Here is a 230,686-nt window from a genome sequence, read left to right as displayed (position 1 = left end):
CGCGGTCTTCGCCGCCTGGCTGCCCGGGGCCGCCCGGTCCGGTCACGACGTGCTGCTGCGGGCGCTCGCCGCCCTCGGCGAGGGGCCCGACCCCCACGGGCCACGGTGACGGGCGTGGCTCGCCCTCCCGTCCGCATCACGTCCGACCCGCCGCGGGGGACGTTCTCCGCGTGCACCCTCGTGCTCGCGACCGACCCCGAGACGGCGGCCGGGTGGGTCGCCGCCGCGTTCGGCGCGCTGCGCTGGAAGCGCCGGGCGTCCGACGCCGCGCACCGCGAGGGCGCGTCGTTGTGGGAGGTCGGGGGCGCGGCCCGCGCGCTCTTCCTCGACGACCTCGACGTGCTCCGCCTCGTCACCCCGCGTGCGGCGGCGTTCTTCTCGCACGGGCGGGGCGTCGCTACGGTCCAGCCCGACGGCGCCGCGCACCGCACCGTCGTCACGCTCTCCCTCGTCGAGGGCCAGCTCTCCTGCCGCGAGAGCTTCGGCGCCGTCGCGCGGCACCTGGACGAGGCCGCGGTCCGCGCCGGTGCGCTCCCGCCCGACGACGTCCCGGTGTGGACGAGCGCCTACGACATGCCCGCCGGCTCCCCCGGCCACCCGCGGTCGCGCAAGCGCCTCTTCCGCGGCTCCTGAGCGGAAGGCTGCGGGCGGCACGCTGTCGGCCCCGGACTCTCACGTGCCGACGACGTCATCGCGCTCGTGGACGTCTCGCGGACGGCGAAGAAGCGGACCGACGGCGCGAGTCGCCACGAGGTGAGTGTCAAAAGTATCTCGTTTTCGATACACTTTTGACATGGCACCTACTCGGGAACGCCTCCTTGAGGAGGCGTTCGAGCGTCATGGCTTCGTCACGCGTGCCGACGCGTTGCGTGACGGGCACAGCCCGAACGCACTGCGCATGCTCATCGCGCGTGGCGCACTGCAGAAGGTCGCGCACGGCGTCTATCGCATGCCCGTCGTGCCCGCCTCCGAGTACGACAACCTGCATCTGGCCGTGCTGTGGACCGGCGTGGAGAACGCAGCCCTGTCCCACGAGACCGCCCTGTCCCTGTACGAGCTCAGCGACGTCAACCCCGACCGCATCCACGTCACCGTGCCGACGCACCGACGCATCCGACGCTCGGGCGCACAGGGGATCGAGGTCCACCATCAGGACCTCGAGCCTCGCCAGATCGGGTGGTTCGAGCAGATCCCGACCGTCAAGCCTGCGACCGCGATCGAGCAGTGCATCGAGAACGGGACCCCGACCTATCTGCTGCGACAAGCCCTGCACGGCGCACGAGAGAGCGGGCGCATCACCGCCGACGAGGGCGAACGCCTCAGAAGGAGACTCGAAGACCGTGACACAGCTCCCTGACCTGCCCCGCGCGCTCGCCGAGCTCAAGCCCAAGACCAAGGCGCCGGCCTCGTCGAGCATGCTCAGCAGCTGGATCAATCAGACCGAGCAGAAGGTCGGGTCCTACGGCGGACGCCTGAGCTGGCTCATCGCCTCGACCGTCGTCGTCGCCGTCCTTCAGCGCGCACTGGACCTCGACGGGCAGCCACACTTCCTGCTCAAGGGCGGCACCCTGCTCCAGCACCGCCTCCCGGCCGCCTCCACGCGCGCCACCAAGGACGTCGACGGTCTTGTCCGCGGCGATATCGCCGACTTCCTCGACAAGCTCGACGACGTCCTGGACGAGCCGTGGGGACCGCTGTCGCTCCGCCGCACGGCGGTCGACGTCATCGAGACCCCCACGCGCGTGATCAAGCCCCGACGCTTCGACGTCGTCCTGGAGATGCAAGGCAAGACGTGGCGCAAGGTCCAGGTCGAGATCGCCCCTGACGAGGGCGGAGCCGGCCAGGACCCCGAGCCGTTCACAGCACCACCGCTCGCTCCCGTCGGTCTGCCGGATCCCGTGGCCCTCGTCGGCCTGGCGCTGCGGTACCAGGTCGCCCAGAAGATCCACGCGTGCTCGGACCCTCACGAGCCACCGGGCTCCGTCAACGATCGGGCTCGCGACGTCGTGGATCTCCTACTGCTGCGCGAGATCGACGAGATCGGGGACAACCCCGTGGCCGTACGCGCCGCGGTCGTGGACATCTTCGACGCGCGGGCACGTGACGCCCGGACTCTCGGGCGCGCCGTGCGCACGTGGCCGTGCGAGGTGGTCGCCCACCAGCACTGGTCGGCGGACTACCAGCGCGCAGCCGCTGATGCTCGTCTGCCCCTGACGCTCGGACAGGCGGTCGAAGAGCTGAACGCGTGGCTCGCCCTGATCGACTCTGCCGCGCCCGACGACGAGGCCGGGAGGTAGCAGAGCGATCGTGCCGCCCGGTGGGCGAACCGTGCACCGCCCGGGCGGGCCACCCGGCGCGAGGGCGCGGTGCCGTGGGACGATGCCGCCCGTGACGGAGCTGACCTTGCACGACGACGCCAAGCGCCGCGTGGTGCGCGCCAACCTCACGTTCGCCGCGGTCCTCGTGCCGATCCTCGGGCTCACGGCGGTCTCCCTGGGGATCAGCACGCGCAACCTCGCCCTCGCGCTCGGGTACGCGTGCGTCGTGCTCGCGATGATCCCGCTGACGTACGTGCTCGCGCGCCGCTTCACCGACCGCTCCCGCGTCACGTTCGGCGACGGGTCGGTGACGGTCCAGGGCTGGGGCCGACCGCGGCGGTTCACGGTGGCCGAGATCGAGCGCGTCGTCACGGTCGACAGCATGGGGTTCGGGGGCATGACGCCGACGCACCACCTCATCGTCGTGGGGCCGACGAAGCGCCTCGCCCTGCTCGTCGGGCAGATGTGGGACCGCGACCAGCTCTCGGCCGTCGCGCTCGACCTCGCGCACCGCGGCGTCCCCCTCAACCCGGTCCACCAGCCGGTCACTCCCGTGCAGCTGCGGGCGATGGACCCCCGGCTCGTGCCGTGGCGTCAGGCGCACCCGGTCGCGCTGGGCCTGCTCGTCGGGGTCGGCGTGCTGCTGTTCTTCCTGGTCGCGTTCGTCGTCATGGTCGCGTTCCTCGTCTGACCGACGCGTCCGGCCGGGCGCGGTCGTGCCAGTAGCCCTGGGCGTGCACGCGCGACCGCGCCACGCCCGCCGCCACGAGCTCGGCCCGGACGCGCGCGACCGTGGCGCTCTCCGTCGCGCACCACGCGTAGAAGCCGTCACCCGCAGAGGCCGCGGACCGGCCGTGCTCCGCGACCCAGTCGCGGACGGCGCCCAGCACCGCCCGCTCGGCGCCCCGGCGTCGCGCGCGGGGCACGCGCTCGACGTGCACGGTCGCGGGCACGTCACCGAGCGGGGCGTCCGCCGGGTCGTCGGCCTCGACGAGCACGTGCGCCCGGACGTCGGGGCCGAGGCTCGCGAGGATCCCGCGCACCGCGGGCGCGGACGTCTCGTCCGCGACGAGGAGCACGTGCCCGACGGCGGGCCCCGGGTCCCACTGCGTGCCATGGTCGGTCACGCCGTACCGCGCGTGCGGCGCGGACAGCAGGACGCGGTCCCCGACCGCCGCCCGCCGCGCCCAGGCGCTCGCCGGGCCCGCGGGCTCGTGCAGGTACAGGTCGAGGTCGACCTCGGCGGCCTCCGACCGCACGGCCACGGGCGTGTACGAGCGCATGACGGGGCGCTCGTCGTCGTCGAGCGCGGACCACTCACGGCGCCACGTGCTCTCGTCCGCGAGGCGCGCCCGGCGCGCGAGGCGGTCCGCGCCCGGCCCCGGGAGCAGGATCTTCACGCGCTGGTCGAGCCCGACGTCGGCGCACACGGCGAGGTCCGGACCGGCGAGCGTCACGCGCACGAGGCGCGGGCCGACGTCGTGCACGCGCGCGACCGTCGTCGGGAAGAGCACGTTGGGCGACCGGTGGAACCGGCACCCGGCCGGGCTCCCGGCGGTCGCCGGGGGCCCGGCCGCCGCGTCAGGAGCCGGCACGGTCCTGCAGGAAGCGCTCGACGTCGTCGAGCACGGCCTGCCCGCCGAGCGGCCCGACGCCGCTGATCCAGGACGACTGGTCCACGACGCGCACGTCGGGGAACGACGCGGCGTTGAGCGGGATCTCCGCGGGCACCGCGGACGCGTCGTCGGGGTCGGCGGCCGAGACGAGCACGAGGTCGGCGGCGGCCTCGGTCACGCGCTCCGGGGACAGGTCCACGGAGATGTCCTCGCCCCACTCCTGCTCCGGCGTCGTGAACCCGACGCACTCGAGCGTGCTGCCCGCGAACGACCGCGGCCCGTACGCGGACACGATGCCGTCGCGCGGGCGCAGGAGCTGCGCCGTGCCGGAGACGCCGTAGTCCTCCTGGAGCTGGGCGCACCGCGCGTCGTAGGCGTCGAGCAGAGCCTGGGCGTCCGCCTCGCGGCCGAGCGCGCGGCCGACGAGCAGCACGTTCTCCTGCCACGGGTCGGTCTGGGTCGCCATGAAGACGGTCGGCGCGACGCTCGCGAGCTGGTCGTACAGGTCGGAGTGGCGCGACTCCGTGCCGAGGATGAGGTCCGGCTCGAGCGCCGCGATGGCCTCGAGGTTCGGCTCGGGGACGGTCCCGACGACCTCGATCGCCTGCGCCTCCTCGCCGAGGTACGCGGGCACGCCCGCCTCGACGCTCAGCACGGCGGCGCCCACGGGGACGACTCCGAGCGCGACGGCCGTGTCCGTCTCGACGGGCTCGAGCGTCACGACGCGCTGCGGCGCCGCGTCGAGCTCGGCGGTCCCCCGCGCGTGCTCGACGGCGTACCCCGCCGCGGTGTCGTCCGGCGCCGTCGCCGCGGGCTCGGGGTCGGACGAGCACGCCGCGAGGAGGGTCGCGGCGAGCACGAGGGCGGTGGTGGTGACGCTGCGGCGCACGCGCGGGCTCGACGTGGTCCGGGAGATCGGCACAGGAGGTTCCTCCGTCGTGGGATAGGGTCGCCTAACCTTACCTGCCTACCGGGGCGGGTGACGCCGCGCTGGATACGATCACTGCATGTCCGGGCCCGTGTTCGCCGGCGCCGCCGCCGGTCTCGTCGTGGGCGTCCTGCTCACCCTCGGGCTCGTGCTCGCCTGGCGGCTCGCGCGCGGGTCGCGCGAGCTCGGGAGCGACTCCGACCGGGCGACGTTCCGCACCCTCCACCTCGCGTCGCGCGCCGCGACGCACCTGCGCGACGGGCTCGACGGCGACGACGTCGGCCGCGCGGCCCGCTCCCTGCGCCAGCTCCTCGGTGCCGACGCGCTCGCCGTCGTCACGGCGGACGGGGCGGTCGCTCTCGACGGGAGCTCGACGCTCGAGCCCGACGCGCGGCGCGTCGCCGAGCGCGTCCTCGCGACGGGACGGCGCCACGTCGAGAGCGGCGACGTCGAGGACGCCGTCGGGGCGCCCGTCGTCGCGGGCGGCCGCGTCGCCGGGGTCGTCGTCGCCTTCGCCGACACCGTGCGGCCGCCGCTCGTGCGCGCGACGGGCGAGGTGGCGCAGTGGTGCGCGGCGCAGCTCGAGCTCGCCGAGCTGGAGGCGTCGCGCACGGCGCTCGCGCAGGCCGAGCTGCGCGCGCTGCGCGCCCAGATCAGCCCGCACTTCATCTACAACGCGCTCGGGGCCATCGCGTCGTTCATCAGCACCGACCCCGAGCGGGCGCGCGACCTCGTGCTCGACTTCGCCGACTTCACGCGCTACTCGTTCCGCGGGCGCGGCGACTTCACGACCCTCGCCGACGAGCTGCGCTCGATCCACTCGTACGTCGAGCTCGAGCGCGCCCGGTTCGGCGAGCGCCTCGCCGTCACCCTGCAGATCGCGCCGGAGTCGCTGACGGCCGTCATCCCCTTCCTCTCCGTGCAGCCCCTCGTCGAGAACGCCGTGCGCCACGGTCTGGAGCCGCGCGAGCACGGCGGCACGATCGTCATCACCGCGCGCGACGAGGGCACCCAGACGGAGATCACGGTCGAGGACGACGGCGTCGGCATGGACCCGGCCGTCGTGCGCGAGCTCCTCACGTCGCGCGACACGACGCACGTGGGCCTGCGCAACGTCGACACGCGCGTGCGTCAGCTCTACGGCGACGACCACGCGCTCGACATCGAGACCGCGCCCGGCTCGGGCACGCTCGTGCGGCTGCGCGTCCCGCGGTCGCAGCCGCTGCACGAGACGGAGGTGAGCGTGCCGTGACCACCCCGGACCCGGCTCCGGCCGGCGGTCTCCCCGGCGGGGCGGGCGACGCCGTCGGGCTGGACGTGCTCGTCGCCGACGACGAGCGGCCTGTGCTCGACGAGCTCGTGGCCCTGCTCCGCCGCGACCCGCGCGTGCGCACCGTGCGCGGGGTCGCGAGCGGCTCCGAGGCGCTGCGCGAGCTCTCGTCGCGCACGGTGGACGCGGCGTTCCTCGACATCCACATGCCGGGGCTGACCGGCCTCGACCTCGCCCGCGCGCTCTCGCGGTTCGCCGACCGCCCGGCGGTCGTGTTCGTCACCGCCGACGAGGCGCGCGCCCTGGAGGCGTTCGACGTCGAGGCCGTCGACTACGTGCTCAAGCCCGTGCGGCGCGAGCGGCTCACGCGCGCGGTCGACCGCGTCGTCGAACGGGTCGCGGAGCGCACCGCGGCGGGGCGCACCCCCGCGACCGACGCGGCGGCACCGTCCGCGAGCGCCGCCGCTCCACCGCCGGTTGCCGGCGACCCGGCGGGCGGTGCGGCCCCGGCCGAGGAGACGCTCGTCGTGACGGTCGGCACGACGACGCGGCTCGTCCGGCGCAGCGCGGTGCGGTGGGTGCAGGCGCAGGGCGACTACTCCCGGCTCGTGACGGACACCGAGCAGTTCCTCGTGCGCGAGCCGCTCTCCGATCTCGAGGAGCGGTGGGCGCCCGCGGGGTTCCTGCGCGTGCACCGGTCGTACCTCGTGGACCGCGCGGCCGTGACCGCGGCGCGGTTCGGCGGGGCGCAGCCCGCGCTCGTCGTCGCCGGGCACGAGGTCCCGGTGAGCCGCCGCATGGTGCCCGCCGTGCGCGAGGCGCTCCTCGGGCCGCACCGGGGCGCGCCGTGACGGGCACCGACCCGCGTCGGGACGCGCGCGTGCGCGTCCGGTCCACCGACCTCCCCGCGGCGCGCCCCGGCCCTCGCCCCGGCCCCGGTGAGGGCGCCGCCCCGGGGGGTGGGGCGCCGTCGGGCACGGCACGGACCGGCGAGCCGGACGACGCCGCGACCGCGTACACGCGCGGGCTCGTGCGGGCCCAGCTCCGGCTCGGGCTGGCGTGCGTGGCGTCGTTCCTCGCGGTCGTCACGCTGCTCACGGTGACGATGAGCGGCGTGCCCGCGCTGGACGACGTCGTGCTGCTCGGCGTGCCGCTGCCGTGGCTCGTGCACGCGTACGGCTTCTACCCGGTGATCGTCGCGTTCGCGGTCGTCTTCGCGGTCGCGGCGGCGCGCAACGAGCGCCGGTACCGCGCGCTCGCCGAGGGCGCGGGCGGGCCCGACGAGCCCGGCCCCGACGACTGCGGTGCGCCGTGACCAGCGCGCTGCCCCTCGTCGCGATCGCGCTGCTCCTCCTCGCGACCGGCCTCATCGGGTTCTACGGCCTGCGGATCTCGCGCACCACGAGCGACTTCTTCGTCGCGTCGCGCACCGTGCGGCCGGTCTGGAACGCGTCGGCGATCAGCGGCGAGTACCTGTCTGCGGGCACGTTCCTCGGGCTCTCCGGCCTCGTGCTGCTGTCCGGCGCGGAGGCGTTCTGGTTCCCCGTGGGGTACGCGGCGGGCTACCTGCTCGTCCTGCTGTTCGTCGCGGGCCCCCTGCGGCGCAGCGGCGCGTACACGATCCCCGACTTCGTGCACGCCCGGCTCGACTCCGTGGTCGCGCGCCGAGTGACGAGCGTGCTCGTGCTGGTCATCGGGTGGCTCTACGTGGTGCCGCAGCTCCACGGGGCGGCGCTCGTCATCACGAGCGTGGCCGCGGTGCCGCCGTGGGTCGGCTCGGTGGGGATCGCGGTCGTGGTGAGCGCCGTCGTCGCCGCGGGCGGGATGCGCTCCATCACGTTCGTCCAGGCGTTCCAGTTCTGGGTCAAGCTCACCGCGCTCGCGGTGCCGCTCGTCTTCGTGCTCATGGCGCTCGGCGGGGCGTTCGAGCCCGGCGGCGCCGTCGTCACGTTCGACCCCGGCGCCGTGTTCCCCCACGAGGCCGGGCCGGGCGGCCTCGACGCGTACGCCACGGTCTCGCTCCTGCTCGCCCTCCTGCTCGGCACGACCGGCCTGCCGCACGTCCTCGTGCGCTTCTACACCTCGCCCGACGGCGGCTCGGCCCGCCGCACGACCGTCGTCGTGCTCGTCATGATCAGCGTGTTCTACATGGTGTCGAGCACGCTCGGGCTCGTGGCGCGGGTCGTCGCGCCCGACCTCGCGGCGCCCGGGGTGGCGGACACCGTCGTCCTCGCGCTGCCGACCCGCCTCGTGCCCGGGCTCGGCGGCGAGCTCCTCGCCGCGCTCGTCGTCGCCGGGGCGTTCGCCGCGTTCCTCGGGACGTCGTCGGGGCTCGTGGTCGCGCTGGCGGGCGTCGTGAGCCAGGACCTGTTCGGCGGCACCGTGCGGTCCTTCCGCTGGTCGGCGGTCGCGTGCACGCTCATCCCGCTCGCGTTCGCGCTCGTCACCATCCCGCAGGGCCTCGTGACGAGCGTCGGGACGGTGTTCGTCTTCGCGGCGTCGGCCCTGTCCCCCGTGATCCTGCTCGGCGTGTGGTGGCGCGGCCTCACCGCGCGCGGCGCGGTGGCGGGCATGGTCGTGGGCGCCGTCCTGTGCGCGACGGCGCTGCTCGCGTCGTCCGCGCTCGTCGCCGCGGGGTACGGGAGCCCGTCCGGCAGCACGGCCGACGGCGTCCCCGGCGTCGTGCGCGCCCTGCTCGCCCAGCCCGCCGCCTGGACCATCCCGCTCGCGACGGCGACCCTCGTCGTCGTGTCGCTCCTCGACCGGCGCGGCCCGCCGCTGCGCACCGACCGGTTCCTCCGCCGCCTGCACGTGCCCGAGCGCCGTCGGGCCTGAGACTCGTCGCACCGGGAGCTCCGACGACCCTCCGCATCTCACCTGGCGGGCACTCTCGACCGCATGTCGGATGGGTCGTAGGATCGTGGCAACCATCCAGAGCGGTCGAGAGTCCTGGCTCGACGACACCGCAGCAACCCGCCGACGGAAGCCTCCCGAGGACAAAGGTGCTAACGCCAGGGTCGATGGAGTGACGCATGACCTCAGAGGCATCCTTCGCGCACCGTCCGGGCCGTCCTCGGCCGACGGTGTCGTTCGAGCTCATGCCCCCGCGCCGACCGGACGCGGCCCCGAAGTTCTGGGAGACGGCACGCCGTCTCGTCGCGACGCACCCCGACTTCGTGTCCGTGACGTACGGCGCCGCGGGCACCGACCGCGCGACCGCGCGCCAGGTCGTCGGACGCCTGCTCCAGGGCACGCCCGTGCTGCCGATCGCGCACCTCACGTGCGTCGGGGCGTCGCGCGAGGACGTGGAGTCGGTCATCACCGACTTCCTCGACGAGGGCGTGCGGAGCTTCCTCGCGCTGCGGGGCGACCCGCCGCGCGACCAGCCGGACTGGCAGCCCGCGCCCGACGGCGTCCGGTCGTCGACCGAGCTCGTCGCCCTGCTGCGCGAGGTCGAGGCGTCGCGCTGCGCGTCCGACCCGGCCGTCGCGCTGCGCGGCGCGGCCCGGCCGCTGACGATCGCCGTCGCGACGTTCTGCGACGGGAACCCCGCCGCCGGCACGACGCGCACCCAGGAGGTGCGCCGCCTCTGGCAGAAGCAGCAGGCCGGCGCGAGCTTCGCGATCACGCAGCTCTTCTACGACGCGTCGTCGTACACCGACTTCGTCGCCGAGGCCCGTGCGGCCGGCGTGACGATCCCCATCCTCGCCGGGCTGCTGCCCACGACGGAGCCCGCGCGGCTCCGTCGCGTCGAGGAGCTCACGGGCGTGCGCGCGCCCCAGCACCTGCTGGACGCGCTCGACGCCCTGCCCGACCCGGAGGCGCAGCACGCCTACGGGATCGCGTACTCGGTCGACCTCGCGCAGCGCGTCCTCGACGCGGGCACGCCCGGTCTGCACGTGTACACGTTCAACAAGCACCGCGCCGCTCTTGACCTGCTCGAGGGTGTCCACCTCGGCGGCGGGTCGGTCGGGACCGGGGGCGGCGCCAGCGCCGCCGCCGCCCCGCTCGTCCCGGACCTGGCCAGCGGGCCGTGGGTCACCGGCACCTCCCTGCCCACGACGAGCGCCGCCACGCACGGCGCGCCCGTCTGACCGGTCCTCCGGACCAGCAAGAGGTTTCGATCATGGCCACTTCCGTACCCTCCCCTACCCAGAACCCGGTCGGTTTCCCCGCCGGCACCGTGCTCGGCTACCCGCGCATCGGCCGCCGCCGCGAGCTGAAGAAGGCCGTCGAGGCGTTCTGGGCCGGCAAGACCTCGGCCGAGGAGCTCGAGGCCACGGCCCGCGAGCTGCGCCTCGCGACCGTCCGCCGGCTCGTCGACCTCGGCCTCGGCGACCACGACGCGTCCGTCCCCGGCTCGTTCTCCTTCTACGACCAGGTGCTCGACGTCGCCGCCTCCCTCGGGGCGGTCCCGTCGCGGTTCGCGTCGCTGACCGACGACGCCGGTCGCCTCGACCTCGCGGGCTACTTCACCGTGGCGCGCGGCCAGGGGGACGACGCCCCGCTCGAGATGACCAAGTGGTTCGACACGAACTACCACTACCTGGTCCCCGAGATCGGCCCGGACACCCCGATCCGCTTCGTCGACGACCGCGCCGTGCGCGAGTTCGTCGAGGCGAAGGAGGCCGGCGTCGTGACGCGGCCCGTCGTCGTCGGGCCGGTGACGTTCCTCGCGCTGTCCAAGGCCGCGGACGACGCGCCCGCCGGGTACTCGCCGCTCGACCGCCTCGACGACGTCGTCACCGCCTACGCCGACCTGCTGCGCGCGCTCGCCGCGGCGGGGGCGCCGTGGGTCCAGCTCGACGAGCCGATCCTCGTCACCGACTCGGTCGACGTGCCGTTCACCGAGCTCGCCGCCGCCGTGGGGTCCGCGTACCGCACGCTCGCGACGAAGCTCTCCGTCGGTGCCGAGGACGCCGCGCAGGCGCGTCCCGCGATCCTCGTCGCCGCGCCGTTCGGCGGCCTCCAGGCCGCCGCCGAGCACGACGGCGCCGCGGCCCGCGACGGTCTCGCGCTGCTCGCCGGCACGGACGTGGACGCGATCGCGATCGACCTCGTCAAGGGCGCCGTCCCGGCGGCGGCCGACGGCGCCGTCCCCGGCCTCGCGGGCAAGACGCTCGTCGCGGGCGTGATCGACGGGCACAACGTGTGGCGCGCCGACCTCGCGGGGAAGCTCGACGTCGTCGACACCGTCCGGGCCCTGGGCGCGGGCGCGGTCGCCGTCGGCACGTCGACGTCGCTGCTGCACGTGCCGCACGACGTCGAGGACGAGACGTTCGCCGAGCCCGGCACGGCGTCGGGCACGACGCTCGACCCGCGCCTGCGCGACTGGCTCGCGTTCGCGGACCAGAAGGTCGGCGAGGTCGCGACGCTCGCCCGCGCGCTGACCGAGGGTCGCGACGCCGTCGCGGAGGAGATCGAGGCGTCCCGCGCGGCGGTGGCGTCGCGCGCGGAGGCGAGCGGCGTCGTCGTGCCCGCGGTGCGCGAGCGCGCGGCCGCGCTGACCGACGCGGACTTCGCACGCGGCGACTACGCCGAGCGCGCGGCGGCGCAGCAGGAGCGCCTGAACCTGCCGCTGCTGCCCACGACGACGATCGGCTCGTTCCCGCAGACGCCCGAGATCCGCCGCGCCCGCGCACTGTGGACGAAGGGCGAGCTGTCGGACGCGGACTACACGACCGCGATGCGCGAGGAGATCGCGCGCGTCGTCGCGCTCCAGGAGGAGCTGGGCCTCGACGTGCTCGTGCACGGCGAGCCGGAGCGCAACGACATGGTGCAGTACTTCGCGGAGCACCTCGACGGGTTCGCCGTCACGGCGAACGGCTGGGTCCAGTCGTACGGGTCCCGCTGCGTGCGCCCGCCGATCCTGTGGGGCGACGTCACGCGGCCCGCGCCGATCACCGTCGAGTGGTCCGCGTACACGGCGTCGCTCACCGAGAAGCCCGTCAAGGGCATGCTCACCGGGCCCGTGACGATCCTCGCGTGGTCGTTCGTGCGCGACGACCAGCCGCTCGGCGACACGGCGAACCAGGTGGGCCTCGCGCTGCGCGACGAGATCGCGGACCTCGAGTCCGCCGGCATCGGGATCGTCCAGGTCGACGAGCCCGCGCTGCGCGAGCTCCTGCCGCTGCGCCGCGCGGACCAGCCGGCGTACCTCGACTGGTCCGTCGGGTCGTTCCGGCTCGCGACGTCGGGCGTGGAGGCGGCGACGCAGATCCACACGCACCTGTGCTACTCGGAGTTCGGCGAGGTCATCGGCGCGATCGACGGCCTCGACGCCGACGTGACGTCGGTCGAGGCGGCGCGCTCGCGCATGGAGATCGTGCCGGAGCTGCGCGACGCCGGGTACTCGCGCGGCATCGGGCCGGGCGTCTACGACATCCACAGCCCGCGCGTGCCCTCGACGGAGGAGGTCACCGAGCTGCTGGAGCTCGCCGTGAAGTCGATCGACCCGCGCGTCGTCTGGGTCAACCCCGACTGCGGCCTGAAGACCCGCCGCTACGAGGAGACCGTGCCGTCGCTCGAGCACCTCGTCACCGCGGCGAAGGCCGTCCGGGCCACGCTCGGCTGACCCCGGGAGACGCCGGAGGCCGGGTCCCGTCGGGACCCGGCCTCCGTGTCGAGGGCGTCAGCGCTCGGTCGTGCCCGTGCCCGCCATCGGGAGGGCGAACGCGAGCGTCGCCGCGGCGAGGCCGCCCACGAAGAGCCACACGCCGCCGTCGACGCCGGACATGCCCGACCCCATGAGCACGAGCCCGCCGACGAACAGCGCGAACGCCACGACGAACCGTGCGACCGCGCCCGCGTGACCGGGGATGTCGCGCCCTTCGGTCCCGGTGGGGAGGGGGCTGTGCGCCGCCTGCTCGCTGGACGTGGTCATGGGGTTCTCCTTCTGAGGTCGGAACGGGAGCCGGACGTCGCCGTCGGCGATCAGTCCAGGTAGTTCTCCACCGTACCGGGGTCTCGCACCGTCGCCGCATCGGGGTCGCCGCCGAACTCCCGGGCGGCGCCACGCTGGCGCAGCAGGTCCCAGCACTGGTCGAGCTCGACCTCGATCGCGCGGAGCCGCTCCTGCTCCTGCGGGCCCGAGATCTCGCCCCGGGCGAGCTGCTCCCGGAGCCGGTGCTCCTGCGCCACGAGCTCGCTGATCGTCCTGCGGATGCCGCCGTCGGTCGCCATGCCGTCCACGGTATGCCCGACGGCGCGGGCGCGCCCGTGCGGTACACCGACGAAGCGGATTCAGACCCACGATGGATGGCGATCCCCCACGGCCCGCCCTGACACGACTCAGCACGCGCCTGACTTCTCGAGGAAGGGGTCGCGCCCCGGGCACGGAGGATTAGTTCAACGATTCAGCACTCATGCCTCACCGCAATTCAGTGCCATACCACCCTGAGGCCGCATGCCGAAAACGTCTTCGCTGTCGAGACGAATGCTGGTCGACCGCGGCCAGACCTGGGTGCTGGTCGCCCGATTCGGGATGCGCTATGCTCCGCGGGAAAAGTTCCACTTCTTCCAGGGGGCCGGAGTAAATTCCAGAGCAATACGTGTCGTGATGGTGATCGGGATGGCATGCGCGCTTGCGCTCGTGCCGGCGGGTGCGAACGCCGCGTCGAAGGGCGGGGTCGGCGATTACTGCAACACGAACTATCGCGTGATGGTTCAGAGCCTGACGCTCGGCGACACGACCCATGAGGTCAACAGCGCGATCTGGCACAAGGGCTGGAAGAACTGGGTCACGTCGACGACGTACTCGACCGCCACGGGAACCTTCAGCTGGCACGTGAAGGCGCGGGAGGTCAACGGTCCGCGCACCAATGCCAACTGCACCCTTCGTTGACCGTCAAGGCCGTCCCGCTGAGATTGGCAGAGTATTCGCGATGCAAAAGAATTCATGGAGAGCGGCCCTCGCGGCCGCGGTCGTCGGCGCTACCGTGCTCGTCGGCGTCGGGCAGGCTAGCGCCGTCACCTACCAGTACATGGACAAGGAGCTGAACTGCCGGCTCGGCGACCAGGTCCGCATCCAGGGGCGCACGACCGGCGAGACGGATCACAAGCTGGTCCTGGGCAGCGGCTACTACCTCTGGTACAAGGGATACAAGAACAACATCACCTCCACGACCTACACCCACGTGCAGGACGGGACCGCCCGTATCCTGGCGACCCGCCTGGTCTCGAGCAACGTGTCCTCGTGCGTCGCCGACTGATCGTGGAGACGTCGGCTGACGAACGAGCGACGACAAGGACTCTGGAGGGCGATGCGACAGCAGCTCGCCGCACGCCGCAGAACCGCTGGGTACAGACCGGCCTGACTGCCGCGATGATGCTCGTCCTCAGCGCCTGCTCCGGTGGCGTCGACGGCCAGGGGCAATCGGTCGATGCGTCGCCGTGGGAGCCGCCCGGGTGGATGGCCGAACAGGCTCGTCAGCAGGAGGAGTTTCAGGCGGCACTGCAGTCGTGTCTGGATGGAGCGGGCTGGGACAAGACCGTCACCCCCGACGGTGGTATCAAGGAGCCCTTCACGGGCGCGGAGTACGACCGGTTCCGGGAGAACCTGCACGAGTGCTACACCCAGATGGGCTACCCGGTAGCGCCCACCACCACCCTCTCACCGGAGTTCCTCGGAACCCTCTACGACCGTCAGCTCGATGTCGCGGCGTGCCTGAAGAGCAAGGGCGAAGAGGTGAGCGATCCTCCGACCAGAGATCTCTACATCGAGACCGCGAATGATCCGGAGTCGACGGCCGGGTGGTCGCCTTACGACGTGGTCCTCGCCAGCGGGATCGGTGAGGAGGAGTACAACGCCCTGAGGAGGGACTGCCCCGAACCCTGGTTCCCGCCCCAGTAGGTGGAACGTCGCTTCGCGTCGGTTCCGGAAGCCGCGTGCGGTGTCCAGCACGGGCGAGGGCGGTCTGACCAGCCGCTCCTCCCCGTCGGAGCGCCGCACGCGGCTTCGTGGGTTCGGCTACGGGACCCGCAGGACGCGGACCGGATCGCGACGCGACGCGACGATCGCGGGCGGAATCGCACCCACCAGCGCAGTGGTCATGGCCAGACCAGCAAGTCCGAGCGTGAAAGACACGTCGGGCAGGTCGGATGCCGTCAGTCGCGCGAAGAGCGTCGCTGCCCCGATACCGACGAGCACACCAAGGGCTGCTGCTGTGAACGACTGGATGATGACGAGTACGACGATCGCCGACCGTGTCGCGCCCAGCGCGCGTCGCCGTCCGAAATCTCTTCGGCGAGAAGACACGGCACCGAACATCGTGGCCGAAATGGTCACCAGCCCCACGGCCAGCACCACCACCATGATCCGTCGGGCGGAATCACCCATCTCGCCCTCGACCACCCGCCGAAGGGCGATGGCACCGGTGGGGCTCTCGATCGTGACCGCCGCAGCGTCCTCGGCGTGGATCAGCGCCGGGATCACTCGCTCCAGATCCTTGACGTGGCTGACGGACGACGCCATGGCGTAGACGTAGCGCACGTCTCCGGCCTTCGTCTCGCCAGCCCCTGGCGTCACCAGCGCTGCGGAGTCCAGGGTGTCGAGCGGACCCCGTGACTCGAACACCCCGACGACGGGCCAGGCTTGCACGCCATCGGTGACGTTGCCGACGCCGTCCGCGAGCCCCAGGGAGCGCGCCGCCTCGACCCCGACGAGCACCTCGCCGGCCCGCGGAGCCCTCCCTGCGACGATCGGGATGTCCGTCGGAAGGGTGCCGACGAGCGTCCTCAAGGCGACGCCAGCACCTCCATGGGCAGGAGCGTCAGCGTTCCGGACATCACGTACAGGGCCCAGTCCGATCACCCAGTCCACCTCCGGGCGAGTACTCAACGCAGGGACGCTCGACGCGTGGACGCGCGCCTCGCCTGACGCGTCGAAGGCAGTGACGAGCTTTGCCCCCGCACCGTCGATGCGGGAGAGCACCGCCTGCTCGGCCGCGACGGACTGCCCGGTGGTGGCGAGAACGACGAAGCAGGAGATGGCTACGACGAGTGCCGCGACCGCCGACGGCAGTGGCTGGGCGATGACCGTGCGCAAGCCGTCTCGAAGGATCGCTCGGGGAGCGGGCGCACCCGGCAGCGGGGTCGGCAGCCGTACGGGGGTTCTGACGTCGCTCGGTGCGGGGTCGAGCGAGGATCCGGTCGCCACGTGTCCGCCTAGCCCAGGACGAGCCGGTGATCGGCCCGCTCCGCCAAGGCCTCGTCGTGGGTGGCGACGATCACGGTCGCTCCGCTCCGGGCATGCGCGACGAGCGCGTCCCACACCACCGCTGCGGAACGGGCGTCGAGGTTTCCGGTCGGTTCATCACCGAACACGACGCTCGGAGAGGTGAGCAGAGCGCGGCAGAGCGCCACTCGCTGCGCCTGACCACCGGAGATCTCCCCCGGTCGATGCGCAGAACGATGCTCGACGCCGAACCTCTCGAGAAGCTCGCGAGCGTGGGACCGAGCCGCAGACATCGGCATCCCGGCAAAGAGTGCCGCCTCGCACACGTTGTCGAGGATGCTCCGTGCAGGATCGAGCATCGCATCCTGAAAGACGAACCCGACCTTCGATGCGCGTATCCGCGAACGCTGGTCGTCAGCGAGCTGCGCCACCGAGCGCCCGTCCCAGACGACTCGTCCTTCTCGTATCCGGAGCATGAGGGCGAGGATGTACAGGAGGGTCGACTTCCCCGAGCCTGAGGGTCCGGTCACCGTCGTCACGGACCCGGCCGGGAAACCGGCCGAGAGATCCTCGATGATCGGCTCGGACCTCTTCCGATAGGCGAACGTGAGGTGCTCGACCGCGAGCACAGGGCCGTCCATCAGGTGTCCTTCTCACTCTTCGACGCCTGATTCCCGGACTCGTCGACACCGAACAGGAGGATCTCGTCCCCGATCTCGACGCCATCCACCACAGCGCGTCCGTCGCCCTCTGTCCGTATCGTCACGGCGACCTGCTCACCGTCGGCCCGGACCACGAAGGCTGTCCCGTCTGCGTGGGTCTGGATCGCTGAGAGCGGCACGGCCGGACCTTCTGCTGGAGCGACGATCGCGACCTCGCTGTCGAAGATTGCGGGATCGGGACCGTACGGGACTCCGGAGCACCCGCTCCCGCAGATCGAGTCACCCTCGGCGGGCACGAGCTGCGCCACCACAGAGCCGTCGTCCGAGATCGTCTGCGACCCGATCGTGGCACGCCATTCTGCGTCACTGCTCCGGATCGCCACGGTGGCATCGACAGGGATCATCGACACCTGATCGGACGTGAGCTTCATGGTGAAGACGGGTTCGGCCGCCAGCGCACGAGCCACCACCTGCCCTGGAGCCACCTGCGCCCCGGGGAGCATCTCCTCCGCAAGAGTCACGCGGCTCGGTATCTCCCGCGCGAAGAGCACATCCCCCGAACGCACGATCCCGTCGTCCTCGATGCCCAGGTCCCGCTGCCATGCCGCCACGGCTCTCGCCGTCGCGTCTCCGAAGCTGCCACCGACGCTCCGTACGCGCAGGTAGCCGGAGTCCCGAAGGAACTCCTGAAGCTGGCGGACGTCCGCGCCCTTCAGACCCACGCTCATCTGACGGAAGGCGGGCACATCACCGCGGAGCACGGTGACGGGGCGGAGATCGACGCTGTAGAGAGCGTCCCCCGGCTGAACGACGTCGCCGGGCGCCACGTCGATCGAGGTGACCGTCCCGGAGCCCGCGCCTGTGGCGAGGGGGACAGATTCCCACGTCGCCGTGACGGGAAGGGACAGCGTTCGACCGATCGACTCGTTGATCACCCGGTACGTCGGCTCAGACGTCGGCCCAGTCTCGACCTCGGGAGTCGTGAGCGTCACGCGGCCGGCCCAGAAGGTGAGGCCGCAGGCCACGACGGCGAGGCTGATCCACCCCGTGGTCGCTCGTGCTCGGCGTCGCATGACCCCCCTGGTGCCGCGGCAGCAGGTGAAGGGTATCGGACGCTCAGGAATGCGACGATCGCTTCCGGCGGTGGTCGCGCTCGGCGCGAACGGATGGCCCGGCTGACGTTCCGCGTCGGTTGGCGCGGCCGCATCCGAGCACCGCCCGCGTCCGGCGTCGGACCAGGTCCTAGGCTCGGGCCCATGACGACGACGATCGGGCGCACGGTCCTGCTCTGCCGCGACCTCGACGCGAGCGCCGCGTTCTGGGCCGACGGGTTCGGCTTCCGCACGTTGTTCCAGGGGGAGACGGAGGGGTTCCCGCTGCTCCACGTCGGCCCCGGACGCGTCGTCGAGCCCGGCCTGTGGCTCGTGCCGCTCCCCGAGGGCGGCGCCCCGCTCGTGCGGCACGGCCTGCCCAACCTCGTGCTCTACGTCGACGACCTCGACGCGACCCTCGGGCGCCTCGCCGCGGCCGGGGTCGAGCCGTTCGTGGGGCCCGACGCCGACGCCGAGACCGGCGACCGGTTCGCGCACGTCCACGACCCCGACGGGCACCGGGTCGTCGTCGTGCAGCTCGGGACGACGACCGACCCCGCGTAGCGGGCTACCGAGCGCGCACCCATGTCGCGTCGTCGGCGAGGATCGTCACCTCGTCCTGGTCGACGACGACGAACCCGCCCCCGATCCGCAGCTCGGCCGTCGGGCGGTCCGGGGTGCGCAGACGCACCCGGCCCGCCGTGAGCGACGCCGCGACCGGCTGGTGCCGCGGCAGGATGCCCAGCGTGCCCGACACCGCGGGGACCGTCACGCTCCGCGCCTCCCCCGCCCAGAACACCCCGGACGGCACCACCACCTCCACGGACACCAGCCGCTCCCCGGCGGGTGCGGCGGTCTCGGACGGGGACGGCAGGGCGACGGGCACGGAGTTCCTCCCGGACGGTGGACGGCGGAACCTCCGAGTCTGGCCGGGCGACCCGCTCGCCGGGCCCGGCACTTCGTCACCCGGGCGGGGCCGAAGGTCACCGGGGAAGCACCCACCCCGCGGTGGTGCCTGCGAGCGGCCCGCGGGTGGCCCGTGGGTGGCCCACGTCACGATGGGCGCATGAGCACCCACGCGCACGGCATCCACCACTCGATCGACTACGTCGAGCTCCCTGTGACCGACCTCGCCGCCGCGCAGGCGTTCTACGGCGCGGCCTTCGGCTGGGAGTTCGTCCCCTACGGCCCCGGGTACTCCGGGATCCGCACGGCGGCGGAGTCCGGCGCGGACGAGGCCGGCGGTCTACGTCTGGCCGAGTCGGGCGACGTGACCCGCGGCGGTCCGTTCGTCCTGCTGTTCTCGGCGGACCTCGACGCGACGCTCGCCGCCGTCCGGGGCGCGGGTGGTGAGGTGGTCGAGGGCCCGTACGAGTTCCCGGGTGGCCGCCGGTTCCACTTCCTCGACCCGAGCGGCAACGAGCTGGGTGTCTGGGCGACCTCCTGAGGGTCGGCGGCAGCCGTCGGGCCCGGGGTCGCGCGGCAGCCCGGCGGCAATCACGTTGACGGCGGCGGGTGCCGAGGCGCACCATCGAGGGTGACGGTTGCCGTGGGCAGCCGTCCGTCGTGCCGGACGGGCACGACCACGGATCAGGATCGCGCCGACGGCGCGCCGCACGGGACGAGGAGACGCGGATGCACGGCACCGCAGGCTGCGAGGTGGCCATGGCGGCCTGCTCGGGCGCCCTCTTCCCCCGCACCGTCACCCGCTGAGACCACCGGGCCGCGGGCCGTCGTCCCCGACGCCCGCTTTGCTCCGTGGCGCACCGCCGTCCGACGACCCCGTCGTCGCGCGGCCGCGCCGGTCATGACGCGACGGCTGCGGGCACGCCGTCCTCCCCGCCCCCGGCGGCGCCGTCGTGCGCCCGGGCGAGCACGCGTCGTCGTGCACGCCCGCCGGGCCCGGACCGTCCTGACACGGAAGCAGCGAACCCATGAACCCCCTGACCGAGAAGCAGATCCGCGCGTCGTTCGTCAACGCGTCCAAGCGCGAGGCCGCGCAGGCGACCCTCCCCGACCTCGACACGCTCGACTGGGACCGCCTCGACTACCTCGGGTGGCGCGACCGCAAGGCCCCGCTCCTCGCGTACGCCGTCGTGGAGGTCGACGACGAGCCGCGCGGCGTCCTGCTGCGCTCGACCGACGCCAAGACGGGCGGACGGCGCAAGCGCGCGGTGTGCGCGTGGTGCGAGGACGTCGTCGTGACGGACGACGTCAGCCTCTACGTGGCGCGCCGCGCCGGGGCCGCCGGGCGCCGCGGCAACACCGTCGGCACCCTCATCTGCACGCAGTTCCTCTGCTCGCAGAACGTCCGCCGGGCGCCCACCCGCACCGAGATGGGCGACGACGAGTCGATGCGCGAGCTGTTCGTCGAGCTCCGCGTCGACGGCCTCCGCGAGCGCTCCGCGCGCTTCGTCACCGAGGTCATGCGCGACGTGTGACCGACCGCGGCTCTACCTCGGCGGACCCAGGCTCTCCCTCGGCGGACCCGGGGTCTCCCTCGGCGGACCCGGGCTCTACGTCGGCGGACCCGGGTTCTCCCCCGCGCCAGGAGGGCCACCAGTTCCACCGGCCCAGGAGCGTCATCGTCGCGGGCAGCAGCAGCCCGCGCACGACGGTGACGTCGAGGAGCACGGCGACGGCCATGCCGACGCCGACCTCCTTCATCGCGACGAGCTCGCCCGCCGCGAAGCCGAGGAACACGATGCCGATGGCGACGGCCGCCGTCGTGACGACCGGGCCGGACGCGGTGATGCCGCGGAGCACGGCCCGGTCGTTCGCGACGCGCGGGTCCTCGCCGGGCGCGCGGGCGCGCCACTCCTCCGCGGTGCGAGACAGGAGGAACACCTCATAGTCGGTGGAGAGGCCGAACACGAGCATGCCGACGAGCAGGGGCGTGGTGACGTCGAGCGCACCCCACGGCTCGAACCCGAGGAGCGAGGCGCCGACGCCGTGCTGGAACACGGAGACGAGGACGCCGAGCGTCGCCGCGAGCGTGAGCAGGTTGAGCACGAGGGCCTTGAGCGGCACGACGAGCGAGCCGGTGAGCAGGAAGAGCAGCACGAAGGTCGCGAGCACCACGACCCCGGCGGCGAGCGGGAGCCGCTGCGCGAGGTGCTCCTGGGTGTCGACGACCTCGGCGGCCGGTCCGGCGACCAGCACCTCGAGGTCGGTGTCGAGGGCGCGCACGGCGTGCACGAGGTCCTGCGCCTCCTGGGCCGTCGCGTCACCGCCCGGGCCGACGTCGGGCGTGAGGTCGACGACGGTGACCTCGGGCGGGTAGCCGGTGTCCTGCATGGCGTCCTCGACGCCGGGCAGGGCGGCGGCCCGGTCGAGCAGCTCGGGCACCGCCGGGTCGTCGACCGGGCCCTCCACGAGCACGGTGACGGGCGCGACGCCGAGGTCGGCGAAGCGGGAGGTGGTGGCGTCAGCGGCGAGGCGCGCCTCGGCGTCGGCGGGCAGCGAGCGGACCTCCGAGCTGCCGAGCGTGAGCGAGCCGAGGGGCACGGCGAGCGCGAGCAGGAGCGCCGTCGCGCCGAGCGTGACGAGCACGGCGTGGCGCTGCGCGGTGCGCGCGAGCCTGCCCAGCGTGCCGGCGCCGCCGCGGCCCGTCCACGGGTGGGACCACGTGCGCGCGCCCGGCGCGGGGATCGCGCGGTGCCACGTCGCGACGAGCGCGGGGACGAGCATGAGCCCGGCGGCGGTCGCGACGAGCACGACGATCGCGCCGCCCACCGCCATGCCGGAGAGCAGGGAGTCGCCGAGCAGGAGGAGCCCGGCGAGCGAGATGGCGACGGCGAGGCCGGAGGCGAGCACGGCCCGGCCGGCGGTCGCGAGGGTGCGCCCGACGAGCTCGTCGAGCGGGAGGCCCGGGGACGCGGCGCGCTCCTCGCGGAAGCGCGCGAGCACGAGCAGCGAGTAGTCGACCGTGAGGCCGAGGCCGAGCAGCGTCACGACGTTCACGGCGAACTCGTTGACGGGCACGACGCCGAGCAGCCCGCTGAGCACGAGCAGCGCGACCGCGATCGCGGCGAGCGCGGAGAGCAGCGGGACCAGGCCGGCCCGCAGGCCGCCGAGGACGACGACGAGCACGACGAGGAGGACCGCGATCGCGATCCCCTCGCCCACCGCGGCGTCGGTGATCGCCTGCTCGACGAACGCCTCCTCCGCGAGCAGCGCGCCGCCCACGAGCACCTCGGGAGTGTCGACGGTGTGCAGCGCGTCGGCGACGCGGTGCGCGAGGGCGAGGGCCTCGTCGTCGGACAGCGCGGGGTCGAGCTCGACGACGACGAGCGAGCCCTGCGCGTCGTCGGCGATGAGCCCGCCGCCGGTGTAGGCGTCGGAGAGCTCCACGACGCCGGGCATCGCGCGGATGCCGTGCATGACCTCGCTCGCCTGGGCGATGAGGTCGGCGGAGAAGTGGTCGCGGCCGGACAGCACCGCGACGACGGTCTCGCCCTCGGGGGCGAGCTCCTCGAGGCGTTCCGCCGCGAGGGCGGACGCGCTGCCCGGCGGGGCGGGGTCGACGTCGGAGGTCTTGTCGAAGACCGCCCCGCCGAGCACGGCGCCCGCGACGAGGAGGACGGCCCAGACGACGAGGACCGCGCCCCGGCGGCGGGCGGCGAACCGTCCGGTCCGGTGCAGGAGGCGTCCGAGCGTCATGGGGGCTCCCCTCGTCGGGAACTCGTCGGGGAGTCGTGGGGTCGGCCTCGGCCGGCTCGCCCACGACGTTCGTGCGTTGCGTCCGTGCGGCAGCGCGCGGACGTGAGCACCCTACGCGAGGGTGGGAGCGCCGTCGGACCGCGCTCCGCCCTGCGGGGACGCCCTGCCGGGCGCCGGACGAGACGGGTCGGGCGGGGGCGGCTCGTGCCGCCGCCCCCGCCCGGTGCGACCCGGGGCGGACGGCTCACGCCGCCCGCCCCGGGTCATCGGCTCAGCCGCAGCTGACGGCCTCGTAGGCGGCGTCCGCCTCGAACGTCCGGCCGTCACCGGTCGCGGAGACCTGCGCGACGCCAGCCTCGACCGACGTGGCACGCGTCGCGAACGACTGGTACGCGGAGGCACCCGGCTGGACGCCGGTCACCGTCTTCGTCCCGAACGGCGTCGTGAGCGTGACGTCCGCCGGCACCGTGTCGTCGTTCGTGGCACGGACCGCGACGTAGACCTTGCCCGCGAGGCAGCGGGTCTGGACCGTCGTCGAGATCGCGAGCTCCTCGACGGGCTCGTCGGTCAGCTCCTTGAACCGGATGTTCCGGTAGTTGACCATCTCGCCGTTGCCGTGGTTCTGGATCCCCACGAAGCTGTTGACGAGGCGGGCCGGGTCGCTGCTCGTGAAGTCGTTGACGAGCACGTCGTTGAGGTAGACCCGGATGCGGTCGCCCTCGACGCGGATGTCGTACGCGTTCCACTGGCCGACCGGCTTGAGCGAGGCCTCGACGGCCGCGGCGTCGGCACCCTGGAACGTGTAGATGGCACCCGTGGTGCGGTCGGCGGCGTCCGTCGCGTCGATCTGGATCTCGTAGCCCTTGTTGACGGCCACCCACGGGTCGTCGCCCGGGTTCGGGAACCCGACGAACACGCCGCCGTTGTCGTCCTTGAGGAGCTTCCAGTCGAGCTTCAGGCTGTAGCTGTCCCCGAGCTCCTGGTTGAACCAGAGCAGGCCCATGCCGCCCGCGCCCTGGATCGAGCAGTCCTCCTGGCGGCCGAAGCCACCCGGACCGGCCATGCGCCAGCCCGCCTGGAGGCTCGCGAGGGTGCCGTCGAAGAGGGCGGTGTAGCCGTCCTCGACCTCGCCCGGGGTGCAGATGTCCGGGTTCTCGCCGATCGAGAGCACGTCGATGTTGATGTTGCCCTGGTCGCCCGTCTCGTACGCGAGCGTGATGGTGTTCGTGCCCGCCTGGAGCTCGAGGTCGCGCGTCTGCACGCCCCAGTCCTTCCAGCTCCCCGTGGTCGGGAAGTTCCACTGGCCGAGGTCCTGGCCGTTCACGTGGAGCGAGACGTTCTTGGACCGCAGCTCGGTGTACGGGTGGATGCCGTTGGCGTAGCGCACGTTCACCGGGTAGGTGCCCGCCTCGGGGACGGTCACGGAGAACGTGCGGCCGGAGCCGACGCTCGTCATGCCCGCGGCGAAGCCGGAGCCGGAGTAGTTGCTGTGGTCCGAGCCGATGCTCGAGCCGCCGAGGGGCTGGGCCAGCTCCGCCTCGTACCAGCCGCGGTCGGCCGGGGCGACGTAGCCGGGCAGCGAGTTGAGCGTGTACCAGGCCTCGGTGCTGAGGAGCTCCGCGCCGTCGGCCGAGGCGAACGGGCGCGGGGACCGGACGTAGACGACGTGGCCGGGCTTGAGACCGTCGATCTTCAGCGTGACGGTCGTGCGGTCCTCGGACACCTGGGCGTCCGTGACGAAGAGCGGCTGCTCGTCGACCTTCGGGCCGCCGTACTGCTGCGTCGGCACGTAGCGCCACTGCTTGATCTGGTACGCGTCGGCGAGGTTCTCGACGACCTCGTCGGAGACCGGGTCGGTGTACTCGATCTCGAAGCCGCCCTCGACCACGCGCATCTCCTTCATGTCGAAGGAGTCCTCGTTGACGGGGACGAGCTTCTGGAGGCCGAACCGGAGCTTGCCGGACTCGCCCCAGTTGCCGCCCTCACCGGTGCCGCCGGCGTAGAGCGCGCCGTCGGGGCCGTAGATGACGCGGTTCACGCCGACCTCGAGACCCGCGGTGTGGCGGAAGACCGCACCCTGGAACTCGCCGTCGACCTTCTCGAGGAACGCGCGCTGGATGCCGCCGTACGTGACGTCGCCGAGCAGCATCTGGCCCGCGAACTCGCCGTCCTCGACGAGGATCGGGTTGCCCGGGGAGTTGGCGATCTCGTTCTGCGGCAGCCACACGGCCGGCGGGGCGACGGGGTTCGAGTCGAACGGCCCGGCCGGGTTCGTGTAGTGGTTGTAGAACTTGTCCTGCTGGATGTGGATGAGCTTGTTCGACGGCAGCCAGGCACCCTGGTTGTCCGTCGCGAAGATCTCGCCCTCGGGGCCGAAGCCGATGCCGTTCGGCGTGCGGAGGCCGCCCGCGACGTAGCTCACCTCGCCCGTCTCGCGGTCGATCTTGATCGACGTGCCGCGGTTGGCCGCGGGCTGCGGGTTCGTCGTCGCGCCGCCGTTGTTGATGGCCACGGAGAGGTTGACGTAGAAGTAGTCCTCGTCGTGGATCAGGCCGAACGCGAACTCGTGGAAGTTGCCGCCGTCGGGCCACTCCGCGATCTTCGTGTGGGTGTCGTAGAAGCCGTCGCCGTCGGGGTCGGTGAGCTGCGTGAGCTGGTACCGCTCCGAGACGAAGATCGAGTCCTCGACGACCTCGATGCCCATGGGGTTGAGCAGCTCGTCCGCGACGAGCGTCGCGGTGACGTCCTCGGGGCCGTCGGCCGTGGTGACGCCGTCGAGGAAGTACACCTCGCCGGACACCGGGTCGGGGCGCCAGCCGCCGGAGCTGACCTCGCCCGTCGTCACGACGGCGAGCTGCTCGTCCGGCGTGAACGCCAGGCCGGAGACCTTGGGCTCGAAGCCCGCGGGGCGCAGGTCGACGAGCTCGTAGTTCGGGTTGACGGAGTCGAGCCGCAGGCCGTCGCCGGCCGTGTCGGTCGCGCCCTCGCAGTACTTGTAGCCGGGCGCGGTCACGCGCACGACGCCGGCCTCGGTGCTGAGCGCCGAGGTCGGGATCACCTGGAAGGAGGAGCTGCCCGGCGTCTTCCACGCGAGCGTGAGGCGCTGCTTGTCGCTGCCCTCGTAGTAGTCGACCCGCAGGTCGTGCACGCCTGCGGTGAGCGTCGCGCTGCCCTCGACGGAGGTCGAGTCGTTGGGGCCGTCGTTCTCGAGGACGAGCTGGCCGTCGATGTAGACGAGCGCGCCGTCGTCGTTGGTCACGCGGAACTGGTACTGGCCGTCCGCGGGGACGTGCAGGTTCGCGCTCACCTGCGAGATGAAGTTGTCCTCGGCGCCGAACTGCTCGGCCGTGGACCAGTCGATGGTCGGCATGAGCTTGTCGACGTTGGGCGTCTGCCCGGACTTCAGGGTGCAGACCCCACCGGGGTTCTGCGCGAGCTGGAAGGTCCGCAGCGTGACGCCGGGCTCCTGCTCGGGGAGCTCTGCCGCGGCGGGGACGGCCCAGCCCGCGACGACCAGGGCGCCGAGGGTGAGGGCGGCCGCGCCGCGTCGGTACCTGATCCGGCGGGACACCGGCAGGCTGGTGCGTTCGAGCATCGTTGCTCCTTACTCGGTCGGACTACGAGTCCACGGAGCGTAACCCCTGCCTGGCCCCGTCGATGACAACGCTGGACAGGCTAGCCCGCGTTCTATCGATGTGTCTACAACTTCCGTCGCACCGTCGACAAAAGTGCTCCCATCAGCGGGGACGTACGCTCACGGCATGACCGCACGCCACGGAGACATCGCCGACCGGACCGCGTCCCGCCCGTTCGCCCAGGTCGACGTCTTCACCCGCACGCCGACCCTCGGGAACCCCGTCGCGGTCGTGCTCGACGCCGTCGGCCTCACGGACGAGCAGATGGCCGCCTTCGCGCGCTGGACCAACCTCTCCGAGACGACGTTCCTCCTGCCGCCCACGCCCGACGGCGCCGCAGGCGGCGCCGACTACCGCCTGCGGATCTTCACCCCGGCGGGCGAGCTGCCGTTCGCGGGCCATCCGACGCTCGGGTCGTGCCACGCGTGGCTCGAGGCGGGCGGCAGCCCGCGCGCGGGGGACGTCGTCGTGCAGGAGTGCGGCGTCGGGCTCGTGACGATCCGGCGCGAGGAGGGCACGGAGCGGCTCGCGTTCGCCGCGCCCGCGCTGCTCGCCGACGAGCCGGTCCCGGCCGACGACCTCGCGGCGATCGTCGCCGCGCTCGGCGTCCCCGACGAGGCCGTGCTCGACCACCGCGTGCTCGACAACGGGCCGGGCTGGCGCGTCGTCCTGCTCGACTCCGCCGCGCGCGTCGCGCGGCTGACGCCCGACTGGACCCGGCTGCGCGCGGAGCACCCCGACCTCTCGGTGGGCGTCGCCGGCCTGCACGGGGACGACGGCGGCCCCGACGGCACCGCCGTCGAGGTGCGCGGGTTCGCGCTCGCCATGGGCATCCCCGAGGACCCGGTCACCGGGAGCCTCAACGCCGTCGTCGGGCAGTGGCTCACGCGCGACGGCCGCCTCCCCGGGCGCTACGTCGCCGCCCAGGGCGCCGCGCTCGGCCGGGCGGGGCGCGTGCACGTCGAGCGCGACGGCGCCGGGACCGTCTGGGTCGGCGGGTCGAGCGTCACGTGCGTCGCGGGGACCGTCCGCCTCTGACGGGTCGCCGCCGCGGAAAACGGAGGCCCGGAGGCCCGCCCGCTCCGTAGACTCGGGCAAGTGTCAACAAACCCTCCGGTTTCCGGACCGGCGCGCGCCCTGACGGACCGCGCCGTGGTCTCGCGCGCGCGGTGGGCGCTCATGGTGCAGTTCGCGCTGTTCGGCGTCATCGGCACGTCGTGGATGAGCCGCCTGCCGTCGGTGCGCGAGGCGCTCGGGCTGAGCTCGGGCCAGCTCGGCGCGCTGCTCGTCGTGGGCGGGGTCGGCACCCTCACCGCCGTCGTCGTGACGGGCGCGGTCGTCGCGCGCTTCGGCAGCCGCACGACGCTCGTCGTCGCGACGTCCGCGAACGTCGTCGGGTTCGGCCTCGTCGCGCTCGGCACGGCGACCGGCAGCGTCGGCGTGTTCGCGGCGGGCGCGTTCCTCAACGGCATGTGCGGCGCGCTGACCAACGTCCCCATCAACATCTGCGCGGCGTCGGTGGAGCAGCACGTCGGGCGCGCGATCCTCCCCCACTTCCACGCGGCCTTCTCGATCGGGGCGGCGTGCGGGGCGCTCGTCGCCGCCGCGTTCTCGTGGGCGCACGTGGGCATCGCCACGCAGGTCGTCGTCGTCACGCTCGTCGTCACGGCGGCCCGCGCGCTCCTCATCGCGCCCGCGACGGCGATCGCGCCCGAGCGTGCCGCGGCGCGCACGGCGGCGGCCGACGGCGCTCCCGCACCCCGGCGCGGCGCGGGCGTCCGCGCGGCGCTCGCCGCGTGGCGCGAGCCGCGCACCCTCCTCATCGGGCTCGTGCTGCTCGCGTCGTCGCTCTCGGAGGGCTCGGCGGGCAACTGGCTGTCCATCGCCGTGGTCGACGGGTTCGACGTGCGCGAGGCGCTCGGCGCGGTGGCGTACGGGACGTTCGTCGGCGCGATGACGGTGTTCCGGTTCGCCGGCACCGGGCTCATCGACCGGTTCGGTCGCGTCGCGGTGCTCCGGGCGTCGGGCGCCTCCGCGCTCGTCGGGCTCCTCGTGTTCGGCCTCGCGCCCACGCTGCCGCTCGCGTGGGTGGGGATCGTCCTGTGGGGCTGCGGTGCGGCGCTCGCGAACCCCGTCGCGATCGCCGCGGCGTCCGACGACCCCGCGCACGCCGCACCCCGCGTCGCGGTCGCGACGTCGTTCTCCACGGTCGCGATGCTGAGCGCTCCCCCGCTGCTCGGCCTGCTGGTCGACGGCGTCGGGGCCCGCCACGCGCTCCTCGTGATCTGCGCCGCGACGGTGCTGTCCCTCGCGGTCGCGGGCCAGGTCCGGCCCCTGCCGCGCCCGGCGGCGCCCGCCCCGGCCGACGACCTGCCGGAGCCCGGCCGGGAGCGCCCGGTCGGGTCCCGCTAGGGGGACGCGTCGCGCGCCCGCCGCGGCCCCGGCGCACACTGGCGGGTGTGAGCCTGGCAGCCCGTGCCCCGCGCCGAGCGCCCGCTGCCGCGCGGTGGGGGTGGGTCGTGGCCGCCGTCGTGGCGGGCCTGGCGTTCCTCGTGCGGTGGCACCTCGTCGGTGGCTCGGCCGGGATCGGCGGGTACCGCGGGTACGACGACGGCGTGTACTTCTCGGCCGCGGTGGCGCTCGTGCACGGCCGCGTGCCCTACCGCGACTTCCTGCTCCTGCACCCGCCCGGCTCGACGCTCGCCCTGACGCCCTTCGCCACGCTCACCACGTGGACGAGCGACGACCACGCCCTGGTCGCCGCGCGCGTCGGCATCATGCTCGTGGGCGCGGCCAACGCCGTGCTCGTGACGCGCGTGGCGCGCCGGTGGGGCACGACGGCGGCCGTCGTGGGCGGCGTCCTCTACGCGCTGTCGTACGCCGCGGCGTGGGCCGAGCGGCTCACGCTCCTCGAACCGCTCGGCTCCCTGTGCCTGCTCGGCGGGGTCGTGCTGCTGCTCCGCGGCCTCGACCGGCGCCAGGAGGGCACCGGCCGCGAGCGGCCGTGGCTCTGGGCGGGCGGTGCCGTCCTCGCGCTCGGTGCGACGGTCAAGATCTGGGGCGTGGTGCCGCTGCTCGTCGTGCTCCTCTGGCTGCTGGTCGTCGCCGGGTGGCGTACCGCGGCCCGCGCCGCCGCGGGCGCCGTCGTCGCGCTGGTGGCGGTGCTCGGCCCGTTCCTCCTCGCCGCGGGGTCGGACATGGTCCGCATGGTCGTGCTCGACCAGCTCACCCGGCCCCCGGGGACGACGGACCTCGAGCAGCGGCTCGTGTGGCTAACGGGGACGGGTGGCCTGCGCGACCTCGTGCCGGAACAGGAGCAGCTCGCGGTGGCCTGGACCGTGCTGGCGCTGGTGACGGTCGCCGCGGTCGCGGCGTGGGTCGGGCGGCGCGGGCGGCTGTGGGTCGTGCTGCTCGCGGTGCAGGTCGGCGTCCTGCTGCTCTCGCCGTCCGCGTACCCGCAGTACGCCGCGTTCTCGGCACCGGCGCTGGTCCTCGTCCTGGCCGCCGCGTGCTCGCTCCTGCCCCGCCCGAGTCGGGTCGCGGCGGGAGCGCTCCTGGGCGCCGGCGCCGCAGCCCTCCTCGTGGCCGCGGTGCAGACCGCACCGCGCATCGCCCCGTTCCCGACGGCCGAGGTGGCGGCGGCGCTCCCCGACGACGGCTGCGTCCGCGCCGACTCCCCCGGGGTCCTCGCCGTCCTCGACGTGCTGAGCCGCGACCTCGAGCGCGGCTGCGAGCTCCCCGTGGACCTGTCGGGGTACGCGTACGACCACGGCGCGCGGGACGTCGCCGGCGAGCCGGTGCCGCGCCGTCGGAACCTCGCCTGGCAGGAGGAGGCGCTGCGCTACCTGACGTCGGGGTCGTCCGCCGTGCTCGTGCGGTCGACCGGCAACGGGTTCAGCGACGAGACCTGGCGCACGCTCGACGCCACGACGACGACCGTCGTCGACCGGCCGGGGGTGCGGGTGCTCGTCCCGCACGACGACGTCACGCGGCCGGGAGGCTGAGCCTGCGCCCCGCGACGGGGACGCTCAGGCGCGGGCCCGGTACCGCTCCACGGACTCGTGCCGAGGTTCCCCGGCGTCAGTCCGGCTCCCGGGCGGCGGCGATGCGCATCGTCACGTGGCTCGCGTACTCCGCGGGCTCTCGGTCGACCTGCACACGCAGCGACCCTGGGGGGACGTCGACGGTGCGCTCGTTCTCGGCGGTCCCGATCGCGAGTCGCCCGGACGGGCAGCTGAGCTGTCCGTCGAACTCCGCAACTCCCGTGGGCAAGGGCTCACCGACGACGACGGTCACGGTGACCGTCGCGGACGGAGGATCCACGTCCTCGGGCCAGTCGTCCGAGACGTCGATGTCGGCGGCATGGAGCACCGGCACGGCCAGGCAGGACGGTGACGACGTGATCGCCTCGTCGCCGAGGTCCGGGGGAAGGTCGAAGGACTCCTGCTCGTCGAAAGCAAGGAGGAGGCCCCACCGGAACGGTTGTGTCCACTCGAGCTGCACCCCCGCACCGTATCGAAGGCGCCGCGCCGCTCAGGTGCGCCAGGTGACGCCGTCTCCACCACCGTCGCTCCGGCCCGGACACCTCACGGCGCAGGTCTCGCCCAGGGGTCCCGGTCCGCTGCCGGGCTGCCGACGGGCTCGCTCGGGGACTCCTCGGTCGTCGGCTCGTCCGCACCGCCCGCGGCACGCTCGGCGAGCGCGGCGGCGACGGCGGCGTCGACCGCGCGCTGCTGGGCGGTCCGCGCCCGGCGCCGCGCGCGGACGCGCCAGACGACGAGCAGCGCCACGAGGACGAGGAGGCCGAGCGCGACCCACGGCACGGCCCAGGTGGCGGCGGTCGCGACGACGCCCGGCACGACGACCTCCGGGTCGGGCACCGTCCCGGGCAGCGGCACGACCTCTCCGCCGACCGTCAGCGTCGCGACCTCGCGACCGAGCGGCCAGACGCCGTCGACCTCGACGGTCCGCTCGACGGACGAGCCGGGGAGCAGCTCGGGCACGTCGACGTCGGTCGCGGACGTCGCGCCGAGCCCGAACGGGCCGGCGACGCGGACGGCGGTCGCCGGGGCGACGCGCGCGTTGCCCTCGTTCGTCACGGTGAACGTGACGGTCGCGCTGCCGGGCGCGAACGGGTTGAGCGTGCCGTCGTAGGCGAGCCGCACGTCGTCGACCGCGAGCGCCGGGGCGAGCTCGCCCTGGACCCGCAGGTGCACGCGCGAGCCGAGCCGCCGGTCGGTCGTGACGCCGTCCTCGGCGACCACGACGAGGGACGACACGACTCCGGCGGCGTAGTCACCCGGGGTCGCGTCGTCGGGCACGGTGACGGTGAAGGGGACCTCGACACGCTCCTGCGGAGGGATCTCGACCTCGGCCTGGTCGAGGGCGATCCACGACCCGAGCGCGGTCGACACCTCGCCCGCGGGCAGGAGGTCGAGCGTGCCGTCGTCGGTGAGGAAGCCGTCGGCCGCGTAGACGGCGAGCGCGAGCGGAGTGTCGTCGTGGTTGGAGACGACGAGGCTGTCGCGCAGCGAGCCGCCGGGCGCGAGCGAGTACGCGAAGTTGGGCCGGTCGACGCCCTGGGCGGTGTCTCCCGGGCGCACGCCCCACTGCACGGTCTGCTCCGGGTCGGGCGCGGGGGCGTCGTCGGTCGCGACGGCGGTCCGCGCGGCGGGCGCGACGTGGCCGGGGGCCGCGGCGGGCGCGGCGTCCCCGGGGAGCGCCGCGGCGGCGGGCGCGCCGAGGAGCGCGAGCGCGAGCAGGGGACCGGCGAGCGCGCGCAGGGCGTGGGACGCAGGGGCGGGAGAGGTGCGGCGGTGGGTCATGCGCTCGGTCCTTCGTCGGTGCAGGTGGGGCGGCTCGGACGAGAGCCGCCGGACCGGCCGGCCACCACGGCGTGCGTGGTGGCCGACCGGTCGCCCGGCCCGTGCCGGGCCGGGCTGCGGTGTCCCGCGGGATCAGCCCAGTGCGGTGAGCGTGATCGTCGCGGTGTAGGTGCCGCGCGGGGTGTCGAGCGGCATCTTGAGGTCGAGCTCGGCCCCGACCACGGACGCGCCGCGCGCGTGGCCCTCGTCGGCCCGCGCGAGGGTGCGCGCCTGCTTGAGGCCCTCGCCCTCGTCGAACCCGGACGCGACCGGGGCGCCGGCGACCGCGTCGCCGCCGTTCTCGATGACGCCCGGCGTCCAGCCGAGGTGCTTGCCGTCGACCGTCTGGCCGCCCGCCGTGAAGTCGGACACCTGGCCGGTGACCGACCACGCCGGGTCGCCCGCGCGCGTGTCCTGGACGCGCACGGGGACGAGCTGGCCCTGGGCCTGGTAGTGGCTGAGCTCCTCGTCGGCGACGCCGAGGTCGACGAGGCGCGACGAGCCCTCGAGCGACCACGTGAGCTCGCCTCCGGACTGCTGCGGCACGGTGACGGCCACGGCCTGGTCGCCCTCGGGCGCAGCCCCCGGCTCCTCGCCGGTGTGGTCGCCCTCGACGCCGCCCGCGGTGTTCCCGGGCCCGAGGACGGCGGCCGGGTCGTTGCCCGTCGCACGGATCGTGCCCTGGACCGCCGTGCCCGCGACCCGCAGGTTGCCGGCGTTCCCGCTGAGCACGAGGTCGCCCGCGACCGCGTTGCCCCACTCGTCGGCCTCGCCGGACGCCGTCGCGCCGACGAGCAGGTCGCGCGCACCGTTGCTCACGGTGAGCGTGCCCCCGACCACGGCGCCCGCGACCGTCACGCCGAACGCGGAGCCGTCGAGCGTCGCGTCGCCGCGCACGGACGTGCGCAGCAGGTCGACGTAGCTCGCCTCCTGCGTGAGCAGCCCGCCGGAGACGGTCGAGTCGCTGATCTCGACGTCCACGCCCCCGGCCGCGACGTCGCCCCCGACGGTGAGGTCGTTGAGGTACAGGAACCCGTTCCGGGTGCCCGCCGAGTAGACGCTGACGTCCCCGGCGACGCTCGTGCCGTCGAGCAGCACGCCGTACGCGTCGGTCGCGACGACGTCGCCCCCCACGGTCACGGACGTCGCGTCGAGCCAGCCGCCCGGCTGGACCACGACGTCGCCCTCGACGGTCGCGCCGCCGAGGACGCAGTCCGCGCCCCCGGGGACGACGAGGTCGCCGCTGACGGTCCGGTCGCCGAGGTCGGTCGTGCACTCGACGTCGGCGGCCTGCGCCGCGGGCGCGACCGCCGTGGCCGTGGCCACCGCGAGCAGCGCGGCGGCCGGGACCTTCCACTTCCACTTCATGTGATGCTCCTTGTCAGGTGTGGTCGGTCCGCGTCAGCCGCGGAGCGAGGAGATCTCGCCGTAGCTGCGGCGGGCGTTGCCCAGGGAGTTGAGGGCGTTGCCGGGCTCGGCCACGGTCGCCGCGTTGTCCTGCTCGTACAGCCCGAACCGCTGCCCTCGGTCGCGGAGCTGGGAGAGGAACGCCTGGTAGGGGATGTCGCCGGCGCCGAACTCGATGATGTCGTAGCCGTTGCCGCTGGACTCGTTCGTCTTGCCGTCCTTGAGGTGCAGGATCGGGAAGCGGCGCGGGTCGCGCGTGACGTAGTCGATCGGCTCGAACCCGGGGTACAGGTGGCGGCCCACGTACGCCCAGTAGACGTCCATCTCGAAGAACACGAGCTCGGGGTCGAGGTTGTCCCACAGCAGGTCGTAGACGCGCTGGTTCGGGTCGTCGCTGGTGAACGCCCACTCCTGGGCGTGGTTGTGCGAGTAGAGCTTGAGCCCCGCCGCGCGGGCCTTCTCGCCCATCTGGTTCCAGGTCTCGCAGGCCTGGAGCCACTGCGCCTTGGGGATGGGGCCGCCGTAGCCGCCCGCGATGGGGCCGCCCTGGCCGAGGTGCGGCATGCCGAGCGCGAGCGCCTTCTCGATCTCGGCGTCGATGTTCGCCGGGGTGAGGTTGACGTGCGCACCGACGGCCCGCAGGCCGTTGTCGTCGAGCAGCTGCCGGATCTCCGGCACGGTGATCGCGCCGACGCTCCCCTGCGTGTAGCCCGCGAACTCGATCTCGGAGTAGCCGATGTCGGCGAGCTCCTCGAACACGGCTCGGAACCCGAGCGAGCTGACCTTGTCCCGCACGGTGTAGAGCTGGATGCCGATGCGGTTCACCGGCACGAGCCGGTTGCGCCCGCCGGACGGCGCGACCGCCGTCGGGAGGGCGCCGCCGAGCGCGTTCGCCGCCGACGGACCGAGGGCGGCCCCCACGCCCACGGCGACCGACGACGCCGCGAGCGCCTTGAGCAGGTTGCGACGGGTCATCGGCTTGGCCGAGACCGTCGGGTGGTGGTGTGAACTCATGTCTCTCCTTCGAGGTGAGCCGCCCCGGGACCGCACCCGGGGACGCCTGGGGGCCGGTGGCCCGGGCGGTTCGCCCGGGCCACCGGTGGGACGGTCAGCTGCGGACCGTGAGGGTGAGGTTCACCGTGCTGGGCGCGACCCCGGCGGACCCCTGGTAGCGGGCCTGCACCTGGTAGGTGCCGGTCGCCGCGAGCTTGGGGAGCGTCACGACGACGTCCCCCGCCTCGTCGAGCGTCCCGGTGAGCGACGCGACGGTGCCGTTGTTCTTGCGCACCGTCACCTGCACGTCGCCCGTGGGCACGACGCCGGTCGACGACTCCACGTGGAGCGTCGCCTTCGCCGCGACGGCGGGCTTCACCGGGTTCGGCGCCACGCTGCCCGTCGTGGTCGACCGGGCCTGGGCCACCGTGAGGCGCACCGTCCCCGCCGACGCCGTGTAGACGCCGTCGGCGCCGTACGTCGCGGTGAGGGTGTGCGTCCCGACGGCGAGCGACGGGTCGATCGCGATCGTCGCCGTGCCGTCCGCGAGCGTCCCGCGCCCGACCTCGGTCTCGCCCGTGGTGAGCACGACCTCCCCCGTGGGCGTGCCGCCCTCGCCCGTGACCGTGACGACGGCCTCGCCCGGCGCGCCGTAGGAGACGCGCGCGGCGCCGACGGAGACCGTCGTGGCCGAGGCGACCGTCGGCTCGTCCGGGGCGTCGAGGTCGATCGTGAACGACACCGCGCCGGCCTCGGAGACGTTGCCGCCGGTGTCGGTCGCGCGGTAGAGCAGGTCGTACGCGCCGTCCTGCGAGAACGTCACGCCGTACTGCTGGTTCGCCGCGAGGTTCGTCCACGTCGCGCCCGCGTCGCGCGAGTACTGCACGCTCGCGACCGCGCCGTCGTCGGTGGCCTGCACGGAGAACCGCACCGGCTCGTTGAACACGCCGCCGACGCCCGTGGGCGCCTCCGGCGCGAGCGTGTGCGCGACGGTCGGGGCGGTGACGTCCGCCGCGCCCGCGCCCACCATGGTGATCGCGTCCACCGCGAGCTCGTCGGACGACGTCACGAACAGCGTGCCCGAGCCCTCGGGGGCGTCGAACGTGATCTCCACGTCCTGCCAGCCCTCGCCCGTGGGGACGACGGCGGTCGCGAACGGCTCGGCGTCGGCCGCGCCCCAGCGGAGCTCGAGCTCGCCGCCGCCGCTCGCGCGGACCACGGCGCCGTCGATCCCGGCGAAGCTCACCGGGTCGTACCGCAGGAAGTCGCCCGCGCCGAGCCCGCGGACGGCGTTGCCGCCCCGTGCGGTCGCGTCGGCGAACACCTCGACGCCCTCGCGGCCGATCGCGTGCTCGCCCTGCTGCTCCTTCGGGTTGAGGCGCAGCGTCGCCTCGCCCGCGGCCGGCGGGAGGCCGTTGTGGCCCGCGTCGGTGTACGTGACGACGACCGCCCCGTACAGGAGCGCGCCAGGACCGTGCTCGGGCGAGTTGGGGTCGGTGCGCCACGCGCCCGTGCAGCCCGTGCCCGTGGACTCGGGGTGCGCGTGCTCGTCGTGCCCGAGGCCGTACGTCCACGCGACGCGCGAGCACACGGTGCCCGAGCCCGCCTGCGGGTCCTCGAACGCGGCGGCGTACGCCTCGAGCACGTCCGCCACCATCTGCGCGGTGACGGCGCCGCCGGAGATCGCGACGAGCTCGTCGAGGGTGAAGCCGGAGGCCTCGCCCAGCGTCTCGGCGTCGACCCCGAGCGTCTCGACGAGGACGTCGTGCCCGATCGCGTCGGCGAGCCACTCGCCGATCTGGTCGCCCGACGTGAGGTGCGGCGTCGGCGCCCCGCCGCCGCCGAGGTCGTCCTCGGCGTCGGTCGTGGTCACCTGGTACGGGACGGCCTGGCCCCAGTCGAAGAACGCGCCGTCGGCCGGGTACTCGATCGTGACCTCGGGCGCCTGGTTCCCGACGGAGATGACGCGCGACGTGAGGGAGAACTTGCCCGACGCGTCGGTGACGCGCAGGCGCGCGGTGTACGCGCCGATCTCCGTGTACGTGTGCGTCGTCCGGACGCCCTCGGCGTCGAACGTGCCGTCCCCGTCCACGTCCCACGCGTAGGTGAGGTCGTCGCCCTCGGGGTCGGACGACGTCGACGCGTCGAACGTCACCTCGAGCGGAGCCTGCGACGACGACGTGGGCGTCGCGGTGAAGCGCGCCTGGGGCGCCTTGTTGCCCTCGGCGTAGTCGATCCGGTACAGGCCCGCGTCGGGGTTCGCGCGGAAGAAGCCGTCGCCGTAGTCGAGCACGTAGAGCGAGCCGTCGGGACCGAACTCGAGGTCCATCGGGTTGTCGTGCGGCGGCTGCCCCGCCGCGGCGAGCGCGGCGTTCGGCAGGAAGTCTTCGATGTGCGTGACGTCGAAGGTCTCCCAGTCGACCGTGAACGCGGCGAGGTAGTCCTGCGAGAACTCGCCGAAGAACGCCTTGCGGTCCCAGTACGCGGGGAGCTTCGTGGTCGACGGGTTGTCGGCGTCGTAGTGGTAGACGGGACCGCCCATCGGCGCCTGGCCGGAGCCGGAGCCGAAGTTCACGAGCTCGTCCCACGGCTGGTCGCCCGGGTTGTCGCCGTACCAGAGCGTCGCGGCGCGGGCCGGCGGCAGCTCGCGCAGGCCAGTGTTCCAGCGGGAGTCGTTGACGAGGTTCTCGGGGTCGAAGAACTCCCCCGGCGTGCCCGTCGCGAAGTCCCAGTCGTTGTAGGCGAAGTTGTCGCCCTGGACGTAGGGCCAGCCGGCGTTGTGCGGGTCATCGAGCGAGACGACGTTCCACTCCACGAGGCCCATCGGCCCGCGGCCCGCGGTCTCCGCGACCGCCTTCGTCGCGTCGGGGCCGTAGTCGCCCCAGGAGAGCGAGTTCGTCTCCGGGTCGACCTCGAACCGGAACGGGTTGCGCACGCCCATGACGAAGATCTCGGGGCGCGTGCCCTCGGTGCCCGGCGCGAACAGGTTGCCCTCGGGGATCGAGTACGAGCCGTCGTCCTCGACGTGGATCCGCAGGATCTTGCCGCGCAGGTCGTTCGTGCTCCCCGCGCCACGACGCGAGTCGAAGCCGGGGTTCATGCCGGGGGCGTCGTTGTTCGGCGCGAAGCCGTTCGCGCCCGGGGTGCTCGCGGGCGTGTTGTCGCCCGTCGTGAGGTAGAGGTTGCCGTCGCCGTCGAAGTCGATGTCCGCCCCGACGTGGCAGCACTGCCCGCGCTGCACCTCGACGTCGAGGATCACCTGCTCGCTCGCGAGGTCGATCGTGTCGCCCGTCCACTGGAACCGAGCGAGGCGGTTCACGCCCACCCAGCGGTCCCAGTAGCTCTCGTCCTCGCCCGCCGGGAGCGAGTTGGGCGCGTTGCCCGTCGGGGTGTCCGCGACGCCGTCGCCGTCCGCGTCGCGCGGCGCGTAGACGAGGTAGACCCACCCGTTGTCCTCGAACTCCGGGTCGAGCGCGACGCCCTGGAGGCCGTCCTCCGAGTTCGCGTAGACGTCGAGCGTCGTGACCACGCGCGTGACGCCCGTCGCCGGGTCCGTGAGCCGCACGTCGCCGTTGCGGGCCGTGTGCAGGACGCGCGAGTCCGGGAGGATCGCGAGGTCGATGGGCTCGCCCACGTCCTTCGTCAGCAGCACGCGCTCGTAGTTGGACCAGTCGAGCGCCGCCTCGGCACCCGGTTCCGCGCCGTGGTCGACGCCGTCGTGCGCGACGGCGGGTGCCGTCGCCGCGCCCAGGCCCGTGAGCGCGAGGGCGCCGGCGGCCAGAGCCGCGGTCACCCGCCGGTTCCGGCGCGCACGCCGGTCGATATCCTTCATCTGATGCCGCTCCTGTGAGGTTCAGTCGCCTGTGAGGGGTCATCCGGACCGGGTCGCCCCCGTCGCGCCAACGACGGAATCAGGGCGGCTCGGTCTGTCTGTGCTGGTGGGAGGGCTGCGCGTCCCCTGCCCGGTGGTCCTCCTCGTCTCGTCGTCGAGCGCGATCCCCCCGCACGTCGTCGTGCGGACGGAGAGTGCCACCACGTGCACCGGGGCACGCGCGGAGGCGGTCGGGCCGTAGCGGTCGGGTGAAATTCACCTACCACTCGGTCGTCATCCTACGAGGCTTCTGTCGGGTGTCAATCAAAAGTCGAAAGTCCGCCGATGCACGGACCACAGGCAGGAACCCAGCCGAATCCTGACTGCGCTGTCGGGTTCGCGAACTGACCTCGAGCGCGCAGAGATCCCGCCAACGATCCGTCGTCGAGCACGTCGATGCCGACTGCCTGTCCGCCGCTGCGCCGGGCCTGCCGACGTCCTGTGGGGAGCGCAGGGCGCGAGCATGAGAGGGAGCCGATGGCCTTATTGGCTGGAAATTGGGCTACCTACGGGCTAGCAGTTCGGCTAATATGGCCGTATGAAATCCGTAGCGCTGAGCGAGGCGAAAGACAAGTTGTCGGCCCTGGTGGACGAGGCCGACCGGGAGCACGAGATCATCCGGATCACCCGGCACGGGCGCGGTGCCGCGGTGCTGATGGCCGAGGACGACCTCGAGTCGCTGCGCGAGACGCTGTTCTGGCTGTCCCAGCCCGGCGTGCGCGACGACATCGACGAGGCCCGTCGCGCCGCCGCCGAGGGCGCCACGACGTCCGGTGAGGACCTGCGGGCACGGTTCGGGCTGCCGGCGCAGTGACCGACGACCAGACACCGGCGTGGCGGGTCGAGATCGCACCCGCGGCCGAGCGGTCGCTGCTGCGCCTGCCGCACAAGATCGCGGCCGCGGTCGTCGAGTTCGTCACCACGACCCTGCCGACCAACCCCGAACGCATGAGCAAGCCGCTGCGGTACGAGCTCGAAGGCCTGCGCTCCGCGCGCCGCGGCGACTACCGCGTGCTGTTCGAGCTCGACCACGACACCGGGGTGCTGCTCGTCGTCCGCATCGCGCACCGCGCCGACGCCTACCGATAGCCCTCCCCGCCCACCCAGCACGAGGCGAGCACCCCCGTGACCAGGGACCCGGTTCGAGCGTGCCGGGGTTCGCCGTGGTCAACCGCTCGGCGAGGCGCCGCGGAACTCCTTGCTGCAGGAGGGCCCCGCGGTCAGGACCGGTACACCCAGTGCCACGGCTCGCGCGGGGTGTCCTCGACGAAGCCGAAGCGGCCGCCGTTGGTGCGCATCCACGCCTGGGCCCGGTCGTCCAGGTCGAGGTCGACCGCGATCCCCCAGCCGTGCGGGCTGGTACCCGGCTCGGCGGCGAGCCCGCCCTGGGAGTACAGGCCCTTGCGCGCGGCGACGTCGACCTGCGCGTCGTAGGACCGGTAGGAGTCCGTGATGCCGATGCGGACGCCGTCGCGTGCCGCCTCGGCGAGCAGGCCCTCGAGCGCCTGGCCCGCGGGCGCCCAGAGGCGGTGGCCGGTCGTCCCGACCTCCTGCAGGGCGGTCCGGGGGATCTTCCCGTTGCCGTAGGCCGCGAGGTCGCCGGGGACGCCGTCGACCGTGCGCGTCCGGTCGGGACCGGTCGCGCCCGCCACCGCGGTGCTGCCGGTGCCGGTCGACCCCGCCAGCACCGTGCTGAGGAGCTCGTCGAAGCGCGCGCCGGAGCCGCTCGCGACGGCGTCCGCGGCGCGGGTGTCGACGGTGCGGACGTCGACGGTGCGGGCGGGGCTGAGGGTCGCCTCGATGGCAGCCACCCGCTGCGCGATCGCGGTGATGCCGTCCATCCGGTCGTCCTCCTGGGGGGGGTGCCGGCGGTGGCGTCCACCGGTCGGCACTCCCTATGCACCGCGACGAGCGGTCTGCCGCCTCCCCGCGTCGCAGCGACCGCGCCGAGCGACCGCTCCCGGCTCGACCGCGCGCGTCCGCTCCCGGCTCGACCGCGCGGGGGTCAGACGGCCGCGCCGGGGCGCGTGGCCGCCTCCAGGAGCTCGAGCACGTGGACGTAGTCCTCGCCCGTGGCGCGGGACATGCCCATCTCGCACGTCCGGTTGCTCGACACGTACGCGTCGAAGCGCCCCTCCGGGAGCCTGCCGGCGCGGTGCGCGACCTCGTCCGCCTCGGCGCGCGTCGCGCCCGCGGTGAGCTCGGGGTGCAGCATCCCCCGGTCGCCCGCGAAGCCGCAGCAGCCCCAGGCCGCCGGCACGGTGGCACGCTCGGCGACGGCCTCCGCCACGGCCCGCAGGTCGTCCACGGCGCCCAGGTGCACGGTCGCGCACGTCGGGTGCACGACGACGTCCCCCGCCCGCGCGACGTCGACCCCGCGGGCCGCGAGGCCGGGCAGCACGTCGGTGCGCACGAACGTCACGGCGTCGACGACCCGCAGGCGGGCGAACCGGTCGCGCGCCCGCTCGTCGCGCGGGTCCGTCCCGGTGAGGTGGCGCGCCGTCTCGGCGAGGCCGTGGGTGCAGCTCGACGCGTCGCACACGACCGGCAGCTCGCCCTCGCGCGTGGCGACCCACAGCGCGTCCACGACCTTGCGGGCCATGGCGGCCGCGCCGTCGGGCAGGCCCTTGGACGACCACGGGGTGCCGCAGCACAGCCCGCCGATCCCGTCGGGGACCACGAGCCCCACGCCCGCCCGCTCGCACAGCGCCCGGAACGCCGCCTCGGCCCCGACCGGGCGGCTCGCGCCGTCTCCGCCGCACGCTCCCGCGGGCAGGCCGGCCCCGGCGGGCGCGAAGAGCTCACCCATGCACGACGCGAACAGCACCGCGCGCGCGGGGGTGGCGCCGCCGTCGGGCACGACGGCCGTGGTCCCGCGGCGCGGCCCCGGGCCGGGCAGGTCGGCGTCGACGCGCGGCACGACGTCCGTCCCGACGACCCCGCGGGCGACGTCGGACGCGACGCGCACGAGCGGCGTCGGGAGGGCCTGGACGACGCCGAGCGCGGCGCGCAGGCCCGTGACCACGGTCCCCCAGTGCTCGGCGGCGGCCGCTCCCCCGCGCTGCACGAGCCGCGGCTGCGACCGCGCGCGGTGGCCCTTCATGACGACGCCCGTGTCGATGCCCACGGGGCACGCCTCGACGCACAGCGAGTCCGCGGCGCACGTCGCGACGCCCTGGTAGGCGTACTGCCGCTCGAGCTCGCGCCGCTCGGCGGGCGGCGCGGCGGCCATCTCCTTGAGCAGCGCGATGCGCTGGCGCGGCGTGGTCGTCACGGTGCGCGACGGGCAGCCCGGCTCGCAGTACCCGCACTCGACGCAGCGGTCGACGAGCGCCGCGTCGTCCCCGCCCGCCGACGACTCGACCTTGAGGTTCCGCAGGTGCTCGTGGTCGTCGTTGCTGAGCACGACGCCCGGGTTGAGCAGGCCGTGCGGGTCGAGCAGCCGCTTGACCTCGCGCATGACGGCGTAGAGCTCGTCGCCGTACTGGCGCCGCACGAACGGCGCCATGATGCGGCCGGTGCCGTGCTCGGCCTTGAGCGTGCCGCCGTGGCCGAGCACGAGGTCGACGAGGTCGTCGCTGAACGCCGCGTACCGGTCGAGCTCGGCGCGGTCGCCGAGGCGCGGCGTGATCATGAAGTGCAGGTTGCCGTCCTTGGCGTGCCCGAACGTCACCGCGTCGCCGTAGCCCCGGCGCTCGAAGAGCGCGCCGAGGTCGCGCACCGTCGCGGTGAGGTCGGCGACGGGGACGGCCACGTCCTCGAGCAGCGCGGTGCTGCCCGCGGGCCGCGCGCCCGCGACGGCGGTGTAGAGGCCCTTGCGCACGCGCCACAGGCGCTCGCGCGTCGCGGCGTCGGTCGTCACCGTGGCGGGGACGGCCAGGGAGCCGGCGAGCGAGCCGACGACGTCGCGCGCCGCCTCCTGGAAGGGCGCGAGAGCGTCGGAGGTCGCCGCGCGGTACTCGACGAGGAGCGCGGTCTGCCGGTGGATGCCCGCCCCGGAGGCCAGCGAGCGCATCGAGGGATCGGCGGCCGGGTCCGCCGCGGCGACGCGGAGCGACGCCGCGTCGAGCAGCTCGATCGCCTCCGCGCCCGACGCGACGAGCGGCACGAGCGCGTCCGTGGCGTGCTCCAGCGAGTCGAGCACGAGGAGGGTCGTCGCCGCGTGCGCGAGGAGCGGCACCGTCCGGAACGTCACGTCGGCGACCCACCCGAGCGTGCCCTCGCTCCCGACGAGCAGGTGCTCGAGGATCTTCACGGGCTCGTCGTGGTCGAGGAACGCGTTGACGGAGTAGCCCATCGTGTTCTTCATCGAGAACTGGCGCTCGATCTCCGCGCGCGCCGCCGCGCTGCCCCGCACGCGGTCGCGCAGCTCCGCGAGACCGCGGTGGATCGCGGGCTCGGCGTCGCGCAGGCGCGCGTCGGCGTCGGGCGCGCCCGTGTCGACGACCGTCCCGCTCGCGAGCACGACCGTCATCGCCTCGACCGTCCGGTACGCGGTCCGCGCCGTCCCCGACGACATGCCCGACGAGTTGTTCGCCACGACCCCGCCGATCGTGCACGCGATCTCGCTCGCCGGGTCCGGGCCGAGCCGGCGCCCGTGCCGCAGCAGGTGCGCGTTGACGAGCCGCAGCGTCGCGCCGGGCTCGCAGCGCACGCGCTCGCCGCCGTCGAGCACCTCGACCCGGGTGAAGCGCGTGCGCGTGTCGACGAGCACGCCCGCGCCCGACGCCTGGCCGGACAGGCTCGTGCCGCCGGAGCGGAACGTCACCGGCAGCCCGCGGCGGGTCGCCTCGCGCATCGCCGCGACGACGCCGTCGCGGTCGTGCGCGCGCACGACGACCTCGGGCCGCAGGAGGTAGTGCGACGCGTCGTGCGCCTGCGCGACCCGCGTGAGGAGGTCCGTGCGCAGCTCGAGGCCGGGCGTCTCGACGGCGGTCACGGGCGCGTCCGGCGGTCGTAGCCGAGGCGGTGGGGCTGCACGGCCTCGTACGTCGCGCGCAGGTTCGCGGTCGTGCGGTCGTACAGGCGCTGCGCGACGCGCACGAACAGGAAGTCGACGAGCGCGAGCTGCGCGATGCGGCTCGACAGGGCGCCGGACCGGAACTGCGTCTCGCGCGCCGTCGTCGTCAGCACGAGGTCCGCGTGCTCGACGAGCGGCGACTCGGGGAAGTTCGTCACGGCGACGGTCGTCGCGCCACGGTCGCGCGCGATGCGCAGGGCGTCGTTCGTCTCGACCGTGAGCCCGCTGTGCGAGACGCCGACGGCGACGGCGCCCTCGGCCAGGAGCGCCGCGGACTGGAGCTGGACGTGCGGGTCCGGCGACGCGAAGCACAGCAGCCCGATGCGCTGGAGCTTCTGCGCGAGGTCCTGCGCCGTGAGCCCGCTCGACCCGACGCCGAACAGGTCGATCCGCGTCGCTTGCGCGACCGCGGCGGTGACCTGCTCCAGCGCGTCGAGGTCGAGCATGCGCGCCGTCTCCTCGATGGTGCGCGCCTCGTGGAACGCGATCTTCGTGACGACGTCGTGCAGCGTGTCGTCGGGGTCGATCTCGCCGTGCGCGACGTTCGCGCGCTCCTGCTCGACGGCGCGGCGGCTCGTCGCCTGCGCGAGGTCGATGCGGAACTCCGGGTACCCGGCGTACCCGACGGCGCGGCAGAACCGCACGACCGTCGCCTGCGACGTCCCGACGAGCGCGGCGAGCTCCGTGATCGTCTTGCCCACGACGGCCGCCGGGTCGGCGAGCACGGCCTCGGCGATGCGCGCCTCGGCGGGCCGCAGGCTCGGCAGGGCCTGGCGGATGCGGACGAGGCCGTCGGCGGTCATGGGGTCTCCTCGGCGGTGGTCGGGTGCGGGGCGGTGCCGGGCGCGCCCGGCGGCAGGGCGGTCGGTGGCGCGGCGGTCGGTGGCACGGCGGTCGGTGGCGCGGCGTGGTCGCCGAGCGTGAGCCAGGGCGCGTGCTCGACGACGGAGCCCGGCTCGGTCGCGAGGCGCGCGGCGAGGTGCAGCGCGCCGTCGAGCGGCGTGCCCGCAGGGTCGACGAGCGCGACGTCCGGCCGCAGCACGGCGAGCCGCGCCCGGAACGCGTCCGTCAGCAGCGGGCCGATCCCCAGCACCCCGCCGGTCGCGGCGGCGAGCGGCGGGACGCCGTCGACGAGCGCGGCGGCGAGCGTCGTCGCGAGGTGGGTCCCGGCGCCCGCGAGGACCTGCCGCGCGACGGTGTCGTCCGCACGGGCCGCGGCCGCGACGTCGGGCGTGAACGACGCGAGCACCTGGGCGCGGTCGGGGCGCGTGTAGAGCTGCCCGGGCCACGACGGCACCGGGCCGAACCGCGCGACGGCGGCGGCGAGCAGCGCCGGCGAGCCGCCGGAGTCGCGGCCGTCGTGCGCGGCGACCGCGGCCCGCAGCCCCTGCGCGCCGATCCACGACCCGGAGCCCAGGTCGCCGAGCAGGTGGCCCCACCCGTCGACGCGGTGCCACACGGTGCGCAGGTCGGTGCCGAGCGCGATCGCCCCGGTCCCGACCGCCACGACGGCGCCGGGACGGCCACCCAGCGCGCCGAGGTGCGCGGTGAGCGCGTCGGCCGCGACGGCGGTACGCGGGCCGGGCCGGACGGACGGGTCGCCGTCGACCCCGAGACCTTCGGCGGGAGGCAGGCCCGTGCGCAGCGCGGCGTGCAGCTCGGCGGGGTCGCGCACGAGGGACGCGAGGCCGGTCGCACCGACCGCGGCCGCAGCGACGCCGTCTGCGGCGAGAGCGGGGACCGCGGCACGGAGGGCGTCGAGGAGGTCACGCACGACGTCCGCGGCGTCGCTCCCCGTCGGCCCGATCGCGACCGGTCGGCCGGACAGCGCGACGTCGTCCGTACCCGCACCGGACCCTGCCGCGGCGGGCAGGCGACGGGCGAGGAGGCGGCTCCCCGACCCCCCGACGTCGAGCCCGACGACCCACGGCCCCCCGGGCGTGCTGCTGCTCACGGGGCCAGTGTGGCACAAACTTTCACAGCAGAGAGTCAAAAGGGAGATTCTTGCCAGGGCGGGTGGGCTGCGTGCGCTCACCGTACGCCGCCCGGCCCGCCGCGGGAACCCCCGCCGCGGTCATCCGTGCTCCGGGTCGTTCCGCAGCACGAGGGCGGCGACCTGGGTGCGCGACTCCACGCCGAGCTTGGCGATCACCCGGCTGACGTGCGTCTTCACGGTGGCGAGCGAGATGAACAGCGCCGCGCAGATCTCCGCGTTCGACATCCCCCGGGCGAGGGCGCGCGCGATCTCGCGCTCGCGCGGGGAGAGCGTCGCGAGGGCGTCGACCGCGGCGCTGTCCGGCGGTCGGGTGTTCTCGGCGGCGAGCGTCATCACCCGCCGCAGCACCGCCGGCGCGAGGACGGGCCGTCCCTGGGCCGCCGCGCGGACGGCGTGGGCGAGCTCGTCCGGCGGCGCGTCCTTGAGGAGGAACCCGCACGCCCCGGCACGCAGGGCGCGCACGACGTGGTGGTCCGTGTCGAAGGTCGTCAGGACGATGATCGCCGTCTCCGGCCGGAGCGCGGTCTCGCGCGCCGTCGCGACCAGCCCGTCGCAGCGTGGCATGCGCAGGTCCATGAGCACGACGTCCGGCCGGCAGGCCTCGATGACGTCGCGCGCGTGGTCCCCGTCGACCGCCTCGCCCACCACGGCGATGTCGGGCTCGCCACCGAGCATCAGGCGCAGCGCCGAGCGGACCTCCGGCTGGTCGTCGACGGTGACCACCCGGACGACGTCGGGCGACGGGCGGCTCACGCGGCGGGCCAGGGGATCATCACCGACACCACGTGCTCGTCGACGCCCGGGCGGACGCTGACGGACCCGCCCACGGCCCGCGCCCGTTCCTGCATCCCGATGACGCCGAGGCCCGGTCGGGGCGCACCCTGCCGCGGCCCCGCGAGAGCGTTGCGCACCACGATGGCCAGCTCACGGCCGGGAGCGCCGCTGATGGCGACGTCGACGCGCTGCCCGGGGGCGTGCCGCCGGGCGTTGGTCAGGCACTCCTGGACGATCCGGAACGAGTGCCGGCTGACGGTCGGGGGCAGGCGCTCGAGGTCGACGGCGCAGTCCGTCCGGGCGAGCGGCGTCTCGGCCACGAGCTCGTCGAGCCGGTCCAGGGTCGGCTGGGGCCGGTCGTCGTCCGACCGGCTCGGACCACGTGCGTAGGTGAGGAGCTCGCGCAGGTCGGCGAGCGCCTGACGGCTGCTGTCGTGCAGTGCGGCGACGGCCTCGTCCCGGTCCGCGGCGTCGAGGTCCGTCCGGTGCCGCAGGACGCTCGCGTGCATCGCGGTCACCGAGAGGCGGTGGGCGAGGGCGTCGTGCATCTCCCGGGCGATCTGCGTGCGCTCCTGGTGGCGCGCGCGCTCCTCGCCGAGGCGCTGCTCCTCGGCGGTCAGCCGGACCCGCTCGTGCAGCGCGGCGACGAGGTCCCGTCGCGCGCCGACCGCGAGGCCCGCGGCGAGCGCGACGGCGAGGACGACGGCGGTCGCGCCCACCGCGGCCACGACCTCCCACCACGGCAGCGCGACGCCGACCAGGTCGATCCCCAGGGCGGCCACCGCCAGGACGCCGACGAGCCAGACCGCCGCGACCGGCGCCAGCTCGCGCACCCGGCGCCGGGTGGCGAGCGAACCGAACGCGACGAGGGCCGCCGGCACCGCCGCGGTCGAGACGACGGCGAGCACGGCGAGCAGCAGGGCGACGAGGAAGGGCGCGCTGCGACGCCAGAGCACGACCACCCACGCGGCGACCCCGAACGCGAGGTCGAGGAACAGGAGCGCGGCGAACCGCACGGGGTCGTCCTGCGCGCCCGGCGTGTCGACGCTGAGAGCGAAGTTGCCGAGGAACAGCAGGGCACCCGACAGGGCGACCGCGGCCAGGAGGCCGGTCTCGCGGAGGACCCGACGCCACGCCGGGCGCTGCGCGAACATGCTCACCGGAGCACTGTAGGCACCGACGAGCCCGGCCCCCCGGCTGGGGACGAGAAATCAGACCGATGACCGATACCGCGGCCCGAGCCGCCCGACCAGGCTCGACACATGCACCCCTCGCTCGACGAGAGCCCCGCCCCGACGGCACCCGTGCCCGGCCCGCCGCTCATCGGTCCCGCGTACCGGCCCACGCTCGACAGCACGACCGCGACCACCTTCCCCTACCACCGGGCGGCCCGCGTCGACCTCCGCCCCGCACGGTGGTGGACCCCGCTCACCACGTTCGGCGCGACGGCGCTCCTCTACCTCGCCTTCCTCGCCCCGGTCGCCGTCGTCGCGGTCGCCTACGCCGTGCTGGTGCCCTACCGGCCCGGGCTGCCGACGCCGTCCGACGACTTCTCCGACCCGCTCAACCCGCTGGACTGGGCGATCGGCCTCGGGCTCATCGCGCTCCTGCTGCCCGCCGTCGTGCTCGGCGTGCGCTGGGGCGGTCGACGCCGCGGCACGATCCACTCGGTCACCGGACGGTTCCGGTGGGGGCTCGTCGGCAGCGCGGTGCCGCTCGTCGTGCCGCTCTACGGCGTCGTCACCGTGGGCGGGTTCCTGCTCCGGCCGCCGGCCGACCTCGCGACCCCCGCCGTGACCCCGGCCCTGCTGCTGAGCCTCGGGTGCGTCCTGATCCTCGGGCCGCTGCAGTGCGCCGCCGAGGAGTACGCGTTCCGCGGCCTGCCCCAGCAGATGCTCGGCACCTGGCTGCGCTCACCCGTGTGGGGGATCGTCCTGCCGGTCCCGTTCTTCGTCGTCGGCCACGGGTACGACGGGGTGGGACAGATCGGCATCGCGGCGTTCGCGCTCTGCACCGGGTTCCTCGTCTGGAAGACGGGCGGGCTCGAGCCGGCCGTGCTCGTGCACGTCGCCAACAACCTCTTCCTGTTCCTCCTCGCGCCCTTCAGCGCCTCGTCGATGGAGCAGGGCGCGATCGAGCCGCTCGTGCTGCTCGTCGACCTCGGGCTCCTCGGCAGCGCCACCGTCGTGCTCACGGTCTGGTTCTCCCGCCGCGAAGGGCTGCGGTTGCGCGAGCCCTTCTGCGGCCGGGTGCCCGCAGCGGGCGCGGGGTCGTCGCCCGGCCACTCGGGGACCCCTTGAGGCGGCTCCCCTAGGATGCGGGCGTGCCCCGACGACGCCGTCCCGACCACGCGCGGATCACGTTCGCGCTCGACGACGTCGCGGGCGACGCGGGACCGGACCGGCACCCGGAACCGGACCCGAGCCCGGGCCCGGCCCCCGAGGAGGCCGCCCCGCCTCGCGCGAGCGGCGCCGGGCGGCGGCGCCTGCGTCTGGCGCTCGCGGGAGCGACCGCCGTCGGGGTCGTCGTCGCCGGCATGGCGGTCGTGGACGCCGCGTCGTCGCGCGGGTCGCTGGAGACGCTGCGCCGCTCCGTCGGGGGTGTCGAGCCCGTCGAGAGCGCGCCCCGGGAGCTCTGGTCCACGGACGCGCAGACGAGCGGCGCCCTCGCCGCGCTGCCCGGCCTCCTCGTCGTCGTGCGCGACGACGAGGCGGTCGCCCACGACCTCGACTCCGGCGCGGTCCGCTGGACCGTGCCCCTCCCACGCACGTCCCGCTGCGGCGGCGAGCTCGAGCTCGCGCTGACGTCCCCGGTGCCGGACGAGACGCTCGTGTGCGTCACCGACGACGTCCCCTCGCAGCTCGCGAGCCGGACGCTCCTCACGACGACCACCGGCGAGGCGGTCGACGGGACGGCGCCCTTCCTCGCCCCGCAGGTGACCGTGCTCGACGCCGACGGCACCGCCACGACCCGCCCCCTGGACGCGTCGCGCGGCTGGTCGGCGCCGGGACCGGACGGCACGGTCGCCCGCTTCCGCCGCGTCGGCGACACGCCCGCCGCCCCGGTGCCGACCGACCCCTCGACGGGCCTGCCCACCGACCTGTCCGGGGGGCGCGCGGCCGTCGTCACGCTGGAGGACGCCCGGACCGGCGCCGTCCGCTGGGAGCAGGAGCTGCCCTTCGTCGCCGAGGAGGGCGGGTGCGACCAGTACTCCGTCGCCGAGGACGCCACCTACGCCGACCTCGACGGCGGGACCGTCGTCCGCTCCGCCGGGCTCGTGGCCGTGCGGGGCTGCGGTGTCGACGCCCGGTTCACGCCCGAGGGCACCCGCGTCGACGACCCGGAGAAGCCCGCGGACGTGGTCGTGCAGCTCCCCGACGGCGCGCTCCTGCGCGCGGTCGGCCGCGGCTGGGCCGCGCCGGACGGTACCGGCGCGGCAGCCGTGCTCGAGCCGGACGGTGCCCTCCGGTGGGAGCCGACGGGCGAGGTGATCGTCCCGACCGCGACGGACGGGACCGCGGGCGACCTCGTGCTCACGCGCCAGGTCACGGACCTCGTCGCGCACGACGCGACCGGGCGCCCGCGCTGGGAGAACGCGGAGGTGAACTCCCCCGAGATCGCGTACGTCGTCGCGGACGGCGTCGCCGTCGTCCTCCAGGGCATGGGTTCGGTCCTCGTCGGGGTCGACGTGGAGACCGGGCGCACCCTGTGGACCCGCACGATCGACGAGCTGGTCGACGACGGCGCGGGGCCCGCCGTGGGCCCCGGGATGCTGCACGTCGGGCAGGCGTTCACCGACGGCGCCCGTGCACTCCTCGCCGTCTCGGCGTGGGAGGACGAGGAACACAGCACGACACGGCTCGTCGCGCTCGACCTCCGTGACGGCGAGATCGGCTGGAGGAGCGACGCGGCGTCCAGCACCCGGTACGCCGCGGTCCAGGGCCGGCTGCTGCGGCTCGAGCTGGGCGACGACCCGACGGTGGCCCGCCTGGGCTGAGGCGCCGGACCGACGCTCAGCGCGCGAGCCACTCCTTGCGCTCCGCGGGCGGCAGCTTCTCGACGGCCGCACGCAGCACGTCGCGCGACATCGTGGCCGCCCGCTCCTCGAGGAACGCCCGCAGCCGCTCGGGCTCGACGTCGCCCGCGTGCCGGAGCATCCAGCCGACGCCCTTCTGGACGTACGGCTCCGGGTCGTCGAGCAGCATCGCCGACAGCCGGAACGTGTCGTCGACCTGGCCGCGGCGCAGGAACGCCGCCGTCGCGACGACGGCGGAGCGACGGCGCGGCCAGTCGGGCGCGCGCGCCAGGTCGTCGAGCACGTCGCGCGGGCGGTCGAGCAGCCACGTCCCCAGCACCTGGGACGCGGTGAGGTCCACGAGGTCCCACGTGTCGATGCGGTCGTGCCGGCGCAGGAAGAGCTCCACGAGCTCCGCGTGCCGCTCGACCGTCACGCGCCGGGCGGTCGCCGCCTTGCCCATGATCGAGCACCCGCCGGCCCGCACCTCGTGGATCCGGTCCTCGAGCAGCAGCTCGATCTGGTCGACCGGCAGGTCGAGGGCGTTCTTCGCGAGCACGAACACGTCGCCCATGCGCACCCCGGCGACGGTGCCGTCGCCCGGGAAGCTCCGGGCGGACGCGCGGCGCTGGGCCGCCGTCGCGCGGGCGAGCAGGTCGGCCCGGAAGTCGGTCGCCGTCGTGTACGGCGGCATCGTCCCTCTCCTCTCCTCCGGGCGCGTGCCCGGGGTCCTGTGCGTCGGGCGGCCCGTGCCCCCCGGCGGTCCTGCGGCTCAGCGCGGCGCCATGCGGATGGCGCCGTCGAGGCGGACCACCTCGCCGTTGAGCATCGGGTTCTCCACGATCGCGCGCACGAGGTGCGCGTACTCCTCCGGGTGCCCGAGCCGGCTCGGGTGCGGCACCTGCGCCCCGAGCGACTCCTGCGCCGCCTCGGGGAGCGACGCCATCATCGGGGTGCGGAAGATCCCGGGCGCGATCGTCATGACGCGGATCCGGTGCTGCGCGAGGTCGCGCGCGAGCGGCAGCGTGAGGCCGGCGACCCCGGCCTTGGACGCGGCGTAGGCCGCCTGCCCGACCTGGCCGTCGAACGCCGCGACCGACGCCGTCTGCACGACGACGCCGCGCTCCTCGCCGTCGGGGTCGGGGCCGTCGGGACCGAGCGGGTCGAGGGCGAGCATGCGCTCCGCGGCGAGCCGGACGACGTTGAACGTGCCGACGAGGTTGACGTCGACCACGCGGCGGAACGCGTCGAGCGCGTGCACCCCGGACCGGCCGAGGACCCGCTGCGCGAGCACGATCCCGGCGCAGCTCACGACGACGCGCGCCCCGCCCAGGGCGTCGGCGGCGTCCAGGGCCCGCGCGACGTCGTCCTCGCTCGTCACGTCCGTGGGGACGAACCGCGCCGCGCCGCCGAGACCCTCGGCGACCGCCGCGCCGTCGGACGACGCGAGGTCGGCCAGCACGACGCTCGCGCCGGCCGCCACCAGGCCCTCCGCCGTCGCGCGCCCGAGGCCCGACGCCCCGCCCGTCACCAGCGCGACCGCGCCCTCGATCCGCATCTCTCATCCTCCGTCAGCCGTGCGGGCTCCGTCGCCCGCCCCGCTGACCGTACCCAGGTGGAGCCGCAGGTCGCGAGATCGACCCGCCCGGCGGCCTCCCGGACCGCCCGGGCCGGGCCTCGCGGCCGCAGGCGCCCGGTGCGAGGGGCGTCAGTGCGCCGGCATCTCCAGGCAGCCGCCGTCCGCGATCGGGCCGCCGGCCTCGAGGGTCACGGCGTCGGGCGCGACGCCCCCGAACACGCAGCCGCCCGGGACGGCGACGCCCACGCCGACGGTCGTCGCGACCTCGCCGGACGCCGTCGTGCCCACGACCTGCACGGTCTCGAACCCCGCGGCGGCGAGCGCCGCCGCGACCTCGTCGGCGTCGACCGCCGAGCCGTCCGCGACCGGGTCGAGCGCGGCGCGGACCGCGGGCACCGAGCGGGCCGCCTCGGCGTCGCGCTCAGGGGTGCCCTGACGCTGGCGGTACGCCTCGTTCGACGCGTCGAGCGTCGTCTCCCGCCCGGCCTCGGCGCCGTCCGTGGTGCTCGCCGGGGCGCTCGCCACCGACCGCTCGGCGGAGGAGTCCCGCTGGTCGGCCCAGGACTGGATGCCGACCGTCACGACGACGAAGTACCCCACCACGCCGACGAACGCGAAGATCGCGATGCCCACGACCACACCCACCACAGCCCGCACCACGGGCGAGGTGGAGTCCGGCCCGTCGTCCGGACCTCTGTCCAGGCCGTGGTCCGGCCCGTCGTCCGGCACCCGCGTCGTCATGTCCCGAGTCTGTCCCGCGCGGGCGCGGGAGGCCACCGAGATTCCGCCGCTCCTACTGCTCGCGCGCGGCGCGGACGCCCTCGAGCCAGCGGTCGAACTCCTCCGCGAGCTCCTGCGGGGACATCCGGAGCGCCTCGGCCGGGCTCGTCGCCTCCCGGCCTGCGACGTACAACCGGCGCACCATGTCGGTCTTCGGGGTCCACGGGCGCATGGAGGCGTCCCTTCTCTCGGCTGCTGGCATCGCGCACATACTTCAGCACGCCACGGGCAGGCTCGCGCGCGCTCGACCGGGGTCGGGACGGGTTCCGCACGACGTCACACCCGCGGTGCGAGGATGGGACGGGCCCGGACGCACCGGCGCCTCGCCCGAGGAGGTCCCATGAGCCTGTACGACATCCCGTTCGACGCCATGGACGGGACGGCGCACACCCTGCGCGAGCACGCGGACGACGTCGTGCTCGTCGTCAACGTCGCGTCGCGCTGCGGCCTCGCGCCGCAGTACGCGACGCTCGAGGCGATGCAGGACAAGTACCGCGACCGCGGCTTCACCGTCATCGGGTTCCCCAGCAACCAGTTCCTCCAGGAGCTCGGCACCAACGAGGCGATCCAGGAGTTCTGCTCGCTCACCTACGGCGTGACGTTCCCCGTGGTGGACCGCGTGCGCGTCAACGGCCGGCACGCGCACCCGCTGTACACGGAGCTCAAGAAGACGCCCGACGCGGACGGCAAGGCGGGGCGCGTCACGTGGAACTTCGAGAAGTTCCTCGTCCTGCCCGGCGGCGAGGTGCACCGGTTCCGGCCGCGCACGCTGCCCGACGACCCGGCGATCGTCGACCTCGTCGAGACGCACCTCCCCCGCTGACCGCGCCCGCTCCGGCCCGCCCCGCCAGCGGTGGCTCAGCGGACCACGAGCGCCGGGTGCCGCGGGTCGTCGACCCGCACGACGACGTCCGCCACGTCCTCGGGACGGACCTCCTGCGCGTACCGGCCGTAGGCGGCGAGCGTCCACGCCGCGTCGGGCGCGGTGCGGCGCGCGAGCGTCGCGGGGCGCAGGGCGAGGTGCACGGTGAGGTCGAGCGCGAGGCCGAGGCCCAGGCAGAGCGCGCCGTCGAGCACGACGACGAGGCCCGGCTCGGCCTCGACGTACGCGGCGCGCGTCGACCGGCTCGTCGCGGGGTCGCGCAGGCTCGGCAGGTAGCGGCCGGTACCACACGGCCCGACGGCGTCCAGCACCTCGCGCCGGAGCCCGGCCACGTCGACCCACTCGTCGAGGAGCGCGTCGGGGTCCTCGCGCCCGCGCTCGAGGCGCAGCGACGCGGGGCGCCAGAAGTCCTGCACGCGCACGCGCGCGACCGGGCGGCCCGCCGCGCGGAGCGGCGCGACCAGACGATCCGCGAGGTCCTCGGGCCGCGTGGAGGGGTGGCCGTCGACGAGGAGGCGGACCGCCCGGGGCTGCTCACGCCCGACGGCGAGCACGCGCTCGACCACCCGGTCCACGAGGACGTCCTCGCTCAGCGGCTCGACGCGCACCGGCTCGACCCGCCTCGGTTCGGCCCGCACCGTTCGACCCGCCCCTTCGACCGCACCGCGTCAGGATGCCACGGGCGGCGCGACCGGGTCCGCGCGCTCGGCCAGCCACGCGCGCGGCGAACGGCCGACCCGGTGGCTGAACGCGCGCGAGAACGCGGCGGGCGTCGCGTACCCGAGCTCGGTCGCGGTCCGGCTCACCGAGGCGCCCGCCCGGAGCCGGTCCTGCGCGACGGTGAGGCGCCACCCGGTCACGTAGTCGCCGGGCGGCTGCCCGACGACGGCGGTGAACCGGGCCGCGAACGCGCTCCGCGACAGGTGCGCCGCGCGCGCCATCGACGCGAGCGTCCACGGCTCCCCCGGCGCCTCGTGCACCGCGACGAGCACGGGCGCGAGGCGCTCGTCGGCGAGGCCGGGGAGCAGCCCCGGCGGGAGCGCGAGGTCGTCGGCGTGGTCGAGGATCCACCGGAAGAGCTGCACGAGCACGACCTCGAAGAGCCGGTCGGCGAGGACGCGACGGCCGCAGCGGACGTCGTCGATCTCGCGGAAGAGCAGGTCGAGCGCGGGCTCGAGCCCCGCGACGTCGGCGAGCGGCAGCACGAGCACGGGCGGCAGCGTGCGCACGAGCGGGTGGGTGGCGCCGCCCTCGACGTCGAGCGTCGCGCACGCGAAGTCGGAGTCCGCGGTGGGTGCGTTGTGGAACGCGTGGTCGAGCGGGCGCGGGTAGAAGAGCAGGCTCGGGCGGTCGACGCTGCGGCGCTCGACCCGGCCGTCCGCGCCGACGTGGGTCATGTCCATCTCGCCCCGCCGGAGCACGTGCAGGAACCCGCGCCCGGGCCGCGCGTCGAACGTCGTGACGCCGCACAGCGGCCCGGTGTGGAAGAGGTGCGTCCGCACGCGGAACCGCTCGAGCAGGTGCGAGAGCCGGTCGACGGGAGCCATCACCCCAGGATGCCAGACGATCGGACACGTTCCGAGGACGATTCGTTCCCCGTCGTCCGACGCGAGCGACCAGGCTGGACTGCGTCGGCCCCGCCCGGGACCGGCGTCCCCGCACCCGGAGGAGATCCCCGTGTCCCGTGTCCCCCTCGTCAGCCCCGAGTCCGCCACCGGCCCCGTCGCCGACGGGCTCGACCAGATCCGTGCCGCGTTCGGCGGCGTCCCGGCGATGTTCCGGGCGGTCGCGAACTCGCCCGCCGCCCTGCAGAGCATGTGGGGTGCGTTCGGCGCCCTCGGCACCGGCACGCTCGGCGCGGCCGTCGGCGAGCAGATCGCCGTCGCCGTCGCGAACCGGAACGCGTGCGAGTACTGCCTCGCCGCCCACACCGCGCTCGGGCGCAAGGCCGGCGTCGCGCGCGACGACCTCACCGCCGCGCAGGACGGCACCGCGTCCGACCCGCGCGTCGAGGCGCTGCTGCGCTTCGCGCTCGCCCTCGTGGACGAGCGCGGTCACGTGACCGCGCAGGACGTCCAGGCGGTGCGCGACGCGGGGTGGACCGACGAGCAGGTGGTCGAGGTCGTCGCGCACGTCGCGCTCAACCTGTTCACCAACTACGTCAACGTGGCGCTCGACGTCCCCGTCGACTTCCCCGCCGTCGGCCTGCGCCGCGCCGCCTGAGAGGAGCCACCGTGCCGTCCCGCCCCGCCGCACCGTCCCGCCCCGCCGCACCGTCCCGACCTGGCGACCCGCGCTCCCCCGTGCCGGCCCCGGGGCCCGCGAGCGCCGTCGTGCTGGAGGTGCGCACCGGCGGGGTGGGCACGGTGGCCCACCGCGGGCGCGAGGTGCCGACGGCGTTCCGCAAGCGGCCGCGCCTCGGCCCCGTCGCGGTGGGGACGGAAGGGCTGGAGGGCGACGCGCAGGCCGACCGGCGCGTGCACGGCGGCCCCGAGAAGGCGGTGTGCGTGTACCCGGTCGAGCACTACGCGGCGTGGCGCGACGAGCTCGGCGCGGACCTCCCGCCCGGCGCGTTCGGGGAGAACCTCCTGACGCGCGGGCTCACCGAGGACGACCTGCTGCTGGGCGACGTGCTCACGCTCGGGACGGCGACCCTCCAGGTGAGCATGCCGCGCCGCCCCTGCTACAAGCTCGCGGCGGTCCACGGCCTCGTCGACCTGCCGGACCGGGTCCAGACGTCGGGTCGCACGGGCTGGTACCTGCGCGTGCTCACGCCCGGCACGGTGCGGTCGGGCGCGACCGCCGTCGTCGTCGACCGGCCGGCCCGGAGCGCGACGGTGCGGGAGGTCAACCGCGTGATGAACCTCGACCGCGACGACCTCCCGGCCGCCGCGGCGCTCGCCGCGCTCCCGACGCTCCCCGCGCGCTGGCGCGACACGCTCGCGCGCCGGCTCCGGGGCGGGACCGAGGACGACCGGGCGCGGCTGCGGGGGCCGGTCTCCGAGAGCCCGTGACGCCTGCGCCCCGCCCGACGGCTCAGGCGTCGGGCGGCGCACCGCCGTCCGACGCCGTGGCCTCGCCCCCGCGCGGGAGGCGGACGACGAGCAGGCACGTGTCGTCCTCGCTGCGATGATCCCCGGCCTGGTCGAGCAGGTGGTCCCGGGTGGCCGCCGCACCCGCGTCCGCCGGAGCGCGGCCGAAGGCGCGCGCGAGCTCGACGATCCCCTCGCGCTGGCCGCGCGCACGCGACTCGACGAGGCCGTCGGTGTAGAGCACGAGCGTGCTCCCGGCCGGTACGTGCAGGCGGACGGCCGCCACCGGCCCGGGCGTGACGATCCCGACCGGCGTGGTGAGGGCGCCGTCGAGCGGCCGCACGACGCCGTCGGGCGTGCGGAGCAGGGGCGGCGGGTGGCCGGCCCGGCAGTAGACGAGCTCGCGCCCTCCGTCGGCGTCCGGTGGCCCGAGGGTCGCGACCACGCACGTCGCGACGTCGGCGAGGCCGAACTGCTTCACGAGCCCGTCGAGGCGCGCGACGACGCCGTCGGGCGTGGTGCCGTCCGCGGCGACGCTCAGCAGCGCCGACCGGATCTGGCCCATCGCCGCCGCGGCGTGCATGTCGTGCCCGACGACGTCACCCACCACGAGGAGCACGCGGCCGCCGGGGAGCTCGAGTGCCTCGAACCAGTCGCCGCCGACCGCGGCGCCCGACGCGCCGGCCGCGGGCCGGTAGACCACGGCGACGTCGAGGTCGTCGAGCGGGGCGAGGCGAGGCAGCATCCGCTCCTGCAGGGTGTGCGCGGCGTCGCGCTCCCGCTCGTAGAGCCGCGCGTTGTCGAGCAGGAGGCCGATCCGGTGCCCGAGGTCCTCGAACATCACGGCGTCCTCGTCACCGAAGAACCCGGCCTGCGGGCTGACGACGGCGAGCACGCCGACGACCCGGCCCCGGGCCCGCAGCCCCACCGACATAGCGGAGCCGAGCCCGAGCGCGCGCATGGCCGCGAGCTCCTCCTCGTCCGCGTGCGGCGAGACGAGGTCGGGCGTGACGTCGAACGGCCGCGCGAACCGCGCGCCGCCCCCGAGCACGTCGACCGCCGCGAGCGACCGGTCGGCCCAGCCGGGCGTCCGGGACAGGCGCCTTGCCGCAGCGGCGAGCGCCGGGTCGTGCGACGCGACGTCGGTGCGCGAGCGACGGTCCGGGTACGTCACGACGACCGCCCAGCCCGAGAAGACCTCGGCCACGGCGTGCGCCGCCTCGGCCAGCACGTCCTCGACGTCGAGGAGCTCGCCCAGCCGCTCGACGAGACGCGTCGTCGTGGTCAGCCGACGGTTCGCGGAGATCGCCGCGTCGAGAGCCGCCTCGCGGGACCGCTCCGCCTCGACCCGGGTGGTGACGTCCGCCTGGACGCCGACGAAGTGAGTGAGGGTCCCGTGGTCGTCGTGGACCGGCGAGATGGTGAGCTGGTTCCAGAACGCCGTGCCGTCCTTGCGATAGTTCAGCAGCGTCTCGCCCACCGTGCTGCCGTCGTCGACCGCGGCGCGGATCCTCGCGACCGCCTCGCGGTCGGTGCCCAGACCCTGGAGGAACCGGCAGTTCGTCCCCAGCACCTCGTCCGCGGTGTAGCCGGTCGTCGCCGTGAACGCGGGGTTGGCCCACACCAGCGGCATGCCGGGAGCGCGCGCGTCGGCGATGGTGAACGAGACATCGCTCGCGGACATCGCCCGGCGTTCGAGCGCGACGGCGAGCCGCTCCGCCTCGGCCAGGGCGGCGGCCGGGGGGTCGGACGAGGAGGTCGAGGTGGCCACGGGGCGCCTCACGGTCGGACGGCGGGCGTCCTGTGCTCGAACGCCCGGAACACTGTCGCACGCCGCGACCGTCCGTGAGGACCCGCTCCGGGAGGGCGGCGGTGCGTCGGCCGCAGTTGTGCCCGACCGCCCGGCGGTCAGAATGGACACGTCCGGGAGACGAGGCGGAACCGCATGACAGTCGAGGCACGGGTCCTCGTGGTCGAGGACGACCGCATGCTCGCGGACATGCTCGTGGAGCTCCTCGGGAGCGAGGGCTACGCCGTCGAGGTCGCGCACGACGGCCAGCGCGGGCTCCACCTCGGCCTCACGCGCGAGTACGACCTGCTGCTCCTCGACCGTGGCCTGCCCGCCGTCGAGGGGCTCGACCTGCTCGCCCGGCTGCGCTCGCGCGGCGTCACGGCGCCCGCGCTCGTGCTGTCGGCGCTCGGCAACCCGGCCGACCGTGTGGCCGGCCTCGACGCCGGGGCCGAGGACTACGTGGGGAAGCCGTTCGACGTCGACGAGCTGCTGGCGCGGCTGCGCGCGCTGCGCCGGCGGGGCCAGGCGTCCCCGGCGGCGGGCGCGATCCGCCTCCCGGGCGGCACGCTCGACCTCGGGACCCGCCGCGTGACGACGGACGCAGGCACGACCGCCGACCTCTCGGCGCGCGAGGCCGCGCTCGCCGAGGTCCTCGCCCGGCACCCGCACCAGGTCTTCGGCCGGGACGAGCTGCTGGAGCGCGTGTTCCCCGAGGCGTCCGACCCGGGGGTCGTGGACACCTACGTGTACTACCTGCGCCGCAAGCTCGGCCGCCGCGCGGTCACGACCGTGCGCGGGCTGGGGTACCGGTGGGGCGCACTGTGATCACGGGCGCGGAGCGCGACCTCCTGCGGCGCACGAGCCGGCGCCTCGCGGTGCAGACGGGTCTCCTCGTGCTCGTGAGCCTGCTCGTGGTGGCGGCGGTCGTCCTCGCCGTGGTGGCTCGCGCGCTCGGCGAGGCGGACGACCGTCGGCTCGAGTCGGCGGCGTCGGCCGACGAGGTCACCGACGCGGGCCCAGGGACCTGGGTCGCCGTGGCCTCGCCGCGCGGTGTCGAGGCGTCGCCCGGGATGCCGGCCGGCCTGCCCGACCTCGGTCTCGTCGAGCAGGTGGCACGCACGGGGACGAGCGCGCGGGAGCGGGTGACGACCTCGGCAGGCACGTTCTGGGTGCTCACGGTGGAGCGTCGGGACGGCGTCGTCCAGGCCGTCCTCGACCCGTCCGAGACGCGCGAGGAGCTGGCGCGCCTCCTCCTCGCGCTCGGTGTCGCGACGGCCGTCGGGGTCGTGCTCGCCACCGTCGGGGGCTGGTGGCTCGGGCGTCGCGCCGTCCTCCCCACGGCGCAGGCCCTCGCGATGCAGCGGCGCTTCGTGGCGGACGCGAGCCACGAGCTGCGGACCCCCCTCACCCTGCTCTCGACGCGCGCGCAGCTCCTGCGTCGCCGGCTCGAACGACCGGGCCCGGGGACGGCGGAGCAGGTGGCGCGCGACGTCGACGGGCTCCTCGAGGACACGGCCGCGCTCAGCGACGTGCTCGACGACCTGCTGACGGCCGCGGACACGCGGTCCGTGGACCTCGTCCCCGTCGACCTCGCGGCGCTGGCCGACGCCGTCGTGCGCTCGGCCGAGGCGCGCGCGGCGTCGCGCTCCGTCGCGCTGCGGCGCGCGGGGACGGACGACCTCACGGTCGCGGGGGCGCCGGCCGCGCTGCGCCGCGCGCTCACCGCGCTCGTGGACAACGCGGTCGACCACGCGACGCACGAGGTCGTCGTCACGGTGCGGCGCGCCGGGTCGGCCGCGCAGGCGCTCGTCGACGACGACGGACCCGGGCTGGGCGAGGACGCCGGCGACCTGTTCGCACGCTTCGCCTCGCGCCGCCCCGGGCCGGCACCCGACGAGGGCGGGCGCCGCCACTACGGGCTGGGGCTCGCGCTCGTCGCGGAGGTCGCGGCCCAGCACGCGGGCACCGTGGAGGCGACGAACCGCCCCGACGCACCGCACGGGGCCCGTCTCGTGCTCACGCTGCCGCTCGGCCCGCCGGCCCGTCGCTGACGACCGTCCCGTCCGGGAGGACGGCGAGCACGAGGGCGGCCCCCTGGTCCACCGCCCACGCGACCCCCTCCTCGCCCAGCGCGAGGACGCTCGTCGCGAGGACGTCGGCGGTCGTGAGGTCGGGCGCGACGACGGTCGGAGAACCCCGCGGCGACGAGCCGGTCCACCGCGCGCTGCGCGGCCCAGCCCTTGACGACGCCGTCGGTGTCGAGCGTGCCGTCCGGCCGGTGCACGTCGAACGCGCCACCGCTCGCGACGCGCGCGGCCTCCGCGAGGTCGAGCACCTCGCGCAGGTCCCGGGAGGGGCGCGCGACGAGCCCGCGCCGGTGGCGGGACAGCTCGCTGTCCGCGCGTCGCCCGCTGAACCGCGCGTCCGCGGCGTGGAGCACCGCGAACGCCGCGCGGGCGGCAGCCTGCGCACGCTCGTCGTCGGGCGCGCGCAGGTCCAGCGACATCGGCAGCCCCATGACCGTCTCCGTCCGGCGCACCGTCAGCCCCGCGCGTCGATCGCGGCCTGGAGGGACTCGCGGTAGCCCTCGGAGGTGTAGGTCGCCCCGGAGACGGTGTCGATGCGCGCGGACTGCGCCCGCACGGCCTCCTGCGCGAGCAGCGGCGTGGCGCGCGCGGAGATCTGGGAGCTCTCTCCCCCGCTGGGCGACCGCACGGTCTGCACCGCGTCGAGGTGCGTCCCGGTGAACCTCACCGCGACCTGCACCGGCCCGTACCGCGTCTGGACGACCGACCCCGTCACGGTCGCCCGCGTCGGGTCGGGCGTGCCGGTGCCCGGGCTCGCCGGGGACGTGCCCGGGTCCGTCGAGCCCGCGGTGGAGGGGGCCGGCGTCGGGGTCGTGGGGGTCACGGGCTCCGACCCCGCGACGACGGCGGCGGGACCAGCCGACGTCGCGGACCCGTCCCCGGCGAGGCCCGGCACCCCGCCGTACCGCGCGAGCGCGGCGGCCCCGAGCGCGAGCACGCTGCCCGCGTAGACGATCGTCCCTCTCCAGCGGCGTCCGGTCATGACAGGCTCAGCTCCTCGTGGTGGACGGCGGACCGCGGCACGCCCGCGCGGCGTGCCGAGTCCTCGACGGTGGCGACCATCGCGGGCGGACCGCACACGAACACGTCGCGCGACGCGATGTCGGGGACCAGGGCGTCGAGCCGCCCCGGGCCCAGGGGGTCGTACCCGAGGTCGGCCCGGCGGCCCACGACGGGCAGGTACGTGAGCGGCGCGTCGGCGAGCTCGTGGCCGAGGCCGAGGTCCGCCCGGGACCGGGCGCGGTGCACGACGACGACGTCGTGACCGCGCGCGACCAGGTCCTCCGCGAGCGCCCGCACGGGCCCGACGCCCGCGCCCCCGGCGACGAGCAGCACACCGCGGCGTCGCGCCCGGGCGGCGGAGAAGCGGCCGAACGGTCCCTCGAGGAGCACGCGCGTCCCCGGCCGCAGGTGGGCCACCGCGCGCGAGTGGTCGCCCAGGCCACCGACGGTGAAGCGCAGGTGCTCGCCGTCGGGCGCGACGGAGACCGAGTAGGGGTGGGCGGTGACGACGTGGCCCCGCGCGAGGAAGCGCACGAGGAAGAACTGGCCCGCCCGTGCCCCGGCGTCCGCGAGCGCCGGACCCGACACCCACACGCTCGTCATCCCCCCGGCCTCCGGCACGACCGCGCTCACCCGCGGCGCGTCCCGGAGCACGCCCAGGAGCGGCAGCACCACGCGCCACGTGAGCAGGGCCGCGGCGGTGCCCGCGTAGAGGAGCACCCAGGCGGCGCGGGCCGTCGGGTCGGCGACGAAGTGCGCGCCCGCCGTGACCTGGTGCGCGAACGTGAGGTACACCCCGGCGTAGATCGTCAGGTGCACGAGGAACCACGCCTCGTACGACAGGTGCCGCCGCACGAGGCGCGCGCCGGACACCCCCACGACCACGAACAGGCCGGTGCCGACCAGCGCGGCCGTCATGTCCGGCTCCGCCAGCACGAGGGTGAGCGCCTGCCACCAGGACGCGGCCTGCGCCGGCAGGGCGGTCCCGGCCACCATGAGGAGCGTGTGCGTGAGGACGAGGAGCACGACGGCCGTCCCGAGGACGCGGTGCCACGCGACGAGCCGGTCCAGGCCCACCGCACGCTCGAACCAGGGCACGCGCCCGACGAGGAGGAGCTGGGCGCAGACCAGCACCGACGCGACGAGCCCCACGAGCTCCCCCACGCCGGTGAGCGCGCCGGCCGGGGACGCCCCGGCGGACGGCGGCGTGCCCCGCCACCAGAACGCGACGACGAGCACGAGGACACCGACCAGCACCGCCCACAGGACGACCGCGCCCGGAGCGGGTGCGCCCGCTCCGCGCCGTGCCCGGGCCGTGGCCCGGTCCTGAGGCTGGGCCTGCTGGGCCTGCTGGGCCTGCTGGGCCTGCGGGGCCGACGTCCGGCGCGTCGTGAGGATGCTCATGCGAGACAGCGTGCCCGCCGATTCTCAGAGCATTCTCGGAGACGGTGCCGGGGGTCCGGGGTCCGATCCTCTCGTCCGCCCGTGGGCGGGTGGACGCCGGTTCTCAGCGGGACGACGCCGCCGGCACGAGCGGCTCGCCGACCTCCGCGGCGGATGCCGACCGGGACGGTCCGGGCGGCGTCTCGTCCCTGCCCGGGCGGGTGGCGAGCAGCGCCCACAGGATGCACGCGAGGTCGACGACCTCCTGGAGCCACGCCCCCGCGAGCGCGGGGAGCCGCCCCGTCGCGGCCACGACCATGAGCAGCCCGGACAGGGCGATCCCGATGCCGATGGCCTGCCACGCGACCCGCACGGTGCGGCGGCCGATCCGCACGGCGCCGACGGTGCGCGCGAGGTCGTCGCGGACGACGACGGCGTCCGCGGACTCGGTCGCCGCCGTCGAGCCCCGTGCGCCCATGGCCATGCCGACGTCGGCCACCGCGAGGACCGGGGCGTCGTTCACGCCGTCCCCGACCATCATCACGGGGCGGTCCGGCAGCGCACGCACCGCGTCGACCTTGTCCTGCGGGAGGAGGCCGGCGCGCACGTCGTCGATGCCCACCTGGTCCGCGACGTGCCGGGCGGTCGCCGCGCCGTCGCCGGTGAGCATGACGGTGGTCCGCACGCCCGCGGCGTGGAGGGCGGCGACGGTGGGGCGGGCCTCGGCCCGCAGCTCGTCGGCGAGGAGCACGGTCCCGGCGTACGCGCCGTCGACGCCCACGTGGACGGCGCTGCGGCCCGCGCCGGGCACGGGGACGCCCGCGGGCGCGCCCGCGGTGACGAAGGCCAGCCGACCGACCGCCACCGCGTGGCCGTCCACCGTCGCGCGGGCTCCCCGGGCGGTCTCCTCCGTCGCGTCCCGTGCGGCGGGCAGCGCGAGGTCCCGCTCCTGGGCCGCGCGGACGATCGCCGCCGCGAGCGGGTGCACCGAGTACTGCTCGACGGCGGCCGCGAGCGCGAGCACGCGGTCCGGCGTGCGGTCGCCCGCGGGCAGGACCTCCACGACGACCGGCGCCCCGTGGGTCAGCGTGCCCGTCTTGTCGAACGCGACGGTGCGCACGCGCGAGAGCTGTTCGAGCGTGCCCGCCGACTTCACGATGATCCCGTTCCGGGCCGCGCGGGACATGCCGGACATGAAGGCGACCGGGGCCGCGATGATCAGCGGGCACGGCGTCGCGACGACGAGGACCTCGGCGAAGCGGGTCGCCTCGCCGCTGAGCGCCCACGCTGCGCCCGCGAGCGCGAGGGCGGCGACCGTGAACGGCACCGCCACCCGGTCGGCGAGGCGCACGAACGGCGCCTTGGACTCCTGCGCCTGCTTCACGAGCTCGACGATCGCCTGGTACTGCGATCCCGCGGCCGTCGCGGTCGCCCGGACCTGCGCCGCTCCGCCGCCGTTGACCGACCCGGACAGCACGGTGTCCCCGCGCCGGTGCTCCACGGGGAGCGACTCCCCGGACAGCGACGACTCGTCGAGCGTGGCCGCCGTGCTGAGCAGGACGCCGTCCACCGGGACGACCTCACCGGGCCGCACCCACACCTCGTCGCCGGGGCGCACGTCGTCGACGGGGACGTCCTCGAGCTCCCCGCCGGGCCCGGCCCGGTGGGCGACGCGCGGGGCGCCGGCCAGCAGGCTCGAGAGCTCGCGCCGCGCGCGCCCGTTCGCGTAGTCCTCGAGCGCCTCGCCGCCCGAGAGCATGAGGCACACCACGAGCGCGGCCCAGTACTCCCCCACGAGCACCGTGGCCGTGACGGACAGGACGGCCAGCAGGTCGACGCCGTACGTGCCCGCCCGCAGGTCCGCCACCATCGCGCGCGCCCGGACCACGACGAGCACGAGCGCGAACGCCGAGACCACGACCTGGGCCGAGCGGTCCGGACCCCAGGCCTCGAGCACGCCGCCGAGACCGCCCACCGCCACCGTGGCGACCACCCACGGGTAGCGCCGGGCGGCCTCCGTCACGCGGTGGCCCGGTCCGGTCATGCCTCCAGGGTGGGCAGACGCCGAGACCTGGCGGTAGGGCCGAACGGCCGCGACCGCAAGGGACCAGCGGGCACCGTCCAGCGGGTCAGCGGGTCAGCGGGTCAGCGGGTAAGTGGTCAGCGGTCAGCGGGTCAGACGACCGGCAGGCGCAGCGCCTCCCCGAGCGGGACCGACGGGCCCTGGAACGGCACGACGTCCTGCTCGCACGTGGCGCCGTCGGTCGCGTCGAGGTCCACGAGGTACCGCGCGACGGCGTCGTCCGCGCACGCGCTCTTGCCGATGATCGTGTGGCCCCAGCCCTCGACGGTGAGCACGCGGGCGTCGGGCCAGCGGTCCGCGTAGGGCTGCGTGAACCCGTACGGCGTCGCGGGGTCGAACCGGGTGCCGACCACGAGGACGGGAGTCTCCGTCGTCTGGTCCCACGGGCCCGTGAACGCGTCGCGGTCCTCGACGGGCACGAACTCGCACTGGACGCCCACCCAGCCGCGGAAGCGCCCGAAGTGCGGGTACTGCGCGTCGAGCGCGTCGACCTTCGCGGGGTACTGCCACGGCCGGCCGGGGGTCGTCGTGTCGACGCACAGGCTCGCGAGCGCGCCGCCGACCGACGCGTAGTCCTCGGCGAAGCCCGCGCGGCGGAGCAGCTCCCCCAGCGAGGGCAGCGCACCGAGCGTGCGCTGGCGGTCCGCAGCCGCGGGCGGCTCGACGGCGCCGCTCAGCACGGCGAGCGACGCGAGCGTGAGGTCGAGGTCGCCCCACGCGGCGGGCTCGTACAGGTACTGGAAGACGAGCGCCACCGTGTCCGGGTACCCGACGCGCACGCTCGTGCCGTCGGGGAGCGGCACGTCGACCGGCGCCTCGCGGAGCGCGGCGTAGGTCGCCTCGACGACGTCGGCCGGGTCGCCGAGCGACGCGAGCGCGCACGCCGACGGCCCCGCCTCGGAGCACAGCCGCGTGAACTCGCCGAACGTCTCGGTCGCACCGGCGGCCTGCCCGATCCGAGCGCCGATCAGCTCGCGCGACCCGACGCCCGACCACGCGTCGACGTCCATCGTGCCGTCGAGCACGAGGGCGCGGACGCGGTCCGGGAACAGCGCCCCGTACGTCGCGCCGAGCACCGTGCCGTAGGAGTACCCCACGTAGCTGAGCTGCTCGTCGCCCACCGCCTGGCGCAGCAGGTCCATGTCGCGCGCGACGTTCGCCGTCGACGCGTGCGCGATCCGGTCGCCCGAGAACAGCGTGCAGGACGCCCCGAACGCCGCCATCTGGCCGAGGTAGCGCGTCTCCTCGCGGTCGGTCACGGGGAACGCGGGCAGGCCCGCGAGGAACGCGTTCTCCCGCTCCTGGTCGCGGAAGCACGTCGCGGGGTCGGACGTCCCGACGGCGCGCGGGTCGAACCCGATGACGTCGAACCGCGCGAGCACGTCGTCGTCGAAGAGCGAGCCCCCCAGCAGGTGCAGCGTCTCGACGCCCGGCCCGCCGGGGCCGCCGAAGTTGGTGAACAGGCTCCCGATCCGCTGCTCGGGGTCGGACGCCGGGAGCCGCGTCAGGCCGATGGTCGTCGTGCGGCCGTGAGGGCGGTCGTAGTCGGTCGGCACCTGCGCCGTCGCGCACTCGAACGCCTCGAGGCCGTCGCCGTCGCACGGCCCCCACGCGATCTCGGGCACGGGGGCCTCGACCTGGGCGGCCGTGGTCGTGGCGGGTCCGGTGCGGGCCGACGCCGTGGCGGCACCGGTGCGGGCTGGCTCACCCCCCGGGCCCGCGACGGCCGCGGCGGGTACCCCGCCGAGCAGGAGGACCGCCGCCAGCGACGAGGCGGCGGCGCGGACGGTTCGTGTCGTCATCGATCGCGAAGTCATCGCTCCCCATCCGACCACGGGCCTGCGGTGACCGCACCTGGACCTCCGCCGTCGAGCACGGTGGGCCACTGCACGGGTGGTACCACTATTGGTACCGTAGGTCTGGTGACGAAGCGAGACAAGGTGCTGGACCGCATGCGGAACAGCCCCGGCAGCGTTCGCTTCGACGAGCTCGCCGCCGTGTGCGACCACTACTTCGGCGAGCCCAGACGCAGCGGGGGCTCGCACCACGTCTATGCCATGCCGTGGCCCGGTGACCCCCGGGTCAACATCCAGAACAGCAACGGCCGGGCCAAGGCCTACCAGGTCAAACAGGTCCTCGAGGCGATCGACAGGCTCGAGGCCATGCACGAGGAGAACGACCCCTCAGAGGAGGAGAAGTGAACGCCGCCGAGCACTACAGCTACCGCGTGTCCTGGTCCGCAGACGACGGAGAGTTCGTCGGTACGGTTCTCGAGCTGCCCTCTCTCTCGTGGCTGGAGCCCGAGTCGGCCGCCGCGTTCGCCGGGATCCGGAAGCTCGCCTCCGAGGTGGTCGAGGACCTCGCAGCCTCTGGCGAAGAGGTCCCCGAGCCCCTGTCCGAGCGCCACTACTCCGGCGAGTTCCGCGTGCGGATCCCCCCGGCCATGCACCGCCGGCTCGTCGAGGAGGCTGCCGCGCAGGGCATCTCCATGAACCGTCTCGCCAACCACAAGCTCTCAGCCTGAGACAGCACGGAGCCCGCGTCCGGAGATCTCGTCTCGTCTCCTCGCGCGGGCTTCGTCATGGCGCTCGGCCGTGATGCCGGGTCACCTCGGCCAAGTCAGCGCCACGACGGCGACCCCCGCCGCGACGGCGAGGGGCGCGAGCACCAGGCCCTGACGGATCACGTGCCACGCGGGCGGCGGCTCCTGCCCGAAGGTGTGACGGCGGTACTGCTGCCACCACAGCACGGTCGCGAGCGACGCCCACGGCGTGATCAGCGGCCCGGCGTCGACCGCGACGAGCAGGGTCGCGAGCCGCTCGACGTCCTCGCCCGCCGCGGGGAGCAGCGCGAGGAACGCGGGCAGGTTGTTCACGAGGTTCGCCGCGACGACGCCCGTCGCGGCGAGGCGGGCGAGGTCGCCCGGCCCGCTCCCCGTGCCCGCGACGGCGGCGAGGAGGTCGCCGAGCCCGTGCGCGTGCCAGGTCTCCACGACCACGAACAGCGCCGCCACGACCACCGCGGACCTCCACGGCAGCATCTCCCGCACCGGCACGAGCGGGCGCACGCGCCGCCACCACGTCGCGAGCGCGAGCACCGCCGCGCCCGCGAGCGCCGTCGGCGCGACGGGCAGCTCGAGCGCGAACGCGACCGCGAGGAGCACGACGACGGCCCCGGTGACCCGCAGGAGCACCCGGTCGGGCGGCGTCGGGCCGGGGCCCACGAGGTCGAACCGCCCGCGCAGGTGGCGTCCGTGCAGCACGAGGAGCACGACGACCGTCACGGCGAGCACCGCGAGCGCCGGCGCCCACATCACCCCGACGTACCCGGTGCCGAACCGGTCCGCCGCGAGCAGGTTGGTGAGGTTCGAGACCGGCAGGAGGAGCGACGCCGTGTTGGCGAGCGCGAGCACGGTGAGCGCGAGCGGCAGGGGCCTGGTGCCCGTGCGCCGGGCGAGGGCGAGCACGACGGGCGTGACGAGCACCGCCGTCGTGTCGAGCGACAGCACCACGGTGCTGGCCGTCGCGAGCAGCACGACGAGGACCCACAGCACGATCCGCCGACCTCGGGCGAGCCGCGCCGCCCGGGCGGCGACGGCGTCGAACAGGCCCGCGCCCGCGCACAGCTCCGCGACGACCGTGATGGCGAGGAGGAACACCAGGACCGGCCCGGTGCGCACGAGCAGGTCGCGCGCGTCCGCCGCGGGGAGCAGCCCCGTCGCGGGGAGCGCGACGACGACCACCGCGGCGAGCAGCCACGGCGGCAGGCGACGGCGGCGTCGCCGGTGAGCCGTGCCCGCGGCGGCGCCGGAGTCCGCGCCGACATCAGGGGGAGGCTCGGTCGTCACGGCGGTCACTGTACGACCGGTGCACCTCGCTCGGCGGTCGAGGGCTCGTGTCGGCAGCAGTCGCAGGACGGGGCGGCGGCGTCCGTGGGGCCGGCATGCGCGACGGCGGTCGGGGCGCAGCACGCGTCGCCGCGCCAGGCCTCGACGCCCTCCTTGACCGCGAGGGCGGCGATGACGAGCGCGGCGAGCGGGTCGGCCCACGACCACCCGAGGGTCGCGTTGAGGACGAGCCCGACGAGCAGGACCGCCGACAGGTACGTGCACAGCAGAGTCTGCTTCGAGTCCGCGACGGCGGACGCCGAGCCGAGCTCGCGTCCGGTGCGGCGCTCGAACCACGACAGGAACGGCATGACGGCGAGGCTCACCGCGGCGAGCCAGATGCCGACGACCGAGTGCTCGGGTTCCGCCGCGCCGAGCAGCGACCGGACGGCGTCGACGGACACGAACACCGCGAGGCCGAGGAACGAGACCGCGATGACCCGCATCGCGGCCCGCTCGCGCCGGTGGGGGTCGGGCGTCGCGAACTGCCAGGCGACCGCGGCAGCCGAGAGGACCTCGACGAGCGAGTCGAGCCCGAACCCGACGAGGGCGGCCGACGACGCGACCCGTCCTGCCGTGATCGCGACGACGGCCTCCACGACGTTCCACGAGATCGCCGCGGCGACGACCCACCGCACGCGCCGTTGGAGGACGGTGCGGCGCGCGGCCGTCAGGGCGGGGGCGGACGGCGGTGCGCCGACGGGGACGGAGGTCATGAGCACGTGCACCCGTCGGGGCCGCAGCAGGTCGGGTCGACCTGGACGACGAGCCGCAGCAGGTCGTCGAGCGCGGGTGCGAGGTGCGGGTCGGCGAGGCGGTACCAGGTGCGGCGCCCGTCGGGGATCGCCTCGACGAGCCCGCACCCGCGCAGGCACGCGAGCTGGTTGGACATGACCTGGCGGGAGACGCCGAGCGCGTCGGCGAGGTCGGACGGGTAGGCGGGCGCCTCGCGCAGCGCGAGCAGGACGCGGGCGCGCGTCTCGTCCGACAGGGCGTGCCCCAGCCGCGCGAGCGCGGCGGTGTGGGTGAGGGTGACCGTCTCGACCATGGGTGCGACAGTACACGGACCCGTGTATTCACAAAAGGATGTACCGCGGAGGGGCGCCCGGCGGGCGGGGCGTGGGTGGTCGGCGTGAGGATGGGGCATGCTGCTCGCCGAGGTCGCCGCCACGTCCGACGCCGTCGCCGCCACGCGTTCGCGCCTCGCCAAGCGCGCGGCCATCGCCGACCTGCTGCGGCGCGTCGCGGACGACGCCGAGGCCGGGAGCGCGGAGGTGGAGATCGCCGTCGCGTACCTCGCGGGCGAGCTGCGCCAGCGCCGCACCGGGCTCGGGTGGCGGTCGCTGCGCGACCTCCCCGCCCCTGCCGAGGAACCCGGCCTCACGCTGACCGACGTCGACGCCGCGTTCGCCCGCATGGCGGACCTCTCCGGCCCCGGGTCGTCGACCGCGCGCCAGGCCGAGGCCGCCGCCCTGTTCGGCGCCGCGACGGCGCGCGAGCAGTCGCTCCTCGCCGGGCTCGTCTCGGGCGAGCTGCGCCAGGGCGCGCTCGACTCCGTGGTGGTCGACGCCGTCGCCGAGGCGGCGGGCGTCCCCGCCGACGCGGTGCGGCGCGCGGTCATGCTCGCGGGCGCGACCGGGCCCGTCGCCCGCGCGGCGCTCACGGCGGGCGGCCCGGAGGCCGCGGCGGAGGCGCTCGCGACGTTCCGGCTCACCGTCGGCCGCCCGGTGCGGCCGATGCTCGCGCAGTCCGCACCCGACGTCGGCGCCGCGCTCGACAAGCTCGGGGCCGCGCCGGGCGGCGAGGACGCGTCGGGCACCGCCGTCGCCGTGGACGTCAAGCTCGACGGCATCCGCATCCAGGTGCACCGCGACGGCGACGACGTGCGCGTCTTCACGCGCTCGCTCGACGACATCACCGAGCGCGTCCCCGAGATCGTCGCGGCCGTGCGGGCGCTCCCCGGCCGGGCGCTCGTCCTCGACGGGGAGGCGCTCGTCGTCGGGCCCGACGGCGTCCCCCGCCCGTTCCAGGAGACCGCCGCCCGCTCCGCGACCCAGGGCGAGCGCAGCGCCGCCGAGGAGGCGGAGCTCGCGGCCTCGCTCGAGCTCTCCCCCTTCTTCTTCGACGTGCTCCACGCCGACGGCCGCGACCTGCTGGACGAGCCGCTGCGCGACCGGCTCGCCGTGCTCGACGACCTGCTCGCCGACCTGCTCGCCGACGCCGCCGGGCCGCTCGCCGTGCGCCGGCTCGTGACCGACGACGCCGCGGCCGCGACCGCGTTCTTCGACGCCGCCGTCGCGGAGGGCCAGGAGGGCGTCGTCGTGAAGTCGCTCGACGCGCCCTACGCGGCCGGGCGGCGTGGTGCGGGCTGGGTGAAGGTCAAGCCGCGGCACACGCTCGACCTCGTCGTGCTCGCCGTCGAGCGGGGCTCCGGCCGGCGCAGCGGGTGGTTGTCGAACATCTGGCTCGGCGCGCGCGACCCCGAGGGCGGGTTCGTCATGCTCGGCAAGACGTTCAAGGGCATGACCGACGAGATGCTCGCGTGGCAGACGCAGCGCTTCCGCGAGCTCCAGACCGCCGACGAGGGGTACGTCGTGCACGTGCGTCCCGAGCAGGTCGTCGAGATCGCGTTCGACGGCCTCCAGCGCTCGACGCGCTACCCCGGCGGTCTCGCGCTGCGCTTCGCGCGCGTCGTCCGGTACCGCGACGACAAGACGGCGGCCGAGGCCGACACGATCGACACGGTCCGCGCTCTCGCACGCCCGCTCGGGGGTGGCGCGGCGGAGGCGCCCGACGCGGAGGGCTGAGCGGGCGGCGCGTCGAGCGCGGCGGGAAGTCGTCCGGCGGTGGGTGCATCCGCGGGCGGCGGTCCGGGTGAAGGAGAGGTGGACGCCGCCCGGCGTCCGACGGCGCACCGCCGTCCCGTGCACGACGAAGGGACTCGACGATGAACCTCCGACGCACGCTCACCGCAGCAGGAGCCGCGCTCCTCGCCCTGACCGCCGCGACCGCACCGGCCGTCGCGGCACCGGCCCCCACGACGGCGCCGCCGACGGGCACCGCGAGCCTCGCCTCCGTGCTCGCGGCCGACGGCGACACGTTCGACCGCAACTGGTACGACTTCGACATCGTCGACCAGGCCGTGGCCGCGGTCCTTGCCGCCAAGCCGGACAGCCCCGTGGCGGTCCTGGCCGACGGCACGGTGCCGCTCACCGCGTTCCTGCCGAACGACCGGGCGTTCCAGCTCCTCGCGTTCGACCTCACGCACCGCTGGCAGCCCACGGAGGAGCGCGTGCTCACCTCGCTCGCCGGGGCGGTCGGCATCGACGCGATCGAGCAGGTGCTGCTCTACCACGTCGTCCCCGGCGCGACGATCGACTCCGGCACCGCGCTGCGGTCCGACGACGCCGTCCTCACCACGGCGCAGGGCGCGACGTTCCGGGTCGACGTGCTGAGCAAGCGCCTCGCCCTGGTCCGCCTCGTCGACCAGGACCGCAACGACGTCGACCCGTTCCTCGTGAAGAGCAAGCTCGACCTCAACAAGGGCAACGTCCAGATCGCGCACGGCATCAGCGCGGTGCTGCGGCCCCAGAACCTCTGACCGGTCCCCCGTGCCCGGCCCCGCACCCGCGGGGCCGGGCACTTTTTTTGATGCGTGTGCATCCAGATCCGCACCTGCGGGGGAAGAGGGGGTGTCAGCAGATCGAGCGCCCGGGACGGACCGGGCTCGACCACCGGAGGACACCATGCACCGCACCGCACGACGCACCGCCGCGCTCGCGGGCGCAGCGACCCTCGTCGCGCTGGGGGCCGTCGCGCTCCCCGCCCAGGCCGCCACCGACGACGGCGCCTCGCTCTCCGTCCTGCACGGCGTGCCGGACACGCCCGTGGACGTCTGGGTGAACGACGAGCTCACCCTCGACGACTTCCAGCCCGGCGACCTCGCGGGTCCGCTCGATCTCCCCGCCGGGACGTACACGGTCGCGATCACGGCGCCCGACGCGACGGACACGAGCTCCCCGGTCATCGGCCCGGTCGACCTCCAGCTCGCGGGCGGCACGAGCTACACCGCCGTCGCGCACCTCGACGCGGGCGGCCAGCCGACCGCGACGCTCTTCACGAACGACACGAAGCCCACGGCCGCGGGCCAGGGCCGGCTCACCGTGCGCCACGTCGCCGCGGCGCCCGCGGTCGACGTCCTCGCCGGCGGGACCGCCGTCGTCACGGGGCTGGAGAACCCGAAGGAGGCCGTGCTCGACCTGCCGGCCGGCACGATCTCGGCGACCGTCGCCGCCGCGGGCACCACGGAGCCCGTGCTCGGCCCGGCCGACCTCACGGTCGCCGAGGGCGTCAACACCATCGCGTACGCGTGGGGCAGCCTCGAGGACGGCAACCTCGCCCTCGCGACGCAGACGGTCGAAGGCCTGCACTCGTCGCCGTCGGGCGTCCCGGCCGGGCTCTCGGGCCTCGCGGCCGACGCGCCGAGCAGCACCGCGACGGGCGTCGCCATCGCGTTCGGTGCGTCGCTGTTCGGCCTGCTGCTCGTCGCGGCCACCTTCATGCTGGCGCGCGCGTGGCGCCAGCAGCACGCGGCCCACGCCGTCCGGAGCGACCGGACGGCATGACGCAGCGCACGACCGCCGGTCCCGCGCGCCCCGCCCGGGGCGCGCGGGCCGGCCTCCGGACCCTCCTGGGGGCGGTGCTCGTCACCGCAGCGGTCGTCGGCGGATGCTCCCTGCCGTCCGCCGACGGGTCTGCCGACGGACTCGGACCGTCGGCCGACCCCCTCCCCACCCCGGCCCCCCACCAGGGCGGGGAGGCGACCGCGGGGACGCCCGGGCCGGCCCGGGACGCACCGGTGCCGGTGCGCCCGGCCCGGGACGTCCCGTCTCCCCCGCCGCCGGCACCCGCACGGGTCGTCGTCGGTGATCTCGGGATCGACCTGCCCGTCGAGCCGGCGGGCGTCGACCCCGAGGGGCGGATGGCGCTGCCGGGCTCCGGCGACGTCGCCGCGTGGTACCGGTTCGGACCGGCCCCGGCGAGCCCCACCGGGACGACCCTGGTCGCGGCCCACGTGGACGACCCGGACGGCGTCGGGCCGTTCGGGCGGCTCCGCGAGATCACGACGGGCGCGAGCGTCGACGTCGTCGACGCGACGGGCACCTCGTACACCTACACAGTGACCGACATCAGGAGCATCGCGAAGCCCGACGTCCCGCTCGACGCGCTGTTCGACCGCGACGGCGAGCGCCGCCTCGTGCTCGTGACGTGCGGCGGACGCTGGGACGCCGAGCGGCGCTCCTACTCGGACAACGTCGTCGTGACCGCGGTCCCCGCGCGGTGACGGCCCGCACGGGCGCTACGATCGCTGCTACCCGCTCGCCGCTGCCGCTCCGGGCGGTCGGCACCGACCCTCGAGGACCCGCCCTGAACGTGACCGAGACCGGGACCACCGACCCGGACCTGTGGCGCCTCGGCCGCGACTTCGCCGACGGCGACGAGCAGGCGCTCGCCGAGGCCTACCGGCGCTGGTCCGCGCTCGTGCACACGATCGCGCTGCGCTCGCTCGGCACGCGCGCCGACGCCGAGGACGTCACCCAGCAGGTGTTCGTCGCGGCGTGGCGCGGCCGGGGCCGGTTCGACCCCGACCGGGCCCGGCTCCCGGCCTGGCTCGTCGGGATCACGCGGCACACGGTGGCCGACGCGCACGAGGCCCGGTCGCGGGTCCGCCGGTCGGAGGAGGCCGCGGCCACGACCGCCCCGGACCCGGGCCGCGCGGCGAGCGAGGACACCGACGTCGGGCGCGTCGCCGACCGCGTGCTCCTCACCGAGGAGCTGCGACGGCTCGGCGACCCGGGGCGGACGATCCTGGAGCTCGCGTTCTTCCGCGACCTGACGCACGTGCAGATCGCCGAGGAGCTCGGCCTGCCGCTGGGTACGGTCAAGAGCCACGTACGACGAAGCCTGATCCGGCTGCGCGACCGATTGGAGGTGGACGGTGCAGCACATCGATGACGAGACCCTCGCGCTCCTCGCGCTCGGCGAGGACGTGCTCGACGACGACGCGCGCGCGCACCTCTCCTCCTGCCCGGAGTGCGCCGACGCCGTCGCCCGGCTCGCGCGCGTCGTCGACGCGTTCGACGGCGCGGACGCGGCGGACGAGCTCGTCGCCCCCGACGCCGCGGTGTGGTCGCGAATCCAGGCCGAGCTCGGCCTGACGAGCGCCACCGCCGCTCCGCCCGTCGTCGCCCCCGCGGCGGTCACCGACGCTCCGACCGTGCCGACGCTCCCGCGGGACGCGGCTGGGACGGGTGCGGAGGCACCGGACAGCACGACCGGCGCGACCGGCACGGCCGTCGTCGTGCCGCTCGCGTCGCGGCGCCGGCGGGTCTGGGTCCCGGTCGCGGCGGCGGCCGCCGCCGCGCTCGTCGTCGGCGGCGTGGGCGGCATCCTGTGGGAGCGTCGCGAGGTCGAGCCGCCCGAGACGACGGTCGCGAGCGCGACGCTCGACCCGCTGCCCGACTGGCAGGGCGCGAGCGGCGACGCACGCGTCGAGGAGCGGCCCGACGGGCGGCGCCAGGTCGTCGTGACGGTCGACGCGCCGGTGCCCGAGGGCACGTACCGCGAGGTGTGGCTCCTCGCGGAGGACCTGAGCGGCCTCGTGAGCCTCGGCGTGCTCGACGGCACGGAGGGCCGCTTCGACGTGCCCGACGGCCTCGACCTCGCCGAGTTTCCCGTGGTCGACGTCTCCGAGGAGCACTTCGACGGCGACCCGTCCCACTCGGGCGACTCGGTCGTGCGGGGACCGCTCGACGTCTAGGCGCACGGTCGTCGCCGCGGGACCGGCCCTCAGGCCCGCGCGTACTCCGCGAGCGTGACGCCGGATCGGAACGTCTGCGTGCCCGTCGATCGCCAGGAGAGGGGCGCGTAGTCCCGCTCGCCGAACAGCGGGACCCCGGTGCCGAGCATCACCGGGTTCACCTTGAGCGCGAGCCGGTCGATCTCGTCGACGAGCACGGCGGCGAGCGCTCCCCCGCCGCACAGCCAGATCCCCCGGCCGCCCTCCCGCTTGAGCGCGCGGACCGTCTCGACCGGGTCGGCGCCCGTGAGCTCCACCCCCTCGCTCCCCTCGGGCGCCTCGTGCGTGCGGGTGAAGACGATCTGCCGCAGGTGCCGGTAGGGGTTCGGCAGGTGGTGGTCGGGAAGGCCGACGGCGTAGGTGTTCCAGCCCATGAGGACGGTGTCGAAGGGGCCGTCGGCGACCGGCAGCCCGGCGGCCCCGGCCAGGTCCGTCGGCGCCGTGCCGCGGTACCGGGACCAGATGGGCGCCATGTGGTCGCCCTCGGCGAGGAAGGCGTCGAACTCGCCCCCCGGCCCGGCGATGTACCCGTCGAGGCTCACGGCGACGTAGTAGGTCAGCTCGCGCATCATGTCTCCTGACAACTACAGATGAAGTGGTTGTTGGAGACTACAACAGGTGCAGTGGTTGCGATAGCCTCGACGCATGGCGAAGAACACCGCACGGCGCAGCGCCCTGGCGGACGCCGGGATCGCCGTGCTCGCTCGCGAGGGGTCGCGCGGCCTGACGCACCGCGCGATCGACGACGAGGCCGGGGTCCCGACGGGCACGACGTCGAACTACTTCCGGAGCCGAGACGCCCTCGTCGCGGGGCTCTTCGAGCGCATCGGGGAGCGGCTCGCGCCGACACCCGAGGACCTCGCCCGACGCGCGACCCAGACGCCCGACCGCGCGCTGTTCGCGGACTACCTCCGCGACATCGTGCGCCGGTTGTCGACCGACGCCGACGTCACCCGAGCCCTGTTCGAGCTGCGGCTCGAGTCCGGCCGTCGGGGCGAGCTCGCGGCCGTTCTCGGGCCGTGGCTGCGCGCGGGATTCGAGGCCGACGTCGCGTTCAACCGGTCGGCCGGCCTGCCCGGCGGGCGCCGGGAGATCGCCTTGTTCCACTACGCGATCGACGGGCTGCTCCTCGACCGTCTCACCACGCCGATCGACCCCGACATCCCGACCGACGACGTCGTCGACGCGCTCGTGGCGGGGTTGCTCCCGGAGCGCTGAGCGGCCTCACACCCACCCCGGACGGCCGCTCCTACGACGCGCGCCGCCCGTCGAGCCGGTCGAGCCAGCCGCGCACGGGCCCGAGCGAGACCAGGCCCGACCCGGCCCCCGCGAGCTCGTCGGGGGTGCGGGCGAGCGCGCGTCGGGCCTGCCCGGCGAGGGCGCTGTCGCCGAGCCGCAGGGCGATCTCCGCGCGCAGCGCCCACAGCAGCTCGCGCAGGTGGTCCGCGGGCGGCTCGGGCGCCGCGCGCGCGAGCCGCGCGGCGGCGTCGGGGTCGCCCGCGTCGAGCACGAGCAGCGGCTCCGCCCACGGGGCGTACGGGCCGAGGTCGGCGGCCTCGATCCCGGCGAGCGGTCGCCCGTGCCGCACGCGCACGGTGAGGAGCGCGAGCGGGAGCAGCCCGTCGCGCACACCGGGCATGCGCACCCCGGCGAGCCGGTCGTCGGCGGCGCGGTACGCGCGCGCCGCGGCGTCGGGCGGGGCGGTCTCGGCGTCGCGCATCGCCCGGTACCAGGCGGTGAGCATCGGGACCACGGGTGACTCGTAGCCCGCCGCGACGTCCTCGGCCGCGGCGGCGTGGGCGTCGGCGTCGGGGAACCGGCCCGCGCCCGCGGCGGCCTGCATCCGGACGAGGTGGCCGAGGATCGCGAAGGTCGGGAGGTCGTGGTCCTCCGCCAGGGAGACGAGCTCGGCGCCGGTCCGGTCCCGCTCGGGACCCGCGCCCGGCCGCTGGAAGGACTGGAGGAACCGCGCGTTGAGCGCGAGCGCGAGCGTCGCCGGGTCGCCGAGGTCGCGCGCGATCCCGACGGCGTCCTCCGCCGCGGCCCACGCCCACGCGTCGCGCGTCCCACGGTGCTCGATGCCGACCACCGCGAGCAGACGCGCGCGCAGCACCGGCGCCGCGTCCGGTCCGAGCCGCCCGAGGGTCCGCCGCGCGACGCCGACGAGCGCGTCGGCCGCCGCCGGGTCGTCGCTCCGGGTCCAGACGGCCGGGACGTCGTACGCGGTGACGGTCCGGGCGGCGAGCACCGGGTCGCCGGTCACCTCGGCCGCGAGCGCCGCGGCGACGCGCTGCTCCTGCGCGGTCGCGAGGTGGTCGCCCCCGGCGACGGCGAGCGTGCGCGCGACGTCGACCGTGGAGCGCAGGTGCGTGCGCGAGCCGGTGGGGGCGGTGACGGCGAGGCGCGGCCCCGGCGTCGGGCCGTCGAGCGACGCCGCGTGGCCGAGCACGTCGCGCTCGAGCCGGACGAGCTCCGGGCCCGGGTCGAGGCCGAGCTCGTCGGCGAGGCGGCGGCGGGCGTGCCGCAGGACGTCGAGCGCGTCCGTCTGTCGCCCGTCGCGGTACAGCGCGAGCGCGAGCAGCGCCCACGCGTGCTCGCGCCACGGGTGCGCGGCGGCGTGCGCGTCGAGCACGACGACCGCCTCCGCGGCCCGGCCCTCGCCGAGCAGCGCGTCCGCGAGCAGCTCGACGGCGCGCGCGTGCACCTCGACGAGATGCCGGCGCTCGGCCCGGACCCACTCCCGCTCCGGCAGGTCGGCGTACGGCTCGCCGCGCCAGGCGGCGACGGCGTCCGCCAGCGCGCGCGTCGTGCCCGACGCCGCGTCCCCGGCCCCGGGAGACGCGCTCGCCCGGGCGACGGCCGCCTCCAGGCGCGCCGCGTCGAGCGCGTCGTCCGGGAGCCGCAGCGCGTAGCCGCCGTGCGCGGTGACGAGGACGCGCGGGGGCGTGCCCGGCGCGCGCCCGGGCTCCAGGCGCCGCCGCAGGTCGCCGACGAACGTCGCGAGCGCGCCGCGCCGGTCGCCCGTCCCCGCGCCGGGCTCGTCCCACAGGTCGTCGGCGAGGCGGTCGAACGGCACCGGGCGCCCGCGCGCGGCGGCGAGGCGCGCGAGGAGCTCGCGCTGGCGCGGTCCGCCGGGGTCGACGTCCGCGCCGTCGCGCAGCACGCGGACCGGCCCGAGCACCTCGACGCGCAGCTCCACCACCCCGCCATTGTCGCCGCGCCGGGGCACTGATCGGACGGCACTGATCGGACGGCACTGATCGGACGCTGATCCGCCGCTCGGAGGATGGCGACGAGCCAGCCGGGCACGACCCGGCACGGCCGAGAACCGCCCCGAGAGAGGACACCCCATGCACATCCCCGGCTTCGAGACCCGCACCGTCGAGGTCGCGCCCGGCGTCGCGCTGCGCGCCGAGACCGCGGGCGAGGGCACGCCCGTCGTGCTCCTGCACGGCTTCCCGCAGACGCGCCACATGTGGCGGCACGTCGCGACCGACCTCGCGCGCGACCACCGTGTCGTCGTGCCCGACCTGCGCGGCTACGGCGAGAGCGCGAAGCCCGCCGCCACGACGCCCGACGTCTACGCCAAGCGCACCATGGGCGCCGACGTCGTCGCGCTCGCCGACGCGCTCGACGTCGACCGGTTCGTCCTCGTCGGCCACGACCGCGGCGCGCTCGTCGCGTTCCGCGCGGCGCTCGACCACCCCGACCGCGTGAGCCACCTCGGCATCCTCGACGTGGTGCCCACGCTCGACACGTGGGCCGTGCTGCACGGCGTGGACGCGGCCGTCGCGTTCCACCTGTACCTCATGGCGCAGCCTCCGGGCCTGCCGGAGACGATGATCCGCAACAGCGCCGACGCGTTCTTCGGGTCCTTCCTCGACGCGTGGACGCAGGACCCGGCCGCGATCCCCGCCGACGTGCGCGCGCACTACCTCGCGTCGAGCCGCGACGCGGTCGACTCGATCGCGGCCGACTACCGCGCGACCGCGACGATCGACGTCGAGCACGACCAGGCGTCGCTCGACGCGGGCGACCGGCTCGCGATGCCCGTCGCCGTGGTGCAGCAGGACTGGGGCGCGCAGCTCGGGTACGACGCCGCGGGCGTCTGGCGGCGCTGGGCGCCCGACCTCGAGCACCTCACGACGACGGCCGGCCACTTCCTGGCCGAGGAGGCGCCGGGAGACGTGGCCGCGGTCGTCCGGTCGCTCGCGCGGCGCTGACCGCCCGGCCCGGCGCCTACCGCAGGAGGGACACGACGCGCCGGGCCCGGTCCGGGCTCGGCGCGGTGCCCTCCTCGACGACCCGCCGGGCGAGCTCCCGGAGACGCACGTTGCGGTCGTTCGAGACGCGCTTGAGGAGCCCGAACGCCTGCTCCGTCCCCACCCCGAGCGCGGCGGCGACGACTCCCTTGGCCTGCTCGATCGGCCCGCGGCTGCGGGCGGCGGCCGCGATGTCGCGCTCGGCCTGCCGCTCCGCCCGGTCCCGGACGGCGACCGTGACGTCGACGAAGCTGCCCATGAGCTCGACGAGCCGGCCGGTGTCGCGGTCGCGACGGCCGTGCCCGACGAGCACGAGGACCCGCTCCGCGCCGCGCGCGTCCATGATGCGGTGCAGGCTCGAGAACGGCTCCCCGTCGACGCGGGCCCGCTCCAGCAGGTCGCGGACGCGGTCGCGGTCCTCGGGGTGCTTGTGGGCGAGCACGAGCGACGTCGTCGGCACGACCTCACCGGGCTCGAAGCCGTGCAGGCGGTACGTCTCCGGCGACCACCACCAGGCGTCGGTCGCGAGGTCGACCCGGAACTGCCCGGGCGTCGCGCCGTCGCCGAGCGAGACAGGGTGCAGCGGTGCGGGGTTCTCCACGGACATGGGTCGTCTCCGTCGTCGTTCAGCGGGGTGGTGAGCCAGGTCCAGACTCGACTCCGGGGACTCTAGCCCGGCGTCGGTTTCCTGCAACCGGTCCGGGGACTGCCCGTGACGGAGTGCGTCGGAGCGTCGGCCCATCGCCGACGAGCGAGTGCGGGGTGCGCTGTCAGACTGACCGTGCGCGAGGTAGGGAGGCACACCGTGGGCGCCGCGCCGGATCTGTTGGAGCTGCTCTCGCGCGCGCTCTCCCGGGCCGACCGCAGCCTGCCCCTGGCCACGCGGTTGTGCCAGGCGTCCGCGACCGTCCTCGGAGCCAGGAGCGCGGCGCTGACGGTCGCGCCGACGGCGGACGACCGGCTCACCGTGTCCACGGCGGACGGCCTCGCGGCCCGGATCGAGGGGCTGGGCGAGGTGATCGGCGAGGGCCCGGTCCAGCGCGCCCTCTCGGAGGACCACATCGTCGTCAGCGGGGCCGACGACAGCCGCGACGAGCACGACTTCCCCGTCTTCTCCCACGCGGTCGAGGCGATCACGGGCCCGGGCGCGTACCACGCCGTGCCGATGCACGCGGACGGGCGGGTCGTCGGCGTGCTGAGCCTCGTCACCTCCTCCCGGACGCTGGCGCGGGGACCGGAGGACGTGCAGCTCCTCGCCGACACCATCGGGCTCTCCCTGCTGGGCGACCTGGACTCGTTGGACTGGGCGCCCCGCGCGGAGGTCCACCAGGCGACCGGCATGGTCACCGCCCAGCTCCGCATCCCGCCCGGCGACGCGCTCGCGGTGCTCCGCGCGCACGCCTACGCCCGGTCCACGACGCTCGACGACGTCGCCGAGGAGGTCGTCACGAGGCGGCTCAGCTTCGCCTACGACGAGGAGCACGCCGTCCAGACGCTCCGGACCGATGACGGCTGACCTCAGGCTCTCGACAGCCGCACAGGCCCCGCGCCACCGGTCGCCGTAGGCTCGACGACGTCCCGACCGCCACCCGCCCAGCCCGAGGAGCCCCCGTGCGCGCGACCGTCATCCACGCCCCGTACGACGTCCGCGTGGAGCAGCGCGACGACCCGCGCCTGCTCGCGCCCACCGACGCGATCGTGCGCGTCGAGGCCGCGTGCGTGTGCGGGTCGGACCTGTGGACGTACCGCGGCGTCAACCGGGTCGAGCACCCCGTCGCGATGGGCCACGAGTACGTGGGCACGGTCGAGGAGGTCGGCGCGGACGTCCGGACCGTGCGCCCGGGTCAGGTCGTCGTCGGGTCGTTCTTCGCGTCCGACAACACGTGCCCGATCTGCCGGGCCGGGTACCAGACGTCGTGCGTCCACCGGGAGCCCGTGCGCGGCGCCCAGGCCGAGCTGCTGCGCGTCCCGCTCGCGGACGGGACGCTCGTCGCGACGCCGGAACGCCCCGACGACGACCTCCTGCCCGGGCTGCTCACGGCGTCGGACGTGCTGGGGACCGGCTGGTTCGGCGCCCGGGCGGCCGAGGCCGGCCCGGGGAAGACGGTCGTCGTGGTGGGCGACGGCGCCGTCGGGCTGCTCGCGGTCCTCGCCGCCGCGCAGCTCGGCGCCGAGCAGGTGATCGCGATGAGCCGGCACGCGCCACGCCAGGAGCTCGCGCGCGCGTTCGGCGCGACGGAGGTCGTCGCGGAGCGGGGCGACGAGGGCGTGGAGCGGGTCCGCGAGCTGACCGACGGGCTCGGCGCGCACAGCGTCGTCGAGGCGGTGGGCACGCAGGACTCCATGAGCCAGGCGCTCGGTGCCGTCCGTGCGGGCGGGCACGTCGGGGTCGTCGGGCTGCCGCACGGCGTCGACCTCCCGGCGGTCGACATGTTCTACCGGCACGTGCACTGGTCCGGCGGGCCCGCGCCCGTGCGCCGGTACCTGCCCGAGCTGCTCGACCTCGTGCTGGAACGGCGCATCGACCCCGCGCGCGTGTTCGACCTCGAGCTCTCGCTCGACGACGCGGCCGAGGGCTACGCCGCGATGGACGAGCGGCGCGCGATCAAGGCGCTGCTGCGCCCCTGACGGTGGGCGACCGCGGCTGCTAGGGTGCCCGCGTACCGCATCGCGTGGCGGCCTTCCCAGCTCATCACTTCGCCTGGAGGCAGCCGCATGTCTGCACGTCCCCGTGTCCGGACCTTCCGTCGCGACGACCGCGACCAGCTCACGGACCTCGTCAACTCCCACCTCTCCGCCGTCGTGCCGGGAGCGCGGCTCTCGGTCAACAGCGTGCTCGGGAGCCTGGAGCGCCAGCCCGACGAGCACGTCGTCGACCCGTGGGTCGTCGAGCGCGCGACGTTCGTCGTCGAGTCCCGGCACCGGGTGGTGGGCGCCGCGCACCTGCACCGGTTCACGGCCGGGCCGGAGGCGAGCGACGACTACCGCGACGCCGGCCTCGTGCAGTGGCTCCTCGTCACGCCGCCCGACGACGAGGACCCGGAGCAGTCCACCGAGGCCCGCTCGGCCGCGGACGCGCTGACGGCCGCGTGCCACGCGCAGCTCGCGGCGTGGCAGGTGCGCGTCGCGTACGCGGACGGGCAGCTCCCGTTCGCGGGCGTCTACGGGGTCCCGGAGCAGTGGCCGCACGTCCGCGAGGCCCTGGTGCGCGCGGGCTTCCGTCCCGGAGAGCACGCCGAGACGGTGCTGCTCGCCCCGACCTCGGCGCTCCCCCACGCCCTCCCGGTGCCGGACGACGTCGCCCTGCGGCGCACGCTCGGCCCCGGCGGGGGCGTGCGGTTCACCGCGCACCGCGGCACGGAGACGGCCGCGTACGTCGAGCTCGACACGACCCTCGGCCGCGCCGAGCGGCAGGCCGCGACGGGAGGCACCGCCGAGCTGGTGGACCTCTCGCCCGGCCCGGGGTCCGACGACGCCCTGCTGGCCGGGGTGCTGGCCGAGGCCCGGGCGTGGCTCGAGCTCGCCGGGGTGCACCGCGTCCTGGTCGGCACGGACGCGACGGACCACGAGGAGATCGCGCAGCTGCGCGCCTGGGGGTTCCGCGAGCTGACGACCGTGAGCCGCGGCTGGCAGCTGGCGGCGCCAAATGTGGTACGTTAGTACCAGAGTTGCGTCGAGGTAGCTCTGCGGACGAGGGAGCAGTACCCGCACGGACAAGACTGACTCAGAGGGGTTGCTTGTCATGGCTTGGCTCGTCCTGGTCCTCTCGGGCCTGCTCGAGGCGGTGTGGGCCACCGCGCTCGGAGCGTCGGAGAACTTCCGCCGCTGGCGCCCGACCGTCGTCTTCTTCGTCGCCATGTCGCTGAGCATGGTCGGTCTCGCCTGGGCGATGACCGCGCTCCCCACCGGGACCGCGTACGCGGTGTGGGTCGGGATCGGCGCGACGCTGACCGTCGTCTGGGGCTTCGTCACGGGCAAGGAGCGTGCCACCGTGGCGCGCGTCGGCCTGCTCGTGCTGCTCGTCGGCTCCGTCATCGGGCTCAAGGCGGTGAGCTGACCGTGCCGTGGATCGTCCTGCTCGTCAGCGCCGTCTTCGAGGCCGTCTGGGCGACGGCGCTCGGCAAGTCCGACGGGCTGTCCGTCCTCGGGCCGTCCGTCGTCTTCTTCGTCGCGCTCGCGCTGAGCATGCTCGGCCTCGGCTGGGCGACCAAGCACATCCCGATCGGCACCGCGTACGCGGTGTGGGTCGGGGTCGGCGCGGCGCTCACCGTCACCTACGCCATCCTCACGGGCGACGAGTCCGTGAGCGTGGGCAAGGTGGTCTTCATCGCCGGGATCATCGCGGCGGTGGTGGGCCTCAAGCTCGTGCCGTCGCGCCCGGGGCGGGCGGCCGAGAGGGCTTCCGGCCCGGAGGCCGACGCGTCGGCCGACTCCGCGCGGGCGCCCGCGGGAACGGCCCCGGACCGCCCGTAGCGCGGCGTCGAACCGCTCCGCCGCGCCCCTGAGCACGGGATTCGTCGCTCGGCGGCGCGGTGCGGGAGCATGTGCGCCGGGGCGACGGGGTCATGCAGCGGCCCGGACGCCGCCCTCGAGGCCGCAAGGAGCAGAAGTGAACGGTTCGGCCGACGCCGCCCTCTCGACGTGGGTGCCCTCTCCCGGCGCCGTCGCCGCCGGGGAGTTTCGGTACTACCCGGAGGAGGACCGGTGGTGGTGGTCGGACCCGCTCCTCGAGCTCTTCGGCTACTCCCCCGGTGAGGTCGTCCCCACGACGGAGCTGCTCCTGTGGCACCACCGGGCCACGGGCAAGGACCGTGCGCAGACGCTCACCGCCATCGCGCGCGCCGTGTCCGGCGAGGCGCCGGTGCAGGTGCAGGTCATGCGGGACGCGAGGGGCCGGGAGTGCGCGGTCATCGTGCTCGTCGACGTCGCCTGGACCGACCCGACCGGCGTACCCGTCGCCCGGGGCGTCGTGCTCGACGTGACGAGCGTCGTCGGCGTCGGCGCACGGGCCCAGGCGAACGAGCAGATCGGCCTGTGGGCACAGTCCCGCGCCGCGATCGAGCAGGCCAAGGGCATCATCGCGCTCGCCTACCGCGTCACCCCCGACGCCGCGTTCGCGTCGCTCCGCCGCTCGTCGAGCCTCGCCAACGTCAAGGTGCGCGACATCGCCGAGTCGATCGTCGCCGTCGCGCAGGACCTGCCGGCCGGGGTCGACCCGCGACCGGCGCTCGACCGCGTTCTCGCGGGCGTCCAGGCCGCCTGAGGCGACGCCCGGGCACGACGACGCCCCGGCCCCGCACCGTGTCGGTGCGGGGCCGGGGCTTCCTGTCGAGGACCGGTCGACCGGGGTCGTCGCCGGGCTCAGCGGGCGTCGGGCGACCGGCGGCGGCGGGAGGCCAGGACCAGGCCGGTGCCCGCCAGGACGATGAACGCACCGGCGGCGAGGACGCTCCCGTCCGTCCCCGTCGTCGCGAGGGCGTCCCGCTGGGCGGCCTGCTCGACGTCCGCGACCGGCTGCGTGCCCGTCAGCCCGAGGTTCGTCGGGTCGGTCGTGTCGGCCACCTCGACGACCGTCCCCGTCGAGCCCGCGTAGACACCGTCGGTCGGATCGGCCGGCTGGACCGGGTCGGTCGGGTCGACCGGCTGCACCGGGTCCGTCGGGTCCGTCGGGTCGGTCGGGTCCACCGGGTCGGTGGGGTCGACCGGTGCCTCCGGCTCGTCGGCCAGCGTCACGCCGATCCAGTCCCACGCGGTCGACGGGCGGTCGAGCTCACCGAGCCCGATGAACCAGTGCTGGAACGTCGACGGCGTCCAGAGCCCGGTCTCCGGGTCGACGGAGCCCTCGCCGTGGTTGTTGTGGTCCCAGCCTGTGTAGAAGTGCGGGCTGCCCTGCTGCGTGCCCTGGGCCGAGCCCCACAGCTGGAACTGCGGCAGGTCGGCGACGTTCGTCCCGGCCGGGACGCGGACGAACACCTTCTGGCCCGGCGTCACGCTGTCGACGACCCGACCCTGCGCGTCCACGAGCACGACCCCGGCCGGCATCGCCGAGCCGTCCGCCGTGCGGAGCTCGACGTGCACGTTCCCGGAGCCCCCGGCCAGCGAGGCCGTGAACCCGTAGTCGGTCGACCCGTCGGTGTTGCGCACGAACCCGTTCGAGACGAAGCCGGGCTGCGGCATGACGACGTTGGTCGTGAGCGCCTTCTCGATGAGCCACGCGGCCGTCTGCAGGGTCGCACCGCGGTCGCTGGAGTAGCCGTTGCCCGAGGAGGCGAACTGCTGCTGCGCGAAGTCGCTCACCGTCACGTGGTTCGACGCGTCGACGTCGAAGAACAGGCCCATGACGTCGTGCCCGGTCGAGAAGTACCAGACGGCGAACTGCGTCGCCTCGTACGCGGTGTAGTCGAGGCTCCGCTGCTGCTGCTCGTCGTACCACCCGCGCACGTCGTCGACCGTGTACCAGCCCTGGTCGATGGACGGCTGGTACCAGCCCAGGTACTCCTCCCAGGGGGTGCCGACGGCCGTCACGCCCGCGCTGTCGAGCAGCGCCTGCGCGTCCGCGGCCCGGGCGGCCGCGTCGTTGCCGCCCTTGTAGCCGTTGACGAGGATCGTCTGCTGGGCCGACGTGTTCTGCCAGTGGATGCCGTCCGGGTCCGGGGCGACCGACTCGTCGCCGGACCACGCGTGGTACCAGTACCCGGCGATGTCGCGGTCGTAGACCATGTGCAGCGCGCCGTCGTCGTCCACGAGCGTGTGGTGGAGGATGTGGAGCTGCGGCTGGCCGTTCCAGCCCGACCAGTCCTTGCCCGAGCCGCCCTCGGCCGGCTCGGTGAAGTACCAGTAGTCGCAGGGGTAGCCGTGGTAGTACCCGTCGTGCCAGTGCGGCTGGTACTCCGCGTCGGGGTACGCGGCCTGCGTCGCGCCGAGCAGGCCGACGCCCAGCGCTGCCTGGAACGTCGCCGTCAGGTCGGACGTCGCGAGCTCCTCGGCAGGAACCGCCTCGTCCAGCGACACGGCGTCCTCCGATGCCTCCGCGGCGCCGTCCTCGACGGCGGGCGCGGGCGACACGGCGTCGTCCGTCGCGGGGGCCTGCGAGGGCGCAGCCTCCGTGGCGGGCTCGGCACCCTCCGAAGAGGCCTCGACGGCGGGCTCCTCCGGCGCGGGTGCCGCGGTCGCGGGCGCCTCGGGTGCGGACGCCTCGGGCGCCGGGGCGACGACCGGGTCGGTCGGTGCGGGCGCCTGGCCGGCGGGAGCCTCGGCGGGTGCCGACGCCTCGCTCGCGGCGGGAACCGTCGCCTGGGCCGTCTCGGGGGCCTCGGGAGCCGTCGCCTCGGGCGCGGACGCCTCGCCGTCGTCCGCGAACGCGGCGAGCGGGGCGCCCAGCAGGAGCGCGGCGGAGACGGCGGTCGTGGTGGCGGTGCGAAGAACCTTCATGGTGGAGCTCCTCTTGTCCTCGTGGCGGGTGTTTCCCGATGACTCCACGCTCCGCCCCGGGAGGGGTCCTCCGGCACGCCCGAACGGAGGCGACCGCTACCGCCGAAAGTCGACTCCTCGCGCTCGCGCCGCCGGGCCGGGACGGCGGCCGGTGGCTAGCCTGAGCGGCGTGGGGGTCCAGGTCACGTGGGCCGACGTCCTCGTCGCGGTCTCGAGCGCGGCCGCCGGGGCGCTCCTCGTCGTGCTGCGGGCGTCGTCCGGCCTGGGCTGGGCGACGTGGGGGGCGGAGACCGCCGCCCAGCTGGTGGCGTCCGGCGTGCTCCTGGCCCGGCGGCGGCACCCGATCGCCGTCCTGGGCGCGTGCGTCGCGCTGTCCTTCGTCTCCCCCGCCGTCGCGACGCTCGCCGCTCTCTACGCCGTGGGGACCGAGGTCCGCTCCGCGCGCACCAGCGGGGCCGCGGTGCTCGGCGTCGTCGTCGCGACCTGGCCGGTCTGGCGCACGACGGCGGAGGGCTCGGGGCCGACGACGCTCTGGGTCGCGACGGTCATGGCCCTCTTCGCTTACCTCGCCGGGCGTGCGGAGCGCGCGCGCGCCGAGGCCGACCGTCGGGCGGCGACAGCCTCCGAGGAGGCCGCCCGGACCGCCGAGCGGGCCCGGCTCGCGCGCGAGCTGCACGACGTCGTCTCGCACCGCGTGAGCTACGCCGTCGTCGAGGCCGAGGTGCTCGCGACCACCACGCACGACGACGAGGTCCGCCGGGTCGCGGACGAGATCGGGGCGAGCGGCCGCGCCGCCCTGGCGGAGATGCGGCAGGTGCTCGGCGCGCTCACCGCGGCCGGTCCTGCCACCATCGCCCCATCCCGGGCGCCGGACGGCGACGAGGTCGAGACCCTCGTCGCCGAGGCCCGCTCGGCGGGCCAACCCGTCGAGGCGCACGTCGCGGTGCGGCCGTCGTCGCCGCCCGACCTCGTCGACCGGACCGTCGTGCGCGTCGTCGGCGAAGGGCTGACGAACGCCGTCCGGCACGCGCCGGGCGCGCGCACGGTCGTGTCGGTGACCCCCGTGCCCGACGGCGTCGCGGTCGCCGTGGACAACGACCCTCCGGACCGTCCCCCGACCGGGCTGACGACCGGTGGCTACGGGCTCGCGGGCCTGCGCGAGCGCGTCGACCTCCTGGGCGGCACGCTGGAGGCCGGTCCCACCCCCGCGGGCGGCTATCGTCTCCGCGCCACGCTCCCCAGGAGGACAGCATGATCCGCGTGGTCGTCGTCGACGACGAGGCGCTCCTGCGCACCGGGATCGTGCGGCTCGTGGAGACCGCGCCGGACCTCGAGGTGGTCGGCGAGGGGGCCGACGGCGCCCGCGCCGTCGAGCTCGCCCGCGAGCTCGACCCGGACGCCCTGCTCCTCGACATGCAGATGCCCGTCATGGACGGGCTCGACGCGCTCGTCGCGATCCACCGGGAGCGGCCACGCACCGCGGTCGTGGTCCTGACGAGCTTCCTCGCGGACGAGTACGTCCTCCCCGCGCTGCGAGCCGGTGCCGCGGGCTACCTGCTCAAGGACTCGACGCCGGAGGAGCTCCACCACGGCATCCGCGCCGCGGTCGCCGGCGACTCGATCCTGTCCCCCGCGGTCGCCCGGCACCTGCTCGCGGCCGCAGGAGGCGACGGGACCGCGCGCCGCGCCGACGCGCGACGCCGTCTCGCGCGCCTGGCGCCGCAGGAGCAGGAGGTCGTCGCCGCGCTCGCGGGCGGGCTGTCCAACGCCGAGATCGGGCGCCGCCTGTTCCTCGCGGAGTCGACGGTCAAGGCGTACCTCGCGCACGCGATGACCAAGCTCGGCACGACGAACCGCACCCAGACCGCGATCCTCGCCCACGAGGCAGGCCTCGCCGCGGAGTGACGTCCGGGGCTGCGGTCACACCCGAGGCCGCCGGGGTGCGGGCCTCCGCGAGCAGCGGCACCATCGCTGACGTGGGACGTCGTGCGCGCATCACCCGGTCCGGGGCCGCGCTCGGGCTGCTGCTCGGGCTCGCGCTCGGCACGACGGCGGGCTGCACGGCGAGCCGGCAGGAGCCGGGCCAGGCGACCGCCGCCGTCGCCGACGCGGTCGCGCAGGCCGGGTCGGCGGTCGAGACGACGCGGCTCACCGTGCGCCTGCTCGACACCGACCGCGTGACGACGCCCGTCGCGGACGCCGCGGTGCTCGACCAGGTCCGGGTGCTCGAGGAGTCCACGACCGCCCTGACCACTCTGGTACCGCCGGACGACGTCTCGTCCGCGCAGCGCGACGCGGGGCTCGCGGCCGTCGTCGACGCGACGGCCGAGGTCGTCACCGCGCGCGCGTGGGTCGCGCGGGAGGCGGGCGGCGACCTGTCGGCAGCCGGGGCGGTGCCGCTCACGGCGTCCGAGCTCCAGGCCGACCTCGCGCGCGCGGCCGACGACCTCGACACGGTGCTCGCCCTGGCGGGTGGCGCGTGAAGCAGCTCCTCGGTGTCGCGCTCGGCATCCTCACGGCGATCGGCGGGTTCGTCGACATCGGCGACCTCGTCACGAACGCCGTCGTGGGGTCGCGGTTCGGCCTGTCGCTCGTGTGGGTCGTGGTCGTGGGCGTCGTCGGGATCTGCCTGTTCGCGTCGATGTCGGGCCGCGTCGCGGCGGTGAGCGGGCGCGCGACGTTCGAGATCATCCGCGAGCGCCTCGGCCCACGGGCGGCGGGCGCGAACCTGGCGGCGTCGTTCGCGATCAACCTCCTCACGCTCACCGCGGAGATCGGCGGCATCGCGCTCGCGCTGCACCTCGCGAGCAGCGTCGAGCCGCGCCTGTGGATGCCGGTCGCGGCGCTCGCCGTCTGGCTCGTGCTGTGGCGCGTGAAGTTCCAGGTGATGGAGAACGTCGCGGGCCTGCTCGGGCTGCTGCTCGTGGGGTTCGGGGTCGCGCTGTTCCTGCTGGGACCGGACTGGGGCGAGCTGCTGCGCCAGGCGGTGCCGCCGTCGCCCCCGGAGACGGAGCACGTCGCGACCTACTGGTACTACGCCGTCGCGCTCTTCGGCGCCGCGATGACGCCGTACGAGGTGTTCTTCTTCTCCTCCGGAGCCGTCGAGGAGGGCTGGACCGCGAAGGACCTCGCGCAGAACCGCGTCAACGTGCTCGTCGGCTTCCCGCTCGGCGGGCTGCTGTCGGTGGCGATCGCGGCGTGCGCGGCCGTCGTGCTGCTGCCCGCGGGCATCGAGGTGTCGTCGCTGTCGCAGATCGTGCTGCCCGTCGCCGAGGCCGGGGGGACGCTGCTGCTCGCCGTGGTGATCGTGGGGATCGTCGCGGCGACGTTCGGCGCCGCGCTCGAGACGGCCCTGTCGAGCGGGTACACGCTCGCGCAGTACCTCGGCTGGTCGTGGGGGAAGTTCCGCCGCCCGGCGCGCGCGGCGCGCTTCCACCTGACGATGGTCGTCGCGCTGCTGCTCGCGGTGGCGATCCTCATGACGAGCGTCGACCCGGTGGCGGTCACCGAGATGTCCGTCGTGTTCTCCGCGGTCGCGCTGCCCCTCACGTACGTGCCGATCCTCCTCGTGGCCAACGACCAGGAGTACATGGGCGAGCACGTCAACGGGCGCGTGACCAACGCGCTCGGCATGGTCTACCTGGTGATCGTCGTCGTCGCGGCGGTGGCGGCGATCCCCCTGATGATCGCGACGGGAGCAGGGTCATGAGCCGGGACGCCACCCCTTCGACGGGGGTGCGCGTCGTGGACGCGCGCCTGCACCTGCTGAGCCGTCAGGTGCTCGACGTCGACGGCGAGCCGGTCACCACCGTCGACGACCTGGAGCTCGTCGCCTCCCCCGCCGCGGACGACGCCGCGGCCGACGGCTCGCCCGACCGACCGCCCGACCGACCGCCGGACGACGGCCCGCGGGACGCGGTGCCCGGCGAGCCGGCGGAGGTCGGCGCGGTGCTCACCGGGCCGGTGCTCGTGACGCGCCTCCTCGGCGGCCGCCCGCCCGCGTCGCGCTGGGAGCGCGTGCCGTGGTCCGACGTCGGGCACGTGGGCACGGCGCTCGAGCTCACCGTCCGCGCGGACTCGCTCGACCTGCACTGGACCGAGGACTGGCTGCGCGAGCACGTGGTCGGCCGCATCCCGGGCGGCCGGCACGACCCCGAGGAGGAGTCGTGATCCTCGGCGACCTGCTCGACGCGCGCGTCCTCGGGCCCGGCGGGGAGGACCTCGGGTTCCTCGTCGACGTGCGCCTCGCCCTCGACACGCTGCCCGACGACGGCCCGCCCGCGGGCGGGACCGACCCCGACGACGCGCACCCCGAGGACCGCGCGCTGGCCGAGACGGTACGACGGCGCAGCCGCGTCGGGCGCGCGCGGGTCGTCGGGATCCTCGTGAGCCCGCGGACCGGGACGTCGCTCCTCGGGTACGAGCGCACGGGCGTCACGGCGCCGTGGCCGGTGCCGCAGCTCGTGCGGCGCCGGCACCGCGGCACGTTCCTCGTGCCGTGGGACGACGTCGCCGCCGCCGGGCAGGGCGAGGTCCGGCTCGCGCGCGGATACCGGCGCCAGGACGCCGCCCTCCCCTGACGACGCCGCGCGTTGCGAGCGACGCGCGGCCCCGTGACGCTGGACGGGACGGTGGAGCCAGCCGCCGCCGGCCGTCCCGGGCGGCACGACCGCCCGGCGCCACGGGAGGACCCCATGAAGGCGCTGTTCGTCAGCTGCACGCTCAAGAGCTCTCCGGAGCCGTCCAACACCGAGGCGCTCGGGCGCGTGGTCGCCGAGGCGCTCCAGGACCGCGGGGTCGAGGTCGAGCACGTCCGCCTCGTCGACCTCGCCGTGCCGCCCGGCGTCGTCACCGACGTCGGGGAGGGCGACGAGTGGCCGCGCGTGCACGAGCGGCTGGTCGCGTCGGAGATCCTCGTGGTCCTCACGCCCACGTGGCTCGGGCGCCCGTCGTCGCTCGCCCAGCGCATGCTCGAGCGCATGGACGCGATGATCTCCGAGGAGGGGCCCGACGGGATCCCCGTCGCGTACAACCGGGTCGCGGGGGTCGTGGTCACGGGCAACGAGGACGGCGCGCACCACGTCATCTCGGAGGTGAGCGGGGCCCTCGCGGACATCGGCTACACGATCCCGGGACAGGCGTGGACCTACTGGAACCAGGGCCCGGGGCCCGGGCCGGACTACGTCCAGACCGGCCACGGGCACGAGTGGGCGCGCGAGACCGGGCGCCTCATGGCGCACAACCTGCACGCCGTCGCGTCGGCGCTCGCGGCGCACCCCGTCCCCGCTCCCGGCTCCTGACCGACGACCGCTACGCCTCCGCGATCCGCTTGATCGCCGCGAGCCGGCGGTCCCACGCCGCGCCGATGGCCTCGAGGGCGCGCGCCGTCTCGCCGAGCCGCGTCCCGACGGCCCGGTGCCGGACCTCGCGCCCGACGCGCACCGACTCGACGAGCCCGACCTCCGCGAGCACGGCGAGGTGCTTCGCGATGGCCTGCCGGCTCACGGGGAGCCGCTCGGCGAGCGCGGACGCCGAGAGGTCCGCGCTGCCGAGCTCCTGGAGGATCCGCCACCGGGTGTCGTCCGCGAGCGCGGAGAACACGGGGGCGAGCTCCGTCGCCGCTGCGCTCACGCGTGCCCGCCCTCGCCCGCGAGAGCGCCTTCGAGGAGCTCGACGAGCTCGTCGAGCTCGCTCGTCCACCCCTGCCGGTGGCTCTCGAGCAGCTCGTCGGGGTCGGCGGTGCGCTCGAACCCGGTCTCGACGACGCGCAGGACGGTCGTCGGGCCCTGCGGCTCGAGCGTGAAGCGCGCGACGGTCGACGTCGTCTCGTCCAAGGGCTGCCCCACCGGCGTCCCCCACCGGAAGGCGAACGTCGTCGTGGGGTCGTACTCCTCGATCCGCACCTGGACGTCGGGGACGTCGGGCCAGCTGAACACGCCCTCGCCGCCGACGCGCAGGTCGGGCAGAGAGGTGCGCTGACCGAACCAGCGGCTGATGAGGTCCTCCTGGGTGAGCGCCGCCCAGACGCGGGCGGCCGGGGCGTCGATCGTCACGGTCCGGGAGACGGTGTACGACGCCGCGTCGACGGCGGCCGGCTCGTTCGTGGTGGTCATGGTGCGTCCTCTCCGTGGGGAAGGTCTCGCTGTGCAACTCCACAGTTGCACAGCGCTCGGTCGAGCGCAACCTTCAGGTTGCACCTGGCCCGCGACACCTCACCCGCCCCCGAGCGCGATCCCCGCCACGGCGGCCGCGAGGCACACGAGCAGCATCCCCAGCGCGTGCACGACCGCGACCGCGCCGCGGCCCGCGAGCAGGAGCCGCGCCCCCTCGACCGACGCCGTCGAGAACGTGGAGTACCCGCCGAGGAACCCGACGCCGAGCACCGCCACGACGTCCCCCCGGCCCGGGTGCGTCGCCCCCCACCCCGTGAGCAGCCCCAGCAGGAAGCACGCCGTCACGTTGACCACGAGCGTGCCGAGCGGCGTCGACCAGCGGTTGTGCCGCGCGACCACCGTGTCGAGGAGGAACCGGGACGCCGCGCCGAGACCGCCCGCGACGGCGACGAGCAGCAGGTCGAGGACCCCCGTCACCGCGCGCCACCGCCGCGGGCGACGCGCCGCCGTCGGGCCGCGGCCGCGAGCGCGACGCCGCCCACCGCCGCCGCGACCCCCAGCGCGACGCTCCCCAGCGCGTAGGCCGCGCCGAGGGCGGCGTGCCCGCCGCTCGCGAGGCGCTCGACCTCGACGACGAACGTCGAGTACGTCGTGAAGCCCCCGAGCACGCCGGTGCCGCACCCGAGCCGGACGGCCCGGCGCCCGCCCGAGTCGGGGCCCGCGCGCAGCAGCGTCTCGAGCAGCGCGCCGAGCACGAACGAGCCGACGAGGTTGATCCAGAACGTCGTCCACGGCCACGCGCCCGGCACGGGCGCGAACGCCTGCTCGAGCAGCGCGCGCGCCGTCGTGCCGACCGCTCCCCCGGCCGCGACGAGGCCCGCGAGCGCGAGCAGCGGGGTCCGGCGCGTCACCTCTCCCACGGGGTGCGGATCTCCTTCCAGTCCACGACGGCGAGCGGGACCGTGAGGACGGGGCGGTGCTGGTGGTGGGCCAGGTGCACCGCGACCGACCCCTCGACGAGCTCGCGCACGTGCGCGAGCGAGCCGGGCGCGCGCGACCCGACGACGATCACCGCCGCGTCGACGGCGCGCGCGAGGTGGGTCAGCGCGCGGTCGGGCCGCCCCGCGAGGTAGCGCAGCTCCCACGGCACGCGTGCTCCCGCGAGCTCCGCGCCGACCTCGGCGCGCAGGCGCTCGGCGGTGCCCTGCCAGGCGTCGTCGGCGGAGTCCGGGTCGAGGGGCGCGTGCGTCACGGACCCGTCCGGGTGCTCCTCGACCACGGCGCGCGACGCGTCGGCGTACGCCGCGACGAGCCGGGACCCGGCGGCGTCGGCCCAGGCCGCCGCCGTGCGGACGACGAGCGGGTCACCGCCCGGGACGACGCCCACCACCACGGCGTGCCCCGCGAACGGGACCATCCGGTCGAGCGCGGGCTGGGGCACCGCCCCCGCGTGCGGCCGTGCTCTCATGCGGCCTCCTCCCGCGGGCAACGTCCTGCCCGCCGACGGGCGACGAGTCAGGAACCATCAGCCCTGGCGGCGGTTCGGGCGGCTGCGCCCCGGCGGGATCCATCACCGCTCCCAGCGTAGCCAGCGCCGGGACCGTCCGCTCAGCCGGCCTTGGGCTTCGCGAACTTCTTCTCGTCGAACGACTTCGCCAGCTCGTGGTCGGTGACGACGAACCCGACCGCCTGCGCGACCGGGAGCACCTGGTCGCGCTCCAGGCCGTCGTCGATCCCGAGCCGGTACATGATCACGACGGTGCCCGTGCTCAGCATGACCGACGGCGCGTCCCCGTCGTCGAGGATCGCGTACGAGCCCTGGAACCCGGGCTGCGGGACGGCCGCGGCGAGGGTCGGGTGGGCCGGGCCGGTGGTGTCGGCCAGGGGGTCGCCCTCCGGCGCGTCGTTGAACGCCGCGGCGGCGCGCTCGGCCTCCTCCTTCGAGCCGACGTCCAGCACGACGACGTCGAGCGCGACGGTCGGGCCGTCGTCGGACACGACGCGGGCCTCGAACCCTGCCTGGCACGAGCCCGCGAGGGCCTGGATCGCGGGGATCGCGGGGACGTCGTCGCACGCGAAGTCCCGCCGCGCCACGAGGGCGATGCGGTCGTCGTTGACGAGGTAGTCGTTGTCGGAGAAGTACGCCCACGACATCGGCGCGAGCTCGGGGCCCTTCTCCGGGTCCATCTCCGCGCCCGCGCGGTACTCCTGCGCGAGCCACGGCTCGTCGTCGGTGACGTCGGTGTCCGCGGGGTCCTCGGTCTCCTCCGGCTCCGGCTCCGTCGGCGCGTCCGACGTCGCGGGCGCCTGCTCGGCCGTGGTCGGCCCGGGGTCGGGCGCGGAGTCGTCGCGCAGCCCGAGCCACACGCCGAGGGCGCCCGCGACGAGCCCGAACGCGCCCAGGCCGGCGAGCACCGGCACGAGCCACGGGCGACGGCCGCGGCCCGGCGGCGTCGCGTACGGGGAGAAGCCGTACGGGTCCGACGGCGGCGCGGTCGCCGTCGGGACGACCGTCGCGTCGTCGGGCGCGCCGTAGCCCGGGCCCGACGGCGCCCCGTACGGCGCGGACGGGCTGCCGTACGGAGCCGTGGGGTGGGTGCCGTGCGGCGGGGCGCCGTAGGGCGCGCCGGGCGCGCCCGCGTACGCCCCGGGCGGCGGCGGTGCGGTGTGGCCGGACGACGTCGCGGCGGGCGGCCACGTCGCGCCGGTCTCCGCGGGAGGCCAGGTCGCGCCCGTGTCCGCCGGCGGGAGCGTCGCGTGCGGGTCCGGGCCGCGGTACCCCTGGGGCGCTGGCGGCGCCCCGCGCTGCCCGTACGGGTCCGTGCCGTACGGGACCTGGGCGTGGGACTGCCCCGGTCCGGGCGGGGGCGGCGGGGGCGGCGACCCGCCCGGGGTCGCGGCGCCGTCGTCCCCGTACCGCCGCGGCGGCCGCATGACGGTCTGGTCGTCGACCGGCTCGTACGGCTCGGTGGGGTCGGACATCGGGCGGGTCCTCTCGTCGTGGGCGGCTCGTGCAGGGTATCCCGGGAGCCGCGCCGCGCCGGTGGTCCGCCGAGCGGCGTCTCAGTCGAGCGGGTCGCGCGCGACGGGGCACGTCATGCAGTGCCCGCCGCCCCGGCCGCGCCCGAGCTCCGCCCCGACGATCGTCACGACCTCGACGCCCGCGCGCCGCAGCGCCGCGTTGGTCAGGGTGTTGCGGTCGTACGTGACGACGACGCCCGGCTCGATGGCGACGGCGTTGTTCCCCGAGTCCCACTGCTGCCGCTCGGACGCGTACGCGTCGCCCGCCGTCTCCACGACGCGCAGCGCGGGCAGACCCAGCGCGCGCGCCACCACGTCGACGAAGGGCGTGTCGCCCTCGTCGGTGATCTCGACGCCCGGCGCGCGGTCCGACGGCCGCAGCGTGAAGGTGTGGATGCCGTCGACGATCGCCGGGTGCACCGTGACGAGGTCGCGGTCCGCGAACGTGAACACGGTGTCGAGGTGCATCGCCGCGCGCAGCCGCGGCATGCCCGCGACGACGACCTGCTCCGCCGCGCCCGCGTCGAACAGCGCCTTCGCGAGCTGCGAGATCGCCTGGCGCGACGTGCGCTCGCTCATCCCGACGAGCACCGCGCCGTTGCCCACCGGCATGACGTCGCCGCCCTCCAGCGTGGCCTGGCCCCAGTCCTGCTCCGGGTCGCCCCACCACACCGTCGACTCCCGGTACTCGGGGTGGAACGCGTAGACCGCCTTCATGAGGAGCGTCTCCTCCTGGCGCGCCGGCCAGTACAGCGGGTTGAGCGTCAGGCCGCCGTAGACCCAGCACGTGGTGTCGCGCGTGTACAGGGTGTTCGGCAGCGGCGGGAGCAGGTACTCGAACCCGCCCGTCGACTCGCGCGCGAGGTCCACGTAGCCGGTGCGGTAGTCGTCGGGCAGGTCGGTCGTCGCCAGGCCGCCCACGAGGAACCGCGCGAGCTCGCGCTCGCTCAGCGAGTCGAGGTAGGCCCGCGTGCCCTCGACGAGCCCCAGGCCCACCTGGTTCGGCACGACCTTGCGGTCGAGCACCCACGCCCGCGCCTCGGGGATCGCGAGCGTCTGCGCGAGGAGGTCGTGCAGCTCGACGACCTCGACGCCCCGGTTCGTCAGCTTGTTGACGAAGTCGAGGTGGTCGCGCTGGGCGGCCTCCACCCACATGACGTCGTCGAAGAGGAGGTCGTCGGAGTTCGTCGGGGTCAGCCGCTCGTGCGCCAGCCCCGGTGCGCAGACGAGGACCTTGCGCAGGCGCCCCACCTCCGAGTGGACGCCGTGCTGCGCGGGCGGGACGGTGGACGGGACGGCGGACGCGACGCTCATGGGTGCTCCCTCTCGGTGGTGCGGTCGGTACGGTCCGGTGGTCTCACAGCGACACCCACCCCGCCGCGAGGCCGACGACGGCGAGCACCGCGAGCGCCACGACGACGCCGAGCAGCGCGAGCTCCGCGGGCCCGAACGCCCGCCGCCCCTGCTCGCGGCGCGTCATGACGAAGAGGACGGTGACGGGCGCGTAGAAGACGAACGCGAGCAGCGCCAGGTCGAGCCCGGCCGCGAAGAGCAGGAACGCGGTGTACGCCGACGCGAGGACCGCCACGACGAGGTCGCCCGTCAGGGTGCGGGCGGGGGCGCCGTCGTACGTCTCGCGCGTGAGCCGCAGCCGCAGCGCGTAGAGCGCGGCCAGCAGGAACGGGATGAGGGTCATCGACGCGGTGAGGTCGAGCGCGAAGTCGAACGCGTCGTCGGAGAAGTACGTGACGACGAGGACCACCTGCGAGAGCGCCGTGCTGAGCAGCAGCGCGTTCACCGGGACGTCCTCCCGGCGCGTGCGGGTGAGGAACCGCGGCATGTCGCGGTCCTTGGCCGCGACGAACAGGACCTCCGCCGCCATGAGGGTCCACGCGAGGTAGGCGCCGAGAACCGAGACGATCAGCCCGACGCCCACGAAGACGCTCCCCCACGGCCCGACCGCGGCCTCCAGCACGCCCGCCATCGACGGCTGGCGCAGCTCCGCGATCTCGGCCATCGGCAGGATCCCGTAGGACACGATGGTCACCGACGCGAAGACCGCGAGCACGCTCGTGAACCCGAGGATCGTCGCCCGCCCCACGTCCTCGCGACGGCGCGCGTGCCGCGAGTAGACGCTCGCGCCCTCGACCCCGAGGAAGACGAACACGGTGACGAGCATGGTGTCGCGCACCTGGTCGAACAGCGACCCGGTGTACGAGGCGCCGTGGAGGTTCTCCGCGAAGACCGCGGGGTCGAACGCGAGCACGGCGAGCAGGACGAAGACGAGGATGGGCACGAGCTTGGCGATCGTGACGATCCGGTTGATCGCCGTCGCCTCCCGGATCCCCTGCCGCACGAGCGCGAAGAAGAGCCACAGCCCGACCGACGAGAGCACGAGCGCGAGCACCGTGTCCCCCGCGCCCAGGGCGGGGACCCACGCCCCGAGCGTCGACATGATGAGCACCCAGTACGTCACGTTGCCCACGCACGCGCTCGCCCAGTACCCGGCGGCGGCGTAGAAGCCCGTGAACTCCCCGAAGCCCGCCTTCGCGTACGCGTAGACCCCGGCGTCGAGCCCGGGCTTGCGGACCGCGAGCCGCTGGAAGACGAGGGCGAGCGTGAACATGCCCGCGCCCGCGACGACCCACGCCACGAGCGCGCCCGCGACCCCCGTCTCCTGAGCGAAGCGGCGCGGGAGCGAGAAGACGCCCGCCCCGACCATGGAACCCACGACCATCGCCGTGAGCGTGAGCACGGTGACCTTCGTGGTGCCGGACGTCGTGCCCTGCGCCGTGCCCTCAGCGGTCATGCCCCACGCCCCTCGCGCTCGCGTGCCCGCCCGCGCCGAGCGGCTCGGCGGCGCCGTGCTGACCCGGTCGATGATGGCAGCGTCGCGGTCGGCCCGCGCGTCGGGTGCCGGGGTCCCCCGCGCGGCCTACCCCGGGCGCCGTACCCGCCGCCCGATCTCCTCCTCAGGGTGGACACGCGCGCGCGATCGGTACGCGTACGCTGCCCGTGGGTCGCCGGACACGGCAGGGGGGAACTGCTCGACCGACGAGTGACCGACCGTCGTCCGACCCACCTCACCGCACATGAACATGCTCACCTGGACCGCCGTCGACCACCGGACCTGGCGTGCCCGCAGCGCCTCGCGCGAGTACGTCGTCCGGCGCGACGACACCGGCACCTGGACCCTCGACGGCCCCGGCCGCACGTGGGGCGCGCTGCCGAGCCTCGAGATCGCCCAGGAGGTCGCCGCGCTCGACGACGAGGTCCACCACGACGACGACCGGATGACGAGCTATCGCGTCGTCACCGCCACCGGTGCGCGGCGCGGCGAGCCGTTCGGCGCCGAGACGGACGAGGACGCGCTCGACGTGCTCCGGGCCCGGCGCCGGGCCGGCAACCTCCCGCTCGCACCGTTCCGCCTGGAGACCTCCGACGGCCGCCTGGTCGGCGCGTGGGACAAGGCCGTCCAGATCCCGGCCCGGTCGGTCGGCGACGGGACGTCCGGGCCGGTCTGACGCTCCGGTCTGACGTTCAGGCCCGCGACGCGGCGCGGCGCGCCGCGAGGGCGGCCCGCCGCCGTCGGCTGCTCTCGACGTGCGCCGCGGCGAGCTCCGCGGCCCGGTCGCCGTCCCGGGCACGGACCGCGTCGAACAGCGCCACGTGCTCGTCGGTGACGTCGGCGAGGTCGTCGTGCTGCGACAGCGCCCAGCGCATCCGGCTGCGGATGCCCTGCATCATGTCGTCGAGCAGCCGGTTGCCCGCGAGCACCGTGACGATCTCGTGGAAGTCGGCGGCCGAGCGGCGCGACCCCACCGGGTCGGCCGCGCGCGCGCCCTCCTGCTCGCGGTCGAGCGCCGCGCGCAGACGCTCCAGCCCCGGCGGCTCGTGGCGCTCGGCGGCGAGGCGGAACGCGAGCGGCTCGAGCACGGCGCGGACCTCGTCCAGGTCGGCGAGGTCGGCGTCGGTGAACGCCCGCACGACGGCCCACGTGTGCGGGCGCAGCGCGACGAGCCCCTCCCCCTCCAGGACCTTGAGCGCGTCGCGTACGGGGATGCGGCTCACGCCGAACCCGGCGGCGAGGTCGCGCTCGACGAGGCGCGAGCCGGGCTCGCGCACGCCGTCGAGGATCTCGTCCCGCAGCCGGGACGCGACCCGCGCGGACTCCAGCACTCGCTCCTCGGCTCCGGCCACGCGTCGATTCTCGCACCGGCCCGGGTGCCGTTGAGAGCCCGCGCGGACCGTGCGAGGGTGGACGGGACCGCGTCGAACGAGGGAGTTCCGATGACGAGCACCACCCGTACCCCCGCCCGCGCGACCCAGGGCAGGGTGCGCCGCGCCCGGATCGCCGGGGCGACGGCCCTGGCCGCGGGGATCGCGCTCGCGGCGCCCGCCGCGGCGGTCGTGCCGACCGCGGCACCCGCCGACGACGGCTACGAGGTGATCCTCGACGGCACCCCGGAGTCGTTCGACGCGTGGGAGTACGCGGGCGACGGCGGGTTCGACCGTCTCGACGACGGCACGGTGCGCAGCCGCGCCGGCGCGGGCGGCGGGTTCGGGACCCTCTGGTACCCGGTGCGCCAGTACGGCGACTTCTCGATGGTGGTCGAGCTCCGCGACGACGCCCCCGGTGACGCTCGCGCGAACAGCGGGATCCAGGTGCGGTTCCCCGACCTGTCCGGTCCGGTCGAGGGCTGCCCGACGACGTTCAACGGCAACGAGACGGGCAACCTGTCGTGGATCGCGGTCAACTGCGGCCACGAGATCCAGGTCAACGACTCCCCCGAGGGCGGCTCGAACGACCCCCGCAAGACGGGCTCGGTCTACGGCTTCGCCGACCTCGGCCTCGACGAGGCCCGGCCCACCGCCAAGGGCACGTGGAACGAGCTGGAGGTGCGCGTCGTCGGGCAGCACTACACGGTGATCCGCGACGGCGTGGTCATCAACGAGTACGAGAACCTGCCGGGCGTGCCGTTCCCCGACCGCCCCCTCGACCCGGACTCGAGCTCGCGCGGGCTCGTCGGGTACGTCGGCCTGCAGGCGCACGGCTCCGCGCCGGACGTCGTGTCGTTCCGCGAGGTGCGGGTCCGCGAGCTGCCGCCCGTCCACGTCGAGGCCGACGCGCGGTGCCTCGGCGGGACGGCGCACGTCGCCGTCCGCGCCGAGAACGTCGGGAGCGACCCGCTCGACGTCACGCTCGGCACGCCCGCCGGCGAGCGCACGTTCGACGCCGTGGCGCCGGGGCGCAACGCGTACCGGTCGTTCAGCGCCCGTGCGGCGTCGGTCGACGCGGGGACCGCGACGCTCACGGTCCCCGGCGCCGACGGCCCCGTGGTCGTCGAGACGCCCTACGAGGGCGTCGACTGCACCTGACCGGCGGCCGGGCCTACGACCCGGCGGGCACCGTGACCTCGACGTGCGCGGCGTCCCCGAGGTCGCGCGTCGCGACGACGACGCCGCGCTGCCGGTAGTCACCGGTGCGCAGGGTCGCCGGCACGGGCGCGAGCGCGTCCGGGCCGCTCCCGGCGCGCACCTGCACGCCGTCCCCGGTCGCCGTGACGCGGTAGGCCACGCGGCGCGTGCGGCCGCCGAGGTCCAGGTCGACGGCGAGCCCGTCCGCCGCCGCGGGCAGCACCGGGTCGACGACGACCTCCCCGCCGCGCTCGGTCAGCCCGAGGACCCCCTGGACGAGCTGGCGCAGGTAGATGCCCGGACCGCTGGAGTACACGCGCCACCCGCCGCGCACCCCGACGCTGCCGTCGCGGAGCCCGTCGAAGTCGCGCGCGAAGCTCTCGCGGTCGGGGAAGTCCGCGTCGCTCGACGAGAAGTAGGCGTTGCGCTGGCGCGGGGCGGCGTGCGCGAGGCGCCGGCCGAGGTCGACCGGGCTGATGCGCAGCAGCTCGTCGAGCGCGCGACCGCGGCCCAGGGCCGCGAGCGCCTCGACGTAGCGGATGTGCGCGTGGACGTACATGAGCCCGATCTCGCGGCCGACGTTCGCGGCCTGCTCGGCGCGCAGGAACGTGTGCGGCACGCCCTCGTCGAACGCGGCCGGGTGGTCCATGAGGCGCACGCCGTCGGGGAAGTGCAGGTGCTCCAGCACGAGCCGCTCGTGCTCCGCGGCCTCCTCGGGCGTGAGGATGCCCGCGATGATCGACTGCGTCATGGGGATGAGGCGGTACCGCATCCCGGAGACGGTGTCCGACGGGTGGATGACGAGCTCGTCGCCGTCGGCGCCGTGTCGCACGTACCCGGCGAGGACGCCGTCCACGAGGGCGCGCTCGCGCAGGTCCGCGCGGACCTCCGCCGCGAGCGTGCCCGCGCGCCCGGAGAGCGCGGCGAGGTCGTCGCGACCCGCGGTCGTGCGGGCGAGCAGCTCCGCGGCCTGCACGAGCAGCGCGGAGGTCCACGTCGACGCCAGGTCGGTGCGCATCCGCGGGTCGGCGGGCTGCAGCGTGTCGTCCCAGTCGCCCTCGCCGTAGGCGGGCAGCGCGGTGCCGGGCAGGCGGTCGCGGTCGAGGTGGTCGAGCAGGCGCGTCACGTGGTCGCGGACCGTCGCCGCGGCGTCGGGCCCCGAGGCGGCCGGGCGGCGCTGCTCGTGGTCCCAGAACGGGACGTGCTCGTCGAGCACGGCGAGGTCGCCGCTCGCCTCCAGGTACTGGGCGAGCGCGAACAGCGGCCACACGACGACGTCGCCGTGCGAGGAGTCGTTGTACCGCTCCGCGTAGGCGTCGAACATGAACCACTGCGGGAACTCGCCCCACGTGTGCTGGTGGGCCAGGACGCGCAGCACGATCTCGCGCGCGACGTCGTGGCGCCCGCCCGCGAGCGCGAGCTCGAACGGGCCCTGGCACACGTCGCGCGTGCCCCACGCCGCGCCCGAGTACTGCTCCAGGCCGTGCGGCACGAGGAAGTGGATCAGCGCGTCGTGCGCGTACCAGGGCACGAGGAGGTCGAGCTCCTGCGTCTCGACCGTCGCGTGCGGCGCGAACCGCAGCCCGCGCACGACGCCACGGACGGTCTCGACGTGGCGCGCGAGGGTCGCGTCGACGTCCGCCAGGGGGTCGAGCGCGCCCGCGAGGAGCCCGACCGCGGCGTCGGTCCCGCGCAGCGAGCCGGTGAGGGCGAGCGTGAGCGACCCGGTGCCGGTCGTGCTCGTCAGGCGGCGGGTCGTGCCGGACGCGGCGTCCCCGGCGCCCGCCTCCTCGACGACGAGCCGCGCGGACGACGCCAGGGCGTACCGCAGGTCCGGGTAGTGCGCGTCGACGTCGCCGCCCGGCACGGGCCGCACCACGACGGCGTCGCCCGGGGCCGCGGGGACGTGCTCGGCGAGCCAGCCGCCGGCCTCGTCCTCGAGCTCGAGGGTCGCGGTGACGTGCAGCGGGCGCTCGCAGCGCACGGCGACGTCGATGCGGTTCTCGCGGTCGTGCGCGACGGTCCGCACGTCGACCCGCCCGAGCGGCGTCTCGTAGCGCCAGCGGACGCCGCCGACGTCGAGCACGAGCGCGGACGGCAGGCCGAGGAGCCGGGGCCCGCGGCCGTCGTCGACGAGCACGCGCAGGCCGCTGCTGCGCATCAGGTTGAGGTGGTGGCGGTGCACGGTCGCGAGGCGGTTCGCCGTGGTGTTGCCGAGCACGACGTGCGACGCGAAGACGCCGGGCGCGAACGCCGTCGTGGAGAGGACGTCGTCCGTGGGCAGCACGTCGTCGCCCGCCTTGAGCACGTGCCCGTGCGAGCGCTCGGTCACGGTGTCCTTGCGCGCGTCGACGACGTGCGTCCCCGTCGCGGTGAAGAACGACAGGAGCGTGCCGTCGGCGTCGCGCTCGGGCAGGAGCACGTCGTCGGCGGCGAGGCCGACGGCGGCGAGCAGCCCGGCCTCGTCGAGCTCGTCGCCCGCGAGGAGCGGCGCGTCGCGCAGCGCGGAGGCGGTCGGCGTGAAGGGCGCGGTCGGACGGTCGGCGGCTGCGGCCGCGACCGCGGCGGCGGCCCAGCCGGCCACCTCGTCGAGGTGGGCCGCGAGCGGCCCGGGCGCGTCGGCGTCGACCACGGTCACGGCGTGCACGGCCGCGGTCCCGGCCGTGAGGTCGAGCGGGTGCGAGACGAGCGTCGGCATCGCGTACTCGTACTGGAGCACGCCCGGCTGCACGGGCCCGAGCAGGCCGTGCGGCAGCCCGTCGCGGCGCGAGCGCGCGGTGAAGACCTGGAGCGAGTCCGTGAGGTGCGCAGCGGCGCCCTCGACGAGGAACGTGACCGCGAGCGGGAGGCGCGGCTGCGCGGACATGGTCTGCCGGCTGACGAGCACGGTCCCGGCGTCGGGGTGCTCGAGCGCGCGGTGCAGCAGGTACTGGCACACGTACGGCTCGCTCGACAGCGCCGCCGCGGGCGGAGCGAGCGCGAGGTCCTGCGCGTGCACGACGTCGTAGCGCGTGCCGTCGTCCGTCGCGGGGCCGACCGTGAGGTCGACGCGCCAGACGAGCGCGCGCCCGTCGAGCGTGAGCGCGACGCGAGTGGCGAGCCCGAGCGCGGCGCCCGACCACACGACGCGTTCGGCGCCGACCTCGACCGCCGTCACAGCGGGGGCCGAGCCGGTGAGTCGCGCGACCTCGACCGTGCCGTCCGGGCGCGTGGCGCGCAGCAGGATGCCGCCGGGCATGCGGTCGTGCTCGCCCGGCAGGTACTGGTTCACGAGCAGGCCGTCCGTGCTGACGGCGCGCACGTCGCCGCCGCCGGTGAGCTCGACGGTCAGTCCGCTCGAGGTGAGCGTGGCGCGGGCGGGGGTCTCGGTCGCGGTGAGGGTCACGCGGTCTCCTGCTCGGTGGTGCGGGGCTCGGGTGCTGCGGGCGACGTGCCGTCGGGGCGCAGCAGCGCGAGGAACTGGTCGAAGAGGGCGACCATGTCGACGTTGTCGGGGTCGAGCAGCCACTGGAGCTGCAGGCCGTCCATGACGGCGGAGAAGAGCTGGCCGATCGCGGCCGGGTCGACCTCGGGGCGCAGCTCGCCCCGGGCGACGGCGTCCTGGAAGCGGGTGTCGTCCTGGTGGCGCAGCGCGCGGTAGCGGTCGCGGACGACGTCGTGCGCGGGATGGGTCGCGTCGGTCGCCTCGGCGGCGACCACCACGTGGAGGGACACGAGGCCGGGGGTCTCGGCGTTGCGGCGCACCTGGTCGCGGATGGTGGTCAGCAGGTCGGCGCCGGCCGCCTCGTCCTCGCCGCGGCGCACCCGGTCGCGCCGGTCGCGCTCCTCCAGGGTCGCCGTGAGGAGGCCGGCCTTGCTGCCGAAGTGGTGCAGCAGCCCGGCCTCGGAGATGCCCACGCGGGCCGCGATCTCGCGCAGCGAGCTCCCGCGGAAGCCCTGCTCGCCGAACACCTCGACCGCCGTGCGGAGGATCTCGCGCCGGCGCTGCTCGCCGCGGACGATGCGGCGGTCGGGGAGGCCGGCCGCCGTCGTGCCGCGAGCGCCCGTCGCGGTCGTCGTCCCCGGGCCCCCGGCCGTCCCCGTCGTGGCGCCGCCACCTGCGGGGTCGCTCTCGTTCATCACCGTCTCCTTCGGCAGGTCTGTCGGCGCCAACGGTACGGCCTGGACGCCCCGGTTGAAAATACTAACCGAGCGCACGCTAAGGTAGTTTCCACAGCGGCTCACACGGACGAGCCGACTGCTCGATGAGGAGGATTGCTCATGAAGCTCGGACGCAAGGCGGTCGCCATCGGCGTCGTCGGACTCCTGGCCCTGACCGCGTGCGGTCGCGCGGACGACGACTCCACGGGTGGTGAGACCAGCGCCGGCTCCACCACGACGGTGGACGACGCGCCCGCGGAGGGTGACATCACGATCTGGGCGATGGGTGAGGAGGGCGAGAAGCTGCCCGACTTCGTCCAGGGCTTCACGGAGGAGAACCCCGACGCGAACGTCGAGGTCACCACGATCCCGTGGGCCGACGTCATGACGAAGTTCCAGACCGCCGTCGCCGCGGGCACCGTGCCCGACGCGATCATGATCGGCTCGTCCTTCATGCCGACGATGGTCGCCACCGGCGGCCTCGCCCCCGTCCCCGAGGGCCTCGTCGACAACGACGACTTCGTCGAGGGCGCCGCCGCGTCGACCGTCGCCGACGGCGTGGCGTACGGCGTGCCGTGGTACGTCGAGACGCGCGTCCTGTACTACCGCTCCGACCTCGCCAAGGCCGCGGGCGTCGAGGCTCCCACCAGCTGGGAGGAGCTCACCGCGTTCGCGGAGGCCATGAAGGCCAACGGCTCGACCTACGGCCTCCAGCTCCCGATGGGCGACGCCGAGGACTCGACGCAGGTCATCCTGCCGTTCTACTCGCAGGCCGGCGGCTCCGTCCTCAACGAGGCCGGCGACGGGTTCGACCTCGACAACCAGGCCATGGTCGACGCCCTCGACTACTACGCGTCCTTCTTCACCGAGGGCCTGTCGCCGCTGTCCGGCTACGGCGACTCGCAGAACAGCGCGTTCGTCGACGGCTCCGACCCGGCGTTCATCTCCGGCCCGTGGATGGTCAACGTGCTCGCCGACCTCCAGGGCGAGGACTGGGTCGAGCAGAACGTGGCCACCGTGCCCGTGCCCGCCGGCTCCGCCAACAACGACTCCTACATCGGCGGCGCGCACCTCGGCGTCTTCGCCGAGGCCAAGAACGCCGACGGCGCCTGGAAGCTCATCCGCTGGCTCTCCGAGCCCGAGACGCAGCAGGCGTGGTTCGACGCGACGAGCGACCTGCCCGCGCTGAACAGCGCGTGGGACTACGAGGCGCTCACCTCGAACCCCCGCACCCAGGTGCTCCAGGAGCAGCTCGAGAACACGATCGCCCCGCCGACCGTCCCGAGCTGGGACGAGCTCTCGGCCACCATCGAGACCGAGGCCGAGAAGGTCGCGAACGGTCAGGTGACCTCCGAGGACGCGGCGAAGGCCATCCAGGCCAAGGCCGACACGCTCGGGCTCGGCTGGTAACAGGGCCCGTCAGTCATGACCACCACCACCGAGGGACGGCGCCGGCGTACGGCCGGCGCCGTCCACCGGCGACGGCAAGCGCTCGTCGCCTGGCTGTTCGCGCTCCCGTTCGTCGCGGTCTTCACGGTCTTCATGCTGGGGCCGCTGCTCGCGTCGTTCGGGATGTCGTTCTCGGACCTCACGATCCGTGACATCAAGACCCCGTTCGCGGTGAACTTCGTCGGGATCGAGAACTTCACCGGCGTCTTCCAGGACGAGCTGTTCCGCAAGGCGCTGGTCAACACCTTCTACTTCGTCCTCGTCGGCATCCCGCTGACGATGGTGCTCGGCCTCGCCCTGGCCGTCGCGCTCAACTCGGGCATCGAGAAGTTCCGCAGCGTCTTCCGCGTCGGCTTCTACACGCCCGTCGTGACGTCGATCGTCGCCGTGGCGGTCGTCTGGCGGTTCATCCTCCAGGACTCGGGCCTCGTCAACACCGTGCTCGGCTGGGTCGGGATCGACGGTCCCGACTGGCTCAACGACAGCACGTGGGCGATGCCGTCGATCATCCTCATGGCCGCGTGGCGCAACATGGGCACGCTCATGATCATCTTCCTGGCCGGGCTGCAGGCGATCCCGCGCGACGTCTACGAGGCGGCCGAGGTCGACGGCGCCGGCTCGTGGCGGCGCTTCCGCTCCATCACGGTCCCGCTGATGCGCCCGACGCTGCTGCTCGGCGCGGTGCTGCTGTCGGTCGGCTTCCTCCAGGTGTTCGAGGAGCCCTTCGTCATGACCAAGGGCGGCCCGGTCAACTCGACGCTGACCATCAGCTACTACGTCTACAACCAGTTCGGGTACGGCAACTACGCGTTCGCCTCCGCAGCCGCGTACGTGCTCTTCGCGCTGATCGCCGCCCTCGCCGCCGTCCAGTTCCGCCTGCTGCGGTCGAAGGAGGATTGACATGACCGTCACGTCCTCGCGGACCCCCTCCGCGACGTCGGCCCCCCAGGACGCGCCGCGCCGTCGGCCGCGACGCCCGATCCGCTGGTCGCGCGGCGCCACGTACACCGCGCTCGTCGTCGGGCTGCTCCTGACGCTCATGCCGTTCATCTGGATGGCGCTCGGCAGCTTCAAGACGCAGGGCGAGCTCCTGCAGCGGCCCATCACCTGGTGGCCCGAGAACCCGACGCTCGACAACTACGAGCGGTGGCTGTCCCAGCTCAACTACGGGCAGTACTTCACCAACTCGATCGTCGTCGCCGTCGCCGTGGTGCTCGGCAACATCGTCTTCTGCTCGATGGTCGGCTACGCCCTCGCGAAGATGCAGTTCCCCGGCAAGAAGGTGCTGTTCGCGCTCGTCATGCTCACGCTCATGGTCCCGGGCGTCGTCACGCTCGTGCCGATGTTCGTGCTCGTGTCCAACATGGGGCTCGTCAACACCTACCCGGCGCTCATCCTGCCGTTCCTCGCCGGCCCGCTCGGCGTGTTCCTCATGCGGCAGTTCATGCTCGGCATCCCGGACGCGCTCATCGAGGCCGCCCGGATCGACGGCGCGGGCGAGTTCCGGGTCTTCTTCCGGATCGTGCTCCCCCAGTGCGGGCCGCCGCTCGCGACGCTGAGCATCCTCACGTTCCTCGGGTCGTGGAACAACTTCCTGTGGCCCCTGGTCGTCGCGCAGACGGAGAACATGTACACCCTCCCCGTCGCGCTCTCGCTGTACTCGGTCGGCTCGAACGGCACCTACTACGGCCTGCTCATGGCCGGGTCCGTGCTCGTCGTGACGCCGATCCTCATCCTGTTCCTGTTCCTGCAGCGCTACTTCGTGCAGGGCATCGCCATGACCGGCATCAAGTGACCGGCGACCGACGAGGAGTGCCTGTGTCGATCACCTTCCCCGAGTCCTTCGTCTGGGGCGCCGCCACGGCGGCCCACCAGATCGAGGGCAACAACGTCAACAGCGACTGGTGGGCGCGCGAGGTCGACCCGGCCTCGACCCTCGCCGAGCCGTCGGGCGACGCCGCCGACTCCTACCACCGGTACGCCGACGACATCCGGCTGCTGGCCGAGTCCGGGCTCACCTCATACCGGTTCTCGATCGAGTGGGCGCGGATCGAGCCGGCCGAGGGCCGCTTCTCGCGGGCCGAGGTCGACCACTACCGCCGCATGATCGACTGCTGCCTCGAGCACGGGGTCACGCCGCTCGTCACGCTGCACCACTTCACGTCGCCGCGCTGGTTCGCGGAGGACGGCGGCTGGACCGACCCGCGGTCCGTCGAGCGGTTCGCTCGGTACGTCGAGCACGTGCTGCCGCTGCTCGACCGCGCGTCGCACGTGTTCACCATCAACGAGCCGAACATCCTCGCGATGATGATCACGGCCGCCAAGGGCACCGAGCAGCTCCAGGCCGGCACGATGCACGCGCCCGACCCGGTCGCGACCGAGCACCTCATCGCCGCGCACCGCCGGGCCGTGGAGCTCGTGCGGACCGTCGGGGTGCCCGTCGGGTGGCCCGTCGCGCCGCAGCAGTTCTTCGCCGACCCGGGCGCCGAGGAGGTCCTGCGCGAGTACGCCTACCCGCGCGAGACCGTCTTCCTCGAGGCCTCGCGCGGCGACGACTTCGTCGCCGTCCAGGCCTACACGCGCACGCGCATCACCGTGGACGGGCCGCTGCCCGCCCCGGAGGACTCGGAGAAGACGCTCACCGGGTGGGAGTACTACCCGGCCGCCATCGCGGAGGCCGCGCGCCTCGGGCACGAGATCACCGGCCTGCCGGTCCTCGTCTCCGAGAACGGCATCGCGACGGCGGACGACGCGCGCCGCATCGACTACACGCGCGACGCCCTGCGCGCGCTGCACGCCGAGATGGAGGCGGGCCTCCCGCTGCTCGGCTACCTGCACTGGTCGCTGCTCGACAACTACGAGTGGGGCTCGTTCGCCCCGACGTTCGGGCTCGTCGCGTGGGACCCGGAGACCTTCGAGCGCACGCCCAAGCCCAGCCTCGGCTGGCTCGGCGGCGTCGCCCGCGGGACCGTCTCGCTCGACGACTGACCGCACGCACGACGGCCCGGTCCGGACCTCGCGGTCCCGGCCGGGCCGTCGTCGTCCGGGGGAGGCCCGGTCGCGACCCGGGGCCTCGCTACGATCCGGAGTCGGGGCACGCTCCCCCGGCCGGACCGGCCGCAGGCACGACGGACGGAGGGCTTGGATGGCAGCGTCGCAGCCGGGTCGGCACGGCGTCCCCCTCGCCCGGGTCGCGGCCGACGCCGGGGTGTCCGTGCCCACGGTGTCGAAGGTGCTCAACGCGCGCCCGGACGTCTCGGCGGCGACGCGCGAACGCGTCGCGGGCGTGCTGCGCCGGCACGGCTACGAGATCCGGCCCCGCACGTCCCGGAGGACCGGGCTCGTCGACGTCCGCATCGTCGACTTCGAGGGGCCGTGGTCCGAGGCGGTCGTGCGCGGGGCGGTCGCCGAGGCGCGGCGCCTCGGGCTCGACGTCGTGCTGTCCGTCGAGCTGGACCCCGACGACTGCGGCGCGTGGGTCCGGCACGCGCTCGCGCGGGGCACGGACGGTCTCGTGAGCGTCGTCGCCGTGCCCGACGCCGAGGCGCGCGCCGCCCTCGCCACGGCCGGGGTGCCGCTCGTCGTCGTCGACCCGCGCCGCCGTCCGCCCGAGGACGTGCTCAGCGTCGGGGCGGCGAACTTCCAGGGCGCGCTCGAGGCGACGGCGCACCTGCTCGCCCTGGGGCACCGACGGATCGCGACGATCACGGGCGTCCCCGAGCAGGACAACGCGCTCGCCCGCCTCGCGGGCTACCGCGCCGCGCTCATCCAGGCGGACGTGCCCGTCGACGACGACCTCGTGCGCCTGAGCACCTACGGGGTCGCCGCGGGCTACGAGGAGACGCAGCGGCTGCTCGCCCTCGACGACGCCCCGACGGCGATCTTCGCGTGCAGCGACGACACCGCGCTCGGCGCGCTGCGGGCGCTGCGCGAGGCGGGGCGCTCCGTGCCGGACGACGTCTCGCTCGTCGGGTTCGACGACCTGCCCGTCGCGCCCTGGACCGACCCCCCGCTCACCACGGTGCGTCAGCCGCTCGTCGAGATGGGCGCCTCGGCCGTCGCGCTCGTGCACCGGGCACGCAGCGCGAGCGGCCGCACCCTGCGCACGGAGCTCGCGACGAGCCTCGTCGTGCGCGCGTCGACCGCCGTGCCGCGCGCCTGACGCGCGCGGCACGGCGGTCGGCCGCGGTGCGTGGGGTCAGCCGCAGGAGACGCCCGCGTAGCGGTACGGCAGCTCCTGGACGGTCGCGCCGTCGTCGGACGTCACCGTCACGATCGCGGTGCCCGACGGGATCTCCGCCGTGCGCGCCGAGAACGCCCGGTAGGTGCTGCGGTGCGGGACGACGTCGTCGTACGACCGCGTCCCGTACGGGGTGGCGAGCTCGACGGTCGTGCGGCCGTCGGACGTGCTGGTGGCGCGCACCGCGACGGCCGCCCGGTTGCCGAGGCAGCGCGCCTCGACCTCGACGTCGGCGCCCACGCCGGGCGTGAGGTCGGCGACGGCCGAGAACGTCTCCGCCTCCATGAGCGGGCGCAGCGCCTGCTCGAGCCGGTCGTCGACGAAGTAGTCCTTGAGGCGCGAGTCGTCGAGGACGTTGCCGATCGCGGCGACGATCATCGCCTGGTCGAGCGACAGGTAGCGCTCGGCGACCGTGCCCGAGCGGACCGCGACGGAGTCGTAGAACCCGCCCGGCCCGTACGCGTCGAGGTCGTCCGCGAGGTGGGCCAGGTTGTCGAGCACGCCCTCGGTGTCGTACGCGAGCCCGAGGAACGACGCGTGCGGCGTCACGACGCCGTCACCGAACTCCGGCGCCGGGTTCGTGGCCTCGCGGCAGCCCTCGAAACCGAGGTCGACGTCGGTCTCGCCGTCCGACAGGTAGCCGTCGGAGCGCAGGCCGATCGCGTCGACGCCGTACTCCGCGTACCCGCCGAAGGGGTTGCTCGCGGGCGAGAATCCCCACGCCCCGTACCCGGCCTCGTCGAGGCCGTGCTCCTTGTGCGCGCGCACCACGAGCGGGTGGTTGACGCCCCACGACGTCGGGCCCCACTCCGCCTCGGGGACGAGCATGTCCGGCATGAGCGCCTCGAACATCGAGCCGCCCCAGCCCGGCACGACCGCGAGGTCGCGGTAGCGGTACGCCCCCTCGAACACCGGGACGCCCAGGTGCTCGCGCGTCTCGCCGACCGGCTTCTGCTCCTGCCACGACCAGTCGCACGTGTCCGGGAACGTCCGGTAGCTCGCGTAGTAGGCCTCCGGCGGCACCTCGCCCTCGGCGATGCCGAGGTAGGTCGCGATGCGCGTCTCCGAGACCGTCGTGTCGTAGTTGTGGCACGTGTAGTAGACGTCGGTCCCCGTGCCGAGGTAGTCCCCGGCGACCGAGCACCCGGGCGGCTCCTCGTCCCAGAACCCGCCGCGCAGCAGCCCGACGCCGAGGTCCGGCCGCGCCTCCGCGTTGTAGAACGCGCCGAAGTGCATGCCGTCGTAGACGGCCAGCGCCTCCTCCGCGAGGCTCGGCTCCGCCTCCGCGACGACGCGCAGGCCCGCGGCGAGCCAGCCGTTGTCCACCGAGCTGAGGAACTGGTGCACCGGGTTGCCGTCGTCCGGCCACGTCTCCACCCGGTCGCCCGTCGCCGGGTCGTACCAGTTGTAGAACATGCCGCTCGCGTCGTGCCGGTCGAGGGACGCGACCGTGTCGATCGTCGTCGCGAGGCGGTCGCGCGCCTCGGCCTCGTCGACCAGGCCCAGGTCGCGCGCCACGACGGTGGACCACAGCCAGCCGCCGATGTTCGTCGGCGACGTGTACGCGCTGCTCGACGCCGGGTCCAGGTCGCCCTCGATGTTGTCCGCGGGCAGGCCGGTCTCCTCGTCGGTCATGGCCTCCAGCGAGGTGTAGGTGTCCTCCAGGTACGTCTCCAGCGTCGCGCGCTGCGCGCCCGTCAGGGCGGGCTGCCCGACGGCGGGCGTCGCCGTCGCCGGGACGCTCGCCGTGCGCGGAGCGCTCTCGGCCGCGGCCGGGACGGCGAGTCCCGCCGCGAGCGCCAGCCCGCCGACGAGCCCACCGGCGACGAGGCCCGTCGCCCTGCGTCGGCGCCGCGTCGTCTCGCACGCGCGGTCGGTCGATCCATCCATCAGGCACTCCTTCGTGTCGCGGCCCCGAAATTTCGGCCGAACTTTCCGAATGGGGGCGGAGAGAGTAGCCCTCGGTCGAGCAGGGGTCAACGGCTCGCCAGGAGCCGGCGCACGACGGCGGAGGCGTGGCGGGCGGCGGCCCGCGCGGAGCGGGTACACGAACGTATAACGCGGGGTATACACGCCGGAAACGCGGGCGCGACAGGATCGCGGCCATGCACCTGACGCCCGCCGACACCGAGAAGCTGCTGCTCGCCGTCGCGGGCATGGTCGCCCGTGACCGGCGCGAGCGCGGCGTCCTGCTCAACTACCCGGAGACGGTCGCCCTCCTGACGACGTGGGTGATCGAGCGGGCCCGCGAGGGGGCCGCCGTGGAGGAGCTCATGGTCTCCGGGCGCGCCGTGCTGGGCCGCGACGAGGTGATGGAGGGCGTCGCGGAGATGCTGCCCGACGTCCAGGTCGAGGCGACGTTCCCCGACGGGCGCAAGCTCGTCACCATCCACCAGCCCATCGCCTGAGCCGGTCCCGGCGACGCGACGCACGACGAGAGGACGGCGAGGCATGGCAGGCATCAGCACCTCGGGACCGGGCGCGATCCGGCTCCGGGAGGGCGCGGAGGACGTGCCGCTCGTCCTCAACGCCGACCGCTCGGACGACGAGCGCGTGACCCTCGTCGTGACGAACACGGGCGACCGGCCCGTGCAGATCGGCTCGCACCTCCACCTGCCCGACGCCAACGCGGCGCTCGACCTCGACCGCGCGGCGGCGCACGGCTTCCGGCTGGACGTGCCGTCCGGCACGTCGCGGCGGTTCGAGCCCGGCGCGTCCGCCGAGGTCCACGCCGTCGCGCTGCGCGGCCGACGACGCGTCCCCGGTCTCCAGCGCGGCAAGCCCGACGGCGGCGCCCTGGACCCCACCGCACCCGAGGAGGACTGACGCATGGTCGCGATCTCCCGCGAGCGCTACGTCGCGCTCTACGGCCCGACGACGGGGGACCAGGTGCGCCTCGGCGACACGGACCTGTGGATCGAGGTCGAGGAGGACCGCACCTTCGGGGGCGAGGAGGTCGTGTTCGGCGGCGGGAAGTCGCTGCGCGAGTCGATGGCCCAGGGCACGACGACCCGCGCCGAGGGCGCGCTCGACACGGTGATCACCAACGCCGTCGTGCTGGACTGGTGGGGCGTCGTCAAGACGGACGTCGGCATCCGCGACGGGCGGATCGTCGCGCTCGGCCGCGCGGGCAACCCCGACGTCGCGGACGGCGTGCACCCCGACCTGCACATCGGCCCGAGCACGGACGTCGTGAGCGGCGAGGGCAGGATCCTCACCGCGGGCGGCATCGACTCGCACGTGCACCTCATCTCGCCGTCGCAGGTCGTCGAGGCGCTCGCCACGGGCATCACGACGGTCGCGGGCGGCGGCACCGGCCCGAGCGAGGGCACGAAGGCCACGACGGTCACGCCCGGCGCCTGGCACCTGGAGGCGATCCACCGCTCGCTCGACCGGCTCCCCGTGAACGTGCTGCTGCTCGGCAAGGGGAACACCGTGAGCGCCGAGGGTCTGCGCGAGCAGGCGATGGCCGGCGCGGGCGGCTACAAGGTGCACGAGGACTGGGGGTCCACGCCCGCGGCGATCGACGCCGCGCTCCGAGCCGCCGACGACTGGGGCCTGCAGGTCGCGCTCCACTCCGACTCGCTCAACGAGGCGGGGTTCGTCGAGTCGACCCTCCGGGCGATCGGCGGCCGCTCGATCCACGCGTTCCACGCCGAGGGCGCGGGCGGCGGGCACGCGCCCGACATCCTCACCGTCGCGAGCCACCCGAACGTCATCCCCGGCTCGACGAACCCCACCCTCCCGCACACGGTGAACACCGTCGCCGAGCACCTGGACATGCTCATGGTGTGCCACCACCTCAACCCGCAGGTGGCGGAGGACCTCGCGTTCGCCGAGTCGCGCATCCGCGGGACCACGATCGCCGCCGAGGACGTGCTGCACGACCTCGGCGCCATCTCGATCACGTCGTCCGACGCTCAGGCCATGGGGCGCATCGGCGAGGTCGTGACGCGGACGTGGCAGGTGGCGCACGTCATGAAGGCGCGGCGCGGCCCGATCCCCGGCGGCGCCCCCGGGCCCGTCCTACCGGCCGACAACCTGCGCGCCCGGCGCTACGTCGCGAAGTACACGATCAACCCGGCCGTCGCGCACGGGATCGACGCGCACGTCGGGTCCGTCGAGCCCGGCAAGCTCGCCGACCTGGTGCTGTGGGAGCCGAAGCTGTTCGGCGTGCGGCCGAGCGTCGTCATGAAGGGCGGGGCGCTCGTGTGGGGCGCGCTGGGCGACCCCAACGCGTCCATCCCGTCGCCGCAGCCCGTGCTCATGCGGCCCGCGCTCGCCGACGCGATCGGGGCCGACGTGTCCGTGTCGTTCGTGTCGCCCGCCGCGCTCGACGACGGCCTCGCGGAGCGGCTCGGCCTGGCCCGGACGCTCCTGCCCGTGGCCGGGACGCGCGACGTCGGGAAGGCGCAGATGCGCAACAACGACTACCTGCCCCGGATCGACATCGACCCCGAGTCCTTCGCGATCGAGGTCGACGGCGAGCTCGTCGTCCCCGCCCCCGCCGACCGGCTGCCCCTCGCGCAGCTCTACTCGCTGTTCTGACATGGACGGCCTCTCCCGCCACGACGCCGACGGGCGCGCCGAGCTCATGCTCGCGCTCCTCGCCGACGCGCGGCTGCCGACCGGCGGCCACACGCAGTCCGCGGGCCTCGAGCCCGCGCTGCGCGCCGGGATGCCCGCCGCGCGCGTCCCCGACTACGTGCGCGCCCGCCTGGCCACCGTCACGCGCACCGAGGCCGCGACCGCGGTCGTCGCGCGGCACGCGGCGCTCACGCCCGACGACGACCTCCCGCCCGTCGCGGTCGCCCTCGCCGACACCTGGGTCGCGTGGGCGGCGCGGACGCCGTCGCCCGCGCTCCGCGAGACGTCGCAGCGGCTCGGCCGGGGCTACCTCCGGCTCCTGCGCCGCCTGTGGGCGGGGCACCCCGCGGTCGCCGCGCTCGACGCGGCGGCGGCACTCGTCGCCGCCGCGCGCCCCGCGGACGAGGGACGCGGCGGTCCGGGCGACCGACCGCCGTCGGGCCGCCGGGCGCCGCAGCCCCCGCGCCCCCTGGTGCTCGGGGTGACGGCCGCCTGCGCGGGGCTGTCCGCGCTGCAGGTCGCGCGCCTCGTCGGGTACGAGGACGTGCAGACCGTCGCCGCGGCCACGCTGAAGCTCGAGCCCGTCGACCCGGTCGTCGCGACGGGCTGGGTCGTCGCGTCGCAGGCCGCGATCGACGCGCTCGCCCACGACGTCGCCCCCCTGACCGACCCCCGCGCGATCCCCGCGCACGGCGCACCGCTCGTCGAGCAGTGGGCCGAGACCCACGCCCGCACCACCGAGAGGCTGTTCAGTGCCTGAGAACCTGCCCGACGCTCCGACCGCCACGACCCCCACGACCCGCTCGCTGCGCCTCGGCGTCGCCGGCCCCGTCGGCACCGGCAAGAGCTCGCTCATCGCGCTCCTGTGCCGCGAGCTGTCCGAGGTGCTGCGCCTCGGGGTCGTCACCAACGACATCTACACGGACGAGGACGCGCGGTTCCTGCGCTCCGCGGGCGTGCTCGACCCCGAGCGCATCCGCGCGGTCGAGACCGGCGCGTGCCCGCACACCGCGATCCGCGACGACGTCACCGCCAACCTCCTCGCCGTCGAGGACCTCGAGGAGGACTTCGCGCCGCTCGACGTCGTGCTCGTCGAGTCCGGCGGCGACAACCTCACCGCCACCTTCTCGCCCGCGCTCGTCGACGCGCAGATCTTCGTGCTCGACGTCGCCGGGGGCGGCGACGTCGCGCGCAAGGGCGGGCCGGGGATCGCCCGGGCGGACCTGCTCGTCGTCAACAAGACCGACCTCGCGCCGTACGTGGGGGTGGACGTCCCGCGCATGGTCCTCGACGCGACGGCCGCGCGCGACGGCGCCCCCGTGCTCGCGCTCTCGCGCCTCGACCGCGAGTCGATCGACACGCTCACGACGTGGGTGCAGACGCTGCTCGCGGCGCACCGGGCCGGTGCGCACGTGCCGCAGGACCCGGGCCCGATGGCGCCCCACTTCCACGCCGACGAGGACGGCGGCGGGTTCCTCCACACCCACGGTGAGGGCGACGCCCCGCACGACCACTCGCCCGCCCACGACGACCACTCCCCCGCCCACGTGCACGACGCCGCAGCCGCGGAGCCGGTGACCGCGCCCGGGCGCGGCTGACCCCGGGCGACGAGCCGCACGTGGACGACGTGACGCGCGTCGGGGCGTACCGCGAGGGCGGCCGCGTGCGTTGCGACCTGCGCCCCGGCGCGCTGAGCCCGCGCGTGCTGTCCGCGAGCCCCACGAGGGTGCGCGTCGCGCTCGTCGCGACGCGCGCGATGCTCCTGGGCGGCGACCGCGTCCGGGTCGAGGTGCACGTCGGGCGCGGCGTCGAGGTCGAGCTCGTCGAGGTGTCGGGCACCGTCGCGTACGCCGGGCGCGGCCGGTCCGCGTCCTGGGACGTCGCGGTCCGGGTGGACGACGACGGCCTCCTCGTCTGGGACGCGCTGCCGTTCGTCGTCGCGGACGGGGCCGACGTCGACCGGCGCACCGACGTGCGCCTCGGCAGGAGCGCCGTCGCGCTGCTCCGCGAGACGCTCGTGCTCGGCCGGACCGGGGAGCGGGGCGGGCGCCTGCGCTCGCGCACCCGGGCCACCGACGAGACCGGGGCCCCGCGGGAGTCACCAGATGCAGGGGGCACGCCCCGGCAGGCGCGCGAGCTCTTCGTCGAGGACCTCGACCTCGGCGACGACCGGGCGCTGCCCGGGATCCTCGGTGACGCCCGCGTCGTCGACTCGGTGCTGTGCCTGGGCGCCCGGCCGCCCGCGGCGCACGCCGCCGCCCCGTCCGGCCCCCTGCGGCTCGACCTCGACGGTCCGGGCGCCGTCGTCCGCCACCTGGGGGCGAGCACCCACGACGCCGGCACCGACGGCGTCGTCACCGCCTGGGCGGCGGCCGTGCGCGGCACGCGCGGCCTCCCCGACCTCGGCCTCCCCGACCACCGCACCGCACTGCTGACGACAGGAGCCTGACATGCACGTCCCCGACCACTTCCTCGACGACCCCACGTCGGCGACCACCGCCGTCGTGTCCCTCGCCGCCGTCGGGTACGCCGCGTACCGGGCACGCGAGGACCTCACCCCCCGGCGCGTCGCGCTCACGGCCGCGACGACCGGGTTCGTCTTCGCCGTGCAGATGCTCAACTACCCCGTCGCCGCCGGCACGAGCGGGCACCTCATGGGCGGGGCGCTCGCGGCGGCGCTCGTCGGGCCGTGGCTCGGCGTGCTGTCCGTGACCACCGTGCTGCTCGTGCAGGCGCTCGTGTTCGCCGACGGCGGGCTCACCGCCCTGGGCACGAACGTGCTCCTCATGGCCGTCGTCGGGACGCTCGTCGGCTGGGCGGTGACGCGCGGGGTGCTCCGCGCGACGCGCGGCCGGGGCGCCGCGGCCGCCGCCGGCGCCGGCGCGCTCGTGAGCGTCCCGGTGTCCGCCGCGGTGTTCGCAGGCCTCTTCGCCGTCGGCGGGACCGTGCCGGTCCCGGTCGGCGAGCTCGTCGGCCAGATGCTCGGCGTGCACCTCCTCGTCGGGCTCGGCGAGGCGCTCATCACCGCCGGGGTCGTCGGCCTCGTGCTCGCCGGCGCGCCGGGCGTCGCGGCCGTCGAGGACCGCCGGGCCCCCGCGCTCGCGCCGTCCGCCCCCCTCGCCGCGGTGCGGCGCGCCGTCCTCGCCCTCGGCACCGGGGCGCTGCTCGCCGCCGTCGTCGTGTCGTCGTTCGCCGCGGCGACGCCCGACGGGCTCGAGGCGACCGCCGAGTCGGTCGGGTTCGCCGATGCCGCACGCGACCACGCGTTCGCGGGCGCACCCCTCGCGGACTACGGCGAGGTCGGCGGGATCTTCGTCGGCGTCGCAGGGCTCGTCGGCGTCGCGCTCGTCGTCGCGCTGACCGTCGGCGTGCTGGGCGCGGGCCTGCGCGCCGCCGCCCGTCGCACGGCCCGGGTCGGCGTGACCGGATCGTGACTGCCTGACACGCCCCGTTAACAACCCGGGCAGAACACCCGAAACACGCCGTCACTAGCGTCGACGACCGTGGGCACCGCGCAGGGCGCACGGCCGTATACGCGCCCGTACCCGGAGCCCGCGAGGAGCGGCCGCCCGTCCGGCAGCCGTCGGCACCCGCCGAGAACCCCGCTGTGAGAACCCGCTGAAAGGACCCTCGTGACACCTTCACGCGCCACGACCCGTCTCGCCCCGGCCGCCGCCCTCGTCGCGCTCGCGCTCACGCTCACCGCGTGCGGCGCGAGGACGGAGGCCGGCGAGGGCGGGGGCTCCACGCCCAGCGCCGCCGAGAGCTGCGTCGACACCTCCGGCGACACCGTCAAGATCGGCTTCCTCAACTCGCTCTCGGGCACGATGGCGATCTCCGAGCAGACCGTCGCGGACTCGCTCGCCCTCGCGGCGGAGGAGATCAACGCCGACGGCGGCGTGCTCGGCAAGCAGCTCGAGATCGTCCAGGAGGACGGCCAGTCCGAGCCCACCGTCTTCGCGGAGAAGGCGGAGAAGCTCATCACGAGCGACTGCGTCGCCGCGGTGTTCGGCGGCTGGACCTCCGCGTCGCGCAAGGCGATGCTCCCCGTCTTCGAGGCGCAGGACTCGCTGCTGTTCTACCCCGTCCAGTACGAGGGCCTCGAGTCGTCGCCGAACATCTTCTACACCGGCGCGACGACGAACCAGCAGATCGTCCCCGCGCTCGACTACCTCGAGGAGCAGGGCGTCACGTCGATCTTCCTCGTCGGCTCCGACTACGTCTTCCCCCGCACCGCGAACAAGATCATCAACGCCTACGCGGAGGCCCACGGCATCGAGGTCCTCGGCGAGGAGTACGCGCCCCTCGGCCACACCGACTTCTCCACGATCGTCAACAAGGTGAGGTCCGCCGGGGCCGACGCCGTGTTCAACACGCTCAACGGCGACTCCAACGTCGCGTTCTTCAAGGAGTACAAGAACGCCGGGCTCGGCCCGGACACGATGCCCGTCGTGTCGGTGTCGATCGCCGAGGAGGAGGTCGGCGGCGTCGGCATCGAGAACGTCGAGGGCCAGCTCACGGCCTGGAACTACTACCAGACCATCGACAGCCCGGAGAACACCACGTTCGTCGAGGCGTTCCAGGCGAAGTACGGCGCCGACCGCGTGACGTCGGACCCGATGGAGGCCGCGTACACGTCGCTCTACCTGTGGAAGGGCATGGTCGAGAAGGCCGAGTCGTTCGACGTCGCCGACGTCCAGGAGGCCGCCGACGGCGTGACCTTCGACGCGCCGGAGGGGTCCGTCACCGTGAACGGCGACAACCACCACGTCGCGAAGACCGCCCTGATCGGCAAGATCGGCCCCGACGGCCTCATCTACACCGAGTGGAGCTCGGGCGAGCCGATCGAGCCCGACCCGTACCTCGAGGGCTACGACTGGGCCGAGGGCCTCTCGTAGTCGGGGAGGCCCGCCGGGCTCGAGCCCGGCGGCAACCGGGGTGTGAGCGCCGGGTCTACCATCCTCCCGCTCGTTCCTCGCGGGCTCCCGTGTTCTCGGTCGGGATCCTCCTCCGTTCGCAAGCTCACTACGGAGTCTCCCTCGGCCAGACCCGCCACGACCCGGCGCTCACACCCCGCTCCCCGCCTCTCCCGTCACGTCGCCGCACGCGGCACCCTGCCCCCTCGCACGCACCCACCGGAAGGCGTACCGCCCATGGACGTGCTGTTCTCGCAGCTCTTCGCGGGCCTGAGCCTCGGCTCGGTCCTGCTCCTCGCCGCCCTCGGGCTGGCGCTCACGTTCGGTCAGATGGGCGTCATCAACATGGCGCACGGCGAGTTCATGATGGCGGGCGCCTACACGGCGTTCGTCGTGCAGGGGGTCGTCGGGAACGCCGGGCTCTCGCTCCTCGTGTCGCTGCCGCTCGGGTTCCTCGTCGGCGGGCTGCTGGGCCTGCTGCTCGAGGCGACGCTCATCCACCGCATGTACAAGCGGCCGCTCGACACCCTGCTCGTGACCTGGGGCGTCGCGCTCGTGCTCCAGCAGGTCGCGCGCGACGTGTTCGGCGCCCCCAACGTCGACGTGCGTGCCCCCGCCTGGCTGAGCGGCGCCGTCGACCTGTTCGGCCTCGCCGTCCCGAAGACGCGCGTGTTCATCCTGGCGCTCGCCGTCGTCGCGGTCGTCGCGCTGGCCGTCGTGCTCAAGGTGACGCCGCTCGGGCGGCGGATCCGCGCCGTCGTGCAGAACCGGGACCTCGCCGAGGCGAGCGGGGTCTCCACCCGCGCGACCGACCGCCTCACGTTCTTCGTCGGCTCGGGCCTCGCGGGGATCGCGGGCGTCGCGCTCACCCTGCTCGGGTCCATCGGGCCCACGCTCGGGACGAGCTACGTCGTCGACGCGTTCCTCGTCGTCGTGGCGGGCGGCATCGGGCAGATCAAGGGCACGGTCGTCGCGGCGTTCGCGCTCGGGCTGCTCCAGGCCACCTTCGAGTACTCGACGACCGCGAGCATCGCCAAGGTGCTCGTGTTCGTCGTCATCGTCGTCTTCCTCCAGGTGCGACCCCAGGGCCTCGTGTCGGTCCGGACGAGGAGCCTCGCATGACCGCCGTCACGACCGGGAGCCCGTCGCGGCTCGCCGCCCTGTACCGCTCGTCGCGCGCCCGCGTCGTCGTCGGGTTCGCCGTCGCCGCGGTCCTGCTGTTCGCCGTCGCGCCCGCGACGCTCTCCACGTTCCGGCTCGGCCTGCTGGGGAAGTTCCTGTGCCTCGCCATGGTCGCCGTCGGCATCGGGCTCGCGTGGGGCCGCGGCGGGATGCTCACGCTCGGCCAGGGCGTGTTCTTCGGCCTCGGCGCGTACCTCATGGCGATGCACCTCAAGCTCGCGGACGCCGGGCCGGACGGCGTCCCGGACTTCATGATGCTCTACGGCTCGGGCGAGGTCCCGGGCTGGTGGGAGCCGTTCCGGTCGCCCGTCGTGACGATCCTCGCCATCGTGGTCGTACCCGCGGGCCTCGCCGCGCTGCTCGGGTTCGCCGTCTTCACGCGACGCGTCCGGGGCGCGTACTTCGCGATCCTCTCGCAGGCGCTCGCCGCCGCGTTCGCGATCCTCCTCGTCGGCCAGCAGGCGACGACGGGCGGCACCAACGGCCTCAACGGGTTCCGCTCGTTCTTCGGGTACGACCTCGCCGACCCCGTGAACAAGCGGATGCTCTTCTTCCTCGCCGCCGGGGCCCTCCTCGTCATGGTCGCGGTCGCGCGCCAGCTCATGGTGTCGCGCTTCGGCGAGCTGCTCGTCGCCGTGCGCGACCAGGAGAACCGCGTGCGGTTCCTCGGCTACGACCCCGCGAAGGTCAAGGTCGTCGCGTACGCCGTCGCCGCCTTCATGGCCGCCGTGGGCGGTGCGCTGTTCGTGCCGATCGTCGGGATCGTCTCGCCCGCCGACGTGGGGGTCGTGCCGTCGATCGGCTTCCTCATCGGGGTCGCGATCGGCGGCCGGGCCACCCTGCTCGGGCCGGTGCTCGGGTCCGTCGCCGTGAGCTGGGCGCAGACGAGCCTGTCCGAGACGTTCCCGTCCGGCTGGATCTACGCGCAGGGCGCGCTGTTCATCCTCGTCGTCGCGTTCCTGCCCGGCGGCCTCGCCGAGCTGTTCACGCGACGGCGCCGGTCGCGCGCCACCCCCGTGCCCGACGGCGGCCCCGCCCCGGCAGGCGACGCCGCCTCGGAGGACGCTCGCCGGGGCGGCGCCACCGCCGCGGGCGGGTCGGCCACCGCGGGGACGACCGCCGTCGACCACGACCCCGCGACCACCGGGAGGACCGCATGACCACCCGACCCACCGAGCCCGCCGCGGACGCGGCGAACGCGGCGAACGCGGCGAACGACCTGGAGACGCTCGGCGCCGCCGTCCTCGAGACCGGCGTCGCGGGCGACGGCCTCGACCTGGAGGCCGCGCAGGCCGTCCTCGGCGTCGACGACTCGCGCTTCCGCCACGACTACCTCCAGGTCCGGGGGCTGCGCGTCGAGTTCGACGGGTTCGTCGCCGTCCAGGGCGTCGACCTCACCGTCACCGCGGGTGACCTGCGCTTCCTCATCGGGCCCAACGGCGCGGGCAAGACGACGATCGTCGACGCGATCACCGGTCTCGCCACGGCGTCCGGCTCGGTGCAGTTCGGGGGCGTCGAGCTCCTCGGGAAGAAGACGCACCGCATCGCGCGGGCGGGCGTCGGGCGCACGTTCCAGACCGCGAGCGTCTTCGAGGAGCTGAGCGTGCTGCAGAACCTCGACATCGCGGCCGGCGCCGGCCGGGGCCCGCTCACGCTGCTGCGCCGCCGGTCCTCGACCCCCGCGGCCGTCGAGCAGGCGCTGGAGACCGTCGGGCTCGCCCACCTGCGCGACGTCCAGGCGGGGATCCTCGCGCACGGGCAGAAGCAGTGGCTCGAGATCGGCATGCTGCTCGTCCAGGACGCGCGGCTGCTGCTCCTCGACGAGCCCGTCGCCGGCATGAGCCAGGCCGAGCGCGAGCAGACGGGAGAGCTGCTGCGACGCATCGGCGCCCAGCGGACCGTCGTGGTCGTCGAGCACGACATGGAGTTCCTGCGGGCGTTCGCGTCCTCGGTGACCGTGCTGCACCTCGGGCAGGTGCTCGCCGAGGGCACGTACGCCGAGGTCCAGGCCGACCCGCGCGTGCAGGAGGTCTACCTCGGCAGCGCGGGCGCGACCCGCGGTGCCCGACGACGGGGCGCGGCGCCGACGTCGTCGGCCCCGACGACCGACGAGAAGGAGGCGTGATGCTCGAGCTCACGGGCCTGCACGCCGGCTACGGCCGGACCATGGTGCTCCACGGCGTCGACGTCACCGTGCCCGCCGGTGGCGTCGCCGCCGTGCTCGGGCACAACGGCGCCGGCAAGACGACGCTCCTGCGCACCGCGCTCGGGCTGCTCAAGGCTCGGTCGGGGAGCGTCGTGCTCGACGGCGAGGACCTCACCCGCCTCCCGACCCACCAGCGCGTGCGGCGCGGTCTCGCGTACGTGCCGCAGGGGCAGCAGTCGTTCGGCGACCTCACGGCGCGGGAGAACCTCCAGCTCGTCGCCGACACGTCGCGCGAGGGGCCGCGCCGCCTCGACGAGGCGCTCGACCTGTTCCCCGCCCTGCGCGGGCTGCTCGGCCGGCGGGCGGGGCTCCTGTCCGGCGGGCAGCGCCAGCAGCTCGCCATCGCGCGCGCCCTCCTCACCGGCCCGCGCGTGCTCGTGCTCGACGAGCCCACCGAGGGCATCCAGCCGTCCGTCGTCACGGAGATCGAGGACGCGATCCTCACGCTCACCGACGCGGGCGGGCTGTCCGTGCTGCTCGTCGAGCAGCACGTCGGGTTCGCGCTCGGCGCGGCACGCGACTACGTTGTCCTGCAGTCCGGGCGCGTGACGAGCCGCGGCGCGGGCGGCGAGGCCGCCGAGCACAGCGTGCGCGCGGCGATGGCGGTGTAGGCACCGTGCTCGCGGGGCGGTGGGTGGCCACCGGCGACCGACGGCACGACGCGTGCGGACGGTGAGAGCACGGACCGGGCCCCGGCCCGACGACCCGGGCGCCCGCACGGACGTCGTCACCGCGTCGGAACGGGCTACCACCTCGCTGCGCGACGCCGTGTACGCACGCCTGCGGGGCGAGATCCTCGACGGGCGCATCGACCCCCGTGAACGGCTCACCGAGCCCAAGCTCGGCCGACGGTTCGGCGTGTCGCGCACCCCCGTGCGCGAGGCGCTGTCCCGCCTGCTGTCCGACGGCCTCGTCGAGCGCACCGACTTCGGGTACGCCGTCGTCGTGCCGAGCCTTGCCGAGCTGCGCGACCTCGACGAGCTGCGCGTGACCCTCGAGCTCCGAGGCCTCGACCGCGTCATCGAGAACCCGGGGCTGCGCCACGACACGGACGTGCTGCGCGCCGAGCTCGCGCGGTGGGTCGAGCTCCGCGCCACCCCTCCCCGGCCGGACCCCGGCTTCGTGCTGCTCGACGAGCGCTTCCACACGGCGCTGTCCCGCGCGGCCGGGAACGAGCGGATGACGCAGGCGCTCGTCGAGGTCAACGAGAAGGTCCGCGCCGTGCGGCGGTACGACTTCGTCGAGGACGAGCGCGTGCGCAGCACCGTCGACGAGCACGTCCGGATCCTCGAGCTCGTGCTCGCCGACCGGCTCCCCGAGGCCCGCACCGCCCTGCACCACCACGTCGGCGCGTCGCTCGCCGTCGTCACGGAGCGCGCCGCCCGGGCGCTCGCGCGCATGGCGGTCGCGGGCTGACGGCGGACGACGACCCGCCGTCCCGACCGCACCTCGTCCGCAGCAGCGACCGGACGGCCGCGCCCACCGACGACGTGCGGCTGTCGTCCGGGCCCCTCGCGCCGACGTCGAGCCGCGCTCCTGGACGAGCGGCGTCCGCCTGCGGTGCCGGCCCTATCGTTGCGGGGTGACGGACGCACGGATCGCTCGCCAGTTCGTGACGCTCACGTTCCTCATCGCCTACGGGCTCTCCGGCGGTCTGATCGTGGCGGCCCGCTCCGGCTACGAGGTGCACAACGTCGTCACCACGGTTCCCGAGCTCCTGGCGAACGTGCCGTTCGCGCTCTACATCCTCTCGCCCGCGATCGCCTCCTACGTCGTCCTGCGAGCGAACCGGAGGGTCTCAGGCCTCCGGGAGTGGCTGCGGCTCGTCTTCGCCGTCCGTGGCCGTCCCGCGGGGTTTCTGCTCGCCCTCTCCGCGCTCGCGCTGTACTTCGCGCTCCACCTGCTGGTCTCCGGACCGTCAGCGCACGCGCTCCCGTGGTTCATGTTCTTCCTGTCCCTGCCGGGCAACCTCGTCATCGGCGGCATGGAGGAGGCCGGCTGGATGACCGCGCTGCAACCCGGGCTCGATCGGCGGTGGGGGTTCGTCCCGTCCTCGCTGGTGGTCGGGATCATCTGGCTCCTCTGGCACGTGCCGCTCTTCTTCATTCCCGGCACGAACCACGAGTCCGGTCAGATCGACTTCTGGATGTTCGCGGTCCAGGTCATGGCGTTCCGCTTCCTCTACGGCGCGATCTTCCGGGTGGCGGACACGAACGGGGTGCTCCTGTGCATCCTCACCCACACGGTGTTCAACGCCGCCAGCTTCACCCTCGGCATCCCGCCGACGACCTGGGCGGGCACCCTCGCCGCCAACGTGGGAGTGGTGATCCTTGCCCTCGTGTCGGTGACGCTCTCCCCGCGGGCTCAGGCGACTCGTCGATGGCGCGTCGAGCCCTGAGCGGCACTGTGGAGAGGCAGCCCAGCGACAGAACGCCACGGCCGCGGATCGCCGATCTCTCTCGAACCACCGGCTTGAGCCCGCAGGTTGCGTCGAGAGGGGCCCTCGTTGTCGGTAGCTCCCGGCTGTGTTCTACCGAACGAGGCGGAGCGGTGATGCGACGAACTCCATGGCATCTCGACACCCGCGAGCATCGGAGCGGCGTCAGGGTGTACTCCACGCAGGATCGATCAAAGTGGCCTACATCTCGGCAACAACACTGTCGACGTGCAGCGCAGATTGCACGGACACACCGCCGTACCTTGCAGGAACCCGCGCGCGGCGCGCGTGGCATGCAAAGTAGGTTCCACCCGCCACTACAGGAGCACTGAGGAATCCGAGCAGCGGCAGCGACCATCCGCGCGGCGACGACCACAGTGAATCCCCGCCGGAGGTTCTGCGCCGGCGGGGGGCGAACGAGGTTGAGCGGCGTGTCGACGGCGCGCCCTGCACGCGGCACGGCTGCGTCAGAAAAGGTGGCGGTCTCAACCGATCGATGCACCACGAGGGTGGATGATGCATGGTCGTGGAGGTCGGGATGAGTGTCGTGATGTCGCTGCCTGCTGCGGTACAGGAGGTCGTGTGGCAGGCATGGGGCGAGGGCGAGTCGCTCCGGCGGATCGCCGATCGGGCCGGCCTCCAGGAGCATCATGTGCGCCGGTACCTGCTTCGTCATGGCGGGGTGCGACCCGCGTTGCCGAGGCGGTCGTCGCGGCACCTGAGCCCAGGTGAGCGGGAGGAGATCTCGCGTGGGATCGCCGTTGGTCTCTCTGCTCGAGCTATCGCCGAAGGGTTGGGGCGGTCGGCCTCGACGGTCTCGCGCGAGATCGCACGCAACGGCGGCCGCGCCGGTTACCGCGCCACGGTCGCCGACGAGCGCGCCCGCTTCGAAGCCAGGCGGCCTCGGGCACCACGCCTCGCGAACGACGAGCGGCTGCGTGCGACGGTGCTCTCGCGGCTCGAGCTGGACTGGTCCCCGCAGCAGATCGCGGCGTGGCTGCGTCGCGAACATCCCGCCGAGCCCCGCATGTGGGTCTCGCACGAGACGATCTACCGCGCCGTGTACCTGCCGACGTCGCGGAACCTCCCGAAGGCCACCTACCAGCGACTGCGGTCCGGTCGCACGATGCGCCGACCCCGGCTCGTGAGCGCTCACACGGGCGCGGGCACCTGCGCGACATGGTCTCCATCCACCACCGCCCCGCCACCGTGACCGACCGGCTCGAACCCGGCCACTGGGAAGGCGACCTCGTCATGGGCAAGCGCCCCAGCGCGGTCGCGACGCTCGTGGAGCGCACCACCCGCTACCTGAAGATCGTGCCCCTGCCCGACGGGATCAAGGCCAAGGACGTCAGCATCGCCGTCGCCCGCGCCCTGTTCAACGTCCCACCCGGCATGTGCAAGTCCCTGACCTGGGACCGCGGCCGCGAGATGGCCGACCACGCCTTCCTCAGCGCGCTCATCGACGCCCCGGTCTACTTCTGCGACCCCCGTAGCCCGTGGCAACGCGGCACCAACGAGAACACCAACCGCCTCCTGCGTCAGTACCTCCCCCGCCGCGCCAACCTGACCGCTACGACCAGCGACGAACTCGAACGGATCCAGAGGCTGCTCAATGAGCGACCACGCCGCGTACTCGGCTGGTTGGCACCGGCGGAGAAGTTTGGCGAAATGGCGATGGTCGCTCGAGGAGAGATCGTGGCGATGCGCCAGTCGGCCAGGAGCAGCTGATGCCCGCCGTGAGGACCGGCGACCGTGATGTATCGCAGCGAGACCGTCCACCTGGGAGAGATCAAGCCGATACGGTCGGGGTGTGGACTGGCGTGATGATCGGATCGGCTCCGCGCAGCGTGGTGAGAACCCGACGGTACTTGCGGAACTCTCCGCGGGCTTCGCGGTGATCGGCGATGCGCAGTTCCTCCCGGGATACTGCGTGCTGCTCGGCAAGGACCCATCGGCGTCTGCACTGGGAGAGCTGTCGCGTCAGGAGCGTGTCCAGTTCCTCGCGGACGCCGACCTTCTCGCGACAGCGGTGGAAAGAGCATGCCGCTCGACGGACCCAGCGTTTCGGCGAGTCAATCTAGAAGTCCTCGGAAACAGGGATACGTTCGTCCACGCCCATGTCTGGCCCCGATACCGGTGGGAACCAGCACACCGCGTTACTCGCCCCGTCTGGGACTACGACGCAAGCCACTGGCGAGACCCGGCAACAGCACTCGGGCCCAAGCAGACAGAGCTGCGAGAACGGATCGCGCGAGAGCTGGAGGCGCTTGTCCTCGCTGACGCGCTCCGCATCACGGCTACTGCCTAGATCGGTCGGGAACCGCTTAGTGCCCGCAAGTGGATCCCCTACCGAGACACCTCGCGCGCCGTCGGCCTCCGGAGGCGGCACCTCGATCTGAACCGTCTCGATAGGCCCGCCCGCAAGCCTGCCCGGTGATGGTTGCCTATCTGCGACACTCACGCCATGACTGCGACGCTCATTGGGTACGCCCGCTGCTCGACGGCCGAGCAGGACCTCACCGCTCAACGCCGAGCGCTGGAGGCGATGGGAGTCGATCCGCGACGCGTCTATGTCGACCAGGGCGTGACCGGCACCCACCGCGACCGGCCCGGGCTCCGCGAGGCCCTGGCTGCAACCAGGGCCGGGGACACGCTCGTCGTGACCAAGCTCGACCGACTTGCCCGCTCGATCCGCGACGCACGCGACATCGTCGACGAGCTCACCACCCACGGCGTTCGGCTCCAGATCGGGACCACGGTCCACGACCCGAACGACCCCGTCGGCCGGCTCCTGCTCAACGTGCTCGCGATGGTCGCCGAGTTCGAGGCCGACCTCATCCGCGCCCGCACTCGCGAAGGCATGGCGATCGCCAAGGCCAAGGGCAAGCTCAAGGGCCGCAAGCCCAAGCTCACCGCCGCCCAGGAGCGACACCTCGTCGACCTCCACCACGCCGGCAACCACACCTCTGCCGAGATCGCCGAACTCTTCGGCGTCTCGCGGGCCACCGTCTACCGGGCCGTCGATCGGGCAGGGCGCACGACGAGCAGTTCTTCGACCCGCTGAGTTCCAAACGCTGCTGGCCCTCGCTGCGCAACTTCACCCCGCACACGTGGCCGTTGCGTGGGGAGCGCCCCGTACTCTCAGCGCCAGGGAGGCGTTGATGCTGTGGGACGAGCGATTCAAGAGCAGCGGGGTGTGGCAGTACGTCGAGCAGGCGCGCGCCCACATGAACGCCTCGACGATGCCGACAGAGCGTGGCGAGCAGGACGCCCTGGCCTACGTAGGCATGGTTCTCGAACTGCTCGAGGAGCGACGCAACAAGAGTGATGCTCGCGAGATCTCGCCCGCGATGCTCAACAACCTCGGGGCGAGCGTCTCGAACCTGGCGAACTACGTCGAGTCGGTCAACAGCGGCAGTTACCAGTGGTCGCAGATCACCCCTCACGCAGACGCAGTGCTCGACACACTTGCCTCCTGGCCCCCCATGAAGATCGCGCACTACCTCTCCGGGCTCAGCAGCGCCACTGACGCGTTCCAGAACAAGGCCGCGCAGGCGATTGAGGAGCTCAGCGGTCGCGAGACGAAGGCATCGATGGAGCTCGATGAGCTCCAGAGCAAGCAGGAGGCTCTGAGCGAGGCGATCGGTACCGAGAGGCAGCGCATCACCGAGGCCATCGCGACGTTCACGACCGAGGCAGCGGAGGCCGTGAGCGACGTGCGAGACACCCAGGATCAGAAGCTCTCCGAACTCCTCACGCAGTGGAGCGCCTCGAATGACGACGCGCGCCAAGAGGCGACACAGACCCTCACCCGGCTGAACGCCCTTGAGGAGCAAGCGCGCAACGTCGTGCATGCAACAACCTCGCACATCGTCGCCACCGACTACGGCCGCTACGCCCGCAACAAGACGATCGCAGCATGGGTCTGCGACATCGCTGCTGCTCTCGTCGGAGCAGCTGGCCTCCTGGTGATCGTGCATCACCTTCTCAACATCGAACCCGATGCTGACTCCAACGTCGGACTCTCGCTGACCCGGCTAGCGGTATCTCTCGGCACACTCGGGATCGCAGGCCTTCTCGGGCGTCGCGGACAGCAGCACCACCTCGAAGCCCGAGCAGCGAAGCGAACAGACCTCGCACTCCGACAGATCCTCCCCTTTACCGCCAACCTCGACGAAGACTCGCAACAGAAGATCATCCGAGAGTTCACCGACCGGGTCTTCATTCGGGGGGACATCGACACGGCCCAGGGTCGATCGACGAAGGATCAGATCCTCTCGGGACCAACGCGCAAGGACCTCGTCGATGGGAGCAAGGCACAGTAGCCTCGCCACAGGTGGTGCGTTGGTGGGTTGAGACCGCCGTCGGTTCTGGCACAGGACAGCGCGCGCCCGGCCCCCCGAGTTCGCTGGGCCCGGCGCTGGCAGCCTGGGCCACTTGTCGAGCGCGACGTAGTGCAGTTCGGGCTCTTCGCGGGTCTCGTAGAGCTCCCGGGTACGCGGCGGCGATGGCCGCAGGCTCGGCGGGGTGCCCCTTGCCGATCCAGGCACTGATCGCGATGTGTGCGACGTAGATGCCGTGCTGCTTGAGTTCCTTGTGCAGGTTCATCGTCCAGTTGCGCAGGCCGGCGGCCGCGATGGTGACGTTGGCGAGCATGGGGACGGGCTCGATGGACCCGCCGCCGGTGGTGACGAGGATGGTCCCGGACTGTGCCTCGATCATGTCGGGCGCGACCTGCTTGATCGTTTGGATGGCGCCGTGCAGGTAGAAGTCGAGCTGGGGCTGAAGGCTCTCGCGGGTGACATCGAGGACCCCGGTGACGTTGAGGGACTGGTCGGCCGGGGCGAAGTTCAGGACGTCGACGCGTCCGAAGCGCTCCTTGATGTTCTGGAACGCGGCGGTGATGGTGTCCGGCTGGGTGATGTCGGCGGCAAAGCCTGCCGCGTCGATCCCTTCGTCCTGCAGCTGGGAGGCGAGGGCGTCGAGCTTGGCGGCGGTGCGCGCGACGAGCGCGACGGTGAAGCCCTTCGCACCGAAGGCGCGTGCGATTTCGAGTTCCAGGCCGGGGCCGGCGTCTCCCCGCAGGGACGCGACTTCGCCGCCGCCGGCCGCTTGCCCGCACAGCCGCCCACCTCAGCGCCCACGCAGCCTGCCACTCCGGCGATCAACTCTGAAGCGGCAGCACCTCCCTGGGCGCCCAGGTCTTACGCCGCGACCACTCCCGAGGCGCCCGAGGCGCGCGCCCGGTGCGCAGGCACCAGACCAGCTCGCGCTTGAGAAGGCCACGGCCCTGGATGTAGAGGGCACCCACATCCGGTGGGCGATCTGTTCCGGGCCCCATGCCTGCACCCAGGCCCGGTCCTTGCGATGCGGTTTGTTGTTGCCGGTGAACCGCGGCGGTCGCGGTCTGCCCGCCCTCGTGCCGTCTGGCCGACGGATCTGGCCCGAGAGCCGCTCGTGGACGTAGGCATGCAGCCGCGGGTCGGCGACCAGCTTCGGGGTCTTCGGCCGCCGCGCGACCATGTCGGCCTTCCACTGCGCGACCGACGCCCGGTACTCGAGCTTGCCGCTGCGGGTCGCGGCGTTGCGGCGCAGCTCACGCGAGACCGTCCCCGGATCGCGCCCGACCGTCCGGGCGATCTCGCGGACGCCCTTGGACTGGGCCCTGAGCAGAGCGATCTCCTCGCGCTCAGCGAAGGACAGGTAGCGGCCCGAGGGCCGCGCCTTGAGGTCGAACGGCGGCATGCCGCCACCGTTGTGGAACCACCGCTGACCGACCGGCTGCGACACACCGATCACGGCCGCCGCATCCGCGGGCAGCAGCCCCTTGGCGATCTCGGCCCAGAACGCGGCCTCCACCCGGCGCTGGAACTTCGGGCGACCCGGCGATCTCAGTCTCGGGCGCACCGCCCTGTCCGCTGCCTGCTGCCGACGAACCATCGAACACCTCCATCAACTCGAGGTGTTGCGACCACCGGTTGGATCCGCCCTGAGAGCCGGCATCGCTGTGCTGGATCAGACCTGCGAGATCTCTGACGCGACGTAGCAGAACCCGGACCACGTGCGCACGTAGGTGAAGTCAGCCACCCACAGCTGGTTCGGCGCGTCCGCGCGAAAGTCGCGCTTCACCAGGTCCCCGGCCCGGCACCCGTCCTTGGCTGGGATCGTGGTGCGCTTGGCGCGCCCGCGAACCACACCGCACAGATCAGCAGCCCGCATCAGCCGCTCGACCGTGCAGCGCCCGACCGGTCGAGCGGCAGCACCTGTCTCGGACGCAGGGAGCTTCCGTCAGACGGAGCAGCGTGGGGCCCGACGCTTGCCGGGCCCCACGCGACAGGTCAGGAGCAGGACGCGCCGGTGTACGGCACGGCTGCCACCTCGGCGTCTCCGGCGGAGGTCCGCGCGCTGACGTGCGCAACGCCGTCAGGGATGGCGGTCATGCGTGCCGCGAAGGACTGGTAGGCGTTCCCTCCGACGGGGACCTCGCGCGTGCTCCTGCCGTACGGGGTCGAGAACTCGACCGTGAGCGGCTCGGCCACGAGAGAGCGAGCCCGGACGGCGACGTACGCCCGGCCGGCGAGGCATCGGGCCTGCGCCTCGGCGCTCACGAGCGGCTGCGGCCCTGTGCGCCCCTCGGGGGCGTACGCCTCGAGCGAGTGGAGCGAGTAGGCCCACCGCGTGAGGCGCTGCGTCCCGACCACGCGAAGGTGCCGGGCCTGGGTGTCTCGGGCGAGCGAGACGACCTGGGTGCCGCCCCTTCCGTCGTTCTCGCTCGCGACGGTGCGCCAGTCCGAGCCGTCGTCCGAGACCTGGACCTGGAACGCCTTGGCGGCGGCGGCCTCCCAGTGCAGCACGACCGACCCGATCGGGCGCACCGTCCCGAGGTCGACCTGCACGTGCTGCGGGTCGCTCGCCTGCGACTCCCACCGGGTCCAGCGCGAGTCGTCCGTGAGGTGGTCGACGACGTTGATCGCGTTGGCCGTGCTGCTGCCCGTGGCGGGGGCACCGCGAGCCATGTCGCGCGACCGGACCTCCAGGGAGGCGAGGGCCTGTTCGCCTCCTGTGGCGGCGGCGACGCGCACACGCACGAACCGGGCGTCGCGCGGCGCGAGGGAGAACGTGCCGGAGGCGGAGAAGCCCTCGGCGTCCGCTGCCGGGGCCCAGGCGATCCCGTCGGCCGACGTCTCGATCGTGACGCCTCCCGCGGGGCGGATCGACCAGTCGAGCGTCGCCTCGCTCACCGGGCGGCTGACGCCCAGGTCGACGGTGAGCACCTGCTCGCTCTGCCCGTCCGTCGTCCACGCCGTGGTGCCGTCCCCGTCGATGGCGGCGGCGGGCGCCGACCCCGCGGGGCCGGCGGCCGTCCCGCTGAGCGCGACGTCTCGCTGCGGGTCGGTGTCGTACCGGACGGGGACGTCGTCGAGCAACGTCACCGCGCCGGCCCGGCTCACCACGGCGTCCGCGGGCGCCTCCACGAGCACGAGGGACGAGCCCGCGGGGACCGTCACCCGGGCGACGCCGGAGACACGCTGGGCGAGCAGCCGACCGGTCACCGCGTCGTACAGGTCGCGCGCGTCGCTCGACTCCAGCCGGACGTCGACGACCGCGTCGTCCTCCCTCGGGTTGTAGTACAGCGCGGTGGGATAGGGGCTGGGCGCGTACGGGTCGAGGGCGTCGAGGTCGGTGCGCAGCACTCGCTCGACGTTCGTGGCGCTGAGGGTGCCGCCGAGGAAGCCGACCCAGCTGGAACCGTACATGCCGAGCTGCGTGGTCTCGGGGTTGATCCCCCAGCTGCTCGCCCGGTCGTACGTGTCGGCGGTGGCGATGATCCCGGCGGGGCCCTGGTGCCGGAGGCCCTCGTAGGCGATGACGTGCGCAGGGTCCGCGATGAAGCGGTCTCCGTGCTGCTGGGCATCGACGGGCATCTGGTCGGCGTAGAAGTACCGGCTGGCGTTGTAGACCTGGAGCATCCAGCGCCCGACGGCGTCCGCGTAGCGCGTGTCGTAGCGGGCGGTCGCGGCGAGCCAGGGCGTCGCGAAGCTGTTCATCGCGAACGCGTACCCATTCAGGTCGGTACGCGAACCACTCAGCCCGGAGACGTCATAGTCGCCCCAGCTGCCCTCGACGGTCCCCCAGCCACCGCGCACGTCCGTACCGGCGCGCAGCGTGGCCAGGTACTTGGTCACGTCGTAGTCGGTGCCGGCCTCGGCGTTGAGCCGCGCGGCGACGTACGGCGCGAGCAGCGGGAGCATCTCGTAGTAGAGGTTCTTCTCGCGCTCCAGATAGTCCATCGCCCAGATCGCGCCGTCGAGGTACTTCTGGTCGCCGAACGCGTCGTGCGCCCAGAGCAGGATCGCGGCGGTCCCCGCCGCCGTGTCGCCACCCTCGTTGCGGCCGGTGGTCTTCGTCATCGTGGCGAAGTCGAAGTCCTGCATCGTGAGGTCGGCCCGCTGGCCTCCCAGCGCCACGAGCATCGCGTAGTGCTGGTCGGCGATCGACCGCTGCATCGTGGTCATGTCGGCCGCGTCGGGGTACTGCGAGGCGAGCATCGAGTACAGGACGTTGGCCGTCGTGGCGTACCACATGCTCTTCCCACCTGGGGCCGCGGCGTCGGACGCCGGGGTGTTCCGCGCGACGCCGAGGTCGGGATGGAAGAAGGTCCGGAGCATGTCCACGTAGTCGTGGCCGTCCTGGTCCGACTTGTCGATGCCGACGAGCGTGGCCCCGACCACCGAGGCGATGAGGGTGACCGCCTCCTGGTGGCCGACCCCGCTCACCGTCCGGGTGTCGCCGTAGTAGGCGGGCATGGAGTACGAGGTCGACCCCTCCGGCATGTTGAGGGCGTGGGTGTCCTCCCGGATGGTCGTGTAGACACCGCGGTCGGTCCAGTCGTACACGTAGGAGTCGTAGTCGATCGCGCGCTGGCGCCAGTCGAGGTCACGCCACGGCGACGGCGCGGACGGGAAGTCGTCGACCCCCGCGACGACGGCACTGTCCGACGTCGGTGCGCCCGCGCCCGCGCCCGGGCCCGGGCCCGTGTCCGGGGCGGCTGCGCTGGTCTGCACGGCACCGCCGCACACGAGAGCTGCCAGCATCGTCGACGCTGCGACGCGTCGCCACGGCGCCGGTCTCCTGATCATGCGCATGGTTCTCTCCTCGCTGAGGGAAGGGTGAGGGGACGCCGGGCAGCGGCCCGCCGCCGAGGTGCGCGACGCACGGGCGCCGGCCCGGAGGAGCTCGTCGCTCCCCCGGGCCGACGCGACCGTCAGCCGCAGGTGGTAGCGGCGTAGCCGACGTCCCACGAGCGGGACGCTCCGCCGGGCACGGCCCCGACGGCGGTCGCCGTGCCCGCTGACGTGCTCGTCGCACGCACGGGGAACGACTGGTAGGCGCTGGCACCCGGGGCGACGCCCGCGACGGCACGCTCACCGAACGGTGTCACGAGCCGCACTTCCGCGGTCTGGTCGCCGACGTTCGTCGCGCGCACCGCGACATAGGCCTTTCCGGCCAGGCACCGGGTCTGGACCTGCACGTCGAGCTCGACCGTGGGCACGGTCGCGCCGCAGTCCTCGGCCCAGGTGACGGTCTGCCCCTCGGCGACGTCGATCGCGGCGCAGCCGCCCTGCGCCGCCGGCCCGGTGAACAGCACCTGGTCGCCGTCGAGGTCCACGTCCAGCCGCTCGCCCCGGTAGGTCAGCCCGCTCACACCGCCGGTCGAGCCCGCGAGGCGCACGAACGTCGGGTCGCCCTCGTCGGTGCGCACCCCGTTCGCCATCAGCACGAAGTCGATGTAGTTCGAGATGCCGAACAGGGAGGGGCGCACGCCGCGTGCCCCCACCGGGCCGCCGGGCTCGCCCTTGGCGAAGTACACCTCGGCGAACCAGCCGCTGCGCACCATGTCGCGGGTGATCGCGTTGACGAGCACCGCGGCGCGGTCACGCAGCTGCGCCTGCGAGGACCCCTCGATCGGGTCCATGTCCAGCAGACCGTAGGCGATGAGCTGCAGGTCCGGGGCCTTCACGGCGAAGTCGCCGAGGCCGGCGAGCTGGGCGTTCTCGTCGTAGTCGTCGAGGAACCGGTCCATGGTCTTGACCATGGACTCCTCGGTGAGCTCGTCCATGACGAACGCGGTCGAGGTGTAGAACGACCAGCCGGGGCGCACCCACTGCCCGTTCTCGTTGCGGTAGGGCTTCCCCTCGGTGTCGTCGCCGAAGGGCACGGTGGTGCGGGTGGCGTCGAGGTAGACCTTCTGGACGGTGTCCCAGACCTTGCCGTCCTGGTCGGCGCCCGTGGGGAAGAACCACTCGGAGTACTTGGCGCTGATGTCGGTGATAACCGACTGGTAGAGCGCGGCGTCCTGGGTCTTGCCGAGCTCGTGGGCGATCTTGATCGCGAACTCCAGGTCGTAGGCGAGGGAGGTGACGAACTCGCTGTCGCGCTCGTCGAAGTGGTTGTTCGCGCCGAGGACCCAGCGCATGTTGTAGCGCTCCCAGTTCAGGTGTAGCGCGAGCTTGTCGTAGGTCCCCTCGAGCCGCTCCCGGTCGCCCGTGACGGAGTACAGGATCCACGCCGTCTGCGCCTTGCGAGAGGGCAGCGACTCCCCGCCCAGCTCACCGCGCGTGCCGTAGGCCACGTCGCTCGGCTCCGTCGCGCCCGGGCCGTCCTCGACGAGCGCCATCATGCCCTCGAACGAGGCCCACGCGTTCTCCGGGTCGGTGTAGACAAGTTGCTGCATGCCCAGCAGAGAGTCCCAGCTCGCCACGTTCTTCGTCCCCGGCGTGCCGTTCATCCACAGCGACGGCTTGCCCGTACCCAGCTGGGCGTGCATGTTCCCGGTCTCCGGGGTCGCCGGCAGCACGTTCATCTCGAGGTTCACCCACGCCTTGAACCAGAAGTGGCGCATCTCCTCCGCCGTCACGCCGCCGTCGGCGACACGCTGCACCGAGAAGTCCTGCACGACCGGCACCTTGGCCAGGTACTCGTCCCAGAACCCTCGCCAGGACCGCAGGTCCGCGGCGGGGTCGGCCGCCGCCGCCAGCGCCCGTTGCCGCGAGGCCGCCACCGCGTCCTGCGTCACCTTGGCAGACTTCACGGCGAATCCGACACCCACCGATGCGGGCGCGGAGCCTTCAGGCAGTTCAGCGACCCATGCGCCGTTACCGCCGAGCGGTTGTGCCGACCCGGCGCTCGTTCCCAGCTCAGCGATCGAGGCACCGAAGCGGACGTCTGCGCCCTCCGGCAGGGCGAACGAGTAGGTGTGGCCGGCACCCACCACTGTGAGCAGGCGCTCGTCCGGGCTCCAGCTCGCCACGCCCTCGTACGCACCCGCGATCGCGGTGCCGTCCGTGGTCGCCTCGACCGTGCGGGAGAACGAGTCCGCGTCGTGGAAGACGTCGGTCGTCTCGATCGTCCCGCTGCTGTAGGTGCCGCGGGACTCCAGTGCCTGCGGCATCCACTCGTTGCTGATCTGCTCCGCCGGACGCAGCCATACGTCACCGTCGTGGAACGCCAGGTCGTCGAACGTCGAGTACCCGTTCTTGCCGACGTGGAAGATCTTGACCGTGAAGGTGCGCTCCCCCGACCAACCGGTCATGCCGGCCAGGTCGTACGTCAGGACCCCCGTGCTCGTCGTGTCGGGCTGCACGGTGATGTCGTCACCAGACCCGCTCGACACCTTCAGCGCCCACTTCCCGCTCGTCTCCGCTGCGCGCACGCTCAGCAACGGCGTCGTGTCGAGGTCCACCGTCACCCGGCGCTCGACCGCACCGTAGTCGGTGTCGCCCAGACGGACCGTCCCCTGCGTCCCGTCCGAGACGAACGCCGCCCCGTGACCGGCGTGCGTCGCCGTCGACCACACGGACGCGTCGGAGAGGTCGTCGACGGTCCCGGACACAGAGCCTTCCCACGGCAGGTCCGCACCGTTGTCGAGCGACAGTGAACGGAACGTGGCCGTTCCACCGTTGACGCCGGTCTTGTTCACCGCGAAGAGCTTCACCGTCAGCGTCTTGGGACCGGGCTGCCACCCGTAGGCCTGCGCGAGGTCGAACGTCACGGACCCGGTCGCCGAGGAGTCGGCCTGCAGGCTCGGCAGGTCGTCGCCGGAACCGGTCTCGTTGATCTTGACGTTCCACGTCGTGCCGGGGCTCAACGACGCCACGTCGACCGTGAGGAAGCGCGTGTCCGCCACGTCCTGCACCGTGATCCGCCGCTCGATGTGCCCCCACTGCCTGCCGTCCACGAGCCGCAGCGCGGTTGTCCCCGCCGCTGCCGACGCGGCGACGTCCTTGGTCGTCCAGCCCGCCGTGTCGTCGAACGACTCGGACAGCGCGCTCCGGAACGCGCTCCCCTGCGGGCGCTCGCCCGCCGTCGCATAGGTCTGCAAGAGGTTCTTCGCGTGGGGCGCCTTGTCGTCGACGTAGTACCCGACGTGCAGGGGCAAGGAGGTGCCTGCCGTCTGCTCGAGCTCGCTTCCGGACCGCCCGAACTCGAAGGGGTTGAGCACGATACGAGAGTCGGGGACGGACAGCCATCGCTGCTGCGCCGCGGAGGCGTCGGCAAGGTATTCGGACGTCACGTCTGCGGGTACCGGCTCGTCCGCCGCAGCGGGCAGCGTCGTCGCTGCCACAGTGAACGGGCCGGCCACGAGTGCGGCAACCACCCCGGCTGCCGCTCGTCCGGCCAAGGGTCGTCTTCTCACGATCTCTCCTCACTTCGTTGTGTCAAGGCTCTTCCCGGGCCCCCCGTCCCCGGGTCCTTCGCCCGACGGGACCTCCCGCCGGGGGCTCGTGCGCCGTCGGACCGCGCACGGGACGGCTCACGCGTGTGCGACCACCGCCGTCCCGTTGCCGGACACGGTCATCGCACCGTCGACGTGGGGGACGAAGACGGCCTGGCCGGGCAGCAGCCGCTGGACGTCGCCCGCTGCGACCTCGACCTCGCCCTCGACGCACACCACGACCCGCGGGCCGTCGACGGGGCCGGGCAGGTCCTCGCCCGCGCGTGGTGTGACGACGCTCAGCCCGAGTCCATCGACGGGTGCCGTGAAGTCCACGACTCCGGGCGTGAGGCGCACCGGGCGCAGGAACCCTGTCAGGCGCGGGGTGAAGTCGGTGATCGCGAGGACCTCGTCGACGTCGACGTGCTTGGTGGTGAGCCCGGCACGCAGCACGTTGTCCGAGGAGGCCATGACCTCGATCGCCATCCCGCTGAGATACGCGTGCAGCGTCCCCGGCGCCGTGTACAGCGCCTGCCCGGGCTCCAGGCGCTCGTGGTTGAGCAGGAGAGGGGCGAGGAGTCCGGGGTCGCCCGGGAACTGCTGCGCCAGCCTGTGCACGATCGCCAGCTCGGGTCGCGCGCCGATGGCGTCACGGGCGCTCCGGGCGGCCTCCCCCACCCAGGCCGCCACGGTGTCGCGCTGACGGAGCAGCCACGTGAGGGCGCCGCGCTGCGCATCGGGCCCCCCGCCACGCAGGAGCCCGATCAGGGGGTCCAGCGCAGGCACCGCGAGCTCGGCCACGAGTTTCGCGGACTGCTCCGGCTCCCGCAGGCCGCTGAGTAGCTCGAAGGGCGTGAGGGCGTACACGAGCTCCGGCTTGTCCGAGCGGTCGCGGTAGGTGCGTGCCGGGTCGTCGAGCGACACGCCCCGCTCCTCCTCCGCCGCGAAGCCCGCCTCCGCCTGAACGGCGGTGGGGTGAACCTGGATCGACAGGGCACGTGATGCGGCGAGGATCTTGGCGAGGTACGGCAACCGCGGCCCGGTGCGTGTCAGGGCCCGCGGCCCGAGCATCGCCTCGGGGCGGGCTGCGACGAGCTCGTCAAGCGGCGTCCACCGGCCTCCCCCGCCGGCGACGGACGGGTCGTCGGGGTGAGCCCCCATCCACACCTCGGCGATCGGCCGGCCGTCGACGGGCTGGTCGAGGAGCTGCTGCACGAGCGTCGTCGACCCCCAGGGGTACCGGCGCACCGCGCCTTCCAGGCGGTACACGGTCAGCCCGTCCGTTCGGTGGAACTCGTGATGGCAGCGCTGTCACGCGGCGAGCCGACGCCCTGCTCGGCCGGGCCCGCGGGGTCCAGCGCGCGGAGCACCAGGTCCCGGACGAACCGCATGGTCTCCGCGTCCGCCGCCTCGACGTTGACGCGCAGCAACGGTTCGGTGTTCGACGCGCGGACGTTGAGCCACCACGGGTCGGGCCCGGACCACCGCGAGACGGTGACGCCGTCGAGCCGGTCGACCTCCAGCGTCGCGGCGCCGAACTGCGCCCCGAGCGCATCGAGCACGGTCTCCTGCGCTCGAGCCGGGTCGCCGGTGACGACGTCGACCTCGCCCGACCGCACGTACGGGTCCAGGTCTCCCACGAGCTCGGACAAGGGCCGGTCCTGCTCGGCGAGCGCAGACAGGACGTGCATCGCGGTGAGCAGGCCGGAGTCTGCGCCGAAGAAGTCGCGGAAGTAGAAGTGACCGCTGTGCTCGCCACCGAACACCGCGCCCTCCTGAGCCATGACCCCCTTAACGAACGAGTGGCCCACCCGTGTGCGCACGGTCCGCACGCCGTGAGCGGCAAGGATCTCCGGCACCGCACGCGACGTGATCACGTTGTGCAGCACCACCGGCTCACCGCCCTGCTCCTGCACCCGGCGCGCCTCGCGCAACCCGACGAGCGCTGTCAGCGCCGAGGGGTCGACGCGGCGCCCTCGCTCGTCCACGACGAAGCACCGGTCGGCGTCGCCGTCGAAGGCGAGCCCCAGGTCGGCGCGCCGACGCACGACCTCGGCCTGGAGCGTCGCCGTGTTGGCCGGGACGAGGGGGTTCGCCTCGTGGTGCGGGAAGGACCCGTCGAGCTCGAAGAACAGCGGGACGATGCCCAGCGGGAGCGCGGGGAGCCCCGCCGCCATCCCCAGCACGGCCGGGACCGTGAGGCCGGCCATGCCGTTGCCCGCGTCGACGACCACGCGCAGGCGACGGTCGCCCGACAGGTCCACGAGCGTCCGCAACCGCTCGGCGTACGGGCGCAGCACGTCGACCTCCTGGACGCCGCCGAGCGCCGCTTCGCCGAGGGCCGCTTCGCCGAGAGGGGCGCCCGCGAGGAGCTCGGCAGCGCGCTCCGCGGTCGCGCCCAGACCGGCGTCCTGCCCCACCGGGCGCGCGCCGGGCAGGCACAGCTTGATCCCGTTGTACCGGGCCGGGTTGTGGCTCGCGGTGAACATGGCGCCGGCGGCCTCGAGGTCGCCCGCGGCGAAGTAGAGCTCGTCGGTCGAGCACAGCCCGGCGTCGAGAACCTGCGCCCCCGCGGTCCGCGCGCCGTCCACGAAGGCGGCCACGAGGGAGGGGCCGCTGTCGCGCATGTCGCGCGCGACCACGACGCGCGGGAGGACGCCTCGGGCCACGGCGTCGGGACGGACGACGACCTCGACGAACGCCGCCCCCAGCGCCCGCGTCACCTCGGGCCCGAGCTCGTCGGGGACGACGCCACGGACGTCGTACGCCTTGACCACACGGTGCAGCACGTCGCGGGCGAGGCTCGTGGGCATCGTCGGACGGATGGTCTCAGCCATCGTGACGCTCGAGCTCGGCGACGCCGATCCGGGAGTCGGCCATGCCGTAGAACACGAAGGTGCGGCCGTCGATCTCCTCGACCGCGGTCGGGAACACGACGTTGCCGAGCGTGCCCTGGAGCTCGTCCTGCGTCTCCGGGACGAGCAACGGCTCGGGCGTGCGCGCCAGGACACGCCGGGGGTCGGACGCGTCGAGCACCATGGCACCGGCCGTGTACCGGGCACCGTGCGCGAGCGCGAATCCCGAGAAGTCCGCACCTGTGACCCCGTGATGGAGCACGAGCCAGCCCTCGGGGACGCGGACCGGAGCCGGCCCGCCGCCGATCTTCGACGCCTCGTACGCCATCTCCGGTGCCGCGAGCATCGACGAGTGCTCGACGTACGTGAGCGCCGCGAGGTCACGGGTCACGGCGTCGAGGTCGACGTACCCGATCCAGATCGACGGCCGGGCGTCGTCGACCCCCGCCGGGGTGCGCGCACCCTCGCCCGGGCGGAGCCAGTCCAGGTCCCACATGGGCCGGTGCAGCAGCCCGAGGGCGGGGCGGCCATCGGGTCCGGGCACGGCCTCGGGGAAGAAGACGATGTCCTTGTTGGGGAAGAGGTTGAGGTCGGTGTCCAGCTCGGGCTGGTAGGCGAACCGCAGCGGCCCCAGACGGCGCCACGTCACCGTGTCCTGCGAGACAGCAAGGGCCGGTCTGGGTCCGAGCGGACCGTAGGCGATGTACGTCATGACGTGCAGGCCGAGCGGCTCGACCAGGGTGATGCGCGGGTCCTCGACGCCGGCGTTCTGCCGACCGTGCTCCCACCCCTCGTCCGGGGACAGGACCACGCCGAGGCGCTCGACCCCCACGGGGACTCCGTCCTCCACGACGACGCGGGCGCGTCCGACGCGGGAGACGTTCCCCGCGGCGACGAGCCGCGGGTAGAGGTAGAGCTCACCGTCGGGTCCCCAGGCGGTGCCGGGGTTGAGCACGCCCTCGGCCTCGAGGGGCTCGCCGGGCAGGGGCGACATGATCGTGCCGAGCCGCCGGAGCGTGTAGGGGACGGTCGTCACAGGTTCGGAGTGGTTCACCTGGGTCATTACCTAGCCTTGAGAGGTCGACGTGGCGGCGGCACAGGTCGCCCGGCGCCGCACGGGGAAGGCTCAGCCCTTGATGGCCGAGCCGAGGTTCGCGGACGTGAAGTGCCGCTGGAACAGCAGGAACAGGACGACGGCCGGCACGGCGAGGACGCACGCGCCCGCCAGGACGGCGCCCATCGGATTCGCCTGGAACGTGGAGTTTGCCTGCGAGAAGTTGGCGAGGCTTACCGCGAGCGGCTGCATCGTGGCGTCCTTCGTCACGAGGAACGGCCACAGGAACTCGTTCCACGGGCCGATGAACGTCACGAGCATCGCGGTGAGGACCGCCGGGCGGACCAGGGGTACGGCGATCGACCGCAGGATCCGCAGCTCGCTCGCCCCGTCGATCCGTGCGGCGTCGAACACGTCGCGCGGGATCTGGAGGAAGTACTGGCGGAAGATGAGGACGGCGACGGAGTTCACCGCGAACGGCAGGATCATGCCGAGGTAGTTGTCCGCCAGGTTGAAATAGCGCACGACCATGACGTACAGCGGGATCATGAGCAGCTGGAACGGGATCGCCTGCACGAGGAGGACGAGCGCGAATACGAGGCCCTGGCCGCGGAAGGACAGCACCGACAGGGCGTATCCGACGAGCAGGCCGAACACGAGCGTGCAGCCCACGACGCCCGCGGTCATGATCAGCGAGTTGAGCAACGACCGAAGGAGGTCGATGGACTCGTTGACGCCTGCGAAGTTGTCGAGCGTGAGATTGCGTGGCAGCGGGAGCAGGCCCAGGACGCTCGTGTCCCGTTCCTTCTGCAACGCCCCGATGATCATGTAGTAGAACGGGACGAGGGCGAGGAGCGCGCCGACGACCAGCACGGTGAAGCGCAGCGCAGGCAGCACTCGCCCGGTTCGACGTAGCTCTGGCCGTTCGCCGTGTCGCACGCGACGGTCCTTGTTCAGCGCGTCAGGCGAAGACGTGGTGCCAGCCATCAGCCCTTCCTCTCCGTGAGCCGGCGGGATGCGAGCGAGACCGCCATGACTGCGACCACCAGGATCATCCCGATCGCCGCCGCGATGTCCGGCTGCCCCTGCTGGATGCCCTTCTGGTACATGAGCAGCGCAGGGGTCATCGACGCCCCGTTTGGCCCGCCGCCGGTCAGGAGGTACGGCTCGGTGAAGATCTGCCCGGTGGTGATGATGCAGAGCAGTACCACCAGGGACGTCACGGGACGAACCGCTGGCAGGGTTACCGCCCGGAACCGCCGCCATGCCCCGGCACCGTCCATCTCGGCCGCCTCGTGGAGTTCCTTCGGCACGTTCTGAAGTGCCGCGAGATACAGGAGCACGTAGAACCCCAGGTTCTTCCAGGTCACATAGACCGCGATCAGGGGCATGATCAGTCCCTGATTCGCGAGCCAGGTCGGGTCGGGTGCCAGGCTGCCGAGCAGCTGATTGACGACCCCGCCGCCGTTGAACATGAAGATCCACACCGCGAGCGTCGCGACCGACGCGGTCACGTACGGGATGTAGTACGAGACCCGGAAGAAGCCCTTCCAGTGCACGACGGCGTCAAGGCCCGACGAAAGCAGGAGCCCGAGCACGACCGTGAGGGGGATGTTGATCAGGCCGAAAACGAGTAGGTTGCCGAAGGCCTGCCGCACGGCGGGGTCTGCAAGGACCTGCTGGAAGTTGTCGAGCCCGACGAAGGGGTGCGGGACCTGCACTCCGGGTGCGGTGAAGAAGAAGTCGTGGAACGACATCCACACCCCGAACCCGAACGGCACGAGGAACACGATGACGACGAACGCCGTGTACGGCGTGCTGAGAAGGAGACCGAGGGGGTGCTCCCCCAGCCAGCGCTGCAGGCGCCGTCCTCGTGGACGCGTGCTGCCCGGGCGCGGGCCACGGTTGCCCGTGGCCCGCGCGGACGACCGCACGTCCTCGTCGTGGAGGGTGGTCATGAGTGCTTCGCCTCGTCGTTCTCGTCAGCCCGCCAGGCCGTCGATGGTGCTCGCGGCCTCGCCGAACGTGGTCTCGAGGTCACCGGACCCCGACTGCACCGACCCGCTCCACGCGTCACGGAAGACCTGCATCTTCTCGGCGAGCCCGTCCACCGTGGGGACGTCTACCGCGAGCGGCACAGCTGCGGCGAAGGGCTCGAAGAAGGCGTTCTCAGCCAGGAAGTCTGCGGCGAGCTCAGGCACGTCGGTGCGGGTCGGGAACTGGCCCGTGCCCTCGAGGAGCGCGAGGTCGTTCTCGTCGTTCGTCGCGAACTTGAGGAAGTCCCACGCGGTCTGCTGGTTCTTGCACGACGAGTACAGGCCGACGTTCTTCGAGTCCGCGAACGTGGACGTCTCATCGACCGCGGTACCGGCTGCTGTGGGCAGCGGGACGACGCCGTAGTTCACCTTGCCGTCGAACTGCGCCTTGCCCCAGGGACCGGCGACACCCATGGCGGCGACGCCATCGGCGAACGGGCCGGCCCACATGTCCCCGCTGTACGCCTCCGCGGAGGAGAAACCATCGGCGTAGAGCGTCTGCCAGAACTCCAAGGTCTCGAGGCCCTCGTCGCTCGTGAACGTCGCCTTCCCGTCCTCGATGAACTGCGTACCGCCAGAGTTGGCGAGGAAGAACGGGTAGAAGTCGAAGTTGACGTTCGTGTAGTCCGCCGTCGCCGGCGGATAGATCGCGAAGTCTGCGGCCCCGGCGTCCTTGATCGCCTGCGCCGCCGCGAGCACGTCGTCGTACGTCTCGAGCTGCGGGTCCTCGGCGTCCAGGCCGGCGGCCGCGAATACGTCCTTGTTGTAGTACAGCATGAAGGGGTTCGTCTTCCAGGGAAGCTGGTACAGGTCCCCATCCGCGCTGCGGAACCCGTCCGCCGCGGCGCCCGAACGACCCGTGACGTAGTCCTCAGCGTCCTCGAACGTCGTCGACAGGTTCACCAGGCCACCCTGCTTCTGGAATGCCGGGACGGCCGCGGGGGCGGTGTTGAACACGAGGCACGGCGTGTTCCCCGCCGTGATCGAGGCGGCGATGACGTCCTCGGACGAGCTTCCCGCGGGGATCGCCTGAGCGCTCACCTTCTCGTCCGGGTGCTCGACGTTCCACGCCTCGACCACCTGCTCGCCCCAGGCGATCTCCTGCTCGTTGGTCGAGTACCAGATGTCGATCGGCCCGCTCGCGAGGTCTCCGCCACTGTCGCCAGATCCGCCGTCGTCGCCCGACCCGCACGCCGCGAGCGGCAGCACCACCGCGGCCGTCGCTGCCAGCGCTGTCATCCTTGCGCCACGCCTCATCGCGTCAAACTCCTCATCCGGGCACCCGCGCCCGCTCGGTTCCAGAGCCTGCTCGTGGTCCCCTGCACCGCGGCTCATCGGTCAGTCCGTCGACGCCGCCCCCCTGGACGGCATCGACAGTATTATTAAACCGGTTTGAGGTGTCCGCGGTCAAGTGCGCCGTCCTCAGCCCCGGCCCGCCAACATGCGCGCAACGCTACCCCGACAGGCCCAGGCAACAGCGAAGTCGAACTAAACTGCATCTAAACTCTGCGCTACGCTGGCGCAGTGAGCGCAACGAAGCAAGGCGTGCCGTCGTCCGGTCCGGCAAGGCGGGAGGCGAGCAGGGCTACCGACGCCCCGGGCCATCGCCGACGGGTGACCATCGGCGACGTGGCTGATCGAGCGGGTGTTTCGAAGAGCCTGGTGTCCTTCGTGTTCAACGACCGCCCTGGAGTCTCTGTGGCGACGAGGGAACGAATCCTGCAAGCTGCGAAGGACCTCGGATGGCAACCGAGCGCTCGGGCTCGTGCTCTGTCGCGCAACAAGACCCAGGCGGTCGGTCTGGTGATACGACGCGAACCAGAGCTCCTCAGCACGGATCCCTTCTTTCCGCAGTTCCTCGCCGGGGTCGAGACTGGCCTTGCTCAGCACGACTACGCTCTCGTCTTGCAGGTCGTCGGAGACCCTGCCACAGAGCGCGCAGCCTATGAGCGGTTCGCACGGGAATCGCGCGTAGACGGCGTGTTCCTCACTGATGTCCGCGTCGCGGACGACCGTCACCAACTCGTCGCGAGCCTCGGACTGTCCAGCGTCGTCGTCGCCCCCACCTCAGCGTCACCTGACACCGACTCGGCCGTGGTTGGCATGGACGACACGACCGGCGTGCGTCGTGCGGTTCACCACCTGTACGCCCTCGGCCATCGCCGTATCGGACACGTCATGGGAGCGGCCGGATACGTTCACACGGAGGCACGCAAGCAGGCGTGGACCAACACGCTAGACGAACTCGGGATCCGAGACAGAGCGATCGCGACAGCCGACTTCACCGGCGGATCCGGGACCCGCGCGACACACGAACTGCTCGACCTTCCCAGACCACCCAGCGCCATCATCTACGGCAACGACCTCATGGCGATCGCTGGGATCTCAGCCGCGACCGACCGCGGCATTCGCGTGCCCGAGGACCTCTCGGTCGTGGGATTCGACGACATTCCCCTCGCTCCCTATATCGTGCCGCCCCTGACCACGATCCGTCAGGACGTGGTCGCGTGGGGTGCCGCCGCGGCCGAGACGCTCGTCGCCGCAGTCGAGGGACGCGAACGTCCTGCTCTCTCCCTCCCACCGGTTGATTTCGTCGTGCGTGGAAGTACGGGACGAGCTCGCAGCCAACCAAAGCACTGAACGGGAGCGGCAGTCGGCACAACCGTGCCGACGGCTTCACCCCTCGCGAGGGAGTGTCCGATGAACGGTGGGCGGGCCGCGGTGTTCCTTAGTTGCTCGAGGGGTTGATGCGCCCCTCGAAGGTGATCGCGAACGCGTTCAGCGCGGCCTTCCACCGGATGACCCATCGTGCCCGACCGCGGCCGGTCGGGTCCAGGGACCGGGTCACGAGGTAGAGACACTTCAGCGCTGCGGCATCGTTCGGGAAGTGCCCACGGGCGCGGACCGCGCGCCGGTAGCGGGCGTTCAACGACTCGATCGCGTTCGTCGTGCAGATGATCTTGCGGATCTCCACGTCGTAGTCCAAGAACGGGATGAACTCGCCCCATGCGGACCGCCACAGCTTGACCGCGGCCGGATACTTGCCGACCCACTCGTCTGCGAACTCATCCATCCGAACCTCGGCCTGCTCGGCGTTCACGGCTGTGTAGATCGGCTTGAGGTCGCGGGCCATCTTGTCCCAGTCCTGTCGGGCGGCGTAGCGGAACGTGTTGCGGATCAGGTGGATCACGCAGGTCTGCACCTGCGCCAGCTCCCACACGGTCGTGATCGCGTCCGGCAAGCCCTTGAGACCGTCGCAGAACGCGATGCACACGTCGCCCACGCCGCGGTTCTTGATCTCGGTGAGCACGTTCAGCCAGAACTTCGCGCCCTCCCCGCCGTCGCCGGCCCAGATCCCGAGGATGTCGCGTTCCCCGCGGGTCGTGACACCGATGACGACGTAGAACGGCTTGTTCGTGACCTGCCCGTCGCGAACCTTGACCACGAGGGCGTCGATGAAGATCACGGGATAGACCTCGTCCAGCGGCCGGGTCTGCCACTCGCCCATCTCGGCGACGACCTTGTCAGTGATCCGCGAGATGGTGTCCTTGGAAACGCTGGCACCGTAGACCTCGGCGAAGTGCGCGCTGATCTCCCCGGTCGTGAGCCCCCGTGCGGTGAGGGACAGCACCAGCTCGTCGACACCGTTCAGGCGCCGCTGCCGCTTGCGAACGATCGTCGGCTCGAACGACCCGTCACGGTCGCGAGGCACGTCGAGCTCCACCGGACCGATCTCCGTCAGGACCGTCTTGGACCGGGTGCCGTTGCGCTCGTTCGACCCGGTCTTGGCGGCACGCTCACCGGGCGGGTAGCCCAGATGCTCGGTCAGCTCCTCGTCCAGCGCGGTCTCCAAGACCTGCTTCGTCAGGCCGGTCAACAGCCCGTCCGGCCGACCAGATCGATCCCCGCCGCCTTCGCCTGCGCCACCAGCTGCTGCGCCAGCGCCTGCTTCTCGTCCCCGTCGAGCGTCACGGGCTCGATGATCTCGGTCATCCTGCCTACTTCCCGCCAAGCCTGTGCTCGGCGTGTCAGGCCGAGACCCACCCACCGTTAATCAGACAGACCCGACCCTCGGCTGGCGCACCCCGGCCGAGGCCCTCGACGAGCACCTACTCTTGGCCCAACAAGCCGGTGTTGCTTCGACCGGTTGAACCCGGTCAGACCGTAGGGCAGGTCACCCGACCTGTAGTGCCTGCGGTTGCTGGCTGGAAGGAACTTCCCTGGCCCAGACCGCGTCCCAAGGAGCTTCGTGATGGCGTCGTCGCGATCGCTGGTCGTGGCGAGGCTACCGTCAGGCGGATCGCGAAGCCTCCGGGGCCGGTGACTCGCGGCCGCTCAGCTGGCTGTATGCCGCCGACGTCGCTGACATCGCTGACATGACCTTGCAGGCGTGACCGCTTCGGTGTCGACCGAGCTGAGGAGTCGCGCCGGCGAGTTCCGCAACCCCTGGGGGGCAACGGGATGAGCACCAGCGGGCGAACATCTACCTCAGCGACAGGTCCTCGAACGCGTACGCCGTCGTCGCGGACGGGCGCGACGACGGCTCACGCTTCGCCGGAGGAACCTACGACGCCGACCTCACGCGGGTCGCCGGCACGCTCGACGGCGTCGACCTGCGCACCGCGGGCTACCAGGTCTCCATGTTCAGCGCCGCCGAGGACGGCGAAGGCACCGGCAACGTCCGCCCCAGCGCACAGTGCTGGCAGCGCCCCGGCAGCAACGGGTTCGACGTACGTCTCCGCCTCGACCAGCCAGGCCACCACCATGAACTGGACCCGCGGACCCGTCGTCCTGCCCGACGTGGGGCTCGAAACCGACGACGACGACGCCACCAGCACCCGGTGCCTGGCCGGCAAGGACCTCCTTGCCGTGCGCGCCGAGAACGGCCGGTGCTACCGCCTACCAATCGTTCGCGGCACGCACCACGGCGATCGACGCCGGATCGCCATCGTCACCACCCACCCGCCCGAACCCGTCCGTCGGCACGAGTTCGCACGCCCCCACGACGGGCACGACTGCAGAACCCTGCGGGCCAACCAGCGCGGCCCGGTAACGTCCGGCGGCACCGGACCGCGCCGCTCACAACCGACCCATCTCAAGCACAAGTCGGGACGACGACATCCCGCGTGACCTCCTCGGTCGCGCCGCCCGGACCTGTCGCCGTGACGGTCACCGGCACGTCGCCCGGGGCCCGCACAGCGAAGGACTGATACGCGTTCGCGCCGGGGGCCACGGCGGCGAAGGTCTTCTCCCCCGCGCCGGTGACGAGCGCGACGTCGAGCGCGCCGTCGGACGCGTTGCGGGCGCGGACCGCGACGTACGGGTTCCCGGCGAGGCAGCGCGCGGACGCCTCGACCTCGACGAGCGGCGCCGTCGGCTCGCCGACGACCTCACCGTCCACGGTGAGCGTGCCGTCGGCGTTCACGACGACGTCCGCCGCCATGGCGGCAGCGAGGTCGAGGCGCTGCCACTCGGCCTCGCCCGCGACGTCGAGGGCGTAGCCCGAGTCGAGCGCGGTCGCCGCGAGGACGAGGCGACGCTGGTCGACGCTGAGGTCGGGGAACGCGGTGCGCAGCAGGTCCTCGGCGCCGGCGGGGACCTGGATCTCCCGGCCCGCCTCACCGACGCGCGGGAACCCGTACGTCAGGCGCTGGTCGTAGACCTCGAGCGCCTGGTCGGTGGGGAGGTAGGGCACCTGGTCCTGCGCGCACACGGCGATCTCGTCGCCGCACGCCCGCTCGAGCACGGTGACGAGCTCGGTCCGGGCCTGCTCGAGGAGCACGCGGAACGCAGGGTCGGACCACCGGAGCTGCGCGATGTTCTGCCCGGCCATGCGGCCGCCCATGACGTCGAGCGGGTAGTGGAAGCCGAGCACGAGGCGGTTGTCGCCGTACTCGGACGCGCGCGCGAGGATCTGCGGAGCGAGCTCCGGCAGGAGGGTGGCGAGCACGGTGCCCTGCGCGTAGCCGTGGTTGGTGTGCCCGCTGGGGAACGAGCCGTTGTTGCGCAGCCCCTCGTAGCTGCCGGACGTCTCGAAGGCGTTGACGTGACCGCCGGCGGACGTGAAGCCGAGCCGGACGAACGGCCGCTTGTAGTCGTACGCGGCCTTCGCGGGCTCGTGGTTGCCGACCGACTTCTCGACGCGCCCGGACAGCAGGGCCTTCGTCTTGGGGAGGCGGCCGTCGGCGAGCGCGTCGCGGTAGATCGGCCCCAGCTCGCTGCCGAGCGCGTCCGCCATGGTCTCGTACGCCGAGCCGCGCCCGTCGGTCAGTGCACGCTGGACCTGCGGGTCCCCGGCGACGTAGGCGTTGTTGCGCGCGAGCGAGCCGAGGTCGTTGGCACTCGTGGGCTGGCCGGGCTCGTTGGGCGAGAGGATCTCGGGGTGGTTCGCCCGCAGGTCGGCGAACCCGCGCAGAGTCCAGGTGAACCAGTCCTGCCCGGTCGGGGCCGACGGCGTCGCGTCGGACGCGTAGGTCCGGTCGAGGACGTCCTGCGGGAACGGCATCGACGGGTCGTCGGTGGTGGAGAGCGCGAGGGAGAAGAAGACGTCCGAGCTCGTCTCGTTGCACTGGTGGATCTCGACCGCGATCGTGTTCTTGCCCGCGACGAGCACGTCGGCCGGGATGACGAGAGTCTCGCGCAGCGGCGCGGTCGCGCCGGCCTTGTCCTGGTACTGGAGGTTCCGGGTGATCATCGAGTCGCCCCAGCCCGCGACACGCTCGCCGTTGACGTAGACGGTGGCGGAGTCGTCGTAGACGAGCGTGCCGCGCAGGCCGGTGATCTCGTCGAGCGTGGCCTCGTCGAGGGTCACGGTCGTGCGGAAGAAGTACGCGGGCACGACGACCTTGGGCGTCTGGGTGATCCAGTAGCTCAGCAGCGTCGTGATGGTGTTGCCGCCGCCGATGCCGCTCGCGGTCCCGTTGACCGCGCCGAAGCCCGGTCGGCCGGTCTTCCACGCCGCGTCGTCGAACGCCGGGTCTGCCCACACGGTCCGGTCAGCGTTCCCCGCGGCCGGGTCGGTGTTGTCGTCCAGGTAGCGCCAGGTGGTGCCGGCGCCGACCACCTCGGTCGGCGTGAACGCCTCCGCGGCGCGCGCCGCCGGCGCCTGGAGCGCCGCGGCGAGCAGGAGCGCGAGCGTCGTGAGCGCCGCCAGCAGGGCGAGCGGCGCGGTGGTCCGGCGGTCGCGGGGTCGCGGGGCCGGGTACGTCGTCGTACCGGTCATGGGTCGTCCCTCTCGTCGTTGTCGGTCGTGCGTCGGTGCGGTCGGTGAGACCGGTCGTGCGGTCGTGCGGGTACAGCGGTCGAGCGCGACGGCGGGCACGCACCGAGCGCTCGGTGCGTGCCCGCCGCCGGTCAGGCGCAGCGCGGGACGACGACGGTCTGCGTGACCGTCTGCGTCCCCTCCTCCCCCGTGGCCGTCACGGTGACGTCGACGTCCCCGGTCGCGCCGCGGGCGGCGAACGACTGGTAGGCGTTCGCGCCGGGGGCGACGGCCGTGAAGGACCGCGAGCCCACGCCCGTGGTGAGGTCGACGTCGACGGCCCCGGCGGAGACGTTCGCCGCGCGCACCGCCAGGTACGGGGTCCCGGCGAGGCAGCGCGGGGAGACCGTCACGTCCACGAGGTGCACGTCCGCGGCCGGCTCGGCCGCGATCGCGAAGACGTGCAGGTCGTCGACGTCGGGGAACGTCACCGCGACCACCCGCCGGCCCTCGGGCGCGGTGTACGGGGCGGTGGCGAACACGAACGCGCTGTCCTTGTCGCCGTTGCGCCGGTTCATCTGCGCGACGACGGAGTTGCCCTCCACGGGCGACCCGTCCGCGCTGGGCAGCACCCAGTCACCGAAGCCGATCCTCGTGGACGCGGTGCTGCCGTCGTCGAGCGTGACGACCGCGGTCCCGCGGTGGGTCCCGTCGGTCGCCGCGCCGACGAACGCGAGCCGGCTCGTCGGCACGTCGAGCCGCACGGTCTCACCGGTGAGCGTGACCGAGTCCGGGCGCCCCACGGGCGAGGACGGCCACGTGAACGCCAGGCCGTCGACCTCGTGCACCGACCCGGGCGTGAGCCCGGCGTCGGCGAGCGCCTCGCGCGAGAACGAGTTGCCGGCCGCGTCGAAGTTCCCGACGCCGCGGTTCGCCTCGGGCGCGGTGCCGACCGTGTCGTACGCCGCGACGAGCGACCCGGGCGCGGCGACGAGGACGGTGAGCGGCACCTCGACGTCGTCGTCCCCGGCCGCGACCACGAGCCGCGCGTCGTGGTAGCCGGACGCGACGCCGGCACCTACCTGGACGGGGACCGTGCCGGTGAGGTGGCCCGAGCCGTCGTCGACGAGCGCGGGCTCGCCGACCCCGATGCCGTCGGGGGCGTCGACCGCGACGCGCACGTCCGCGGCGTCGGCGCCGAAGAGCTGCACGGCCACCGACGCGTCGGCCGACCCGCCGGGCGCGACCGTCACGAGGCCCGGGTCCGCCGCGGCGACGACGGCGGACTCGCCGTCGCGCCACGACGGCGGGGCGTCCGCGACCGCGGTCCCCCACGTGGTGTCGCGCTCGGTCGACATCGCGAGCTCGACGACGCCGCCCTCGTGCGCGATGTGGCGCGGCAGCGAGGTCCCGTCCCAGGCCGCGCCGTCGATGGTGACGCCGCTGATGTAGCGGGCGCCGGTCGAGGCGCCGGTGGCGCGCAGGTCGAGGGTCTCGCCCTCGCCGAGGTCGACCACGACGCGGTCGAAGCGCGGCGCGTTGAGCGCGAGCACGTCCGTGCCCGGCGTGGTCGGGTACAGGCCCATCGCGGCCCACACGTACCAGCCGGCCTGGGCGCCGAGGTCGTCGTTGCCGGGCTTGCCGTTCGGCTCGGGGCGGAACAGCGTGGACGTGAGCTCGTCGACGAGCTCGCTCGTGCGCCACGGCTGGCCCACGTAGTCGTACAGCCACGGGACGCCGAAGTTCGGCTCGTTGCCGATCCACAGGTACGGCTCGTTCGGGCCGGCGTTGTGCTGCGCCGTGAAGGCGTCGAGCCGCTCCGCGACGGCCTCGCGCCCCCCGAGCGCGTCGGTGAGCCCCGCGACGTTCTGCGGCACGAGCCACGTGTACTGCTCGGCGTTGCCCTCGTCGAAGCCCTCCTGCCCGAACCCGCCGCCGCCCTGCGACCGCACGAACGTGCCGTCGTCGTTCCGGGCGCCCGCCGTGCGGGTCACGGGGTCGTGGACGTTCTGCCACCACTGGCCGCGCGCGGCGTACTCGGCGGCGACGTCGTCCTGGCCGAGCGCGGCCGCGAGCTGCCCGATCGCGAAGTCGGCGATCGACCACTCGAGCGTGATGGACGCGCCCACGACGCGGTGGTCGCCCCGGAACTCCTCGGTCTGCGGCGCGTACCCGCGCTCGAGATACGTCTCGATCCCACGCCGCTGCACGTAGCCGTTCGCGGTCGGGGCGGCGCTCGTCGCGCCCTTGACCATGTGCGCGAGCGCCGACTCCGCGTCGAAGTCGCGCGCCCCGAACGCGTACATGCTCGCGATGAGCGGCACCGAGGAGTCACCGGTCATCTGGCCCGTGTGCTGGTTCGCGACCGGCCATCGCGGCAGCCAGCCGGACTGGTCGGCGACCTCGACGAGCGACTGCGCCATGTCCGACGCCCGGTCGGGCGCCAGCAGCGCCTGGAGCGCCCCGAGCGACCGGTACGTGTCCCAGTCCGAGAAGTTCGCGTACCGCTCGTGCCCCTCGGGTGCCTGGTGGATCTCGCCGTCGAACCCGACGTACCGGCCGTCCACGTCGGTGAACGTGTTCGGGTGCAGCAGCGAGTGGTAGAGCGACGTGTAGAACATCGTGAGGTCGTCGGCGTCCTCCCCCGCGACGCGGACCTTCCCGAGCAGGTCGGACCACGCGGCGCGGTTCGCGTCCCGGACGGCGTCGAAGTCGAAGCCCGGGATCTCGGCCGCGAGGTTGGCGCGCGCGCCCTCGACGCTCACGTAGGACATGCCGACCTTCGCGTGCACCGTCGCGCCGGGCGCGAAGGTGAGCCACGCGCCCGCGCCGTTGCCGTCGGCCGACGGGTCGCCGGGCGAGACGGTCGAGCCCTGCCACGTGCCGAACGCCCGCGCGTCCTGGTCGAGCTCGATCGCGAAGTACGTCGTGTGGGTGTTGTTCTTGCCGCAGAACCCGCCGCTCGTCACCGAGCCGGTGACCGTGCGCGCGTCCTCGACCTCGACCGTCGCGTTGCGCACGCTCGCGAGCGAGCCCGCGGCGTTGACGATCACCTGCGACGCGGCACCGCCCTCGGGGTAGTCGAACGTCAGCCCGCCCGAGCGGGTCGCGGCCGACAGCTCCGCCTCGATCCCCGACGACTGGAGCGTGACCGCGTACCGGCCGACCTCGGCACTCTCCGCGTCGTGGCTGAACGACTCCTTGCGGTCCCACGGGTACTGCCCGACGTCGCCCGTCACCGGGAGGATCGGGACGTCGCCGAAGATCCAGCACCCGGCGGCCGCGTGAGTCATGGAGAAGCCGCGGATCGCCTGGTGCGAGTAGCGGTAGCCCGCGTACGCCTTGTCGCCGTTGCCCACGGAGACCTGCGTGTCGGGCGAGAGCTGCATCATGCCGAACGGCATCGACGGCCCGGGGAAGTTGTTGATCTCCCCGACGACACCCGTCGCCTGACCGGTGCCGACGAACGGGTCGACGAAGGAGACGGGGTCCTCGACGAGGTCGGGTACGGCCGCGACCGCCGGCACCGCGAGGCCGACGGCGGGGGCGAGCGAGAGGCCGGCGGCCAGGACCGCCGTGGCGGAGAGCGCCGCGACGGTGCGCCGCACCGTGGTGCGCGCAGGACGTGTTCGAGACATGCGGGTCCTCACAGGACGAAGGAGCGGGAAGGAGCGTGGAGGACGGTGGCGCGGGACCGTACGGCCCCGCGCCACCGTCGATCAGGAGCAGGCGGCGGCGTCGTACGCGGCCGTGACCTGCTGGGGCTCACCGTTGGGCGTCGTCACGGTCACCGTGACCTCGCCCGCCTCGACGGCGGCGGCGCGGGTGGCGAACGACTGGTACGCGTTCGCCCCAGGCGCCACGTCACCGTAGAGCTTCGAGCCGTACGGGGTCGCGAGCTCGATCGCGGCGGGCCGCTCGCCGGTGTTGAGCGCGCGCACCGCGACGAACGCCTTGCCGCCGAGGCAGCGGGCCTGCGCCGTGACCTCGACCTGCGGCGCGGGGACGACCCCGGTCGCGTCGGTCGCGATCGCGAACACGTGGAACCGCTCGTCGTTCGGCAGCGTGACCGACGTCAGGACCTTGCCCTCCGGGATCGCGACGGGCGCGGTGGCGTAGAGCCCGCAGCCGATCTTCTGCACGTTCTCGCGGTCGCCGCGCGCCCCGGCCTTCGCGACCGTGATGTTGCCGGGCTCGGGCGAGCCCGTGCACCAGTCGCTGAGGCGCACGTCGACGGTCTGCGACGTCCCGTCGGCGAACCCGAGCACGAGGCCTCCCCCGTGCGTGCCGTGCGTGCTCGTCCCGACCACCGAGAGGTGGCGGGCCGAGCGCAGGTGCTCGGGCACCTCGAGGACCTCGCCGCTCGCGGCGACGTTGTCGGGCGCGCCCGCCGGCGGGGCCCCGAGCGTGTAGGTGAGGTCCGTGCCCGGCACGGTGAGCTCCAGACCCTGGACGGCCCCGAGGTCGGCGAGCAGGTCGCGCAGGAGGTAGGCGCCCGAGCCGTCGAGGTTCGCGTTGGCCGCCCCGGCGTCGCCGATGCCGACGTTGTCGAACGCGTCCGCGATCCACGACTCCCCGGACACCACGACCTGCACCTCGCGGACCGCCTCGGTCCCCCCGGCGTCGCGCACGACGAGACGCACGGTGTGGAGCCCCGGCTCGGCGTCCGCGGGTGCGGCGAGCGTGACCGTGCCCTCGACCGTGGCCGGCAGGCCGTCGGACTCGGCGGTCCAGTCGGCGAGGTCGGTCGTCGCGGTGACCGCGCCGTCGGACGTCACCTCGAGCGTCCCGCTGGACGTCCCCGCGCCCTGGGCGACGACCTGGACCGCGACCTCGGTCTGCCCACCCGGGGCGAGGACCGGCTGCCGCGGCGTCGCCCCGACGAACAGGCGCTCCACCGTGCCGTCCGCGGGCACGACGGCGCCCGGCGAGGCCGCGGGGTCGGTCGCCCAGGCGGACGGCTCGGAGCCGACCGCGACGTCGAGCGTGCCCGCCGCGGTGAGCTCGTCGCCCGTGACCCAGGCACGGTCGAGCGGCTCGCCACCGAGCGAGACGGACTGCGTGTAGTGCGCGTCGGGCGCGACGCCGTCGGCGGTGAGGTGCAGGGAGTCCCGACCGAACACCTCGGGGTCGAGCGTGATCGTCACGTCGTCGAACAGCGGGGTCGTCAGGCCCCACAGGTCGGTGCCCGGCACGATCGGGTACACGCCGATCGACGACAGCACGTGCCACGCGGACATCGTGCCGAGGTCGTCGTTGCCCGTGACGCCGTCGGAGCCGTCGGTGAACAGCGTGGACGCGGCGCGCACGACGTCCGTCGTCTTCCACGGCTGCCCGGTCCACAGGTACACGTACGGCGCGTGGAGGTTCGGCTCGTTGTTCGGGTTGTAGGTCTCCCAGCCGTAGTAGTCGTACGTCCCGTTGACCCACACCTCGCTCGCGACGCGCGCCGGGTCGGCGACCAGCTCGTCGTAGGCGAAGAACGCGTCGAGGCGCTCGACCGCAGCGTCGGTGCCGCCCATGAGGTCGAACAGGCCGGGTACGTCCTGCGGCACGAGCCACTGGTACTGCACCGCGGTGCCCTCGTGGAAGCCGTCGGAGTGCGCGGGGTCCGCGTCGCCCACGAAGAAGCCGTCCGCGTTACGCGCCCGGAAGTTGCCCGTGCGCGGGTCGAACACGTTGCGGTAGCTCTGGCCGCGGGCCGCGTAGCGGTCGGCGTCCTCGTCGTGGCCGAGGCCGCGCGCCATCGTCGAGAGCATCGCGTCGGCGAGGGCGTACTCCATGGTCGCCGAGGCGCCGTGCTGGAGATCGTAGTCGCCGGGCTTGCCCGAGCGCGCCGGCTCGTGCGGGACGAACCCGTCGCGCAGGTACTCGCCGTTCGCCGCGCGCCCGTTGAAGGGCGAGTCCGCAGGCGGGACGCCGTCGGCGTTCTCCCTCAGGACCGCGTACGCCTCCTCCTCGTGGCCCGCGAGCAGGCCCTGGCGCCAGGCGCTGACGAGGAACGGCGTCGCCGGGTCGCCGGTCATGATGTTCGTCTCGACCGTGCCGTAGCCCCAGCGCGGGAGCCACCCGCCCTGCTGGCCCTGGCGCACGAGCGAGAGCGCCATGTCGGCCGACTCCTCGGGCGCGAGCAGGTACAGGAGCTGCTGCTGCGTGCGGTACGTGTCCCACAGCGAGTAGTTCTGGTAGTAGGTGAAGCCCGGCTCGGCGGCGTGGACCTCCTGGTCCCAGCCGCGGTAGCGCCCGTCGACGTCGGAGCCGACGTTCGGCGCGAGGAAGCTGCGGTAGAGCGACGAGTAGAACGTGCGCAGGTCGTCCTCCGCGCCCTGCGCGACCTGCACGAGGCCGAGACGCTCCTCCCAGGCCGTGCGCGCGGCGTCGTGCACGGCGTCGAACGTCCCCGCCTCCGCAGCGAGGTTCGCCGCGGCGCCGTCGGCGCCCACGTAGCTCATCGCGGTGACGGCCTCGACGTCGAGGTCGCCGCCGGTCGTGTCGAACGTGACGTACGCGCCGCGCCGACCCTCGCCGCCCGACGCGGCGTCCGCGCCCGCGGTGACGACCTGGCCGTCCCACGTGCCGTGCGCGACGAAGGGACGGTCGAAGGTCGTGCGGGTCCAGATCGTCTGCGGCTCGGTGTCCTGGCAGAAGCCGCGCACGGTGATGCGGGTCTCGACCGTGCGGTCGTCGACGACGCGCACGTCGGACTCCGTCACGCGGTTGAGCGCCTGGCCGGCGTTGAGCAGGACGTTCGCCTGCGCCGTCGCGGGGAACGTGTACCGCTGGACGCCCGTGCGCTCGGTCGCGGTGAGTTCGGCCTCGATCGTGCCCGCCGGCGACTGGAGACCCACGCGGTAGTACCCCGGCGAGGCCTTCTCGTCGTCGTGCGAGAAACCGAGCGCGTACTGGCCGTAGTCGGTCGAGGTGATCGCGCCCGTCGTCGGCAGGGTCGGGAGCGGACCGCCGAGGCCGCAGCCGACGCCGGACAGGTGCACGAGCGAGAACCCGCGCACCGACGTGCGGTCGTAGTCGTACCCGACGTTGTGCCCGTTGTCCGGCGAGAGCTGCACCATGCCGAACGGCACGGCAGCGCCCGGGTAGGTGTTGCCGTCGTCCTTGGTCCCGATGAACGGGTTGACGTAGTCGACCAGCGGGCCGTCGACGGCGGAAGCGACGGCATCGGACCCCGTCGCTGCCTCCGTCCCGGCGGCGGTCGCGGGCGACGCCCCGATCCCGGGCGCCGCGTACGCCGCCAGCGGGAGCGCGAGGCTCACCGCGGTGGTCAGCGCGACGACGGCGCCCGCGCGACGCCGACGTCCGCCAGGACGCGACGGACGAGAGCGTGCTGGTCCGGTGCGTGCCGAGAATGGATCGCGATCAGCGTTGACAGCGCTGTCTACCCGCATGTGGTGCTCCCCTTGGTCCCACGGCGGCGTGGGGTCGGTGGTCATCGATGACTCGGAGGCCGGGCCCGGCCTCCACGCCGGTCCCGCGGCATACCCTCGCACACGTTGACAGCGCTATCAACCCTTCGCACACTGCCGCTCGCTTCGATCGCACACGTGCCCGCCGCCGCGCCCACTGGCCTACATGCCCCACATATGCGCCGAGACGCTCACCGCCCGGCCCAAGCCATCGAGCGCGCCGAGCCCCCAGCGCTCCACGGAGGTGCCATCGCGGCAGACAAATCCGCACGCAACCCTCCGCCCTCCGTCCGTCCGACGTGCCCGGCCGAACACGTCACTACATCTGCATGTCGGCGAAGCGCTGGTAGTGGCCCTGGAACGCGACGGTGATCGTGTCGGTGGGACCGTTACGGTGCTTGGCGACGATGAGATCCGCCTCGCCCGCGCGTGGCGACTCCTTCTCGTAGGCGTCCTCGCGGTGGAGCAGGATCACGACGTCCGCGTCCTGCTCGATGCTGTTGTGTGCCGCGATGCCGTTCGCGACGAAGTTGTGCCCGTCGAGGACGGTGGCGTCGTAGACCTGCTTCTCCCCCATCGGCTCGATCGAGACGACCTCGTCCCACAGGAGGTCGTTGACGGCCATGATCTCCAGCTCCTCGCTCTCGAGCACAGCCGCGATCTTGCCGAGGCGGTGCCTCGACGGGGAGTTCTTCCACAGCGCGCTGCCGCAGAACTCGGTGCCGATCGCTGCTGCGAACTCGCGGTGCGTCATGCCGCGCTCGACGAGGATCTCGCGGACGTCGTCCCAGACCCGGCGCGGGACGGTGTCGACGTTCGTGTTGGCCCGCGTCTCGCGGATGATCGTCAGCAGCTTCTCGGCGACATCGCCGCGGTCGCCGTGCACGCCGATCTCCTGGAGGAAGCGGCGCTGGTCGTCCACCCCGCTCACGTCGAGCGTGTACCCGGGGCGGTACGACCCCTTGGGTGTCGCCGTGCGCACGCGCGTCGAGATGCCGAAGCGGAGCAGGAGGCGCGACAGCCCGTCGACGACCTCACGGGACGTCGAGGCGTAGTAGATCCGACCGCTGCGCCCGTTCTTGTTGATCGTCACCGAGCCGTCCGTGGCCCAGATGTGCTTGATGAAGAGGGCGATCTGACGCTTGGGCAGGTGGAAGACGCTCGTCGGGATGAACTTCTCGTGACTGCGCGCCCCGAACAGGCCCAGGTCGTCGAGCCACTCGGCGATGGGGTTCCGGCGGCCGCGAGCGAGACGGTAGGGCGCCGGGAGGCGCAGGGTCGTGACTCTTGCGGCGGCATATTCGTCGCGGATCGGGGTGATGCCGAAAGCGCCTGCGGCCTCGGAGACGGTCGCGAGGTTCCGCTCGTCGATCGAGGCGTAGCGGATCGGCTGGCGCTTCACGAACGACCCGTCACCGAGGAGGTGCGCGAGCATGACGACCTTGCGGTCGTCCCACTCCAGGTTCCGCTCCGGCCCCGGCACGTGGCGCGGCACACCGATGCGCGAGCCCACCTCCAGGTCCCCGAGCGCCGTCCAGCCGTCGTAGGTGAGGAACGGGTGGTTCGCCGTCGCCTCGATCTCCTTGCCTGACGCGAGGCGCATCCTGAACACCGGCTTCACCCCGGTGGGGAACACGTGCGTGAGGTGACGGCGCACGTACTGGAGCCGGTCGTTGAGCGCCCACACGGGGACGTCCTTGGCGTTGAGCGCGAACAGCTCACCGAGGCTGGTCTCCGCGCCGGTGTCCGCGCGCAGGATCTTCGTGTCCTCGGTGAGGCAGCCCGACTCACGCAGATCGCTCATCTGCGGTTTCTTGTCGCCACGCTGTTCCGGACCACGGTTCAGCTGCGAGATCGCGATGACAGGAACCTCGAGCTCCTTCGCGAGCAGCTTGAGTGCACGCGAGAACTCCGAGACCTCCTGCTGGCGCGACTCGACGCGCTTGCCGGAGCTCATGAGCTGGAGGTAGTCGATGACGACGAGCTTGAGGTCGTGCCGCTGCTTGAGCCGACGGCACTTGGCCCGGATCTCCATGAGCGACATGTTCGGCGAGTCGTCGATGAACAGCGGAGCCTCGGCGACCTTGCCCATCGTCGAGGCGAGCTTCTGCCAGTCCTGCTCGTCCATCTTCCCGGAACGCATCCGCGTGAGCGGCACCTTCGCCTCGGCGGCGAGCAGACGCATCGTGATCTCGTTGCGGCTCATCTCCAGGGAGAAGATGACGGCCGCCATCTGGTGGTGCACCGCGGCGTGCGTCGCGACGTTGATGCCGAGGACGGAATTGTGCGTCGGCACCATCGACCGTCCCGCGAGGTACAGGTGCGACGGGTGGTCCACCTCGACGCAGCGCACCGGCACCGGGTCGACGCGTCGGACGTCGACCACGAACCGCGAGGTGAGCCGCGCCGTCCCAGGGCGACGGCGCTCCTTGTGGACGAGCCGCTTGCGCTCCAGCCAGAAGACGTCGTCCTCGGTCGTAAAGGTGATCGTGTACGCCGTGGACGAGGACTCGGTCCGACCCTGGACGGCCTTCGTCGACCACCCCGTGCGGTATCCCAGGGACAGGACCAGCTCTCGCGTCTGCAACGCGAGGCGCTCGCTCGTCAGCGAGATCTGGACGCTTCCCTGCGGCGTAACCGTCCCGTCGGTGTCGAGCAGACCCGCGAGAAGCTCGCGTCGTTGCGTCTCGCTCGCGCGCAGATACGCCGCGGGGATGTGCTTGTTCGACAAGACTCCGAGCGCGCGGAGCCGTCCACCCATGGTGCCGTTCGTCGCGTGGCACCTCTGGCACCGTCGGAAGCCCCACCCGGGCTCGCCGCAGTCCGGGCACGTCGGAGGCGCAGGCCGCTCCATGCCGCGCGACCGCGCTGCGCAGGCCTTCCCGCACGCCAGGAGAGTCGCGCGCTTCGGGGTGAACTCACCGCCGCACGCGATGCACGCTCGAACAACGGGCTCTGGCTCGGGCAGGAGCATGTTGTACGCCCGCGCACGCCCCTCCGCCTTCCCCTTCGGCTGTGCGACGTAGCCCAGCCCTTCGATCCGCATCGCGATCTCGGGGTCGGCGGACGTGAACTCGGCGCGCCGAGAGCTACCGTCGCCCAGCCAGACCCCGAGCGCGTAGGGGTGGATCGGGAGGTCGGACTCAGGAAGGTCCAGCGGTGCCGTCGTGGCGATCGAGTGGTTCGCACGGTTGTCCGCCGTGACACAACGGACCGTGGCTGCGAGCTCCTCGGTCGTGCGGACGGACGACTCGGGCGTCTCGCCGGCGCGCACCGCGCGTCGCTGGGCACGGGTCGAGGTCACCCACTGGTGCTGCGCGTCCGCGACGATCACGGTGCCGTCGTCGAGCTCGACCTCGTAGCAGGGGCGGTCGACCATGACCTCGGTCGCGGCGACGACGCGTGTGGGCGTCCCGTCCGCGGAGACCAGCAGGTCGCCGACCGCGACCTCGCCCATCGTCGTCCAGCCCGACGGCGTGGGCAGGGGCGTGTCGAGCGCGAGGGCCTTGCCGATGGCCGGCCGCGCCGCGACGACGATCATCTGGCCGGGGTGCAGGCCGTTGGTGAGCCGGTCGAAGTCGGAGTAGCCGGTGGGGACGCCGGTCATGCCCTCGCCGCGCCCCTGGGCGGCCTCGATCTCGTCGAACGTGGGCCCGAGGATCTCGGCGAGGGGGAGGTAGTCCTCCGTCGTGCGCCGCTCCGTGACGGCGTAGACCTCGGCCTGGGCGTTGTTGACGATCTCGTCGACGTCGCCGCCGTCGGTCGCGTAGCCGAGCTGCACGATGCGCGTGCCCGCCTCGACGAGACGGCGCAGGACCGCACGCTCGCGGACGATGCGCGCGTAGTACCCGGCGTTGGCGGCGGTCGGCACGCCGGCCATGAGGTCGTGGATGTAGGGCGCGCCGCCGATGCGCTGGAGCTCGCCGCGCTTGGTCAGCTCCGCGACGACGGTGATGGCGTCGGCGGGCTCGCCGCGACCGTAGAGGTCGATGATCGACTCGTAGACGATCTCGTGCGCCGGGCGGTAGAAGTCGGAGCCGCGGATCTGCTCGATGACGTCCGCGATGGCGTCCTTCGACAGCAGCATGCCGCCGAGCACGCTCATCTCGGCGGCGACGTCCTGGGGCGGCGTCCGGTCGAACCCCGACGGCCCCGGTCCCCCGTAGCTCTCCTCGAGCTCCTCGATCGACATGCGCCCCTCGCTCCCCCGGGACTGGAACGGCCCTTGCGGGACCGCACGACCGGGACCACTCTTCGTCGTACACGTGTTCTACCGCGGGCCACCCACACGACTGTCCCGGTGGCCGCGCCCCCCGCCTCCGACAGGCACGACCCCGCGACACTAGATCGCGACCGGACGCCCTGCAAACGGCCCTGTGCACGCCCGGTGGACAGGGACCCCCGTTCCTGTGGACACAGTCCCCCACGCTGTGCACACCCGGTGGAAAACGGTGTGGACAACCTCACGATCTTCCTGTGTACATCGCCGTGAGCGGCCTCTGACCAGCCTCATCACTACCCTCAGGGGTGTGGAAGAAAGAAAGTCGGGCGACACGCCGACGACACGCCGGACACCGTCCGGCCACCCCGACGACACCGGGCCGCCATCCGGCCCCGGTACGTCGTCCACAGGTCGCCGCGCACGGTCCCGGCTCGACCGCGAGATCCTGGCCCTCGCCGTCCCCGCGCTCGGCGCGCTCGTGGCCGAGCCGCTGTTCGTGCTCGTCGACAGCGCCGTCGTCGGCCACCTCGGCACCGCGCAGCTCGCGGGCCTCTCCCTCGCGTCGACGCTCCTCGTGACCCTCGTCGGCCTGTGCGTCTTTCTCGCCTACGCGACCACGGCCGCCGTCGCGCGCCGCATCGGCGCCGGCCACACGCGAGAGGCGCTCCAGTCCGGGATCGACGGCCTCTGGCTCGCCGTCGGGCTGGGCGCGCTCCTCGCGGCCGTCCTGTGGACGACAGCACCGTGGGCCGTCGGCGCGATGGGCGGCACGGGTGAGGTCGCCGAGCACGCCGTGGTGTACCTCCGCTGGTCCGCGCTCGGCCTCCCCGGGATGCTCCTCGTCCTCGCGTCCACCGGCGTCCTGCGCGGCATGCAGGACACCCGGACGCCCCTGTGGGTCGCCGCGGGCGGCGCGACGTTCAACGCGGTCCTCAACGTCGTCCTCGTCTACGGGGCAGGGCTCGGGATCGCGGGGTCCGGCATCGGGACGGGCGTCGCCCAGCTCACCATGGGTGCGGTGCTCGTCGTGGTCGTGGTGCGCGGCGCCAGGCAGCACGGCGCGTCGCTGCGGCCCGCCGCGGGCGGGATCTGGGCCAACGCGCGTGCCGGCGCTCCGCTCTTCGTCCGCACGCTCTCGCTCCGCCTCGCGATCCTCCTCACGGTGTTCGTCGCGACCGGGCTCGGGGAGGTCACGCTCGCCGGCTACCAGGTCGTGAACTCCGTCTGGGGGCTCGCGGCGTTCGCGCTCGACGCGCTCGCCATCGCGGCGCAGGCGCTCGTCGGGCACGGGCTCGGGGCCGACGACGTCCCCCGCGTCCGCGCCGTCCTGCGCCGCACCCTCCAGTGGGGCGTCGCCGCCGGGGCCGGGCTGGGCGTCGTCATGGCAGCCGGCGGCTGGTGGTTCGCGCTCCTCTTCACGTCCGACCCCGAGGTGCGCACCGCCGTCGCCGTCGGCATGGCGGTGTGCGGCGTCCTCCTGCCGATGGCGGGGTGGGTGTTCGTGCTCGACGGCGTCCTCATCGGCGCCGGGGACGGCCGGTTCCTCGCCTGGGCCGGCATGCTGACACTCGTGGTCTACGCGCCGTTCGCGCTCGCCGTCCGGCACTGGGCGCCCGACGGCGCGGCGGGCCTCGCCTGGCTGTGGCTCGCCTTCGCGGGGGTCTTCATGGCGGCACGCGCCCTCACCACGGGGCTCCGTGCGCGCGGGAGCGCCTGGATGGTCACCGGCACCGCCTGAGGGCTCGGCGCACGCAGCCGAGCACGACGGGGCCGGACGCGACGAAGGCCCGGCCCCTCCGAGGAGGGGCCGGGCCTTCGTGGATTGCTCAGCAGCAGATCAGGCAGCGACGACCTTCACCGCGAGGGTCGCGGAGACCTCCGGGTGGAGGCGGACGGAGACCGTGTAGTCCCCCGTCGCCTTGATCGGCTGACCGATCTCGATCTTGCGCTTGTCGACCGACGCACCGGCGGCCGTCACGGCGGACGCGATGTCCGCCGTCGTGACGGCGCCGAAGAGGCGACCGGCAGCGCCGGCCTTCGCCTCGACGACGACCGGCTTCGACTGCAGCGAGTCGCGGATCGCCTTCGCGTCGTCGAGCGACGCGATCTCGCGGGCCTTGCGCGCCTTGCGGATCGCAGTCACCTGCGACTCGGCGCCCTTGGACCACGGCGTGGCGAGCTTGCGCGGGACGAGGAAGTTACGGGCGTACCCGTCCTTCACCTCGACGACGTCGCCGGGCTCACCGAGACCGGTGACCTCGTGGGTCAGGATCAGCTTGGCCATGAGTTCTCTCCCTTCCCGCTCAGCGAGCCGTCGACGTGTACGGCAGCAGCGCCATCTCGCGCGCGTTCTTCACCGCACGGGCGATCTGGCGCTGCTCCTGGACGGAGACGCCGGTCACGCGACGCGCGCGGATCTTGCCGCGGTCGGAGATGAACTTGCGCAGCAGCGCGGTGTCCTTGTAGTCGACCGACTCGATCTTGGCCGACTTCAGCGGGTTGGACTTCTTCTTGGGCTTGCGCACCACAGGCTTCGCCATGGTGTTGCTCCTCTACAAGGTGCGATCCCCGCGCACGGACCGCGCCGACGAGCGGCGCGGCACCCGCGGGGACGGGTGTGTGTTCTGGGAGTGGCGGACGATCAGAACGGGGGCTCGTCGGAGAACGAGCCACCGGACGACGCGGGACCAGCCGTGGCCCACGGGTCGTCGCTCTGCTGCTGACCGCCGCCGGAGCTGAATCCGCCGCCGGAGGCGCCACCGGAGTTGGCGCCACCTCCGTAGCCGCCACCGCCGCCGAAGCCGCCGCCACCGCCACCCGAGCGCTGGGTGCGGGTGACCTTGGCAGAGGCGTAGCGCAGGGAAGGACCGATCTCGTCCACCTGCAGCTCGACGACGGTGCGCTTCTCCCCCTCGCGGGTCTCGTACGAGCGCTGGACGAGGCGGCCCTGCACGATGACGCGCATGCCCTTCGTCAGCGACTCCGCGACGTTCTCCGCGGCCTCGCGCCAGATCGAGCAGCGCATGAACAGGGTGTCCCCGTCCTTCCACTCGTTCGACTGGCGGTCGAAGGTCCGCGGCGTGGACGCCACCGTGAAGTTGGCCACCGCCGCACCCGAGGGGGTGAAACGCAGCTCCGGGTCTCCCGTGAGGTTCCCGATCACCGTGATGACGGTGTCACCTGCCATGGCCAGCTCCTTCGTGTGTCGTCTGTGTCGTCGACGGCGCCGCGCGCCTCGCTCGTAACGTTCTCGCGTCGCTCATCCCACCACGCGGCGCCCACACGCGCTACGGCGTGCAGCGTCCGGTGCAGGACGGTCGGACGGGGGAAGCGGGGAGGATCAGCGAGCGTCCGTGCGCAGGATCTTGGTCCGCAGGACGACCTCGTTGAGGCCGAGCTGACGGTCCAGCTCCTTGGCGGTGTCGGAGGTCGACGTGAAGTCGACGACCGCGTAGATGCCCTCGGACTTCTTGTTGATGTCGTACGCCAGTCGGCGACGACCCCAGATGTCCACCTTGTCGACGGAGCCGCCGTCGGTCTTGATGACCGACAGGTACTTGTCGAGCGACGGGGCGACGGTGCGCTCCTCGATCTCGGGGTCGAGGATGATCATCAGTTCGTACTGACGCATGCGGATAACCCACCTCCTCTGGTCTTCGCGGTCACGGTCTCTCCGTGACAGGAGGGTTCATGCTTCATGCTGCTGCCGTCCGACGGGCGGACGGCAGCTCCCCAGGGTACCCGCTCGGCGCGGGCGCCCGGAAATCTGCGGCCGACGGGCAGGTCAGCCCCGGCCCGGGATGATGCCGCCGACGTTGCCGTTGCCCCCGCCGGCGTTTCCTCCCCCGCCCGGGTTCCCGGGTTCCGTGGGCGACGGGTCCGGGTTCTCCGGGTCCGTGGGATCGGGAGGCGGTTGCTGGCCCGGGTCGGCGCCCTTCGAGACGACGAGCGCGATGGTCGACCCCGGCGGGACCTCGCTCATGGACGACTGGCTGATCACGTAGCCCCGGGGCTGCTGGTCGGAGAACTCCTCGGTGATCCGCACCTTGAGGCCGGCGCCCTCGAGCTGGGCGCGCGCGGCGCGAGCCTCCATGCCGACGACGGACGGGACTGCCACGTTCGCCGGCTGCTGCGGCTCCTCCGGCTCCTCGGGCGGCGCCTCCTCGGTCGGGGTCTCCGTCGGGGTCTCCGTCGGGGTCTCCGTCGGCTTCGGCTTGGGCGGGCTGTAGGGCAGGAACTCGCCCTCCGGGAGGTTCGCCGCCGCGACCTGCATGTAGGACGCCCAAGCCTCGACGGGCCACGAACCACCGGTGATCTCGGGGTTGCGCATGTCGGCCCAGCGCCCGAACGGCGTGATCTGCTCCTCCTCGCCGTTCGGTCCGACCTGGTAGAGGCCGACGACCGTCGCGAGCCCGGGGGTGAATCCCGCGAACCACGCCGACTTGTTCTCGTTCGACGTACCCGTCTTGCCGGCGGCGGGCCGCCCGATCTCCTGCGCGGGCTTCCCCGAACCCTGCTTGACGACCTCCGCGAGCGCGTACTGCGTGGCCGACATGGTCTCCGTGGTGAACTCCTGGGTGCGCTTGTCGGCACCCGGCGCCTGGTACACGAGGTTGCCGCGCGAGTCCGTGACCGACGCGACGATGTGCGGGGTGGACCGCAGGCCGCCCGAGGCGATGGTCGCGTACGCGTTCGTGAGCTCCAGCGGCGTCACGGTCGCGGTGCCGAGGACGTTGGCCGCGTTGCCCAGCACCTCCGTGCGGTCCGAGATGCCGAGGCGGTGGGCGACCTCCGCCGTCTTCTCAGGGCCGGTCTCGATGTTGAGCGCCGCGTACACGGTGTTCACGGAGTTGGCGGTCGCCTTGACCAGGTCGATGTCGCCGTAGGGCACGTCCCCGAAGTTCCGGACCTTCCAGTCCTCACCGTTGTTGGCGTCGGGGAACGTCTTGGGCGAGTTGCCGTCGTAGCGCTCGTCGAGCGTGTGCCCGGCCTCGAGCGCCGCGATGAGGGTGAACGGCTTGAACGTCGAGCCTCCCTGCGCTGCACCTCGCGTCGCGTTGTTGTACGCCTGGGTGACGTAGTCGGGACCCCCGTACAGGGCTCGGATCGACCCGTCGTTGGGGTCGATCGACACGATCGCGGGGCGCAGGTTGGGCGAGACGGGGTTCTCGTCGCCTCGCGCCTCCTGCGGGAGGGAGTTCGCGGTGTCGACCGCGGCCTGCTGCATCGTCGCGTCGATGGTCGTGGTGACCTTGTAGCCCTTGGTCTGGAGGGCGTCGAACGAGATGTCGTTCTTCGCGAGCTCGTCCTCGACCATGCCGAGCAGGTAGCCGGTGGGCCCCTCGTACTTCTGGGACTTGACGTACGGGATCGCCTCGGGGAAGCCCGCGTCCACCGCCGCCTGGCGCTCCGCGGCGGTGATGTGGCCGTCCTCCTCCATGTTCCGCAGCGTCCGCTTCCACCGCTCCTCGGCCTGGGCGTGGTTGACGGCCGGGTCCCAGTTGCTGGGGCTGGGGATGATGCCGGCGATCATGGCCGCCTGCGAGACCGTGAGGTCGGCGGCGTTCACGCCGTAGTACTTCTGCGCCGCCGCCTGGATGCCGTAGGCGCCGCGACCGAAGTAGATGGTGTTGAGGTAGTTGCCGAGGATCTCCGACTTGTCCTGCTGCTGCGTGATCTTGACGGCGAGGATCGCCTCGCGCGCCTTGCCCGCGTAGTCCGTGACCGAGTCCGTGTAGTACCGCTCGACGTACTGCTGTGTCAGCGTGGACGCGCCCTGACGGCCGCCGCCCTTGATGTTGTTGTAGAAGGCGCGCGCGATGCCCTTGACGTCGACGCCGGAGTTCGTCCAGAACGTGCGGTCCTCGGAGGCGACGACGGCGTTGCCGACGTACGGCGGCAACGTCGCGTAGTCGACGATCTCGCGGTTCTCGACCGCGTACTTGCCCATCTCCGTGGTGCCGTCACCCCAGTAGACGGTGGACGTCTGGGCCCCCACGCTCGGCAGCTTCGTCGGGACCTCGGTCGTGTACCACGCGGCGACGGCGACGCCCGCGACGAGCGCGATGCCCGTCAGCATGGTCCCGACGACCACGCGCCACGACGGCAGCCAGCGGCGGACGCCCTTGACGTGCGAGCGTGGGTAGTTGAAGAACCGACGGCGCCCGCGCGGGGTCGTCCGTCCGTTCGTCCTCGTGGATCGCGCCACGGTCTACCTTCCTCTGGGGGGCATCGAGGAGCCGGCTCGCGTCGACCGCGGGCCCGCCCGTGGGCCGCCGTGCGGAGACCACCTGACCGACGGGACGGGCCCCGCCTCGGGGGCGGGCCGCCGTCGGGCACGAGGTCGGCGCACGCCGGACCACCCTGAACAATAGGGCGTCACCCTGTCCCGACAAGGGTTCAGCGCACCGTGAGCGGGATCGTCCGCCATTGATTCGCCCGGGCGTCCCGCCGCCTCCGCGGGTTCTTCACATGCCCGGCGACGTGTGTCACAGTCCGGTCAGGATTGCACGACACATCGGGACGACCTAACCTGTCGATGTATCGACTCGATACATCGGGTCGAACCAGATCCCAGCGAGTCCCTCCGGGGCTACGCCGAGGAGCGTCAGGAGGTGGGATCGTGCGGAGCAAGACACCTGTGCTCGAGACCGCGATCCTGGGGCTCCTCAAGGAGGCGCCGCTGCACGGGTACGAGCTGCGCAAGCGGCTCAACATCATGCTCGGCTCCTTCCGCGTGCTGTCCTACGGCTCGCTGTACCCCGCCCTCAAGTCGCTGGTGGCCCGCGGGCTCATCACCGGCACGGAGCAGTCGGCCGCGCAGTCGACCCTCGCGCCCGCCCTCTCGGGCAAGCGCGCGCGGATCGTCTACGAGCTGACGGCCGAGGGAAAGGAGCACCTCCAGACCGTCCTGGCCTCCTCCGGGCCGGCGGCGTGGGAGGACGAGAGCTTCGACGTCCGGTTCGCGTTCTTCGCGCAGACCGACGCCGAGACCCGCATCCGCATCCTCGAGGGCCGGCGCACCCGGCTCACCGAGAGGCTGGAGGCGGTCAGGGAGTCCGCGGCTCGCACGCGCGAGCGGCTCGACGAGTACACGCTCGAGCTGCAACGTCACGGACTCGAGCAGGTCGAGCGCGAGGTGCGCTGGCTCGACGGTCTCATCACCACCGAGCGCGACAGGAGCTCCGGGCACGCCCGGGGCGCCGCCCGCGCGCGGTCCAGCAGCACCCCGCATCCTGCGGAACCATCCGAGCAGGAGCCCGACGGCGCGAGGCGTCCCGAGGACCCTGGAACAACGAACACCAAGGAGCGAGGATGACCTCCATCCGCGTCGCCATCGTCGGCGTAGGCAACTGCGCATCGTCCCTCGTCCAGGGCGTGCACTTCTACCGTGACGCCGACCCGAGCAGCACCGTCCCGGGCCTCATGCACGTCCAGTTCGGCGACTACCACGTGTCGAGCCTGGAGTTCGTGGCGGCGTTCGACGTCGACGCGAAGAAGGTCGGCTTCGACCTCTCGGAGGCCATCAACGCCTCCGAGAACAACACGATCAAGATCGCCGACGTCCCGCCGCTCGGCGTGACCGTCCAGCGCGGCCCGACCCTCGACGGCGTCGGCAAGTACTACGCGCAGACGATCGAGGAGTCGGACGCGGAGCCGGTCGACGTCGTCGCCGCGCTGCGCGAGGCGCAGGTCGACGTGCTCGTCTGCTACCTCCCCGTGGGCTCGGAGCAGGCCGCGAAGTTCTACGCGCAGGCCGCGATCGACGCCGGCGTGGCGTTCGTCAACGCGCTCCCCGTCTTCATCGCGTCCGACCCGGAGTGGGCCGCGAAGTTCGAGGAGGCCGGCGTCCCGATCGTCGGCGACGACATCAAGTCGCAGGTCGGCGCGACGATCACGCACCGCGTGCTCGCGAAGCTCTTCGAGGACCGCGGCGTCGTGCTGGACCGCACGTACCAGCTCAACGTCGGCGGCAACATGGACTTCAAGAACATGCTCGAGCGCGAGCGCCTGGAGTCCAAGAAGATCTCCAAGACGCAGGCCGTGACCTCGAACCTCGAGGGCCCGCTCGGCGGCAAGACGGAGGACCGCAACGTCCACATCGGCCCGTCGGACTACGTCGCGTGGCTCGACGACCGCAAGTGGGCGTACGTGCGCCTCGAGGGCCGCGCGTTCGGCGAGGTCCCGCTGAACCTGGAGTACAAGCTCGAGGTGTGGGACTCCCCCAACTCCGCCGGCATCATCATCGACGCCGTCCGCGCCGCGAAGATCGCCAAGGACCGCGGCGTCGGCGGCCCGATCCTCTCGGCCTCGACGTACTTCATGAAGTCCCCGCCGGTCCAGATGGAGGACACGAAGGGCCGTGCGCAGCTGGAGGCCTTCATCGCCGGTGAGGTCGAGCGCTGACCTGGAGCGCAGTGGAGGGTGAGGGCCGAGGTACGAGGCGCTCGCCCGTCACGGAGCGCAAGGTCAGCGCGACCGGAGACGTCGAGCGCTGACCTGGAGCGCAGTGGAGGGTGAGGGCCGAGGTACGAGGCGCTCGCCCGTAGCGGAGCGCAGGACCAGCGCGACCGAAGAGTCGAGCGCTGATCCGGAGTGCAGCGAAGGTCGGGAGCCCGGCACGCTTTTCGCCGGGCTCCCGGCCGTAGCGGAGCGCAGGACCAGCGCGACCGAAGAGTCGAGCGCTGAGCGCTGAGTAGGCAGCGGTAGAGCCCTGGTCGTCCGGCAGGAGGACCAGGGCTCTACCTCGCTCGGCCGGGTTCGTCGTCGGCCGCGGCCGCGCCCGAGGTGAGACGGCACCGGGAGGGGGGGAGGCGCGCCGCGTCGTGGCGGGTCTGGCGGGAGCCGCGAGGGACGAGCGGCGGATGGTAGACGCGGCGCGCCTCCCCGCCCGACCTCCCAGCGCGACCCGGGCCCCCGAACCCGCACGACGCGGCACGGGGGACAACCGCATGTCCGACCGCACGACGACGAACGTAGGGTGACCGCGTGGGTGTGATCTCCGAGCTGCGGGCGCTGCTGCGCCTGGACGGCTTCCGCAAGCTGTTCGCCGTCCGGCTCGTGTCGCAGGCCGGGGACGGCATGTTCCAGGTCGGCCTGGCGTCGCTCCTGTTCTTCTCCCCCGAGTCGCAGGGCACGGCGGCGGCCATCGCGGGCGCGTTCGCGGTGATGCTCGCGCCGTTCACGATCGTCGGCCCGTTCGCCGGGGTGTTCCTCGACCGGTGGCAGCGTCGTCAGGTCCTCGCGTGGGGCAACGCGGTGCGCGTCGTCATCACGCTCGGCATGGCGGTGCTCATGCTGACGGGCGGGGTGAGCGGCTGGATCTACGCGCTGGGCCTGGCCGCGCTGTCCGTGAACCGCTTCCTGCTCGCGGGGCTCTCGGCGGGCCTGCCGCGGGTCGTCGACGGCCCGCTGCTCCTCACGGCGAACTCCCTCACGCCGACGCTCGGCGCGGGTGCGGCGTTCGTCGGGGGCGGGATCGGCGTGGTGCTCGGGCTGGCGTTCGAGCCGGGCCGGGTCAAGGACTCGTCGGCGCTCGTGTGCGCGGCGCTGGTCTTCGGCGTCGCGTCGCTCCTGGCGCTGCGCCTCGGGCGCACGCAGCTCGGCCCGGAGCGCCCGGCGGAGTCCGCGATCCGCTCGGAGATCGCGCGGGTCGCGCGCGGTCTGGCCGACGGCGCCCGGTACCTCGTCGCGCGCCGCACGCCGGGGCAGGCGCTGCTCGCGATGGCGACGCACCGCTTCCTCTACGGCGTGGTGTTCATCGCGTCGATCCTCATCGCGCGCAACCTCCTGAGCCCCGGCGACCAGGACGCGGGCTTCGTGACGTTCGGGCTCGTCGTGGGGCTCACCGGCGTGGGGGGTGCCGCGGCGGCGGTCATCACCCCGTTCCTGTCGCGCCGCACCGGTCCGCAGGTGTGGATCGCGATCATGCTGCTGCTCGCGGCGGCGAGCCAGCTCCTGCTCGTCACGACGCCGTCGCGCGCGGTGGTGTTCACGGGCGCGACGCTGCTGGGCCTGGCCGCCCAGGGCACGAAGATCGCGGTGGACACGATCGTCCAGCGCGACACGGACGACGAGTTCCGCGGCCGCGCGTTCGCGTTCTACGACGTGCTCTACAACGCGGCGTTCGTGGGCGCGGCGGCCCTCGCGGCCTTCACCCTCCCGGACACGGGCTGGTCGCGCGGCGTGTTCGCCGTGCTGGCGGTGGCGTACTGCGTCGCCGCCCTGGTCCTGTGGACGCGGGGCGCTCGCACGCCGTCCGAGCCGGGCGACGCCGTCGTGCCCGACGCCGGGGCGTCCCCCCGCACGCCGCACGCCTGACGCGCCCGTCCCCTCGACCGCCTGCGCGACGCGCGCGGGCCTCCTTCTGCCCTCGGCGTACCGATGAGTCCGGGGCGGAAAAGAGGTCGTCACCGTCGGCGGGAATAACGCAGGATGGTGAATGGTCGTACAGGGTACGGATCTCGCGGCGAGCGCCGCGCGGGCCGTCCCGGGTACGGGTCACCCTGCTCGTGGCCCCGCCGACCGAACCGACACCGTCGTCGCGTGCCCCCGCACGCGACCGTCGCGCTGCCCTGCAGCGCACCCTGCCCCCCGACCGGGTCCGACCCTGCGCCCGGGACGCCACCGACGCGAGCGGAGACACACCGTGACAGCCTCCCCCACCCACGACACCTCGGCCGCCGTCGACCGCCTCCCCCGGGCGGACTTCCTCGTCATCGCGCTGCTGCTCGGCTCGGCGTTCGTCGTGATCCTCAACGAGACGACGATGAGCGTGGCGCTCGCGCCGCTCATGGCGGACCTCGGGATCACCGCGAGCACGGGCCAGTGGCTCACGACGGCGTTCATGCTGACCATGGCCGTCGTCATCCCGGCGACCGGGTTCCTGCTCCAGCGGCTCGGGACGCGCGGTGCCTACCTGCTCGCGATGTCGCTGTTCAGCGCGGGCACGCTGCTCGCCGCGCTCTCCCCCGGCTTCGCGTGGCTGCTCGTCGGGCGCGTCGTCCAGGCGTCGGGCACGGCCATCATGATGCCGCTGCTCATGACGACGATCATGACGCTCGTGCCGCCGGCCATCCGCGGCAAGGTCATGGGCAACATCTCGATCGTCATGGCCGCCGCGCCCGCGCTCGGTCCGTCGCTCTCGGGCCTCATCCTCAACTCCCTGAGCTGGCGGTGGGTCTTCGGCATCGTGCTGCCGATCGGCCTCGTCGCGCTCCTCCTCGGCTTCCTGTACATCCGGGACGTCGCAGACCGTACGCACTCGCGCCTCGACCCGTTCTCCCTCGTCCTCGCGGCGTTCGCGTTCGGCGGGCTCGTCTACGGGCTCTCGAGCATCGGGGAGGCCGCGCGCCACACGCCCGTCGTCCCGCCGGCCGTGCCGCTCGCTCTCGGCGTCCTCGCGCTCGCCGCGTTCGCGTGGCGGCAGATCGTCCTCCAGCGCGAGGACCGCGCCCTGCTCGACCTGCGCGTGTTCACGCACCGCGGGTTCAGCGTGCCGCTCGGCATCATGGCCGTCGGCATGGTCGCGATGTTCGGCTCGCTCATCCTCCTGCCGCTGTTCCTCCAGGACGCGATGGGCCTCGAGCCGCTCGCGACCGGGCTCATCGTGCTCCCGGGCGGGCTCCTCATGGGTCTGCTCGGCCCGACCGTCGGCCGGCTCTACGACCGGGTGGGACCGCGTCCGCTCGTCATCCCGGGCGTGAGCGTCGTCGCGGTGGCCCTCGCGGCCTTCACGACGATCCACGCCGACTCGTCGCCGTGGTTCGTCCTGGCGCTGCACGTCACGCTGAGCCTGGGCCTCGCGTTCATGTTCACGCCGCTGTTCACGTCGGCGCTCTCGTCGCTCGAGCCGCACCAGTACTCGCACGGCTCCGCGTCGATCGGCACGGTGCAGCAGCTCGCGGGTGCCGCCGGGACCGCGATGTTCGTCGCCGTCATGACGTCGCGTTCGATCGCGTACGGCGAGGCGGGCGCGTCGCCCCGGGTGGCGCTGGCCGAGGGCGTCGGCGACGCGTTCGTCTGGGGCACGGCGGTCATGCTGGTCGCCGTCGGCCTGTCGTTCCTCCTGCGCCGCAGCGCGCCGCCGGCGCACGGGCACGGCCCGGCGCAGCCCGGCACGCAGGACGCCCCGGTCGAGGACGCCCGCACCGGGGACTCCCGCGCCACGGACGCCCGCACCGCGGACGTGAAGGTCGAGGCCGCCCTGGCCACCGACGACGTCTGAGGCGACCGGCACGACGTCGCACCCGCGAGCACGGCGAGGGGTGCCGCTCTCATCAGCCCGAGAGCGGCACCCCTTCGGTGTCTTCGCTCCTTCTCACCCCCGAGGGCTCACCCGCGCGCCGGGGGTACGCCACGCTCAGGACGCCGACGACTCCGGCTGCTCGGCCCACCACCGCAGGAGGTCCGCGCGCGCCGTCTCCTCGTCGACGGGGCCCCGGTCGAGGCGCAGCTCCAGCAGGTGCTTGTACGCCTTCCCCACCACGGGCCCGGGGCGGATCCCGAGGATCTCCATGATCTGCTGCCCGTCGAGGTCGGGGCGGACGGCGTCGAGCTCCTCCTTCGCCTGGAGGTCGGCGATGCGGCGCTCCAGGTCGTCGTACGACTCGCGCAGCCGCTGGGCCTTGCGCCGGTTGCGGGTCGTGCAGTCGGCGCGCGTGAGGCGGTGCAGGCGCTCGAGCAGCGGGCCGGCGTCGGTCACGTAGCGGCGCACGGCCGAGTCGGTCCACGCGCCGTCGCCGTAGCCGTGGAACCGCAGGTGCAGCTCGACGAGGCGCGCGACGTCCTTGACCACCTGCTTGTCGTACCGCAGCGCCTTGAGGCGCTTGGCGACCATCTTGGCGCCGACGACCTCGTGGTGGTGGAAGCTCACGCCGCCCCCGGCCTCGAACCGGCGCGTGGGCGGCTTGCCGACGTCGTGCAGGAGCGCCGCGAGGCGGAGCACGAGGTCGGGCGAGGGGACGGCGCCGTCGGGCCCGGTCTCCTGCGCGATGGCCTGGTCGAGGACCGTGAGCGAGTGCTCGTACACGTCCTTGTGCCGGTGGTGCTCGTCGATCTCGAGCTTGAGCGCGGGCAGCTCGGGCAGCACGTGGTCGGCGAGGCCCGTGTCCACGAGGACCTCGAGCCCGCGCCGCGGCGCGGCGCCGCACAGCAGCTTCGACAGCTCGTCGCGCACGCGCTCGGCCGAGACGATCTCGATGCGCTCGGTCATGAGGACCAGCGCGGCGAGCGTCCCGCCGTCGACGTCGAACTCGAGCTGCGCGGCGAACCGCGCCGCGCGCATCATGCGCAGCGGGTCGTCGTCGAACGACTGCTCGGGGGCGATCGGGGTGCGCAGGACGCGGCGGGCGAGGTCGCCCAGGCCGTCGAACGGGTCGACGAACGTCATGTCGGGCACGCGCACGGCCATCGCGTTGACGGTGAAGTCGCGGCGCGACAGGTCGCCCTCGAGCGTGTCGCCGAACGCGACGACGGGCTTGCGCGACGTCGGGTCGTACTCGTCCGTCCGGTACGTCGTCACCTCGACGACGAGGTCGTCACCGGGGCCGCCGCGCCCGAAGCGCTTCGCGCCGATCGTGCCGAACTCCTTGCCGATGTCCCAGTGCGCGTCGCCCCACCGCGCGAGGATCGCCTCGGTCTCGTCGGGCGACGCGGAGGTGGCGAAGTCGAGGTCGTTGCTCGCCCGCCCGAGGAACGCGTCGCGGACCGGTCCCCCGACGAGCGCGAGCTCGTGGCCCGCGGCGCGGAACGCCTCGCCGAGCTCGATCGCCGCGGGCGCCATCTCGGTGAGCACCGCGAGGGCCCGGCGCTGCAGCTCGAGCGCGTGCGGCGTCGCGGGCGGTGTCGGCTGGGGCGACGGCGAGGGGGACGAAGGCTGGGGCACGACACCCAAGCCTGCCAGATGCGGCGCCCGCGCCGGGGAGCCGGTCCCGGGGAGGTGGGTGCCCACTCGGTAAAGTTGAACCCATGTCCACCCCCGCGCACGCCGACGACCCCCGGAGGGATCCGGCGGGCGGGCGTGGCGACGGCCGCGGGCAGCCCGCCCCCGTCCCGGCCCCGCCGGGCGGCCACGCCCTCCGCATCGACCCGCGCTCGCGACCGGGCCCCGCGCCGGCGCCGCTCCCGGTCGTCGACGAGGTCTCCGCGGGCGGCCTCGTCATCACCGTCGCCGGTGGCTACCCGTGCGCGGCGATCATCGCGCGGCGCAACCGCGGGGGCCGCCTGGAGTGGTGCCTGCCGAAGGGCCACCTCGAGGGCGACGAGACGCCGGAGCAGGCGGCCGTCCGCGAGATCGCGGAGGAGACGGGCATCCGCGGCGCGGTGCAGGAGCCCCTCGGCGTCATCGACTACTGGTTCACGGGCGACGACCGGCGCGTGCACAAGGTCGTCCACCACTTCCTGCTCCGCGCGACGGGCGGGCACCTCACGGTCGAGGGCGACCCGGACGGCGAGGCCGAGGACGTCGCCTGGATCCCGGTCGTGGACCTTCCGGCCCGGCTGGCGTACCCGAACGAGCGGCGCATCGCCGTCGTCGCGCAGGGCGTCCTCGAGGGCCGTCGCACGCGGTTCCACGGGGTGGTCGAGAGTAGGGTGACCCGGACGATCGTCCGCCCGCACGGCCACCCGCACGACGGCCGCGGCGGCCCGGCACCGCCCGCCCCACGGAGCTCGACCGACCACTCATGACGCCCTCCTCCCGCAGCGGTGCGCGCCCCCCCGGCGCCGCGCCGGCCTCGCTCCGCGGTCCGACCGCACGGCTGCTCGTCACCCTGCTCCTGGTGCTGGTCGTCGCGGCCGGCGTCCTGCTCGGCGGCACGACGGCGGCCCCGCCCGCCGCGGCCGACACCGTCCCGGAGGGCGAGGACGCGGTGACGCTCGAGCTCACGTCGTTCGCACCGACCGTCCTCGCGCCGGACAGCACCCTCACCGTCACCGCGCGCGTGACGAACGGGACGGAGCAGACGCTCGGCTCGCCCACCGTGACCCTCGGCGTCGACCGCCGCGCGCTGGGCACGCGGTCCGCGCTCGAGAGCTGGACGACGACCGGTCTCGACGGTCGTGTCGGCACCACCGTCGCCACCGAGGACGTCGGGCGGCCGCTCGCGCCCGGGGAGAGCGCCGACGTGACGCTCTCCGCGCCGGCCGCCGAGCTCGGCCTCGGCACGGGCAACGACCCGGGCCCGCGCGGCCTGGCGGTCGCCGTGTCCGACGGCGGCACGCGCCTCGCCGTGCAGCGCACGTTCGCGCTCCGGGCCCCGGCGGACGACGTCTCCCCCGTGCGGCTCAGCGTGGTCGCGGCGCTGACGGGTCCCTCGGTCGACCCCGACCCGGTCGCGTACGACGACGCGCTCTCGGCCGCGGTGGCGAGCGAGGGACGGCTCGGCCGCCTGCTCGCCGCGACGGGCGGGACGTCCGACGTGGGCTGGGTCGCCGACCCGGCGCTGCTCGCGGCCGCCGCCGTCGCCGCCGACCCGGCGGTGAACGCCTGGGCGGACGCCGTGAGCGGGGCGACCGCCGGGCGCTCCACGTTCGCGCTGCGCGCCTACGACCCGGACGTCGCGGCGTTCGCGCACGCGGGCCTCGCGCTGCCCGAGGGGACGCCGCTGCCGTCGTCGGGCACCTCGTCCGACCCGGCGTCGGGCACGCCGGCCGACGACACGGCCGACGGCACGACCGACGGCGACGACGACGCCGCTGACACGGGGACCCCCGCGCCCCCGGACCCGACGAACGGGTGGCGCACCGACCTCGCCTGGCCGGCCGACGCCGTCCCCGACCTCGCGACCACGACGCTCGCCGTCGCGTCGGGAGCGACCGCGACGGTCGTCGGTCCGGGCGGCCTCGCGCCGGCCGACTCGCTCACGTACACGCCCTCGGGCGTCGCGACGGTGACGACGTCCGCGGGACCGGCCACGGCGCTCGTCGCCGACCCGGTGCTCACCGCGCTGCTCTCCGCCGGCGACGGCTCCGGCGTCTCCGCGACGCAGCGCCTGCTCGCCGAGACGGCCGTGATCGCGCGCGAGCGCCCCGCCGACCAGCGGCACGTCCTCGCGGCCCTGCCCCGGTCGTGGGAGCCCGAGCCCGGCCTGTTCACGGCGCGGCTCGACGCGCTGCGCGATTCCGGCTGGGTCGACCTCGCACCCGTGGACCAGCTCCTCGCGGTCGAGCCGCCCGCCGTCGACCGCGCGTCGCTGCCCGAGGACGCGCCCGCCGACGGCGAGATCGGTGCCGCCGAGCTCCGGTCCCTCGACCGGTCGCGCGCGGAGCTCGCCGCGTTCGCGACGGTCGCGGCGGACCCGACGGCACTCATGCGCCCGCTCGAGCCGGCGTTCGTCACGCCGACGGCCGTCGCCTACCGCGCGGCGCCGCCGTCGCGCACGCTCGCCGTCCAGCAGGCCGAGCAGCGGTCCGCCGCGGTGCGGGGCGGGCTCTCGGTGGAGACGCGCTCGTCGTTCTTCTTCGTCGCCGAGCAGGAGGACCTGCCGGTCCGGGTGCGCAGCACCCTCACGCAGGACGCGACGGTCCAGGTCGTCCTCCGGCCGGACGACCCCCGCCTGCGGGCCCCGGAGCGCACGACGGTGACGATCCCGGCGGCGACGCGCGACGCGGACGGCGACCTCGTCCCGACCGAGGCGAGCGTCGGGGTGCCGGTCGAGGGCTTCGGGAGCGGCAACGTCACGGTCGAGGTCGAGCTCGTCAGCGCCGCGCAGCCCCAGGTCCGGGTCGCGGAGCCGCAGCAGTTCGTGGTCCGGGTGCGGGCCGACTGGGAGTCCGTCGGCACGGTCGTCGTCGCCGTCCTGCTCGTCATCGCCCTGTTCGCCGGCATCTGGCGCACCGTGCGTCGTGGTCGCTCGCCCCGCCGTCTGGCCGGCGCCACGCTCGACCAGCCGTCGCCGCAGGACCCGCCGGCCGCGGCGCCGAGCGGGCCCGACGGACCGCCCCGCCGCGACGAGGAGCGCGTCGAGTGAGCCCCGGACAGCCGCGGCACGTCCGTCCCGCGGGTGCCGGGCGAGGTTCTCGCCCGGGGACGACGCGCGACGCCGTCCCCAGGATCGAAGGCGCGCTCCCGGGCGACCCCGCGGCGTCGGGCACCCCCGACGAGACCGCGGAGGCGGGCGCCACCGAGGCCCCGGCACCCCGTACGGGGAGTCTCGGCCGGTCGTCGGCGCTCATGGCGTCCGGCACCTTCGTCTCACGCGGCCTGGGCCTCGTGCGCAACGTGCTGCTGGTCGCCGCGATCGGCACGACGGGCCTCGTGGCGGACGCGTTCGACGTCGCGAACAAGATCCCCAACGTCCTCTTCGCGATCCTCGCGGGCGGCGTGCTCAACGCCGTCCTCGTCCCGCAGATCGTGCGCGCCTACCGCGCGCGCAACACGCAGGAACGGCTCGACAAGCTGCTCACGCTCTCGGGCGTGATCCTGCTGGTGCTGTCCGCGCTGCTCACGGCCGGTTCGAGCATCCTCGTCGCGCTGTACACGGGGCCGGGCTGGACGGCGCCGCAGACGTCGCTCGCCGTCGCGTTCGCGTTCTGGTGCACGCCCCAGCTCTTCTTCTACGGCCTGTACACGCTGCTCGGGCAGGTCCTCAACGCGCGGGGGCAGTTCGGCCCGTTCATGTGGGCGCCCGTGCTCAACAACGTCGTGTCGATCGCCGGGTTCGCGGCGTTCATCGCGCTGTACGGCCCCGCGGCGACCGGGAACGTCGACGACCTCACGCAGTGGGACGGGACCAAGATCGCGCTCCTCGCAGGCACCGCGACGCTCGGCGTCGCCGCCCAGGCGCTCATCCTCGTCGTGCCGCTGTGGCGCGCGGGCTTCCGCTGGCACCTGCGGTTCGGCCTCCACGGCATCGGCCTGCGGTCCGCGGGCCAGGTGGCCCTGTGGACCTTCGCCGCCGTCCTCCTGGAGCAGGTCGGCGTCCTGTTCACGACGCGCTTCGCGAGCGAGGCGCCCCGTGCGGCGCTCGCGCAGACCTTCGGGGCCTACCGCGACGACCCCGGGACCCTGGGCGCCGTCACCGGGCTCGTGACGGGCGCCCCCGACGCCTTCTCGGACGCGCTCGCCGTCGCGGGCAACGCGGCCTACACGCAGGCGCTGATGATCTACCTCCTGCCGCACTCCCTCGTGACCGTCTCCATCGCGACGGCGCTGTTCACGGGCATGAGCGCGGCCGCCCACGCGGGCGACCTCGCGCGCGTGCGGCACGACCTCTCGCGCGGCGTCCGCACCGTGGGGGTGTTCACGGTGTTCGCGACGGCGGTCCTCGTCGTCCTCGCCCTGCCCGTCACCAAGCTGCTCGTGCCCTCGGTGGACGCCGCCTCGGGCGAGGCCGTGTCCATGGTGCTGCGCGCCATGGCGCTCGGGCTCGTGCCGCTCGGCGGCATGGTCCTCATGAAGTGGGTCTACTACGCGTTCGAGGACGGGCGCACGGTCTTCTGGATCCAGGTGCCGGGCACGCTCGTGCTCGTCGGCGTGTCGTGGCTCGGCACGCAGGTCCTCCCGCCCCAGCTGTGGGTCGTGGGCATCGGCCTGGCGATGAGCCTGTCCAACCTCGTGGCGGTCGGGCTGCGCACCGTCGGCCTGCGGCGCACCCTCCACGGGCTCGACGGTGCACGGATCCTCCGCCTGCACGTCAAGGCCGGCCTCGCCGCGCTCGTGAGCGCCGTCGCCGGGTGGGGCGTGCTGCGGGCCTTCGTCGTGCTCTCGGGCGACCCCGCCGACGGGATCTACGGGCTCTCGTGGTGGCAGTCGGTCGTCGTCGTGGCGGTCGGCGGCACCGTGATGGGCCTCGTCTACGCGGGCGGCCTCAAGCTCATGCGCGTGCGGGAGCTCGACCAGCTCGCGGGACCGCTCGTGGGACGCGTCAGACGCCTCGTCCGCCGGTGACGCGACACGTCTGACGTGCGGGTATCCGGTGATACGGGGGCAATCCGGGCCCGCGTACCATGGGGTCTCGACCACGAGTCCCACACGGAGGAGGTCCGGTGAACGGCGTGGCCCCAGGAACGTTGCTCGTCGCGCGCTACCGGCTCGACGAGCAGCTCGCGTCCGACCTGTCGGACGTCACGGCATGGTCGGCCCACGACCAGATCCTCGACCGACCGGTGCGGCTCTCGGTCGTCACCGGCACGCACGTCGCCGAGGCGCTCGACTCCGCACGACGCGCGGCGCTCGTCGTCGACCCGCGCCTCACGCGGGTGCTCGACGTCGGGTCCGAGGACGGCGTGGCGTACGTCGTGACCGAGCGCTACACGGGCATCACGCTGAGCGAGGTCGTCGCCGGCGGGATCGTGGACCCGCAGCAGGCGCGCGCCATCGTCGGCGAGGCTGCCGCGGCGCTCGAGGTCGCCCGGCGCCGCGGCGTCCACCATCTCGCGCTGCGCCCGGACGCGGTACGCGTCGACGGCAGCCGCGTGCTCGTGACGGGCCTCGGGCTCGACGCGGGCGTGGCGGGCCACGACCAGCACGACGCCGAGCAGACCTCGCGCGCGGACGCCGTCGGGCTCGTCGCGCTCCTCTACTACGCGATGACGGCCCGCTGGGCCGGGCCGTCCCTCGACGTCCCCTGGATCGCCGCGGACTCCATCCACCCGCTGCCCGCGCAGCGCGCGGGCGACAGCGTGCTCGCCCTCTCGGACGTCCGTCCCGACGTCCCCGCCGAGCTCGACGAGCTGTGCGCCGAGACCTTCGCCGGCACCCACGGCACCGCCGCGGAGTGGACCGCGACGCCCCTGGGAGAGGGCCCGCGCTCGCCCGCCGACGTCGTGGGTGCGGTCGAGCCCTGGGGCGAGGTCTCCGTCGTCGCGGCGCTGCCCGCGTTCGTGCAGCCCGCCGGCGGTGTGAGCCGCCAGTCGGTGCGGACGGCGTTCGACGGCGCGGCCAGCGCGCCGCCCGGGACGCCGCCGCCCGCGCCGCCCGTCCGCCGTCCGACGACCGGACGCATCCACCGTGTCGGCGCGGTGCCGGGGTCGGCCGGTGCGGGCGCGGGGGCTGCGTACGCCGCCGGGGCGGCGACCGGGGCCACCGCCGCCGTGCCGCCACCCACCGCCGAGGCGTACTCGGTCCCGCCGCCGCCCGTCGGCTACGACGCGGGCACCGTTCCCCTGCCGTACGACCCGGCGTCCCCGCCGCCCCCGCCCGCAGGATCCGACGCCGCGCAAGCGTGGAGCGAGCCCGTCCCGTCGCGGCGCGGGCCGCGACGGTTCAACGCGACCCCCATCGTCCTCGTGCTCGTGCTGGCCCTCGTCGTCGGCGGCGTCGTCTGGGCCGTCAACACGGCGTTCGACGGCTTCGGCCCCGCCGTGCAGACCAACGAGCCCACCGCGGGCGGGTCGGAGGCGCCGGCCGAGGGCGGTGAGGGCACCGGCTCCGCGGGCGAGGAGGCACCGCCCGCGCCCGAGGTCCGCCCGATGATCGCGTCCGGCACCGCGCTCGATCCCGAGGGCGACGCCGCCGGCAACAACGACGGCGAGCACCCTGAGCTGGCGTCGCTGGCCTACGACCAGCAGCCGGACACGACGTGGATCTCGCGGCGCTACAACGCGGCGGACTTCGCCGGGCTGCGCTCGGGGATCGGTTTCGCCGTCACCCTGGAGCAGAAGGCGCCCGTCTCGTCGATCGTCATCGACACCGCGACGAACGGCGGCAACGTCGAGATCCGTGCGACGAGCCCGGACACCCCCACCGAGGGCACGGTGCTCGCCTCCGGGCCGCTCTCCCCCGGTGCGACGTTCACGTTCGAGCAGCCGGTCGAGGCCGATTCCATCGTCCTGTGGTTCACCGAGCTGCCGCAGAACCCGGCCGGCGAGTACCGCGCGGAGATCAACGAGATCCTCGTCTCCTGACATCGTGGGGGGCCCGACGCCGGGTCCCCCACGGCCCGCGACGTTGCTTGCCCCTGTGCTCGTGCCAGCGGTGCGGTGCTCGGAGGACACGTGCGACGTCGCCGGCCGCCCGTCGCTCTGCCGACACGGGGCCGTGGAGCGCCCGCCCACGGCACCGTGTCGGCGGGCACGGCCGCGGGCCGGCGCCGGGACCATCGCCGCGGCGAGCCGGGTGCCGGTCGGTTCGCACCCACGGTGAGCCGAGCACCCGCCAGCCCGCGAACCCCCGTACCGTGGAACAGAAGCCGCCCCGGCGGCGTTCACACTCTCGCGTGGTCGGCCGCCACGCACCGAGCATCCGAGGAGCAGCACGTGACCGAGCAGTCAGCCGTCCAGAACCTGATCATCGTCGGGTCCGGTCCCGCCGGGTACACCGCGGCGATCTACGCGGCGCGCGCGGGACTATCCCCGCTGGTGCTCGCGGGGTCGGTCACCGCCGGCGGTGCGCTGATGAACACGACCGAGGTCGAGAACTTCCCCGGTTTCCCCGACGGGATCATGGGCCCCGAGCTCATGGACCACATGCAGAAGCAGGCCGAGCGGTTCGGCGCGCGCATCGAGTCGGACGACGCCACGCTGCTCGACCTCGAGGGGCCGGTCAAGACCGTCGTGACGGGCAACGGCGACACCTACCGCGCCCGCGCCGTCATCCTCGCGACCGGGTCCGCCTACCGCGAGCTCGGCCTGGACGACGAGAAGCGCCTGTCCGGCCGCGGCGTGTCCTGGTGCGCGACGTGCGACGGCTTCTTCTTCCGCGACCAGCACATCGCGGTCGTCGGCGGGGGCGACTCGGCGATGGAGGAGGCCACATTCCTCACCCGGTTCGCCGAGAAGGTGACGCTGGTGCACCGTCGTGACGAGCTGCGGGCGTCGAAGATCATGGCCGACCGCGCGCTCAACGACCCGAAGATCGAGTTCGCCTGGAACAGCGAGGTCGCGGGGATCGAGGGCGACAAGAAGGTCGAGGGCGTGACGCTGCGCGACACCGTGACCGGCGAGGAGCGCGAGCTCCCCGCGACGGGACTGTTCGTCGCGATCGGCCACGAGCCCCGCACCGAGCTCGTCAAGGGTCAGATCGACCTGGACGACGAGGGCTACATCCAGGTCGTCGGGCGCACCACCGCGACCAACCTCGAGGGCGTGTTCGCGTGCGGCGACGCCGTCGACCACACCTACCGCCAGGCCATCACCGCCGCCGGCTCGGGGTGCTCCGCCGCCCTCGACGCGCAGCGCTACCTCACCGAGCTCGCGGACGCGGCGGGGCTCGCGGACCTCGCCGGCACCCCGCAGACGCCGAACCCCGACGAGCTGCCCGAGGCGCTCGCCGAGCTCCAGGCCTGACCCCGCACCGCAGCCACCGACGACCCCAGGAGGTTCACCATGTCGACCGTCCCCGTCACCGACGCCACCTTCCGCGCGGAGGTCCTCGAGTCCGACGTCCCCGTCCTCGTCGACTTCTGGGCGACCTGGTGCGGCCCGTGCCGCCAGGTCGCGCCGATCCTCGAGGAGCTCGCCGAGGAGTACGACGGCAAGATCAAGATCGCCAAGCTCGACACCGACGCGAACCCGGAGACGACCGCCGCCTACGGCATCGTGTCGATCCCGACGCTCAACGTCTACGTCGGCGGCGAGCTGCAGAAGTCGATCATCGGTGCGCGCCCCAAGCGTGCGCTCACAGAGGAGATCGACGCGGTCCTCGCCACGACCGTCTGAGCCGTCGCTTCCGCGACCGCTCGGCACTCGGAGCTCGGACCGGGAGCGACGTCGGACCATGCACGCCGGAGGGCGGGCCACCAGCACGGTGGTCCGCCCTCCGGCGTCTTCACGCGATCCCCCGATCCTCCGTGCCACACTGGGGATCGTGACTGGACCGACGACTCCCTCGCAGCAGCCCGCTCCCAGCGGCACCCGCCTCGACCCGTGGTTCGGTGCCTACGCAGAGCGAGCGCACGGGATGCGAGCGTCGGAGATCCGAGCGCTGTTCTCGGTCGCGAACCGGCCCGAGGTCGTGTCGCTCGCCGGCGGCATGCCGTACCTCGAAGGCCTCCCTCTCGACCAGATCGCCGACACCATGCAGCGCCTCGTCGCGACGCGCGGTGCCACGGCGCTGCAGTACGGCTCCGGCCAGGGCGACGAGACCCTGCGTGAGCGGATCCTCGACGTGGTGCGGATGGAAGGCATCGAGTGCCACCCCGACGACGTCGTCGTGACGACCGGCTCGCAGCAGGCGCTCGACCTCGTCACGCGGATCTTCGTCGACCCGGGCGACGTGGTCGTCGCGGAGGCGCCGAGCTACGTCGGGGCGCTGGGCGTGTTCCGGTCGTACCAGGCCGACGTCGTGCACGTGCCCCTCGACGAGCACGGGCTCGTCCCGGAGGCGCTGGAGGAGACGCTCGCGCGCCTCGCCGCCGACGGGCGTCGCGTCAAGCTGCTCTACACCGTCCCGAACTTCCACAACCCCGCCGGCGTGACCCTCACCGCCGAGCGCCGCCCGCGCATCCTCGAGATCGCGCAGCGGTACGGCGTCCTCGTCATCGAGGACAACCCCTACGGGCTCCTCGGCTTCGACGGCCAGACGCTCCCCGCGCTGCGGTCGCTCGACGAGGACGGCGTCCTCTACCTCGGGTCGTTCTCGAAGACCTTCGCCCCGGGATACCGCGTCGGCTGGGTCGTCGCACCGCACGCCGTCCGCGAGAAGCTCGTTCTCGCGAGCGAGTCCGCGATCCTGTGCCCGTCGAACGCGTCGCAGCTCGCCATCGCCGCCTATCTCGACACGTGCGACTGGAAGGGCCAGATCAAGCAGTTCCGCGAGCTCTACCGTGAGCGTCGCGACGCCATGATCGGCGCCCTCGCCGAGCACCTCCCCTCGGCGCGCTGGACGGTGCCCGACGGCGGCTTCTACACCTGGGTCCAGCTCCCCGACGGGCTCGACGCGCGGTCCATGCTCCCCCGCGCGGTCACCGCGCGCGTCGCCTACGTGCCCGGGACCGCGTTCTACGCCGACGGCACGGGCGCGAGCCACGTGCGCCTCTCCTACTGCTTCCCGACCCCGGAGCGGATCCGCGAGGGTGTCCGTCGCCTCGCGGGCGTCGTGAACGCCGAGCAGGAGCTCGTCGAGATCTTCGGCACCAACGCCGAGCTCGACCCCGACGTCACGGACGTCGAGAACCCCTCGCCGAACCTGGCCTGAAGCCCCTCACCACACGACGCCGCGGCCGCCCCACCGGGCGGCCGCGGCACCGAACAGGAGTCCGTCACCAGTGGACACGACCACGGGTAGCCCCACGACGAGCGGCGTAGCCGACAGCACGACCTCGACGGACGCGCAGCGCCCTGACCAGCACCTTCACCTTCTCCGGCCCGACGACGACGTCCCCCCGGGCGGGCATGTCGCCATCCTCGCCGGCGGCCTCTCGCACGAGCGCGACGTCTCGCTCCGCTCCGGGCGCCGTGTCGCCGAGAGCCTCCGCGCCGCCGGTCTCGAGGTGACCGTGCACGACGTCGACGCCGACCTCCTCCCCTTCCTCGAGTCCGCGCGACCCGACGTCGTCTGGCCGCTCCTCCACGGTGCCAGCGGAGAGGACGGTTCCATCCGCGACGTCCTCGAGCTCGTCGGCGTGCCCTACGTCGGAACCGGTCCGCGTGAGAGCCGTGCAGCCTGGAGCAAGCCCGTCGCGAAGAACGTCGTCCTCGGCGCCGGCCTGTGCACCCCGGAGTACGTCACCCTCCCCCAGAGCCTGTTCCGCGAGCTCGGCGCCCAGCCCGTGCTCGACGCGGTCGTCGCACGCCTCGGGCTGCCGCTCGTCGTGAAGCCGACGCACGGCGGGTCCGCGCTCGGCGTCACGCTCGTCGAGCGAGCCGACCAGCTTCCTCGCGCCATGGTCGACTGCTTCGCGTACGGAGAGGTCGCACTCATCGAGCAGGCCGTCCGCGGTGTCGAGCTGGCCGTGAGCGTCGTCGACCTGGGCCGCGGTCCGGAGGCCCTGCCGCCGGTCGAGATCGTGACGACGGGTCCGTACGACTTCGACGCACGCTACAACCCCGGCCGCACCGAGTACTTCGCACCGGCGCGGCTCGACGACGACGTCCTCGGCGTCGTCCGCGAGGTCGCCGTTCGAGCCCACTCCGCGCTCGGTCTCCGCGACCTCTCCCGGACGGACGTCATCCTCGACGCTGACGGGGTCGTGCAGTTCCTCGAGGTCAACGTCGCGCCGGGGATGACCGAGACGTCCCTCCTCCCCCAGGCGGCACGCGCTGCCGGACTCGATCTCGGGCACCTCTACCGGTCTCTCGTCAACGCGCACGCGCGGCACTGATCCCTCCTCCGCCTGGCTGACCGGCGTCGCTCTTTCACGTGAAACGGCGGCGCCGTTCGTTTTCGGCCCACTCCGGGGGGTTCGTTCTCGGCCCACTCCGGTGGCACTGGTGAGCGAGAGACACGGCGATGCCATGGTCTGCCGCGACGGAGTTGGCGGTGTGGTGGCCTGACGGGATAGCACCGACTGATGCGACCCATTCCGACCGTGGCGCGGATGCTCGTTCCCGGCCCGACCCACGTTCCCGTCATGATCTCGAACGGTGCACCTTCGCGCCCCACCCACAGGGTGGCTCAGGATCGCCGACAGGAGCGTCGTTTCACGTGAAACACGCCTGATGGGACCGGCCGACTTCGCGCGGGGCCACTCTCCGGGCGAACGGCCCCGCGTCGTGAACGCGCAGTCCCCGGCCGGCGTCCCGGGTCCGCGCCCATGGACTGGGCGACGCACGGCGTCGCGCTCGCGAAGCGCGTAGACGCACCCGTGCTGACTCATTCTCCGAAGGCGGAGAGCTTTCCCACCCACGCGACGCGCACGGTGCAGCAGAGCCACGGAGGCGAAGGTCTCGGGTGGACGGGGGTTCGCCCGTACCGATGTGTGATGGCACTGCCCGCCCACGACTGCCGCGGGGCCAGGATGGTCGCGAGGGGGAACAGCGAGCCTCACGCGGCGGGCGTCCCGAACGGCACTCCTGACCTCCCCTGTATCCAGGTCCACTCCTGGTGGTCCTGGCGGCGCATCACGGGAGCCCCTCCCCTCCCCCGGTGCCGGGCTGTAGCCTCCAAAGCCCCGCCGACGCGTCGCGCACCCGAGCGCTTCACATGCGGAGTCCGACGGCGCATTGCGGGCGAGTGCGTGGCGTCCGGCACAGCCGCGTCGGGCGCTGCCACGACCTTCCGATGTTCCACGTGAAACAGCCGGTCACGGCGCGTGAGCGAAAGACGCCGCGTTGTCAGGCCCCTCCGCGTACGGGCCCACCGCTACACCGCTGTGTGCGCACAACGGGACTCCACCGGACCGTCAACCGGCACCCGAGGTCGGCCGGCGGTGCACGGCAACGGCATCGAAACGCTGTGGCCACGAACCCGCGAGGGACAGCTCTGCGGCCCATCGTCGAAGGCCCGCCCCGCTCGACGGCCATCCCGCTCTCAGAGAATCCGCATCGTGTCGGGGTGCTCGGCCTCTGCCACAGGGAACAGCCGACGCGCCGCCCCGCACATCGACCCGGGGGCGGGGTGACAGAGTGGCGACGTCACATGGGCGCCTTGATCTGCCCAGCGCTTCCGGGCACCGTCGGCCTCTCCCCCTCCGCGAGCGTCTCTGAGCGGAGAGCGCCGGGGACCTCCGCTGCCTCGACGGTGGACTGGCGCTGCACGCGCATGAGGAGGTCGGCGTCAACCGTCTGCTCGCTTGCCGTCATGTAACTCACTGACCAAGGGCCACGTCGTCCCTGACGTGTTCCACGTGAAACACGGCGCGACAACGCCATGCTCCCTGCGGAGGGCCCTGGCCTGCCGTTTCACGTGAAACACCCGCCCTTCCCTCCGGGGAGCGATCATCGCAGTCGGGTGCGCGCAGTGCTCGAATGGCGTAGGCGAAAGCCGCTCATCGCGACGCGGCCCTCCTCGGCAGCGAGGCGGTCCAGCACTCGCCGAAGAACCTCGTGCTCCAGACGGCGGTCTTCCTCCTACCTGTCTCGAGGCGGGCCTGCGGCAGATGCACAGCTCCCACACCACGCACCATGGGCACAGCGCGTTGTGGCGACCGGCCGACACAGGGGTTGCTGGTCATGCGACTCAGACGCGTGCCGGTGAGGCCGGCCAGGCGTCTCTCCGTAAGAATGCGGAGGAGACGAGGTGCGGTCCGTCCTCCAGACAGGCCAGCGGGGCGGGAGCACTCGCCGTATGGCGTGCGCACCCGCCCCGCTGGGTGATCCCGCGAGCCGACGCTGGTCGCCGCAGATGCGCCGACAACACCGGCACGAGCGTCGTCTACTTCCGCAACAGACCCGGGTCGTCGGGCGCCATGACATCGAGGATGCGGTTGAGGTCCTCGACGGAGGCAAACTCCACAGTGAGACGGCCCTTGTTCTTGCCGAGGTCGACCTTGACCCGCGTCTCAAAGCGGTCGGACAACCGATGTGCGAGCTCGTCGATCGCCGCGGAACGCTGTCCCGCCCGTGGAGTTCTCGGCGCGCGACGCTCGCCGTCAAGACCGCCCATCGCGACGATCTCCTCCGTCGCCCTCACGGAGAGCCCTTCGGCGACGATGCGCTGCGCCAGACGCTCGATCTCCGCACCGTCCGTGAGCCCCAGGAGCGCGCGGGCGTGTCCTGCCGAGAGCACTCCGGCAGCGACCCGACGCTGTACCAGCGGCGGCAGGCGCAGCAGGCGCAGGGTGTTCGAGATCTGCGGACGGCTTCGCGAGATGCGGTCCGCCAGCTCCTCGTGGGTGCAGCCGAAATCGTCCAGAAGCTGCCGGTACGCGGCCGCCTCTTCGAGGGGATTGAGAGCACTGCGGTGCAGGTTCTCCAGGAGCGCGTCGCGCAGCAGGTCGGCATCGTCGGTCTCACGGACGATGGCCGGGATGACATCAAGACCCGCTGCCTGCGTCGCCCGCCAGCGGCGTTCGCCCATGATCAGCTCGTACGCGGCGGACTCCCCTGGCACCGGGCGCACGACGATCGGCTGGAGCACGCCGATCTCACGGATGGAACCGATGAGCTCGTCGAGCTCGCCCTCGTCGAAGACGGTCCGCGGCTGCCGCGGGTTGGGCCGGATGGACGAGGTCGGGAGCTCGGCGAACCGCGCGCCCGGAACGGGCACAAGGTCGTCGGCGGCCCCGCCTGTCCACTCCTCCACGCTGGCCGATTCCGCAGGTGAAGGGCCACCGGACTCCGTTGCGGAGATCTGCTCCGTGCCCGTCTTCGGGCTGGAGTCCGACGTCGTTTCACGTGAAACCGCGGCCGTCGTCGCCGAGTCAGTCGTCGCCAAATCGGTCGTCGCCGAGTTGATCGTCGCTCGGTCTGTCTTCGCCTGGTCTGTCGTCGACGAGCCGCGAGTCGGCGCGGAGTTCGCGCTCGAGTGGGCGGTGTCCCCTGCCGCCACAGCGTCCAACTCAGCGAGGTCCGCGTCCGAGAGCGACGTGAGCGACGCGAGGTCAGCGGGCCCGGCGTCGGCGTCCGCCACCAGGGTCGTCACACTCGTTGTGGCTGCGTCCTCCCCGGCCTGCTGGTCGACAGAACTCTCTGCAGCGTCGCTCGTCTCGTGGTGCTTCGCCTCGTCCGTGGAGGGGCTCGGGAAGAAGACGTCGACGGGCCGCCTGCCCTCGGAGCTCGTCGGGATCAGGGCACCTAGTCCTCGACCGAGCCCTCGGCGCTTCTCGCTCATCGCTGTTCCTCCTGCCGCAGGCCGGGACCACCGATGGTGCCGGCGAACTCATGATCGTGGTGAGACGTGGAACCGGTGTGTGCTGATGCTGGAGGGTCCTGGGGTGGCGGCGATTCGGCGTTGCGCTGAAGGCCCTCGCTGCTCCCCTCGTCGCTACGGTTCTCCGCGCGTTGCGTGAGTTCGCGGGCCGCTTCGAGGTACGCGAGGGCCCCCGTCGACCCTGGGTCGTAGGTCATGACCGTCTGCCCATGGCTCGGGGCCTCCGAGATCCGCACGGATCGCGGGACCGTCGTGCGCAGCGTCTGCTCCGGGAAGTGCTCGCGGACTTCGCTGGCGACCTGCTGCGCAAGGTTCGTCCTGCCGTCGTACATGGTGAGCAGGATCGTCGAGACATGGAGCCCGGGGTTGAGGTGCGCCTTGATCAGCTCGATCGTCTTGAGGAGCTGGCTCAAGCCTTCCAGGGCGTAGTACTCGCACTGGATCGGGATGAGCACTTCCCGACCGACCACGAAGGCATTCACCGTCAGGAGGCCAAGGCTCGGGGGGCAGTCCACCAGGACGTAGTCGATGGGTTCGAGCCCTTCACGCTCACGCTGGGCGAGATACTCGTCGAGCGCACGACGAAGCCGTGTTTCACGTGAAACGAGCGACACGAGCTCGATCTCCGCACCCGAGAGATCGATGGTCGCCGGGACGCACCAGAGCGTGGGGATGTCGGGACACTGCTGCACCGCGCTCGCCAACGGGTCACCATCGACGAGAACCTCGTAGACCGACGGCGTCCCTGCACGATGCTCGACGCCGAGAGCGGTCGACGCATTGCCCTGGGGATCGTTGTCGATCACCAGGACGTTGAGCCCGGCCATCGCCAGCCCGGCGGCAAGGTTCACTGTCGTCGTGGTCTTCCCGACGCCGCCCTTCTGGTTCGCGACGGTGATGATCCGGGTCGTCACCGGTCGAGGGAAGCGTCGCCCGTGAAGGTCGATCCGACGGCGGGCGTCCTCCGCGAGCTGGGCCGCCAGCGGCGTCGACTCGTCGGCGACGGGAAGACTCGCCATCAGCGCTGCCCGGCGGTCGTCCTCGGTTCCCATGCTCCGTGCGCCCTCCCCGTCGTGGGAGAGCGCCACCTGCTCCTCGGAGCCGTCGGGGCCCACAGGGCTCTGCGTCACGCGTCTCATCCTCTCCGTCGTCGCCTCTCAGCATCCGCCGTGCGCCATGGCTTTCGACGGATCTCGGGGCCGAGAGCGGGCGTGTCGCTCACGTCCTCGGCACCCGTTCCCTAGATCAGCGTGAACCAGTCTGCCGCACGATACGAACGACCGTCGTGGTCTCCACACCGGGGAGCGTCGGTGCCTCGATGATCTCCGGCTCCGACCCCTTGAGCTTGCGCAAAACCTTCCGTGCCGGATCGATCTCGCGACTCACGTTACGACCCTTGAGAACGATCATCTCCCCGCCTGGTCGAACCAGCGGGAGCGACAGGCGCGCGAGCTTGTCGAGTGCCGCGACGGCACGCGACGTCACCGCGTCGCACTCGAACGCACCGTGATACTCCTCGGCTCGGCCCCGCTTGACCTCGATGTTCGGCAAGGAGAGGTCCTCGGCGATCTCCGTCAGCCAGGCGCAGCGTCGCTCCATCGGTTCGATGAGGTAGACAGTCGCTTCCGGACGCATGGCGGCGATCACGACGCCCGGCAGACCAGCGCCCGACCCCACGTCAGCGATCAGCCCGGTTCTGGGCAGGAAGGGCACGACGGCGGCCGAGTTCAGGATGTGACGATCCCAGATGCGCGGAACCTCCCGCGGTCCGATGAGACCGCGCAGCTCGCCTTCGTTCCGCAACCGTTCGGCGAACTTCTCGACGGCGACGAACGAGTCACCGAAGTACTCGATCAACGCCTCCCGGGGGATGTCCGGCTCCTCGTTGCCTGCGGCCTCGTGCTGCATCGGGTCGTCTGCCTCCTCGTGTGCGAACGCCTCATCGTTTCACGTGAAACGACGTCGAGGGTGCGCGGCCCACCGAGCGTCGAGCGAGGTTCGACGAGCTTCGACCATGTCGCCAACCGTTCCGGGAATCGTCGTCACACCTCTCCTCGCCGACCCGAAGAACGGCGGTCGTCACGACGTGGCGAACGCCGTCGAGCAGGGCATGCGCACAGGACTGCACGCGCCCCGCCACCCGGCGCTCGTCCCACTCCGCAGCTCCCGTGCGGTTCCCGTACCAGCGGACCCGTCAGCACCCCCGCACCCAGAGTCGCGCGGAACTCCTCGGTACCAGCACCCTCAGCAACGCACTTCGCCCCGCGTTTCACGTGAAACGCGGGGCGAAGAAGAAGCGGGGGTTCGTCTCCGGCGGTGTCAGTCTGCCGGGTAGATGACGACGTAGCGCTGAGGCTCGACACCCTCCGAGTCGCTCCGCAGCCCCGCTGCGGCCACGGCGTCGTGGACGACCTTGCGCTCGAACGCGTTGAGCGGATCGAGCGAGACCTTGGCTCCCTCGGCACGCACGCGCTCGATCGCCTCTGCGGCCTGCGCCGTGAGCTCACGACGACGGCCCGCTCGGAAACCGGCGACGTCGAGCATGAGGCGGCTCCGCTCCCCCGTCCTGGCCTGGACGGCGAGGCGCGTCAGCTCCTGCAGCGCATCGAGCACCTCGCCGTCGTCGCCGACGAGAGAGCTCAGCGCGGCGGGGTCGTCCGCAACGATCTCGACAGCGGCCCGGTCGTGCTCGACGTCGATGTCGATGTCACCGTCGAGGTCCGCGATGTCGAGGAGCTCCTCGAGGTAGTCCGCCGCGATCTCCCCTTCTTCCTCGAGTCGGGTGGTCTCCGGGGCGGATTCCTCGGTGGACGTCGCGTCGGACGCGGGCGTCTCGGTAGGCGTCATGCGTTGCTCCTCACGGCACGTGCGCGCTCGGGCGCAGGTCTACTTCTGCTTCTTCTTCTTGGGCGCGGGCTTCGATGCACCGGTCCCGGACCCGCCCTTCGCGGCACCGCCCGGTGCCGGCTTGTCCGCCGGGGCATCCTCCGCCGGGGCATCCTCCGGGGTGGTCGCGGACACCGTCCCGACGGGACGAGGGGCGCTCTTCTGGCGGTCCTTGCGCTTGGGCTGCTGGCGCTGGCCGCGAGGCTGCTCGATGACCGGCGTCGCGTCCTCGACGACGCCCTTCGCCGCACGCTTGCGCGCCTGGCGCTCCTTGAGGAGGCGCTCCGCCTCCGAACCCGGGGCCGGCATGCGTCGGATCGTGTAGAACTGCTGCCCCATCGACCAGAGGTTCGTCGTGGTCCAGTAGACGAGGACACCGACGGGGAAGTTCACGCCGGAGACGGCGAAGATGAAGGGGAAGACGTAGAGCATCATCTTCTGCGTCGAGGCCATCGGGCCCTCGAGAGCCGCCTTCGGCATGTTCTTCATCGTGAGCTGACGCTGCGTGAAGAACGTCGTCGCACACATCGCGACGATGAGGACCGCGATGACGATCTTCGTCTGCAGGTCATCGGTGCGGAGGAAGACGTCGGACAGCTGCGCACCGAACACGGACGAGCTCTCGATGTCGGACGCCACGGAGGCGTCGATAGGACCGATCGGCTTCGAGGAGCCGTCGGAGATCGGCACGAGCCCGTTCAGCACCCGGAAGAGCGCGAAGAAGATCGGCGACTGGAGCAGGATCGGCATGCACGAAGCGAAGGGGTTCGTGCCGTGCTTGCGGTAGAGCTCCATCGTCTCGCGGCTCATTGCCTCACGGGACGCGGGGTCCGTCTTGCCCTTGTACTTCTTCTGGATCGCCTGCATCTCCGGCTGCAGCATCTGCATGCCGCGCGAGGCCTTGATCTGCTTGAAGAACAAGGGGATCAGCAGGATACGGATGATGATGACCAGGCCGACGATCGACAGGACCCACGCCGGGCCCGGGCCGTCGGAGAACCCGAGGAACACGAGACCCTGGTGGCAGAGGTACATGATCCACGCCACGACCCACTCGATCGGGGCGAGGAACGCGAAGAAGTCCATCGGTGACTGCTCCCTCAACTTCAGACAAAGCGTGTGAATCGCCCGGGATCGGGCTACGGACTAGTGCGTGTGTCGTGCCGGCGGAACGTCGTCGACCCCACCGAGGCTCCAGGGGTTGCAGCGCAGCAGCCGCCAGAGGGCGAGGCCCGTTCCGCGCAGGGCGCCGTGACGACGCACCGCCGTGAGGGCGTACTGGGAGCAGGACGGGTAGTACTTGCACGTGGGCCCGGTCATCGGGGAGATCACCGACTGGTAGGCCCTGATCATGCCGATCAGCGTGAGCGCGGGGACCCGGCGCAGCAGGTCGGCGACGCGGCGGACGACGCCGCGCTCGTCGGGTGCCGGCTCCTCGGACGAGGGCGGCGCCGGGACGCGCGGCGGGTGGGTCGTCGTCATCGACGCTCGCCCGCTCGCTCGTCGAGCCGACGGGTCGCACGCACGAGACCGCTGTCGAGGTCGGCGCTGAGCTCCTCGAAGGAGGCGAGCGCCGCGCCGGGAAGCGCGCGGACGACAGCGCGCCCGTGCGCGGGCAGCACGAAGAGACGCGACGCCGTGGCGGCGCGCAGTCGGCGCTTCACGAGGTTGCGGTGCACCGCGTTCCCCACTGCCTTGGAGACGACGAAGCCGACCTGCGGCTGAGCAGCGCCCTCGGGATCCTCCGAGAGGTGCACGACCACGGTCGACCTACCAGCACGCACGCCGCGGCGCACCGCCCGCTCGAAATCGACGGAACGGCGCAGTCGGTGCGCCGCGGGGAGCACGTGCGATCAGGCAGAGAGCTCGGTGCGGCCCTTGCGGCGGCGGGCAGCCAGGATGGCGCGGCCGGCGCGGGTCCGCATGCGCAGCCGGAAGCCGTGGGTCTTCGCCCGGCGCCGGTTGTTCGGCTGGAAGGTCCGCTTGCTCACGAGGTACTCCAAGAACGTCGGGGAGGTACACCGTCTATGTCCTCGACGATGCAGTGACAGGCTCCGGTTGGCTCCTGCCGATGGTTCGGGTCGTGCGCCGGACGGTCGCCCGCCCGGTCACCGCTCAGGCGCGCGGACCGGATGACCATTGCTGGGGGCATCGGGTCCTCGCAGGCAGATCCTGACGTGAGGCCTCGCGTCGAGTTTCCTCCACGCGGGCGCGCCAAGAACACCTGGAACGGCTGTCTGACGTTACGCTGCGCGACCCCCCCGGGTCAAACCGCGACGGGCGACCTTCACCGCGTGCGACGATGGCGCGGCGTCGTCCCGGATCCCGGCATCCTGCCGGTGAGAGCATCCTCACCCTACAACCCACAGCCTGTGGACAACTATGTGGATGAGGGGTTCCCGTGGCACGATCGACCCCAGCATCACCCCATCCGTGACCTTCTCCTCGTCGGCGCACCCCCGCCCGGCCCGTCAGCGTGCTCGACGGCCGGAGCTCTGCCCGGCGCACGCTGTCGACCCCGTGAGGAACTGCCCGTGGCCAACCCGGACGAGAACATCGCCGACGTCTGGGCGCAGACCCTGAGCATCCTCGAGGCGAGCCCGGACATCACTCCGCGGCAGATCGCGTTCATCCGGCTGGCCAAGCCGCTCGCGATCCTGGACGACACCGTCTTCATCGCGGTCCCCCACGAGCAGACCCGCACGTACCTCGAGACGCGGGTCCGCGACGAGCTGGTGACCGCGATGTCCTCCTGCCTCGGGCGCGACGTCCGGTTCGGCATCACCGTCGACCCGGAGCTCAGCTCCGACCCCGTCCTCGCGCCCGCGTCGCGGCCGGCGGTCGAGCGGCCCTACATCGAGCCCGACGACGTGCTCCTCCCGGACCTGCCGGCGCCTCCCCCGCCCCGTCCCCAGGCCGAGCCGAGCCGGCTGAACCCCAAGTACGTCTTCGAGACGTTCGTCATCGGCTCCTCCAACCGGTTCGCGCACGCCGCCGCGGTCGCGGTGGCCGAGGCACCCGCCAAGGCCTACAACCCGCTGTTCATCTACGGGGACTCCGGGCTCGGCAAGACGCACCTGCTGCACGCGATCGGGCACTACGCCCACAACCTGTACCCCAACGTGCGCGTGCGCTACGTGAACTCGGAGGAGTTCACGAACGACTTCATCAACTCCATCGGCGAGGGCAAGGCCGGAGCGTTCCAGCGGCGCTACCGCGACGTCGACGTGCTCCTCATCGACGACATCCAGTTCCTGCAGGGCAAGGAGCAGACGATGGAGGAGTTCTTCCACACCTTCAACGCGCTGCACAACGCCAACAAGCAGGTCGTCATCACGTCCGACCTGCCCCCCAAGCAGCTCAACGGGTTCGAGGACCGCCTGCGGTCCCGGTTCGAGTGGGGCCTCATCACCGACGTCCAGCCGCCGGACCTCGAGACGCGCATCGCGATCCTCCGCAAGAAGGCGTCGAGCGAACGCCTCGCCGCTCCGGACGACGTGCTGTCCTACATCGGGTCGCGCATCTCGACGAACATCCGGGAGCTCGAGGGCGCGCTGATCCGTGTCACCGCGTTCGCGAACCTCAACCGCCAGCAGGTCGACCTCCCGCTCGCGGAGATCGTGCTCAAGGACCTCATCACCGACGAGGACAGCGCGGAGATCACCCCCGCCGCGATCATCGCGCAGACCGCCGCGTACTTCGGCCTGACGATCGACGACCTCTGCGGCAGCTCGCGATCGCGCGTCCTCGTCACCGCTCGCCAGATCGCGATGTACCTGTGCCGAGAGCTCACCGACCTGTCGCTCCCGAAGATCGGGCAGCAGTTCGGGGGCCGCGACCACACGACGGTCATGCACGCGAACCGCAAGATCACCGAGCAGATGGCCGAGCGTCGCTCCACGTACAACCAGGTCACGGAGCTCACGAGCCGGATCAAGCAGCAGCACCGCGGCTGAGGCGGCGAGGCCGTGCCCGGACGGTACTGCTCGTCGGCTCGACGCCGCGCTGACCGCGGCTCTCCCCCTCACGGTGCGGTCCGGTCCCGGACGAAGCGGGTCGCCCCCGCGCACCGGCGCTTCCTGAGCCCATGGCGGGTGCGCCGTACGGGGAGGCAACCGCACATCCCCGCCGTTCTGCCTCGCACCCGGGCCGGACGCAGCCCTCGGCACGAGCCGCGGTCAGGCGCCTCCGCCGGGCTCTCTCGCGTCGCCCCTCACACCACCGGTGGCCCCCCGTCACGCGCCCCGGCGGCCCTCCTCGGCCTGCGTCGAGCTCGGACGATCCATGTCCATCACGTTCCAGGTCTCTGCCCGGGAGATTCTCGTCGTCCCCCGCCGGAGCGCCTCCGAGATCACCGAGATCCCTCGTCGACCATGCCGGTCTTCTTCTGGCTGTCCACTCTCGTCGCGCGACGAGACGCCGTCCGACGCCCCGGGACGGACCAGACGCGCCCCTCCCCGAGCGGTCTGCCATGGGGGTTGTCCACCGCCAGTGGACGGTCTCACCAGCTCGTCGCCGACCCCGAAGACCCTTCCCCACGTGTCCCGCGCGCTGTCCACAGGCTTACCCACCGTGGTGCTCTATTCTGTGGAAATCGGCGTCAAGCACCGACGCGCCTCTCCAGCCACGGGCAGGTACGACACTCGTACACAGCTTGTGGGTGGAGTTGTCCACAGTCATCCACAGGACTCCTGTGGGTATTCACATCCGCGGAATGCAGACGACGACGGTGGACCACAGGGTCTCGTGCGGGGCGACAAATCCTGACAACATCATGGTTTTCCCCCCGAAACCTGTGGACGGCGGCCTCGTACACACCCTGTGGACGGCTCACCCGGAGGGGCTCTGTGCACAGTTCTGTGGACAGCTGTGGACGAAGGCCCTCTCAGTGTGGACGGGCCACCCTCGATCAGTGGACGACGTGTGGGGACAGATCGGCCGCCCACAGGCGCCGCGACTTTCCCACACTGGGCCCACCGGTTCGTCCACACGCATTTGTGCCCTCTGACCTGGGCGGACACCGGTTTTCCACGAGATCCACAATCCCTATGACGACGACGAAAGTGTTCTCAGAGGGAAATTCCACACGCCTTCATCAGGCTCCGGCGGCCGACGGTGCGACCTGTGCTCCACGAGCCCGCTCCTGATCCTGGCCGAGCCGTGGTGAGCGCGCGACGTCGGCGGAGACCGCCGTCGGGCCTCCGTCCCCAGGCCCGCCGTTCCAGTTCCTCCCACCCGCCTCCTCGCGTAGGGTTCATGCACGACACGTGTGCGCGGACCTGCGACCCGGCACCTCGTGTCCACAGCGGCAGACCTGCCCGGTGGACGATCGAGGACGAGCGGCCCCGACGGCGAGCCCGGCGTCGCGGCGAAGCAGGACGGCACATGTGAAGATCGGGTCCGACCGAGACGTGGGGACGAGAGGGTGTGGGATGAAGTTCCGGGTTGAGCGTGATGTCCTGGCCGACGCGGTGACCTGGACGGCGCGAACCCTGCCGACCCGCCCGCCCGCGCCCGTCCTCGCCGGGGTCCGGCTCGAGGCCGACGCGTCGGGGACCATCGGGCTGTCGAGCTTCGACTACGAGGTCTCGGCCCGCTCGGAGATCCCCGCCGAGGTCAGCGAGCCCGGCACCGTCCTCGTCTCCGGCCGGCTGCTCGCCGAGATCTCCCGGGCGCTGCCCGCGAAGCCCGTGGACGTCGTCCTCGAGGGCAACAAGGTCACGGTGACGTGCGGCGCGAGCCGGTTCACGCTCCTCACCATGCCGGTGGACGAGTACCCGGCGCTGCCCGCGATGCCCGAGCTCTCCGGCACCGTCTCGGGCGACGAGCTGACGAACGCCGTCGCACAGGTCACGGTGGCGGCGAGCCGCGACGACACGCTCCCCCTCCTCACGGGCGTGCGCGTCGAGATCGAGGGCGAGAAGATCACGCTCCTCGCGACGGACCGGTACCGCCTCGCCCTGCGCGAGCTCACCTGGACGCCCGTGACCCCGAGCTACTCCGCCGTCGCCCTCGTGCGCGCGCGCACCCTCAACGACGTGGCGAAGTCCCTCGGCGGCTCGGGCCTCGTCAACATCGGGCTCAACACGGGCGCCGGCGTGGACCTCATCGGCTTCGAGGCCGGGGGGCGTCACACGACGTCGCAGCTCGTCGACGGCGACTACCCCGCAGTGCGTCGGCTCTTCCCGGACGAGACGCCCATCCACGCCGTCGTCCCCACCGCCCCGCTCATCGACGCCGCCAAGCGCGTGTCCCTGGTCGCCGAGCGCAACACGCCGATCCGCCTGTCGTTCACGGACGGCCAGGTCGTCCTGGACGCCGGACAGGGCGACGACGCGCAGGCGTCCGAGGCGCTGGAGGCGGTGCTCGTCGGCGAGGACATCTCGGTGGCGTTCAACCCGCAGTTCCTGCTCGACGGCCTGGGCGCGCTCGGCACCGACTTCGTGCGCCTGAGCTTCACGCACCCGAACAAGCCGGTCGAGTTCACGGGTCAGGACTCCCTGGACGGCGAGGACTCGTCCCACTACCGCTACCTGCTGGTGCCGATCCGCTTCGCCGGCTGATCCCGACGGAGCCGGACGGCTCGCACCGCACCACCGCACCCCGGAGGACTCGTATGGTCACGCGCATCGGCCTCGTCGGCCTCGGCAAGATGGGCAACAACATGCGGGCGCGCGTCCGCGCCGCCGGTATCGAGGTCGTCGGCTACGACCCTCGTCCCGAGGTGTCGGACGTCGCGACGCTCGCCGACCTCGTCGCGGCCCTGCCCGACGACGGCCCGCGCATCGTGTGGGTCATGGTCCCGGCGGGCGACGCGACCCGCGGCGTGGTCACCGAGCTCGGCGGTCTGCTCGGCGAGGGCGACTTCGTCATCGAGGGTGGGAACTCCTACTACGCCGAGGACCAGGCGCGGGCCGCGGAGCTGGCCGAGAAGGGCGTCGGCTACCTCGACGTCGGTGTCTCGGGCGGCGTCTGGGGCCTCGAGAACGGCTACGGGCTCATGGTCGGCGGGGACCGGACGTACGTCGAGGCGGCCATGCCGGTCTTCGACGCGCTGCGTCCCGACGGCCCGCGCGAGGAGGGCTTCGTCCACGCGGGCGAGGTCGGTGCCGGGCACTTCGCGAAGATGGTCCACAACGGCATCGAGTACGGGCTCATGCAGGCGTACGCCGAGGGCTACGAGCTCCTCGCCGCGAAGAGTGAGCTCGTCAAGGACGTGCACGGCACGATGAAGGCGTGGACCCGTGGCACGGTCGTGCGCTCGTGGCTCCTCGACCTCTTCGTCAAGGCGCTCGAGGAGGACCCGCAGCTCGCCGCGATCGACGACTGGGTCGACGACTCCGGCGAGGGCCGCTGGACGGTCGACGAGGCGATCGACAACGCCGTCCCGCTGCCGGTGATCTCCGCCGCCCTCTTCGCGCGCTTCGCCTCGCGCCAGGAGCAGTCGCCCGCGCTCAAGGCCGTCGCCGCCCTGCGCCAGCAGTTCGGCGGGCACGCGGTCAAGGCGGCCGGGCCCGCCTCCCCGGGAGCCGGGCCCCTCGAACCCCCGGCCTGACCGGTCCCCTCCGACCTCCTCGACCCTCGCCGCACCGATGTACGTCTCGCACCTCTCCCTCGTCGACTTCCGCTCGTACGAGTCCGTCGACGTCGAGCTCGTCCCGGGCGTGAACGCGCTCGTCGGGCAGAACGGGCAGGGCAAGACGAACCTCGTCGAGGCGATCGGGTACGTCGCGACGCTCGCGAGCCACCGCGTCGCGGGCGACGCCGCGCTCGTCCGTGCGGGTGCGACGCGCGCCGTCGTGCGGACGCGCGTCGTGCGGGGCGACCGGGCGAGCACCGTGGAGCTCGAGATCGCGTCGGGGCGGGCCAACCGGGCGCGGATCAACCGGTCCCCGGCCCAGCGGCCGCGCGACGTGCTCGGCATCGTCCGGACGGTGCTCTTCGCGCCGGAGGACCTCGCGCTCGTCAAGGGCGACCCGGACGGGCGGCGTCGCTTCCTCGACCAGCTCGCGGTGCTCCTGGTGCCGCGCGTGGCGGCGCTCCTCGCGGACTACGACCGGGTGCTGCGCCAGCGCGGCGCGCTGCTGAAGTCGGCGACGGCGCTGCGCGGCCGCGGCCGGCGGAGGCCGTCCGCCGTCGAGCCGCCGCCCGAGGACGACGCACCCGAGACCGCGGCCTCGCCGCTCGCGACGCTCGAGGTGTGGGACGCGCGCCTCGCGAGCCTCGGCGCGGAGATCACGGCGCTGCGCCTGCAGCTCGTGGCCGCGCTCACGCCCTACGTCGCGGAGGCGTACGAGCAGGTCAGCGCGGGGCAGGGCGAGGCGCGCATCGCGTACCGCTCGTCCGTGGACGAGGCGCTCGACGCGGACGACGGTCCCGTGAGGCCGCCCGCGGCGGGTGACGCCGCGGACCCGGGCGACGCACCGGCGTCGGGCATCCCCGACGTGGCGGCCCTCGAGAGGCGCATGCTGGAGGCCATGGAGGCCGTGCGCGCGAAGGAGGTCGACCGCGGGGTGAACCTCGTCGGTCCCCACCGCGACGACCTCGTCCTCACCCTGGGCGGCCTCCCGGCGAAGGGCTACGCGAGCCACGGCGAGTCGTGGTCGTTCGCGCTCGCGCTGCGGCTGGCGTCGTACCGGCTGCTGCGCGACGGCGCCCCCGCGGGCCTCGACTCGCTCCTGTGGGCTGACCAGTGGGGGCCCGACGGCGAGCCGATCCTCGTGCTCGACGACGTGTTCGCCGAGCTCGACGTCCGGCGGCGCGAGCGGCTCGCCGAGCTCGTGGCCGACGCGGGCCAGGTGATCATCACCGCGGCCGTGCCCGACGACGTCCCGAGCCGGCTCGACGGTGCGCGGTTCGCGGTGCACGACGGGACGGTGCACCGTGTCGAGGACTGAGCCCGCGGACCGGGACCGGGCGGACGGCCAGGACGACGACGCGCGCCCCGGCCCGGCCGACGACCTCCCGGAGCGACGCACGACGGGGCTGCCCGTCGGCCACGTCGTGGAGCTGACCCCACCGGCGGAGGTGGCGCGGCAGGCCCTGAACCGCGCCAAGGCGGCGGCGCGCGCGAAGGGGCTCCGGCCCGGGCAGGAGCCTCGCCGACGCATCCTCGCGGACCCGCCGACGTCGGGCGCGCGCCCGGGCGGTCGCGACCCGCAGCTCCTGGGCGACGTCGTCGCGCGCCTGCTGCGCGAGCGGGACTGGGTCGCGGACGTGTCGGTGGGGGGCGTCGTCGGGCGGTGGCGCGAGGTCGTGGGCGACCAGGTCGCCGACCACTGCGAGCCCGAGACGTTCGAGGACAAGGTGCTCGTCGTGCGGGCCGACTCGACGGCGTGGGCGACGCAGGTGCGGCTCCTCACGCCGCAGCTGCTCGAGCGGCTCGCGCGCGAGGTGGGCGAGGGGGTCGTCGAGACGGTGACCGTGCTCGGGCCGGCGGGTCCGAGCTTCCGCCGGGGGAAGAAGTCCGTCCGGGGGCCGGGCCCCCGCGACACCTGGGGCTGAGAAGGTCCGGACCGACGACGAGGCCCGCCGTGCAGGGGGCACGGCGGGCCTCGCGGTGGTGACCGGGGCGTTGGTCACCACGTCAGGGGGTCAGGCCTGGGCTCGGCGGCGCAGCCAGAGCACCAGGGCCCCACCGCCGACGAGCAGCGCGGCGAACGCGGCCGCGCCGGCGACCGTCGCACCGGTCGTGGCGAGCGCGGGGCCGGTCGGCTCCTCGGGTCCTGCGACGTCCTCGACGGCCACGGGGGCGACGGGCGGGTTCGCGCACGCGCTCGTCGCCGGCGGGTACTCGACCACGGTGGAGTACGACGGGTTGACCTCGAACAGCACCTTGGCGCCGTCGCGGGTCCAGGCGTAGTTGCCGTCGGTCTGGGTGTACGAGCCGTCCTCGTTCCGGACGAACCCGGGCCACTGCTTCGGCTCCTCGGCGGAGGCTCCCGGCCACAGAAGGGTCCCGCTGAGCGGCTGGTCCGGCACGACGTAGTTCTCGCCGCCGCTCGGGTGCAGGAAGGTGATCGTCAGCGGGGTCTCCGAGTCGACCGTCGCGCCCTCGGGCAGGCCGAGCTCGTAGCCGAGGTACGGGACGTCGCCCTGGCAGACGGCGCCGATCTCGCCGGGCACGAGCGCGCACGTCTCGTCGGAGGGCAGCAGATCGACGAGCGGGAGCAGCGCGCTGCGGCCGTTCGTGGCCACGACGTAGCCGAGCTTCGCCGTCTCCGAGGAGAAGGTCGCCGCGGCGCTCTTCGGGACGGCGACGACGCCCTCCGCCGTGAGCTCGTACCGGACGTCCTCCGACTCGGCCGGGAGGTCCTGCTTCGTGAGCTCCGTGCCACAGACCTCGACGGCGGCCGGCACGGCCGGCGTGACCACGTCGACCTCCGGCGCGACCGGCGTGGCGGGAGTGCCGGGCCTCGGGGTGTCGCACGCGTCCTCGGGGAGGAGGTCGGCGAGGTCCTGGTGGTCCCACGCGACGAGCGTGCCCTCGGGGAACTCGCCGAGGTGCTCGCCGTCGGGCGAGTAGCGGATGTCCGTGGGGAGGTCGTCGAGACCGCCGGGGAGGTCCACGAGGTCCTGCTGGACTGCCCACGCGGTGCAGAGGTCGGCCGTGTCGACGTCCGGCTGGATCGCGCGGGCGACCTCGCTCACGTCCTCCAGGTCGAGGGGCTGCACGACCCAGGCCCTGTCCCACGGCTTCTCGGGCAGGGCGACCTCGGTGCCCGTGACGATCTTCTGCGGGCCGGAGTTCTCCCACGCCGCGGGCTGTGCGGGGTCGATCTTGGGGTACACGTAGACGCCGACCTGGACGGGGGCGTCGGGCGTCTCGCAGGCCCGGGTCGAGCCGGACTGGTCGTAGTCGTACTGGCGGCCGTCGGACGCGTCGACGGAGACGGTCCAGGTGTGGTCCTGCGTGGGGTCGAGGTCGTAGGAGCGCGTGAGCTCGCGCTGGAAGGTCGTGGACTCGACCTCCTTGCCGTCCACGGTGACGGTCAGGTCGTTGCTCTTCTTCGAGTAGGCCCAGAGCTTCACCGAGAGCGTCGTGCAGTCGGCCGTGACGACGGGCGTGTGGGCGGAGGCGGGTGCCGCGGTGGCCACGATCAGGCCACCGAGCGCGAGCGCCGTCGCCGCAGCGCTCGCGAGGAGTCTCTTCACTGAGTGGGGTCCCTTCGGGGTCGAGCCGCCCGCGTGCGATCGCTGCTGCGCGGACGACGCGCGAATCAGGATGGTGTGTGGTATTAGACCACTTTCCGCGTGAAACGCCGATTCCCGACTTGTCGGTTGCGGTAGCGCTCCCACCAAGGGGCGCGCGACGGTTGCTGCGGGCACTTTTTCGACGGCCGTCGACGGCCACCTGCGCGTCGTGAACAGAGCCTGTGGACAACCGTGTGGAGAACTTCCGCCGAGACGGCGCGGATCGCGTCGCGGATGTCCTGCGAGATGTCCTCAGGACGGCCGAGATCCGCGGAATTCGGCTCGTGGCGGGTAGACTGGGGAGGTCATTCCGGGTCTTGTCACCACCCGCTCGCGCAGCCCGTCCGCGGCGCCTCCACCAGCCGCCCGCGGCAGGTCGGACGCTCCCTCACGGAGCCGGCGCAGGCGGCGGTGCGGGCCCGGAACCTTTGAGCAGCGGCGGCCGGTCCGGCACGGACACGGCGGCCGCGCGCACGACGACGAGGAGCAGTCCTGCCCGTGGCAGAGCACACCGACACCGCCATCCCCGACCCGACGGCGTCCGCGGAGGCGACACCCTCGGCGGGCGGCGGCTACGACGCGAGCAACATCACCGTCCTGGAGGGCCTCGAGGCGGTCCGCAAGCGTCCGGGCATGTACATCGGCTCGACGGGTGAGCGAGGCCTCCACCACCTTGTGTACGAGGTTGTGGATAACTCTGTGGACGAGGCCCTCGCCGGGCACGCGGACACGATCGACGTGACGCTCCTCGCCGACGGGGGCGTGCGCGTCGTCGACAACGGGCGCGGCATCCCCGTCGCGATCCACCCCACCGAGGGCCGGCCCACGGTCGAGGTCGTCATGACGATCCTCCACGCGGGCGGCAAGTTCGGCGGTGGCGGGTACGCCGTCTCGGGGGGTCTGCACGGCGTCGGCATCTCGGTCGTCAACGCGCTCTCGTCCCGTGTGGTCACCGAGGTCCAGCGTGACGGCTACGCCTGGCGCCAGGAGTTCGCCGACGGCGGCAAGCCCGTGGGCGAGCTGCACCGCGGCGAGGCGACGCAGGCGACGGGCACGACGCAGACGTTCTGGGCCGACCCGACGATCTTCGAGACCACCGAGTACGACTTCGAGACGCTGCGTGCGCGGTTCCAGCAGTACGCGTTCCTCAACAAGGGGCTGCGGATCACGCTCACCGACGAGCGCCCTGCGCACCTCGACACCGGGGACGAGGTCACCGGCGAGGCCGAGGACGGCACGCCCGCGAGCGGCGACGCGACGTCGTCGGGCGCGTCGACCGCGGCGCGCACGGTGAGCTACAAGTACGACGGCGGCCTCATCGACTACGTGAAGCACCTCAACGGCGCGAAGAAGGTCGAGCTCGTCCACCCCGACGTCATCGACATCGAGTCGGAGGACACCGAGCGGCGCATCTCCGTCGAGATCGCGATGCAGTGGACCAGCGCCTACTCGGAGTCCGTCCACACGTTCGCCAACACGATCTCCACGACCGAGGGCGGCACGCACGAAGAGGGCTTCCGTGCGGCGATGACCTCGCTGGTCAACCGCTACGCGCGCGACAAGGGCATCCTCAAGGACAAGGACGAGAACCTCACGGGCGACGACATCCGCGAGGGCCTGACGGCGGTCATCTCCGTCAAGCTGGGCGAGCCGCAGTTCGAGGGCCAGACGAAGACGAAGCTCGGCAACACCGAGGCGAAGACGTTCGTCCAGCGCGTCGTCAACGAGCGGCTCAACGACTGGTTCGACTCGCACCCGAACGAGGCCCGTGACGTCCTGCGCAAGGCGATCCAGGCGTCGCAGGCGCGCCTCGCCGCCCGCAAGGCGCGCGAGGCCACCCGCCGCAAGGGCCTGCTCGAGTCCGGCGGCATGCCGGGCAAGCTGCGCGACTGCCAGTCGAACCGCGCGGAGGAGTGCGAGATCTTCATCGTCGAGGGTGACTCCGCGGGCGGCTCGGCCGTCCGCGGGCGCAACCCCCGGACGCAGGCGATCCTGCCGATCCGCGGGAAGATCCTCAACGTCGAGCGCGCGCGCCTCGACCGGGCCCTGTCCAACCAGGAGGTCCAGTCGATCATCACGGCGTTCGGCACCGGCATCGGCGAGGACTTCGACCTCGCCAAGCTCCGGTACCACAAGATCGTCCTCATGGCCGACGCCGACGTCGACGGCCAGCACATCGCGACGCTCCTGCTCACGCTGCTGTTCCGGTACATGCGCCCGCTCATCGAGAACGGGCACGTCTACCTCGCGCAGCCGCCGCTCTACCGGCTCAAGTGGTCGAACGCCCCGCACGACTACGTGTACTCCGACAAGGAGCGCGACGCGTTCCTCGCCGCCGGGCAGGCCGCCGGCAAGCGGATCCCCAAGGAGAACGGGATCCAGCGCTACAAGGGTCTGGGCGAGATGGACTACTCGGAGCTGTGGGACACGACCATGGACCCCGAGCACCGCACCCTCAACCAGGTGACCCTCGACGACGCCGCGGCGGCCGACGAGATCTTCTCCGTCCTCATGGGCGAGGACGTGGAGTCCCGCCGGAGCTTCATCCAGCGCAACGCGAAGGACGTGCGGTTCCTTGACATCTGAGCCGCTCCTCGCGGAGCCGGGGGGCGGCAGGACCGGACGCCCCGGCGCGGCCCGCCCTCCCGGGCGGGTCCGGAGGTCTTCCAGGACGACGACGCACGAAGAGACGAACGAACGAGGTAGACCGTGACCGACGAGCAGAACCCCGAGAACGAGCCCACGGCTCCCGGCGACGGGTCCGAGGAGACCGTGCACGCCGACGGGACGGCGGTCGCGGTGCACCACGGGCGCATCGAGCAGGTGGACCTGCAGCTCGAGATGCAGCGGTCGTACCTCGACTACGCGATGAGCGTCATCGTGGGTCGTGCGCTGCCGGACGTGCGCGACGGCCTCAAGCCCGTGCACCGGCGCGTGCTGTACGCGATGTACGACGGCGGCTACCGCCCCGACCGCTCGTACTCGAAGTGCTCGCGCGTCGTCGGCGACGTCATGGGCAAGTTCCACCCGCACGGCGACAGCGCGATCTACGACGCGCTCGTGCGCCTCGTGCAGGACTGGTCGCTGCGCTACCCGCTCGTCGCCGGCCAGGGCAACTTCGGCTCCCCCGGCAACGACCCGGCGGCCGCCCCGCGGTACACCGAGTGCCGCATGGCGCCGATCGCCATGGAGATGGTCCGGGACATCGACAAGGACACCGTCGACTTCCAGGACAACTACGACGGCCGCACGCAGGAGCCGTCGGTCCTGCCGGCGCGGTTCCCGAACCTGCTGGTCAACGGCTCGGCGGGCATCGCCGTCGGCATGGCGACCAACATCCCGCCGCACAACCTCCGCGAGGTCGCGGCGGGCGTGCAGTGGCACCTCGACCACCCGGACGCCTCGCGCGAGGAGCTCCTCGCGGCGCTGCTGCAGCGCATCAAGGGCCCGGACTTCCCCACGGGCGCCACGATCCTCGGCCACAAGGGCATCGAGGAGGCGTACCGCACGGGCCGCGGTTCGATCACCATGCGCGCCGTGGTCAACGTGGAGGAGATCCAGGGCCGCGTGTGCCTCGTCGTCACGGAGCTCCCCTACCAGGTGAACCCGGACAACCTGGCCGCGAAGATCGCGGACCTCGTCAAGGAGGGCCGCGTCCAGGGGATCGCGGACATCCGCGACGAGACGTCGGGCCGGACGGGCCAGCGCCTCGTCGTCGTGCTCAAGCGCGACGCGGTGGCGAAGGTCGTCCTCAACAACCTGTACAAGCACACGCAGCTCCAGGACACGTTCGGCGCGAACATGCTGGCGCTCGTCGACGGCGTGCCGCGCACGCTGAGCCTCGACGCGTTCGTTCGGCACTGGACGACGCACCAGCTCGACGTCGTCGTGCGCCGCACGCGGTACCTGCTGGCGGAGGCCGAGCGCAGCATCCACATCCTGCGCGGGTACCTCAAGGCGCTCGACGCGCTCGACGAGGTCATCGCGCTGATCCGGCGCTCGCCCGACGTCGAGGAGGCCCGCACGGGCCTCATGGAGCTGCTGGGCGTCGACGAGGTCCAGGCGACCGCGATCCTCAACCTCCAGCTGCGCCGTCTGGCGGCCCTGGAGCGGCAGAAGATCCTCGACGACCACGACGCGCTCGAGCGCCAGATCCTCGACTACCAGGACATCCTGGCCAAGCCCGAGCGGCAGCGGTCGATCGTGGGCGACGAGATGGGCGAGATCGTCGCGAAGTACGGCGACGAGCGTCGGACGACGATCCTCCCGTTCGACGGCGAGGTCTCCATCGAGGACCTCATCGCCGAGGAGGAGATGGTCGTCACCATCACGCGCGGCGGGTACGTGAAGCGGACGCGCAGCGACAGCTACCGTGCCCAGAAGCGCGGCGGCAAGGGCGTGCGCGGCACGCAGCTGCGCGAGGACGACATCGTCGACCACTTCTTCGTGACGACGACGCACCACTGGCTGCTGTTCTTCACGAACCTCGGCCGCGTCTACCGGGCGAAGGCGTACGAGCTCCCCGAGGGCGGGCGCGACGCCAAGGGTCAGCACGTCGCGAACCTGCTCGCGTTCCAGCCGGGCGAGAAGATCGCGCAGGTGCTCGACCTGCGCGACTACGACGCGGCGCAGTACCTGGTGCTCGCGACGCGTCGCGGCCTGGTGAAGAAGACGCGGCTGTCGGAGTACGACTCGCCGCGCTCGGGCGGACTCATCGCGATCAACCTGCGCGAGGACGAGTCCGGGACGCCCGACGAGCTCGTCGCGGCGCTCCTCGTGGACGCCGACGACGACCTCATCCTCGTGTCGCGCAAGGGCCAGTCCATCCGCTTCCCCGCCGACGACGACACGATGCGGCCGCTGGGCCGCGCGACGTCGGGCGTCACGGGCATGAAGTTCCGCGACGGCGACGAGCTGCTCTCGGCCGACGTGGTCGAGGAGGGCTCCGACCTCTTCGTCGTGACGGAGGGCGGGTTCGCGAAGCGGACGCGGATCGACGAGTACCGCGTCCAGGGCCGCGGCGGTCTGGGCATCAAGGTCGCCAACCTGGTGGAGGCTCGTGGAGATCTCGTGGGGGCTCTGGTGACGGAGGCCGACGACGAGGTGCTGGTCATCATGGAGCGCGGGAAGATCGTGCGGTCCGCGGTCGGCGAGGTGAACCTCACCGGTCGGAACACGCAGGGGGTGACGTTCGCGAAGCCCGACAAGGGCGACCGCATCATCGCGGTCGCGCGGAACGTCGAGCGTCGTCTCGGAGAGGATCGGGATACCGTGGAGGGCGAGGACGGGACCGGCACGGCCCCGGGCGTCACCGACACGAGCAGCGCACCGACCACCGACGCGACCGCCTCGTCCGACGGGGCGGGCGGGACCGACCCGGCCCCCGGAACCACCGAGGAAACCAGATGAGCAGCGAGAACAACGCACCGCCGACCATCACGCCGCGGCTGACCGTGCCGCGGCCGGACACGGACGCGTCGGCACGCCCCGGGGCCGCGTCCCCGAGCCGGCACGGCGAGGCGGACGGGACGTCGTCGAACGGCTCGTCGAAGAAGGGCTCGTCGAAGGGCGCCTCGGCGGCGGCGACCCCGCGTGACGGGGCGACGGCCGCCGTCCCGCCTCCGCCTCCGCCGCCCCCGGGCCCGTCCGCCCAGGCCGCGCCCGCGCCGGGCACGGTGGACGACGACGGCATGGAGCGCGCGTCGGGCGAGAGCCGTGTCGCGGTCGCGCGTGCCGGGGCCGTGAAGGCGGCCGCCGCGGCGATCGCGGCGGCGAAGACGGCCGCGAAGAAGGTGTCGGCGGCGGTCCCCGCCGCACCCGCAGAGACGGAGCCCGAGCGCGGGCACGACGAGATCGACGACGAGACGGTGAGGCGCGTGCCCACGACCACCTCGGCCCCCACGAGCGCGGCGGCCGCCGGCGCTCCCGCCGGGGCCTCCATGCACTACTCCGCCGCCGGGGTGACGGGCACCGCGAGCCCGCTCACCGGCGCCACGCCGGCCGTGGGGACCGCGACGGGCGCGACGCCCGCCGTCCGGCCCGACGGCGGCCCGCGCCGTGTCCGGCTCGCGGTCTCGCGCATCGACCCGTGGTCCGCGATGAAGCTCGGCTTCCTCCTCGCGGTCGCCATCGGGATCATGACCGTCGTCGCGACCGCCGTCGTCTGGTACGTGCTCGACGGCATGCAGGTCTTCTTCAAGATCGAGGAGCTGTTCACGCAGATCGTCGGCACGGAGACGGACGTCGACATCCGCCAGTACGTCGCGTTCGGTCGCGTGATCTCGATCGCCACGCTGCTCGGCGTGGTGAACGTCGTCATCATCACGGCGCTCTCGACGATCATGGCGTTCCTGTACAACATCGTCGCGGCGCTCGTGGGTGGCGTGCACCTCACGCTCACCGACGACTGACCGCGCACCGGCTCCTCGACCGGGAGCACGGGCCCTCGGTTTGGGTCTGCGGCTCCCGGTGGGGTAACCTCAATCGCTGCCTGCGAGCGGAGCAGCCCTCCTGGGGCTGTCCGGCGAGGCGCGTGCGGGCCTATAGCTCAGACGGTTAGAGCGCTTCCCTGATAAGGAAGAGGTCAGAGGTTCAAGTCCTCTTAGGCCCACTGCCAACCCACTCGAGGGGGAACATCATGAAGAAGCTTCTGCTCGTGCTCCTCGCCGCCGGCGCCGGGTACCTCGTGTGGCGCAAGTACACGGAGGACAACGCCGAGCGCGACCTCTGGGCAGAGGTCACCGACACCTTCGAGTGAGCACCTCTCGCCGCTGACCGGCCCCGGCCGCGTCACCCGGGGCCATGGCGCAATTGGTAGCGCACCTGCTTTGCAAGCAGGGGGTTGGGGGTTCGAGTCCCCCTGGCTCCACATCAGATGACCTGGTCCGATGCGTTCGGACCAGGTCATCTTCTTTGCCTTCAAGGAGCGGAGTCTGTCTATCGTTCCAGGATCCTGTGGCTGACTGGGCATCTTTGGGGGTCGGTCGTTCGTCGGCGGCTGTCGGGACGTTCCGGAAGACGTCGTCCATGACGTTTCGCTGCTGACTGGATGACAGGTCTGAGCTCGTGGCGGTAGACGATCTCGGTGAAAGCGGATGCCGAAGTGACCCATGAGGCATGAGATCTTTCCGATGGGGACGCCGCGCTGCGACAGGATCGAGACGAACGAGTGCCGGAGGTCTCGGGGCGTCCCCTCCTGCGGGTCGAGCCTGGGGACGAGCGCGAGGGCCGAGCGGAACATGCGCAGCACGCTGTGGCGGTCCTGTGGAGTACCGATCTCCGACGGGAAGACCAGGCGGTGGTCCTTCCAGTGCTCGTCGGCAGCGGTGGTCTGTTCCTGCTGATGACTCCTCAGGACGCCGAGGACGAGCTCGGGGAGCGCAAGGTCGCTCCGCGACTTCGGGGTCTTGGGCGTCCCCGCCGACGCGAACCGATTTCCAGACCTCGATGTGTTGCGGCGCTTCGAGAATTTCGACGGGGATCACGTCCTGTGCACCCGCGGACCCGACCCGCGTGACGGCGTCAGCGGTGATCGATTCGACCAACACCTGGCAGGCGTGGATCATCGCCCGCTCGAGCACGGCCGCGAACTCCGGATCGCGCGCCGCGAGGATGCTCAGTTCCTTCGCGACGTTGACCGTCTTATCGAGCGCGAGGACCGAGTCGGCCCGCTGTACCCCACGGTTCTCAAAGTCGTCGAGGCGACGCCAGTCGAGGAGTGATGCGAGTTTTTCGACCGTGATGTGCTGCCACCGAGACTCGGCGCCCGGGGTGACTGCGAGGTGGAGAACAGCTCCGGTGCCCTCGGCCGCGTACAGTGCGTAGGCGTCGGCCGGGCCCGAGAGGACGGCTTCGCCGGGGGCGGGCACAAGTCCGTCGCAGCGGTCGACGATGTAGCGTGCGAATGCGGCAGGCGAGGCATGCAGTCCGCCCGCCCTCGGCCCGATCTTGGCGATCTCGCCGCCGGTCATGCAGGCACGCTAACCCGGGGTCAACGGTGCCCTGTAGTATGCGTGCCTTCCGATTCCGCATGGGCTGACCTTGGCATACATGCACCAACGTCAGTCCTTGGGAAAACCGTCTGACCACCAGGCCGCCGTCACGGCTCGGCCGCTCGTCCAGTCACCTGTCGCCCGTCATCCTTCGACTCGCCCCTTCGGTCCGTGACTCGCTTTCACCCGGCCGATCCCAGGTGTCATCTCGGTCATTGTCGGCGCTTATCGGTAGCCTCTGGATGTCCGGCGATGAGGTCGGCAGTTGACATGAGCAAGCAGGTGACGCTTGGGTAAAGCGACCCGGAACTGGACGACGACCCAGGACCGCGATCGGCAGATCTACGAGATGCGCCAAGCAGGCGCCATGCTCGACGAAGTGGGGCAAGAGTTCGGCCTCACCCGCGAGCGTGTCCGGCAGATCGTCAGCAACATGGGTGGAGTCGACCGCGCAGCGGTGCGGGCTGCGCGCTTCACCGAGCGGGAGGAGCGCGATCAGCGGGTTCGAGACCGCGTGTTCTCCGTCGTCGCGACCGGACTTGCCCGCTCGACGGCAGAGGTCGCCATCATGTCGGACGTCGACGAGGGAACCGTGCGACGGATTGGCGGGAAGGAACTCTCCGCGTACCTCGGCGTGACAAAGCGGGGCTCGGTCCGATGGACGGAGGACGACGTCATCTCCGCTCTCAGCACCGCCGCGACATACGAGTGGCCGCTGTCCCGCAACGCATACCAGGAGCTGATCGACGAGGGCGAGATCCATGGTCCGAGCGCAGCCCGGATCGAGCAGCTCTATGGCTGGGCGGCCGCATGCGAGCTTGCCGGAGTTGAAAGCTCGCGGCGCGGGCGGCGGGACTACCAGTCGTCGTGGACGGACGATGATCTCTGGCACTTCGCACGGACCTACGTCGAGCACAGCGGGCCCACGGCGTCGTTCCACGGGTACGACACCTGGCGTACCGAGCACGCGCCAGGAGCACCATCGAGCGGCGTTCTCCGCGGACGGCTCGGAAGGTGGAACGAGATTCGCCGCACCATCTTGATCGAGAGGGAAGCCATGAGTTCCGAAGCGCTCACCGGCAAGGAAGCCTTGCTCATCGACGGGCAGCTCGTGGCGCGGATGGATGACGAGAGTCGTTCTCGCATCTGGAAGTCCGTGATCAGCATCCTCGAACGTGGACCCCAGCGCACCGGCGTCGGCGGACAGACAGGGCTCGCGCTCGGTTACGTCCAGTCGGGCAAGACGACGTCCATCACCGCGCTCATCGCGGCGGCCGCCGACCAGGGCTACCAGATCATCGTCGCCGTGCTCGGAGGGACGAACCTCCTCCTGGATCAGAACAAGAACCGACTCGAGTCCGCGCTCGGCACACAGTCCCGCAAGGACTACCGATGGGTCACTGAGACGAACCCCTCTGGGATTGCAACCGCCAAGCGGATCGGCGACAGGGTCGATAACGGTCGCGCGGTCCTGATACCTGTGCTGAAGCACGCTGGTCGGCTGAACGCGCTCGCCGCTGTTCTCGACAACGTGCCCGGGATCGAGCAGGTGCCGGTGCTCATCATCGACGACGAGGCGGATCAGGCGTCGCTGAACACGAGCTCGGCGGCGGAGAGCAAGACTTACGAGGCGATCCGGATCCTCCGCTCGCGCGTGCCAAAGCACCTCTACGTCCAGTACACCGCCACTCCATACGCACCCCTCATGCTTGACGCGGACGACTTGCTGAGCCCGGACTTCGTCGAGTTTCTCGAGCCGGGCAACGGGTATACCGGCGGACGAGAGTTCTTCGTCGAGTTCGCTGACCAGGTGATCCGCGACGTGCCGCTCCTCGACGAGCAGGCGCCCAAGACGCTGCCCCTCGAACTCCCGCTGAGCCTCACGTCTGCGCTCGGGTCGTTCATCGCCGGTGCCGCCATGCTCGTCGAACGTCAGCCCGAGGCTGCGCCGGTGAGCATGCTCGTTCACTCGACTCAACGAAACGACGTCCAGGAGCGGTACAGGTTCCTCATCGAACGTGAGCTCCGGAAGTGGCGCTCCGTCGCCGACAAGGCGGCGTCAATCGCCGACCTGCCTGACGCCGTGCAGAGGGAACGTGTCACGCTGACGGAGCGCGGCGCCCCGGACCTCGACAACGGGTCATTCCTCGAGAAGGTCCGCTGGGTCCTGCACGAGACGTCGCTCTGGCTCGTCAACTCGACGTCGGCTCTCAACAAGGTCGAGTGGAACGTCACTCCGGTCCACATCCTCATTGGCGGCAACAAGCTCGACCGCGGGTTCACCGTCGAGGGACTGACGGTCACCTACATGAACCGACCGCCGAGCGCCCAGGTAGACACGCTCGAACAGCGGGCTCGTGCGTTCGGATACCGCCGGGACCAGCTGCCCTACTGCCAGTTCTTCGCGACGAAGCGAACCATCCGCTCGCTCCGCGACATCGTCTTCACGGAATATGACCTGCGAGCCCAACTGCAGGACCACGTCGACGCAGGCGGCACGGTCCATTCTTGGGCGCGGGACGTCGGACTCATGCTCCCCGACGGCATGAAGCCGACCCGCGACGCGGTTGTGAGCCAGCTCGACTACCAGGGCATGGGATGGACCTCGGTGCGGCTACCGCGTCTCACCTCAGAAGCGATCGCCACGAACAGATCGCTCACGGAGGCTATCGGTCTGCTGGACGCGCCCGCCATTGACTACGGACGTCTGTCTCTGCGCACGGTGCAACTCACGGTGGCCGATGTTGTCGCACGGCTCGTCTTGCCTTGGTCCGCCGACGACTACGGGCCGTCGTGGCGCCTCCGCGACGTGACTGATGCGCTGGAGAGACACCACAACCAGTCGCAGACCGTTCCTGTCATCCTCATGGACGACGACGGGCAGGCGCGGAAGCGCAAGTGGGACGTCGAGACGGGGTTCGTCAACCTCTTCCAAGGCCGTGACAACGTGCGGACCAACGGCGGACCGTCTTATCCCGGCGACCGCGTGATCGGTGGCATCGCCGATGATCCCGGCGCCCTCGTCGTCCAGATCCATCGGGTCGTTCGTCGTGATGACCCGACCAATGAGCTGCTCACGCTCGCCGTGCATCTCGGTGACCGCAAGATCGTCCGAAAGGGAACCCTCGCATGACTGATGGCCAGTCCGGAGTCCGATCCGGCGAGCTCGTGCACGTGCCGATCTCGGCCCTCCTGCTCGACCCCCACAACCCCCGGCTCCCTGCATCCCGTCAAGGCGGCGCGCAGTCGGACCTCGCAATCGACCTGGAACTCGGGTTCGATGCATTCGCTGTCGCGCAGTCCATCGCTGACAACGGCTTCTTCGCGGCCGAGCCACTGATCGCCATCCGCGACGATGAGCCCGGCAGGTACATCGTCGTCGAGGGAAACCGCCGGCTGACCGCTCTACTCGGGCTGACCCACCCCGAGATTCGCGAGCAGTTCATCGAGCCGATCCGGTGGGAGGCGGTCGCCTCCAAGGCCGCGATGTCGCCCGATGTCGCTGTCCCGATCGTTGTCCACCAGAGCCGCGAAGCAACCCATGTCGAGGTGTCGCGCGCGCACGTCGTGGGCAAGCTCCAGTGGCGGCCCTACATGCAGGCGCGTTTCATAGCCGCGCGTGTCGCCGAGGGCCGCACCATCAAGGAGGTTGCCGATCTGATCGGCATCACCAAGAGCAAGGCTGCCGATCTCTACCGTGACCAGGCGATCGTCAGCCAGGCGGCTTCCGTCGGTCTGAACACGGGCAACGTCGAAGGTGCCTTCTCGCTCTTGACCGTCGCGATGGGCAACACCAAGCTCCGCGATCACATCGGCGCGCCTCTGGGCTCCCGGCTCGAGCCCGGCGACGAGCCCGTGCCCGCCGGCAAGATCAACGAGCTCAAGGAGGTCATCTCCTGGGTCTTCGGCGACGAGGACGCAGAGCCGGTCATCACTGACTCGCGACAGATGAGCGCCCTCGGCAACGTCGTGTCTAGCGAGGTGGGCCTGTCCGCTCTCCGCTCCGGCAAGAGCCTCGAAGAGGCGAAGCAGCAGGTTCAGAGTGCGGGGATGGACCCGCGGGAGCGTCTCATCAGACGCATCACCGCGGCCACGAACGCACTCGGCGCGGCGAGCGATGACCTCGCGGAGTATGCCGCGGACAAGCAGGTCGTCGGACTCTTGTCGGACCTCGAGTCCCTCGTCGAGTCCATGCGGAACGTCGTCGACCAAGCGGCGATAGAGGCGCAGGAGTCGTGACGATTCGCGGCCGTGACCGGATCGCGGACTGGATCGAGACGATGCTGCTCGTCCGCGGTACGCGACCGCTCGGGCTCGATCCGCTGAACGCCTTCCTTGAGGCACGCCATGGGCTGGAGGCCCAGATGGTGAGCACTGGGGTCCGCGAGATGGCTCGACGGGAGGGGTTGCTTGGCGACAGGTATCCGTTCAGGGTCAACGAGTTCGCGGTCCGCGCGAACCCGGACGCTGCATCATCGTCGTACGTGACCGTTGCGCTGATGGCACCCGGCAACCCGGTGCGCGAGTACTTGGGTGCAGCGCCGGACGAGTCGATGGCGGTCATCTTCGAGAACGTCGTCGCAGAAGCAACCTCGCGAATCTGGGGTGACGCGGGTCACGCATTGCGGTTCGGGTGGCCCTCCGACATCGGCCGACCACCAGAGTTCGACCTCGCGATCCGTTGGCTCGCCCAGCAGATCGGCGTGGACGTCGGGCAGGGGTACCGGCAGCCGCGCCGAAAGGACGGCGGCGTCGATGTCGTCGCATGGCGTCCGTTCCCTGACGGCCGCTCTGGGTTCCCGGTGGTGCTCGTGCAGTGCACCCTGCAAGAGAACCTCCTCGCAAAGGGCATGGATGTCGACACGCGGCTGTGGGGATCCTGGTTGGCGATGGACGTCGATCCTACGACCGCGCTGGCGACGCCGACCGCACTGGCAGCAGGAACGATCTGGAACGAGCTGGCTCTCAAGTACATGGTGCTCGACCGGATCAGGATCGTCGGTCTCGCCGCACCGTCCGTGACGGACGAGCTCGCACAGGGCTGGGTCACAGGGGCCATCAATGACCTGCAGGAACACATGGAAGAGGTAGGCGAGCTGTGAGGGTGCAGAAGAAGGACGTCGTCATCGAGATTGCCGACGCGCTCGGACGGGAGGCACCGAAGATGTCCACTGGGTCGACCGAGCCCCGCACGATCTTCGACATGGTCAACAAGGAGCTCGCGCTAGGTCTGTCGACTGAGCTGACGAAGCCCCAGATCGCGCAGGCGATCGTCGAGTCGACCGGCGAGGTCTGGGCACCGGACTTCGAGTCTCGCGGAGGGACCGTGACTCTTAAGGGCCTTCAGGCCGTCCGTGATGCGGTGAGGTTCTACGTCGACTAGCTGGGGCCAAGCAGCGCAGTCGTCGAGATCTGGCGGCACCCAGAGCATGACGGGCGCGACGAGACGCAAACATCGGTTGCGCATGGTTGAGTTTAGCTGAAGGTTCAGCTAAGTTCGGTTGTGGACACGCGCTGGCAGCTCGACTTGCTGTCCGATAGCGTACAGATGTTCGAACGTAAGTTCGAACACGTGCTGCGACTGGAGGAGATCAGGTGGCGACGACGAGCGGTGCCCCTTTCCGATACATCGACCTGTTCGCGGGCATCGGTGGTTTCGCGGCCGCGCTCGAAGCGTTCGGGGGCGAGTGTGTCTACTCCGTCGAGATCGACGAGGCGGCTGCCAAGGTCTACGAGCGCAACTGGGGTCACTCGCCTCTCGGAGACATCACCAAGGACGCCAACGACGGCGTGATGAACGTCCCGGCGCACGACCTTCTGGCCGCCGGCTTCCCGTGCCAGCCGTTCTCCAAGTCGGGCGCCCAGCGCGGCATGGAAGAGACCCGAGGCACGCTCTTCTGGAACATCCTCAAGATCATTGAGGCACACCACCCGACCGTCGTCCTCCTGGAGAACGTCAGGAACCTCGCCGGGCCGCGCCACAGGCACGAGTGGGAGCTGATCATCCAAACCCTGCGCGATGAGGGTTACCGCGTCTCTCACACGCCTACGGTCTTCTCCCCCCACCTGCTACCGCTCGAACGCGGCGGGCGCCCCCAGGTACGCGAGCGCGTGTTCATCACCGCCACCTACGACCCGGACGGCATCCTTGACGGCGTCGAGGCTCTCCCTGCCCTCCCCAATGTGACGCAGCGCGGCAAGGAGGAATGGGACCTGCTCCACGACCTGCCTGTCGACCTGACTCGCGACGTTCCCGGGACGGAGCTGTCGGCGCCCGAAGTCTCGTGGATCGACGCGTGGGACGACTTCGTCACCACGATGTGGACCGAGGTGCGGAAGGCACAGTCAGACGGCAAGCTGGCCACGCTCCCTGGGTTCCCGATCTGGGCCGACCACTGGGTCGAGTCCGAGGACCTCGCAGTCTGGATGGTCGGTGGCCGGTCTCCGTACCGTGCCGTCGACGTGCCCGACACCTGGGACGAGGTGCCGAGTTGGAAGAAGACCTTCCTCCTGAAGAACGCTGAGTTCTACACGCGGTACAAGGCACAGCTCGACAAGTGGGCCTCCCGTCACGACCTAGCTTCGTTCCCGGCGTCGCGCCGCAAGCTTGAGTGGCAGGCCCAGCAAACGGCCTCGCTGTGGGACTGCGTGCTGCAGTTCCGCCCGTCGGGGATCCGGGCGAAGCGGCCGACTCACGTGCCGGCGCTCGTCGCAATCACACAGACGTCGATCATCGGACCTCTTCGCCGCCGTCTCTCAACGCGCGAGGCCGCGCGCCTCCAGGGCTTCCCGTACAACTTCGACTTCGGACCGCAGCCCGCGGCCGCGACGTACAAGCAGCTCGGGAACGGCGTGAACATCGGAGCTGTGTGGAACGTGCTTAGAGCGCACGCGGAGAACGACGCTCAAATTCTGCGGTCCACGGAACGTGGAGCGGCGCTGTTGAAGGCACTTGTCGATGACGCACCGAAGACGCCGGACGACCGCCTCGATGCGGTCGTTGCCCGCGGTCGCGCGAAGTTCGCGGAGTCGAGGCGGCTGGCAGCGTCCGCCTAGCTAGAGACCCACGCGCTTCCTATGCGCGATCAGCGCCTCCGTCGGGACACGATCGCTCGGATCGACGGGCTCTCGAACCTGGACCCCAACGAGTGGCTGGTACTCGCTGTCTGAAAGCCGCGGATGAAGGACGACCCGCCGGTCGACGTCAAAGGCGAGGAGTCCGGTGTCGAAGAGCGTGTGCAAGTCAGCGCGGAGCAGGAGGCCGTTGCTGGTGGCGTACGTGCCACCCAGCCGATAAGGCACGACATGTGCGGCCTCCAGGACCTCGCCCACCCCACATGCAGTGACGGCGCAGCGCCCTTCGTAGGCAACCAGAAGGTGAGCTCGGAACTGTGGCTGCCCCTTGCGGATGAGGAGGGCTCGGATCGCTCGGTCATCGTCGTGTCGGTCTGGCGTCGTTGCATCGAACGGACGACCCGATTTGACGTGCGCCGGGCCCTGACCGTGCGCGCTCTGTCCGCGGGACACGGAATGCTGGAGTTCGCGCGCTCTTGCAGCCATGGACGCTGGCACGTCTGCCTCAAGCCCTTCGAGCAGCGCGATGAACGCCCTTTCTGTGATGTTCCCTCCCCCGCCGCTCCTCGTCTCTTTCGACGACATCGTCGAGGAATCCCACCTGCCGCGGACTCGCTCGACGAGGGCTGCCATCGTGCGGACCTTCTCGCCCTGGTAGGGCACGTCGATGGCCTCACCAACCGCTTCGAGCCACTCCTTCATGACAGTGCCTTGTCTGGACATCCATGGACCGCCCGCCCCCTCGATCGGCAAGATGCCCAGGTAGTCGGCGATGATCCTGGGATACTCGTCCTTCTTGACCCGATCTGCTGTCATGCCGCCATCCAAGCAGGCTCATGAGGCCCCCCGTTCGGCCCCTCGCCGCTTGCTCGCCGCGGTGTGACTTCGGACGGGGGATGCGGGCACTCTTCATCGCCTCGGCGCCTCGGCGCCTCGGCGCCTCGCGTCGAGACGGCACGATGGTGTCGTGACCTCCGAGCGGCCCGTCCCGCAACACGTCCCCGCACACCCGGGTTCCTCGTCCGTCGTAGTCTCGAGGCGAATGAGCGTTGCCAAGCGACGCGACACGGCCCCCGAAGTCGCGCTGCGCCGCGAGCTACACGCACGCGGGATGCGGTACCGCGTCGCATACCCGGTCCCAGGTCAGCGGAGGCGGACCATCGATGTCGCCTTCACACGAGCCAAGGTCGCCGTCTTCGTCGACGGCTGCTTCTGGCACGGCTGTCCCAAGCACGGCATGATGCCGCGGTCGAACGGCGACTGGTGGAAGACAAAGCTCGCCGCCAACCAAGCGCGCGACCGCGACACCGACCGCCTCCTCAGTGAGCTCGGTTGGACGGTGGTGCGCGTGTGGGAGCACGAGCCACCCCATGTTGCGAGCGACCGCGTCGAGGCGGTCGTCAGTCAACGTTCGTCGAAGCGTGCTCACCAGTGAGCACCGCTTCCTTCGCCCGGTTCGCCACCGGGCTCTTCCGGTACGTGCGTTCACGAGGAGCGTCACGCCCGCACTGGCAGCGGGGTTGGGGCGTGCGACGGCGGTCGGAAATCGGCTCCAGTCCGCCTGAGCGCGACCCCGTCCGGCCGCGGACGGGGTCTTCGTGCGTCCGGCCTCGGCGTCGGCGTGCTCGTGAGGTGTCCGCCCCTGGGGACGACGAGGGGCCCGTCCCTGCTGGGACGGGCCCCTCGGTCGTCTGTCACCGTGCGAGGACGGCGGGGTGGAGCGTCAGGCGTCGTCGGCCTTCTTGGCGGCGTCCTGCGCCGCGGACTCGGCGGCCTCGCGCGCCTTCTTGCCGGCGTCGCCCAGGTCGTCCTTGGCGTCCGCGGCGGCGTCCTTGACGTCCGTCGCCGTGTCCTTCACCGCGTCCTTCGCGCCGGCAGCGCCGCCACGGGTGGTGCTGCGCGCCCGGCTCGTCGCCTTCTTCGCCGCGTCCTTCGCGTCGGAGACGGCCTCGGTGACGCGGTCGGTGACGTCGTCACGGACCTCGGCAGCGCGCTCGGCCAGCTTGTCCGTGGCCTCGCGGCCCTTCGCGACGGCGGCGCCCGCGGCCTCGCCGATCGACTCGGCGGCGTCCCCGACGGCGTGCTTGGCGTCGCCGACGACGTCGTCGAAGTGGACCTGCTGCTGCTCCTGCTCCCACGGCTCGGCCCAGGGGTCGGTCGTGGGCTGCGCGCGGCGGTAGAGCACGTAGCCGACGCCCGCGGCGGTCACGCCACCGGCGATCCACCAGAGCGTGCGGCCCTTGCCCTTCGAGGAGTCCGCCTCGGCGGCCTTCGCCGCCGCCTTGTCCGCGGCCGCGGCGAGCTTGGCGGCCGCCTTCTCCGCGGTCTTGTCGGCGTGCTTGGCGGCCTTCTTGCCGGCCTTGCCCGCGGACTTCTGCGCCTGCTTCGCGGCCTCCGCCGTCGCCTTCTTGGCCTGCTTCGCGAGCTTGCGCGCCTTCTTGCCCGACGCGGCGGCTGCCGCGGCCGTGGCGGCGGCGGTCGCCTCGGCCGCGTTGTCCGCGGCGCGCTGGGCGGAGTCGGCCGCGCTGGCGGCGGCGGCGTTGAAGCTCGCGACGATCTTCGGCAGCACGTCCTCCACGAGGCGGTCGTGCGCGGTGTCAATCGCGGGCGCGGCCTTGGTCGCGGCCTTCTCGACGCGCGGCGCGGCGGCCTGGATGCTGTCCTGCCACGCCTTCTCGACGCGCGGCTGGAGCCACTCGAGGAACGCCTCCACCTTGGGCGTGCCCCACTCCTTGGCGTGCACCGCGGCGTCCTTGGCCTGGTCCGCGAGCTGGGTCGCGGCGCTCTGCGCGGTCGCGGCGGCCTGGGCGGCCTGTTCCTTCAGCTTCTCGGTGTCGATCGACTCGAGCGTGTCCTTGACGGAGTCGCTCGCTGAGCGAGTACGGGTCATGCGTGCTCCCCGGGGTCGTCGTCCGACGGGACGAATGTGCGGATGCGATGCGTTTCCGCCCACTCTGCCACCACCCCGGCCACGCCGCGAGACATCGCCCCGGACGGGTCGGGCGCGGGTCTCGTGGGAAGATGGTGCCCATGTTCGCAACCCTCCACACGACCGCAGGTGACATCCGGATCGAGCTCCTGCCGAACCACGCCCCGAAGACGGTGGCGAACTTCGTCGGGCTCGCCCAGGGCACCACGACGTGGTCCGACCCCCGCACCGGGGCCGAGCGCACCGAGCCCTTCTACGACGGGCTGATCTTCCACCGCGTGATCCAGGACTTCATGATCCAGGGCGGCTGCCCGCTCGGGACCGGCACCGGCGGCCCTGGCTACACGTTCAACGACGAGATCCACCCCGAGCTCCAGTTCGACCGCCCGTACCTGCTGGCGATGGCGAACGCGGGCGTGCGCCGCAACCCGGTGACGGGCGAGGCCGAGGGCACCAACGGGTCGCAGTTCTTCATCTCGACGGTCCCCACGCCGTGGCTCAACGGCAAGCACACGATCTTCGGCGAGGTCGCGGACGACGAGTCCCGCGCCGTCGTCGACGCGATCAACGCGACGCCCACGCGTCCGGGCGACCGCCCGCAGGAGGACATCGTCATCACGTCCGTCACCATCGAGGACTGACCATCTCGGCGACACCTCCCGGGCCACCCGGCCCGCCGGCGTACGGGACGGCCGGACCGCACGACGGTCCCGCCGTCCCGCCGGTGTGCCCGCGGCACCCGGACCGCGTGTCGTACGTGCGCTGCCAGCGGTGCGGGCGCCCGGCGTGCCCCGAGTGCCAGCGACCGGCCGCGGTCGGCATCCAGTGCGTCGACTGCGTGCGCGACGCCGCCCGCCAGGCGCCGACGCAGCGCACCGCGCTGGGTGGGAAGGTGCGAGGCGGGCCGCCCGTCGTGACGTTCACGATCATCGGCCTGTGCGTCGTGAGCTGGCTCCTCCAGCTCGTCACGGGCGGTACGTGGACGAACATGCTCGCGTTCGCGCCCTGGGTCGGCGAGCTGCAGCCCTACCGCTTCCTCACGGCGGCGTTCCTGCACTCGACGAGCCCTGTCCACATCCTCTTCAACATGTACGCCCTGTGGATCACGGGCCCGTTCCTCGAGCAGCAGCTCGGCCGGCTGCGCTTCACGGCGCTCTACCTGCTCTCCGCGCTCGGCGGCTCCGTCGGCTACCTGCTCCTCGCGGGGGGCCCGACGTCGGAGGCCTGGTACCAGCCCGTCGTCGGCGCCTCGGGAGCGGTGTTCGGCCTCTTCGGGGCGATCCTGCTCGTCCTGCGCCGGACGGGCCGCAACGCGATGCAGATCGTCGTACTCATCGGCATCAACTTCGCGATCGGGCTGTTCTTCCCCGGCATCGCGTGGCAGGCGCACCTGGGCGGTCTCGTGGTGGGGCTCGCGCTCGGCGCCGCCTACGCCTACGCGCCGCGCGAGCGTCGCACCCTCGTGTCCGTGGGGGCGACGGTCGTCGTCGTGGTGGCGCTGGTCGCCGCCTCCTGGCTCACCTACGCGGCAGCGGACCAGTTCGGCCATCTCGCCTGACGAGGCGGCCACAGGAGTTATCCCCAGGCTTACTCACAGGTGTGGAACTACACCGGTGTGAGCAGGCCGGGTGACGGGGCCCGTCCTCAGCGAGCGGGTGCGCTGTCGTCCGCGCGGGCTGTGACGGGTTCCGACGGCGTGGGCGCCGGGGCCGTCGCTCTCGACGCCGTGCACGCGGCGCGGCGCGCATCGTGCAGCTCCGCGAGTGTCTGGTGCGCGTCCTCTGCGTCGAGGCGGAAGAGCGCGTCGGCGAGCCGCTCGGCGAGGACGCGGAGGTCCGGCGCTCCCGGGTCCGCGAACGGTGTCCGTCGGCTCAGGGCGAGCGCCAGCTCGAGGGTCCCCTGCCGGTGCGTGCGCGCGAGACGCGTCGAGGCCGCGGTCTCGACGACAGACTCCAGCACCCGGTCCGGTGCGGTCCGTGCCGTGTCCCGGACACCGCGCAGGTCCGGTCCGTCGCGGAGTATGCGTGCGACGGCGAGGCGCTCGGCGACCTCGAGGAGGACGAGGATCTCCGGGACGTCCCTCGCCTCGACCGTCGTCACCCGCAACGCAGCGTACGGCTCGCGCGCGACGAGACCCTCCATCACCAGGATGTCGAGCGCCGCCTTCGCGGTCGGGCGGGCGACACCGTACTCGTTCGCGACCCCGAGCTCGGACACGCGCTCGCCACCCCGTGGGTCGCCCTGGAGGAGCCGCTCGCGCAGGTGGTGCGCAAGCTGCTCGGCGAGTGGTCCTGCACGGCGTGCCATGGTCATCCCTTCCCCCCGATCGTCTGGCGATCACGACTAGTATCGCCGACGAGCGCCCCCGGCGCCGCGAGCGACCAGGGAGGGCCAGTGCGCGACGTCGTCGGCGAAGGAGCGAGCGGTCCTCCGGGCTTCGCCGCACGCCGTCGCCAGGTCTTCCTCGTCGCCTACCTGGGCTACGCAGCCTGCTACCTCGTGCGCAACAACGTCGCCGTGGTGAGCGACCTCCTCACGCGCGAGCTCGGGTTGAGCGTGACCCAGGTCGGCGGGCTGCTCGCCGGGTTCACCCTCAGCTACGGGCTGGGCAAGCTCGTCATGGGGGTGGTGGTGGACCAGCTCTCGCTGCGGTACGCGTTCGCGTGGGGCCTCGGAGTGTCGGCCGCTCTGTGCTGCGGCATGGCGTTCCTGCGCGAGCCCTGGGCGCTCGGCATCGCGCTGGTCCTCATCGGCCTCGTCCAGGGCGCGTGCGCTCCTGCCGCGCTCGCGATGATCGGTGCGTGGTACCCGCCGGTGCTCCGTGGGAGCAGGGTCGCCGTGTGGAACACGTCGCAGAACGCGGGTGCGCTCGCCCTGCCGCTGATGATCTCGGGCGGGCTCGCACTGGCCGGTCCGACGGACTGGCGCGTCGGCTTCTGGGCGCCGGGACTCGTCGCACTCGTGTGTGCCGCCGTCGTCGCCCGGGCCGGAGGCGAGCGACCGTGGCAGGAGGGGTACCCGACGCTGCGTGCGGTGTACGGAGCCGAGGCGAGCCCGGCTGTGACGGTACCCGCCGAGGTGCCGTACTGGACCCTGGTGCGCGTGCACGTGCTCGGGAGCCCCGTCCTCGCGCTGCTCGTGATCCTCAACTCGTTGCTGTACCTGCTGCGGTTCGGGGTGCTCAACTGGCTGCCGATCTACCAGATCCAGGAGAACCGCCTGACCCAGTTCGAGGCGTCGCTCGCCATCACGGCGTTCGAGTGGGGGGCCATCCCCGGTTCGCTCGCCTTCGCGCTGCTCGCGCGGCGCTGGCCGGGGCGGATGGCGTCGTCGGCCGCGGTGGCGATCATCCTCCTCGCGCTGGTGCTCGTCGCGTACACGGTGAGCGACACGGCCGACTCCGTCGTCCTCACGGTCGTCCCGCTCGGTGCGCTCGTGTACGGCCCGCAGGTCATCGTCAACGTCCTGACCCTGAACTTCGTGTCCCCCCGTGCGGTCGGTGTCGCGGTGGGGTGGGTCGGTCTCGGCGGGTACCTGGTCGGTGCCCTCCTGGCCAACACGGCGATCCCCCGCATCGCGGCCTGGTCCACGTGGGACCTGAGCCTCGCGACGCTCGTCGTCGTCTGCCTCGTGTGCGTCGCGCTCTGCCTCCGGCTGCGGCGCCACGAGCTCCGGCTCCGGATCGGTGGATGACGCCGGGCGTCAGGGCCCGGCGCCACCCACGGCTCACGCGGCGACGATCTTGCGCTCGTACCGCGCGAGAGAGAGGTAGAGCGCGCCGCCGAGGACGGCGAACGCCGAGAGCACGAGGAAGCTCACGGTCCAGCTGAGCCTCTCGGCGAGGATCGGCATCACGAGGTTGGCGGCCATCTCGCCCACGATGTACCCGAAGAGCCCCACGAACCCGACGGCGACACCTGCCGCCTTCAGCGGGACCACGTTGAGCGTCATGATGTTGACGATGAGCTGGGGGCCGTAGATGAGCGCGCCCATGACGCCGCTCACGAGAAGCAGCACGGGGTAGCTCGTGTTGCCCATGTACAGGTAGACGGAGGCCGCGAGCACGAGCAGGCCGATGCCTCCCACCAGCGACTGCTTGTTCGGCAGCTTGATCGCGACCCAGGCGAAGAAGAAGCAGCCCGGGATCGCCACCCACTCGAGCACGGCGAAGGCGGTGAGGTACTCGGTCTCGGAGAAGCCCATCTCCGTGCCGAGGAAGGCCGGCATCCAGTTGAGCACGCCGAAGCGCACGAAGTAGAGGATCGCGTTGACGAGGCCGATGGTCAGGACCACGGGCGACGTGAGGACGTACCGGACGAAGCTGCGGAGGTAGCTCTCGTCGGGCTTGACCTCGACCTGCGGTTCGCCGGCCGCCCCGTACATCGTGGAGAGCCGGTCGAGGCCCTCGCGGTCCGGACGATCGCCACCGAACTTCCAGAAGACGAAGCTCAGGCCGAGGACGAGGAGACCCGGCACCAGGAACCCGATCGAGGTCGAACCGGGACTCACCGTCGTGACCAGCCAGGTGAGGATCAGCGGGAGACCCGCTCCGCCGAGGTTCTGCGACGTGTTCCAGATCGCGATGCCCGAGCCTCGCGACTTGTTCGGGTACCAGTTCGCGATCATCGCCATCGACGAGGGGGCGAGCGCGCCCTGGATGACACCGAGCGCCAGCATGAGGACGAAGAACAGGGCGAAGCTGTCGACGAAGCCCATCGCGATGCACAGGACGGCCGACAGCCCGAGGCAGGCGGCGAAGATGCGGCGCAGGCTGACGCGGTCGGCGACCGCACCCATGAAGAACTTCGCGAACCCGTAGGTGATGGTGAACGCGGTGAGGATCAGCCCGACCTGGCTCAGCTCCCACCCGTTCTCCAGGCGGATCGTCTCGCTCTGCAGCTTGAAGTTGTTGCGCACCAGGTAGGCGCAGACGTACCCGACGTAGGCGACGAGGAAGACGACCTTGCGCCGCCCGAGGTACGTGAGGAACTTCTCCGGATGCTCCGCGCGGTACGTGTCGACCGGTTGCCCCCCGGCGGCGGAGGTCCCAGGAGACGTACGAGTATCTGTCATGTCACACATCCTTGTGTCGGTCTGGAGCGCAAAGTGTATGACAATTTCACCGGGTGTCGAGTGATCAGCCAGTGCCGAGAGGTGCGGCGCCGTCGGCGCTCCGCGCGGGTGGTGGACCCGACCGGTGGGGGGCCTCGTTCATCGTCCCGTTCCTGGTCGTCGGGAGCGGAGACGGGCTCTTCCCGGCTCGGACGAGGGGGCGATCAGGATCGCGGCGCGGCGCTCGAGGGGCCCGAGGCCGTCAGGACGCGGGTGCTGAGCCCCGGGCGCTGCAGCCGCCGCAGGACGGGCTTCAGCGGCGGTGGCGGGGGTACGGGACGGCGTGCGACGGCGGGAGAG

At 73.1% G+C, this 230,686-nt stretch carries 196 protein-coding genes, 2 tRNA genes, 5 pseudogenes and 3 riboswitches (1 of these 206 cut by a window edge); of the genes and pseudogenes, 114 read left to right on the top strand and 89 right to left on the bottom strand.

All coding sequences use genetic code 11. The features are described 5' to 3' along the window. From E1O70_RS01280 to E1O70_RS01260, 5 genes are all read left to right on the top strand, one after another. A protein-coding gene (locus E1O70_RS01280) for a hypothetical protein (protein ID WP_061269078.1) crosses the window boundary here: on the top strand, positions 1–109 show its final stretch. 353 nt of this gene lie to the left of the window's left edge; 109 of the gene's 462 nt are visible here — the last part of the coding sequence; the start codon falls outside the window, past its left edge; the stop codon is at positions 107–109. Positions 110–114: 5 nt separating this feature from the next. Then, positions 115–633 carry a hypothetical protein gene (locus E1O70_RS01275; RefSeq protein ID WP_128957702.1) on the top strand — a complete coding sequence of 173 codons (519 nt, stop codon included), beginning with the start codon at positions 115–117 and terminating at the stop codon, positions 631–633. A gap of 160 nt (positions 634–793) precedes the next feature. Beyond that, a complete protein-coding gene (locus E1O70_RS01270; RefSeq protein ID WP_061269080.1) occupies positions 794–1,357 on the top strand; it encodes a type IV toxin-antitoxin system AbiEi family antitoxin domain-containing protein in 564 nt (187 codons plus the stop codon). Next, positions 1,341–2,297, top strand: a complete 957-nt coding sequence (locus E1O70_RS19765; RefSeq protein ID WP_061269081.1) for a nucleotidyl transferase AbiEii/AbiGii toxin family protein — start codon at positions 1,341–1,343, stop codon at positions 2,295–2,297. Before E1O70_RS01270 ends, E1O70_RS19765 begins: the two co-directional genes overlap by 17 nt. Before the next feature lie 91 nt (positions 2,298–2,388). Beyond that, positions 2,389–3,009: a hypothetical protein gene (locus tag E1O70_RS01260; RefSeq protein ID WP_061269082.1), complete on the top strand. Its 621-nt coding sequence runs from the start codon at positions 2,389–2,391 to the stop codon at positions 3,007–3,009. Here the strand turns inward: E1O70_RS01260 and E1O70_RS01255 are convergent. Beyond that, complete coding sequence (locus E1O70_RS01255; RefSeq protein ID WP_061269083.1) at positions 2,987–3,913, bottom strand: siderophore-interacting protein; 927 nt, start codon at positions 3,911–3,913, stop codon at positions 2,987–2,989. The two genes, E1O70_RS01260 and E1O70_RS01255, sit on opposite strands and share 23 nt — an antisense overlap. Next, entirely contained in the window at positions 3,900–4,856 is a 957-nt protein-coding gene (locus E1O70_RS01250; protein WP_240696557.1) for an ABC transporter substrate-binding protein, read from the bottom strand. Before E1O70_RS01250 ends, E1O70_RS01255 begins: the two co-directional genes overlap by 14 nt. 85 nt (positions 4,857–4,941) lie before the next feature. On the opposite strand from E1O70_RS01250, the gene E1O70_RS01245 reads away from it, so the two are divergent. The 6 genes from E1O70_RS01245 to metE all read left to right on the top strand — a co-directional run bounded on the left by E1O70_RS01245 (position 4,942) and on the right by metE (position 12,706). After that, positions 4,942–6,114, top strand: a complete 1,173-nt coding sequence (locus E1O70_RS01245) for a sensor histidine kinase (RefSeq protein WP_061269084.1) — start codon at positions 4,942–4,944, stop codon at positions 6,112–6,114. A 59-nt stretch (positions 6,115–6,173) separates the two neighbouring features. Further along, positions 6,174–6,983 carry a LytR/AlgR family response regulator transcription factor gene (locus E1O70_RS01240; protein ID WP_076404598.1) on the top strand — a complete coding sequence of 270 codons (810 nt, stop codon included), beginning with the start codon at positions 6,174–6,176 and terminating at the stop codon, positions 6,981–6,983. Continuing rightward, complete coding sequence (locus E1O70_RS01235; protein WP_128957700.1) at positions 6,980–7,447, top strand: heavy metal transporter; 468 nt, start codon at positions 6,980–6,982, stop codon at positions 7,445–7,447. Before E1O70_RS01240 ends, E1O70_RS01235 begins: the two co-directional genes overlap by 4 nt. After that, the gene (locus E1O70_RS01230) at positions 7,444–8,967 is read left to right on the top strand and encodes a sodium/solute symporter (protein ID WP_061269086.1); all 1,524 of its coding nucleotides are present in this window, start codon (positions 7,444–7,446) and stop codon (positions 8,965–8,967) included. Before E1O70_RS01235 ends, E1O70_RS01230 begins: the two co-directional genes overlap by 4 nt. Before the next feature lie 89 nt (positions 8,968–9,056). Continuing rightward, positions 9,057–9,159, top strand: a riboswitch (SAM riboswitch). A 5-nt stretch (positions 9,160–9,164) separates the two neighbouring features. After that, the gene (locus E1O70_RS01225) at positions 9,165–10,226 is read left to right on the top strand and encodes a methylenetetrahydrofolate reductase (RefSeq protein WP_043655337.1); all 1,062 of its coding nucleotides are present in this window, start codon (positions 9,165–9,167) and stop codon (positions 10,224–10,226) included. Positions 10,227–10,258: 32 nt separating this feature from the next. Next, positions 10,259–12,706, top strand: coding sequence for a 5-methyltetrahydropteroyltriglutamate--homocysteine S-methyltransferase (gene metE / locus E1O70_RS01220; RefSeq protein WP_061269087.1), 2,448 nt, complete (start codon positions 10,259–10,261; stop codon positions 12,704–12,706). Positions 12,707–12,763: 57 nt separating this feature from the next. On the opposite strand, the gene E1O70_RS01215 is transcribed toward metE, so the two are convergent. Together E1O70_RS01215 and E1O70_RS01210 are read right to left on the bottom strand one after the other, a co-directional pair. Beyond that, entirely contained in the window at positions 12,764–13,015 is a 252-nt protein-coding gene (locus E1O70_RS01215) for a hypothetical protein (protein WP_021483231.1), read from the bottom strand. Between the two features lie 50 nt (positions 13,016–13,065). Next, positions 13,066–13,314, bottom strand: coding sequence for a DUF2630 family protein (locus tag E1O70_RS01210; protein ID WP_061269088.1), 249 nt, complete (start codon positions 13,312–13,314; stop codon positions 13,066–13,068). 223 nt (positions 13,315–13,537) lie between these two features. Between E1O70_RS01210 and E1O70_RS01205 the strand changes: the two genes are divergently transcribed. The 3 genes from E1O70_RS01205 to E1O70_RS01195 all read left to right on the top strand — a co-directional run bounded on the left by E1O70_RS01205 (position 13,538) and on the right by E1O70_RS01195 (position 14,983). Beyond that, positions 13,538–13,975, top strand: a complete 438-nt coding sequence (locus E1O70_RS01205; protein WP_167496872.1) for a hypothetical protein — start codon at positions 13,538–13,540, stop codon at positions 13,973–13,975. Positions 13,976–14,015: 40 nt separating this feature from the next. Further along, entirely contained in the window at positions 14,016–14,342 is a 327-nt protein-coding gene (locus E1O70_RS01200) for a hypothetical protein (protein WP_061269089.1), read from the top strand. Between the two features lie 113 nt (positions 14,343–14,455). Next, on the top strand, positions 14,456–14,983 hold the full coding sequence (locus tag E1O70_RS01195; protein WP_128957698.1) for a hypothetical protein: 528 nt from the start codon (positions 14,456–14,458) through the stop codon (positions 14,981–14,983). A 117-nt stretch (positions 14,984–15,100) separates the two neighbouring features. Here the strand turns inward: E1O70_RS01195 and E1O70_RS01190 are convergent, their stop codons facing one another. From E1O70_RS01190 to E1O70_RS01180, 3 genes are all read right to left on the bottom strand, one after another. Next, positions 15,101–16,177: an FtsX-like permease family protein gene (locus tag E1O70_RS01190; RefSeq protein WP_061269091.1), complete on the bottom strand. Its 1,077-nt coding sequence runs from the start codon at positions 16,175–16,177 to the stop codon at positions 15,101–15,103. A gap of 119 nt (positions 16,178–16,296) precedes the next feature. Further along, the gene (locus E1O70_RS01185) at positions 16,297–16,947 is read right to left on the bottom strand and encodes an ABC transporter ATP-binding protein (protein ID WP_061269092.1); all 651 of its coding nucleotides are present in this window, start codon (positions 16,945–16,947) and stop codon (positions 16,297–16,299) included. Then, positions 16,947–17,960 (bottom strand): peptidoglycan-binding domain-containing protein, encoded by a 1,014-nt coding sequence (locus E1O70_RS01180; protein ID WP_167496873.1) that lies wholly within the window; start codon positions 17,958–17,960, stop codon positions 16,947–16,949. Before E1O70_RS01180 ends, E1O70_RS01185 begins: the two co-directional genes overlap by 1 nt. 264 nt (positions 17,961–18,224) lie before the next feature. On the opposite strand from E1O70_RS01180, the gene E1O70_RS01175 reads away from it, so the two are divergent. Then, on the top strand, positions 18,225–18,623 hold the full coding sequence (locus tag E1O70_RS01175) for a VOC family protein (RefSeq protein ID WP_061269094.1): 399 nt from the start codon (positions 18,225–18,227) through the stop codon (positions 18,621–18,623). Positions 18,624–18,627: 4 nt separating this feature from the next. On the opposite strand, the gene atpC is transcribed toward E1O70_RS01175, so the two are convergent. After that, positions 18,628–18,945, bottom strand: coding sequence for an ATP synthase F1 subunit epsilon (gene atpC, locus E1O70_RS01170; protein WP_240696556.1), 318 nt, complete (start codon positions 18,943–18,945; stop codon positions 18,628–18,630). A gap of 180 nt (positions 18,946–19,125) precedes the next feature. Here atpC and E1O70_RS01165 point away from each other — a divergent pair, with 180 nt between their 5' ends. Together E1O70_RS01165 and E1O70_RS01160 are read left to right on the top strand one after the other, a co-directional pair. After that, positions 19,126–19,506 (top strand): VOC family protein, encoded by a 381-nt coding sequence (locus tag E1O70_RS01165; protein WP_061269095.1) that lies wholly within the window; start codon positions 19,126–19,128, stop codon positions 19,504–19,506. Between the two features lie 487 nt (positions 19,507–19,993). Then, positions 19,994–20,500, top strand: a complete 507-nt coding sequence (locus tag E1O70_RS01160) for an FBP domain-containing protein (protein ID WP_021483431.1) — start codon at positions 19,994–19,996, stop codon at positions 20,498–20,500. On the opposite strand, the gene E1O70_RS01155 is transcribed toward E1O70_RS01160, so the two are convergent. Both E1O70_RS01155 and E1O70_RS01150 read right to left on the bottom strand, forming a co-directional pair. Beyond that, positions 20,484–22,721: an MMPL family transporter gene (locus E1O70_RS01155; protein ID WP_061269096.1), complete on the bottom strand. Its 2,238-nt coding sequence runs from the start codon at positions 22,719–22,721 to the stop codon at positions 20,484–20,486. The genes E1O70_RS01160 and E1O70_RS01155 overlap by 17 nt on opposite strands. A 271-nt stretch (positions 22,722–22,992) precedes the next feature. Then, positions 22,993–26,316: a 3-keto-alpha-glucoside-1,2-lyase-like domain-containing protein gene (locus E1O70_RS01150; RefSeq protein ID WP_082774780.1), complete on the bottom strand. Its 3,324-nt coding sequence runs from the start codon at positions 26,314–26,316 to the stop codon at positions 22,993–22,995. 166 nt (positions 26,317–26,482) lie between these two features. On the opposite strand from E1O70_RS01150, the gene E1O70_RS01145 reads away from it, so the two are divergent. Genes E1O70_RS01145 through E1O70_RS01135 form a run of 3 tightly spaced genes read left to right on the top strand, consistent with a single transcriptional unit; the run spans position 26,483 to position 30,360 of the window. Then, on the top strand, positions 26,483–27,394 hold the full coding sequence (locus E1O70_RS01145) for a PhzF family phenazine biosynthesis protein (protein ID WP_061269097.1): 912 nt from the start codon (positions 26,483–26,485) through the stop codon (positions 27,392–27,394). Positions 27,395–27,454: 60 nt separating this feature from the next. Further along, positions 27,455–28,768: an MFS transporter gene (locus E1O70_RS01140; RefSeq protein WP_128957697.1), complete on the top strand. Its 1,314-nt coding sequence runs from the start codon at positions 27,455–27,457 to the stop codon at positions 28,766–28,768. A 47-nt stretch (positions 28,769–28,815) separates the two neighbouring features. Then, a complete protein-coding gene (locus E1O70_RS01135; RefSeq protein ID WP_167496874.1) occupies positions 28,816–30,360 on the top strand; it encodes a glycosyltransferase 87 family protein in 1,545 nt (514 codons plus the stop codon). Positions 30,361–30,436: 76 nt separating this feature from the next. Here E1O70_RS01135 and E1O70_RS01130 read toward each other — a convergent pair whose 3' ends face one another. From E1O70_RS01130 to E1O70_RS19760, 5 genes are all read right to left on the bottom strand, one after another. Continuing rightward, the gene (locus tag E1O70_RS01130; RefSeq protein WP_061269100.1) at positions 30,437–30,859 is read right to left on the bottom strand and encodes a hypothetical protein; all 423 of its coding nucleotides are present in this window, start codon (positions 30,857–30,859) and stop codon (positions 30,437–30,439) included. A gap of 83 nt (positions 30,860–30,942) precedes the next feature. Next, a complete protein-coding gene (locus E1O70_RS01125; RefSeq protein ID WP_128957695.1) occupies positions 30,943–32,181 on the bottom strand; it encodes a DUF916 domain-containing protein in 1,239 nt (412 codons plus the stop codon). Positions 32,182–32,313: 132 nt separating this feature from the next. Further along, complete coding sequence (locus E1O70_RS01120) at positions 32,314–33,588, bottom strand: hypothetical protein (protein ID WP_061269407.1); 1,275 nt, start codon at positions 33,586–33,588, stop codon at positions 32,314–32,316. A gap of 33 nt (positions 33,589–33,621) precedes the next feature. Further along, positions 33,622–34,641 (bottom strand): sugar phosphate isomerase/epimerase family protein, encoded by a 1,020-nt coding sequence (locus E1O70_RS01115; RefSeq protein WP_034651214.1) that lies wholly within the window; start codon positions 34,639–34,641, stop codon positions 33,622–33,624. A gap of 94 nt (positions 34,642–34,735) precedes the next feature. After that, positions 34,736–38,452: a PQQ-dependent sugar dehydrogenase gene (locus E1O70_RS19760; protein ID WP_082774849.1), complete on the bottom strand. Its 3,717-nt coding sequence runs from the start codon at positions 38,450–38,452 to the stop codon at positions 34,736–34,738. 577 nt (positions 38,453–39,029) lie between these two features. Between E1O70_RS19760 and E1O70_RS01095 the strand changes: the two genes are divergently transcribed. Both E1O70_RS01095 and E1O70_RS01090 read left to right on the top strand, forming a co-directional pair. Next, positions 39,030–39,305 carry a type II toxin-antitoxin system Phd/YefM family antitoxin gene (locus tag E1O70_RS01095; RefSeq protein WP_061269406.1) on the top strand — a complete coding sequence of 92 codons (276 nt, stop codon included), beginning with the start codon at positions 39,030–39,032 and terminating at the stop codon, positions 39,303–39,305. Beyond that, positions 39,302–39,580 (top strand): type II toxin-antitoxin system RelE family toxin, encoded by a 279-nt coding sequence (locus E1O70_RS01090; protein WP_061269405.1) that lies wholly within the window; start codon positions 39,302–39,304, stop codon positions 39,578–39,580. The genes E1O70_RS01095 and E1O70_RS01090 overlap by 4 nt, the downstream gene beginning before the upstream one ends. A 131-nt stretch (positions 39,581–39,711) precedes the next feature. Here E1O70_RS01090 and E1O70_RS01085 read toward each other — a convergent pair whose 3' ends face one another. From E1O70_RS01085 to E1O70_RS01060, 6 genes are all read right to left on the bottom strand, one after another. Continuing rightward, positions 39,712–40,332 (bottom strand): M15 family metallopeptidase, encoded by a 621-nt coding sequence (locus E1O70_RS01085; protein ID WP_061269404.1) that lies wholly within the window; start codon positions 40,330–40,332, stop codon positions 39,712–39,714. Positions 40,333–40,496: 164 nt separating this feature from the next. Next, positions 40,497–43,430, bottom strand: a complete 2,934-nt coding sequence (locus E1O70_RS01080) for an FAD-binding and (Fe-S)-binding domain-containing protein (RefSeq protein ID WP_061269403.1) — start codon at positions 43,428–43,430, stop codon at positions 40,497–40,499. Continuing rightward, complete coding sequence (locus E1O70_RS01075) at positions 43,427–44,314, bottom strand: MurR/RpiR family transcriptional regulator (protein WP_021482220.1); 888 nt, start codon at positions 44,312–44,314, stop codon at positions 43,427–43,429. Before E1O70_RS01075 ends, E1O70_RS01080 begins: the two co-directional genes overlap by 4 nt. Continuing rightward, positions 44,311–45,465 (bottom strand): N-acetylglucosamine kinase, encoded by a 1,155-nt coding sequence (locus tag E1O70_RS01070; protein ID WP_128957694.1) that lies wholly within the window; start codon positions 45,463–45,465, stop codon positions 44,311–44,313. The genes E1O70_RS01075 and E1O70_RS01070 overlap by 4 nt, the downstream gene beginning before the upstream one ends. 120 nt (positions 45,466–45,585) lie before the next feature. Then, positions 45,586–46,260, bottom strand: coding sequence for a response regulator (locus E1O70_RS01065; RefSeq protein ID WP_043652811.1), 675 nt, complete (start codon positions 46,258–46,260; stop codon positions 45,586–45,588). Continuing rightward, on the bottom strand, positions 46,257–47,435 hold the full coding sequence (locus tag E1O70_RS01060) for a sensor histidine kinase (protein WP_240696565.1): 1,179 nt from the start codon (positions 47,433–47,435) through the stop codon (positions 46,257–46,259). Before E1O70_RS01060 ends, E1O70_RS01065 begins: the two co-directional genes overlap by 4 nt. Positions 47,436–47,543: 108 nt before the next feature. Here E1O70_RS01060 and E1O70_RS01055 point away from each other — a divergent pair, with 108 nt between their 5' ends. Beyond that, positions 47,544–48,581, top strand: a complete 1,038-nt coding sequence (locus tag E1O70_RS01055) for a CPBP family intramembrane glutamic endopeptidase (protein ID WP_061268169.1) — start codon at positions 47,544–47,546, stop codon at positions 48,579–48,581. Positions 48,582–48,604: 23 nt separating this feature from the next. Next, on the top strand, positions 48,605–50,278 hold the full coding sequence (locus tag E1O70_RS01050; RefSeq protein ID WP_061268168.1) for an outer membrane protein assembly factor BamB family protein: 1,674 nt from the start codon (positions 48,605–48,607) through the stop codon (positions 50,276–50,278). Between the two features lie 16 nt (positions 50,279–50,294). On the opposite strand, the gene E1O70_RS01045 is transcribed toward E1O70_RS01050, so the two are convergent. From E1O70_RS01045 to E1O70_RS19755, 4 genes are all read right to left on the bottom strand, one after another. Next, positions 50,295–50,990 (bottom strand): DNA alkylation repair protein, encoded by a 696-nt coding sequence (locus tag E1O70_RS01045; RefSeq protein ID WP_061268167.1) that lies wholly within the window; start codon positions 50,988–50,990, stop codon positions 50,295–50,297. Between the two features lie 78 nt (positions 50,991–51,068). Then, on the bottom strand, positions 51,069–51,854 hold the full coding sequence (locus E1O70_RS01040) for an SDR family NAD(P)-dependent oxidoreductase (protein ID WP_061268166.1): 786 nt from the start codon (positions 51,852–51,854) through the stop codon (positions 51,069–51,071). Between the two features lie 150 nt (positions 51,855–52,004). Beyond that, entirely contained in the window at positions 52,005–52,616 is a 612-nt protein-coding gene (locus E1O70_RS01035; protein ID WP_128957693.1) for a DUF6993 domain-containing protein, read from the bottom strand. A 52-nt stretch (positions 52,617–52,668) separates the two neighbouring features. Next, positions 52,669–52,827, bottom strand: coding sequence for a hypothetical protein (locus tag E1O70_RS19755; protein WP_021483806.1), 159 nt, complete (start codon positions 52,825–52,827; stop codon positions 52,669–52,671). Positions 52,828–52,995: 168 nt separating this feature from the next. On the opposite strand from E1O70_RS19755, the gene E1O70_RS01030 reads away from it, so the two are divergent. Beyond that, on the top strand, positions 52,996–53,478 hold the full coding sequence (locus E1O70_RS01030) for a glutathione peroxidase (protein WP_043652816.1): 483 nt from the start codon (positions 52,996–52,998) through the stop codon (positions 53,476–53,478). 35 nt (positions 53,479–53,513) lie between these two features. On the opposite strand, the gene E1O70_RS01025 is transcribed toward E1O70_RS01030, so the two are convergent. Both E1O70_RS01025 and E1O70_RS01020 read right to left on the bottom strand, forming a co-directional pair. After that, positions 53,514–54,146, bottom strand: coding sequence for a nucleoside/nucleotide kinase family protein (locus E1O70_RS01025; RefSeq protein ID WP_061268164.1), 633 nt, complete (start codon positions 54,144–54,146; stop codon positions 53,514–53,516). 60 nt (positions 54,147–54,206) lie between these two features. Further along, positions 54,207–55,085, bottom strand: a complete 879-nt coding sequence (locus E1O70_RS01020) for an AraC family transcriptional regulator (protein WP_043652821.1) — start codon at positions 55,083–55,085, stop codon at positions 54,207–54,209. Positions 55,086–55,215: 130 nt separating this feature from the next. Between E1O70_RS01020 and E1O70_RS01015 the strand changes: the two genes are divergently transcribed. Together E1O70_RS01015 and E1O70_RS01010 are read left to right on the top strand one after the other, a co-directional pair. Beyond that, positions 55,216–55,761 carry a carboxymuconolactone decarboxylase family protein gene (locus E1O70_RS01015; protein ID WP_061268163.1) on the top strand — a complete coding sequence of 182 codons (546 nt, stop codon included), beginning with the start codon at positions 55,216–55,218 and terminating at the stop codon, positions 55,759–55,761. Between the two features lie 11 nt (positions 55,762–55,772). Further along, positions 55,773–56,552 (top strand): MOSC domain-containing protein, encoded by a 780-nt coding sequence (locus E1O70_RS01010; RefSeq protein ID WP_205688583.1) that lies wholly within the window; start codon positions 55,773–55,775, stop codon positions 56,550–56,552. A 22-nt stretch (positions 56,553–56,574) separates the two neighbouring features. Here E1O70_RS01010 and E1O70_RS01005 read toward each other — a convergent pair whose 3' ends face one another. Further along, positions 56,575–58,341: a GAF domain-containing SpoIIE family protein phosphatase gene (locus tag E1O70_RS01005; protein WP_061268162.1), complete on the bottom strand. Its 1,767-nt coding sequence runs from the start codon at positions 58,339–58,341 to the stop codon at positions 56,575–56,577. A gap of 174 nt (positions 58,342–58,515) precedes the next feature. Between E1O70_RS01005 and E1O70_RS01000 the strand changes: the two genes are divergently transcribed. Together E1O70_RS01000 and E1O70_RS00995 are read left to right on the top strand one after the other, a co-directional pair. Next, entirely contained in the window at positions 58,516–59,187 is a 672-nt protein-coding gene (locus tag E1O70_RS01000) for a response regulator transcription factor (RefSeq protein WP_043652826.1), read from the top strand. Continuing rightward, entirely contained in the window at positions 59,172–60,413 is a 1,242-nt protein-coding gene (locus E1O70_RS00995) for a sensor histidine kinase (protein WP_128957692.1), read from the top strand. Before E1O70_RS01000 ends, E1O70_RS00995 begins: the two co-directional genes overlap by 16 nt. A 490-nt stretch (positions 60,414–60,903) precedes the next feature. On the opposite strand, the gene E1O70_RS00985 is transcribed toward E1O70_RS00995, so the two are convergent. The 4 genes from E1O70_RS00985 to E1O70_RS00970 form a co-directional block, all read right to left on the bottom strand. After that, positions 60,904–61,431, bottom strand: a complete 528-nt coding sequence (locus E1O70_RS00985) for an FMN-binding protein (RefSeq protein WP_061268158.1) — start codon at positions 61,429–61,431, stop codon at positions 60,904–60,906. Continuing rightward, complete coding sequence (locus tag E1O70_RS00980) at positions 61,428–62,855, bottom strand: ferredoxin reductase family protein (RefSeq protein ID WP_082774555.1); 1,428 nt, start codon at positions 62,853–62,855, stop codon at positions 61,428–61,430. Before E1O70_RS00980 ends, E1O70_RS00985 begins: the two co-directional genes overlap by 4 nt. A gap of 103 nt (positions 62,856–62,958) precedes the next feature. Next, complete coding sequence (locus E1O70_RS00975) at positions 62,959–64,878, bottom strand: heavy metal translocating P-type ATPase (RefSeq protein ID WP_061268157.1); 1,920 nt, start codon at positions 64,876–64,878, stop codon at positions 62,959–62,961. 131 nt (positions 64,879–65,009) lie between these two features. Then, entirely contained in the window at positions 65,010–66,719 is a 1,710-nt protein-coding gene (locus tag E1O70_RS00970; protein WP_061268156.1) for an alpha/beta hydrolase, read from the bottom strand. A gap of 120 nt (positions 66,720–66,839) precedes the next feature. Here E1O70_RS00970 and E1O70_RS00965 point away from each other — a divergent pair, with 120 nt between their 5' ends. Then, complete coding sequence (locus tag E1O70_RS00965; protein WP_061268155.1) at positions 66,840–67,118, top strand: toxin HicA; 279 nt, start codon at positions 66,840–66,842, stop codon at positions 67,116–67,118. Next, complete coding sequence (locus E1O70_RS00960; RefSeq protein WP_043652837.1) at positions 67,115–67,441, top strand: type II toxin-antitoxin system HicB family antitoxin; 327 nt, start codon at positions 67,115–67,117, stop codon at positions 67,439–67,441. Before E1O70_RS00965 ends, E1O70_RS00960 begins: the two co-directional genes overlap by 4 nt. A gap of 81 nt (positions 67,442–67,522) precedes the next feature. Here E1O70_RS00960 and E1O70_RS00955 read toward each other — a convergent pair whose 3' ends face one another. The 3 genes from E1O70_RS00955 to E1O70_RS00945 are packed head-to-tail and all read right to left on the bottom strand — an operon-like array spanning position 67,523 to position 69,851. Then, positions 67,523–68,764 (bottom strand): SLC13 family permease, encoded by a 1,242-nt coding sequence (locus tag E1O70_RS00955; RefSeq protein WP_240696555.1) that lies wholly within the window; start codon positions 68,762–68,764, stop codon positions 67,523–67,525. 5 nt (positions 68,765–68,769) lie between these two features. Continuing rightward, positions 68,770–69,519 carry a cation diffusion facilitator family transporter gene (locus E1O70_RS00950; protein ID WP_061268179.1) on the bottom strand — a complete coding sequence of 250 codons (750 nt, stop codon included), beginning with the start codon at positions 69,517–69,519 and terminating at the stop codon, positions 68,770–68,772. Continuing rightward, positions 69,516–69,851: an ArsR/SmtB family transcription factor gene (locus tag E1O70_RS00945; protein ID WP_043652840.1), complete on the bottom strand. Its 336-nt coding sequence runs from the start codon at positions 69,849–69,851 to the stop codon at positions 69,516–69,518. Before E1O70_RS00945 ends, E1O70_RS00950 begins: the two co-directional genes overlap by 4 nt. A 97-nt stretch (positions 69,852–69,948) precedes the next feature. On the opposite strand from E1O70_RS00945, the gene E1O70_RS00940 reads away from it, so the two are divergent. The 6 genes from E1O70_RS00940 to E1O70_RS00915 all read left to right on the top strand — a co-directional run bounded on the left by E1O70_RS00940 (position 69,949) and on the right by E1O70_RS00915 (position 75,623). Then, positions 69,949–71,610, top strand: coding sequence for an ATP-dependent DNA ligase (locus E1O70_RS00940; RefSeq protein WP_061268154.1), 1,662 nt, complete (start codon positions 69,949–69,951; stop codon positions 71,608–71,610). Positions 71,611–71,750: 140 nt separating this feature from the next. Continuing rightward, positions 71,751–72,404 (top strand): fasciclin domain-containing protein, encoded by a 654-nt coding sequence (locus tag E1O70_RS00935; protein ID WP_061268153.1) that lies wholly within the window; start codon positions 71,751–71,753, stop codon positions 72,402–72,404. Positions 72,405–72,549: 145 nt separating this feature from the next. Next, positions 72,550–73,428, top strand: a complete 879-nt coding sequence (locus E1O70_RS00930) for a DUF4397 domain-containing protein (protein WP_043652848.1) — start codon at positions 72,550–72,552, stop codon at positions 73,426–73,428. Next, positions 73,425–74,147: a class F sortase gene (locus tag E1O70_RS00925; RefSeq protein ID WP_061268152.1), complete on the top strand. Its 723-nt coding sequence runs from the start codon at positions 73,425–73,427 to the stop codon at positions 74,145–74,147. Before E1O70_RS00930 ends, E1O70_RS00925 begins: the two co-directional genes overlap by 4 nt. An 89-nt stretch (positions 74,148–74,236) precedes the next feature. Next, on the top strand, positions 74,237–74,818 hold the full coding sequence (locus E1O70_RS00920) for an RNA polymerase sigma factor (protein WP_051027776.1): 582 nt from the start codon (positions 74,237–74,239) through the stop codon (positions 74,816–74,818). Then, complete coding sequence (locus tag E1O70_RS00915) at positions 74,802–75,623, top strand: anti-sigma factor (protein WP_009861754.1); 822 nt, start codon at positions 74,802–74,804, stop codon at positions 75,621–75,623. Before E1O70_RS00920 ends, E1O70_RS00915 begins: the two co-directional genes overlap by 17 nt. Before the next feature lie 29 nt (positions 75,624–75,652). Here E1O70_RS00915 and E1O70_RS00910 read toward each other — a convergent pair whose 3' ends face one another. After that, positions 75,653–76,231: a dihydrofolate reductase family protein gene (locus tag E1O70_RS00910; RefSeq protein ID WP_061268178.1), complete on the bottom strand. Its 579-nt coding sequence runs from the start codon at positions 76,229–76,231 to the stop codon at positions 75,653–75,655. Between the two features lie 76 nt (positions 76,232–76,307). On the opposite strand from E1O70_RS00910, the gene E1O70_RS00905 reads away from it, so the two are divergent. Then, positions 76,308–76,880 (top strand): TetR/AcrR family transcriptional regulator, encoded by a 573-nt coding sequence (locus E1O70_RS00905; RefSeq protein ID WP_061268151.1) that lies wholly within the window; start codon positions 76,308–76,310, stop codon positions 76,878–76,880. Between the two features lie 31 nt (positions 76,881–76,911). Here the strand turns inward: E1O70_RS00905 and E1O70_RS00900 are convergent, their stop codons facing one another. Then, the gene (locus E1O70_RS00900) at positions 76,912–78,864 is read right to left on the bottom strand and encodes an AfsR/SARP family transcriptional regulator (RefSeq protein ID WP_240696554.1); all 1,953 of its coding nucleotides are present in this window, start codon (positions 78,862–78,864) and stop codon (positions 76,912–76,914) included. Positions 78,865–79,012: 148 nt separating this feature from the next. On the opposite strand from E1O70_RS00900, the gene E1O70_RS00895 reads away from it, so the two are divergent. Then, positions 79,013–79,885: an alpha/beta fold hydrolase gene (locus E1O70_RS00895; protein WP_061268150.1), complete on the top strand. Its 873-nt coding sequence runs from the start codon at positions 79,013–79,015 to the stop codon at positions 79,883–79,885. Between the two features lie 16 nt (positions 79,886–79,901). Here E1O70_RS00895 and E1O70_RS00890 read toward each other — a convergent pair whose 3' ends face one another. Next, positions 79,902–80,531, bottom strand: coding sequence for a PAS and ANTAR domain-containing protein (locus E1O70_RS00890; protein WP_082774554.1), 630 nt, complete (start codon positions 80,529–80,531; stop codon positions 79,902–79,904). Between the two features lie 198 nt (positions 80,532–80,729). On the opposite strand from E1O70_RS00890, the gene E1O70_RS00885 reads away from it, so the two are divergent. The 6 genes from E1O70_RS00885 to E1O70_RS00860 all read left to right on the top strand — a co-directional run bounded on the left by E1O70_RS00885 (position 80,730) and on the right by E1O70_RS00860 (position 85,187). After that, on the top strand, positions 80,730–81,440 hold the full coding sequence (locus E1O70_RS00885) for a GAF and ANTAR domain-containing protein (protein ID WP_128957690.1): 711 nt from the start codon (positions 80,730–80,732) through the stop codon (positions 81,438–81,440). Positions 81,441–81,535: 95 nt separating this feature from the next. Next, the gene (locus E1O70_RS00880) at positions 81,536–82,552 is read left to right on the top strand and encodes a zinc-binding dehydrogenase (protein ID WP_061268148.1); all 1,017 of its coding nucleotides are present in this window, start codon (positions 81,536–81,538) and stop codon (positions 82,550–82,552) included. Between the two features lie 87 nt (positions 82,553–82,639). Then, positions 82,640–83,584, top strand: coding sequence for a hypothetical protein (locus E1O70_RS00875; protein ID WP_061268147.1), 945 nt, complete (start codon positions 82,640–82,642; stop codon positions 83,582–83,584). Positions 83,585–83,586: 2 nt separating this feature from the next. Then, positions 83,587–83,653: riboswitch (guanidine-III (ykkC-III) riboswitch) on the top strand. 13 nt (positions 83,654–83,666) lie between these two features. Beyond that, positions 83,667–83,981, top strand: a complete 315-nt coding sequence (locus tag E1O70_RS00870) for a DMT family transporter (RefSeq protein ID WP_061268146.1) — start codon at positions 83,667–83,669, stop codon at positions 83,979–83,981. A 2-nt stretch (positions 83,982–83,983) separates the two neighbouring features. Further along, positions 83,984–84,397: a DMT family transporter gene (locus E1O70_RS00865; protein ID WP_061268145.1), complete on the top strand. Its 414-nt coding sequence runs from the start codon at positions 83,984–83,986 to the stop codon at positions 84,395–84,397. A gap of 136 nt (positions 84,398–84,533) precedes the next feature. Then, positions 84,534–85,187 carry an ANTAR domain-containing protein gene (locus E1O70_RS00860; protein WP_061268144.1) on the top strand — a complete coding sequence of 218 codons (654 nt, stop codon included), beginning with the start codon at positions 84,534–84,536 and terminating at the stop codon, positions 85,185–85,187. A 98-nt stretch (positions 85,188–85,285) separates the two neighbouring features. On the opposite strand, the gene E1O70_RS19750 is transcribed toward E1O70_RS00860, so the two are convergent. After that, a complete protein-coding gene (locus E1O70_RS19750; RefSeq protein WP_061268143.1) occupies positions 85,286–87,355 on the bottom strand; it encodes a Cys-Gln thioester bond-forming surface protein in 2,070 nt (689 codons plus the stop codon). Positions 87,356–87,524: 169 nt separating this feature from the next. Here E1O70_RS19750 and E1O70_RS00850 point away from each other — a divergent pair, with 169 nt between their 5' ends. From E1O70_RS00850 to E1O70_RS00820, 7 genes are all read left to right on the top strand, one after another. Then, positions 87,525–88,610, top strand: a complete 1,086-nt coding sequence (locus E1O70_RS00850) for a sensor histidine kinase (RefSeq protein ID WP_061268142.1) — start codon at positions 87,525–87,527, stop codon at positions 88,608–88,610. Further along, a complete protein-coding gene (locus E1O70_RS00845) occupies positions 88,607–89,260 on the top strand; it encodes a response regulator (RefSeq protein ID WP_061268141.1) in 654 nt (217 codons plus the stop codon). The genes E1O70_RS00850 and E1O70_RS00845 overlap by 4 nt, the downstream gene beginning before the upstream one ends. A 71-nt stretch (positions 89,261–89,331) precedes the next feature. Continuing rightward, positions 89,332–89,838, top strand: a complete 507-nt coding sequence (locus E1O70_RS00840; RefSeq protein ID WP_128957689.1) for a hypothetical protein — start codon at positions 89,332–89,334, stop codon at positions 89,836–89,838. Further along, entirely contained in the window at positions 89,835–91,064 is a 1,230-nt protein-coding gene (locus E1O70_RS00835; protein ID WP_061268139.1) for an NRAMP family divalent metal transporter, read from the top strand. The genes E1O70_RS00840 and E1O70_RS00835 overlap by 4 nt, the downstream gene beginning before the upstream one ends. After that, positions 91,061–91,525: a hypothetical protein gene (locus tag E1O70_RS00830; protein ID WP_061268138.1), complete on the top strand. Its 465-nt coding sequence runs from the start codon at positions 91,061–91,063 to the stop codon at positions 91,523–91,525. The genes E1O70_RS00835 and E1O70_RS00830 overlap by 4 nt, the downstream gene beginning before the upstream one ends. Next, positions 91,522–91,935: a hypothetical protein gene (locus tag E1O70_RS00825; protein WP_061268137.1), complete on the top strand. Its 414-nt coding sequence runs from the start codon at positions 91,522–91,524 to the stop codon at positions 91,933–91,935. Before E1O70_RS00830 ends, E1O70_RS00825 begins: the two co-directional genes overlap by 4 nt. Positions 91,936–92,049: 114 nt before the next feature. After that, positions 92,050–92,655 (top strand): flavodoxin family protein, encoded by a 606-nt coding sequence (locus tag E1O70_RS00820; protein ID WP_034652636.1) that lies wholly within the window; start codon positions 92,050–92,052, stop codon positions 92,653–92,655. A 10-nt stretch (positions 92,656–92,665) separates the two neighbouring features. Here the strand turns inward: E1O70_RS00820 and E1O70_RS00815 are convergent, their stop codons facing one another. From E1O70_RS00815 to E1O70_RS00780, 8 genes are all read right to left on the bottom strand, one after another. Then, the gene (locus E1O70_RS00815) at positions 92,666–92,986 is read right to left on the bottom strand and encodes an ArsR/SmtB family transcription factor (RefSeq protein WP_034652607.1); all 321 of its coding nucleotides are present in this window, start codon (positions 92,984–92,986) and stop codon (positions 92,666–92,668) included. Beyond that, positions 92,983–93,468 (bottom strand): SRPBCC domain-containing protein, encoded by a 486-nt coding sequence (locus E1O70_RS00810; RefSeq protein WP_061268136.1) that lies wholly within the window; start codon positions 93,466–93,468, stop codon positions 92,983–92,985. The genes E1O70_RS00815 and E1O70_RS00810 overlap by 4 nt, the downstream gene beginning before the upstream one ends. Before the next feature lie 99 nt (positions 93,469–93,567). Beyond that, positions 93,568–93,945, bottom strand: coding sequence for a fluoride efflux transporter FluC (locus E1O70_RS00805; RefSeq protein WP_061268135.1), 378 nt, complete (start codon positions 93,943–93,945; stop codon positions 93,568–93,570). After that, positions 93,942–94,388 carry a FluC/FEX family fluoride channel gene (locus E1O70_RS00800; RefSeq protein ID WP_061268134.1) on the bottom strand — a complete coding sequence of 149 codons (447 nt, stop codon included), beginning with the start codon at positions 94,386–94,388 and terminating at the stop codon, positions 93,942–93,944. The genes E1O70_RS00805 and E1O70_RS00800 overlap by 4 nt, the downstream gene beginning before the upstream one ends. After that, the gene (locus E1O70_RS00795; RefSeq protein WP_061268133.1) at positions 94,376–94,936 is read right to left on the bottom strand and encodes a universal stress protein; all 561 of its coding nucleotides are present in this window, start codon (positions 94,934–94,936) and stop codon (positions 94,376–94,378) included. The genes E1O70_RS00800 and E1O70_RS00795 overlap by 13 nt, the downstream gene beginning before the upstream one ends. 41 nt (positions 94,937–94,977) lie before the next feature. Further along, positions 94,978–95,052: riboswitch (Fluoride riboswitch) on the bottom strand. 24 nt (positions 95,053–95,076) lie between these two features. Then, positions 95,077–96,450 carry a hypothetical protein gene (locus tag E1O70_RS00790; protein ID WP_061268132.1) on the bottom strand — a complete coding sequence of 458 codons (1,374 nt, stop codon included), beginning with the start codon at positions 96,448–96,450 and terminating at the stop codon, positions 95,077–95,079. A gap of 81 nt (positions 96,451–96,531) precedes the next feature. Further along, positions 96,532–97,803, bottom strand: a complete 1,272-nt coding sequence (locus E1O70_RS00785) for an arginine deiminase (protein WP_061268131.1) — start codon at positions 97,801–97,803, stop codon at positions 96,532–96,534. A 43-nt stretch (positions 97,804–97,846) separates the two neighbouring features. Next, positions 97,847–99,298 carry a basic amino acid/polyamine antiporter gene (locus E1O70_RS00780; protein ID WP_061268130.1) on the bottom strand — a complete coding sequence of 484 codons (1,452 nt, stop codon included), beginning with the start codon at positions 99,296–99,298 and terminating at the stop codon, positions 97,847–97,849. A 283-nt stretch (positions 99,299–99,581) separates the two neighbouring features. Between E1O70_RS00780 and E1O70_RS00775 the strand changes: the two genes are divergently transcribed. Then, positions 99,582–100,013, top strand: a complete 432-nt coding sequence (locus tag E1O70_RS00775) for a hypothetical protein (protein WP_061268129.1) — start codon at positions 99,582–99,584, stop codon at positions 100,011–100,013. Positions 100,014–100,029: 16 nt separating this feature from the next. Here E1O70_RS00775 and E1O70_RS00770 read toward each other — a convergent pair whose 3' ends face one another. Then, positions 100,030–100,689: a GntR family transcriptional regulator gene (locus E1O70_RS00770; protein ID WP_061268128.1), complete on the bottom strand. Its 660-nt coding sequence runs from the start codon at positions 100,687–100,689 to the stop codon at positions 100,030–100,032. A gap of 90 nt (positions 100,690–100,779) precedes the next feature. Between E1O70_RS00770 and E1O70_RS00765 the strand changes: the two genes are divergently transcribed. Next, a complete protein-coding gene (locus E1O70_RS00765) occupies positions 100,780–101,868 on the top strand; it encodes a 3-keto-disaccharide hydrolase (RefSeq protein ID WP_082774552.1) in 1,089 nt (362 codons plus the stop codon). A gap of 13 nt (positions 101,869–101,881) precedes the next feature. Here E1O70_RS00765 and E1O70_RS00760 read toward each other — a convergent pair whose 3' ends face one another. After that, entirely contained in the window at positions 101,882–105,292 is a 3,411-nt protein-coding gene (locus tag E1O70_RS00760) for a GH36-type glycosyl hydrolase domain-containing protein (RefSeq protein WP_061268127.1), read from the bottom strand. Then, a complete protein-coding gene (locus tag E1O70_RS00755; RefSeq protein ID WP_082774551.1) occupies positions 105,289–106,026 on the bottom strand; it encodes a TetR/AcrR family transcriptional regulator in 738 nt (245 codons plus the stop codon). The genes E1O70_RS00760 and E1O70_RS00755 overlap by 4 nt, the downstream gene beginning before the upstream one ends. Positions 106,027–106,167: 141 nt before the next feature. On the opposite strand from E1O70_RS00755, the gene E1O70_RS00750 reads away from it, so the two are divergent. From E1O70_RS00750 to E1O70_RS00730, 5 genes are all read left to right on the top strand, one after another. Next, positions 106,168–107,457 carry an extracellular solute-binding protein gene (locus E1O70_RS00750; RefSeq protein ID WP_061268126.1) on the top strand — a complete coding sequence of 430 codons (1,290 nt, stop codon included), beginning with the start codon at positions 106,168–106,170 and terminating at the stop codon, positions 107,455–107,457. Positions 107,458–107,472: 15 nt separating this feature from the next. Continuing rightward, the gene (locus E1O70_RS00745; protein WP_021481814.1) at positions 107,473–108,396 is read left to right on the top strand and encodes a carbohydrate ABC transporter permease; all 924 of its coding nucleotides are present in this window, start codon (positions 107,473–107,475) and stop codon (positions 108,394–108,396) included. Between the two features lies 1 nt (position 108,397). Then, the gene (locus E1O70_RS00740; protein ID WP_061268125.1) at positions 108,398–109,291 is read left to right on the top strand and encodes a carbohydrate ABC transporter permease; all 894 of its coding nucleotides are present in this window, start codon (positions 108,398–108,400) and stop codon (positions 109,289–109,291) included. 17 nt (positions 109,292–109,308) lie between these two features. Further along, a complete protein-coding gene (locus tag E1O70_RS00735; RefSeq protein ID WP_061268124.1) occupies positions 109,309–110,484 on the top strand; it encodes a glycoside hydrolase family 1 protein in 1,176 nt (391 codons plus the stop codon). A gap of 157 nt (positions 110,485–110,641) precedes the next feature. After that, on the top strand, positions 110,642–111,658 hold the full coding sequence (locus E1O70_RS00730; protein WP_061268123.1) for a LacI family DNA-binding transcriptional regulator: 1,017 nt from the start codon (positions 110,642–110,644) through the stop codon (positions 111,656–111,658). Between the two features lie 36 nt (positions 111,659–111,694). Here E1O70_RS00730 and E1O70_RS00725 read toward each other — a convergent pair whose 3' ends face one another. Next, on the bottom strand, positions 111,695–113,626 hold the full coding sequence (locus E1O70_RS00725; RefSeq protein WP_082774550.1) for a glucoamylase family protein: 1,932 nt from the start codon (positions 113,624–113,626) through the stop codon (positions 111,695–111,697). A 215-nt stretch (positions 113,627–113,841) separates the two neighbouring features. Between E1O70_RS00725 and E1O70_RS00720 the strand changes: the two genes are divergently transcribed. The 19 genes from E1O70_RS00720 (at position 113,842) to E1O70_RS20040 (ending at position 131,392) form a co-directional block, all read left to right on the top strand. Further along, entirely contained in the window at positions 113,842–114,144 is a 303-nt protein-coding gene (locus E1O70_RS00720) for an urease subunit gamma (protein WP_043654671.1), read from the top strand. A 43-nt stretch (positions 114,145–114,187) separates the two neighbouring features. Next, positions 114,188–114,562 carry an urease subunit beta gene (gene ureB, locus E1O70_RS20260; RefSeq protein WP_043654668.1) on the top strand — a complete coding sequence of 125 codons (375 nt, stop codon included), beginning with the start codon at positions 114,188–114,190 and terminating at the stop codon, positions 114,560–114,562. Positions 114,563–114,565: 3 nt separating this feature from the next. After that, positions 114,566–116,284: an urease subunit alpha gene (locus E1O70_RS00710; RefSeq protein WP_061268122.1), complete on the top strand. Its 1,719-nt coding sequence runs from the start codon at positions 114,566–114,568 to the stop codon at positions 116,282–116,284. Position 116,285: 1 nt separating this feature from the next. Further along, positions 116,286–117,083, top strand: a complete 798-nt coding sequence (locus E1O70_RS00705; RefSeq protein ID WP_205688581.1) for an urease accessory protein UreF — start codon at positions 116,286–116,288, stop codon at positions 117,081–117,083. Continuing rightward, entirely contained in the window at positions 117,076–117,921 is an 846-nt protein-coding gene (gene ureG, locus E1O70_RS00700; RefSeq protein ID WP_128957688.1) for an urease accessory protein UreG, read from the top strand. Before E1O70_RS00705 ends, ureG begins: the two co-directional genes overlap by 8 nt. A 20-nt stretch (positions 117,922–117,941) precedes the next feature. Next, complete coding sequence (locus E1O70_RS00695; protein WP_061268121.1) at positions 117,942–118,772, top strand: urease accessory protein UreD; 831 nt, start codon at positions 117,942–117,944, stop codon at positions 118,770–118,772. A 1-nt stretch (position 118,773) separates the two neighbouring features. Beyond that, positions 118,774–119,757 carry an energy-coupling factor ABC transporter permease gene (locus E1O70_RS00690; RefSeq protein WP_061268120.1) on the top strand — a complete coding sequence of 328 codons (984 nt, stop codon included), beginning with the start codon at positions 118,774–118,776 and terminating at the stop codon, positions 119,755–119,757. A 198-nt stretch (positions 119,758–119,955) separates the two neighbouring features. Next, the gene (gene urtA, locus E1O70_RS00685; protein ID WP_061268119.1) at positions 119,956–121,221 is read left to right on the top strand and encodes an urea ABC transporter substrate-binding protein; all 1,266 of its coding nucleotides are present in this window, start codon (positions 119,956–119,958) and stop codon (positions 121,219–121,221) included. A 255-nt stretch (positions 121,222–121,476) separates the two neighbouring features. Further along, a complete protein-coding gene (gene urtB, locus E1O70_RS00680; RefSeq protein WP_021479861.1) occupies positions 121,477–122,361 on the top strand; it encodes an urea ABC transporter permease subunit UrtB in 885 nt (294 codons plus the stop codon). Next, complete coding sequence (gene urtC, locus E1O70_RS00675) at positions 122,358–123,581, top strand: urea ABC transporter permease subunit UrtC (RefSeq protein WP_061268118.1); 1,224 nt, start codon at positions 122,358–122,360, stop codon at positions 123,579–123,581. Before urtB ends, urtC begins: the two co-directional genes overlap by 4 nt. Beyond that, a complete protein-coding gene (urtD, locus tag E1O70_RS00670; RefSeq protein WP_082774549.1) occupies positions 123,578–124,546 on the top strand; it encodes an urea ABC transporter ATP-binding protein UrtD in 969 nt (322 codons plus the stop codon). Before urtC ends, urtD begins: the two co-directional genes overlap by 4 nt. Further along, entirely contained in the window at positions 124,546–125,238 is a 693-nt protein-coding gene (urtE, locus tag E1O70_RS00665; protein WP_061268117.1) for an urea ABC transporter ATP-binding subunit UrtE, read from the top strand. Before urtD ends, urtE begins: the two co-directional genes overlap by 1 nt. 61 nt (positions 125,239–125,299) lie before the next feature. Further along, a complete protein-coding gene (locus tag E1O70_RS00660; RefSeq protein WP_082774557.1) occupies positions 125,300–126,043 on the top strand; it encodes a GntR family transcriptional regulator in 744 nt (247 codons plus the stop codon). 166 nt (positions 126,044–126,209) lie between these two features. Continuing rightward, positions 126,210–127,025 carry a CPBP family intramembrane glutamic endopeptidase gene (locus E1O70_RS00655; protein WP_061268116.1) on the top strand — a complete coding sequence of 272 codons (816 nt, stop codon included), beginning with the start codon at positions 126,210–126,212 and terminating at the stop codon, positions 127,023–127,025. 559 nt (positions 127,026–127,584) lie between these two features. Further along, the gene (locus E1O70_RS20050; protein WP_061268115.1) at positions 127,585–128,277 is read left to right on the top strand and encodes an IS30 family transposase; all 693 of its coding nucleotides are present in this window, start codon (positions 127,585–127,587) and stop codon (positions 128,275–128,277) included. Beyond that, on the top strand, positions 128,235–128,795 hold the full coding sequence (locus E1O70_RS20045) for an IS30 family transposase (RefSeq protein ID WP_240696564.1): 561 nt from the start codon (positions 128,235–128,237) through the stop codon (positions 128,793–128,795). The genes E1O70_RS20050 and E1O70_RS20045 overlap by 43 nt, the downstream gene beginning before the upstream one ends. Before the next feature lie 82 nt (positions 128,796–128,877). Further along, positions 128,878–129,375: an HIT family protein gene (locus E1O70_RS00645; protein WP_082774548.1), complete on the top strand. Its 498-nt coding sequence runs from the start codon at positions 128,878–128,880 to the stop codon at positions 129,373–129,375. Positions 129,376–129,531: 156 nt separating this feature from the next. Continuing rightward, positions 129,532–130,131 carry a recombinase family protein gene (locus E1O70_RS00640; protein WP_061268113.1) on the top strand — a complete coding sequence of 200 codons (600 nt, stop codon included), beginning with the start codon at positions 129,532–129,534 and terminating at the stop codon, positions 130,129–130,131. 97 nt (positions 130,132–130,228) lie between these two features. Further along, on the top strand, positions 130,229–131,392 hold the full coding sequence (locus tag E1O70_RS20040) for a hypothetical protein (protein WP_061268112.1): 1,164 nt from the start codon (positions 130,229–130,231) through the stop codon (positions 131,390–131,392). Here E1O70_RS20040 and E1O70_RS20680 read toward each other — a convergent pair. The 11 genes and pseudogenes from E1O70_RS20680 to E1O70_RS00590 form a co-directional block, all read right to left on the bottom strand. Further along, positions 131,289–132,116, bottom strand: coding sequence for an SDR family NAD(P)-dependent oxidoreductase (locus E1O70_RS20680; protein WP_370670916.1), 828 nt, complete (start codon positions 132,114–132,116; stop codon positions 131,289–131,291). The genes E1O70_RS20040 and E1O70_RS20680 overlap by 104 nt on opposite strands. A 154-nt stretch (positions 132,117–132,270) precedes the next feature. Beyond that, a pseudogene (locus E1O70_RS00630) lies at positions 132,271–133,007 on the bottom strand (transposase); the annotation flags it as partial. Positions 133,008–133,103: 96 nt separating this feature from the next. Further along, positions 133,104–133,313: pseudogene (locus tag E1O70_RS20250) on the bottom strand (IS3-like element ISPfr13 family transposase); the annotation flags it as partial. Between the two features lie 92 nt (positions 133,314–133,405). Further along, positions 133,406–136,162: a discoidin domain-containing protein gene (locus E1O70_RS00625; RefSeq protein WP_135350473.1), complete on the bottom strand. Its 2,757-nt coding sequence runs from the start codon at positions 136,160–136,162 to the stop codon at positions 133,406–133,408. Positions 136,163–136,332: 170 nt separating this feature from the next. Then, the gene (locus E1O70_RS00620) at positions 136,333–139,569 is read right to left on the bottom strand and encodes a hypothetical protein (protein ID WP_128957686.1); all 3,237 of its coding nucleotides are present in this window, start codon (positions 139,567–139,569) and stop codon (positions 136,333–136,335) included. A gap of 312 nt (positions 139,570–139,881) precedes the next feature. Further along, positions 139,882–141,051 (bottom strand): mannose-6-phosphate isomerase, class I, encoded by a 1,170-nt coding sequence (gene manA, locus E1O70_RS00615; RefSeq protein WP_061268106.1) that lies wholly within the window; start codon positions 141,049–141,051, stop codon positions 139,882–139,884. Positions 141,052–141,053: 2 nt separating this feature from the next. Then, positions 141,054–142,619, bottom strand: coding sequence for a phosphohexomutase domain-containing protein (locus E1O70_RS00610; protein WP_240696552.1), 1,566 nt, complete (start codon positions 142,617–142,619; stop codon positions 141,054–141,056). Next, positions 142,612–143,700 carry a glycoside hydrolase family 130 protein gene (locus E1O70_RS00605; protein ID WP_061268105.1) on the bottom strand — a complete coding sequence of 363 codons (1,089 nt, stop codon included), beginning with the start codon at positions 143,698–143,700 and terminating at the stop codon, positions 142,612–142,614. Before E1O70_RS00605 ends, E1O70_RS00610 begins: the two co-directional genes overlap by 8 nt. A gap of 63 nt (positions 143,701–143,763) precedes the next feature. Then, the gene (locus E1O70_RS00600; RefSeq protein ID WP_306303315.1) at positions 143,764–144,588 is read right to left on the bottom strand and encodes a carbohydrate ABC transporter permease; all 825 of its coding nucleotides are present in this window, start codon (positions 144,586–144,588) and stop codon (positions 143,764–143,766) included. Positions 144,589–144,677: 89 nt separating this feature from the next. Then, a complete protein-coding gene (locus E1O70_RS00595; RefSeq protein WP_061268103.1) occupies positions 144,678–145,649 on the bottom strand; it encodes a carbohydrate ABC transporter permease in 972 nt (323 codons plus the stop codon). Between the two features lie 24 nt (positions 145,650–145,673). Then, entirely contained in the window at positions 145,674–146,966 is a 1,293-nt protein-coding gene (locus E1O70_RS00590; RefSeq protein ID WP_082774545.1) for an ABC transporter substrate-binding protein, read from the bottom strand. Between the two features lie 285 nt (positions 146,967–147,251). Here E1O70_RS00590 and E1O70_RS00585 point away from each other — a divergent pair, with 285 nt between their 5' ends. After that, on the top strand, positions 147,252–148,367 hold the full coding sequence (locus E1O70_RS00585) for a LacI family DNA-binding transcriptional regulator (RefSeq protein WP_205688580.1): 1,116 nt from the start codon (positions 147,252–147,254) through the stop codon (positions 148,365–148,367). Positions 148,368–148,455: 88 nt separating this feature from the next. Here E1O70_RS00585 and E1O70_RS00580 read toward each other — a convergent pair. Both E1O70_RS00580 and E1O70_RS00575 read right to left on the bottom strand, forming a co-directional pair. Continuing rightward, positions 148,456–149,720 (bottom strand): annotated as a pseudogene (locus E1O70_RS00580) (IS256 family transposase). Between the two features lie 551 nt (positions 149,721–150,271). Further along, positions 150,272–150,493, bottom strand: coding sequence for a hypothetical protein (locus tag E1O70_RS00575; protein WP_128957685.1), 222 nt, complete (start codon positions 150,491–150,493; stop codon positions 150,272–150,274). Here E1O70_RS00575 and E1O70_RS00570 point away from each other — a divergent pair. Further along, the gene (locus E1O70_RS00570; protein ID WP_128957684.1) at positions 150,492–150,857 is read left to right on the top strand and encodes a hypothetical protein; all 366 of its coding nucleotides are present in this window, start codon (positions 150,492–150,494) and stop codon (positions 150,855–150,857) included. The genes E1O70_RS00575 and E1O70_RS00570 overlap by 2 nt on opposite strands. Here the strand turns inward: E1O70_RS00570 and E1O70_RS00565 are convergent. From E1O70_RS00565 to E1O70_RS00550, 4 genes are all read right to left on the bottom strand, one after another. Continuing rightward, a complete protein-coding gene (locus tag E1O70_RS00565; RefSeq protein ID WP_061268099.1) occupies positions 150,823–152,949 on the bottom strand; it encodes an acid phosphatase in 2,127 nt (708 codons plus the stop codon). The genes E1O70_RS00570 and E1O70_RS00565 overlap by 35 nt on opposite strands. Before the next feature lie 131 nt (positions 152,950–153,080). Beyond that, on the bottom strand, positions 153,081–156,566 hold the full coding sequence (locus E1O70_RS00560) for a GH92 family glycosyl hydrolase (RefSeq protein WP_082774829.1): 3,486 nt from the start codon (positions 156,564–156,566) through the stop codon (positions 153,081–153,083). Positions 156,567–156,647: 81 nt separating this feature from the next. Then, positions 156,648–160,199, bottom strand: coding sequence for a GH92 family glycosyl hydrolase (locus E1O70_RS00555; protein ID WP_205688579.1), 3,552 nt, complete (start codon positions 160,197–160,199; stop codon positions 156,648–156,650). A 469-nt stretch (positions 160,200–160,668) separates the two neighbouring features. Beyond that, positions 160,669–164,541, bottom strand: coding sequence for a replicative DNA helicase (locus tag E1O70_RS00550; RefSeq protein ID WP_061269299.1), 3,873 nt, complete (start codon positions 164,539–164,541; stop codon positions 160,669–160,671). A 472-nt stretch (positions 164,542–165,013) separates the two neighbouring features. On the opposite strand from E1O70_RS00550, the gene E1O70_RS00545 reads away from it, so the two are divergent. Continuing rightward, on the top strand, positions 165,014–166,309 hold the full coding sequence (locus E1O70_RS00545; protein WP_061269300.1) for an MATE family efflux transporter: 1,296 nt from the start codon (positions 165,014–165,016) through the stop codon (positions 166,307–166,309). Between the two features lie 99 nt (positions 166,310–166,408). On the opposite strand, the gene rplI is transcribed toward E1O70_RS00545, so the two are convergent. The 5 genes from rplI to E1O70_RS00520 form a co-directional block, all read right to left on the bottom strand. Then, complete coding sequence (gene rplI / locus E1O70_RS00540) at positions 166,409–166,855, bottom strand: 50S ribosomal protein L9 (protein WP_047230914.1); 447 nt, start codon at positions 166,853–166,855, stop codon at positions 166,409–166,411. A 19-nt stretch (positions 166,856–166,874) separates the two neighbouring features. Then, entirely contained in the window at positions 166,875–167,111 is a 237-nt protein-coding gene (gene rpsR, locus E1O70_RS00535; RefSeq protein WP_021481584.1) for a 30S ribosomal protein S18, read from the bottom strand. A 101-nt stretch (positions 167,112–167,212) separates the two neighbouring features. Then, complete coding sequence (locus E1O70_RS00530; RefSeq protein ID WP_061269298.1) at positions 167,213–167,758, bottom strand: single-stranded DNA-binding protein; 546 nt, start codon at positions 167,756–167,758, stop codon at positions 167,213–167,215. A 153-nt stretch (positions 167,759–167,911) separates the two neighbouring features. Next, positions 167,912–168,202, bottom strand: a complete 291-nt coding sequence (gene rpsF, locus E1O70_RS00525) for a 30S ribosomal protein S6 (protein ID WP_009863694.1) — start codon at positions 168,200–168,202, stop codon at positions 167,912–167,914. A 153-nt stretch (positions 168,203–168,355) separates the two neighbouring features. Further along, entirely contained in the window at positions 168,356–170,779 is a 2,424-nt protein-coding gene (locus tag E1O70_RS00520) for a penicillin-binding protein (protein WP_061269297.1), read from the bottom strand. Between the two features lie 414 nt (positions 170,780–171,193). Between E1O70_RS00520 and E1O70_RS00515 the strand changes: the two genes are divergently transcribed. The 4 genes from E1O70_RS00515 to E1O70_RS00500 all read left to right on the top strand — a co-directional run bounded on the left by E1O70_RS00515 (position 171,194) and on the right by E1O70_RS00500 (position 176,797). Further along, on the top strand, positions 171,194–171,889 hold the full coding sequence (locus E1O70_RS00515; RefSeq protein WP_021482833.1) for a PadR family transcriptional regulator: 696 nt from the start codon (positions 171,194–171,196) through the stop codon (positions 171,887–171,889). Next, entirely contained in the window at positions 171,886–172,977 is a 1,092-nt protein-coding gene (locus tag E1O70_RS00510; RefSeq protein WP_074803974.1) for an inositol-3-phosphate synthase, read from the top strand. The genes E1O70_RS00515 and E1O70_RS00510 overlap by 4 nt, the downstream gene beginning before the upstream one ends. 582 nt (positions 172,978–173,559) lie before the next feature. Beyond that, positions 173,560–174,891: an MFS transporter gene (locus E1O70_RS00505; protein WP_061268288.1), complete on the top strand. Its 1,332-nt coding sequence runs from the start codon at positions 173,560–173,562 to the stop codon at positions 174,889–174,891. Between the two features lie 328 nt (positions 174,892–175,219). Next, positions 175,220–176,797 carry an MDR family MFS transporter gene (locus tag E1O70_RS00500; RefSeq protein WP_232322668.1) on the top strand — a complete coding sequence of 526 codons (1,578 nt, stop codon included), beginning with the start codon at positions 175,220–175,222 and terminating at the stop codon, positions 176,795–176,797. Between the two features lie 135 nt (positions 176,798–176,932). Here the strand turns inward: E1O70_RS00500 and E1O70_RS00495 are convergent, their stop codons facing one another. Next, entirely contained in the window at positions 176,933–178,366 is a 1,434-nt protein-coding gene (locus E1O70_RS00495) for a CCA tRNA nucleotidyltransferase (protein WP_082774600.1), read from the bottom strand. A 173-nt stretch (positions 178,367–178,539) separates the two neighbouring features. Between E1O70_RS00495 and E1O70_RS00490 the strand changes: the two are divergent. The 8 genes and pseudogenes from E1O70_RS00490 to E1O70_RS00455 form a co-directional block, all read left to right on the top strand. Next, positions 178,540–179,127, top strand: a pseudogene (locus E1O70_RS00490) (NUDIX hydrolase); the annotation flags it as partial. 128 nt (positions 179,128–179,255) lie between these two features. Continuing rightward, positions 179,256–181,541, top strand: a complete 2,286-nt coding sequence (locus E1O70_RS00485) for a DUF6049 family protein (RefSeq protein ID WP_061268286.1) — start codon at positions 179,256–179,258, stop codon at positions 181,539–181,541. A 203-nt stretch (positions 181,542–181,744) separates the two neighbouring features. Beyond that, positions 181,745–183,460, top strand: coding sequence for a murein biosynthesis integral membrane protein MurJ (gene murJ / locus E1O70_RS00480; protein WP_061268305.1), 1,716 nt, complete (start codon positions 181,745–181,747; stop codon positions 183,458–183,460). A 107-nt stretch (positions 183,461–183,567) separates the two neighbouring features. After that, a complete protein-coding gene (locus E1O70_RS00475; RefSeq protein ID WP_240696551.1) occupies positions 183,568–185,418 on the top strand; it encodes a protein kinase family protein in 1,851 nt (616 codons plus the stop codon). A 351-nt stretch (positions 185,419–185,769) separates the two neighbouring features. Continuing rightward, the gene (trxB, locus tag E1O70_RS00470; RefSeq protein ID WP_061268284.1) at positions 185,770–186,798 is read left to right on the top strand and encodes a thioredoxin-disulfide reductase; all 1,029 of its coding nucleotides are present in this window, start codon (positions 185,770–185,772) and stop codon (positions 186,796–186,798) included. Between the two features lie 39 nt (positions 186,799–186,837). Continuing rightward, entirely contained in the window at positions 186,838–187,170 is a 333-nt protein-coding gene (gene trxA, locus E1O70_RS00465) for a thioredoxin (protein ID WP_021479912.1), read from the top strand. A gap of 241 nt (positions 187,171–187,411) precedes the next feature. Further along, positions 187,412–188,647, top strand: a complete 1,236-nt coding sequence (locus E1O70_RS00460) for an aminotransferase-like domain-containing protein (protein ID WP_108051338.1) — start codon at positions 187,412–187,414, stop codon at positions 188,645–188,647. 205 nt (positions 188,648–188,852) lie between these two features. Beyond that, positions 188,853–189,773: a D-alanine--D-alanine ligase family protein gene (locus E1O70_RS00455; protein WP_061268304.1), complete on the top strand. Its 921-nt coding sequence runs from the start codon at positions 188,853–188,855 to the stop codon at positions 189,771–189,773. 1,252 nt (positions 189,774–191,025) lie between these two features. Here E1O70_RS00455 and E1O70_RS19745 read toward each other — a convergent pair. The 9 genes from E1O70_RS19745 to rpmH all read right to left on the bottom strand — a co-directional run bounded on the left by E1O70_RS19745 (position 191,026) and on the right by rpmH (position 198,078). Continuing rightward, positions 191,026–191,193: a hypothetical protein gene (locus E1O70_RS19745; RefSeq protein WP_157464309.1), complete on the bottom strand. Its 168-nt coding sequence runs from the start codon at positions 191,191–191,193 to the stop codon at positions 191,026–191,028. Between the two features lie 571 nt (positions 191,194–191,764). Then, positions 191,765–193,162: a ParB/RepB/Spo0J family partition protein gene (locus tag E1O70_RS00450; RefSeq protein ID WP_061268282.1), complete on the bottom strand. Its 1,398-nt coding sequence runs from the start codon at positions 193,160–193,162 to the stop codon at positions 191,765–191,767. Then, positions 193,159–194,253: a ParA family protein gene (locus E1O70_RS00445; RefSeq protein ID WP_128957741.1), complete on the bottom strand. Its 1,095-nt coding sequence runs from the start codon at positions 194,251–194,253 to the stop codon at positions 193,159–193,161. The genes E1O70_RS00450 and E1O70_RS00445 overlap by 4 nt, the downstream gene beginning before the upstream one ends. A 193-nt stretch (positions 194,254–194,446) precedes the next feature. After that, entirely contained in the window at positions 194,447–195,109 is a 663-nt protein-coding gene (gene rsmG, locus E1O70_RS00440) for a 16S rRNA (guanine(527)-N(7))-methyltransferase RsmG (RefSeq protein ID WP_061268281.1), read from the bottom strand. A 411-nt stretch (positions 195,110–195,520) separates the two neighbouring features. Then, complete coding sequence (locus E1O70_RS00435; RefSeq protein WP_061268280.1) at positions 195,521–196,048, bottom strand: Jag family protein; 528 nt, start codon at positions 196,046–196,048, stop codon at positions 195,521–195,523. A 39-nt stretch (positions 196,049–196,087) separates the two neighbouring features. Continuing rightward, entirely contained in the window at positions 196,088–197,173 is a 1,086-nt protein-coding gene (yidC, locus tag E1O70_RS00430) for a membrane protein insertase YidC (protein ID WP_061268279.1), read from the bottom strand. A gap of 60 nt (positions 197,174–197,233) precedes the next feature. Then, complete coding sequence (gene yidD, locus E1O70_RS20635; RefSeq protein ID WP_082774590.1) at positions 197,234–197,569, bottom strand: membrane protein insertion efficiency factor YidD; 336 nt, start codon at positions 197,567–197,569, stop codon at positions 197,234–197,236. Continuing rightward, a complete protein-coding gene (rnpA, locus tag E1O70_RS00420) occupies positions 197,566–197,934 on the bottom strand; it encodes a ribonuclease P protein component (RefSeq protein WP_061268278.1) in 369 nt (122 codons plus the stop codon). Before rnpA ends, yidD begins: the two co-directional genes overlap by 4 nt. A 6-nt stretch (positions 197,935–197,940) precedes the next feature. Further along, positions 197,941–198,078 carry a 50S ribosomal protein L34 gene (gene rpmH, locus E1O70_RS00415; RefSeq protein ID WP_034225701.1) on the bottom strand — a complete coding sequence of 46 codons (138 nt, stop codon included), beginning with the start codon at positions 198,076–198,078 and terminating at the stop codon, positions 197,941–197,943. A gap of 543 nt (positions 198,079–198,621) precedes the next feature. Between rpmH and dnaA the strand changes: the two genes are divergently transcribed. From dnaA to E1O70_RS00390, 5 genes are all read left to right on the top strand, one after another. Then, entirely contained in the window at positions 198,622–200,043 is a 1,422-nt protein-coding gene (gene dnaA, locus E1O70_RS00410) for a chromosomal replication initiator protein DnaA (RefSeq protein WP_043651559.1), read from the top strand. A gap of 1,476 nt (positions 200,044–201,519) precedes the next feature. Next, complete coding sequence (gene dnaN / locus E1O70_RS00405; protein WP_034651929.1) at positions 201,520–202,650, top strand: DNA polymerase III subunit beta; 1,131 nt, start codon at positions 201,520–201,522, stop codon at positions 202,648–202,650. Between the two features lie 53 nt (positions 202,651–202,703). Then, on the top strand, positions 202,704–203,642 hold the full coding sequence (gene gnd, locus E1O70_RS00400; RefSeq protein ID WP_034651935.1) for a phosphogluconate dehydrogenase (NAD(+)-dependent, decarboxylating): 939 nt from the start codon (positions 202,704–202,706) through the stop codon (positions 203,640–203,642). A gap of 37 nt (positions 203,643–203,679) precedes the next feature. Continuing rightward, entirely contained in the window at positions 203,680–204,984 is a 1,305-nt protein-coding gene (recF, locus tag E1O70_RS00395) for a DNA replication/repair protein RecF (RefSeq protein WP_061268277.1), read from the top strand. Positions 204,985–205,090: 106 nt separating this feature from the next. Beyond that, on the top strand, positions 205,091–205,591 hold the full coding sequence (locus tag E1O70_RS00390; RefSeq protein WP_061268303.1) for a DciA family protein: 501 nt from the start codon (positions 205,091–205,093) through the stop codon (positions 205,589–205,591). A gap of 90 nt (positions 205,592–205,681) precedes the next feature. Here E1O70_RS00390 and E1O70_RS00385 read toward each other — a convergent pair whose 3' ends face one another. Further along, entirely contained in the window at positions 205,682–207,241 is a 1,560-nt protein-coding gene (locus E1O70_RS00385) for a hypothetical protein (protein ID WP_061268276.1), read from the bottom strand. A 561-nt stretch (positions 207,242–207,802) separates the two neighbouring features. Here E1O70_RS00385 and gyrB point away from each other — a divergent pair. The 6 genes from gyrB to E1O70_RS00360 all read left to right on the top strand — a co-directional run bounded on the left by gyrB (position 207,803) and on the right by E1O70_RS00360 (position 214,148). Beyond that, positions 207,803–209,866 (top strand): DNA topoisomerase (ATP-hydrolyzing) subunit B, encoded by a 2,064-nt coding sequence (gene gyrB / locus E1O70_RS00380; protein ID WP_061268302.1) that lies wholly within the window; start codon positions 207,803–207,805, stop codon positions 209,864–209,866. Between the two features lie 186 nt (positions 209,867–210,052). Then, positions 210,053–212,689 (top strand): DNA gyrase subunit A, encoded by a 2,637-nt coding sequence (gene gyrA / locus E1O70_RS00375; RefSeq protein ID WP_061268301.1) that lies wholly within the window; start codon positions 210,053–210,055, stop codon positions 212,687–212,689. Continuing rightward, positions 212,686–213,690: a DUF3566 domain-containing protein gene (locus tag E1O70_RS00370; protein ID WP_240696549.1), complete on the top strand. Its 1,005-nt coding sequence runs from the start codon at positions 212,686–212,688 to the stop codon at positions 213,688–213,690. Before gyrA ends, E1O70_RS00370 begins: the two co-directional genes overlap by 4 nt. Positions 213,691–213,816: 126 nt before the next feature. Continuing rightward, positions 213,817–213,890, top strand: a tRNA-Ile gene (locus E1O70_RS00365). Between the two features lie 27 nt (positions 213,891–213,917). Then, on the top strand, positions 213,918–214,037 hold the full coding sequence (locus E1O70_RS20240) for a DLW-39 family protein (RefSeq protein ID WP_218004294.1): 120 nt from the start codon (positions 213,918–213,920) through the stop codon (positions 214,035–214,037). Positions 214,038–214,075: 38 nt separating this feature from the next. Next, positions 214,076–214,148 (top strand) — tRNA-Ala (locus tag E1O70_RS00360). Between the two features lie 243 nt (positions 214,149–214,391). Here the strand turns inward: E1O70_RS00360 and E1O70_RS20675 are convergent. Next, a pseudogene (locus tag E1O70_RS20675) lies at positions 214,392–214,634 on the bottom strand (hypothetical protein); the annotation flags it as partial. Positions 214,635–214,686: 52 nt separating this feature from the next. Between E1O70_RS20675 and E1O70_RS00350 the strand changes: the two are divergent. From E1O70_RS00350 to E1O70_RS00325, 6 genes are all read left to right on the top strand, one after another. Next, entirely contained in the window at positions 214,687–215,001 is a 315-nt protein-coding gene (locus E1O70_RS00350; protein ID WP_128957682.1) for a hypothetical protein, read from the top strand. 637 nt (positions 215,002–215,638) lie between these two features. Then, on the top strand, positions 215,639–218,404 hold the full coding sequence (locus tag E1O70_RS00345; RefSeq protein ID WP_167496875.1) for a Z1 domain-containing protein: 2,766 nt from the start codon (positions 215,639–215,641) through the stop codon (positions 218,402–218,404). Next, positions 218,401–219,510, top strand: coding sequence for a hypothetical protein (locus tag E1O70_RS00340; protein WP_043651532.1), 1,110 nt, complete (start codon positions 218,401–218,403; stop codon positions 219,508–219,510). The genes E1O70_RS00345 and E1O70_RS00340 overlap by 4 nt, the downstream gene beginning before the upstream one ends. Then, positions 219,507–220,373, top strand: a complete 867-nt coding sequence (locus E1O70_RS00335) for a hypothetical protein (protein WP_043651529.1) — start codon at positions 219,507–219,509, stop codon at positions 220,371–220,373. The genes E1O70_RS00340 and E1O70_RS00335 overlap by 4 nt, the downstream gene beginning before the upstream one ends. Further along, positions 220,370–220,654, top strand: coding sequence for a hypothetical protein (locus E1O70_RS00330; protein ID WP_061268273.1), 285 nt, complete (start codon positions 220,370–220,372; stop codon positions 220,652–220,654). Before E1O70_RS00335 ends, E1O70_RS00330 begins: the two co-directional genes overlap by 4 nt. 212 nt (positions 220,655–220,866) lie before the next feature. After that, a complete protein-coding gene (locus E1O70_RS00325; RefSeq protein ID WP_051027543.1) occupies positions 220,867–222,327 on the top strand; it encodes a DNA cytosine methyltransferase in 1,461 nt (486 codons plus the stop codon). Here E1O70_RS00325 and E1O70_RS00320 read toward each other — a convergent pair whose 3' ends face one another. Next, positions 222,328–223,161 (bottom strand): HNH endonuclease, encoded by an 834-nt coding sequence (locus E1O70_RS00320; RefSeq protein WP_061268272.1) that lies wholly within the window; start codon positions 223,159–223,161, stop codon positions 222,328–222,330. It lies immediately after the preceding gene. A gap of 226 nt (positions 223,162–223,387) precedes the next feature. Between E1O70_RS00320 and E1O70_RS00315 the strand changes: the two genes are divergently transcribed. Then, positions 223,388–223,780: a very short patch repair endonuclease gene (locus E1O70_RS00315; protein ID WP_061268271.1), complete on the top strand. Its 393-nt coding sequence runs from the start codon at positions 223,388–223,390 to the stop codon at positions 223,778–223,780. Between the two features lie 288 nt (positions 223,781–224,068). Here E1O70_RS00315 and E1O70_RS00310 read toward each other — a convergent pair whose 3' ends face one another. After that, a complete protein-coding gene (locus tag E1O70_RS00310) occupies positions 224,069–225,235 on the bottom strand; it encodes a hypothetical protein (RefSeq protein WP_061268270.1) in 1,167 nt (388 codons plus the stop codon). Between the two features lie 140 nt (positions 225,236–225,375). On the opposite strand from E1O70_RS00310, the gene E1O70_RS00305 reads away from it, so the two are divergent. Together E1O70_RS00305 and E1O70_RS00300 are read left to right on the top strand one after the other, a co-directional pair. Beyond that, positions 225,376–225,915, top strand: coding sequence for a peptidylprolyl isomerase (locus E1O70_RS00305; protein WP_021483785.1), 540 nt, complete (start codon positions 225,376–225,378; stop codon positions 225,913–225,915). Positions 225,916–226,022: 107 nt separating this feature from the next. Beyond that, positions 226,023–226,832, top strand: coding sequence for a rhomboid family intramembrane serine protease (locus E1O70_RS00300; protein ID WP_241005661.1), 810 nt, complete (start codon positions 226,023–226,025; stop codon positions 226,830–226,832). Positions 226,833–226,918: 86 nt separating this feature from the next. On the opposite strand, the gene E1O70_RS00295 is transcribed toward E1O70_RS00300, so the two are convergent. Then, positions 226,919–227,581, bottom strand: coding sequence for a GntR family transcriptional regulator (locus E1O70_RS00295; RefSeq protein WP_167496876.1), 663 nt, complete (start codon positions 227,579–227,581; stop codon positions 226,919–226,921). Between the two features lie 87 nt (positions 227,582–227,668). On the opposite strand from E1O70_RS00295, the gene E1O70_RS00290 reads away from it, so the two are divergent. Beyond that, a complete protein-coding gene (locus tag E1O70_RS00290) occupies positions 227,669–228,967 on the top strand; it encodes an MFS transporter (RefSeq protein WP_061268267.1) in 1,299 nt (432 codons plus the stop codon). A gap of 33 nt (positions 228,968–229,000) precedes the next feature. On the opposite strand, the gene E1O70_RS00285 is transcribed toward E1O70_RS00290, so the two are convergent. Beyond that, positions 229,001–230,347: an MFS transporter gene (locus tag E1O70_RS00285; RefSeq protein WP_061268266.1), complete on the bottom strand. Its 1,347-nt coding sequence runs from the start codon at positions 230,345–230,347 to the stop codon at positions 229,001–229,003. Between the last annotated feature and the right edge of the window lie 339 nt (positions 230,348–230,686).

The organism is Cellulosimicrobium funkei (assembly GCF_004519295.1).
Taxonomy (GTDB): Bacteria; Actinomycetota; Actinomycetes; order Actinomycetales; family Cellulomonadaceae; genus Cellulosimicrobium; species Cellulosimicrobium funkei.
This window is presented reverse-complemented; position numbering and strand designations above follow the sequence as displayed.

Excerpts from the sequence above, each read along its gene's own strand:
- E1O70_RS00925 (WP_061268152.1), top strand. The coding sequence starts at position 73,425 with ATGACGCAGCGCACGACCGCCGGTCCCGCGCGCCCCGCCCGGGGCGCG.
- E1O70_RS00345 (WP_167496875.1), top strand. The coding sequence starts at position 215,639 with ATGCTCGACGAAGTGGGGCAAGAGTTCGGCCTCACCCGCGAGCGTGTC.
- E1O70_RS19745 (WP_157464309.1), bottom strand. The coding sequence starts at position 191,193 with ATGACGGCAAGCGAGCAGACGGTTGACGCCGACCTCCTCATGCGCGTG.
- E1O70_RS00295 (WP_167496876.1), bottom strand. The coding sequence starts at position 227,581 with ATGGCACGCCGTGCAGGACCACTCGCCGAGCAGCTTGCGCACCACCTG.
- E1O70_RS01150 (WP_082774780.1), bottom strand. The coding sequence starts at position 26,316 with ATGCTCGAACGCACCAGCCTGCCGGTGTCCCGCCGGATCAGGTACCGA.
- E1O70_RS01145 (WP_061269097.1), top strand. The coding sequence starts at position 26,483 with ATGACCGCACGCCACGGAGACATCGCCGACCGGACCGCGTCCCGCCCG.
- E1O70_RS01195 (WP_128957698.1), top strand. The coding sequence starts at position 14,456 with ATGATGCTCGTCCTCAGCGCCTGCTCCGGTGGCGTCGACGGCCAGGGG.
- E1O70_RS01115 (WP_034651214.1), bottom strand. The coding sequence starts at position 34,641 with ATGAGTTCACACCACCACCCGACGGTCTCGGCCAAGCCGATGACCCGT.
- E1O70_RS00895 (WP_061268150.1), top strand. The coding sequence starts at position 79,013 with ATGCACATCCCCGGCTTCGAGACCCGCACCGTCGAGGTCGCGCCCGGC.
- urtE (WP_061268117.1), top strand. The coding sequence starts at position 124,546 with ATGCTCGAGCTCACGGGCCTGCACGCCGGCTACGGCCGGACCATGGTG.
- E1O70_RS00705 (WP_205688581.1), top strand. The coding sequence starts at position 116,286 with ATGGACGGCCTCTCCCGCCACGACGCCGACGGGCGCGCCGAGCTCATG.
- E1O70_RS01125 (WP_128957695.1), bottom strand. The coding sequence starts at position 32,181 with ATGACCCACCGCCGCACCTCTCCCGCCCCTGCGTCCCACGCCCTGCGC.
- E1O70_RS00905 (WP_061268151.1), top strand. The coding sequence starts at position 76,308 with ATGGCGAAGAACACCGCACGGCGCAGCGCCCTGGCGGACGCCGGGATC.
- E1O70_RS01060 (WP_240696565.1), bottom strand. The coding sequence starts at position 47,435 with ATGTTCGCGCAGCGCCCGGCGTGGCGTCGGGTCCTCCGCGAGACCGGC.
- E1O70_RS00305 (WP_021483785.1), top strand. The coding sequence starts at position 225,376 with ATGTTCGCAACCCTCCACACGACCGCAGGTGACATCCGGATCGAGCTC.
- E1O70_RS00950 (WP_061268179.1), bottom strand. The coding sequence starts at position 69,519 with ATGACCTCCGTCCCCGTCGGCGCACCGCCGTCCGCCCCCGCCCTGACG.
- E1O70_RS00935 (WP_061268153.1), top strand. The coding sequence starts at position 71,751 with ATGAACCTCCGACGCACGCTCACCGCAGCAGGAGCCGCGCTCCTCGCC.
- E1O70_RS00940 (WP_061268154.1), top strand. The coding sequence starts at position 69,949 with ATGCTGCTCGCCGAGGTCGCCGCCACGTCCGACGCCGTCGCCGCCACG.
- E1O70_RS01000 (WP_043652826.1), top strand. The coding sequence starts at position 58,516 with ATGACAGTCGAGGCACGGGTCCTCGTGGTCGAGGACGACCGCATGCTC.
- rplI (WP_047230914.1), bottom strand. The coding sequence starts at position 166,855 with ATGGCCAAGCTGATCCTGACCCACGAGGTCACCGGTCTCGGTGAGCCC.
- E1O70_RS01055 (WP_061268169.1), top strand. The coding sequence starts at position 47,544 with ATGCACCCCTCGCTCGACGAGAGCCCCGCCCCGACGGCACCCGTGCCC.
- yidC (WP_061268279.1), bottom strand. The coding sequence starts at position 197,173 with ATGGACTTCTTCGCGTTCCTCGCCCCGATCGAGTGGGTCGTGGCGTGG.
- E1O70_RS00830 (WP_061268138.1), top strand. The coding sequence starts at position 91,061 with ATGAGCCGGGACGCCACCCCTTCGACGGGGGTGCGCGTCGTGGACGCG.
- E1O70_RS00870 (WP_061268146.1), top strand. The coding sequence starts at position 83,667 with ATGGCTTGGCTCGTCCTGGTCCTCTCGGGCCTGCTCGAGGCGGTGTGG.
- E1O70_RS00785 (WP_061268131.1), bottom strand. The coding sequence starts at position 97,803 with ATGAGCGTCGCGTCCGCCGTCCCGTCCACCGTCCCGCCCGCGCAGCAC.
- E1O70_RS00985 (WP_061268158.1), bottom strand. The coding sequence starts at position 61,431 with ATGACCGGACGCCGCTGGAGAGGGACGATCGTCTACGCGGGCAGCGTG.
- E1O70_RS01075 (WP_021482220.1), bottom strand. The coding sequence starts at position 44,314 with ATGACCGCCGACGGCCTCGTCCGCATCCGCCAGGCCCTGCCGAGCCTG.
- E1O70_RS19750 (WP_061268143.1), bottom strand. The coding sequence starts at position 87,355 with ATGAAGGTTCTTCGCACCGCCACCACGACCGCCGTCTCCGCCGCGCTC.
- E1O70_RS01020 (WP_043652821.1), bottom strand. The coding sequence starts at position 55,085 with ATGGCTCCCGTCGACCGGCTCTCGCACCTGCTCGAGCGGTTCCGCGTG.
- E1O70_RS00745 (WP_021481814.1), top strand. The coding sequence starts at position 107,473 with ATGACCACCACCACCGAGGGACGGCGCCGGCGTACGGCCGGCGCCGTC.
- E1O70_RS00315 (WP_061268271.1), top strand. The coding sequence starts at position 223,388 with ATGAGCGTTGCCAAGCGACGCGACACGGCCCCCGAAGTCGCGCTGCGC.
- E1O70_RS01030 (WP_043652816.1), top strand. The coding sequence starts at position 52,996 with ATGAGCCTGTACGACATCCCGTTCGACGCCATGGACGGGACGGCGCAC.
- E1O70_RS00485 (WP_061268286.1), top strand. The coding sequence starts at position 179,256 with ATGACGCCCTCCTCCCGCAGCGGTGCGCGCCCCCCCGGCGCCGCGCCG.
- E1O70_RS00550 (WP_061269299.1), bottom strand. The coding sequence starts at position 164,541 with ATGTCGATCGAGGAGCTCGAGGAGAGCTACGGGGGACCGGGGCCGTCG.
- urtD (WP_082774549.1), top strand. The coding sequence starts at position 123,578 with ATGACCACCCGACCCACCGAGCCCGCCGCGGACGCGGCGAACGCGGCG.
- E1O70_RS00320 (WP_061268272.1), bottom strand. The coding sequence starts at position 223,161 with ATGACAGCAGATCGGGTCAAGAAGGACGAGTATCCCAGGATCATCGCC.
- E1O70_RS01035 (WP_128957693.1), bottom strand. The coding sequence starts at position 52,616 with ATGACGACGCGGGTGCCGGACGACGGGCCGGACCACGGCCTGGACAGA.
- E1O70_RS00435 (WP_061268280.1), bottom strand. The coding sequence starts at position 196,048 with ATGACGCCTACCGAGACGCCCGCGTCCGACGCGACGTCCACCGAGGAA.
- E1O70_RS01155 (WP_061269096.1), bottom strand. The coding sequence starts at position 22,721 with ATGACGCTCGGACGCCTCCTGCACCGGACCGGACGGTTCGCCGCCCGC.
- E1O70_RS00565 (WP_061268099.1), bottom strand. The coding sequence starts at position 152,949 with ATGACCGGTACGACGACGTACCCGGCCCCGCGACCCCGCGACCGCCGG.
- urtC (WP_061268118.1), top strand. The coding sequence starts at position 122,358 with ATGACCGCCGTCACGACCGGGAGCCCGTCGCGGCTCGCCGCCCTGTAC.
- dnaN (WP_034651929.1), top strand. The coding sequence starts at position 201,520 with ATGAAGTTCCGGGTTGAGCGTGATGTCCTGGCCGACGCGGTGACCTGG.
- E1O70_RS00340 (WP_043651532.1), top strand. The coding sequence starts at position 218,401 with ATGACTGATGGCCAGTCCGGAGTCCGATCCGGCGAGCTCGTGCACGTG.
- E1O70_RS20040 (WP_061268112.1), top strand. The coding sequence starts at position 130,229 with ATGCTGTGGGACGAGCGATTCAAGAGCAGCGGGGTGTGGCAGTACGTC.
- E1O70_RS00755 (WP_082774551.1), bottom strand. The coding sequence starts at position 106,026 with ATGAACGAGAGCGACCCCGCAGGTGGCGGCGCCACGACGGGGACGGCC.
- E1O70_RS01045 (WP_061268167.1), bottom strand. The coding sequence starts at position 50,990 with ATGCCGCCGTACACGACGGCGACCGACTTCCGGGCCGACCTGCTCGCC.
- E1O70_RS19755 (WP_021483806.1), bottom strand. The coding sequence starts at position 52,827 with ATGCGCCCGTGGACCCCGAAGACCGACATGGTGCGCCGGTTGTACGTC.
- E1O70_RS00570 (WP_128957684.1), top strand. The coding sequence starts at position 150,492 with ATGAACTGGACCCGCGGACCCGTCGTCCTGCCCGACGTGGGGCTCGAA.
- E1O70_RS00690 (WP_061268120.1), top strand. The coding sequence starts at position 118,774 with ATGCACGTCCCCGACCACTTCCTCGACGACCCCACGTCGGCGACCACC.
- E1O70_RS00590 (WP_082774545.1), bottom strand. The coding sequence starts at position 146,966 with ATGACAGCGCTGGCAGCGACGGCCGCGGTGGTGCTGCCGCTCGCGGCG.
- E1O70_RS01175 (WP_061269094.1), top strand. The coding sequence starts at position 18,225 with ATGACGACGACGATCGGGCGCACGGTCCTGCTCTGCCGCGACCTCGAC.
- E1O70_RS00765 (WP_082774552.1), top strand. The coding sequence starts at position 100,780 with ATGACGAGCACCACCCGTACCCCCGCCCGCGCGACCCAGGGCAGGGTG.
- E1O70_RS20240 (WP_218004294.1), top strand. The coding sequence starts at position 213,918 with ATGAAGAAGCTTCTGCTCGTGCTCCTCGCCGCCGGCGCCGGGTACCTC.
- E1O70_RS01270 (WP_061269080.1), top strand. The coding sequence starts at position 794 with ATGGCACCTACTCGGGAACGCCTCCTTGAGGAGGCGTTCGAGCGTCAT.
- E1O70_RS01225 (WP_043655337.1), top strand. The coding sequence starts at position 9,165 with ATGACCTCAGAGGCATCCTTCGCGCACCGTCCGGGCCGTCCTCGGCCG.
- rpsF (WP_009863694.1), bottom strand. The coding sequence starts at position 168,202 with ATGCGTCAGTACGAACTGATGATCATCCTCGACCCCGAGATCGAGGAG.
- E1O70_RS00845 (WP_061268141.1), top strand. The coding sequence starts at position 88,607 with ATGATCCGCGTGGTCGTCGTCGACGACGAGGCGCTCCTGCGCACCGGG.
- rsmG (WP_061268281.1), bottom strand. The coding sequence starts at position 195,109 with ATGCAGCACGAGGCCGCAGGCAACGAGGAGCCGGACATCCCCCGGGAG.
- E1O70_RS01040 (WP_061268166.1), bottom strand. The coding sequence starts at position 51,854 with ATGCGGATCGAGGGCGCGGTCGCGCTGGTGACGGGCGGGGCGTCGGGC.
- E1O70_RS01210 (WP_061269088.1), bottom strand. The coding sequence starts at position 13,314 with ATGGCGACCGACGGCGGCATCCGCAGGACGATCAGCGAGCTCGTGGCG.
- E1O70_RS00625 (WP_135350473.1), bottom strand. The coding sequence starts at position 136,162 with ATGCTGGCAGCTCTCGTGTGCGGCGGTGCCGTGCAGACCAGCGCAGCC.
- E1O70_RS00560 (WP_082774829.1), bottom strand. The coding sequence starts at position 156,566 with ATGTCTCGAACACGTCCTGCGCGCACCACGGTGCGGCGCACCGTCGCG.
- E1O70_RS00285 (WP_061268266.1), bottom strand. The coding sequence starts at position 230,347 with ATGACAGATACTCGTACGTCTCCTGGGACCTCCGCCGCCGGGGGGCAA.
- E1O70_RS00725 (WP_082774550.1), bottom strand. The coding sequence starts at position 113,626 with ATGGATGGATCGACCGACCGCGCGTGCGAGACGACGCGGCGCCGACGC.
- E1O70_RS19760 (WP_082774849.1), bottom strand. The coding sequence starts at position 38,452 with ATGAAGGATATCGACCGGCGTGCGCGCCGGAACCGGCGGGTGACCGCG.
- E1O70_RS01095 (WP_061269406.1), top strand. The coding sequence starts at position 39,030 with ATGAAATCCGTAGCGCTGAGCGAGGCGAAAGACAAGTTGTCGGCCCTG.
- E1O70_RS00710 (WP_061268122.1), top strand. The coding sequence starts at position 114,566 with ATGGTCGCGATCTCCCGCGAGCGCTACGTCGCGCTCTACGGCCCGACG.
- recF (WP_061268277.1), top strand. The coding sequence starts at position 203,680 with ATGTACGTCTCGCACCTCTCCCTCGTCGACTTCCGCTCGTACGAGTCC.
- E1O70_RS00820 (WP_034652636.1), top strand. The coding sequence starts at position 92,050 with ATGAAGGCGCTGTTCGTCAGCTGCACGCTCAAGAGCTCTCCGGAGCCG.
- E1O70_RS20050 (WP_061268115.1), top strand. The coding sequence starts at position 127,585 with ATGGTCGTGGAGGTCGGGATGAGTGTCGTGATGTCGCTGCCTGCTGCG.
- E1O70_RS00945 (WP_043652840.1), bottom strand. The coding sequence starts at position 69,851 with ATGGTCGAGACGGTCACCCTCACCCACACCGCCGCGCTCGCGCGGCTG.
- E1O70_RS00910 (WP_061268178.1), bottom strand. The coding sequence starts at position 76,231 with ATGCGCGAGCTGACCTACTACGTCGCCGTGAGCCTCGACGGGTACATC.
- rpsR (WP_021481584.1), bottom strand. The coding sequence starts at position 167,111 with ATGGCGAAGCCTGTGGTGCGCAAGCCCAAGAAGAAGTCCAACCCGCTG.
- E1O70_RS00780 (WP_061268130.1), bottom strand. The coding sequence starts at position 99,298 with ATGACCGCTGAGGGCACGGCGCAGGGCACGACGTCCGGCACCACGAAG.
- E1O70_RS00930 (WP_043652848.1), top strand. The coding sequence starts at position 72,550 with ATGCACCGCACCGCACGACGCACCGCCGCGCTCGCGGGCGCAGCGACC.
- E1O70_RS00795 (WP_061268133.1), bottom strand. The coding sequence starts at position 94,936 with ATGAGAGCACGGCCGCACGCGGGGGCGGTGCCCCAGCCCGCGCTCGAC.
- urtB (WP_021479861.1), top strand. The coding sequence starts at position 121,477 with ATGGACGTGCTGTTCTCGCAGCTCTTCGCGGGCCTGAGCCTCGGCTCG.
- E1O70_RS01165 (WP_061269095.1), top strand. The coding sequence starts at position 19,126 with ATGAGCACCCACGCGCACGGCATCCACCACTCGATCGACTACGTCGAG.
- E1O70_RS01215 (WP_021483231.1), bottom strand. The coding sequence starts at position 13,015 with ATGACCACGTCCAGCGAGCAGGCGGCGCACAGCCCCCTCCCCACCGGG.
- E1O70_RS00530 (WP_061269298.1), bottom strand. The coding sequence starts at position 167,758 with ATGGCAGGTGACACCGTCATCACGGTGATCGGGAACCTCACGGGAGAC.
- E1O70_RS01185 (WP_061269092.1), bottom strand. The coding sequence starts at position 16,947 with ATGGACGGCCCTGTGCTCGCGGTCGAGCACCTCACGTTCGCCTATCGG.
- E1O70_RS00605 (WP_061268105.1), bottom strand. The coding sequence starts at position 143,700 with ATGACCCAGGTGAACCACTCCGAACCTGTGACGACCGTCCCCTACACG.
- E1O70_RS00975 (WP_061268157.1), bottom strand. The coding sequence starts at position 64,878 with ATGACCGGACCGGGCCACCGCGTGACGGAGGCCGCCCGGCGCTACCCG.
- E1O70_RS00970 (WP_061268156.1), bottom strand. The coding sequence starts at position 66,719 with ATGACGACACGAACCGTCCGCGCCGCCGCCTCGTCGCTGGCGGCGGTC.
- E1O70_RS00730 (WP_061268123.1), top strand. The coding sequence starts at position 110,642 with ATGGCAGCGTCGCAGCCGGGTCGGCACGGCGTCCCCCTCGCCCGGGTC.
- E1O70_RS01085 (WP_061269404.1), bottom strand. The coding sequence starts at position 40,332 with ATGGACGGCATCACCGCGATCGCGCAGCGGGTGGCTGCCATCGAGGCG.
- E1O70_RS00445 (WP_128957741.1), bottom strand. The coding sequence starts at position 194,253 with ATGGGAACCGAGGACGACCGCCGGGCAGCGCTGATGGCGAGTCTTCCC.
- E1O70_RS00875 (WP_061268147.1), top strand. The coding sequence starts at position 82,640 with ATGTCTGCACGTCCCCGTGTCCGGACCTTCCGTCGCGACGACCGCGAC.
- E1O70_RS00595 (WP_061268103.1), bottom strand. The coding sequence starts at position 145,649 with ATGACCACCCTCCACGACGAGGACGTGCGGTCGTCCGCGCGGGCCACG.
- E1O70_RS00640 (WP_061268113.1), top strand. The coding sequence starts at position 129,532 with ATGACTGCGACGCTCATTGGGTACGCCCGCTGCTCGACGGCCGAGCAG.
- E1O70_RS00740 (WP_061268125.1), top strand. The coding sequence starts at position 108,398 with ATGACCGTCACGTCCTCGCGGACCCCCTCCGCGACGTCGGCCCCCCAG.
- yidD (WP_082774590.1), bottom strand. The coding sequence starts at position 197,569 with ATGACGACGACCCACCCGCCGCGCGTCCCGGCGCCGCCCTCGTCCGAG.
- E1O70_RS00720 (WP_043654671.1), top strand. The coding sequence starts at position 113,842 with ATGCACCTGACGCCCGCCGACACCGAGAAGCTGCTGCTCGCCGTCGCG.
- gnd (WP_034651935.1), top strand. The coding sequence starts at position 202,704 with ATGGTCACGCGCATCGGCCTCGTCGGCCTCGGCAAGATGGGCAACAAC.
- E1O70_RS01205 (WP_167496872.1), top strand. The coding sequence starts at position 13,538 with ATGCCGAAAACGTCTTCGCTGTCGAGACGAATGCTGGTCGACCGCGGC.
- ureB (WP_043654668.1), top strand. The coding sequence starts at position 114,188 with ATGGCAGGCATCAGCACCTCGGGACCGGGCGCGATCCGGCTCCGGGAG.
- E1O70_RS00610 (WP_240696552.1), bottom strand. The coding sequence starts at position 142,619 with ATGGCTGAGACCATCCGTCCGACGATGCCCACGAGCCTCGCCCGCGAC.
- trxA (WP_021479912.1), top strand. The coding sequence starts at position 186,838 with ATGTCGACCGTCCCCGTCACCGACGCCACCTTCCGCGCGGAGGTCCTC.
- E1O70_RS00790 (WP_061268132.1), bottom strand. The coding sequence starts at position 96,450 with ATGTCCGACCCCACCGAGCCGTACGAGCCGGTCGACGACCAGACCGTC.
- murJ (WP_061268305.1), top strand. The coding sequence starts at position 181,745 with ATGGCGTCCGGCACCTTCGTCTCACGCGGCCTGGGCCTCGTGCGCAAC.
- metE (WP_061269087.1), top strand. The coding sequence starts at position 10,259 with ATGGCCACTTCCGTACCCTCCCCTACCCAGAACCCGGTCGGTTTCCCC.
- E1O70_RS00810 (WP_061268136.1), bottom strand. The coding sequence starts at position 93,468 with ATGACCACCACGAACGAGCCGGCCGCCGTCGACGCGGCGTCGTACACC.
- E1O70_RS00750 (WP_061268126.1), top strand. The coding sequence starts at position 106,168 with ATGAAGCTCGGACGCAAGGCGGTCGCCATCGGCGTCGTCGGACTCCTG.
- E1O70_RS00890 (WP_082774554.1), bottom strand. The coding sequence starts at position 80,531 with ATGTCCGTGGAGAACCCCGCACCGCTGCACCCTGTCTCGCTCGGCGAC.
- E1O70_RS00980 (WP_082774555.1), bottom strand. The coding sequence starts at position 62,855 with ATGAGCATCCTCACGACGCGCCGGACGTCGGCCCCGCAGGCCCAGCAG.
- E1O70_RS01200 (WP_061269089.1), top strand. The coding sequence starts at position 14,016 with ATGCAAAAGAATTCATGGAGAGCGGCCCTCGCGGCCGCGGTCGTCGGC.
- E1O70_RS00575 (WP_128957685.1), bottom strand. The coding sequence starts at position 150,493 with ATGGTGGTGGCCTGGCTGGTCGAGGCGGAGACGTACGTCGAACCCGTT.
- E1O70_RS01160 (WP_021483431.1), top strand. The coding sequence starts at position 19,994 with ATGAACCCCCTGACCGAGAAGCAGATCCGCGCGTCGTTCGTCAACGCG.
- E1O70_RS00460 (WP_108051338.1), top strand. The coding sequence starts at position 187,412 with ATGCGAGCGTCGGAGATCCGAGCGCTGTTCTCGGTCGCGAACCGGCCC.
- E1O70_RS00450 (WP_061268282.1), bottom strand. The coding sequence starts at position 193,162 with ATGAGCGAGAAGCGCCGAGGGCTCGGTCGAGGACTAGGTGCCCTGATC.
- E1O70_RS00510 (WP_074803974.1), top strand. The coding sequence starts at position 171,886 with ATGACCTCCATCCGCGTCGCCATCGTCGGCGTAGGCAACTGCGCATCG.
- E1O70_RS01245 (WP_061269084.1), top strand. The coding sequence starts at position 4,942 with ATGTCCGGGCCCGTGTTCGCCGGCGCCGCCGCCGGTCTCGTCGTGGGC.
- E1O70_RS00370 (WP_240696549.1), top strand. The coding sequence starts at position 212,686 with ATGAGCAGCGAGAACAACGCACCGCCGACCATCACGCCGCGGCTGACC.
- E1O70_RS01120 (WP_061269407.1), bottom strand. The coding sequence starts at position 33,588 with ATGAAGTGGAAGTGGAAGGTCCCGGCCGCCGCGCTGCTCGCGGTGGCC.
- E1O70_RS00310 (WP_061268270.1), bottom strand. The coding sequence starts at position 225,235 with ATGACCCGTACTCGCTCAGCGAGCGACTCCGTCAAGGACACGCTCGAG.
- E1O70_RS00775 (WP_061268129.1), top strand. The coding sequence starts at position 99,582 with ATGAACATGCTCACCTGGACCGCCGTCGACCACCGGACCTGGCGTGCC.